The organism is Streptomyces sp. NPDC050759 (assembly GCF_044456945.1).
Classification (GTDB): Bacteria; Actinomycetota; Actinomycetes; order Streptomycetales; family Streptomycetaceae; genus Streptomyces.
Genome location: NZ_JBITGI010000006.1, coordinates 1 through 226,826, shown reverse-complemented (window position 1 = coordinate 226,826; position 226,826 = coordinate 1). Strand labels below are relative to the sequence as shown.

At 70.8% G+C, this 226,826-nt stretch carries 210 protein-coding genes, 1 rRNA gene, 3 pseudogenes and 2 riboswitches (1 of these 216 running past the window's edge); of the genes and pseudogenes, 97 read left to right on the top strand and 117 right to left on the bottom strand.

What is annotated here, in order from left to right; all coding sequences use genetic code 11:
* On the bottom strand, positions 1–688 hold the 5' portion of the coding sequence (locus tag ACIBJB_RS20425; protein WP_398932398.1) for a hypothetical protein. Its footprint begins 296 nt before the window's first position; only the first 688 of its 984 coding nucleotides appear in the window; it begins with the start codon at positions 686–688; its stop codon lies off the left edge, out of view.
* 253 nt (positions 689–941) lie between these two features.
* Between ACIBJB_RS20425 and ACIBJB_RS20420 the strand changes: the two genes are divergently transcribed.
* A complete protein-coding gene (locus tag ACIBJB_RS20420) occupies positions 942–1,349 on the top strand; it encodes a RidA family protein (protein WP_398932396.1) in 408 nt (135 codons plus the stop codon).
* A 29-nt stretch (positions 1,350–1,378) separates the two neighbouring features.
* On the opposite strand, the gene ACIBJB_RS20415 is transcribed toward ACIBJB_RS20420, so the two are convergent.
* From ACIBJB_RS20415 to ACIBJB_RS20395, 5 genes are all read right to left on the bottom strand, one after another.
* A complete protein-coding gene (locus ACIBJB_RS20415) occupies positions 1,379–3,112 on the bottom strand; it encodes an amylo-alpha-1,6-glucosidase (protein WP_398932395.1) in 1,734 nt (577 codons plus the stop codon).
* Positions 3,113–3,170: 58 nt separating this feature from the next.
* Positions 3,171–3,980, bottom strand: a complete 810-nt coding sequence (locus ACIBJB_RS20410) for a carbohydrate ABC transporter permease (protein ID WP_398932393.1) — start codon at positions 3,978–3,980, stop codon at positions 3,171–3,173.
* Positions 3,977–4,930: a carbohydrate ABC transporter permease gene (locus ACIBJB_RS20405; RefSeq protein WP_398932391.1), complete on the bottom strand. Its 954-nt coding sequence runs from the start codon at positions 4,928–4,930 to the stop codon at positions 3,977–3,979. Before ACIBJB_RS20405 ends, ACIBJB_RS20410 begins: the two co-directional genes overlap by 4 nt.
* A 20-nt stretch (positions 4,931–4,950) precedes the next feature.
* Positions 4,951–6,198 (bottom strand): extracellular solute-binding protein, encoded by a 1,248-nt coding sequence (locus ACIBJB_RS20400; protein WP_398932389.1) that lies wholly within the window; start codon positions 6,196–6,198, stop codon positions 4,951–4,953.
* A 132-nt stretch (positions 6,199–6,330) separates the two neighbouring features.
* Entirely contained in the window at positions 6,331–7,341 is a 1,011-nt protein-coding gene (locus tag ACIBJB_RS20395) for a LacI family DNA-binding transcriptional regulator (RefSeq protein ID WP_398932387.1), read from the bottom strand.
* 392 nt (positions 7,342–7,733) lie between these two features.
* Between ACIBJB_RS20395 and ACIBJB_RS20390 the strand changes: the two genes are divergently transcribed.
* Complete coding sequence (locus ACIBJB_RS20390) at positions 7,734–11,330, top strand: LamG-like jellyroll fold domain-containing protein (RefSeq protein ID WP_398932690.1); 3,597 nt, start codon at positions 7,734–7,736, stop codon at positions 11,328–11,330.
* A 143-nt stretch (positions 11,331–11,473) separates the two neighbouring features.
* Here the strand turns inward: ACIBJB_RS20390 and ACIBJB_RS20385 are convergent, their stop codons facing one another.
* The 3 genes from ACIBJB_RS20385 to ACIBJB_RS20375 all read right to left on the bottom strand — a co-directional run bounded on the left by ACIBJB_RS20385 (position 11,474) and on the right by ACIBJB_RS20375 (position 16,657).
* On the bottom strand, positions 11,474–12,571 hold the full coding sequence (locus ACIBJB_RS20385; protein WP_398932385.1) for a LacI family DNA-binding transcriptional regulator: 1,098 nt from the start codon (positions 12,569–12,571) through the stop codon (positions 11,474–11,476).
* A gap of 76 nt (positions 12,572–12,647) precedes the next feature.
* Positions 12,648–14,252: a purple acid phosphatase family protein gene (locus ACIBJB_RS20380; protein WP_398932383.1), complete on the bottom strand. Its 1,605-nt coding sequence runs from the start codon at positions 14,250–14,252 to the stop codon at positions 12,648–12,650.
* Between the two features lie 269 nt (positions 14,253–14,521).
* On the bottom strand, positions 14,522–16,657 hold the full coding sequence (locus ACIBJB_RS20375; protein ID WP_398932381.1) for an alpha-galactosidase: 2,136 nt from the start codon (positions 16,655–16,657) through the stop codon (positions 14,522–14,524).
* Between the two features lie 119 nt (positions 16,658–16,776).
* On the opposite strand from ACIBJB_RS20375, the gene ACIBJB_RS20370 reads away from it, so the two are divergent.
* The gene (locus tag ACIBJB_RS20370; protein ID WP_398932379.1) at positions 16,777–17,568 is read left to right on the top strand and encodes an IclR family transcriptional regulator; all 792 of its coding nucleotides are present in this window, start codon (positions 16,777–16,779) and stop codon (positions 17,566–17,568) included.
* Positions 17,569–17,590: 22 nt separating this feature from the next.
* On the opposite strand, the gene ACIBJB_RS20365 is transcribed toward ACIBJB_RS20370, so the two are convergent.
* Positions 17,591–20,029 (bottom strand): FAD-dependent oxidoreductase, encoded by a 2,439-nt coding sequence (locus tag ACIBJB_RS20365; RefSeq protein ID WP_398932377.1) that lies wholly within the window; start codon positions 20,027–20,029, stop codon positions 17,591–17,593.
* Between the two features lie 221 nt (positions 20,030–20,250).
* Between ACIBJB_RS20365 and ACIBJB_RS20360 the strand changes: the two genes are divergently transcribed.
* Positions 20,251–20,961 carry a reverse transcriptase domain-containing protein gene (locus ACIBJB_RS20360; RefSeq protein WP_398932375.1) on the top strand — a complete coding sequence of 237 codons (711 nt, stop codon included), beginning with the start codon at positions 20,251–20,253 and terminating at the stop codon, positions 20,959–20,961.
* The gene (locus ACIBJB_RS20355; protein WP_398932373.1) at positions 20,849–21,673 is read left to right on the top strand and encodes a group II intron maturase-specific domain-containing protein; all 825 of its coding nucleotides are present in this window, start codon (positions 20,849–20,851) and stop codon (positions 21,671–21,673) included. Before ACIBJB_RS20360 ends, ACIBJB_RS20355 begins: the two co-directional genes overlap by 113 nt.
* A 51-nt stretch (positions 21,674–21,724) precedes the next feature.
* Here ACIBJB_RS20355 and ACIBJB_RS20350 read toward each other — a convergent pair whose 3' ends face one another.
* The 9 genes from ACIBJB_RS20350 to ACIBJB_RS20310 all read right to left on the bottom strand — a co-directional run bounded on the left by ACIBJB_RS20350 (position 21,725) and on the right by ACIBJB_RS20310 (position 33,039).
* Positions 21,725–22,210 (bottom strand): hypothetical protein, encoded by a 486-nt coding sequence (locus ACIBJB_RS20350; RefSeq protein WP_398932371.1) that lies wholly within the window; start codon positions 22,208–22,210, stop codon positions 21,725–21,727.
* Between the two features lie 267 nt (positions 22,211–22,477).
* Positions 22,478–23,440 (bottom strand): ABC transporter substrate-binding protein, encoded by a 963-nt coding sequence (locus ACIBJB_RS20345; RefSeq protein WP_398932369.1) that lies wholly within the window; start codon positions 23,438–23,440, stop codon positions 22,478–22,480.
* A gap of 13 nt (positions 23,441–23,453) precedes the next feature.
* On the bottom strand, positions 23,454–25,454 hold the full coding sequence (locus ACIBJB_RS20340) for an ABC transporter permease (RefSeq protein WP_398932367.1): 2,001 nt from the start codon (positions 25,452–25,454) through the stop codon (positions 23,454–23,456).
* A complete protein-coding gene (locus tag ACIBJB_RS20335; RefSeq protein WP_398932365.1) occupies positions 25,454–26,542 on the bottom strand; it encodes a glycine betaine/L-proline ABC transporter ATP-binding protein in 1,089 nt (362 codons plus the stop codon). The genes ACIBJB_RS20340 and ACIBJB_RS20335 overlap by 1 nt, the downstream gene beginning before the upstream one ends.
* Before the next feature lie 20 nt (positions 26,543–26,562).
* Complete coding sequence (locus tag ACIBJB_RS20330; RefSeq protein WP_398932363.1) at positions 26,563–28,032, bottom strand: aldehyde dehydrogenase family protein; 1,470 nt, start codon at positions 28,030–28,032, stop codon at positions 26,563–26,565.
* Between the two features lie 185 nt (positions 28,033–28,217).
* Entirely contained in the window at positions 28,218–29,888 is a 1,671-nt protein-coding gene (gene betA / locus ACIBJB_RS20325) for a choline dehydrogenase (RefSeq protein WP_398932362.1), read from the bottom strand.
* Between the two features lie 444 nt (positions 29,889–30,332).
* Positions 30,333–30,764: a tetratricopeptide repeat protein gene (locus ACIBJB_RS20320; protein ID WP_398932360.1), complete on the bottom strand. Its 432-nt coding sequence runs from the start codon at positions 30,762–30,764 to the stop codon at positions 30,333–30,335.
* A gap of 118 nt (positions 30,765–30,882) precedes the next feature.
* Positions 30,883–31,989, bottom strand: coding sequence for an LLM class flavin-dependent oxidoreductase (locus ACIBJB_RS20315; RefSeq protein ID WP_398932358.1), 1,107 nt, complete (start codon positions 31,987–31,989; stop codon positions 30,883–30,885).
* 123 nt (positions 31,990–32,112) lie between these two features.
* Positions 32,113–33,039: a pirin family protein gene (locus ACIBJB_RS20310; protein ID WP_398932356.1), complete on the bottom strand. Its 927-nt coding sequence runs from the start codon at positions 33,037–33,039 to the stop codon at positions 32,113–32,115.
* 121 nt (positions 33,040–33,160) lie between these two features.
* Here ACIBJB_RS20310 and ACIBJB_RS20305 point away from each other — a divergent pair, with 121 nt between their 5' ends.
* A complete protein-coding gene (locus ACIBJB_RS20305; RefSeq protein ID WP_398932354.1) occupies positions 33,161–33,670 on the top strand; it encodes a carboxymuconolactone decarboxylase family protein in 510 nt (169 codons plus the stop codon).
* Between the two features lie 51 nt (positions 33,671–33,721).
* On the opposite strand, the gene ACIBJB_RS20300 is transcribed toward ACIBJB_RS20305, so the two are convergent.
* The 3 genes from ACIBJB_RS20300 to ACIBJB_RS20290 form a co-directional block, all read right to left on the bottom strand.
* A complete protein-coding gene (locus ACIBJB_RS20300; RefSeq protein ID WP_398932352.1) occupies positions 33,722–35,161 on the bottom strand; it encodes an NAD-dependent succinate-semialdehyde dehydrogenase in 1,440 nt (479 codons plus the stop codon).
* On the bottom strand, positions 35,158–35,490 hold the full coding sequence (locus ACIBJB_RS20295) for a hypothetical protein (RefSeq protein WP_398932350.1): 333 nt from the start codon (positions 35,488–35,490) through the stop codon (positions 35,158–35,160). The genes ACIBJB_RS20300 and ACIBJB_RS20295 overlap by 4 nt, the downstream gene beginning before the upstream one ends.
* Positions 35,491–35,601: 111 nt before the next feature.
* On the bottom strand, positions 35,602–36,870 hold the full coding sequence (locus ACIBJB_RS20290) for an aspartate aminotransferase family protein (protein WP_398932348.1): 1,269 nt from the start codon (positions 36,868–36,870) through the stop codon (positions 35,602–35,604).
* 224 nt (positions 36,871–37,094) lie between these two features.
* Here ACIBJB_RS20290 and ACIBJB_RS20285 point away from each other — a divergent pair, with 224 nt between their 5' ends.
* Both ACIBJB_RS20285 and ACIBJB_RS20280 read left to right on the top strand, forming a co-directional pair.
* Positions 37,095–38,753: a PucR family transcriptional regulator gene (locus tag ACIBJB_RS20285; RefSeq protein ID WP_398932346.1), complete on the top strand. Its 1,659-nt coding sequence runs from the start codon at positions 37,095–37,097 to the stop codon at positions 38,751–38,753.
* A 160-nt stretch (positions 38,754–38,913) separates the two neighbouring features.
* Positions 38,914–39,660 (top strand): IclR family transcriptional regulator, encoded by a 747-nt coding sequence (locus ACIBJB_RS20280; RefSeq protein ID WP_266393963.1) that lies wholly within the window; start codon positions 38,914–38,916, stop codon positions 39,658–39,660.
* Here ACIBJB_RS20280 and ACIBJB_RS20275 read toward each other — a convergent pair.
* From ACIBJB_RS20275 to ACIBJB_RS20255, 5 genes are all read right to left on the bottom strand, one after another.
* Positions 39,648–40,793: an aromatic ring-hydroxylating dioxygenase subunit alpha gene (locus ACIBJB_RS20275; RefSeq protein WP_398932344.1), complete on the bottom strand. Its 1,146-nt coding sequence runs from the start codon at positions 40,791–40,793 to the stop codon at positions 39,648–39,650. The two genes, ACIBJB_RS20280 and ACIBJB_RS20275, sit on opposite strands and share 13 nt — an antisense overlap.
* 87 nt (positions 40,794–40,880) lie before the next feature.
* Positions 40,881–42,041: an NAD(P)/FAD-dependent oxidoreductase gene (locus ACIBJB_RS20270; protein WP_398932342.1), complete on the bottom strand. Its 1,161-nt coding sequence runs from the start codon at positions 42,039–42,041 to the stop codon at positions 40,881–40,883.
* Positions 42,038–42,400 carry a bifunctional 3-phenylpropionate/cinnamic acid dioxygenase ferredoxin subunit gene (locus ACIBJB_RS20265; protein ID WP_059207582.1) on the bottom strand — a complete coding sequence of 121 codons (363 nt, stop codon included), beginning with the start codon at positions 42,398–42,400 and terminating at the stop codon, positions 42,038–42,040. Before ACIBJB_RS20265 ends, ACIBJB_RS20270 begins: the two co-directional genes overlap by 4 nt.
* A gap of 163 nt (positions 42,401–42,563) precedes the next feature.
* Positions 42,564–43,649: an S-(hydroxymethyl)mycothiol dehydrogenase gene (locus ACIBJB_RS20260; protein WP_398932340.1), complete on the bottom strand. Its 1,086-nt coding sequence runs from the start codon at positions 43,647–43,649 to the stop codon at positions 42,564–42,566.
* Positions 43,650–43,846: 197 nt separating this feature from the next.
* Positions 43,847–44,707, bottom strand: coding sequence for an SDR family oxidoreductase (locus tag ACIBJB_RS20255; protein WP_398932338.1), 861 nt, complete (start codon positions 44,705–44,707; stop codon positions 43,847–43,849).
* 88 nt (positions 44,708–44,795) lie between these two features.
* On the opposite strand from ACIBJB_RS20255, the gene ACIBJB_RS20250 reads away from it, so the two are divergent.
* On the top strand, positions 44,796–45,524 hold the full coding sequence (locus ACIBJB_RS20250) for a TetR/AcrR family transcriptional regulator (protein ID WP_398932336.1): 729 nt from the start codon (positions 44,796–44,798) through the stop codon (positions 45,522–45,524).
* Between the two features lie 65 nt (positions 45,525–45,589).
* Here ACIBJB_RS20250 and ACIBJB_RS20245 read toward each other — a convergent pair whose 3' ends face one another.
* The 5 genes from ACIBJB_RS20245 to ACIBJB_RS20225 form a co-directional block, all read right to left on the bottom strand.
* The gene (locus ACIBJB_RS20245) at positions 45,590–47,968 is read right to left on the bottom strand and encodes an ATP-binding cassette domain-containing protein (protein ID WP_398932334.1); all 2,379 of its coding nucleotides are present in this window, start codon (positions 47,966–47,968) and stop codon (positions 45,590–45,592) included.
* 54 nt (positions 47,969–48,022) lie between these two features.
* Positions 48,023–48,370, bottom strand: a complete 348-nt coding sequence (locus tag ACIBJB_RS20240; protein ID WP_398932332.1) for a VOC family protein — start codon at positions 48,368–48,370, stop codon at positions 48,023–48,025.
* A 54-nt stretch (positions 48,371–48,424) separates the two neighbouring features.
* Entirely contained in the window at positions 48,425–49,015 is a 591-nt protein-coding gene (locus ACIBJB_RS20235; protein ID WP_062047052.1) for a TetR/AcrR family transcriptional regulator, read from the bottom strand.
* A 23-nt stretch (positions 49,016–49,038) separates the two neighbouring features.
* Positions 49,039–51,090: a discoidin domain-containing protein gene (locus ACIBJB_RS20230; RefSeq protein ID WP_398932330.1), complete on the bottom strand. Its 2,052-nt coding sequence runs from the start codon at positions 51,088–51,090 to the stop codon at positions 49,039–49,041.
* A gap of 157 nt (positions 51,091–51,247) precedes the next feature.
* Positions 51,248–52,897 (bottom strand): cellulase family glycosylhydrolase, encoded by a 1,650-nt coding sequence (locus ACIBJB_RS20225; RefSeq protein WP_398932328.1) that lies wholly within the window; start codon positions 52,895–52,897, stop codon positions 51,248–51,250.
* A 178-nt stretch (positions 52,898–53,075) separates the two neighbouring features.
* Between ACIBJB_RS20225 and ACIBJB_RS20220 the strand changes: the two genes are divergently transcribed.
* The 3 genes from ACIBJB_RS20220 (at position 53,076) to ACIBJB_RS20210 (ending at position 55,995) form a co-directional block, all read left to right on the top strand.
* On the top strand, positions 53,076–54,242 hold the full coding sequence (locus ACIBJB_RS20220) for a bifunctional class I SAM-dependent methyltransferase/NUDIX hydrolase (protein WP_398932326.1): 1,167 nt from the start codon (positions 53,076–53,078) through the stop codon (positions 54,240–54,242).
* Between the two features lie 54 nt (positions 54,243–54,296).
* The gene (locus ACIBJB_RS20215) at positions 54,297–54,680 is read left to right on the top strand and encodes a DUF779 domain-containing protein (protein ID WP_398932324.1); all 384 of its coding nucleotides are present in this window, start codon (positions 54,297–54,299) and stop codon (positions 54,678–54,680) included.
* 76 nt (positions 54,681–54,756) lie between these two features.
* Entirely contained in the window at positions 54,757–55,995 is a 1,239-nt protein-coding gene (locus ACIBJB_RS20210; protein WP_398932322.1) for a phosphodiester glycosidase family protein, read from the top strand.
* A gap of 167 nt (positions 55,996–56,162) precedes the next feature.
* Here the strand turns inward: ACIBJB_RS20210 and ACIBJB_RS20205 are convergent, their stop codons facing one another.
* The 7 genes from ACIBJB_RS20205 to ACIBJB_RS20175 form a co-directional block, all read right to left on the bottom strand.
* Positions 56,163–57,038 (bottom strand): phosphatidylinositol-specific phospholipase C/glycerophosphodiester phosphodiesterase family protein, encoded by an 876-nt coding sequence (locus ACIBJB_RS20205; RefSeq protein ID WP_398932320.1) that lies wholly within the window; start codon positions 57,036–57,038, stop codon positions 56,163–56,165.
* Between the two features lie 181 nt (positions 57,039–57,219).
* Positions 57,220–58,293, bottom strand: coding sequence for an acyl-CoA dehydrogenase family protein (locus ACIBJB_RS20200; RefSeq protein WP_398932317.1), 1,074 nt, complete (start codon positions 58,291–58,293; stop codon positions 57,220–57,222).
* Positions 58,290–59,471: an acyl-CoA dehydrogenase family protein gene (locus ACIBJB_RS20195; RefSeq protein WP_398932314.1), complete on the bottom strand. Its 1,182-nt coding sequence runs from the start codon at positions 59,469–59,471 to the stop codon at positions 58,290–58,292. The genes ACIBJB_RS20200 and ACIBJB_RS20195 overlap by 4 nt, the downstream gene beginning before the upstream one ends.
* Positions 59,468–60,436, bottom strand: a complete 969-nt coding sequence (locus ACIBJB_RS20190) for an NADPH:quinone oxidoreductase family protein (protein WP_398932312.1) — start codon at positions 60,434–60,436, stop codon at positions 59,468–59,470. Before ACIBJB_RS20190 ends, ACIBJB_RS20195 begins: the two co-directional genes overlap by 4 nt.
* A 152-nt stretch (positions 60,437–60,588) precedes the next feature.
* Positions 60,589–61,425 carry a prephenate dehydratase gene (locus ACIBJB_RS20185; RefSeq protein ID WP_398932310.1) on the bottom strand — a complete coding sequence of 279 codons (837 nt, stop codon included), beginning with the start codon at positions 61,423–61,425 and terminating at the stop codon, positions 60,589–60,591.
* A 62-nt stretch (positions 61,426–61,487) separates the two neighbouring features.
* Positions 61,488–63,155, bottom strand: coding sequence for a dolichyl-phosphate-mannose--protein mannosyltransferase (locus tag ACIBJB_RS20180; RefSeq protein ID WP_398932308.1), 1,668 nt, complete (start codon positions 63,153–63,155; stop codon positions 61,488–61,490).
* Between the two features lie 83 nt (positions 63,156–63,238).
* The gene (locus tag ACIBJB_RS20175) at positions 63,239–63,811 is read right to left on the bottom strand and encodes a helix-turn-helix domain-containing protein (protein ID WP_398932306.1); all 573 of its coding nucleotides are present in this window, start codon (positions 63,809–63,811) and stop codon (positions 63,239–63,241) included.
* Between the two features lie 64 nt (positions 63,812–63,875).
* Between ACIBJB_RS20175 and ACIBJB_RS20170 the strand changes: the two genes are divergently transcribed.
* The 5 genes from ACIBJB_RS20170 to ACIBJB_RS20150 all read left to right on the top strand — a co-directional run bounded on the left by ACIBJB_RS20170 (position 63,876) and on the right by ACIBJB_RS20150 (position 68,578).
* A complete protein-coding gene (locus tag ACIBJB_RS20170) occupies positions 63,876–64,811 on the top strand; it encodes an NAD(P)/FAD-dependent oxidoreductase (RefSeq protein ID WP_398932303.1) in 936 nt (311 codons plus the stop codon).
* Between the two features lie 51 nt (positions 64,812–64,862).
* Positions 64,863–66,401 carry an ATP-dependent DNA ligase gene (locus ACIBJB_RS20165; RefSeq protein ID WP_398932301.1) on the top strand — a complete coding sequence of 513 codons (1,539 nt, stop codon included), beginning with the start codon at positions 64,863–64,865 and terminating at the stop codon, positions 66,399–66,401.
* Positions 66,398–66,859, top strand: a complete 462-nt coding sequence (locus ACIBJB_RS20160; protein WP_398932299.1) for an NUDIX domain-containing protein — start codon at positions 66,398–66,400, stop codon at positions 66,857–66,859. Before ACIBJB_RS20165 ends, ACIBJB_RS20160 begins: the two co-directional genes overlap by 4 nt.
* A 71-nt stretch (positions 66,860–66,930) precedes the next feature.
* Positions 66,931–68,316 (top strand): NADP-dependent succinic semialdehyde dehydrogenase, encoded by a 1,386-nt coding sequence (locus ACIBJB_RS20155; RefSeq protein WP_398932297.1) that lies wholly within the window; start codon positions 66,931–66,933, stop codon positions 68,314–68,316.
* Between the two features lie 25 nt (positions 68,317–68,341).
* Positions 68,342–68,578: a DUF6213 family protein gene (locus ACIBJB_RS20150; RefSeq protein ID WP_007380390.1), complete on the top strand. Its 237-nt coding sequence runs from the start codon at positions 68,342–68,344 to the stop codon at positions 68,576–68,578.
* A gap of 62 nt (positions 68,579–68,640) precedes the next feature.
* Here the strand turns inward: ACIBJB_RS20150 and ACIBJB_RS20145 are convergent, their stop codons facing one another.
* Positions 68,641–69,867, bottom strand: a complete 1,227-nt coding sequence (locus ACIBJB_RS20145) for an acyl-CoA dehydrogenase family protein (RefSeq protein WP_398932295.1) — start codon at positions 69,865–69,867, stop codon at positions 68,641–68,643.
* A gap of 172 nt (positions 69,868–70,039) precedes the next feature.
* Here ACIBJB_RS20145 and ACIBJB_RS20140 point away from each other — a divergent pair, with 172 nt between their 5' ends.
* Positions 70,040–70,684, top strand: coding sequence for a TetR family transcriptional regulator (locus tag ACIBJB_RS20140; RefSeq protein ID WP_398932293.1), 645 nt, complete (start codon positions 70,040–70,042; stop codon positions 70,682–70,684).
* A 55-nt stretch (positions 70,685–70,739) separates the two neighbouring features.
* Here ACIBJB_RS20140 and def read toward each other — a convergent pair whose 3' ends face one another.
* Positions 70,740–71,294: a peptide deformylase gene (gene def / locus ACIBJB_RS20135; RefSeq protein ID WP_398932291.1), complete on the bottom strand. Its 555-nt coding sequence runs from the start codon at positions 71,292–71,294 to the stop codon at positions 70,740–70,742.
* Between the two features lie 112 nt (positions 71,295–71,406).
* Here def and ACIBJB_RS20130 point away from each other — a divergent pair, with 112 nt between their 5' ends.
* The 7 genes from ACIBJB_RS20130 to ACIBJB_RS20100 all read left to right on the top strand — a co-directional run bounded on the left by ACIBJB_RS20130 (position 71,407) and on the right by ACIBJB_RS20100 (position 79,270).
* Complete coding sequence (locus ACIBJB_RS20130) at positions 71,407–72,645, top strand: MurT ligase domain-containing protein (RefSeq protein WP_398932290.1); 1,239 nt, start codon at positions 71,407–71,409, stop codon at positions 72,643–72,645.
* Between the two features lie 16 nt (positions 72,646–72,661).
* Positions 72,662–73,390 (top strand): type 1 glutamine amidotransferase, encoded by a 729-nt coding sequence (locus tag ACIBJB_RS20125; protein WP_398932288.1) that lies wholly within the window; start codon positions 72,662–72,664, stop codon positions 73,388–73,390.
* Positions 73,391–73,587: 197 nt separating this feature from the next.
* Positions 73,588–74,613, top strand: a complete 1,026-nt coding sequence (locus ACIBJB_RS20120) for a 6-phosphofructokinase (RefSeq protein WP_398932287.1) — start codon at positions 73,588–73,590, stop codon at positions 74,611–74,613.
* 105 nt (positions 74,614–74,718) lie between these two features.
* Positions 74,719–75,669, top strand: coding sequence for a cytochrome c oxidase assembly protein (locus ACIBJB_RS20115; RefSeq protein ID WP_398932284.1), 951 nt, complete (start codon positions 74,719–74,721; stop codon positions 75,667–75,669).
* Between the two features lie 71 nt (positions 75,670–75,740).
* Positions 75,741–77,186 carry a DUF6777 domain-containing protein gene (locus ACIBJB_RS20110; RefSeq protein ID WP_398932282.1) on the top strand — a complete coding sequence of 482 codons (1,446 nt, stop codon included), beginning with the start codon at positions 75,741–75,743 and terminating at the stop codon, positions 77,184–77,186.
* Between the two features lie 46 nt (positions 77,187–77,232).
* On the top strand, positions 77,233–79,080 hold the full coding sequence (locus ACIBJB_RS20105) for a protein kinase (protein WP_398932280.1): 1,848 nt from the start codon (positions 77,233–77,235) through the stop codon (positions 79,078–79,080).
* A 13-nt stretch (positions 79,081–79,093) separates the two neighbouring features.
* Positions 79,094–79,270 (top strand): hypothetical protein, encoded by a 177-nt coding sequence (locus ACIBJB_RS20100; RefSeq protein ID WP_031053721.1) that lies wholly within the window; start codon positions 79,094–79,096, stop codon positions 79,268–79,270.
* A 2-nt stretch (positions 79,271–79,272) separates the two neighbouring features.
* On the opposite strand, the gene ACIBJB_RS20095 is transcribed toward ACIBJB_RS20100, so the two are convergent.
* The 4 genes from ACIBJB_RS20095 to ACIBJB_RS20080 are packed head-to-tail and all read right to left on the bottom strand — an operon-like array spanning position 79,273 to position 83,312.
* Positions 79,273–80,478: a sensor histidine kinase gene (locus ACIBJB_RS20095; RefSeq protein WP_398932278.1), complete on the bottom strand. Its 1,206-nt coding sequence runs from the start codon at positions 80,476–80,478 to the stop codon at positions 79,273–79,275.
* Positions 80,479–80,491: 13 nt separating this feature from the next.
* Positions 80,492–82,204 (bottom strand): cation acetate symporter, encoded by a 1,713-nt coding sequence (locus ACIBJB_RS20090; protein ID WP_398932276.1) that lies wholly within the window; start codon positions 82,202–82,204, stop codon positions 80,492–80,494.
* Positions 82,201–82,560 (bottom strand): hypothetical protein, encoded by a 360-nt coding sequence (locus ACIBJB_RS20085; RefSeq protein ID WP_031051946.1) that lies wholly within the window; start codon positions 82,558–82,560, stop codon positions 82,201–82,203. The genes ACIBJB_RS20090 and ACIBJB_RS20085 overlap by 4 nt, the downstream gene beginning before the upstream one ends.
* A 2-nt stretch (positions 82,561–82,562) precedes the next feature.
* Positions 82,563–83,312, bottom strand: a complete 750-nt coding sequence (locus ACIBJB_RS20080) for a LytTR family DNA-binding domain-containing protein (protein WP_306984864.1) — start codon at positions 83,310–83,312, stop codon at positions 82,563–82,565.
* Positions 83,313–83,390: 78 nt separating this feature from the next.
* Between ACIBJB_RS20080 and ACIBJB_RS20075 the strand changes: the two genes are divergently transcribed.
* The 7 genes from ACIBJB_RS20075 to ACIBJB_RS20045 all read left to right on the top strand — a co-directional run bounded on the left by ACIBJB_RS20075 (position 83,391) and on the right by ACIBJB_RS20045 (position 91,969).
* A complete protein-coding gene (locus ACIBJB_RS20075) occupies positions 83,391–83,879 on the top strand; it encodes an Lrp/AsnC family transcriptional regulator (protein WP_398932273.1) in 489 nt (162 codons plus the stop codon).
* Positions 83,880–84,030: 151 nt separating this feature from the next.
* On the top strand, positions 84,031–84,855 hold the full coding sequence (gene ddaH, locus ACIBJB_RS20070) for a dimethylargininase (RefSeq protein ID WP_398932271.1): 825 nt from the start codon (positions 84,031–84,033) through the stop codon (positions 84,853–84,855).
* Positions 84,852–86,072: an ornithine--oxo-acid transaminase gene (gene rocD, locus ACIBJB_RS20065; protein ID WP_398932269.1), complete on the top strand. Its 1,221-nt coding sequence runs from the start codon at positions 84,852–84,854 to the stop codon at positions 86,070–86,072. Before ddaH ends, rocD begins: the two co-directional genes overlap by 4 nt.
* Positions 86,073–86,171: 99 nt before the next feature.
* Positions 86,172–88,604 (top strand): SpoIIE family protein phosphatase, encoded by a 2,433-nt coding sequence (locus ACIBJB_RS20060; RefSeq protein WP_398932267.1) that lies wholly within the window; start codon positions 86,172–86,174, stop codon positions 88,602–88,604.
* A gap of 58 nt (positions 88,605–88,662) precedes the next feature.
* Complete coding sequence (locus ACIBJB_RS20055) at positions 88,663–89,907, top strand: PP2C family protein-serine/threonine phosphatase (protein ID WP_398932265.1); 1,245 nt, start codon at positions 88,663–88,665, stop codon at positions 89,905–89,907.
* Between the two features lie 236 nt (positions 89,908–90,143).
* Positions 90,144–90,869 carry a lysophospholipid acyltransferase family protein gene (locus ACIBJB_RS20050; protein WP_398932263.1) on the top strand — a complete coding sequence of 242 codons (726 nt, stop codon included), beginning with the start codon at positions 90,144–90,146 and terminating at the stop codon, positions 90,867–90,869.
* A gap of 74 nt (positions 90,870–90,943) precedes the next feature.
* Entirely contained in the window at positions 90,944–91,969 is a 1,026-nt protein-coding gene (locus ACIBJB_RS20045; RefSeq protein ID WP_398932689.1) for an NAD-dependent epimerase/dehydratase family protein, read from the top strand.
* Between the two features lie 101 nt (positions 91,970–92,070).
* Here ACIBJB_RS20045 and ACIBJB_RS20040 read toward each other — a convergent pair whose 3' ends face one another.
* The 8 genes from ACIBJB_RS20040 to ACIBJB_RS20005 all read right to left on the bottom strand — a co-directional run bounded on the left by ACIBJB_RS20040 (position 92,071) and on the right by ACIBJB_RS20005 (position 99,242).
* Positions 92,071–93,684, bottom strand: a complete 1,614-nt coding sequence (locus ACIBJB_RS20040) for an alpha/beta hydrolase (protein ID WP_398932261.1) — start codon at positions 93,682–93,684, stop codon at positions 92,071–92,073.
* A 128-nt stretch (positions 93,685–93,812) separates the two neighbouring features.
* Positions 93,813–94,580: an urease accessory protein UreD gene (locus tag ACIBJB_RS20035; RefSeq protein WP_398932688.1), complete on the bottom strand. Its 768-nt coding sequence runs from the start codon at positions 94,578–94,580 to the stop codon at positions 93,813–93,815.
* On the bottom strand, positions 94,577–95,254 hold the full coding sequence (ureG, locus tag ACIBJB_RS20030; RefSeq protein ID WP_398932259.1) for an urease accessory protein UreG: 678 nt from the start codon (positions 95,252–95,254) through the stop codon (positions 94,577–94,579). The genes ACIBJB_RS20035 and ureG overlap by 4 nt, the downstream gene beginning before the upstream one ends.
* A 118-nt stretch (positions 95,255–95,372) precedes the next feature.
* Positions 95,373–96,047, bottom strand: coding sequence for an urease accessory protein UreF (locus ACIBJB_RS20025; protein WP_398932257.1), 675 nt, complete (start codon positions 96,045–96,047; stop codon positions 95,373–95,375).
* On the bottom strand, positions 96,047–97,768 hold the full coding sequence (locus ACIBJB_RS20020) for an urease subunit alpha (RefSeq protein ID WP_398932256.1): 1,722 nt from the start codon (positions 97,766–97,768) through the stop codon (positions 96,047–96,049). The genes ACIBJB_RS20025 and ACIBJB_RS20020 overlap by 1 nt, the downstream gene beginning before the upstream one ends.
* Positions 97,761–98,072 (bottom strand): urease subunit beta, encoded by a 312-nt coding sequence (locus ACIBJB_RS20015; protein ID WP_069762336.1) that lies wholly within the window; start codon positions 98,070–98,072, stop codon positions 97,761–97,763. The genes ACIBJB_RS20020 and ACIBJB_RS20015 overlap by 8 nt, the downstream gene beginning before the upstream one ends.
* 9 nt (positions 98,073–98,081) lie before the next feature.
* Entirely contained in the window at positions 98,082–98,384 is a 303-nt protein-coding gene (locus ACIBJB_RS20010) for an urease subunit gamma (RefSeq protein WP_037782101.1), read from the bottom strand.
* A gap of 207 nt (positions 98,385–98,591) precedes the next feature.
* Positions 98,592–99,242: a TetR/AcrR family transcriptional regulator gene (locus tag ACIBJB_RS20005; protein ID WP_398932253.1), complete on the bottom strand. Its 651-nt coding sequence runs from the start codon at positions 99,240–99,242 to the stop codon at positions 98,592–98,594.
* Between the two features lie 125 nt (positions 99,243–99,367).
* On the opposite strand from ACIBJB_RS20005, the gene ACIBJB_RS20000 reads away from it, so the two are divergent.
* A complete protein-coding gene (locus tag ACIBJB_RS20000; protein WP_398932251.1) occupies positions 99,368–100,354 on the top strand; it encodes an ABC transporter permease in 987 nt (328 codons plus the stop codon).
* Between the two features lie 53 nt (positions 100,355–100,407).
* On the opposite strand, the gene ACIBJB_RS19995 is transcribed toward ACIBJB_RS20000, so the two are convergent.
* Complete coding sequence (locus ACIBJB_RS19995; protein ID WP_398932249.1) at positions 100,408–100,686, bottom strand: type II toxin-antitoxin system Phd/YefM family antitoxin; 279 nt, start codon at positions 100,684–100,686, stop codon at positions 100,408–100,410.
* 70 nt (positions 100,687–100,756) lie between these two features.
* Between ACIBJB_RS19995 and ACIBJB_RS19990 the strand changes: the two genes are divergently transcribed.
* The 4 genes from ACIBJB_RS19990 (at position 100,757) to ACIBJB_RS19975 (ending at position 103,428) form a co-directional block, all read left to right on the top strand.
* Positions 100,757–101,392, top strand: a complete 636-nt coding sequence (locus ACIBJB_RS19990) for an ATP-dependent Clp protease proteolytic subunit (protein ID WP_398932247.1) — start codon at positions 100,757–100,759, stop codon at positions 101,390–101,392.
* Positions 101,393–101,399: 7 nt separating this feature from the next.
* Positions 101,400–101,705: a hypothetical protein gene (locus ACIBJB_RS19985; protein WP_398932245.1), complete on the top strand. Its 306-nt coding sequence runs from the start codon at positions 101,400–101,402 to the stop codon at positions 101,703–101,705.
* 337 nt (positions 101,706–102,042) lie between these two features.
* A riboswitch (cyclic di-AMP (ydaO/yuaA leader) is annotated at positions 102,043–102,254 on the top strand.
* A 3-nt stretch (positions 102,255–102,257) separates the two neighbouring features.
* Positions 102,258–102,731, top strand: a complete 474-nt coding sequence (locus ACIBJB_RS19980; RefSeq protein ID WP_020122382.1) for a C40 family peptidase — start codon at positions 102,258–102,260, stop codon at positions 102,729–102,731.
* Between the two features lie 94 nt (positions 102,732–102,825).
* Positions 102,826–103,428, top strand: coding sequence for a DUF6328 family protein (locus tag ACIBJB_RS19975; RefSeq protein ID WP_398932243.1), 603 nt, complete (start codon positions 102,826–102,828; stop codon positions 103,426–103,428).
* Here ACIBJB_RS19975 and ACIBJB_RS19970 read toward each other — a convergent pair.
* Entirely contained in the window at positions 103,364–103,984 is a 621-nt protein-coding gene (locus ACIBJB_RS19970) for a LysE family translocator (protein WP_398932241.1), read from the bottom strand. The two genes, ACIBJB_RS19975 and ACIBJB_RS19970, sit on opposite strands and share 65 nt — an antisense overlap.
* Positions 103,985–104,070: 86 nt before the next feature.
* Between ACIBJB_RS19970 and ACIBJB_RS19965 the strand changes: the two genes are divergently transcribed.
* A complete protein-coding gene (locus ACIBJB_RS19965; RefSeq protein WP_398932239.1) occupies positions 104,071–104,985 on the top strand; it encodes a LysR family transcriptional regulator in 915 nt (304 codons plus the stop codon).
* Positions 104,986–104,991: 6 nt separating this feature from the next.
* On the opposite strand, the gene ACIBJB_RS19960 is transcribed toward ACIBJB_RS19965, so the two are convergent.
* Positions 104,992–105,450, bottom strand: coding sequence for an ATP-binding protein (locus ACIBJB_RS19960; RefSeq protein ID WP_398932237.1), 459 nt, complete (start codon positions 105,448–105,450; stop codon positions 104,992–104,994).
* 213 nt (positions 105,451–105,663) lie between these two features.
* Here ACIBJB_RS19960 and ACIBJB_RS19955 point away from each other — a divergent pair, with 213 nt between their 5' ends.
* Together ACIBJB_RS19955 and ACIBJB_RS19950 are read left to right on the top strand one after the other, a co-directional pair.
* Positions 105,664–106,524, top strand: coding sequence for a helix-turn-helix domain-containing protein (locus tag ACIBJB_RS19955; protein ID WP_398932235.1), 861 nt, complete (start codon positions 105,664–105,666; stop codon positions 106,522–106,524).
* Positions 106,525–106,533: 9 nt separating this feature from the next.
* A complete protein-coding gene (locus tag ACIBJB_RS19950) occupies positions 106,534–106,755 on the top strand; it encodes a DUF397 domain-containing protein (RefSeq protein ID WP_398932233.1) in 222 nt (73 codons plus the stop codon).
* A 38-nt stretch (positions 106,756–106,793) separates the two neighbouring features.
* Here the strand turns inward: ACIBJB_RS19950 and ACIBJB_RS19945 are convergent, their stop codons facing one another.
* Positions 106,794–107,921, bottom strand: a complete 1,128-nt coding sequence (locus tag ACIBJB_RS19945; protein ID WP_398932687.1) for an 8-amino-7-oxononanoate synthase — start codon at positions 107,919–107,921, stop codon at positions 106,794–106,796.
* Between the two features lie 149 nt (positions 107,922–108,070).
* Between ACIBJB_RS19945 and bioB the strand changes: the two genes are divergently transcribed.
* The 4 genes from bioB (at position 108,071) to ACIBJB_RS19925 (ending at position 112,080) form a co-directional block, all read left to right on the top strand.
* Positions 108,071–109,270 (top strand): biotin synthase BioB, encoded by a 1,200-nt coding sequence (bioB, locus tag ACIBJB_RS19940; RefSeq protein WP_398932231.1) that lies wholly within the window; start codon positions 108,071–108,073, stop codon positions 109,268–109,270.
* Positions 109,263–110,549, top strand: a complete 1,287-nt coding sequence (locus ACIBJB_RS19935; protein WP_398932229.1) for an adenosylmethionine--8-amino-7-oxononanoate transaminase — start codon at positions 109,263–109,265, stop codon at positions 110,547–110,549. The genes bioB and ACIBJB_RS19935 overlap by 8 nt, the downstream gene beginning before the upstream one ends.
* A 1-nt stretch (position 110,550) precedes the next feature.
* Positions 110,551–111,267, top strand: a complete 717-nt coding sequence (gene bioD, locus ACIBJB_RS19930) for a dethiobiotin synthase (RefSeq protein ID WP_398932227.1) — start codon at positions 110,551–110,553, stop codon at positions 111,265–111,267.
* A 123-nt stretch (positions 111,268–111,390) separates the two neighbouring features.
* Positions 111,391–112,080, top strand: coding sequence for a class I SAM-dependent methyltransferase (locus ACIBJB_RS19925; protein ID WP_398932225.1), 690 nt, complete (start codon positions 111,391–111,393; stop codon positions 112,078–112,080).
* Here ACIBJB_RS19925 and ACIBJB_RS19920 read toward each other — a convergent pair whose 3' ends face one another.
* The gene (locus ACIBJB_RS19920) at positions 112,081–112,455 is read right to left on the bottom strand and encodes a hypothetical protein (protein ID WP_057610595.1); all 375 of its coding nucleotides are present in this window, start codon (positions 112,453–112,455) and stop codon (positions 112,081–112,083) included.
* Positions 112,452–112,676, bottom strand: coding sequence for a hypothetical protein (locus tag ACIBJB_RS19915; protein WP_007380443.1), 225 nt, complete (start codon positions 112,674–112,676; stop codon positions 112,452–112,454). The genes ACIBJB_RS19920 and ACIBJB_RS19915 overlap by 4 nt, the downstream gene beginning before the upstream one ends.
* A gap of 209 nt (positions 112,677–112,885) precedes the next feature.
* Here ACIBJB_RS19915 and ACIBJB_RS19910 point away from each other — a divergent pair, with 209 nt between their 5' ends.
* The 10 genes from ACIBJB_RS19910 (at position 112,886) to mug (ending at position 123,493) form a co-directional block, all read left to right on the top strand.
* Positions 112,886–113,698, top strand: a complete 813-nt coding sequence (locus ACIBJB_RS19910) for an ABC transporter ATP-binding protein (protein WP_398932223.1) — start codon at positions 112,886–112,888, stop codon at positions 113,696–113,698.
* A gap of 4 nt (positions 113,699–113,702) precedes the next feature.
* A complete protein-coding gene (locus ACIBJB_RS19905; protein ID WP_398932220.1) occupies positions 113,703–116,270 on the top strand; it encodes an ABC transporter permease in 2,568 nt (855 codons plus the stop codon).
* Positions 116,271–116,319: 49 nt separating this feature from the next.
* The gene (locus ACIBJB_RS19900) at positions 116,320–117,210 is read left to right on the top strand and encodes an LLM class F420-dependent oxidoreductase (protein WP_398932218.1); all 891 of its coding nucleotides are present in this window, start codon (positions 116,320–116,322) and stop codon (positions 117,208–117,210) included.
* Between the two features lie 57 nt (positions 117,211–117,267).
* On the top strand, positions 117,268–117,693 hold the full coding sequence (locus tag ACIBJB_RS19895) for a GNAT family N-acetyltransferase (protein ID WP_391060896.1): 426 nt from the start codon (positions 117,268–117,270) through the stop codon (positions 117,691–117,693).
* 49 nt (positions 117,694–117,742) lie between these two features.
* Positions 117,743–119,068: a hemolysin family protein gene (locus ACIBJB_RS19890; RefSeq protein WP_398932215.1), complete on the top strand. Its 1,326-nt coding sequence runs from the start codon at positions 117,743–117,745 to the stop codon at positions 119,066–119,068.
* 145 nt (positions 119,069–119,213) lie between these two features.
* Positions 119,214–120,227: a hemolysin family protein gene (locus ACIBJB_RS19885; RefSeq protein WP_398932213.1), complete on the top strand. Its 1,014-nt coding sequence runs from the start codon at positions 119,214–119,216 to the stop codon at positions 120,225–120,227.
* A 96-nt stretch (positions 120,228–120,323) separates the two neighbouring features.
* The gene (locus ACIBJB_RS19880; protein WP_398932211.1) at positions 120,324–121,097 is read left to right on the top strand and encodes an SGNH/GDSL hydrolase family protein; all 774 of its coding nucleotides are present in this window, start codon (positions 120,324–120,326) and stop codon (positions 121,095–121,097) included.
* A gap of 7 nt (positions 121,098–121,104) precedes the next feature.
* Entirely contained in the window at positions 121,105–121,446 is a 342-nt protein-coding gene (locus tag ACIBJB_RS19875; protein WP_398932209.1) for a DUF4326 domain-containing protein, read from the top strand.
* A gap of 59 nt (positions 121,447–121,505) precedes the next feature.
* Positions 121,506–122,948, top strand: a complete 1,443-nt coding sequence (gene purB, locus ACIBJB_RS19870; protein WP_398932207.1) for an adenylosuccinate lyase — start codon at positions 121,506–121,508, stop codon at positions 122,946–122,948.
* Entirely contained in the window at positions 122,945–123,493 is a 549-nt protein-coding gene (gene mug, locus ACIBJB_RS19865) for a G/U mismatch-specific DNA glycosylase (protein ID WP_398932686.1), read from the top strand. Before purB ends, mug begins: the two co-directional genes overlap by 4 nt.
* Before the next feature lie 104 nt (positions 123,494–123,597).
* On the opposite strand, the gene ACIBJB_RS19860 is transcribed toward mug, so the two are convergent.
* Together ACIBJB_RS19860 and ACIBJB_RS19855 are read right to left on the bottom strand one after the other, a co-directional pair.
* Positions 123,598–124,347 carry an ABC transporter permease gene (locus tag ACIBJB_RS19860; protein WP_398932205.1) on the bottom strand — a complete coding sequence of 250 codons (750 nt, stop codon included), beginning with the start codon at positions 124,345–124,347 and terminating at the stop codon, positions 123,598–123,600.
* A 1-nt stretch (position 124,348) separates the two neighbouring features.
* Positions 124,349–125,269: an ATP-binding cassette domain-containing protein gene (locus tag ACIBJB_RS19855; protein WP_398932203.1), complete on the bottom strand. Its 921-nt coding sequence runs from the start codon at positions 125,267–125,269 to the stop codon at positions 124,349–124,351.
* 108 nt (positions 125,270–125,377) lie between these two features.
* Here ACIBJB_RS19855 and ACIBJB_RS19850 point away from each other — a divergent pair, with 108 nt between their 5' ends.
* The 3 genes from ACIBJB_RS19850 to ACIBJB_RS19840 all read left to right on the top strand — a co-directional run bounded on the left by ACIBJB_RS19850 (position 125,378) and on the right by ACIBJB_RS19840 (position 128,467).
* The gene (locus tag ACIBJB_RS19850; RefSeq protein WP_398932201.1) at positions 125,378–126,547 is read left to right on the top strand and encodes a sensor histidine kinase; all 1,170 of its coding nucleotides are present in this window, start codon (positions 125,378–125,380) and stop codon (positions 126,545–126,547) included.
* A gap of 14 nt (positions 126,548–126,561) precedes the next feature.
* Entirely contained in the window at positions 126,562–127,224 is a 663-nt protein-coding gene (locus tag ACIBJB_RS19845) for a response regulator (RefSeq protein ID WP_398932199.1), read from the top strand.
* A gap of 85 nt (positions 127,225–127,309) precedes the next feature.
* Complete coding sequence (locus ACIBJB_RS19840; RefSeq protein WP_398932197.1) at positions 127,310–128,467, top strand: ROK family transcriptional regulator; 1,158 nt, start codon at positions 127,310–127,312, stop codon at positions 128,465–128,467.
* Between the two features lie 49 nt (positions 128,468–128,516).
* On the opposite strand, the gene ACIBJB_RS19835 is transcribed toward ACIBJB_RS19840, so the two are convergent.
* Both ACIBJB_RS19835 and ACIBJB_RS19830 read right to left on the bottom strand, forming a co-directional pair.
* Complete coding sequence (locus ACIBJB_RS19835) at positions 128,517–129,281, bottom strand: GntR family transcriptional regulator (RefSeq protein ID WP_398932195.1); 765 nt, start codon at positions 129,279–129,281, stop codon at positions 128,517–128,519.
* Between the two features lie 167 nt (positions 129,282–129,448).
* On the bottom strand, positions 129,449–130,333 hold the full coding sequence (locus ACIBJB_RS19830; RefSeq protein WP_398932193.1) for an RNA polymerase sigma-70 factor: 885 nt from the start codon (positions 130,331–130,333) through the stop codon (positions 129,449–129,451).
* Between the two features lie 166 nt (positions 130,334–130,499).
* On the opposite strand from ACIBJB_RS19830, the gene ACIBJB_RS19825 reads away from it, so the two are divergent.
* Positions 130,500–131,360, top strand: coding sequence for an alpha/beta fold hydrolase (locus ACIBJB_RS19825; RefSeq protein WP_398932191.1), 861 nt, complete (start codon positions 130,500–130,502; stop codon positions 131,358–131,360).
* Positions 131,361–131,423: 63 nt separating this feature from the next.
* Here the strand turns inward: ACIBJB_RS19825 and ACIBJB_RS19820 are convergent.
* Positions 131,424–132,209: pseudogene (locus ACIBJB_RS19820) on the bottom strand (DMT family transporter); the annotation flags it as partial.
* 47 nt (positions 132,210–132,256) lie between these two features.
* On the opposite strand from ACIBJB_RS19820, the gene ACIBJB_RS19815 reads away from it, so the two are divergent.
* From ACIBJB_RS19815 to ACIBJB_RS19805, 3 genes are all read left to right on the top strand, one after another.
* Positions 132,257–133,714, top strand: a complete 1,458-nt coding sequence (locus ACIBJB_RS19815) for a PLP-dependent aminotransferase family protein (RefSeq protein ID WP_398932189.1) — start codon at positions 132,257–132,259, stop codon at positions 133,712–133,714.
* Positions 133,715–133,846: 132 nt separating this feature from the next.
* The gene (locus ACIBJB_RS19810) at positions 133,847–135,433 is read left to right on the top strand and encodes an alkaline phosphatase D family protein (protein WP_398932187.1); all 1,587 of its coding nucleotides are present in this window, start codon (positions 133,847–133,849) and stop codon (positions 135,431–135,433) included.
* Between the two features lie 171 nt (positions 135,434–135,604).
* Positions 135,605–136,987 carry a GNAT family N-acetyltransferase gene (locus ACIBJB_RS19805; protein ID WP_398932685.1) on the top strand — a complete coding sequence of 461 codons (1,383 nt, stop codon included), beginning with the start codon at positions 135,605–135,607 and terminating at the stop codon, positions 136,985–136,987.
* Here the strand turns inward: ACIBJB_RS19805 and ACIBJB_RS19800 are convergent.
* Complete coding sequence (locus ACIBJB_RS19800; RefSeq protein ID WP_398932185.1) at positions 136,965–138,209, bottom strand: trans-sulfuration enzyme family protein; 1,245 nt, start codon at positions 138,207–138,209, stop codon at positions 136,965–136,967. The genes ACIBJB_RS19805 and ACIBJB_RS19800 overlap by 23 nt on opposite strands.
* A 60-nt stretch (positions 138,210–138,269) precedes the next feature.
* Between ACIBJB_RS19800 and ACIBJB_RS19795 the strand changes: the two genes are divergently transcribed.
* Positions 138,270–138,764 carry an Lrp/AsnC family transcriptional regulator gene (locus ACIBJB_RS19795; RefSeq protein WP_398932183.1) on the top strand — a complete coding sequence of 165 codons (495 nt, stop codon included), beginning with the start codon at positions 138,270–138,272 and terminating at the stop codon, positions 138,762–138,764.
* Positions 138,765–138,797: 33 nt separating this feature from the next.
* Positions 138,798–140,489 (top strand): DUF885 domain-containing protein, encoded by a 1,692-nt coding sequence (locus ACIBJB_RS19790; RefSeq protein WP_398932181.1) that lies wholly within the window; start codon positions 138,798–138,800, stop codon positions 140,487–140,489.
* A gap of 93 nt (positions 140,490–140,582) precedes the next feature.
* Here ACIBJB_RS19790 and ACIBJB_RS19785 read toward each other — a convergent pair whose 3' ends face one another.
* Both ACIBJB_RS19785 and ACIBJB_RS19780 read right to left on the bottom strand, forming a co-directional pair.
* Positions 140,583–141,098, bottom strand: coding sequence for an immunity 21 family protein (locus tag ACIBJB_RS19785; protein ID WP_398932179.1), 516 nt, complete (start codon positions 141,096–141,098; stop codon positions 140,583–140,585).
* A 71-nt stretch (positions 141,099–141,169) separates the two neighbouring features.
* Complete coding sequence (locus ACIBJB_RS19780) at positions 141,170–141,655, bottom strand: rhodanese-like domain-containing protein (RefSeq protein ID WP_398932177.1); 486 nt, start codon at positions 141,653–141,655, stop codon at positions 141,170–141,172.
* A gap of 94 nt (positions 141,656–141,749) precedes the next feature.
* Between ACIBJB_RS19780 and ACIBJB_RS19775 the strand changes: the two genes are divergently transcribed.
* Positions 141,750–142,196: an Lrp/AsnC family transcriptional regulator gene (locus ACIBJB_RS19775; RefSeq protein ID WP_398932175.1), complete on the top strand. Its 447-nt coding sequence runs from the start codon at positions 141,750–141,752 to the stop codon at positions 142,194–142,196.
* 2 nt (positions 142,197–142,198) lie between these two features.
* Here ACIBJB_RS19775 and ACIBJB_RS19770 read toward each other — a convergent pair whose 3' ends face one another.
* Together ACIBJB_RS19770 and ACIBJB_RS19765 are read right to left on the bottom strand one after the other, a co-directional pair.
* Positions 142,199–145,192, bottom strand: a complete 2,994-nt coding sequence (locus ACIBJB_RS19770) for an AAA family ATPase (RefSeq protein WP_398932173.1) — start codon at positions 145,190–145,192, stop codon at positions 142,199–142,201.
* Positions 145,189–146,352 (bottom strand): exonuclease SbcCD subunit D, encoded by a 1,164-nt coding sequence (locus ACIBJB_RS19765; RefSeq protein ID WP_398932171.1) that lies wholly within the window; start codon positions 146,350–146,352, stop codon positions 145,189–145,191. The genes ACIBJB_RS19770 and ACIBJB_RS19765 overlap by 4 nt, the downstream gene beginning before the upstream one ends.
* A gap of 208 nt (positions 146,353–146,560) precedes the next feature.
* Here ACIBJB_RS19765 and ACIBJB_RS19760 point away from each other — a divergent pair.
* Together ACIBJB_RS19760 and ACIBJB_RS19755 are read left to right on the top strand one after the other, a co-directional pair.
* Positions 146,561–147,019: pseudogene (locus ACIBJB_RS19760) on the top strand (DDE-type integrase/transposase/recombinase); the annotation flags it as partial.
* Positions 147,020–147,171: 152 nt separating this feature from the next.
* Positions 147,172–147,837 (top strand): DUF4389 domain-containing protein, encoded by a 666-nt coding sequence (locus ACIBJB_RS19755; protein WP_398932169.1) that lies wholly within the window; start codon positions 147,172–147,174, stop codon positions 147,835–147,837.
* 176 nt (positions 147,838–148,013) lie between these two features.
* On the opposite strand, the gene ACIBJB_RS19750 is transcribed toward ACIBJB_RS19755, so the two are convergent.
* From ACIBJB_RS19750 to ACIBJB_RS19735, 4 genes are all read right to left on the bottom strand, one after another.
* Positions 148,014–149,039, bottom strand: coding sequence for a 6-phosphofructokinase (locus ACIBJB_RS19750; protein WP_398932167.1), 1,026 nt, complete (start codon positions 149,037–149,039; stop codon positions 148,014–148,016).
* A 328-nt stretch (positions 149,040–149,367) separates the two neighbouring features.
* Complete coding sequence (locus ACIBJB_RS19745; protein ID WP_398932165.1) at positions 149,368–149,994, bottom strand: YigZ family protein; 627 nt, start codon at positions 149,992–149,994, stop codon at positions 149,368–149,370.
* A gap of 44 nt (positions 149,995–150,038) precedes the next feature.
* A complete protein-coding gene (locus ACIBJB_RS19740) occupies positions 150,039–150,581 on the bottom strand; it encodes a SixA phosphatase family protein (protein WP_398932163.1) in 543 nt (180 codons plus the stop codon).
* Positions 150,578–151,294 carry a hypothetical protein gene (locus tag ACIBJB_RS19735; protein WP_398932161.1) on the bottom strand — a complete coding sequence of 239 codons (717 nt, stop codon included), beginning with the start codon at positions 151,292–151,294 and terminating at the stop codon, positions 150,578–150,580. The genes ACIBJB_RS19740 and ACIBJB_RS19735 overlap by 4 nt, the downstream gene beginning before the upstream one ends.
* 196 nt (positions 151,295–151,490) lie before the next feature.
* Here ACIBJB_RS19735 and ACIBJB_RS19730 point away from each other — a divergent pair, with 196 nt between their 5' ends.
* From ACIBJB_RS19730 to ACIBJB_RS19720, 3 genes are all read left to right on the top strand, one after another.
* Entirely contained in the window at positions 151,491–151,898 is a 408-nt protein-coding gene (locus tag ACIBJB_RS19730; protein WP_398932159.1) for a CoA-binding protein, read from the top strand.
* A 295-nt stretch (positions 151,899–152,193) separates the two neighbouring features.
* On the top strand, positions 152,194–152,316 hold the full coding sequence (locus tag ACIBJB_RS19725) for a hypothetical protein (RefSeq protein WP_398932157.1): 123 nt from the start codon (positions 152,194–152,196) through the stop codon (positions 152,314–152,316).
* An 86-nt stretch (positions 152,317–152,402) separates the two neighbouring features.
* Entirely contained in the window at positions 152,403–153,620 is a 1,218-nt protein-coding gene (locus ACIBJB_RS19720; protein ID WP_398932155.1) for a 4-hydroxybenzoate 3-monooxygenase, read from the top strand.
* Between the two features lie 37 nt (positions 153,621–153,657).
* Here ACIBJB_RS19720 and ACIBJB_RS19715 read toward each other — a convergent pair whose 3' ends face one another.
* Complete coding sequence (locus ACIBJB_RS19715) at positions 153,658–154,017, bottom strand: metalloregulator ArsR/SmtB family transcription factor (protein ID WP_057610561.1); 360 nt, start codon at positions 154,015–154,017, stop codon at positions 153,658–153,660.
* 64 nt (positions 154,018–154,081) lie between these two features.
* On the opposite strand from ACIBJB_RS19715, the gene ACIBJB_RS19710 reads away from it, so the two are divergent.
* Positions 154,082–155,152, top strand: coding sequence for a cation diffusion facilitator family transporter (locus tag ACIBJB_RS19710; protein WP_398932152.1), 1,071 nt, complete (start codon positions 154,082–154,084; stop codon positions 155,150–155,152).
* Between the two features lie 552 nt (positions 155,153–155,704).
* Here the strand turns inward: ACIBJB_RS19710 and ACIBJB_RS19705 are convergent.
* Complete coding sequence (locus tag ACIBJB_RS19705) at positions 155,705–156,262, bottom strand: YbaK/EbsC family protein (RefSeq protein WP_398932150.1); 558 nt, start codon at positions 156,260–156,262, stop codon at positions 155,705–155,707.
* Positions 156,263–156,282: 20 nt separating this feature from the next.
* Positions 156,283–156,855, bottom strand: coding sequence for a helix-turn-helix domain-containing protein (locus ACIBJB_RS19700; protein WP_057610558.1), 573 nt, complete (start codon positions 156,853–156,855; stop codon positions 156,283–156,285).
* Positions 156,856–156,948: 93 nt separating this feature from the next.
* Here ACIBJB_RS19700 and ACIBJB_RS19695 point away from each other — a divergent pair, with 93 nt between their 5' ends.
* The gene (locus tag ACIBJB_RS19695; RefSeq protein WP_398932147.1) at positions 156,949–157,806 is read left to right on the top strand and encodes an EamA family transporter; all 858 of its coding nucleotides are present in this window, start codon (positions 156,949–156,951) and stop codon (positions 157,804–157,806) included.
* 759 nt (positions 157,807–158,565) lie between these two features.
* Here ACIBJB_RS19695 and ACIBJB_RS19690 read toward each other — a convergent pair.
* The gene (locus tag ACIBJB_RS19690; protein ID WP_398932145.1) at positions 158,566–159,354 is read right to left on the bottom strand and encodes an acyltransferase; all 789 of its coding nucleotides are present in this window, start codon (positions 159,352–159,354) and stop codon (positions 158,566–158,568) included.
* A gap of 105 nt (positions 159,355–159,459) precedes the next feature.
* On the opposite strand from ACIBJB_RS19690, the gene ACIBJB_RS19685 reads away from it, so the two are divergent.
* A complete protein-coding gene (locus ACIBJB_RS19685) occupies positions 159,460–159,993 on the top strand; it encodes a gamma carbonic anhydrase family protein (RefSeq protein ID WP_398932143.1) in 534 nt (177 codons plus the stop codon).
* Between the two features lie 3 nt (positions 159,994–159,996).
* On the opposite strand, the gene ACIBJB_RS19680 is transcribed toward ACIBJB_RS19685, so the two are convergent.
* A complete protein-coding gene (locus ACIBJB_RS19680; protein ID WP_398932684.1) occupies positions 159,997–160,650 on the bottom strand; it encodes a DedA family protein in 654 nt (217 codons plus the stop codon).
* Between the two features lie 110 nt (positions 160,651–160,760).
* Positions 160,761–162,551 carry an RICIN domain-containing protein gene (locus ACIBJB_RS19675; protein ID WP_398932140.1) on the bottom strand — a complete coding sequence of 597 codons (1,791 nt, stop codon included), beginning with the start codon at positions 162,549–162,551 and terminating at the stop codon, positions 160,761–160,763.
* A gap of 354 nt (positions 162,552–162,905) precedes the next feature.
* Here ACIBJB_RS19675 and ACIBJB_RS19670 point away from each other — a divergent pair.
* Positions 162,906–163,833, top strand: a pseudogene (locus ACIBJB_RS19670) (UTP--glucose-1-phosphate uridylyltransferase).
* Between the two features lie 65 nt (positions 163,834–163,898).
* Here the strand turns inward: ACIBJB_RS19670 and ACIBJB_RS19665 are convergent.
* Positions 163,899–164,336 (bottom strand): DUF4442 domain-containing protein, encoded by a 438-nt coding sequence (locus ACIBJB_RS19665; protein WP_307082325.1) that lies wholly within the window; start codon positions 164,334–164,336, stop codon positions 163,899–163,901.
* Between the two features lie 154 nt (positions 164,337–164,490).
* On the opposite strand from ACIBJB_RS19665, the gene ACIBJB_RS19660 reads away from it, so the two are divergent.
* Positions 164,491–165,780, top strand: a complete 1,290-nt coding sequence (locus tag ACIBJB_RS19660; RefSeq protein ID WP_398932138.1) for an MFS transporter — start codon at positions 164,491–164,493, stop codon at positions 165,778–165,780.
* Here the strand turns inward: ACIBJB_RS19660 and ACIBJB_RS19655 are convergent.
* Both ACIBJB_RS19655 and tuf read right to left on the bottom strand, forming a co-directional pair.
* On the bottom strand, positions 165,742–166,587 hold the full coding sequence (locus tag ACIBJB_RS19655; protein ID WP_398932136.1) for a spermidine synthase: 846 nt from the start codon (positions 166,585–166,587) through the stop codon (positions 165,742–165,744). The two genes, ACIBJB_RS19660 and ACIBJB_RS19655, sit on opposite strands and share 39 nt — an antisense overlap.
* 122 nt (positions 166,588–166,709) lie before the next feature.
* A complete protein-coding gene (gene tuf, locus ACIBJB_RS19650) occupies positions 166,710–167,879 on the bottom strand; it encodes an elongation factor Tu (RefSeq protein WP_398932134.1) in 1,170 nt (389 codons plus the stop codon).
* Between the two features lie 316 nt (positions 167,880–168,195).
* Here tuf and ACIBJB_RS19645 point away from each other — a divergent pair, with 316 nt between their 5' ends.
* On the top strand, positions 168,196–168,963 hold the full coding sequence (locus ACIBJB_RS19645; protein WP_398932132.1) for a TVP38/TMEM64 family protein: 768 nt from the start codon (positions 168,196–168,198) through the stop codon (positions 168,961–168,963).
* Between the two features lie 10 nt (positions 168,964–168,973).
* Here the strand turns inward: ACIBJB_RS19645 and ACIBJB_RS19640 are convergent, their stop codons facing one another.
* The gene (locus tag ACIBJB_RS19640; RefSeq protein WP_398932130.1) at positions 168,974–170,143 is read right to left on the bottom strand and encodes a thiolase family protein; all 1,170 of its coding nucleotides are present in this window, start codon (positions 170,141–170,143) and stop codon (positions 168,974–168,976) included.
* A 92-nt stretch (positions 170,144–170,235) separates the two neighbouring features.
* On the opposite strand from ACIBJB_RS19640, the gene ACIBJB_RS19635 reads away from it, so the two are divergent.
* The 6 genes from ACIBJB_RS19635 (at position 170,236) to lnt (ending at position 175,518) form a co-directional block, all read left to right on the top strand.
* Positions 170,236–170,706, top strand: a complete 471-nt coding sequence (locus ACIBJB_RS19635; RefSeq protein WP_398932128.1) for a winged helix-turn-helix transcriptional regulator — start codon at positions 170,236–170,238, stop codon at positions 170,704–170,706.
* Between the two features lie 153 nt (positions 170,707–170,859).
* Entirely contained in the window at positions 170,860–171,735 is an 876-nt protein-coding gene (locus ACIBJB_RS19630; protein ID WP_398932126.1) for an undecaprenyl-diphosphate phosphatase, read from the top strand.
* Between the two features lie 95 nt (positions 171,736–171,830).
* The gene (locus ACIBJB_RS19625) at positions 171,831–172,010 is read left to right on the top strand and encodes a hypothetical protein (RefSeq protein WP_398932124.1); all 180 of its coding nucleotides are present in this window, start codon (positions 171,831–171,833) and stop codon (positions 172,008–172,010) included.
* A gap of 97 nt (positions 172,011–172,107) precedes the next feature.
* Positions 172,108–173,280 carry an FAD-dependent monooxygenase gene (locus ACIBJB_RS19620; RefSeq protein WP_398932122.1) on the top strand — a complete coding sequence of 391 codons (1,173 nt, stop codon included), beginning with the start codon at positions 172,108–172,110 and terminating at the stop codon, positions 173,278–173,280.
* A 122-nt stretch (positions 173,281–173,402) separates the two neighbouring features.
* Positions 173,403–173,888 (top strand): nuclear transport factor 2 family protein, encoded by a 486-nt coding sequence (locus tag ACIBJB_RS19615; protein ID WP_391060788.1) that lies wholly within the window; start codon positions 173,403–173,405, stop codon positions 173,886–173,888.
* Positions 173,889–173,952: 64 nt separating this feature from the next.
* A complete protein-coding gene (gene lnt / locus ACIBJB_RS19610) occupies positions 173,953–175,518 on the top strand; it encodes an apolipoprotein N-acyltransferase (protein ID WP_398932120.1) in 1,566 nt (521 codons plus the stop codon).
* On the opposite strand, the gene ACIBJB_RS19605 is transcribed toward lnt, so the two are convergent.
* On the bottom strand, positions 175,442–176,347 hold the full coding sequence (locus ACIBJB_RS19605) for a Gfo/Idh/MocA family protein (RefSeq protein ID WP_398932118.1): 906 nt from the start codon (positions 176,345–176,347) through the stop codon (positions 175,442–175,444). The two genes, lnt and ACIBJB_RS19605, sit on opposite strands and share 77 nt — an antisense overlap.
* 121 nt (positions 176,348–176,468) lie before the next feature.
* Here ACIBJB_RS19605 and ACIBJB_RS19600 point away from each other — a divergent pair, with 121 nt between their 5' ends.
* Together ACIBJB_RS19600 and ACIBJB_RS19595 are read left to right on the top strand one after the other, a co-directional pair.
* On the top strand, positions 176,469–176,981 hold the full coding sequence (locus tag ACIBJB_RS19600; RefSeq protein WP_398932116.1) for a DinB family protein: 513 nt from the start codon (positions 176,469–176,471) through the stop codon (positions 176,979–176,981).
* Between the two features lie 151 nt (positions 176,982–177,132).
* Entirely contained in the window at positions 177,133–177,636 is a 504-nt protein-coding gene (locus ACIBJB_RS19595) for a hypothetical protein (protein ID WP_398932114.1), read from the top strand.
* Positions 177,637–177,648: 12 nt separating this feature from the next.
* Here the strand turns inward: ACIBJB_RS19595 and ACIBJB_RS19590 are convergent, their stop codons facing one another.
* From ACIBJB_RS19590 to ACIBJB_RS19560, 7 genes are all read right to left on the bottom strand, one after another.
* Positions 177,649–178,170, bottom strand: a complete 522-nt coding sequence (locus ACIBJB_RS19590) for a hypothetical protein (protein ID WP_398932112.1) — start codon at positions 178,168–178,170, stop codon at positions 177,649–177,651.
* A 120-nt stretch (positions 178,171–178,290) separates the two neighbouring features.
* Positions 178,291–178,974, bottom strand: a complete 684-nt coding sequence (ung, locus tag ACIBJB_RS19585; RefSeq protein ID WP_398932110.1) for a uracil-DNA glycosylase — start codon at positions 178,972–178,974, stop codon at positions 178,291–178,293.
* Positions 178,975–179,064: 90 nt separating this feature from the next.
* On the bottom strand, positions 179,065–180,645 hold the full coding sequence (locus tag ACIBJB_RS19580; protein WP_398932108.1) for an ABC transporter substrate-binding protein: 1,581 nt from the start codon (positions 180,643–180,645) through the stop codon (positions 179,065–179,067).
* 191 nt (positions 180,646–180,836) lie between these two features.
* On the bottom strand, positions 180,837–181,604 hold the full coding sequence (locus tag ACIBJB_RS19575; protein ID WP_398932106.1) for an SDR family oxidoreductase: 768 nt from the start codon (positions 181,602–181,604) through the stop codon (positions 180,837–180,839).
* A gap of 12 nt (positions 181,605–181,616) precedes the next feature.
* Positions 181,617–182,378 (bottom strand): 3-oxoacyl-ACP reductase FabG, encoded by a 762-nt coding sequence (gene fabG / locus ACIBJB_RS19570; RefSeq protein ID WP_365123041.1) that lies wholly within the window; start codon positions 182,376–182,378, stop codon positions 181,617–181,619.
* A gap of 154 nt (positions 182,379–182,532) precedes the next feature.
* A complete protein-coding gene (locus tag ACIBJB_RS19565) occupies positions 182,533–182,949 on the bottom strand; it encodes a DUF3037 domain-containing protein (RefSeq protein ID WP_062046840.1) in 417 nt (138 codons plus the stop codon).
* Positions 182,946–183,701: a HipA family kinase gene (locus ACIBJB_RS19560; protein WP_398932103.1), complete on the bottom strand. Its 756-nt coding sequence runs from the start codon at positions 183,699–183,701 to the stop codon at positions 182,946–182,948. Before ACIBJB_RS19560 ends, ACIBJB_RS19565 begins: the two co-directional genes overlap by 4 nt.
* Positions 183,702–183,856: 155 nt before the next feature.
* Between ACIBJB_RS19560 and ACIBJB_RS19555 the strand changes: the two genes are divergently transcribed.
* Positions 183,857–184,342 (top strand): Rieske (2Fe-2S) protein, encoded by a 486-nt coding sequence (locus ACIBJB_RS19555; RefSeq protein ID WP_398932101.1) that lies wholly within the window; start codon positions 183,857–183,859, stop codon positions 184,340–184,342.
* Here ACIBJB_RS19555 and ACIBJB_RS19550 read toward each other — a convergent pair.
* A complete protein-coding gene (locus ACIBJB_RS19550) occupies positions 184,329–184,985 on the bottom strand; it encodes a cysteine hydrolase (RefSeq protein ID WP_398932099.1) in 657 nt (218 codons plus the stop codon). The two genes, ACIBJB_RS19555 and ACIBJB_RS19550, sit on opposite strands and share 14 nt — an antisense overlap.
* 138 nt (positions 184,986–185,123) lie before the next feature.
* Here ACIBJB_RS19550 and ACIBJB_RS19545 point away from each other — a divergent pair, with 138 nt between their 5' ends.
* The gene (locus tag ACIBJB_RS19545) at positions 185,124–185,591 is read left to right on the top strand and encodes a pyridoxamine 5'-phosphate oxidase family protein (protein WP_398932097.1); all 468 of its coding nucleotides are present in this window, start codon (positions 185,124–185,126) and stop codon (positions 185,589–185,591) included.
* 3 nt (positions 185,592–185,594) lie between these two features.
* Here the strand turns inward: ACIBJB_RS19545 and ACIBJB_RS19540 are convergent, their stop codons facing one another.
* Positions 185,595–186,503, bottom strand: a complete 909-nt coding sequence (locus ACIBJB_RS19540) for a LysR family transcriptional regulator (RefSeq protein WP_398932095.1) — start codon at positions 186,501–186,503, stop codon at positions 185,595–185,597.
* A gap of 74 nt (positions 186,504–186,577) precedes the next feature.
* Between ACIBJB_RS19540 and ACIBJB_RS19535 the strand changes: the two genes are divergently transcribed.
* Entirely contained in the window at positions 186,578–187,501 is a 924-nt protein-coding gene (locus tag ACIBJB_RS19535; RefSeq protein WP_398932093.1) for a DMT family transporter, read from the top strand.
* A 239-nt stretch (positions 187,502–187,740) separates the two neighbouring features.
* Here ACIBJB_RS19535 and ACIBJB_RS19530 read toward each other — a convergent pair whose 3' ends face one another.
* Entirely contained in the window at positions 187,741–189,072 is a 1,332-nt protein-coding gene (locus tag ACIBJB_RS19530; protein WP_398932091.1) for an aminotransferase class I/II-fold pyridoxal phosphate-dependent enzyme, read from the bottom strand.
* Positions 189,073–189,107: 35 nt separating this feature from the next.
* Between ACIBJB_RS19530 and ACIBJB_RS19525 the strand changes: the two genes are divergently transcribed.
* Positions 189,108–189,791 (top strand): pyridoxamine 5'-phosphate oxidase family protein, encoded by a 684-nt coding sequence (locus ACIBJB_RS19525; protein WP_398932089.1) that lies wholly within the window; start codon positions 189,108–189,110, stop codon positions 189,789–189,791.
* Positions 189,791–190,423, top strand: a complete 633-nt coding sequence (locus ACIBJB_RS19520; RefSeq protein ID WP_398932087.1) for an FMN-binding negative transcriptional regulator — start codon at positions 189,791–189,793, stop codon at positions 190,421–190,423. The genes ACIBJB_RS19525 and ACIBJB_RS19520 overlap by 1 nt, the downstream gene beginning before the upstream one ends.
* A gap of 39 nt (positions 190,424–190,462) precedes the next feature.
* On the opposite strand, the gene ACIBJB_RS19515 is transcribed toward ACIBJB_RS19520, so the two are convergent.
* From ACIBJB_RS19515 to ACIBJB_RS19505, 3 genes are all read right to left on the bottom strand, one after another.
* A complete protein-coding gene (locus tag ACIBJB_RS19515; RefSeq protein ID WP_398932085.1) occupies positions 190,463–191,374 on the bottom strand; it encodes a DMT family transporter in 912 nt (303 codons plus the stop codon).
* A 192-nt stretch (positions 191,375–191,566) separates the two neighbouring features.
* On the bottom strand, positions 191,567–192,562 hold the full coding sequence (locus ACIBJB_RS19510) for an EamA family transporter (RefSeq protein ID WP_398932083.1): 996 nt from the start codon (positions 192,560–192,562) through the stop codon (positions 191,567–191,569).
* A 52-nt stretch (positions 192,563–192,614) separates the two neighbouring features.
* Positions 192,615–193,181, bottom strand: coding sequence for a Clp protease N-terminal domain-containing protein (locus tag ACIBJB_RS19505; protein ID WP_398932683.1), 567 nt, complete (start codon positions 193,179–193,181; stop codon positions 192,615–192,617).
* Positions 193,182–193,378: 197 nt separating this feature from the next.
* Here ACIBJB_RS19505 and ACIBJB_RS19500 point away from each other — a divergent pair, with 197 nt between their 5' ends.
* Both ACIBJB_RS19500 and ACIBJB_RS19495 read left to right on the top strand, forming a co-directional pair.
* A complete protein-coding gene (locus ACIBJB_RS19500) occupies positions 193,379–193,567 on the top strand; it encodes a hypothetical protein (RefSeq protein ID WP_398932081.1) in 189 nt (62 codons plus the stop codon).
* A gap of 100 nt (positions 193,568–193,667) precedes the next feature.
* Positions 193,668–194,096, top strand: a complete 429-nt coding sequence (locus tag ACIBJB_RS19495; protein ID WP_398932079.1) for an SRPBCC family protein — start codon at positions 193,668–193,670, stop codon at positions 194,094–194,096.
* A 106-nt stretch (positions 194,097–194,202) separates the two neighbouring features.
* Here the strand turns inward: ACIBJB_RS19495 and ACIBJB_RS19490 are convergent, their stop codons facing one another.
* Both ACIBJB_RS19490 and ACIBJB_RS19485 read right to left on the bottom strand, forming a co-directional pair.
* Positions 194,203–194,826, bottom strand: coding sequence for a PadR family transcriptional regulator (locus tag ACIBJB_RS19490; RefSeq protein WP_079077124.1), 624 nt, complete (start codon positions 194,824–194,826; stop codon positions 194,203–194,205).
* 197 nt (positions 194,827–195,023) lie between these two features.
* The gene (locus ACIBJB_RS19485) at positions 195,024–195,914 is read right to left on the bottom strand and encodes an alpha/beta hydrolase (RefSeq protein ID WP_398932076.1); all 891 of its coding nucleotides are present in this window, start codon (positions 195,912–195,914) and stop codon (positions 195,024–195,026) included.
* A gap of 362 nt (positions 195,915–196,276) precedes the next feature.
* On the opposite strand from ACIBJB_RS19485, the gene ACIBJB_RS19480 reads away from it, so the two are divergent.
* On the top strand, positions 196,277–197,089 hold the full coding sequence (locus ACIBJB_RS19480; RefSeq protein WP_398932074.1) for a PhzF family phenazine biosynthesis protein: 813 nt from the start codon (positions 196,277–196,279) through the stop codon (positions 197,087–197,089).
* On the opposite strand, the gene ACIBJB_RS19475 is transcribed toward ACIBJB_RS19480, so the two are convergent.
* Entirely contained in the window at positions 197,090–197,890 is an 801-nt protein-coding gene (locus tag ACIBJB_RS19475; protein WP_398932072.1) for a CPBP family intramembrane glutamic endopeptidase, read from the bottom strand. It lies immediately after the preceding gene.
* Positions 197,891–198,077: 187 nt separating this feature from the next.
* Between ACIBJB_RS19475 and ACIBJB_RS19470 the strand changes: the two genes are divergently transcribed.
* The gene (locus ACIBJB_RS19470) at positions 198,078–199,859 is read left to right on the top strand and encodes a substrate-binding and VWA domain-containing protein (protein WP_398932070.1); all 1,782 of its coding nucleotides are present in this window, start codon (positions 198,078–198,080) and stop codon (positions 199,857–199,859) included.
* Positions 199,860–199,880: 21 nt separating this feature from the next.
* Here the strand turns inward: ACIBJB_RS19470 and ACIBJB_RS19465 are convergent, their stop codons facing one another.
* Positions 199,881–201,398, bottom strand: coding sequence for a glutamate-cysteine ligase family protein (locus ACIBJB_RS19465; RefSeq protein ID WP_398932068.1), 1,518 nt, complete (start codon positions 201,396–201,398; stop codon positions 199,881–199,883).
* 531 nt (positions 201,399–201,929) lie between these two features.
* Between ACIBJB_RS19465 and ACIBJB_RS19460 the strand changes: the two genes are divergently transcribed.
* The 3 genes from ACIBJB_RS19460 to ACIBJB_RS19450 all read left to right on the top strand — a co-directional run bounded on the left by ACIBJB_RS19460 (position 201,930) and on the right by ACIBJB_RS19450 (position 204,295).
* Positions 201,930–202,496: a hypothetical protein gene (locus ACIBJB_RS19460; protein ID WP_398932066.1), complete on the top strand. Its 567-nt coding sequence runs from the start codon at positions 201,930–201,932 to the stop codon at positions 202,494–202,496.
* Between the two features lie 389 nt (positions 202,497–202,885).
* On the top strand, positions 202,886–203,080 hold the full coding sequence (locus ACIBJB_RS19455; RefSeq protein WP_328643482.1) for a DUF5999 family protein: 195 nt from the start codon (positions 202,886–202,888) through the stop codon (positions 203,078–203,080).
* A gap of 177 nt (positions 203,081–203,257) precedes the next feature.
* A complete protein-coding gene (locus ACIBJB_RS19450; RefSeq protein WP_398932063.1) occupies positions 203,258–204,295 on the top strand; it encodes a LacI family DNA-binding transcriptional regulator in 1,038 nt (345 codons plus the stop codon).
* Positions 204,296–204,944: 649 nt separating this feature from the next.
* Here the strand turns inward: ACIBJB_RS19450 and ACIBJB_RS19445 are convergent.
* The 4 genes from ACIBJB_RS19445 to ACIBJB_RS19430 form a co-directional block, all read right to left on the bottom strand.
* The gene (locus ACIBJB_RS19445) at positions 204,945–205,979 is read right to left on the bottom strand and encodes an endo-1,4-beta-xylanase (RefSeq protein WP_398932061.1); all 1,035 of its coding nucleotides are present in this window, start codon (positions 205,977–205,979) and stop codon (positions 204,945–204,947) included.
* Between the two features lie 55 nt (positions 205,980–206,034).
* Positions 206,035–206,799: a carbohydrate ABC transporter permease gene (locus ACIBJB_RS19440; protein WP_398932682.1), complete on the bottom strand. Its 765-nt coding sequence runs from the start codon at positions 206,797–206,799 to the stop codon at positions 206,035–206,037.
* 65 nt (positions 206,800–206,864) lie between these two features.
* Positions 206,865–207,863 carry a carbohydrate ABC transporter permease gene (locus ACIBJB_RS19435; RefSeq protein ID WP_398932059.1) on the bottom strand — a complete coding sequence of 333 codons (999 nt, stop codon included), beginning with the start codon at positions 207,861–207,863 and terminating at the stop codon, positions 206,865–206,867.
* Between the two features lie 6 nt (positions 207,864–207,869).
* Positions 207,870–209,165, bottom strand: a complete 1,296-nt coding sequence (locus ACIBJB_RS19430) for an extracellular solute-binding protein (protein WP_398932057.1) — start codon at positions 209,163–209,165, stop codon at positions 207,870–207,872.
* Between the two features lie 1,391 nt (positions 209,166–210,556).
* Between ACIBJB_RS19430 and ACIBJB_RS19425 the strand changes: the two genes are divergently transcribed.
* The gene (locus ACIBJB_RS19425; protein WP_398932055.1) at positions 210,557–212,509 is read left to right on the top strand and encodes an amino acid transporter; all 1,953 of its coding nucleotides are present in this window, start codon (positions 210,557–210,559) and stop codon (positions 212,507–212,509) included.
* A 265-nt stretch (positions 212,510–212,774) separates the two neighbouring features.
* Here ACIBJB_RS19425 and gcvP read toward each other — a convergent pair whose 3' ends face one another.
* A complete protein-coding gene (gene gcvP / locus ACIBJB_RS19420) occupies positions 212,775–215,660 on the bottom strand; it encodes an aminomethyl-transferring glycine dehydrogenase (protein WP_398932053.1) in 2,886 nt (961 codons plus the stop codon).
* A 176-nt stretch (positions 215,661–215,836) separates the two neighbouring features.
* Positions 215,837–215,932, bottom strand: a riboswitch (glycine riboswitch).
* 123 nt (positions 215,933–216,055) lie between these two features.
* On the opposite strand from gcvP, the gene ACIBJB_RS19415 reads away from it, so the two are divergent.
* A complete protein-coding gene (locus tag ACIBJB_RS19415; protein WP_398932051.1) occupies positions 216,056–216,433 on the top strand; it encodes a PRC-barrel domain-containing protein in 378 nt (125 codons plus the stop codon).
* On the opposite strand, the gene ACIBJB_RS19410 is transcribed toward ACIBJB_RS19415, so the two are convergent.
* From ACIBJB_RS19410 to rrf, 11 genes are all read right to left on the bottom strand, one after another.
* Positions 216,349–217,809, bottom strand: a complete 1,461-nt coding sequence (locus ACIBJB_RS19410; RefSeq protein ID WP_398932049.1) for a DNA polymerase IV — start codon at positions 217,807–217,809, stop codon at positions 216,349–216,351. The genes ACIBJB_RS19415 and ACIBJB_RS19410 overlap by 85 nt on opposite strands.
* Before the next feature lie 58 nt (positions 217,810–217,867).
* Entirely contained in the window at positions 217,868–218,551 is a 684-nt protein-coding gene (locus ACIBJB_RS19405) for a MerR family transcriptional regulator (RefSeq protein ID WP_398932047.1), read from the bottom strand.
* A 263-nt stretch (positions 218,552–218,814) separates the two neighbouring features.
* Positions 218,815–219,288, bottom strand: coding sequence for a bifunctional nuclease family protein (locus tag ACIBJB_RS19400; RefSeq protein ID WP_004002801.1), 474 nt, complete (start codon positions 219,286–219,288; stop codon positions 218,815–218,817).
* A 77-nt stretch (positions 219,289–219,365) separates the two neighbouring features.
* Positions 219,366–220,103, bottom strand: a complete 738-nt coding sequence (locus ACIBJB_RS19395) for a MerR family transcriptional regulator (protein ID WP_398932045.1) — start codon at positions 220,101–220,103, stop codon at positions 219,366–219,368.
* An 18-nt stretch (positions 220,104–220,121) separates the two neighbouring features.
* Positions 220,122–221,027: an FHA domain-containing protein gene (locus ACIBJB_RS19390; protein ID WP_398932043.1), complete on the bottom strand. Its 906-nt coding sequence runs from the start codon at positions 221,025–221,027 to the stop codon at positions 220,122–220,124.
* Between the two features lie 61 nt (positions 221,028–221,088).
* Positions 221,089–221,919, bottom strand: a complete 831-nt coding sequence (locus ACIBJB_RS19385; protein ID WP_398932041.1) for a DUF881 domain-containing protein — start codon at positions 221,917–221,919, stop codon at positions 221,089–221,091.
* A gap of 5 nt (positions 221,920–221,924) precedes the next feature.
* The gene (locus ACIBJB_RS19380; RefSeq protein WP_003988855.1) at positions 221,925–222,257 is read right to left on the bottom strand and encodes a small basic family protein; all 333 of its coding nucleotides are present in this window, start codon (positions 222,255–222,257) and stop codon (positions 221,925–221,927) included.
* Entirely contained in the window at positions 222,254–223,159 is a 906-nt protein-coding gene (locus ACIBJB_RS19375; RefSeq protein WP_398932039.1) for a DUF881 domain-containing protein, read from the bottom strand. Before ACIBJB_RS19375 ends, ACIBJB_RS19380 begins: the two co-directional genes overlap by 4 nt.
* 96 nt (positions 223,160–223,255) lie before the next feature.
* The gene (locus tag ACIBJB_RS19370; protein ID WP_398932681.1) at positions 223,256–225,751 is read right to left on the bottom strand and encodes a sugar phosphate nucleotidyltransferase; all 2,496 of its coding nucleotides are present in this window, start codon (positions 225,749–225,751) and stop codon (positions 223,256–223,258) included.
* Between the two features lie 115 nt (positions 225,752–225,866).
* Positions 225,867–226,475: a CDP-alcohol phosphatidyltransferase family protein gene (locus tag ACIBJB_RS19365; protein WP_266567473.1), complete on the bottom strand. Its 609-nt coding sequence runs from the start codon at positions 226,473–226,475 to the stop codon at positions 225,867–225,869.
* Between the two features lie 109 nt (positions 226,476–226,584).
* Positions 226,585–226,701 (bottom strand): 5S ribosomal RNA (gene rrf / locus ACIBJB_RS19360).
* Positions 226,702–226,826 lie beyond the last annotated feature (125 nt).

Here is a 226,826-nt window from a genome sequence, read left to right as displayed (position 1 = left end):
TCACACAGCCGAGGCGGTGCCCGTCGGGCGCGCCGGCGAAGGCCTCGCGGGCGAACGTCAGGGCCTGGCCGGGCTCGCCACCCCACCGGGGCTGCAACTGGGACACCCACTCGATGTGGGTCTCCAGGTCCAGCGGGTCGCGGCGCAGGGCGGCGTCGCACCGGGTCTCGTTCACGGCCGGGCCCAGGGACATGCCACGGCCGGAGGTGAGCAGACGGCGCCACGGGGTGACCCAGTCCGGCCGCAGCTCGGCGGCCTCGAGCAGTTGTTCCTCGGCGATCTCGAGTCGCTCGTGGAAGATCCGCCACTGCTCCTGCGTGACGTTCACGGCACGTGCGGAGGTGCGGGCCTCCCAGCCCCAACTGATGTGGCGCGCCCCGGATATCAGCAGGGCCGTGGCCCGGTGCTCCTTGTCCTCCTCGACGGCCCGCCCGATCCAGTCCTGCAGGCCGTCCAACTCGGCGAGCTCGCTCAGCACCGCGTGGTCACGGCCGAGATCGAAGGGAGCCAGGGCCGCCTTGACCGCCTCCCAGTCACCGGCGTCGGCCGCCTCCACCAGCGCGAGCACCCGCGTGTCGCCCAGGGCGCGCAGCCGGTACGTCCCGTTCTTCTGTCCGCGCGGGACGGGCAGGGCGTACGGATTCGCCCCCGGTCTCTCCGCATCCTTTCCGAACAGCTTGCCGAACATGCCGCGCCCTCCCCTGGTCCCGCGTGATCGTCCGGTGCAGCATAAGCGGCCCCACTGACAGCGCTTCCACCGGGTTTTCACCGGCACTTCACCGGTTCGGGTTCCGTCCGGGGCCGCTGAGCTGCTGGGTCACCATCGGGTTACCAGGTCACGGAAAAGTGCGTTCTTCCATGTCAGCGGCTGCTCTCTTACGGTTTCCCAGTAACCACAAGAGACTACGGGCCTGCAGCGCCCGACGATGGAGGCACAGAAGATGGCCATCACCTTGCTGAATCCCGGCGGACTGCCGGAGATCGACGTCTACCGGCAGGTGTCGATCGCGTCCGGTACGAAGCTGGTCTTCGTCGCCGGGCAGGTCTCCTGGGACGCCCAGGGCCGCACGGTCGGTGAGGGCGACCTCGCCGCGCAGGTCGAGCAGTCCTACCTCAACGTCGGCACGGCTCTGGCCGAAGCCGGCGGTTCCTTCGACGACGTGGCGAAGCTGACCTTCTACGTCGTCGACTGGACCCCCGACAAGATGCCCCCGCTCCTGGAAGGGATCTCCCGGGCAGCCGCGAAGCTGGGGGTCACCCCGACCCCGCCGGCCACGCTGATAGGCGTCGCGGCACTGGACGTCCCCGACCACCTGGTCGAGATCGAGGCCACCGCGGTCCTCGACTGAGCGAGTCCCTCATCCCTGCCCGACCGGTCTCACCGGCCTTCCCGTTGTGCGTGTGCCTCGGCGAGGAGGAGGTAGGCGGCCGCCGTCCACGTGTAGGCGCGGTCGCGCAGGCCCGTGCCGGTCAGTGCGTCGAAGTTCTCCGCGAAGCCGTGCTCCTCGCACAGAACACGGAAGCGGGCGCTGATCTCGTCCGCCAGCCGGTGGTGGCCGCCGCGCCGCAGGCCGTCCTCGACGAGGACCGTGGCGGGGGCCCAGATCGGGCCGCGCCAGTAGCCGTCGGCGAGGTAGTGCGGCGAGGCCGGCAGCTCGGTGGCCAGGCCGTACGGGGTCAGATGGGCCTCGATACGGCCGGCCAGCACCTCGCCGATCTCGGGCGGGAGGTGCTCGCCCAGCACCACGGGCATCAGGTCGAGCAGACTGGAGGTGCCCCAGGTGTCGCCGGTGTCGACGCCCCGGGCGACGAACCGGTCGCCCGTCCAGAGCTGGTCGAGCATCGCCTGCTGCGTCTCCTCGGCGGCCCGCGTCCACCGCCGGGCGTCGTCCGGTCTCTCCAAATGCTTTGCCAGATCGGCGAGTTCATGCAGTTGGAGGGTGAGGAAGGCGGCGAGGTCCGCGGTGACGACCACGCGTTCGGGGTCGAAGGTGGTGGCGTTGTCCCAGCCGCTGTCGTTGCCGTGCTGGTAGTGCGGCAGGGCGGCGCCGGGGGCACGGCGGGCGGTGAGCCAGAACTCCGTCCAGCGTTCCAGCCTGTCGTATGTCCCGGTCAGTTCCTCCCGCTCCAACGGCGTGGGCAGCCGGCGCCGCAGATGGCCGAACGCCCAGCCGTGGATGGGCGGTTTGACGAAGTTGTGGAGCACCTCGGAGTGGGTGACCGAGTCGGGCAGCGCCCCGGTCTCGTCCTGGTGGTCGAAGGGCAGCTGGAACTGGTCCCGGGCCAGTTCGGGGCAACCGGGGGCCAGGGCAAGGGCGTTGAAGCAGTGGTCCCAGCTCCACACCTTGTCCATCCAGTGCTTGGACATCAGGACGCCGGGCCGGGTGAGCAGACCGGCCGGGCGTACGGTCGCCGACCAGAGGACGTAGGCGGCGAGTTCGGCGGCCGGGGTGGCGGCCGAGCGCCAGGGTGCCACGGTGTCGACGAAGTCCGCGAAGGAGTTCCGCGCGGCCTCGACGACCTTGCCGAAGGCCGCCGTCGGCGCGTAGGGAGGGCGGGCGGTGTCGAGTTCCTCGACCGCGATCTCCCAGCCGCCGTCCGCGTCGGCGACGGTGACACCGCGGTCGGCGCTGCCCAGGGCCTGGCTGCCGAGCACGGCGGCCACCGTGCCGGAGAGCACCGAGACACGGTACCGCCGGCCGGTCTCGTACGACGTGAACACGTAGGCGTCGGCGGCCGGTTCGCGGTAGAAGTACGTGCCGCTGAACGGGGTCAGGGTCCGGGCCGCCGCCGAGATCCGCAGCGGCACGCCCGCACCGCGCAGTCGTACGGTGTCCGGCGACTCGTAGGCGAGATCGATGCGCCCGGCCGTACCGGTCCAGCTGAGCAGGCCCGGTGTCGCCTCGACACGCGTCTCGGCCCGCTCGCCGGTCACGGGGTCGAGCGGCACGAGGCTCAGGACGGCGTGCATGCCGTTCTGGTGGGAGACGAGGTGGAGGTCCTCGGCGTACGTCTTCTCCGCCACCACGGGGGAGATGCCGAACCAGGATCCGTAGGTGCTGAACGGGATGTCGTGGACGGAGAAGGCCGGGCCGGAGCGGTCGGCGGTCATGAAAAGGCACTCGTTTCTCGAGCAGGGATCGTCAGGGGGAGGGGCCGCGCCGTGGAGGTCAGTCCTTGACGGCTCCGGCGGTCACGCCTGCGGCGACGTAGCGCTGGGCGAGGACGAGGATGACCGCGGCGGGCAGGGAGGCCACGACGGCGGTGGCCATGATGGCGTTCCACTGCTGGTTGTTGTTGCCGATGTAGTGGTAGATGCCCAGGGTGATCGGCTCGTGGGCGCCGCCGTTGACCAGGGTGCTGGCGAAGACGAAGTCGGACCAGGACCACAGGAAGGCGAACAGGGACACCGTGACGACGGCGTTGCGGCTCATCGGCAGGACGACCGACCAGAAGGTGCGCAGGGGGCCCGCGCCGTCCGTCTTCGCGGCCTGGAGGAGTTCGCCGGGGATGCCGGACATGAACGCGGTGAAGATGAGGACGGCGAACGGGACGGCCAGGGTGGAGTCGGCGACGATGAGCCCGGGGACGGTCTGGAGCAGGCCGAGTTGGAGGTAGATGGCGTAGAAGCCCATCGCCATGATGATGCCGGGGATCATCTGGGCGGCCAGCAGGACGAAGCTCATGATTCCGCCGCCGCGTGGGCGCAGCTTGGCCAGCGCGTAGCCGGCGGGGGCGGCGAGTGCCACGGTCAGGGCGACGGTGCCCAGGCCGATTACGAGGCTGGTGCCGAGGTAGGGCAACTGCTGGTCGACGACGGCCCGGTAACCCTCCAGGGTGACGTGGGAGGGGAACAGGTCCGGTGGGCTCTTGCGCATGTCCTGGTCGCGGGTGAGGGACACGTTGAGCATCCAGTACACCGGGAAGAGCATGATCGCGGTCAGCAGTAGGCCGACGGCGGTCTTCAGACGGGTTCTCATGACAGCGCCTGCTTTCGCTGGACCCGGACGTAGACCAGGCCGAAGACCAGGGCGGCGACGACGAGGAGGTTGCCGACGGCGGCGCCGGGGCCGAAGGCGGGCAGCAGGTTGCCGAAGCCGAGTTGGTAGGACCAGGTGGCGAAGGTGGTGGACGAGTCGGCCGGACCGCCCTTGGTCATGATCCAGATGATGTCGAAGACCTTGAGTGTGTAGACCAGGCCCAGCAGCAGGGTGATGGCGGAGACCGGGCGCAGCAGCGGGAAGGTGATGCTCCAGAAGCGCCGCCAGGGGCCCGCGCCGTCGAGGGCGGCCGCCTCGTACAGGCTGCCGGGGATGGACTGCAGGCCGCTGTAGAGGACGACCAGGTTGAAGGGGACGCCGATCCAGATGTTCGCGATGATCACCGAGGTCAGCGACCAGGACGGCGAGGTCAGCCAGTTCACCGGGCCGATCCCGATGCCGTGCAGCACGGCGTTGACGATGCCGGAGTCGCTGTTGAGCATCCACGACCAGGTCGAGGCCGACACGATCAGCGGCAGCAGCCACGGCACCAGGAACAGGGCCCGCAGGGTGGCGGAGAGCCGGAAGTGCTGGTTGAAGAAGACGGCCAGCGCCAGGCCGATGCTGTACTGGAAGACCAGGCACACGCCGGTGAACACCACGGTGTGCAGCAGGGCCGGGGCGAAGGTCGGGTCGTCGAAGACCGTCCGGTAGTTCGCCAGGCCGGTGAAGGGCGCGTCGCCCCGCACGAACGAGCGCACGGTGTAGTGGCGCAGGCTCAGGTCGAGGTTGCGGTACAGCGGATAGGCGTAGAACAGGACGAGGTACAGGGTCACCGGGGCGAGGAAGGCCCAGGCGGCCCACTGCGGGGAGGCAGGGCGGCGCCGCGCCTCGGGGGCCGCGCCCTTGGAGTCGGTCCGCGGGCGCGGCACTTGTGTCGTCTGGCTCATCAACTGGCCCCGGGGTGCGCTCACTTGACGGCGGACTGGGCGTCGGTCAGCGCGTCCTTCGGGGACTTCGAGCCGCTGAGCGCGGACTGGACGGCCTTCCACATCTGCTCGGAGATCTTCGGGTACTTGGTGCCCAGGTCGTCGCTGGTGCGTCCCTTGGCCGCCTTGACCGCGTCGACCCAGGGCTTCAGCTCCGCGTTCGCGGCCACCTGCTTGTCCTGGACCTCGCTGGTGGGGGCCACGTAGGACAGGGTGGTGTCGGTGTCGTACAGGTTCTGGGTGCTGGTCAGGCAGGTCGCCAGCTTCTGGGCGGTGGCGTAGCGGCCGGTGTCGTCCTGGACCGGGAGGGTGACGAACTCGCCGCCGGTCGGTGCGGCGGCGCCGCCGCCGGAGGCGCCGGGTATCGGCAGCACGCCGTACTCGAAGCCGGCCTTCTTGGCGTTGGCGAGCTGCCAGGTGCCGTTCTCGGCGAAGGCGTAGTCGCCGGTGGCGAACTCCTGCCAGCTGGTCGTCTGGGTGTTGTTGAGGACCGAGTTGGGGGCGTAGCCGCCCTTGACCCAGTCCTTCCACAGGGAGAGCGCCGACTCGCCCTGAGCGGAGTCGAGTTGGGTCAGCTTCGCGCCCGCCCCCCAGAACCACGGCAGGAACTGGAAGCTGCCCTCCTCGGTGCCGATCGCGGAGAACGTGATGCCCTTCTTGCCGGCCTTCTTCACCTTCTCCAGTGCCGCCGTGAGGGACGCCCAGTCCTTCACCGAGGCGATGTCCACGCCGGCTTCCTTCAGGACCTTCTTGTTGTAGTAGAGCGCGAGGGTGTTGGCGCCGATCGGGGTGCCGTAGGTCTTGCCGCCCGACTGGCCGGCCGCGAGGAGGTTGGGGTCCACCTTGGAGGTGTCCAGCTTGTTCTCGTCGGTCGTGGTGAGGACGCCCGCCTCGGCCAGGGTCGAGACGACCGGGTTGTCGACGATGAGGATGTCCGGGGAGTTGCCCTGCTGGGCCGCCAGCAGGGCCTTGTTCGTCAGGTCACTGGTGTCGAAGCCGGTCCGCTTGACCTTCACGCCCGCCTCGGTGCCGCACTTGTCGAGCAGGTTCGTCCAGGCCGAGCCCTTGGCGAACTGCGGGTAGGGGTCCCAGACGGTGTACGTGCCGCTGTCGGCGCCCTTGGTGCCGCTGCTGCCGGAGCCGGAGCCGCAGGCCGTGACCGTGACGGCCATGGCGACGACCGTCACGGCTGCGGCGGTCAGACGGCGCTGTCTGGAGAAGCTGTTCATGGTGGGTTCCTTCGGTTCGGGGCATGCGGGTGCCGCGGCGGTGGGTCGCGCGGAGCAGCGGGCACGGCGAACAGCGCCGTCAGGCGGTCCGGACGTGAGGGTGTGACGGTGGAGCGTGGTTGCGGAGTGGGATCAGGTCCCTGCGGGCCCGGTGCTGCTCCGCAGCGAGATCGGTGGGATGAGCAGATGCTGCCGGGGCGGCGCGTCGGAGTGGTCCAGCCGCTCCACCAGCAGGTCGACGGCGAGCCGGCCCATCTCGGCCGCCGGTACGTCCGCCGCGGTGAGCTGCGGGGTCACCGTCTCCGCCCAGCGGTTGGCGACGATCCCGGTGATCGAGAAGTCGCGCGGCACATGGCGGCCCGCGTGGGCGAGCCCCCGGTAGAGGCCGCCCAGCGCGGCCTCGTTCAGGGTGACCAGGGCGGTGGTGGCCGGGTCGTCGTGCAGGATCCGTTCCACACAGGCCTGGCCCGCGGCGGCGTCGTCCCCGCAGCAGTACGTCCGCACCGTCAGCCCGCGTTCGGCCGCGGCCTTGGTGAAGCCGTCCAGTCCGCGGTGGGCGGACTCGTACCCGGTCCTCAGGAGTTGTTCGGGCCGGTTGACGAAGGCGACCCGGCGGTGGCCGAGGTCCGCGAGGTGATGGACGCAGGCCGCCGCCAGCGCGGTGTGGTCCAGGCCGACGTACCAGCCGTCCTCCGGGTGGGCGGTGCGTCCGATGGCGACGGAGGGGAAGCCGAGCGCGGCCAGGTGATCGGCCCGGTCGTCCTCCAGCCTGATCTCCATCAGGATCGCGCCGTCGACCCTGCGCTCCCCCAGCAGTCGCTGGAAGGAACGGTCGCTGTCCATGCCGCTGGGCGACAGCAGTACGTCGTAGTCGTAGGCCGCGGCGGCCTCCACCACGCTGCCGATGAAGTCGAGCTGCATCCCCGTGTAGTGGTTCCCGGCCGGCGGAAAGACCAGGCCGATGGTGCTGGTCCGCCCGTTGGCCAGGGCGCGGGCGCTGGCGCTGGGCTGGTAGCCCAGTTCGTCGACGACCTGCTGGATCTTCCGTCGCGTGTCCTCGGACACCGGGCGCTTGCCGCTCAGTGCGTAGGACACGGTGCTGCGCGAGACACCGGCCCGCCGGGCGATCTCACCGATGTTCACGGCGACTCCTTGGGACGGGCGACCGGCTTGTCGAACCGGTTCGCGTGGAAGTGAACGTAGGAACTGCCCCGACGCCTGTCAATACCCTGAACGTATTCGCTGACGGGGTGGGAGAGACGGCGAGTTCCCCGTGTCGAAGGGATTGCTGGCCCGATGTCCCGGTGCTAGCTTCGCCGAACCGGTTCGACACAGTCGCCCAGGGCGACTCCCTCGTACCTGCCGTCACAGAGCCGCCGCACCCGCATCCCCCTACACGCGCCCTCCCCCCACCTTGCCTGGACCGAACCGATTCGACGGCGACTGGGACGGGCCGACGGAAACCGTTACTCGACGATGAGGACGAATCCATGTCATCCGCTGACAGATCCACGCGCCGCCGCGCGCCGGCCGCCATGGCGCTGGCCCTCGGCGCGGGCCTGCTGGCCGCGCCCGCCGTCTCCGCGCACGCGGCCGAGGCGCCCGGGCCCGCCGCCCGCTACACCTTCGACCAGGACGACCTCGCCTCCGGAAAGATCACCGACAGTTCCGGCAACGGCCTGACGGCGAGCCTGGTGAACGGCTCGACGGCCCAGTCCGTGGCGGGCACGGACGGCGGCAAGGCGCTCGCCCTGCCGGGCGGGGCCCCCACCTCCGACGGCGCCTACGTCCGTCTGCCCCGCGAAGTGGTCGGTGACGCAAGCGACCTGACGGTCTCCGCCCGGGTGAAGTGGAGCGGGGACACGTCGTCCTGGCAGCGGATCTTCGATCTCGGGACCGACACCACCAGGTACCTCTTCAGCACGCCGTACAACGGCAACGGGCTGTTCCAGACCTCCGTGACCACCGGTGGAGGCGGCGCGGAGACCCAGGTCCGCGGCTATGCGGCACTGCCCGCGGACGCGTGGCGGACGGTCACCGTCACCCTCGACACCACCGCCGGCCGGCTCACCACCTACCTCGACGGGGTGGCGGTGTCCTCCGCCGCGACCGCCATCAAGGCCAAGGACCTGCTGAGCGGCTCGGCGACCGCCGCCGGCTACATAGGCAAGTCCCTCTATCCGGACCCGCTGCTCAAGGGTGCCGTCGACGACTTCGCCGTGTGGCACTCGGCGCTCAGTGCCGAACAGGTGGCCGGCCTGGTCGGTGCCGTGCCGACCCTCCAGGAACTCTCGAAGACGTCCTTCGACGTCCGTACGACCGACGGGACCGCGCCGACCCTCCCGGCGGCCGTGCGCGCCACCTTCTCCGACGGTTACGACCGCGACACGCCTGTCACCTGGGACGCCGTACCGCCCGAGAAGTACGCCCAGCCCGGGACCTTCACAGTGGCGGGAACGGCGGCGGGACGCGCGGTGCGGGCGAACGTCACCGTGGTCCGCGAGGGGCAGCTCACCGTCGACCTCGGTTCGGACACCGGCGCGTTCCACGGCGGCGCCTCCGGCACCCTCTACGGGGTGTACGGACCGGACGTCCCCACCAACAACCTCATCGAGGGCATGGGCCTGCGCACGGTCTCCACCAAGGCGCAGGACGGTCCGCAGCACCCCGGCGCCGACGCGCTGGACGTGGTCAAGCCGCTCGCCGACTCCACCGACGGCGATGTCTACATCTATATGACCGACATCCACCGCGGCTTCCCGTACGAGTGGCCTGGCGACACTCCCGCGGAGAAGCTCAAGCTCTATGAGGAGAAGATCGCCAAGCAGGTCGACCAGGTGCTCAAGCTGCCGAAGCAGTACCAGGACAACATCGTCTTCGTGCCGTTCAACGAGCCCGAGGGCAACATGTTCGGCACCGGCCAGTGGAGCTACAACAAGGTCAGCTGGCTGAGCGACCCCGACGACTACTTCGCCGCCTGGGACTCCGCGTACAAGCTCATCAAGACCAGGATGCCGGACGCCCGTATCGCCGGCCCCAACACCAGCATCCTGTACGACCAGGTGAAGGGCTTCCTCACCCATGCCCTGGCCGCGGACACCCTCCCGGACGTCATCACCTGGCACGAGCTGAGCCACCCGGAGGCGGTGCGCGCGAGCGTCGCCAAGTACCGGGTGTGGGAGAAGGAGCTGTTCAAGGGCACCGACCGCGAGGGCACCCAACTCCCCATCAACATCAACGAGTACGCATTCAACTACCACACCTCCGTTCCCGGCCAGATGATCCAGTGGGTCTCCGCGATCGAGGAGTCCAAGGTGGACGCCGACATCGCGTACTGGAACATCGACGGCAACCTCTCCGACTCCGCGGTGCAGTCCAACCGCGGCAACGGCCAGTGGTGGCTGCTGAATTCGTATGCCTCGATGAGCGGGCACACGGTGGCGGTGACGCCCCCGTTCCCCGGCGAGAACTACACCATGCAGGGCGTGGCCACGCTGGACCAGAAGAAGAAGCAGGCCCGGCTGCTCTTCGGCGGCTCCACGGGCAAGGGTCACATCACCTTCTCGAACGTCCCGAAGAAGCTCTTCGGTGACCGTGTGCACGCCTGGGTGCGGGAGGTCGAGTGGAGCGGGCAGGTCGGCGACTCCTCCGGCCCGAAGCTGCTCACGGAGACGAACCTGAAGGTCGCGGACGACGGCACGGTCACCGTCGACTTCGGTGACGGCGCGCTGCCGAAGCTGAAGGAGTCCTCGGCGTACGAGATCGTCCTCAGCCCGGCCGGGAAGGCGGCGAAGACCCAGTCGCCGCCGGTGCGTTGGCAGGGTTCGTACGAGGCGGAGGACGCGGCCCACACCGGGTCCGGCTACTCGAAGAACGGCCCGGAGGGCTCCACCTCCGACGTGTCGAAGTTCTACACCTCCGGCGGCTACGACGTGGGCGGCCTGCGCACCGGCTCGGACGTCACGCTCGACTTCACGGTGGACGTGCCCGAGGACGGCACCTACGACCTGAGCGTCTTCGCCAACTCCCTCAACACCTTCGACAAGGTGAAGGAGCAAGGCCCCACCAACGTCTTCCTTCGGGTGGACGGCAAGGCGGACAGCGAGCAGGAGATGTACCTGCCGCTCGGCTACAAGTGGGTGGTGTGGGACCACACCGACACCAAGGTGAAGCTCACCAAGGGCAAGCACACCCTGACGCTCGCGGCGAAGAGCCTGGACGGCAAGCGGGCGACGAAGGGTGACGCCATCGTCGACCGCCTCACCCTCGCCCTGCCGAACGCTTCGGCCGGCACGCAGGTGCACGAAGGGGAGCTGGCCTGGCTGGGCGGTGGAGCACAGCCCGTCTACAACCTGCCGGGCTCGGGCTCGGGCGCGGCCCGGCTCGCCAAGGGCCAGACCGCCACGTTCTGGGTGTACTCCCCCGCCGACCGTGAGGCCACCCTCGAGGTCGACACCCTCGCCGGCACCGGCGCACGGCTCTCCGTCAACGGACACGACGTCCTGCGCCTGGCCAAGGGCCGGAGCAGCGTCGCGGTCTCCCTCTCCGGCGGCGTCAACAAGGTGACGGTGACGGGCGGTTCGTCGGCCACCCTCGTCGACCGTCTGACGGTCACCCCGACCGAGGGGGCGCTGAAGGCCCGTACGTACGAGGCCCAGGACGCGGTACTCGCGGGCTCGGCCACCCTCACCCCGCTGCCCCTGGCCACCGACGGCACGGCGATCACCGGCATCGGCGGCGACCCGGGCAACAGCAACACCGCGACGTTCACCGTCACCGCGGACCGGGCCGGTCTGTACGCGCTGCGCGTCCGCTACTCCAACCCGGAGCAGTCCGAGGCCACCCACTACAACCCGGACCCGCTGGCCCGGCACGCCGACATCACCGTCAACGGCGGCGGGACGCGGCGCGTCGGCTTCCCGCACAGCTTCCACCAGGACAACTTCTGGGAGCTGACCGTCCCCGTCACCCTGAAGAAGGGACAGAACACGATCGCCTTCCGCTCCGAGGAGCTGCCGAACTTCGACGGCACGACCTACGCCTCGGAGACCTTCCCCGGGGTACTGCTCCGATCCCGGTACGCGCCGCTGATCGACCGGATCACCGTGGCGCCGTACGCGCGGGAGAGGTGATCACCACCGGCGGCGCCCTCGGACGCCGCCGGTGCCGGCCCTCCTGACAGGGTTCGACCCACTGGCCGCGGCGGCCTTCCCCATCCGGATGGCCGCCGCGGCCGCCCCGCGTGTCCAGCAGGGAGGGAGACCCCTCCGGTCGCTCAGTCGGTGGCGGTCGGAGACGCGTGGGCCGCGCCGCGCGAGCCGGGGGACGGCCGCCGCCGGCGCGTCGGCGGGGGCGCCGTCGAGGCGCGTACGACGAGCTCGATCGGTGGGTCGGTCGCCGGGGCCGGCTCGGCGTCCGGTTTCTCGATGGCCTGTACCAGGAGCCGCAGACCTTCCCGGGCCACGGCGTCGAACGGCTGGCGCACGGTGGTCAGCGGTGGGGTGACATAGGCGGAGACGGGGATGTCGTCGAAGCCGACGACACTCACGTCCTCCGGCACCCGCAGGCCCGCCTCCAGCAGTGCGCGGATCAGGCCGACGGCCATGTCGTCGTTGGCGGCGAACACCGCGGTGACATCACCGGCGGCGGCGAGTTCGCGGCCCGCCGTGTAGCCGGACGAGGCCGACCAGTCGCCCTCGATGACGGGCGGCTGTGCCCTGTCACGTGCCGCGAGCGCCTCCCGCCAGCCCTGGAGACGGTCCCGGGCGGCGAACCACCTATGCGGACCGGCCAGGTGATGGACCGTCACATGCCCGAGGTCCAGCAGGTGTTCGGTGGCCGCCCGCGCCAGTGACTCGGCACCGACACCCGCCGCCACCGCACGCGGGCCCCCGAACGTCGCGGGCGCGCCGAGGACCAGGACCGGGACACCGGCCCTGAGCGGCACCGAACCCTCGTCGATCGGTTCGGACACGACGATGCCGTCCACGCCCTGCTCGAGGAGCGACTCCACGGCCCCGGCGACGCCCGCCGGATCACCCTCCTGCGTGTTGACCACCCGGAGCGCGTATCCGGCGTCCCGGGCGGCCCGCTCGATGCCGATGAGCAGGGAGGCGGGCCCGTAAAGAGCGGTTCCGAGCGCGACCACCCCGATCGAACGGGTACGTCCCGAGGCCAGGGCCCGGGCCGCGCTGTTCAGCCGGTAGCCGAGTTCCTCCGCGGCTCGCAGCACCCGCTCCCGCACATCGGCGGACACGTACCGCTCACCGTTGAAGACCCGCGAGACCGTCTTCTGGGAAACACCGGCCAGCCTGGCCACATCCACGGCACGCGGCGCGCCAGTGCTCTGGCCCTGTCCTCCCACTGGCGTCATTGCGTCTCCCGATGTCCGTCACCTCGAATCCTAGCCAGAGCCACTGGTCGAGGCCTGACCCCTCCGGGAGAGATCGTTACCCGGCGTGGCCGTCCGAGCGGCGGCGGTGCAGCGTGAACGTCTCGAAGACCGACAGGTCGCCGCCGGGCTTGTTCACGTTGTAGTAGGTCACGTGCATGCGGGTGGTGTCACCGGCGTGCCGGCCGGGGTCGACCGTGAAGGCGGCGAAGCCATAGGGGTGCTCGATGTCCCGGACCCCTGTCCAGACCGCCTGCTCCTTGGTGTAGGTGGAGGTGCGCTTCCCGTTGGCACCGGCGGTCGCCGACACAGCGGTGATCACCTTGGCGGTGCCGTCCTTGAAGAAGTTCTGGTTGGTGGTGCCCGAGACACCTCCGCCGCCGAGGATCATGTGCACGGTGCCCAGGCCGGTGTCGATGGAGTCGGTGGCCCCGGAGACCGGGTTCGGGGTCAGCGTCTCGCTGCCGGTGACGACTCCGCGGACGGCCAGCGAGCGCTCGTAGTTGTGCTCGTGGCCGCACAGGACCAGGTCCACTCCGTACCGGTCGAACAGCGGGCCGTACTTCTGGCGCAGGCCGAGGTCGGCGCCGTTGGCGTCCGAGGAGCTGATCATGACCTGGTGCATGGCGACGACCACCCAGTCGATGTCCCGGGAGGACCGCGCCGCCATCAGTTCCCTTTCGAGGAAGGCGAGTTGGCGCCCGCCGGAGTAGCCACTGACGTAGATGTCACCGCCGTCCTGGAGGCAGTTGTCGTCGTTCTGTAGCACGATCACGCGGACCGAGCCGGCGGTGAACGCGTACCAGAGACCGGCGAGTTCGGCGTCCGTCTCGGTGGACGGGAGGGCGAAGTAGGTCTGGTAGGCGCCGAGTCCGAGCGGGCCGTTGGCCTTCTCGATCTCGTGGTTGCCGGCCGCGGGCATCCAGGGGCGGAAGCGCGCGGAACGGGTGTTGTTGGTGAAGAAGTTGTTCCAGGTGCGCACCCGGTCGACGTCGAGGTTGGCGTAGCACAGGTCGCCGTTGAGGAGGTGGAAGAGCGGGGCGACCTGCTCGATGCCGGTGACGATGTCCTTGGTCGCGGGGGTGGAGTTCGCGTCCAGCGCGGGCGTGCCGTTGGCCGCCCAGGTCACCTGGGGCGCGGACTGGTCGCCGAAGCTGGTGAAGGTGAACGGCCGCCGTCCGCGCGGAGCCGTCCGGAACGTACCGCTGTCGGGAGTGGCCCCCTCGTGGGTGGCGAGGTAGATGTACTCGGTGCCGGGGCGGAGCCCTTCCAGCGCGGCGTGGTGGACGTGGACGGTGCGGCTGGACGTGCCGTCGACATAGGTGACGGTCCGGGCCTCCGCGCTGGAGCCGAAGCCGTGCTCCAGGGTGCCGTAGCGCACCACCGGTCTGGTCACCGGCCGGTCGGTGAGCCACGAGACCGTCATCTGGGTGCGCGGGTCCGCGCCGAAGGTCAGGTGCAGCCCCTGGACCGGGGGCGCGCCGGAGGAGTCGGCGGTGAGATGAAGGGCGGGGGCGGCCTGTGCCGTTCCCGCGCCGAGCAGCGGGGTGACGGCGGCGCCCGCTCCCGCCGTACCGAACATGCCCAGCGCGTGCCGCCGGCTGACCCCCTCGGAAGCCTTCGCCGACCCGTCCGATGTACCTGGACCTGACTGTGCGGTCATGGTGCCCTCCCTGGCTGACGTCGACCGCACCCTGGCGCGCCACAGCGGCACTTGAGTGAACGCCGCGTTGCCAGATGGTCGTCGAGCCGGGAGTGACGGCCCACGAGGGCAAATCTTGCCTCCGCCTTTGCCGGGGGCCGCCCGGCCGTTGACGCTCGCAAGAGGACCTAGGTCGCGGCCCACCTGGCCGGGCCCGAAAGAGGAGCGGCAGCCCATGACCGGGTCCGGGAGGGGCGGATCCGGCGGAGCGGCCCCGCCCCGTCCCGCGTTCAGGCGGTCGGGGCCAGCCGGAGGAGTACGGCCGTGTCGGTGCGCGGCAGGCCGACGGTGAGCTTTCCCTCGGCCGCGTCCCACTCCACCGTCGCGTCGGCCGTCGTGGGCTGGAGCACCTCTGGCCGCGCCTCGACGCCACGCAGGTGGGCCAGCGTGAGCGTACGGCTCTCCGGGACGTCGGCCCGCTCCCGCCGCCACACCGCGAGGAGCGTCGCCTCGCGCCCCCGCAGTCCATGGGCGATCCAGGCGTCCTCCCAGTCGGGCAGGCCCAGCGGCCAGAAGGGACGGGCACCGGCGATCTCCGGCCGGATGTCCTTGTACACCCGGATCGCGGAGCGGACGAGCTCGAACTGCTCGTCGTCCATGCGGTCGAGGAAGCCGGAGAGGTGGATCCGGCCCAGCAGTGCGCCGGTGAGGGTGAACGCGATCCGGTCGGGGGTGTGGTCGGGCTGCGGGTAGGCCCACACCGCGGCCTGTTCGGGGGCCACGGCGGTGGCGGCGGACGCGGCGATGGGCGGGTAGCGCAGCAGGTCCTGCTGGTCGCTGGTGGACTGGAGCTGGGTGACGGCGAGTTGGGCGTAGTCCATGCGCAGACCGCCGGAGCCGCAGTTCTCCAGGACCAGGCCGGGATGCCGGTCCAGGAGGGCGGACATCCAGCCGAGGTGGGCGCGGTGGTGGCCCAGCAGACCGACGCCGGGACTCTCCGGGCCGTTCTCCGTGCCGGGTCCGATGTTGATGTTGTAGTCGAGCTTGAGGTACCCGACTCCCCACTCCCCGACCAGCCGGTCCACCACCGCGTCGAGGTGGGCCCGGGCGGCGGGGTGGCGCAGGTCCAGGTGGTGCCGTCCGTGTTCCGTCACGCGCAGGCCGCCGCGCCGGAAGAACGCCTCGGGCGGCAGGGTGTCGGCCAACGGGCTGCGCACGCCCACGACTTCGGGCTCCAGCCACAGCCCCGGGACCATGCCGTGTCCCCGGATCGCGTCCAGCACCTCCTGGATGCCGCCGGGGAAACGGCCCCGGGCGGGCTGCCACGCGCCGACGGCGTCCCACCAGCCCTGGGCGTCGTCGTCGTACCACCCGGCGTCGATGACGAACACCTCGGCGCCCGCCTTCCCCGCCGCCTCGACGAGCGGCAGCAGCTTGTCGGTGGTCGGGTCGCCCATGAGGGTGTTCATGTAGTCGTTGTAGATCACCGGCAGGGCGCGGTGGTCGGGGTGGTCGCGGCGGATCAGCCTGCGGTAGTCGGTGAGGTCACCGAATGCGGCGTCGAGGCCGCCCGTCTCGCCGCAGACGAGGACGGCGGGAACGGTGTGGAAGTCCTCGCCGGGCGCGAGGGTGTGCCGCCACTGGTGGTGGGCGTCGTCGGGGCCGAACAGGGCCACGTAGGCGGCGCCTTCGCGTTCGCCGGTCTCGAAGCGCCACCCCGCGCTGGACTCGATCTGCCACAGCCAGGTGCGGCCTGAGAGGTCGGTGAGCGCCCCCATCGGCAGGTGCCGGCCGGTGGACCAACTCCCTTGCGAGGAGCGCTCGAAGCAGCCCCGCCCCTCGTGACCGTGCGCGGACCGGCTCAACGGGACGACCTGGTCACGGAAGGGGGCCTGGCGCCAACGGCACTCGGCGAGCCAGTCGTTGTCCGCCCAGTGCAGGGTCAGTCCGTCGAGGCCGCCGCCCACGTCGGTGATGCCGCCGACGGTCAGGCTGCTCACGCTCTCGAGCCGGAGGGGTGTGCTGCCCTCGTTGACCAGACGCACCCGCGAGCGCAGGAAACCGGCACCCGGAGCCGTCTCCAGGACCACCTCGGCGACCAGGCCGGTCTCGGGGTCCGCGAGCCGGATCGTCGTACGCTCCCTGCCCCCCTCCCGGACCGTCTCGTGGTCACGGTAGGCCAGGCGGTCGCCGATCACGGTCTCGATGAAGCGCTCCCCCGACCACAGGCGTCCGTGTCCGGTGGCGGTGACCTCGACGAGAGGCACCAGAGTGGCCCAGTCCTGGCCGGGCGCCCCCAGCCGGACCGAGCCCGTGGCGTCCAGGAGGGCGTGCAGCCCGAGCTCCGGGTGCGACCAGAGGCGGGATCTCCCGAGTGCTCCGACGGCTGAGGTCAACGCAGTTTCCCCTTCCGGCTCGCCCGCCATGTGACCGCTCGCGATCCTCGCACGTATGTGACCGGTCACACAAGCCTGCGCAGCGAGCGCCGGGCCTGCCGGAGGCGACCGGGCCGACGACTGTTGACCTGCTCGCATAGAGTTCCGCCATGAGCAGCAACGGCACCGAGTCCGGGGGCACGTCCAGCGGCGGTGTGCAGTCCGTCGACCGGGCTGTCACCGTGCTGGAGATCCTCGCCCAGCGCGGCGAGGCAGGCGTCAGTGAAGTGGCCGAGGCGATCGACGTCCACAAGTCCACCGCGTTCCGTCTGCTGGGCGCGCTGGAGGCGCACGGGATGGTGGAGCAGGAGGGCGAGCGCGGGAAGTACCGCCTCGGCTTCGGCATCGTGCGGCTGGCCGGCGCGGTCACCGGGCGCATCGACGTCACCAAGCACGGCCGCGGGATCTGCGAGCGCCTCGCCGACAGACTCGGCGAGACGATGAACATCGCGGTCCTGGAGTCCCACCATGTGATCAACCTCGACCAGGTGCGCGGCCGGTCCGCCATCACCGCGCAGAACTGGGTCGGCCGGCTGACGCCGATGCACTGCACGTCGAGCGGCAAGGTCCTGCTCGCCCATCTCACGGAGCAGCGCCGGGACGAGCTCGTCGCCACGGCCGGTCTTGAACGGCTGACGGCCCGCACACTGACCTCCCGGCAGACGCTGGAGGCGGAGCTGGTCCGGGTCCGCGAGCAGGGCTACGCCCTGACGGTCGAGGAGTACGAGGAGGGCCTCAACGCCATGGCGGCGCCGGTGCGTTCCGGCGAGGGCAAGGTCGTCGCCGCCCTCACCGCCTCGGGTCCCGCCTTCCGTCTCACCGAGGAGCGGATGCACGAGCTGGCACCGGTGCTGGTGGAGGGCGCGGACGAACTCAGCCGGCGGCTCGGTTACTTGGGCTGACCGGGCTTCCGCCGGGGCACGCTCACCCCCGGAGACGGGACATCGTCGGGTCGAACAGCGGCTCCTCGGCCACCACCGCCTCCACGCGCTGGTCGAAGTACCCGATGTGCAGCGCACGGCCGGCCACCGCGAGCTCCGCGGGCAGCCAGGCGTACGCGATGCCCTTGCCGATCGTGTATCCGAAGGCCGCGCTGGTGACGTAGCCGACTGCGCGCTGTCCGTCGTAGACCGGCTCCTTGCCCATGACGACGGCCCGCGGGTCCTCGATCGTCAGGCAGGTCAGCTTCCGCCGTACGTCGGCCCGGCGGCGCTCCAGTGCCGCCTTGCCGACGAAGTCCTCCTTGTCGGCCTTGACGGCGAAGCCGACCCCGGCCTCGTACGGGTCGTGCTCGTAGGTCATGTCGGTGCCGAAGGAGCGGTAGCCCTTCTCCAGACGGAGGCTGTTGAAGGCGCCCCGCCCGGCCGCGATGCCACCCAGCGGGCGGGCCGCCCGCCACAGCGTGTCCCACAGTTTCAGGCCCTGGTCGGCGGTGGTGTACAGCTCCCAGCCGAGCTCGCCGACGTACGAGAGGCGCATGGCCGTCACCGGGACGGACCCGATGTAGGCGCGCTTGGCGCGGAAGTACTTCAGGCCCGCGGCCGAGAAGTCCTCGTCCGTGAGCGGCTGGAGAACGTCCCGGGCGAGCGGCCCCCACAGGCCGATGCAGCAGGTGCCGGGGGTGATGTCGCGGACCTGGACGGTGCCGTCGGCGGGGAGGTGGCGGGTGAACCAGTCGAGGTCGAGGTTGCCGTTGGCGCCGACCTGGAAGAGGTCGGGGGCCAGCCGTGCGACGGTGATGTCGCTGCGGATGCCTCCGTCGTGGTCGAGGAGCAAGGTGTACGTCACCGAGCCGACGGACTTGGCGACCTTGCCGGTGCACAGCCGCTCCAGGAAGTCGGCCGCTCCCCGTCCGCTCACCTCCAGGCGCTTGAGGGCCGTCATGTCGTACATCGCGACGGTCTCGCGGGTGGCCTGGGCCTCGGCACCGACGATCGGCGACCAGTACCGCGCGGCCCAGTCGTTGGGGGTGACGATCGAACGGCCTTCCACCAGGCCCGCGTTGGCCTCATACCAGTGCGGCCGCTCCCAGCCGTTCGCCTCCAGGAAGAAGGCGCCCAGCTCCTGCTGTCGGGCGTGGAATGAGCTCGTGCGGATCGGGCGCGGGGCACCGGACGGCTCCAGCGGATGCAGGATGTCGTAGACCTCTGCGAAGTTCTGGCAGTCGCGGGCCAGTACGTACTCCGGGGAGAGCTGGTGCGGCTCGAAGCGGTTGACGTCGCACTCGTGCAGGTCGAAGGACGAGCAGTGGCCGTCGACCAGCCACTCGGCCATCGCCCGGCCGACGCCCGCGGAGTGGGTGACCCAGACGGCCTCGGCGACCCAGAAGCCCTTGACGTCCGGGGACTCGCCGAGGAGGGGCAGGCCGTCGGTGGTGAAGGAGAACAGGCCGTTGATGGCCTCCTCGATCTTGGCCTCGCGGGTGGCGGGGAGCAGTGACTGCGTCTCGGTCCAGGCGTCCGCGAAGTCGTCCTCGGTGAACTTCAGGACCGACGGCATCCCGTCCGCCTCGTCGACGGAGAGGATCTCGTCGGCGGTGATGGGCATGGGGCGGTGGCCGTAGTAGCCGATGCCGAGGGTGTCGTGGCGGTCGCGGTAGTAGAGGTCGGCGTCCTGGTGGCGCAGGATCGGGCGCACCGCCTCCTCGGTCTGGCCGGCGAGCGCCGGGACCGGGCCGGTCCAGGCGAGCTGGTGGGCGAGCGGGGTGAGCGGGAGGTTCATGCCGGCCATGCGGGCGATCCGCGGGCCCCAGATGCCGGCGCAGCACACGACGATGTCGGCCTGCAGGTCGCCCTGGTCGGTGCGGACGCCCGTCACCGCGCCGTCGGCCCGGAGCACGTCGAGGACCTCGTGGCGGGCCAGGAACGTCACTCCGCGCTCGGTGGCGCGGCGGATCTGCGCCTCGACGGCGAGGACGGCCTTGGCGAGGCCGTCGGTCGGGATGTGGAGGCCGGCGAGAACGCGGTCCCGGTTGACCAGGGGGTGCAGGGCGACGCACTCGTCGGCGGTCACGATCCGCGACTCCACGCCCCAGGAGGTGAGCCAGCCGTGTCGGCGGTGGAGTTCGGTGACGCGTTCGGGCGTGGTCGCCACCTCGAGGCCGCCGACCTGGAGGAAGCAGGGCTGTCCGTCGACGTCGAGCGAGCAGAACTTCTCGACGGTGTAGCGGGCCAGCTCGGTCATCGTCTTCGAGGAGTTGGCCTGGAAGACGAGGCCCGGGGCGTGCGAGGACGATCCGCCAGTGACCGGGAGCGGGCCCTGGTCGACCACGGTCACCTCGGTCCAGCCGCGTGCGGAGATCTCGTCGGCGAGTGCCGCGCCGACGACGCCCGCTCCGATGATGACCACTCGGGGTCCCGCCATCGCCGCACCTCCGGTTAAGTTGCTTTGTGCGCAACACGATTCAGGCTGCGCAACTCAATGTGCCCGCCTCGGGGAGGGGTGTCAAGAGCTCAGCACGCAGGGACGTTTAGCTCGATACCGGGATCGACGGTCAGGTCGTCCTGACCGCCTCGGGCAAAGCGGAATTGGCCCTTCGGGTTCAGCACCGGATCAGCCCGGACAGAGGCGGGCCCGTCAAGCGGGTGTATATCCCCAAGCCAGGCGGCAGGAGACGCCCGCTCGGCATTCCCGTGATCCTGGACCGGGTCGAGCAAGCCCGCGTCTCCCAGGCACTGGAACCGCAGTGGGAAGCGCGGTTCGAGCCGAAGTCGTACGGCTTCCGGCCCGGCCGCAGCTGTCAGGACGCCATCGCGGCGATCTACTGGACGGCCAAGGGCAGCAAGGCCCGCCGCCGGTGGGTACTGGACGCGGATCTGGCAGCGGCGTTCGACCGAATCGACCACGACCACCTGCTTCAGCAGCTCGGCACATTCCCCGCGCGGGAACGGATCGGGCAGTGGCTGCGAGCAGGTGTGGTCGAGGAAGGCCGGTTCACGCCAACCGAGGAGGGAGCTCCTCAAGGCGGCGTGATCAGCCCTGTGCTCCTGAACATCGCCCTGCATGGGATGGAGACGGCTGCGGGAGTCCAGTACCGGCAGACCGGACGCCGTGCCGGTGACACCATGCCGGGCTCCTCGCTGCTGGTGAGATACGCCGACGATCTCGTCGCCCTGTGCCATTCACGGGAACAGGCCGAACAGGTCAAGGCCCGTCTTGCCGAGTGGCTGAGGCCAAGGGGACTTGGTCTTCAACGAGGACAAGACGCGCGTCGTCCACCTCGAAGAAGGCTGCGACTTTCTCGGCTTCACCATCCGCCGCTATCACGGCAAGCTGCTGATCAAGCCCAACCGTGAGGCCGTCAGACGGATCCGGAACAGGCTGCGCGCCGAGGTGCGGTCCCTGCACGGGGCCAACGCTGCCGCGGTGCTGCAACGACTCAACCCGATCATCCGGGGCTGGTCGGCCTACTACCGGAGCATGGTCGCCAGCGAGGTCTTCACCGCGCTGGACGACTACATGTGGAAGCTCACCTACAAGTGGGCGACCCGCGCGCACCCGAACAAGCCCCGGCACTGGGTCACCACCCGGTACTACGGCACGTTCAACAAGTCCCGGCAGGACCAGTGGGTGTTCGGTGACCGCGACAGCGGCGCCTACCTGCTGAAATACGCCTGGACGAAGATCGTCCGACACCAGATGGTCCACGGCTCGGCGTTCCCGGACGACCCTGCCCTGGCGACCTACTGGGCCGAACGGCGCCGCACCAGCCCACCACCGCCGATCAACCGTGCCACCCTGCGCCTGCTCCAGGCGCAGAACGGGCAGTTTCTGATCTGCCGGGGACCGCTGCTGCACGCCGACTCCGCCGTCCAGCCCCACCGAGTGGGAACAAGGGCTGCGAGGCACCCGACAGGCGGTCACCACCAGGAAGATCACCTATCGCGGGATCGAAACGTCGGACGGGGTGCAACTCCGTCTCATCCACTCGTCCTGCACTGCACGCCTGTGAGCCTCTCGGGCTTGCTTGAGCCGAGCTGCGGGGAAAGCCCGCACCGCCGGTTCTGAGGGGGGACCGCCGCAGCAATGCGGCGGTCCTACCCGACTGGCCGGGTACAACTAGCCGACGCAGTGTTCGCCCTTCCAGGGCCAGTTGAAGCTTCCAGGCTTGACCAGGGCGACGTTCCAGTAGGGAAGAGCCGCGCAGGAGTCGATCCACAGCTGGGTCGCCGGGAATCTCCCGGCGGTCTTGCTGTTGAACAGAAGTGGCCCACCGGAGTACTTATAAATCTTGACGTTGTGGTCGGACGCGAGCGTGATGTAGGCCCTGGGCTGAGCCGACGTCACGTGATTCGGTCCGAACTCATCCTTTAGAACACCTTTGTAGTAGATGAGCGCGTTGGCATACTTGCCCATGCAAAGCTTTGCGACAGCCCCGCGCTGTCCAGCAGTGGACACGATGCACTTCCCGACGGTCAGCTTCTGGCCGACGTTCAAGTGGTACTGCCCAGCTGCAGCGTCAGCCTGAGTGGCTGGCGTGAAGATGGATGCCCCAAGCAGAATCCCGGCAATCAGAACGCTCCGCATATATTTGCGAATCCCCACGTCTCCCCGTTTCCGAATGAATTTGGGTTTGGTCGTAACCGTGTGCCATTCCGGACGAGATCTTACCGGGGAGATGCCTTCACCGCGGGCCTGGAAATCATTTTTGCCGCAGCTTGACCATTTTGCCGGCGGCCACGCTCCAGGCGAGGGTTTCATGTTGGAATTCGGGAGGAATCGCGGGCGAAATAGGTTGTTCTCCGGCAGTTCACGCAACGCACCCACGGAGCCTTGGCCGGAGAACAACCACATTAGCGGCGGACGCCGGCGCTATTTGAGCCAGGCGTCGACCTTTTCCTTGTTGGCCTCGACCCACTTCTTGGCCGCCGCCTCGTCCGTCATCTTGTCCTGCGCGATGTACTTGGCGACCTCGTTCTGGTCGTCGTTCGTCCAGTTGAAGTTCTTCACCAGGTTGTAGGCGGGGCTGCCGGACTTGGCGAACTTCGCGCTGACGATCTTGTTGAGGTTGTACACGGGATAGTCGCAGGCGACCTTCGCCGCGTCGGCGTCACAGCCGTCCTTGTACGCGGGCAGGCTGACCTTCTTCAGCGGGACCTCGGACAGGAACCACTGCGGCTCGTAGAAGTAGCCGATCACCCACTGCTTGTTCTTCTCGGCAGTGCGGAAGGCCTGGATCAGCGCCGTCTCACTGCCCGCGTACACCACCTTGAAGTCCAGCTTCAGGTTCGTCACCAGCGCCTCGTCGTGGGTGACGTACGACGGGTCGCCGTCGAGGAGCTGGCCCTTGCCGCCCGACTCGGACGTCTTGAACTTCGACGCGTACTTGTTGAGGTTCTTGTAGTCGAGGATGTCGGGGTGCGCCTTGGCCAGCCACGGCGGCACGTACCAGCCGATGAGGCCTTTGTTGCCGGTCGGGCCGGCGTCCACGGCGGTCTTCTGCTGGTCGATGTACTTCTTCACCAGGTCGGCGTGGCCCCAGTTCTCCAGGACCGCGTCGACCTCGCCGGAGCCGAAGCCCTGCCAGGCGATCTCTTCCTTAAGGTTCTTCTTGTTGACCGTACAGCCGAGGTTGTGCTGGGCGACGTACGCGACGACCGCCGCGTCCGCCTCGTAGCCCACCCACGGGTTGACGGCCAGATTGAAGGTGCCGCACTTGCCCGAGCTTCCCGAGCCCGCGGAGGAGCTGTCTCCGACCTTCGCCCCGCCGCACGCGGTGAGGGTGAGGCCGAGGACGGCCAGGCCGGCCGCGCCGGCTCGCCAGTGTCTTGCCATGGTGTCGTGCTCCTTAAGCGGTGGCGCGGCGCGCCGCGGCCTGAGTGATCCGGTCGAACATGACTCCGAGAAGGACGATGGCCAGACCCGCGGCAAGCCCCTTCCCGTACAGCTCCCCCCGTGAGAATCCGGCCACGACGTCGTAGCCGAGGGCGCCCGCACCTACCAGGCCGCCCACAACAACCATCGACAGCACGTAGATCAGGCCCTGGTTGGTCGCAAGCGTCAGGGCACTGCGTGACATCGGCAGTTGAACCTTGGTGATGATCTGCCAGGTGTTGCACCCGGCGGAGGTCGCCGCCTCCACGGTGGTCTCGGGCACCGCCCGGATCCCGTCCGCGATGATCTTCATGGCGACCGGGGCCCCGTAGACGATCGCGGCGACGATGGCCGTGAAGCGGGTGGGGCCGAACAGCGCGAGGAACGGCACGAGGTAGACGAAGGGCGGCATGACCTGGGCGGCGTCCAGGGTGGGCCGGATCAGCCGGTCCACCATCATGCTCCGCCCCATCCACACCCCGAAGACGATGCCGAGCACCATCACCAGGACCGTTGCGACGAGCGTCGAGGCCAGGGTGGTCATGGCGTCCGCCCACAGACCGGTGCCGACCAGCAGGCCCACGCACACGGCTGTGGTGACCCCGGACTTCCAGCCGCCGAGCACCACGCCCAGCGCCACCAGCACCGCGCCGACAAGCCACCACGGGGAGTCGGTGACCAGCGTCTGGAACGGGTTGAGCAGGCCGTTGGTGATGACGTCACGGATGGCGTTGGTGACGCCCGAGAGGCTGTCCTGCGCCCAGTTGGTCGCGCTGTCCGCCGCGCTCGCGATGTGGCTGCCGACCGTGCCGTCACCGGGGAAGTCGGCCGCCCACAGGTAGGTGTGCGACAGATAGATCAGGACCGCCGTGACGGCCGCACCGGCGCCCAGCAGCGGCCGCCGCCGCTTCAGGAGGCGGTTCTTGGAGCGCCGCGCGTTCTCCTCGCGGGCGGCGGCCGCGGTGGTCACCCGGTCCAGGACGATCGCCATGACCACGATGGCGAGGCCCGCGTTGAAGGCCGTGCCGACGTCGAGCGACTGCAGCGCCTGCAGGACGATCACGCCGAGGCCCGGCGCGTTGATCAGGGCCGCGATGGTCACCATGGCCAGGGCGGCCATGATGGTCTGGTTGACGCCCATCACCACGGTCCGCTTGGACATCGGCAACAGGACCTTCAGCAGCGACTGGCGGCGGGTGGCGCCGAGGGAGTCGGCAGCCTCGACCGTGGTCTTGGAGACATTGCGGATGGCGTGCGCGGTGATGCGGATCGTCGGCGGGGCCGCGTAGATCACGGTGGCGATGGTGGCGGACGCACCGCCGATGAGGAAGAACAGGGTCAGCGGTGCCAGGTAGACGAAGGTCGGCATCGTCTGCATGAAGTCCAGGAAGGGCGTGACGATCCGGTTGAACCGGTCCGACAGCCCGGCCCACACCCCGAGCGGGATCGCGAACAGCAGCGCCACGAACACCGCGGAGAGGGTGAGGGAGAGGGTGTCCATGCTCTCCTGCCACAGCCCCTGCAGCCCGAAGAAGGTGAACCCGGCCACGGCCAGCAGCGCGACCCGCCAGTTGCCCACGGCCCAGGAGACGTAGCCGGCGATGCCGACGACGCCGAGCCAGCCGATCTCCGGGACCGGACGGGCTCCGGACGGCTGCGAGATCAGGTGCTGGATGAAGGTCACCAGGTTGTCGATGACCAGCCGGATCTCGTTGAAGAAGTACAGGAAGAGCGGGTTGGAGTTGCGGTTGGCGCCGATGGAGTCGTTGAAGTCGTTGATCCAGCGGTGCAGATCGGTCAGGTCGGCCGCCGCCAGCGACAGCGTCTGCTTTCCGCGCAGTACGGCGAACAGGACCAGCCAGACGACCACGATCGCGCCGACCACCATGGGCCGGCTGATCCTGCGCGCCGCTTTGACGGGCGCGACCGGCTCTGCGGCCTCCGTTTTCTCGGGTTTCTCGATGGCGACGGTCATCACGCGCCGCCTTCCTGCCCGGCGACCACCGCGAGGATCTCCTCGTCACCGACGATGCCGAGCAGCTTGCCGTTCTCGACGACCTTGATGGGCTTGTCGGCCGCGAGCACCGCCCGGGTGGCCTCCTTCACCACGACGTCCGGACCCAGTTCGGGGCCGTCCAGCGGGTCGCCGTCCTCCGGCGGGCGCATGATCCAGCGCAGGGTCAGCACGTCGCCGCGCGGCACGTCCTTGACGAACTCGCGGACGTAGTCGTCGGCGGGGGCGCCGACCAGTTCGTCGCCGGTGCCGCACTGGACCATCTGGCCGTCGCGCATGATGAGGATGCGGTCGCCCAGCTTGAGCGCCTCGGACAGGTCGTGGGTGATGAACACCATGGTCTTGCCGACCTCGTGGTGCAGGCGGATGACCTCGTTCTGCATGTCCCGGCGGATCAGTGGGTCGAGCGCCGAGAAGGGTTCGTCGAAGAAGAGGACGTCGGGATCGCCCGCCAACGCCCGTGCCAGGCCTACGCGTTGCTGCATTCCGCCGGAGAGCTGGTCGGGGTAGGAGTTCTCGTAGCCGGCGAGGCCGACCAGGTCGACGACCTCCTGGGCCCGCCTGGTGCGTTCGGCGCGGGAGGCGCCGCGGATCTCCAGGCCGAAGCCGACGTTGTCCAGGACACGGCGGTGGGGCAGCAGCCCGAAGTGCTGGAAGACCATGGAGAACTTGCGGCGCCGCAGGTCGCGCAGGCGCCCGGCGTCGGCCTGGCGGATATCCTCGCCCTCGAAGACGATCTCGCCGGCGGTCGGTTCGATCAGCCGGGTCAGACAGCGCACCAGGGTGGACTTGCCGGAGCCGGACAGTCCCATGACGACGAAGACCTCGCCGGGCGCGACATCGAAGTGCACGTCCCGCACGGCGGCGGTGCAGCCGGTGCGGCCCATGAGTTCGCGGCGGGTGAGCCCGCGCAGCTCCTCGGAGTCCGGTACCTGGTCCGCCTTCGGCCCGAACACCTTCCACAGCCCGCGTACGGATATGACGGGCGTGGGAGCCGCGTCCTCGGGGGTGCCGCGGCGCGGCGGCACCTCGGTCTGGGTTGGGGTCATGGTCGACCTCTTCTCGGCGTTCAGCCGCGGAACCAGTGCTGCGGCCGGGGTTGGATGTTCTGCCAGATGTGCTTGGGCTCGCGGTACTCGTCGAGGCCGGTCGGTCCCAGTTCCCGGCCCACACCGGAGTGCCCGAAGCCACCCCACTCGGCCTGTGGCACATAGGGGTGGTAGTCGTTGATCCACACGGTGCCGTGCCGCAGCCGGCGTGCGACCCGCTGGGCCTTCCCGGCGTCCTGCGTCCAGACGGCACCGGCGAGTCCGTACTCCGTGTCATTGGCGATGCGTACGGCGTCGTCCTCGTCGGAGAAGCGCTCGACGGTCAGCACCGGCCCGAAGGACTCCTCGTGCACCACCCGCATGTCCTGCCGGCACTCGTCGAGCACGGTCGGCGGGTAGTAGTGGCCGTTCGCGAGGGCGGGATCGGTGGGCCGTTCGCCGCCGCAGCGCAGTACGGCGCCCTCGGCGACACCCGTGGCGACGTACGCCTCGACCTTCTCCAGGTGCTGCGCCGAGATCAGCGCCCCGGTCTCGGCCTCGGGATCGAAGGGCCCGCCGAGGCGGATCTGCCGGGCCCGGCGAACCACCTCGTCGACGAACCGGTCGTGCAGCGAGTCCTCGACGATCAGCCGGGCACCGGCCGAGCAGACCTGCCCCGAATGCAGGAAGACGGCCGTGAGCGCGAAGTCCACGGCCGTCTCGAGGTCGGCGTCGGCGAAGACGACGTTGGGATTCTTGCCGCCGAGTTCCAGCGCGACCTTCTTCACGCTCGCGGCGGCCGTCGCCATGATCCGTTTACCGGTCTCCACGCCCCCGGTGAAGGAGACCATGTCGACCCGGGGATCCTCGGAGAGCGGCGCGCCCACCTCGGGCCCGGTACCGAGGACGAGGTTGGCCGCACCGGCGGGCAGTCCGGCCTCCTCCAGCGCCTTCATCAGCAGGATCGCGGTGGAAGGGGTCAGCTCACTGGGTTTGAGGACGATCGTGTTTCCGGCCAGAAGAGCCGGAGCGACTTTCCAACTCACTTGCAGAAGGGGGTAGTTCCACGGTGTGATCAGACCGCACACACCGATCGGCTCGTAGACCACGCGGCTGACGGCGTCGTCCCGTCCGGTGTCGATCACGCGGCCGGCGTCGGTGCCGCCGAGCCCGCCGTAGTAGCGAAGACAGGAGACGACGTCGGCGATGTCGTACTCGCTCTCCACCAGCCGCTTGCCGGTGTCCAGCGATTCGGCGCGGGCGAACTCCTTGGCGTCGCGCTCGAGCAGGTCTGCGGTGCGCAGCAGCAGGGCGCCCCGCTCACGCTCGGGGGTGCGCGGCCAGGGCCCTTCGTCGAAGGCCCGGCGGGCGGCGGCGATCGCCGCCTCGGTGTCCGGGCGGGTCCCTTCGGACACGGTCGCGGAAAGCGTGCCGTCGGCGGGACATCGGATCTCCCGATGGCCTCCGGCCACCGGCTCCCGCCACTTCCCGTCCACATACAGGTCTGCCACCTGGGGAGCCCTTCGAGCGATTCTCGTTGCGCATCGCGCACCGCATTGCTTGTGGTGGAACACTCTGGAGAATGCATGAACCCACGTCAAGGGGTTGGGGGATGACGGTTTGGGCACGCGGGCGGCTTGCGCGCAGCCGGACCCCGGCCGGTTTCCGGTACAAGCGGCCCCACGAAAAATCCGTGTTACCCCGCCTGCGTGCGGGCGTCCCGGTGGCGGTAGTACGCGGCCTCGGAGGGCGCGAGCGGCTCCTTGCCGAGGATGAGGTCGGCCGCCTTCTCCGCGATCATCATCACCGGTGCATAGATGTTTCCGTTGGTGACATAGGGCATCACCGACGCGTCGACGACACGCAGCCCCTCGACGCCGTGCACACGCAGGCTGGCGGGGTCCACGACGGCCATCTCGTCGGTGCCCATCTTGCAGGTGCAAGAGGGGTGCAGGGCCGTCTCGCCGTCCTTGGCGACCCAGGCGAGGATCTCCTCGTCGCTCTCGACGGACGGTCCGGGCGAGATCTCCCCGCCGTTGTAGGGGGCGAGGGCGGGCTGGTTGAGCAGCCTGCGCGCGACCCGGATCGCCTCGACCCACTCGCGGCGGTCCTGCTCGGTGGACAGGTAGTTGAAGCGCAGCGCCGGGTGCTCCTGCGGGTCCCTGCTCTTGATCTTCACGGACCCGAGGGCGTCGGAGTACATGGGTCCCACGTGCACCTGGTAACCGTGTCCGCCGGCGGGCACGGAGCCGTCGTAGCGGACCGCGATGGGCAGGAAGTGGAACATCAGGTTGGGGTAGTCCACGTCGTCGTTGCTGCGGGCGAAGCCGCCGGCCTCGAAGTGGTTGGTCGCTGCGGGGCCCTTGCGGAAGAGCCACTGCAGGCCGATGAAGGGGGCACGCCACTTCGCGAGGTACGGCTGCATGGAGACGGGCTGCTTGCAGGCGTACTGGATGTACACCTCCAGGTGGTCCTGCATGTTCTCGCCGACGCCCGGCAGGTCGTGGACGACGTCGATGCCGAGCGCGCGCAGTTCCCCGGCGTTGCCCACGCCGGACAGCTGGAGCAGCTGCGGGGAGTTGATCGCGCCACCGCAGAGGATGACCTCCTTGGCACGCACCTGCTGCGGCGCGCCCTTGCCGCGCCGGTACTCGACCCCGACCGCCCGCTTGCCCTCGAACAGGACGCGGGTGACGAGGGCGCGGGTCGTGACCGTGAGGTTGGGGCGTTTGCGGACGGGCTTCAGATAGGCCTTCGAGGCCGACAGGCGGCGTCCGCGGTGGACGTTGCGGTCGAACTTGGCGAAGCCCTCCTGCCGGTAGCCGTTGACGTCGTCCGTGGGGGCGTATCCGGCCTCCTCGGTGGCCTTCTGGAAGGCGGTGAAGAGCGGGTTGGTGGCGGGGCCGCGTTCCAGGACGAGGGGGCCGTCGTGGCCGCGGAACTCGTCGTCGGGGTCGGCCGCGAGACAGTTCTCCATGCGCTTGAAGTACGGCAGACAGTGCGCGTAGTCCCAGGTCTCCATGCCGGGATCGGCGGCCCAACGCTCGTAGTCCAGGGGGTTTCCGCGCTGGAAGATCATGCCGTTGATGCTGCTCGAGCCGCCCAGCACCTTGCCGCGGGCGTGGTAGACGCGCCGGCCGCCCATGTGCGGCTCGGGTTCGGACTCGTACTTCCAGTCGTAGAAGCGGCTGCCGATCGGGTAGGTCAGCGCTGCGGGCATGTGGATGAAGACGTCCCACGGGTAGTCGGGCCGGCCGGCCTCCAGGACCAGCACCCGGTTGCCCGGGTCGGCGGAGAGCCGGTTGGCCAGTGCGCTGCCGGCCGATCCACCGCCGACGATGACGAAGTCGTACTGCTGAGGAGCCATGATGCCTCGTCTCGCTCGCGCCGTAGATATGCGCGGCATGGTAGTACGGGTAGCGTCATACGCACCAGGTTGCGCGCCACGCAACCTCCACGACACATGGCGGAGGGCGGCCGGGCCGACGGCCGCTTGTCGAACTGGCTGCCGGCCTCGGCACCGACGTGGCAGGTGTCGTGGACCCGGTCGGTGAGCGGGTGACTGGTCGAACGGGCGCGGGCCGTCGCCCCGGACGGGATTGACGCGGTGGTCGACATGTCCGGCCGGGGCGAGATCCCGGACTCGATCGAGCGCGCGGAAGGTCCGGACCGGGTCCTGACCATCGCGGCGTTCGATGCCGCGGGCACCGGCATCAAGATCCGTCGCGGTCACGAAGACCACAACGGGCGCGACGGCGGCGGGCATCGGTTCAACCGATGCCCGCCGCCGTGTGCGTCCCGCCCACGCCGCTCACTCGTCGTCCGGGAACTCGCCCGCGAACGCGCCCGCCATCCGCAGCCAGGGCTCCGCCTCGTCCTGGCGCCCCTGACGTTGCAGGGTGCGTCCCAGCATCAGGTGGGCGTAGTGCTCCACCGGATCGCGCTCGACGATCACACGCAACTGGTCCTCGGCGCGCTTCAGTTGTGCGGAGTGGTAGTAGGCGCGGGCCAGCAGCAGCCGGGGACCGGTCTGTTCCGGTGCCTCCTCGACGACGACGGCGAGGAGCTTCGCGGCACCGCTGTAGTCCCGCGCCTCGAACAGCAGCCCAGCACGCTCCCAGCGCTCGAGGGTGGTCTCCTCGTGCGGCACTCCGACGCCGTTGTCGAAGAGATGCAGCGCGCTGGCCCAGCGGTCGGGCGCCACCCCGTCGGTGGCCGGGTACGCGTTGACGTTTTCGGTCATGATTCCTCCCTCTCCTCTCCCGGCCGCGTCCTCACGCGGACGGGAGTGCGGCGGTGTGTGGTGCGAACGGCACGTCGGTCTCGACGAATTCGCCCACCCCCGGCGCCCGTCCGCGGTCTCAGACCGCTTGCTCGGCGGTCCGCGCGCTCTCGGCGTCGCGGGCGGCGAGCAGGGAGGCGTGGGTGGGGGCGTCGGGCACTCCGGCCGGCCGCACCGCCGCGAACTCCTTGCGCAGCACCGGGACGACCTCCTCGCCGAGCAGGTCGATCTGCTCCAGTGCCGTCGTCAGCGGGATGCCGCCGCCGTCCACCACGAACAGCTGGCGCTGGTAGTCACCGGCGTACTCGCGGAAGGAGAGCGTCTTCTCGATGACCTGCTCGGGCGTACCGACGGTCAGCGGGGTCTGCTCCATGTACTCCTCCATCGAGACGCCGCCGCCCATCACCGGCGAGTGGTCGAAGAACGGGCGGAACTCCCGTACGGCGTCCTGGGAGTTGTGCCGCATGTAGACGTGCCCGCCGAGACCGACGATCGCCTGCTCGGGCGTGCCGTGGCCGTAGTGGGCGTACCGCTGCCGGTAGAGGTCGATCAGCTTCCCGGTGTGCTCCTTCGGCCAGAAGATGTTGTTGTGGAAGAAGCCGTCGCCGTAGTACGCGGCCTGCTCGGCTATCTCCGGGGAGCGGATGGAGCCGTGCCAGACGAACGGCGGTACGCCGTCCAGCGGGCGTGGCGTGGAGGTGAAGCCCTGCAACGGCGTGCGGAACTTCCCCTCCCAGTCGACGACGTCCTCGCGCCACAGCCGGCGCAGCAACGCGTAGTTCTCGACCGCGAGGCCGATGCCGTCGCGGATGTCTTTGCCGAACCACGGATAGACCGGGCCGGTGTTGCCGCGGCCCATCATCAGGTCGACGCGCCCGTCGGCCAGGTGCTGGAGCATCGCGTAGTCCTCGGCGATCTTCACCGGGTCGTTGGTGGTGATCAGCGTGGTGGACGTGGAGAGGATGATCCGCTCGGTGCGCGCGGCGATGTGGGCGAGCAGGGTCGTCGGCGACGAGGGCACGAACGGCCGGTTGTGGTGCTCACCGGTCGCGAACACGTCGAGTCCGACTTCCTCGGCCTTCCGCGCGATCGCGGTCATCGCCTTGATCCGCTCGTGCTCGGTGGGCGTACGACCCGTGTGCGGGTCGGTGGCCACGTCACCGACGGTGAAGATGCCGAACTGCATCGTCCTCACCCTTCCTGGTGGTTGATGCATCAACTGTATGCCTGCAACACACCCCCGCACCCGGCTATTCCGCGCCCTCGGCACCGCCGGCTCAGGATGACCGGTGCCACCGGGTCGGCCAGGTCAGCGGCGCGGGGGGTTGCCGCGCGGCGTGATGACGGCGTTGGGCAGGGCCGGGGCGGGCAGGCGGCTTCCGGGGTGGCCCTCGACCTCGCCGAACCGGTCGGAGCCCGCCTGCCAGTCCTCCCGCGCCTTGACGATGTCCTCGTGGCTGCGGCCGATGAAGTTCCACCACATGACGATCTCCTCCTCGAAGGGAGGACCCCCGAGCAGGATCGTGCGCGCGGGACCGTCCGAGTCGTTCACCACCGTCACGGTGTCGGTACCCCAGGGGATGTAACCGAGTTCGGCCGGGCGCAGCGCGGTGTCGAGCAGGCGGACGTCCCCGCTGTCGACGAGGAGGCCGTGCTCGAAGGCGGTGTCCACGGCGAGCACGACCGAGGCGCCCGGGTCGAGGATGATCTCGGCACCGAGCAGGGGGGTGAAGGTCCGCACCGGGGAGGTGCTGCCGGCGAGCGAGCCCAGGAAGACTTTGATCTCGGCGCCGTCGATCCGCACCGGCTCGGGCACATGGTGCTGGAAGTCGCGAGCGGTGTCACGGTGCTCCTCGGGCAGCGCCACCCACAGCTGAACGCCGTGGATGACGGTGGTGCCCGGTGTGGAGACCTCCGAGTGGGCGATGCCGTACCCGCCGGTCATGAGGTTCATCTCGCCGGGCCGGACGAACGCGTGGGTCCCCAGGGTGTCGCGGTGCTCGATCTCCCCGCTGAACAGCCAGCTCACGGTCTGCAGGCCGGTGTGCGGATGCGGGGGCACGTCCATGCCCGTCCCGGTGGCGTCGACGGGACCGTAGTGATCGGCGAAGCACCAGGCCCCGATCAGGGTTCGCGCCCGCTGCGGCAGCGTCCGGCGCACGAGCAGCGCACGCGGCCCGCCCAGCGGCACCTCCCGCGCCGACAGCACATCGACTCGGCTTTCCGCGTTGCTCACCGGGACCACCTCTCACCCATTCTTGTTGCTACATCAACTACCATGCCACGAAGATCAGGCCGATGACTACAGTGCGCGAACCTCTGACGTGCGGTCGCGGGCGGCCACAAGGAGGAACGCAGTGAGCGAGCAGGTCCGTGCATCCGCACCGCGCAGGATCTTCATCGACAAGCAGAGCCCCAAGGCCTTCCACGCCCTGGTGCAGACCTCCGAGGCGGTGAGCGCGGCGGCCGCCGCGGCAGGGCTTGAACGCACCACCGTGGAGCTGATCAACATCCGCGTGTCCCAGCTGAACCGCTGCGCCTACTGCCTCGATCTGCATACCGGGAAGGCCCTGCGCGCCGGCGAGTCACCGCAGCGGCTGGGGGTTCTGGCGGCTTGGCAGGACACCGAGGTGTTCACCCCTGTGGAGCGTGCGGCGCTCGGGCTCGCCGAGGCGACGACCGACCCGACGAACGCCGACGCTCAGGCCTCCGCCTACGAGGCCGCCCGCGCGATCCTCAGCGAGGACCAGATCTCCGCCGCGATCTGGGTGGCGATCACCATCGGCGCGTTCAACCGCGTGTCGGTCATGAGCAAGCATCCGGTGCAGGCGCCTCGCCCGGCCCGGGTCACACCACAGCTTGATTGACGGGTCATCCATGATTTCCCAGCGCGCCCGACCAGGACGGGGCTCACGCCGTCAACGCACCGGCACCGCGAGGTACTGGTACTCCAGGAACTCGTCGATCCCGACCCGGCCGCCCTCGCGGCCCAGCCCGGACTGCTTGACGCCGCCGAAGGGCGCGGCCGGGTTGGAGACGAGGCCGGTGTTGAGGCCGACCATGCCGACCTCCAGGCGTTCGCTGACGCGCAGGGCGCGGTCGAGGCCCTCGGTGAAGAGATAGCCGACCAGACCCCAGGGGGTGTCGTTGGCTCGCCGGATCACCTCGTCCTCGTCGGCGAAGGTGAGGATCGCGGCGACGGGACCGAAGATCTCCGTGTCCATGAGGCGGCTCTCGGGGGACACGTCCGTGAGCACGGTCGGCGGGTAGAAGCAGCCCGGACCCTCCGGCGTACGGCCACCGACGAGGACTCGGGCCCCGCGCTCCACCGCGTCGGCGACCAGGGCCTCCACCTTGCCCCGCCCTGTCCTGTCGATCAGCGGTCCGACGTCGACGCCGTCCCGGTTGCCGGGGCCCACGACGAGCGCGCCCATGCGCTCGGCCAGGCGCCGCCCGAACTCCTCCGCCACCGAGTGGTGGACGAAGAACCGGTTGGCGGCGGTGCACGCCTCGCCCATGTTGCGCATCTTGGCGAGCAGCGCGCCGTCGACGGCCTTGTCCAGGTCGGCGTCCTCGAAGACGATGAACGGCGCGTTGCCGCCCAGCTCCATCGAGGTCCGTACGACCGCCTCCGCGCTCTGGGCCAGCAGCAGCCGCCCGACTGCGGTGGAGCCGGTGAAGGAGAGTTTGCGCATCCGCCCGCCGCGCAGGAGCGGTTCGCACACCTCCCCCGCACGGGAGGTGGTGACGACGTTCAGCACGCCGTCCGGCAGCCCGGCCTCCTTCAGGATCGCGGCGAGGGCCAGGCTGGAGAGCGGCGTCTGCGGGGCCGGCTTGAGCACCATCGTGCAACCGGCGGCGATCGCCGGGCCGATCTTGCGGGTGCCCATGGCCAGGGGGAAGTTCCACGGGGTGATCAGCAGACAGGGGCCGACCGGCCGGCGCGAGAGCAGCATGCGGTTGCGGCCGTCCGGCAGGATGCCGGCACCGCCGTCGATACGGACGGCCTCCTCCGAGAACCAGCGGAAGAACTCCGCCGCGTACGCCACCTCTCCCCTGGCCTCGGCCAGCGGCTTGCCCATCTCGGCCGTCATCAGGTGGGCCAGCTCGTCGGTGCGCTCGAGGATGATCTCGTAGGCGCGCCGCAGGATCTCACTGCGGGCCCGAGGTGCCGTACGGGCCCACTCCTGCTGTGCCTGGACGGCCGCCTCCTCCGCGAGCCGGGCGTCCTTGGGGCCGGCGTCGGCGACATGGGCGATGGTCTCGCCGGTCGCGGGGTCGTCGACGGGCATGGTGACGCCGTCCTCGGCGTCCACCCAGGAACCGCCGATGAACAACTGCGTGGGCGTGTCGGTCATGAGGTCTCTCCTCGTCGAGCGGCTGGATCGGCGGCGGGGTCGAGCAGTTCGGCCAGGTGCAGAGCGTGGATTCCCAGGTCACCGGCGAGATGGTCGATTTGGGTGGCGCAGCTGAAGCCGTCGGCCACGACGACGGCCCACCGGACCTCGCCGAGGGCGTCAAGGCGAGGCTTCAGCGCCAGGTCGGCGACGGCCGTCGAGGTGTCGTAGTGCTGCTCCTCGAAGCCGAGGTTCCCGGCGAGGCCGCAGCGGTCCTCGCCTCGTCGACCTTCCCCGCGCCCAGCCTGCGCAGCAGGTCGGCCGGGCGGCTGCACTGGAAGGTCGCGCAACGCGTGGCAGTGGGTCTGCATGACGTACTGGCCTGGGGCCCGGGCCGGTCTCCACCCGCAGTCCGGGAGCCGTCCCGGCCAGCCGAGCGGTCAGCCGCACCACGCTGTCGTTCATCGTGCCGACGCTCCCGAGGTGCCGGCCTCCACGGCGGTCGCCCACGCCTGAAGTCCGTCGTCCACCGCCGCCTCGTCGATCACGAGCGCCGGGATCATCCGCACGACCTGGTTCCAGGCACCGCACAACAACAGCAGCAGGCCCTCGTCGACCGCGGCGCGCTGCACGCGGGCGGCGGTCTCGGGGTCCGGGCTGCCGTCCTCGGTGACGAATTCGCTGGCCAGCATCAGCCCGAGGCCGCGTACGTCCCCGATGGCCGGGGTCCGGTCGGCGACCGCCTCCAAGCCCTGCCGCAGCCGCGCTCCCATCGCCTCGGCGTTCTCGACGAGCTTCTCGTCCCGTACGACGTCGAGGGTCGCGCAGGCCGCCGCGCACGCCACCGCGTTGGCGCCGTAGGTGCCGCCCTGCGAGCCCGGCCATGCCTTGGTCATCAGCTCCTCGGAGGCGGCGATGCCGGACAGCGGGAAGCCGCTGGCCAGGCCCTTTGCGGTGACCAGGATGTCGGGGGTGACGCCGAAGTGGTCGTGTCCCCAGAAGCGGCCGGTGCGGCCGACGCCGGTCTGCACCTCGTCCAGTATGAGCAGGAACCCGTGGCGGTCCGCGCGCTCCCGCAGGCCCTCAAGGAAAGCGCGGGTCGCGGGGACGTAGCCGCCCTCGCCGAGCACCGGCTCGACGATGATCGCCGCCGTGTCGGCGGGCGACGAGATCGTCTGCAGCGTGTAGTCCAACTCCTGGAGCGCGAACCGGGTCGCCGCCTCCTCGTCCCAGCCGTAGCGGTAGGCCGACGGGAAGGGCGTGACGACCACCCCGCTCATCAGCGGGGAGAAACCGGACCGGAAGCGGGTGCCGGAGGTCGTCATGGCGGCGGCGGCGACGGTCCGGCCGTGGAAACCGCCGTGGCAGACCAGGATGTTCGGGCGGCCGGTGGCCTGCCGGGCCAGCCGCAGCGCCGCCTCCACGGCCTCGCTGCCGGAGTTGGTGAAGAAGAGACTGTCCAATCCGGTCGGCAGCACCTCGCCGAGCTTGTCGACCAGTTGCCGCAGCGGCCGGTGCATGACCGTCGTGTACTGACCGTGGATCAGCGTGCCCACCTGCTCCTGCGCCGCCGCCACGACCTTCGGGTGGCAGTGTCCGGTGCTGGTGACGCCGATCCCGGCGGTGAAGTCGAGGTAGCGGCGGCCGTCCTCGCCGTAGAGGTGGACGCCCTCGCCCCGGGCCGCCACGACGGGCGTGGCCTGGCGAAGGTGCGGCGACAGTGCGGTCATGGTCGTCTCCCGGCGTGGGTCGTCGGACGGGTGCGGTCCTCCGAGCATCCCGGGGTGTCCGAGCGGCGACAACGCCTGATCTGTCCAGTGGGGACGCGGAGTTCGGACGATGTGTCAGGCGGCGCGGGCAGCGGCCCGCCAGCAGGGGTTCGGTGCCCCGCACGGGACGGCTCCTGCGCAGTCAGCCTGGCTTGTCACGGTGTCCGGGCGGGCAGGGAGGCACTATGGGCGAGAACGGTGTCACCTTCCGGCAGCCGGACCCGGACGACCGGGGCTCCGCCAGGGCCGGCCGGCCGCTCACCGTGGCGGACGTTCTGGCCCTGCCCGTCCTGGCCATGGGGCAGCCGCAGGTCGTGACCGGTGTGACCCGGCTCGACCGACCGGTGCGCTGGGTCCACATCACCGAGCTGACCGACCCGGCGTCCTTCCTCAAGGGCGGCGAACTGGTCCTGACCACCGGTATGCCCCTGCCCGAGGATCCGACCGGAGTACGCCGGTACGTGGACGAACTCGCCGGCGTCGGAGCCGCGGCCCTGGTCATCGAGCTCGTACGCCGCTACCACCGCCCGCCCGACGCGCTCGTCCAGGCCTGCCGGGCCCGCGACCTGCCTCTCGTCACGCTCGCCAAGGACGTCAACTTCCTGGAGGTCACCCAGGTCGTCCACACGCTGCTCCTCGGTCACCAGACGGGCGCGATGCGCCGGACCCAGCGGATCCACGAGGCGTTCACCGGCCTGACGCTGCGCGGCGCGGGACCCGAGGACGTGGTGCGGGCGGCGGCGGAGATGAGCGGCCGCACGGTCGTGCTCGAGAACCTGGTGCACCAGGCGCTGATCTGCGACGCCTCCGGCAGCACGGTCGAACAGGCGCTCACCGAATGGGAACAGCGCTCCAGAGCCGTCCCGTCCCGCGACCGCACAGAAGTGTGCGGTCCTGAGGGCTGGCTCGTGGCCCCCGTGGAGTACCAGGGCGAACGCTGGGGCCGCGTGACCATGCTTCCGGACACCTCTGGCGGGCCGGCAGGCTTCGCCCCCGAGGACGTCACCGTACTGGAGCGGACGGCGATGGCCCTGACCATCGCCCATCTCATCCATGCCACGACCTGGGAACGCGCCGCGCACCGGAACGTCCTGCGCGACCTCGCCGAACAGCGCCACCACTCCCCCGAGGACGCCCGCGCCCGCGTCGCCGCGCTGGGGCTGCCCACCGAGGGCGGATTCGTCGCGGTGCTGGTGGACCTGCGGAGGAGAGACGACAGCCCCGAGCCGGAGTCCCTCCTGGACCGGGAACTGCGGACCGCGGGCGTGCCCGCACTCGTCGGCGCGCTGGCCCCCGGGCGGCTCGGCGCGCTGCTGGCCCTGCGTCACTCACCGTCCTGGCGGCCCACCGTCGAGCGGCTCAGCCGGGCCGCACTCGGCCTGAACCCCGACGCGGTCGTGAGCATCGGTGCCGAGGTCGCGGACCTCTACGACGCCCCCCGCTCCTTCCGCGAGGCCGAACGGGTGGCCGAGTCCGCCCTGCCCGGGCTTGCCCTGCCCGACGGCAGGTCCTTCCACGAGCTGTCCGACATCGGCCTGCGCCGACTGCTGTACGCGCTCCGCGAGGACATCCGCGTCCAGGACTACGCCGAGCGGCAGCTCGGCCGTCTCGTCGACCACGACACGCGGCACGGCACGGACCTGCTGACGACCCTGCGCCACTACCTCGACGCGGCCGGCAACAAGACCACCGCCGCCCGCCTCGGCAACCTCTCCCGGGAAACCGTCTACCAGCGCCTTCGTGCCATCGAGCGCATCCTCCACCGCGACCTCGAATCCGGCGAACAGCGCACCGAACTGCACGTGGCGCTGGCGGCACTTGATGTTCTGCGTGCCCCTCGCTGAAGGCCCGGATCAACCAACACAACACCTGCACACCCGCTACCAGGCAAAAGACACTGGTCAGGGTCCCGAGGGTAAACAGGTCGTTCCGTACTCCCCGTATAGTTGCGTTGTGAGCAACTACAACCCGGATAACGAAACGACAGGGTCGTCGAGCGGCGGGGTGCAGTCCGTCGACCGGGCCATTCACGTGATGGAGATCCTCGCCCAGCGCGGCGAGGCCGGCGTCAGCGAGGTGGCCGCCGAGATCGACGTTCACAAGTCCACGGCGTTCCGGCTCCTCGGTGCCCTGGAAGCGCGCGGCCTGGTGGAACAGGCGGGTGAGCGCGGCAAGTACCGTCTGGGTTTCGGCATCGTGCGCCTGGCCGGCGCGGTCACCGGACGCATCGATATCACCCAGCAGAGCCGCCCGGTCTGCGAGGACCTGGCGGAGGAGATCGGCGAGACCGTGAACCTCGCCGTGATGCAGGAGCGTTACGCGGTCAACCTCTACCAGGTGCGCGGCCCGGGTGCCGTCACCGCGCAGAACTGGGTCGGCCAGCTGACCCCGTTGCACGCCACGTCGAGCGGCAAGATCCTGCTGGCCCACCTGCCCGCCGAGGAGCGCGCGGCGCTGCTGACCGAGACCGGCCTGAAGAAGGTCACCCCGCGCACCATCACCGCGAAGACGAAGCTCGAGAAGAACCTCGCCGAGGCCCGGGAGCGCGGTTACGCCTGGGCCCTGGAGGAGTTGGAGCTCGGCCTGCACGCCATGGCCGCGCCGGTCCGCGACCGGGACGGCGAGGTCATCGCGGCGCTCAGTGCCTCAGGGCCCGCGTACCGGCTCTCCGAGGAGCGGCTCCACGAGCTCGCCCCGGTGCTGGTCAAGGGCGCCGAGGAGATCAGCCACCGCATGGGTTACCTGGGCTGAGCCCCGTTACCCGGGCTGACCCCCAGCCGGGCCTGGACCCAGTCGTGGAACTCGCCGATGTGGTGCTCGCTGGGCACCAGGACGCCGCCCTTGGCGTACAGCCGTGAGCTCATCCCGGGCTGCGTGCGCTCGCACGCGTCGAAGTCCTGCCGGTTGACCCGGTCGAAGAGCTCCACCGACCGGCTGACGTCCTTGCCGCTCTCCACGACATGCGGGAGATACAGCCAGTCGCACTCGACGATCGTGCGGTCGGCGGCGACCGGGTACATCCGGTGGAAGATCACATGGTCGGGCACGAGGTTGATGAACACCTGCGGCCGGACGGTGATCGCGTAGTAGCGGCGGTCCTGGTCCTCGGAGACTCCGGGAATCCGGTCCAGCCCCTCCGAGCCGTCGACGGTGAAGCCTCTGACGTCCTCGCCGAACTCCGCGCCGTGGCCCACGTAGTACTGGGCCGCGTAGCCGTCGGCGAACTCCGGTAGCACCTCGGTGAGTTCGGGGTGGATCGTCGCGCAGTGGTAGCACTCCATGAAGTTCTCGACGATGAGTTTCCAGTTCGCCTTGACGTCATAGACGATCCGCCGGCCGACCTCCAGTCCCCCGATGTCGTAGTGCTCGATCGACTCGGCGTCGCCCAGGCGCGCGATCACGTCCTGGACGACCTCGTCGAAGGGCGGCGGGTCCTCCGCGAGGCACACCCACACATAGCCCAGCCATTCGCGCACCGCCACGCTCGCCAGGCCGTACTCGGTACGGCCCACGTCCGGCATCTTCGTCAGGTTCGGCGCGGCGACGAGCTTGCCCGTCAGGTCGTACGTCCAGGCGTGGTACGGGCATTGGAAGGCTCGCTTGACCTCGCCGGACTCCTCGGTGCACAGCTTGGCGCCGCGGTGCCGGCAGACGTTGAAGTAGGCGCGGATCGAGTTGTCCCGGGCCCGCGTGACGAGGATGCTCTCGCGGCCCACCTCGACCGTCCTGAAGGCACCGGGTTTGGGCAGGTCGAGGGCGCGGACGGCGCAGAACCACATCGCTTCGAAGATGCGCTCCTGCTCCTGGGCGAAGATCCCGGGATCCGTGTAGGAGGCGCCGGGGAGGGTGGCGATCAGACTGTCCGGCAGGCTGGTCGAGGTCACAGTGCACTCCTCGGGGAACGTCGTGGACCGGTGATGCACGCCGGGCCGAGCGGACGGCGTTCTGTACGGGTGACAGCGGCGGTGCTGTCAGGCCGCGGCGGCGAGCTGCTTGCGCCAGCGCATGAAGAGCCGCGGCTGGTTCATCCCGAGCACGGCGACCGGATGCCCGGAACGCCGGTAGACGGCCAGGACGTTGCGGTCGTCCCGGGCGCCTTCCTCGATCGTCACGCTGTCGGCACCGGCGGCGTGACCGGCGAACTGGATCTTCACGCCGTACTGGTCCGACCAGAAGTACGGCGGCCTCGGCGCGCTCGGTTCCACCGCACCGCCCGCCAGCAGTGCGGTCACGGCGGCGTCGGGCCGCTCCCGGGCGCCGGTCCAGTGCTCGACCCGGCGGTGCAGGCCCGCGCGCGGGTCGTACCAGGAGGCGCAGTCACCGACCGCGACCACACCGGCCAGGCTGGTGCGGCCGTCGGCGCCGCACCTGACGCCGTCGTCGAGCTCGATGCCGGAGCCCGCGAGCCAGTCGACGCACGGGCGGGCACCGACCCCCACCACCACGATGTCGGCGGGGACGCTGCGGCCGTCCTCCAGCAGGACGGCGTCGACGTGGCTCTCGCCGCCCAGTCCCTTGACGCCCACCCCGCACAACAGCCGTACGCCGTGGTCCGCGTGGAGGGCGGAGACGATGGTGCCCATGGTCTCGCCGAGCGGTCCGGCCAGCGGGGTCGGGGCCGCTTCCACCACGGTCACGTCGAGCCCGAGGGCGTACGCGGTGGAGGCGACCTCGGCGCCGATGAAGCCACCGCCGATGACCACCAGCCGCCCCCCGAGGGCCAGTTCGTCGCGCAGGGCGCGGGCGTCGTCCAGGGTGCGCAGGGTGTGCACCCCGGCCAGGCCGTCGGTGCCGGGCAGGGTCCGGGCGGCGGCGCCGGTCGCTATGACGACGCCGTCCGCCCGTACCTCGCTGCCGTCGGCGAGCCGTACGGCGCGCTGCGGGGCGTCGAGACCGACGGCGCGGACACCGAGCAGCCACTCCACTCGCAGGTCCTCGTCGTCGGGCTCCAGGGAGAGATCGGCCTCGGCGAGGGAGCCGGCCAGGAACTCCTTGGACAACGGGGGCCTGTCGTACGGGCGGTGGTGTTCGTCGCCGATGACGACGAGCCGCCCGTCGTAGCCCTGTTTGCGCAGCGAGCGCGCCGCCGACAGACCGGCGAGCGAGGCGCCGACCACGGCGACCGTCCTCACGCGGGTCCGCCGGCGAGCCGGGCCGCGACGCAGGGCGGCAGGTTGGGCGCGTCCAGGGACAGCTGGACGTAGATCATGCCGTCCTCGACGTGGACCTCGTGGGTGCGGACCGGGCGCTTGGCCGGCGGGGCGTCGACGGCGCCGGTCCGCAGGTCGAACTTCGAGGCGTGCAGCGGGCATTCGACCTCGCAGCCCTCCAGCCAGCCGTCGGCGAGCGAGGCGTCCTGATGGGTGCAGGTGTCGTCGATGGCGAAGACCTCGCCGTCGTCGGTGTGGAACACCGAGACCGGCGGATCGATGTCGAGCCGGTAGGCCTCGCCTCGGGGAAGGTCCACGAGACGGCACGCGGGAATCATCATGACACCTCGGTGCGTATAGCGAAACGGATTGCGTTGAACGCAACGTCAGTTTGAGGGCGCCCACAAACCCTTGTCAAGGCGTCCAGAGGGCGCACATGCACTTTGCTCAACGTTGCCTTGTGCGCAACATGGTGCGCGATAGGAAACGTATGACGCCTGCCCCTCACAGCACCACCACGGACCGCAGCACCTCACCGCGGTGCATCTTCTCGAACGCCTTCTCCACGTCCCCGAGGTCGACGGTCTCGGAGACGAAGGCGTCCAGGTCGAAGCGTCCGCCCAGGTAGAGGTCGATGAGGGCGGGGAAGTCGCGGGAGGGCAGACAGTCGCCGTACCAGCTGGACCTCAGCGCGCCGCCCCGCCCGAAGACGTCGAGCAGCGGCAGCTCGAGTTTCATCTCCGGGGTCGGCACACCGACCAGGACGACGGTGCCGGCGAGGTCGCGGGCGTAGAAGGCCTGCTCGTACGTCTCGGGGCGGCCGACCGCCTCCACGACCACGTCGGCGCCGAAGCCGCCGGTCAGTTCGCGCACCGCCGCCACGACGTCCGCCGTGGAGCCGTCGACGGTGTGGGTGGCGCCCATCCGCGTGGCCCGCTCCAGCTTGCGCGGGTCGACGTCGACGGCGATGACCTTGGTCGCGCCGGCGAGCCGCGCCCCCACGACCGCGGCCATGCCGACCCCGCCGCAGCCGATGACGGCGACGGAGTCCCCGCGGCCGACGGCGCCGGTGTTCACGGCCGCGCCGAAGCCCGCCATGACACCGCAGCCGAGGAGTCCCGCGGCGGCCGCCGGGGCCGCCGGGTCCACCTTGGTGCACTGCCCCGCGGCGACCAGGGTCTTCTCCGCGAACGCGCCGATGCCGAGGGCGGGCGTGAGCGGAGTGCCGTCGAGCAGCGTCATCCGCTGGGTCGCGTTGTGGGTCGCGAAGCAGTACCACGGCCTGCCCTTCGCGCAGGCCCGGCAGGTACCGCAGACCGCGCGCCAGTTGAGGATGACGAAGTCACCCGGCTCGACGCCGGTGACGCCCTCGCCGACGGCTTCGACGCGGCCGGCCGCCTCGTGCCCGAGAAGGAAGGGGAAGTCGTCGCCGATCCCGCCCTCCCGGTAGTGGAGATCGGTGTGGCAGACGCCGCACGCCTCGACCTTCACCAGCGCCTCGCCCGGCCCCGGATCGGGCACCACGATCGTCTCGACGGAGACCGGGTCGCCCTTCACCCGGGCGACGACAGCACGAACCTCATGAGCCATGGGTCACTCCTCCGACAGACCTGCTGGGGGTTGCCTCATCCGATACACGCATCACCATGCGCAACTGAGCATCGGGGAGGGCGAGCCATGGGTCAAGAGGTCGGCTGCGGCCGGATCGCCACGGCGCGCAGCGGTCAAGAAGGCATGCGGTCCCGTACATCCATGCGGACCCACGCCTTTCTCGCGTCGCACCGGGTCTAGTCGGCCCAGGCACCCTCCAGCAGGGCCCCGAATGTGGCGGGCTCGCGTCCGATCAGCTCGGCGAGCGTCGAGTCGATGGCAGCGAACTCGCCATGACGCGCCGCCGCGAAGATGCTCAGCATCAGGTCGGCGATCGGGGCCGGGGCGCCGTGCGCCAGGGCCTGCTCGCGGAAGGCTCCGTCGGGGACGACGGTGCGGGTGAAGGGCCGTCCGGTGGCCTGGGACGCGATCTCGGCGACGGTGTCGAAGTCGAGTGCCGCCGTGCCGGTGAGCGGCGGGGTGGGCCCTTCGAAGCGACCCTCCTCGGCGAGGATCGCGGCGGTGGCGTCGGCGAGGTCGTCATGTCCGGTCCAGGCGACGGGGCCGTCGGCGGGGAGGGCGATGTCGCCGGTGTGGCGGGCGGACTCCAGGAACTGCAAGGCGCTGGCCGCGTAGAAGCCGTTGCGCAGCGCGGTCCAGGGCAGGCCGGTGGCGCGCAGCAGATCCTCGGTCCGGGCGTGGTCGCGGCAGGACTGGAAGCGGGAGTCGTGGGCGGCACCCATCTGGCTGGTGTAGAGGATGCGGCCGACACCGGCCTTCACGGCGGCGTCGATGGCGGTGCGATGGCCGGTGACGCACTCCTCGCCGACGCGGTCGAGGGAAACGAGGAGCAACTGCTCGGCCCCCTCGAAGGCATGCACGAGCGAGGCGGGATCGTCGAAGCTGCCCGGCCGGACCCGGACGCCGCGGTCGGCGAAGTCCTGGGCCTTGCGGGGATCGCGGACGCTGACGCCGACGCGGTCGGCGGGAACACGCTCCAGAAGGCGTTCGACGGTACGACGGCCGAGCTTTCCCGTGGCTCCGGTCACGATGATCATGATGTCTCCCGACGCTGTTTCCAGTGGAATCACTTTCACGCTAACACTGGAATATCGACGGAAACAAATCCTCGATATCATCGGTCTCATGGCTATCCGCGACACCACCGACAGCCCCCGTCGCCGCATCGTCGAGGCGGCCGTCGAGCTACTGGAGAGCGGCGGTGCGGACGCGGTGAGCACGCGCGCGGTCGCCGCCGCGGCCGGCATGCAGCCGCCGGCGATCTACCGCCTCTTCGGCGACAAGGAAGGGCTCCTCGAGGCCGTCGCGGAGCACGGCTACGCGCAGTTCCTGGAGGGCAAGCGCGCGCTGCTCGATCCCGAACCGCAGGACGCGGTGGAGGACCTGCGCCGCGGCTGGGACATGGTGGTGGAGTTCGGGATCTCCCGCCCCGAACTGTTCGCGGTGATGGTCGGGGCCACCGGCCGGGGGGCGGACATGGCACATCGCGCGGGCTTGGAGATCCTCTACGGCCGGGTGCGCCGGTTGGCGGCCGGGGGGTGGTTGCGGGTCGACGAGGAGCTGGCCGCCCAGATCATCCAGGCCACCGGCCGCGGCGCGGTCACCACCTGGCACTCCACCCCGGCGGAACGCCGCAATCCAGCGCTGCTGACCGTCCTCCGCGAGGCCATGGTCGCCGCCGTCACCCGCGCCGAACCGACGGTGCCCCCGGCGGAGTCCGGCCCGGCCGCGGCGGCCCGCGCGCTGCGCGCCGCTCTCCCCGACGACGCCGATGTCCTGAGCGACGCCGAGCAACACCTGCTCCGCGAGTGGCTCACCCGCCTGGCAGCGGACGGTGGCGCTCCGCAGGCCTGATCGCATGCCAGGGCCCTCGTGCAGGTCAGACCTCGTCGACCACCCCGGCTCCGCCGTGACCCCCGTCATTCCCCCACGTACGCCGCCAGATGCTCCGCCGTGATCGTCGACCCGGTGGCGATCAGCTCCCCCGGTGTCCCCTCGAACACGATCCGCCCGCCGTCGTGGCCCGCGCCCGGGCCGAGGTCGATGATCCAGTCGGCGTGGGCCATGACCGCCTGGTGGTGCTCGACGACGATGACGGACTTGCCGGAGTCGACGAGCCGGTCGAGGAGGCCGAGCAACTGCTCGACGTCGGCGAGGTGAAGGCCGGTCGTCGGCTCGTCGAGGATGTACACCCCGCCCTTGTCCCCCATGTGGGTCGCCAGCTTCAGCCGCTGCCGCTCACCGCCGGACAGCGTGGTGAGCGGCTGGCCGAGGGTGAGATAGCCGAGCCCGACGTCGGAGAGGCGCTCAAGGATCTTGTGCGCGGCCGGCGTGCGCGCCTCACCGGCCCCGAAGAACTCCTCGGCCTCCGTCACCGGCATCGCGAGCACCTCGCTGATGTCCCGCCCGCCGAGGTGGTACTCGAGGACCGACGCCTGGAACCGCTTCCCCTCGCACTCCTCGCAGGTGGTGGCGACCCCGGCCATCATCGCGAGGTCGGTGTAGACGACCCCGGCCCCGTTGCAGGTGGGGCACGCCCCCTCGGAGTTGGCGCTGAACAGCGCCGGCTTCACGCCGTTGGCCTTCGCGAACGCCTTGCGGACCGGTTCGAGCAGTCCGGTGTACGTCGCCGGGTTGCTGCGTCTGGACCCGCGGATGGCGCCCTGGTCGACGGACACAACCCCTTCCGTGACCGGGATCGACCCGTGCACCAGCGAGCTTTTGCCGGACCCGGCGACCCCGGTGATCACGGTCAGTACCCCGAGCGGGATGTCGACGTCGACATCCTGGAGGTTGTGCGTGCTCGCACCGCGGATCTCCAGCGCGCCGGTCGCCTTGCGGACCGTGTCCTTGAGACCGGCCCGGTCGTCGAAGTGCCGCCCGGTGACGGTGTCGCTGGTCCGCAGCCCCTCGACGGTGCCCTCGAAGCAGACCGAACCGCCCGCCGTACCGGCCCCCGGGCCGAGGTCGACGACATGGTCGGCGATCGCGATCGTCTCCGGCTTGTGCTCCACGACCAGCACCGTGTTGCCCTTGTCCCGCAGGCGCAGCAGCAGGTTGTTCATGCGCTGGATGTCATGGGGGTGCAGCCCGATGGTCGGCTCGTCGAAGACGTAGGTGACATCGGTGAGCGAGGACCCGAGATGCCGGATCATCTTGGTGCGCTGCGCCTCGCCGCCGGACAGCGTGCCCGAGGACCGGTCGAGGGAGAGATAGCCGAGCCCGATCTCCACGAACGAGTCGAGGGTCTCCCCCAGCGCCGTCAGCAGCGGCCCGACCGACGGCTCGTCCAGGGCCCGCACCCACTCGGCGAGGTCGCTGATCTGCATCGCGCAGGCGTCCGCGATGCTGATCCCCTTGATCTTCGAGGACCGGGCGCCCTCGCTCAGCCGGGTGCCCTCGCACTCGGGACAGACCATGAAGGTGATCGCACGGTCCACGAACTCGCGGATGTGCGGCTGCATCGACTCGCGGTCCTTGGCGAGCATCGACTTCTGGATCCGCGGGACGAGACCCTCGTAGGTCATGTTGATGCCCGCGATCTTCATCCGGGTCGGCTCGCGGTACAGGAAGTCCTGGAGCTCCCGCTTGGTGAACCTCCGGATCGGCTTGTCCGCGTCGAAGAAGCCGGACTCGCTGTAGAGGCGGTAGTTCCAGCCGCCGGCCTTGTAGCCCGGGATGGTCATCGCGCCCTCGGCGAGCGACTTGGAGTCGTCGTAGAGCTGGGTGAGGTCGATGTCGTTGACCGTGCCCCGGCCCTCGCAGCGCGGGCACATGCCGCCGACGATGCTGAAGCTGCGGCGCTCCTTCACGGTCTGTCCGCCGCGCTCCATGGTCACCGCGCCCGCCCCGCTGATCGAGGCGACGTTGAAGGAGAACGCCTTGGGCGAGCCGATGTGCGGGGTCCCGAGTCTGCTGAACAGGATCCGCAGCATCGCGTTGGTGTCGGTGACGGTGCCCACGGTGGAGCGCGGGTCGCCGCCGAGGCGCTGCTGGTCGACGGTGATGGCGGTGGTCAGGCCGTCGAGGACGTCCACGTCGGGCCGCGCCAGGGTGGGCATGAAGCCCTGCACGAAGGCGCTGTACGTCTCGTTGATCATCCGCTGCGACTCGGCGGCGATGGTGTCGAACACCAGCGAGCTCTTGCCGGAGCCGGAGACTCCGGTGAAGACCGTGAGCCGGCGCTTCGGGATCTCGATGCTGACGTCCTTGAGGTTGTTCTCGCGTGCCCCGTGCACGCGGATCAGGTCATGGCTGTCGGCAGCGTGCTGCGCGCCCGTCCTCGTGGCCTTGCTCATGGTGACGTGTCCTCCCGTTTCGGCAGCTTCGAACACTACGACGACGCGCACGCCTCAGCGCAGCTCCTGGACGCGGATCATGTTGCCCGCGGGATCGAGGAAGGCACAGTCCCGCATGCCGTACGGCTGCTCGATCGGCTCCTGGATCACCTCCGCACGGGCCTGGAGCCGCTCGAAGACGGAATCGAGGTCGGGGGTGGCGAGCAGGAGCTCGGGGTCGTCGCCCGCCGGGTGCAGCACCACCGAGGTCTCGGCCTGCCCCGCCGGTCCGACCGTGATCCGGCGCATCCCGTCGCGGCCCACGTCACCGCGGACCTCGAAGCCCAGCACGTCCCGGTAGAAGGCCAGGGACGCCTCCGGGTCGTCGTGCGGGAGGAAGCTCGCCCGAATCGTGATGTCCATGGCCGTCACGCTAACCACGGCCCGCGGCCCGCGCTTCTCGGATCCTGACCGGTCTCAGCGCACCAGACCCGCGATGTGCGCCGTGACCGTGTCGAGGATGTCCGCCCAGGCGGCCGCGTCACCGAGGACGAGGTAGTTCAGGGTGAGCCCGTCGGTCATGGCCGCGAGATAGCGGGCCAGCACGGAGACGGGCACCCGCAGCTCCAGATCCATGCCCTTGCGCAGCTGCTCGATGAGCTCGGCGTAGGCCTCGCCGTACAGCTCGTACTGGCGCCTGGCGAGATGCTCGAATCCCGGCTCGCGCAGGGCGTACTGGGTGAGTTCATAGGTGAGCATGTGCGCCTCGGGGTGGGCGCGGACATGGTCCCAGTACGCCCGGAACCCGGCGGCGACGGTCTCCTCCAGCGTGTCCCGAGGGCGCAGCGCCTCCTTGACCACGGTGACGGAGTGGTCGGTGAGGGTCGTGATCACCGCCTCGATCAGGGCCTGCTTGGAGTCGAAGCAGTAGTGGAAGACGCTGAGGGACACGCCGGCCTCGGCGGCGATGGACCGGGTCGTCGTCTTCGCGACGCCGTCCCGGGCCATCGCCCTGATCGCCGCTTCCGTCAGCTGTCTGCGCCGCTCCGCCGACGGCATGCGTGCCATGCGTATCCCCCGCTGTCGAAGAGTCAGCCGCTGTGGACGCCGACCTCGTTGAGCGAGTATCCCCAGTCGGTGCCGCGGTCGAGGCCATGGACGCGCACGTAACGGGCCGGAGTTCCGGTGAACTTGGCGGTGTCCAGGCCGCCGTCCCCGGAGGTGGTCGACCAGACGGTCTGCCAGTTCGCCCCGTCGGTGGACAGCTCGATCCGGTACGACGTCCCGTACGCCCGCTCCCAGTCGAGCGTGACCTTGGAGACCCGGTTCGTGGAGCCCAGGTCGACCTGCCACCACTGGTCGTCGCTCCAGTCGCTCGCCCAGCGGCTGGAGTCGTCGCCGTCCACGGCCCGCCCCGGCTGATAGCTGGTGAACGGGTTGGACTCGGACGAACTGGCCGTGGCCGTCCTCCCGTTGGCGAGGTCGACGGACGCCTGGTGCTGCTCGGCGGCGCCCCAGGTGTCGAGGTAGGACTCGGCGCCCCGGAAGAGGTCGTCCACCACACCCTGGCCGCCGACGAGCCGGATGTCCTCGATCCAGTCCGGGATCATGCCGACATGGGCGGCCCCGTCGGTGTTGAGGTCGAAGGTGCGCTGCCCGGACGTCTGCTTGTCGATGACCGAGCCGCCGTCGACGCTCTTGAAGGGGTACGTCACCTTGTTCGCGGCGTTGGCTCCGCGCGGTGCGGGGTGGTCGCCGATGCCGTTGAAGTCGGTGCCGAATCCGTAGCCCACGCCGTACTTGTCGCGCAGCGCGTCGGTGCGCTTGGCCTCCGCGGCGAACCCTTCGGAGCCGTGCATGTACTGGGCGACGAAGCCGCCGAGCGAGTAGACCCGCTCGGTCCAGTTGAGGTCCATCCAGCTGTGCGAGGAGAGCACGCCGGGGTAGTTCGCTGCCTCGAAGATGTCGAGGACCTGGCCGGTGGCCTTGACGCTCATGTGGTCGATCTCGAGCATCATCTTGCGTTTCATCATGCCGCGCACGGCGTACTCACCGAGATCGGTGAGCCCTCGGACGTTGCACTGCGCGGCCTTGTCGTACTCCGGGACCTCGGTGCCGGCCGGCAGGTCGTCCTCCGCCTCGGAGGCCGCCGTACCGATGGGGTTGTCGTGCTGCGGTCCCTTGCAGGTCTCGGTCTTCCAGAAGGTGCCGGTGGACAGGAACTGCCCGACGTTGATGGCGGTTCCGAGGCCGCCCTCGTCGAAGCGGACACCGCACAGGGCGTTGTCGAACTTGTGGCACAGGAACATGGAGCGCACGCCGAGGCCGTACAGCTCGTCGAGGCCCTTGTCGATGTCCGCCTTGCTGCACTGCCCGATGTCGAGGATCTGCTTGCAGCCGAACGGCTCGGAGGTCTCCACACCGAGCACGACCGCCAACTTGCCCTGCTGGATGACCTGTCGGGCCTGCGCGCTGTCGGTGACGATCCGGAACCAGCCCTTGCCGGTGCCGCCGTACATCGTGTCGATGAAGGCCTGGAGGTCGTACGTCATTTTGGCCTGCAGGCGGATCGAGGTCATCTCGTCACAACTGCGGTCCTTGAACGGGTAGATGGAGCAGATCATCCCGTTGGTGACGAGGTCGTTGACCAGCACCCGCTGACCACCGCGCCAGGCCCGCTCCACCCAGGCGTAGTAGTTCGCCTGATGGGTCATCGAGTCGTACGCCGGCCAGTCCTTGAAGGTCGGCCAGCCGGTCGGGTCGTGCTTGCCGTCGCCGCCGTGGGTGATGTAGTCGAAGAGCGCGAGGGAGCCGTCGGGGTAGTGCTCGGGGCAGTCCTTGAGCGCGTCGGCGACTCCGGCCTCGGAGAACACCTTGCCGCAGATCAGCCGGCCGCCGAAGGCCTCGTTGGAGAAGAGGTGGTTGTGGGCGTCGATGAACCCCTTGACCTCGCCGGCGGAGTTGGTGCCGGTGAAGGGCGCTCCGGTGACGTTGACCTGGGCGTCGGGGGTGGGCCTGGCCGTCGGGGTCCACCAGTCGGTGGCCGCCGAACTCGGCGTGGGGCCCAGGATCGTGGCCAGCACCAGGAAGAGCAGGGCGGTGATGGTGATGTTCTTGCGTCGGCGGCAGGTGCGTCCGGCCATGGCCCACGTCCCTCGGTCGGCGGGAGGCGCCGTCGACCGAGGGCGTTTTGACTGCCCTTGGGATTGTCATGACCGGCGCAAGATATGCGTCGAGGATCGCGACTGAGCACGTTCCGAGTCAAGAGTCCGGGACAGTTGACCTGATACCTGGGGTCCATCAACCGTTCACGCAGGCCGCCCCGTTGAGAGTGAAAGCGGCCGGCGCGGTGTTCGTGGCGCCCTTGCCGCCGATGAAGCCGACGGTCACCGAACCCCCGGCGGGGATGGTGTTGGTGTAGGAGGCCGGAGTGACGGTCACCGAGCCACCGCTCTGCGCGGCCGTGCCGCCCCACATGTTGGAGACGGTCTGCCCGTCGGCGAACGTGAAGGCGAGCTTCCAGCCGCTGACGGCGGACGTGCCGGTGTTGCGGATGACGATCTCACCCTGGAAACCGCCCTGCCACTCGCCGACCACGCGGTAGCCGACGGAGCAGCTTCCGGCGGGCGTGGTGGCGGTGGTGACGCTCACCGTCGCCGAACGGGCCGACCGGTTCCCGGCCGCGTCACGGGCGTACACGGCGAAGGAGTACGCCGTGTTGGCCGTCAGGCCGGTCACGGTCACCGAGTTCGCCGTCGCGGCCGCGACCTTCGTCTCGGTGCCACCGCTGACCCGCACGACGTCGTACCCGGCGACGCCAACGTTGTCAGTGGACGCCGTCCAGGTCAGGTGGGCGGAGCTCGCCGTCACCGCCGAGGCGGTCGGGGTGCCGGGAGCGGTAGGAGCCTGGGTGTCACCGGAACCGCCGCCGAAGACGGTGGCTTCCTTGGCGGTCTGCGCGATGCCGTTGGCGCCGTTGAAGATGCGCTGGCCCCATGAAGTCATCTGTGCCGGATCGAAGTTGAGCACGAGGTCGAGGATCGGGTCGGTGTTGCCGCTCCAGGACCAGGCCAGGTAACCGATGTCGAGCTGCTCGGCGGTGGCCATCATGGTGTCCTCGTCCGGATCGCCCCACTGGTCGGCGGGACCGCCGAACTCACCGATCACGATGGGCAGTTTGGCGCTCACGAAGGCGTTCAGATAGTCGGTGACCTCCGCCGCGGTGTCGAAGACGCTGTACATATGGATCGAGAAGATCAGGTTGCCGGTGGTGTCGGCGGCGTACACGGACTGGGCGTTGGCGCGCATGACGCCCTGCCAGTCCTGGCCCCAGTTGGGGGCGTCCACCATGATCGTGTGCTCGAAGCCGGCGTTCCTGAGCTTCTGGATCGCGGCGATGGTCGGGGCGGTCCAGCCGGCCGGGTCGGTGTTGCCCCAGGGCTCGTTGCCGATGTTGATGACGATGTAGTTCTCCTGGCCGGCGAGCACGTTCTTCAGGCCGATCCAGTAGTCGGCGGCCTGGTCGAGGGTGCCGGCCGCGCTGTCCTCGCCGTATCCGGTGGTGTCGTGCACCTCGAGGACGCAGATGAGCCGGTTGGCCTTGCACTGGGCGATGACGTTGGCCACGTCCGAGGCGGTGTTGGCGGTCCAGCGGTGGCCGTCGGCGAGGACCACCCGGACGGTGTTGGCGCCCTGCGCCTTGATGTCGGCCAGCGACCCCAGTTGGTTCGGGTACCAGGTGTGGGCGTGGTTGACGCCACGCATGACGAAGTCGTTGCCGTTGCCTTCGACCAGGCGGCCGTCGCTGATGTGCAGACCGGTGGCCTTGGTGCCGGGCTCCTCGGCGGCCTGGGCGGCGGTCGGGCAGAGGGCACCGAGCACCACCAGGACGACGAGGGCGGCCAGTTTGGCCAGTAACGCGCTCAGGGGGCTCTTTCTTGTTCTTCTCACTGCGGCTCCAGGGATGGGTGAGACAGTCGGAAAGAAGCATGGGAGCGCTCCCATAGAAGCCACTCTGCCAAGTACACGTCAAGACAAGGGACGGAAATGGGCGGTGCCCGTCGGCAACTCGGCGGGCCCAGTACTCGCATAGGGTGCCGAACCTCGACCACCGCATCCGGGAGGCACGTTGACCACGCGACCCGTCGGCCCCGACGCCGTCAACGCCGAGGCCTGGCACACCTACGGCGACCACCATCTGCGGAGCGGCACGGTCCTGCCGGAGCTGGAGCGGTTCGACTGGGGACTCCAGGGCACCGGGCCGGGCGCGGAGATCCTCGGCGAGCTCGCCGGACGCCGCGTGCTGGACCTCGGATGCGGCCCGGCCCGGCACGCGGCGCATCTCGTGGGGGCGTACGGCGCCTCGGTGGACGCGGTCGACTCCTCCCCCACGCAGTACGAGCGCGCCCGCGCCCGCTACGGCTCCCTGCCCGGCCTGCGCCTGATCAGGGCCGACGCCGTCGAGCACCTCGGCACGGCGGAGCCGTACGACGTCGTCTACTCCGTCAACGCGGTGCCGTACCTCGATCCCCGCCGGCTGCTGCCCACCCTGGCGGCAGCACTCCGGCCCGGCGGGACGCTGTGCTTCACGGTGCTGCACACCAACTCCCCGGGCGAGGGCCCCTCGTCGGTCGTCGAGTCCCGGCCCGAGATCCTGCGGCTGGCCGGCGGCGGGGAGGTGACCGTGCGGATGTGGGTGCTGACCCCGGAACTCTGGACGGACCTGCTCGGCGAGCACGGCCTGCGGGTCGAGGGGATCGACGTCCTCGACGCGCCGGAGGAGGGCAACCACGCCTCGTACCGGATCTTCCGGGTGACCCGGCCGGTCCGGGTCTCCTCCCGCGAGCGCAGCGACCGCGGTCCGGTGCCGCACGCGGCGATCGGCGTCGGCGCCATCCTGTACGGGCCCCGCGGACTGCTTCTCGGCCGGCACCGGCGCGGGACCTGGGAGTTGCCGGGCGGCACGGTGGAGCCCGGGGAGTCGCTGGTGGAGACGGTCGTGCGAGAACTCCGCGAGGAGACCGGCATCGAGGCCCGCCCGGCCGATGTCCGGCTTGTCGGCGCGCTCCTCGACGACGTCGCCGGCGTGGTGCGGATGACCGTGGCCACCCGGGTCACCGCCTGGCGGGGCGAGCCTTCGGACCAGCCGGACGAACGCGTCGGGGACTGGCGCTGGTTCCCCCTGGACCGGCTACCGGAGAACCTCTTCGCGTGCAGCGCCCAGGGCCTGACCGCCTGGCGCCCGGACCTGCCGATCGACCACACTCCGGCCCACTTCACGCCGTACGCCGGTTAGGGCCCGGGGCTCTGCAACCCCCTCGCAACCTTCGCTCTGCTGCACTCGACGACCATGGACGAGGATTCCGCACGTGCCGTGTACGACGAGGTGCCGCGTGTCGAGGTCACGCCCGCGGCAGCCGAGCTGCTGCGCCGGTTGCGCGAGGCGCACGGGCCGCTGATGTTCCATCAGTCGGGCGGCTGCTGCGACGGCAGTGCGCCGATGTGCTTCCCGGAGGGCGAGTTCCGCACCGGCGGCTCGGACGTGCTGCTCGCCGAGCTGGACGTGCCGGGGGTCGAGGAGCCGGTGACGTTCTGGATGTCGAGGAGCCAGTACGCGGTGTGGCGCCACACCCGGCTGATCGTGGATGTCGTCGAGGGCCGGGGCAGTGGTTTCTCGCTGGAGGCACCCGAGGGGGTGCGTTTCCTGATCCGTTCGCGTGTGGTCGGCGCATAGCCGTCCCCTGTGTCATCGCTGTCTGATGCACTCTTCCTGAGTCCTGGGAAAAGGTGACGAGACATCAGGGAGAGCTGTGACGCATCGTCAAAGACGTTTCGGCGCAGGAAGATCGGTACTGACGTTTCTCGCGGCACTCGGCACGCTGGCCGGTGCGGCCCTGGTGGGGGCGGCACCGGCCGGCGCCGCGCCGGGGTGGACACGGCTCGCGACCGGCGTGCGGTACGAGGAGTTCGACATCGACGCGACCGCGGGGGTGACGCATGCCCATGTGATCGACGTGGACCTGAGCGATCCGCGGGTGCGGATGGAGCTGTTGTATCCGGGGGCGGTGGCCGCGCGGGCCACGGTGTCCCGGCTGGCCACCGCGCAGGGGGCGCTCGCGGGGCTGAACGGCGACTTCTTCAACATCACGGAGTCCCAGCACCCGGGCGTGGAGGCCACCGGAGCGAGTGTGGGCCCGGCGATCGCGCAGGGCCGCGCGCTCAAGGCGGCGGTGCCGAAAGGCCAGCGCTTCGGGCCCGCGCTGCCGTCCGGCACGAGCACCAAGGACGTGTTCGGCGTGGGCACCGACGGTCGGGCCCGCCTCGACGACCTGGCGCTCGACGGGTCGGTGTCCACGCCCGAGGGAAAGCTGACGCTCCGGGGGCTGAACCAGTACGCGCTGCCCGTGGGCTCGGTCGGGGCGTTCACCTCGGACTGGGGCAGCGCCTCCCGGGTGCGGTCGACCTGCGGGACGGACACCGACCGGGCCGCCCCGTGCAGCACGGACACCTACGAGGTGACGGTCCGCGCCGGGAAGGTCGTGGCCATGGCCGACGCCCCGGGCAGCGGACCGATCGCCGCAGGCACCACGGTGCTCGTGGGCCGGGAGGCGGGCGCACAGCACCTGCGGAAGCTGTCCGTCGGCGCGGCGGTGACGGTGCGGCACCGACTGGTCGCGGCCTCGGCGAAGCTCCCGTACCGCTTCGCGCTCGGCGGCTACCCGGTGCTCGACGACGGCCGCCCGCTGCCCGGCCTCGACGACACGACGTCGGCCGTGCGCACGGCCGTGGGTGTCGCGGACGGCGGACGGCGGCTGTATCTCCTCGCGCTGGACGGGGCGCCCGACTATCGCAGGGGGCTGACGATCGCCGAAGTGGCGGACACCATGCGGACGTTGGGTTCCGTCGACGCCTTCAGCCTGGACGGCGGGGGTTCCACGACCATGGCCGCCCGGATGCCGGGCACGAGTACTGTGGCCGCCCTCAACCACCCCTCCGGCGGCGCCGAGCGGCCCGTGCCGAACGGCATCGGGGTCTTCTCCACGGGCTGAGATCAGGGGCGCAGACTGCTGACGATGTCGGCCGTCGCCGTGAGGCCGCTGAAATCGCCACGGGCGGCCTCCTCCGCCACGCCGCCAGATCCGGCGTTCGGCCGCAAGTGTGGCGTGGCGGAGGGTTCGTCCGGGCGGCTGAAGGGTCCTCCGGACGAGTGGTGTCCTTACGTCTCCCGAGGCGCCTGTCGGTGGGCGTCCAGGAAGGCCTCCAGGCCCGCCAGGTCGTCGGTGTTGAGGTAGTCGACGCCGGCGGCGAGCAGCTCGGCCCACAGCGCGTCCCGGGCGGGGCCCGCGAGGTCCGGGGTGGCCCAGAACCGTACCTGCTGCCCGCGCGCGTGGGCCTGCTGGACGATGGTCCGCAGCTTCTGCCGCTCGGCGTCGGGGAAGGCGCCCTCGCCGAGCCAGGTGAAGTTGAGCGTCCAGTTGTCGCTGATCAGCGGGATGAGGGAGGCGGGCGCCGCGGTGCCGAGGTCGGTGAGCCGACCGTCGTAGAAGGCCCGGCGGACGGTCTGGGCCTCCATCGGGACACGGGCGGCGCGGTCGCCGGAGATCACGGCGGTCACCGGGCCGGGGACGACCTTGCCGTGCACGTACGTCGTGAACAGGTGCTTGTAGCGCCGCAGATGACGGTCGAGTTCGAGGTAGGTCGAGGACCCTTCGGTCTTGATGTCGACGAGCAGTTGCAGGGGACGGCGGTAACCCCGGTACACCGACCCGTGGTTGGCCTTGACGATCCTGGCCAGCGGGTCGAGGTACAGGGACTCCAGGGTGCGGGTCGGGTCGAGGTCGTCCACGGTGTGGCCGATGAGGAGCTGGTCGCCGACGAGGAAGATGTCGGCCTCGACGCTGCCGAAACGGTGGTCGAGGGCGTCGAGGAGGGGGCGCGGATGCTCGTAGTCGTTGTGGGCGTGTGCCCGCCACAACGGACGGGGGCCGTGCCTCTGACTGTCGGCCCAGGCGCTGCCGACCGGCGGGGCGAGTGTCGCCGCGACCGCGGCGCCGAGGGTGGTGAGGGCTCTGCGACGAGTGATGAGGGCCATGTTCTGCCTCCCTGTGGGGCGGGTCGAAACCACAGGGAGTATGGGGCACTTCGGCCCTCAATGAACCTGTACATGCCAGGAGTTGGCCGGACTGCCGCCGCCCGTTCACTCCCTCCGCGCGGGCGCACGTAAAAGCCCGCCCCAGGTGGGGCGGGCTTCACCGAGGTTCAGCGGGTGACGCTCAAGGTGCCTGGAGGTCGACGAGTTCGGCCAACCGGGCGCGATGCGCGCCCGCCGTGCCGTAGGCGATCGAGTCGGCCTTGGCCCGCTTCAGATACAGGTGCACCGGGTGCTCCCAGGTCATGCCGATCCCCGCGTGTAGTTGGAGCGCCTCCTCGGCGGCGTGCACCGCGGCGGATGCCGCGTAGGACTGCGCGACGGCGACCGCCACGTCGGCGTCCTCGCCCGTCGCGAGCGCGTCGGCCGCATTGCGGGCGGCGGCACGGAGGTTGACGACCTCCAGCCACAGCTGGGCGAGCCGGTGCTTGAGCGCCTGGAACCCGCCGACCGGCCGGTTGAACTGCTTGCGCTCCTTGAGGTAGCGCACGGTCTCGGTCAACGTCCAGTCGGCAAGCCCGAGTTGCTCGGAGGCGAGCAGTCCGGCGCCGGCCCGGAGCGCGCGGTGCACGGCGACTTCGGCGTCGCCCAGCAGGCGGCCCCGCGCCCCGTCGAGGGCGACGGTCGCGAGCGGACGGGTCAGGTCGAAGGAGACCTGCGCAGTGACGGTCGCGGAGGCGGCGTCCACCGCGTACAGCCCGCCGTCGTCCGCGGGCACGAGCAGCACGTCGGCCGCCTGAGCGTCCGCGATCGCCGTCAACTGCCCGTGCAGGGCCCCGCCTTCATGGCGTACGACCTTGTAGGCGCCGCCCGGAGCGACGTTCAGGGCGACGGCGAGGGCGCCGCTCTTCCGCCCGGACGCCAGCTCGGCGAGGAGGTCGTCGGCGTCGCAGGCGAGCAGGGCCTCGGTGGCGACGACCGCACTGGTGAGATAGGGCACGGGCGCGACCGCGCGACCCAACTCCTCCAGGACCACGGCGACTTCGCGGTGCGAGGCGCCCTGACCGCCCTTGTCCTCGGGCACCAGGAGCCCCGCGAGGCCCATGCCGTCGGCGAGGGCCTTCCAGGCCGCGAGGTCGTGCGGGGTGTCCGACTCGGTGCGGGCGATCACACCCGGCGCGTCGCAGTGGTCGGCGAGCAGGTCCCGTACGGCGGCCCGCAGCGCCTCTTCCTCCTCCGAGTACAGCAGGTCAGTCATCGGGAGAGGTCCTTCCACGCGACGTCCTTGTCGGTGCGCGGCTCGGCCGGGAGGCCCAGGACGCGCTCGGCGACGATGTTCAGCAGGACCTCGCTGGTCCCGCCCTCGATGCTGTTGCCCTTGGAACGCAGGTAGCGGTAGCCGGCGTCGCGGCCGGTGAAGTCCACCAGCTCCGGGCGCCGCAGGGTCCAGTCGTCGTACAACAGGCCCTCCTCGCCGCGCAGTTCGACCTCCAGGCCGCTGATCTCCTGGTTGAGGCGGGCGAAGGCGAGCTTCATCCCGGCGCCCTCGGGCCCCGGCTGTCCGGCGACGAGCTGCTGGCGCAGGCGCTCCGCGGTGAGGCGGGCGACCTCGGAGTCGACCCAGAGCTTCAGCAGACGCTGGTGCAGGTCCTGGGTGCGCAGTTCGGGGCGCTCGCGCCAGGTCTTCGAGACCGGGCCGATCATGCCGCCCTCGCGGGGCAGCCGCATGCCGCCGATCGCGACGCGCTCGTTGTTCAGCGTGGTCTGCGCGACCCTCCAGCCGTCGCCGACCTCGCCGAGCCGGCAGCTGTCGGGGATACGGACGTCGGTGAGGAAGACCTCGTTGAACTCGGCCTCGCCGGTGATCTGGCGCAGCGGTCGCACCTCGACGCCCGGGTCGGTCATGTCGCAGAGGAAGTAGGTGATGCCCGCGTGCTTGGGCACGTCCGGGTCGGTGCGGGCGATGAGGATGGCCCAGCGGGAGTTGTGGGCGCCGGACGTCCACACCTTCTGCCCGTTGACCACCCAGTCGTCGCCCTCACGGACGGCCCGGGTACCGAGCGCGGCGAGGTCGGATCCGGCGCCGGGCTCGCTGAACAGCTGGCACCAGATCTCCTCCCCCACCCACAGGGGCCGCAGGAAGCGCTGCTTCTGCTCCTCGGTGCCGTACCTGAGGATCGTCGGCGCGGCCATGCCGAGGCCGATGCCGTTGCGCCGCGGGTCGTTGTCGGGAGCGCCCGCGGCCTCCAGCTCGGCGTCCACGACGGCCTGGAGGGAGCGGGGCGCGTTCAGGCCGCCGAGCCCCTCGGGGTAGTGCACCCAGGCGAGCCCGGCGTCGAAGCGGGCCTTCAGGAAGTCCAGGCGGTCGGTCCCGGCCGGCGGGTGTGCGGCCAGCAACTCGGCGGTGCGGCGCTTGAGTTCGGCTGCGTCGGTCATGCCTGTGCTCCCGTGGGTACGACGGCGATCCGGCCGGTGGTCACCCCGTCACCGAGGCGCTGCACGGCGTCCGCAGCCCCGGCCAGCGGCACCCGCTCGCTGATCAGCGGCTTGATCGCACCCCGGGCGGCCAGTTCGGTGAGCTGCTCGTGGCAGTGCTGGACCAGCTTGGGGTTCTTGGTGTTGTACAGGCCCCAGTGCAGGCCCAGGATCGCGTAGTTCTTCACCAGGGCGTGGTTGAGACCGGGGCTCGGGATGCTTCCGCTGGCGAAGCCGACGACCACGATCCGCCCCTCGAAGGCGACGACCTTGGTCGACTGCGTGTAGGCCTCGCCGCCCACGGGGTCGTAGATCACATCCGCGCCCCGGCCCCCGGTGGCCTCCTTCACGGCGGCGACGACATCCTCGCTCCGCCGGTCCACCACCACGTCACAGCCCAGCTCCCGGGCGACGGCCGCCTTCTCGGCACCGCCGACGACACCGATGACGGTGGCCCCGGCCGCCTTCCCGAGCTGCACGGCCGCGCTGCCGACCCCTCCCGCGGCAGCGTGGACGAGCAGCGTCTCACCGGCCTCCAGGTGAGCCCGCCGGTGCAGCCCGAACCAGCCCGTCTGGTAGCCGATGTGCAGGGCGGCGGCCTCGGCGTCGTCCAGCGAGTCCGGCGCGGACAGCAGAGCGGCGGCGTCGGCGACGGCGTACTCGGCGAAACCGCCGTACGGCAGCGCGGGGTTGGCGATCACGCGGCGTCCGTCCTCGGTCTCGCCGCAGATCTCCACGCCCGGCGTGAAGGGCAGCGGAGGCCGGACCTGGTAGTGGCCGCGGCACATCAGCACGTCCGGGAAGTTGATGTTCGCGGCGCGCACCTTCAGCAGGACCTGGCCCTCGCCGGGCACGGGCTGCGCCACGTCCGCGAGGCGCATCACCTCGCTCGGCTCACCGTTCTCGTGCACTTGCCAAGCCTGCATGGGGGGCCTCCACGGGACTGCGTCGTCGTGCCGGGGGTCTGACCGGGGTCCTCCGCATACTAAGCGGTCGCTTGCCGATCAGGGAACAGCCCATGGGGAGAAAGTGTCGGCACCCACATTGCAAAAGTGCGTCCTACCGCAGGAGACGCCGTTCAGTGCTCAAGCCGGTGCGGATGGGACGGGTACACGCCCAGGATGCGTACCTCGGTGGAGAAGAACCCCAGTTCGTGCAGGGCGAGGGAGACGTGCTGCTCGTCGGGGTGGCCCTCGATCTCGGCGTAGAAGCGACTGGCGTTCACCCCCGCGCCGATCTGATAGCTCTCGATCTTCGTGAGGTTCACCCCGCTGGTGGCGAACCCGCCGAGCGCCTTGAAGAGCGCGCTGGGGATGTTGCGCACGGAGAAGAACAGGCTCGTCATCGTCGGTTCCCCGGTGTGCGGGGCCACGACGGACTCCCGGGACAGGACGACGAACCGGGTGGTGTTGTCCGGGTCGTCCTCGACCCCGGAACGCAGCACGTCCAGGCCGTACAGCCCGGCCGCCGCGGGCGGGGCGAGCGCCGCGTGCCGCGGATCCGCCAGCTCGGCCACCTCGCGCGCCGCTCCGGCCGTGTCGTCGGTGACGAGGGTGCGCCAGCCGCCGTCCCGCAACACCTTGCGGCACTGCCCGAGCGCATGCACATGGCTGCGCACGCACTCCACCTGATCCGGTGTCGCCCCGGGCACGCCCATCAGGTCGAAGCGGATGGCGAGGAAGTGCTCGGCGATGATGAACAGCCCCGACTCGGGCAGCAGATGGTGGACGTCCGCCACCCGGCCGGCCGCGGAGTTGTCCACCGGGATCACGGCGAGGTCGGCGGTGCCGAGCGTCACCGCGTCCAGAGCCTGCTCGAAACTCGTGCAGGGCTGCTCGGCGCACCCGGGGTACAGGGTGTGCGCGGCGGTCGCCGAGTTGGATCCGGGTTCACCTTGGTAAGCGACGGTCGTCACGGGGTTGGTTCTCTTGTCGTCGGGCGGCAGAAGCTCCGTAACGTATCAGGGAGGCTCCGCCCTCAGATCCAGGTGTCCAGCCACATCCTGGAGTGCCAGTCGGCGTACGGGATCGTCTCCCCGGTGTAGAGCGGGAAGAAGTAGACGAAGTTCCAGGCGATGAGCAGGACGAGGGCGCCCGCGGCCACCGCGCCCCGTGTCCGCCGTCCGCGGTCCGCCCCCGGTGGCCCCAGGATCGCGCCCACCGTCATCGCCACGGCCAGGCAGAGGTAGGGCACGAAGACGACCGCGTAGAAGGAGAAGACCGTACGGTCCTGGTACAGGAACCAGGGCAGGTAACCGGCGGCCACCGCGCACAGGACGGCGCCGGCCCGCCAGTCGCGGCGCAGTGCCCAGCGGAAGAGCAGGTAGAGCAGGGCACCGCACGCCGACCACCACAGGAGCGGGGTGCCGAGGGCGAGAACGGTCCGGGAGCAGTCGACCGCCGTGGCGCAGCCGTCCTGTCCGGGTTTCGGCGACTGGTAGTCGAACAGCACGGGGCGGCCCTGGATCAGCCAACTCCAGGGGCTGGACTGGTACTTGTGCGGGGTGTGCAGCCCCACGTTGAAGTCGTACACCAGGTACTCGTAGTGCCACAGGCTGCGCAGCGGGGCGGGGATCCATGACCAGGTGCCGCCGCGGCCGTCGGCCCAGTGGCGTCCGTAGCCGTCGTCGGACAGGAACCAGCCGGTCCAGGTCGCCAGATAGGTCGTCAACGCGACCGGGACCAGGGACAGGAGGGACCAGCCGAGATCCCTGTTCAGCACCGCCAGGTAGGGTCGGGGGGAACCGGCCACGCGGCGCGAGCCGACGTCCCACAGCACCGTCAGGAGCACGAAGAAGACCAGCACGTACAGGCCGTTCCACTTGGTGGAGGCCGCCAGCCCCAGGAAGACCCCGGCGGCGAGCCGCCAGGGACGCGGCCCGGTGCCGGTGTGGTCGGCGGTGTGCTCGTCCGGGCGCGCGCGGCCGTCCTCGCCGACCGGCAGCGCGGCCGCGAGCCGGCCCCGTGCGTGGTCCCGGTCGACCAGGAGGCAGCCGAACGCCGCCAGGACGAAGAACATGACGACGAGGTCCAGCAGGGCGGTACGGCTCATCACCACATGCAGACCGTCCACCGCAAGGAGCGCGCCGGCAAGGCAGCCCAGCAGGGTCGAACGGAACAGACGGCGTCCGATGCGGCACAGCATGAGCACCGACAGGGTGCCCAGGGCCGCCGTCATGAAGCGCCAGCCGAACGGGCTGAGACCGAACATCCACTCGCCGAGGGCGATCACCCACTTGCCCGTCGGCGGGTGCGCGACGAACGCCCCCGTGTCGGAGAGCGAGACGACCTGGGGGTGGGCGAGGATCTGCGGGTCGGCGATCTTCCGGTCCGGCCAGCTGCCCTCGTAGCCGAGGCGCAGCAGGGACCAGGCGTCCTTGGCGTAGTAGGTCTCGTCGAAGACCACGGCCCGCGGCCGGCCGAGGTGCCAGAAACGGATCCCCCCGGCCAGGACGGCGACGAGCACCGGTCCCAGCCAGTCCCACACCGACGACTTCGGAAAACGCGGAACGAGACGCTCGCGGAGGTCGGTTCCCGGCCGGGCCGCGTACCCGAACCGTCGAAGGCGCGCTGCCCAGTCCCGGGGCGCTGTCGTCGAAGGGGTGTCCACGACGGGGTCACAGGTCGTCACGTCGCTGCTCGTCACCGGGCGACCTGCCGTGCCGTCACGTGTGCCCGGGGCGGTATCTCGTCCATCCGGTGAACCTACCTGCCGGCAGGCGGAGTTCCTCACGTCTTCCGGGGACGGGCCCGTACGTGCATCCGCTCGCCCTGCGGCCCGAAGAGACTGAGGAACTCCGCGGGACCCTCCCCCGTCGACCCGAACCAGTGCGGCACCCGGGTGTCGAACTCGGCCGCCTCCCCCGCCGTCATCACCACGTCGTGGTCGCCCAGCACCACCCTCAGCCGCCCCGCCAGGACGTACAGCCACTCGTAGCCCTCGTGGGTGCGCAGCTCCGGCTCCTCCTCGCGGCGCGGCACCAGCACCTTGAAGGCCTGGAGGCCGCCGGGCTGCCGGGTGAGCGGCCAGAAGGTACGTCCGTGCCGTTCGAGCGGTGCGGACCGCACCCGGGGATCGCCGACCGGCGGGGCGCCGACGAGTTCGTCGAGCGGCACCTGGTGGGCCTGGGCGATCGGCAGCAGCAGCTCCAGGCTGGGCTTGCGCAGGCCGGACTCCAGCCGGGAGAGCGTGCTCACGGAGATGCCGGTCGTCTCCGAGAGGGCCGCGAGGGTCACCTCCCGGTCCTTGCGCAGCCGCCTGAGCCTGGGTCCCACTTCGGCGAGAACGTCGTCGGTAGTCATACCCGTATTGCAGAATCGGCAAAGTTGTTTGTCAATCCCGCGCCCGCGGAGCGACCGTGGCGGCATGACCGAGACATACGGCGAGACATACGAAGTGATCGTGATCGGCGGCGGCGCGGCAGGCCTGTCCGCCGCCCTGGTCCTGGGCCGGGCCCGGCGTCACACCCTGGTCGTCGACGCGGGCGAACCGCGCAATGCGCCCGCGGCCCACATGCAGGGCTTCCTCACCCGGGACGGCATGCCGCCCGCCGAGTTCCTGGCCATCGGCCGCGAGGAGATCAAGGGCTACGGCGTCGAGCTGGTCCAGGACCGGGTGGTCGAGGTCGCCCCGGGCTTCGCCGTGACCCTGGCGAGCGGGCGGGTGCCCAGGGCCCGTCGCCTCGTCGTCGCGACCGGCCTCGAGGACGAGCTCCCGGCCGTACCCGGCGTCGCCGAGCGCTTCGGCAAGGACGTCCTGCACTGCCCCTACTGCCACGGCTGGGAGGTCCGCGACCAGGCCTTCGGCGTGCTCGCCACGACCCCGCTGAGCGTGCACCAGGCGCTGATGGTCTCCCAGTGGTCGAAGAATGTGACCTTGTTCCTTCACCAGGTCACTGAGGAGGCGCTGACGGACGACGATCTGCGCCGGCTGGCCGCGGCCGGTGTCGGCGTGGTGCCCGGGGAGGTCGCCGAGCTGGTCGTGACGGACGACCGGCTCACCGGCGTACGACTGCAGGACGGCACGACGCACGCGCGCGAGGTCGTCTTCACCGCGCCCCGGGCCGTCCCGCGCACCGGCCTGCTGGAGCGGCTCGGCGCCGAGCTCCAGGAGACGCCCTTCGGCAGCTACCCCGTGGTCGACGGGAACTGGCAGACGACCGTGCCCGGTATGTACGCCGTGGGCAATGCGGCCGGCTTCGGGGAGCAGGTGATCAACGCGGCGAGCGCGGGTTACCGGGCGGCGGCCACGATCAACGGGGAGCTGCTGATGAGCGACCTCGACGCGGCCGTAAAGGCATAGCCGGGGTGCGGTCGGGGTGTGGGCCCGCCGCCTCCGGTGCAGGATGGCTGCATGCTGCTTGCCCGGCTGGCCCACGTGTCCCAGGAGGTCGCCGCCACCTCGGCGCGGTCCCGGAAGATCGCACTCCTCGCCGAACTGTTCCGGGACGCCGAGGCGGACGACGTCCCGATCGTCATCCCCTACCTGGCCGGACGGCTCCCGCAGGGCCGGCTCGGCGTCGGCTGGAAGGTGCTCAGCCGCCCGGTCGCCCCGGCCGCCGAGCCGACCCTGACCGTGCGCGAGGTGGACGCCCTGTTCAGTGAGCTGGGCAAGGTCGCGGGTGCGGGCTCGCAGGCCGAACGGGTCCGGCTGGTGGGTGAGTTGCTGGGTGCGGCCACCGAGGACGAGCAGCGGTTCCTGTTCGGGCTGATCAGCGGGGAGGTACGGCAGGGCGCGCTGGACGCGGTCGCCACGGAGGGGCTCGCCCAGGCGACGGAAACACCTCCCGCCGACGTACGCCGTGCCGTGATGCTCGCGGGCTCCCTCCAGACGGTGGCCGAGGCCCTGCTCACCGACGGCCCGTCCGCGCTGGACCGTTTCCGCCTCACCGTCGGCCGCCCGGTCCTGCCGATGCTGGCGCACAGCGCTTCCTCGGTGGCCGAGGCGGTCGACAAGCTCGGCACCTGCGCGGTCGAGGAGAAGCTGGACGGCATCCGCGTCCAGATCCACCGGGACGGGGATGCCGTACGGCTGTACACGCGCACCCTCGACGACATCACCGACCGGCTGCCCGAGCTGACGGCCGCCGCACGGGAGTTGAGGGGCGAGCGGTTCATCCTGGACGGCGAGGTGATCGCCTTCGACGAGGACGGGCGGCCCCGTTCCTTCCAGGAGACCGCGGGCCGGGTCGGCTCCCGCGTGGACGTGACGACGGCCGCCGAGGCGGTTCCCGTCTCCCCCGTCTTCTTCGACGCGCTGTCCGTCGACGACCGCGACCTCCTCGACCTGCCCTTCGCCGAACGGCACGCGGAGCTGGCCCGGTTGGTGCCCGAGCCGATGCGGGTCCGGCGCACACTGGTGTCCGGGCCGGACGAGATCCCGGCGGCCGAGGAGTTCCTCGCCGAGACCCTGAAGCGCGGCCACGAGGGCGTCGTGGTGAAGTCCCTGGACGCCCCCTACAGCGCGGGCCGGCGCGGCGCCTCCTGGCTGAAGGTCAAGCCCGTCCACACCCTCGACCTGGTGGTGCTGGCCGCCGAGTGGGGCCACGGCCGCCGCACCGGCAAGCTCTCCAACCTTCACCTCGGCGCCCGCACGGCCGACGGCGGCTTCGCCATGCTCGGCAAGACCTTCAAGGGCATGACCGACGCGATGCTCACCTGGCAGACCGAACGGCTCCAGGAGCTGGCCGTCGACAGCAACGGCTACGTGGTGACCGTACGGCCCGAACTCGTCGTCGAGATCGCCTACGACGGCCTCCAGAAGTCGACCCGCTACCCGGCCGGAGTCACCCTCCGCTTCGCGCGCGTGGTCCGCTACCGCGAGGACAAGCGGCCGGAGGACGCCGACACGGTGGAGACGCTGCTGGCCGCGCATCCCGAGGTGAGGCCGTGAGGACGAGCGCGGGCCTGCTGTTGTTCCGGCACACCGGCGACGGCCTGGAGGTATTGCTGGGCCATATGGGTGGCCCGTTCTTCACCCGGCGGGACGCCGGAGCGTGGACGGTTCCGAAGGGCGAGTACGAGCCGGACTCGGAGTCGGCCTGGGCCGCTGCCCGCCGCGAGTTCCAGGAGGAGCTCGGGCTGCCGCCGCCCGACGGGGAGGCCGTACCGCTGGGTGAGGTCCGGCAGACGAACGGCAAGGTCGTCACGGCGTGGGCGATCGAGGCGGACCTCGATCCGGCGGCCGTGGTCCCGGGCCTGTTCAGCATGGAGTGGCCACCGAAGTCCGGGCAGACGCGGGAGTTCCCCGAGCTGGATCGGGTGGAGTGGTTCGGCCTGGACCGGGCCCGGGCCGTGATCGTCAAGGCGCAGGCCGCGTTTCTCGACCGGCTGGCTGAGCACTCGGGCTGACGTCCACGCGTTGCGGTCGCCCCCGCCGCGCGGGAAGGTCGAAGCACAGCCAGGACTTCAGGAGGTCGGTCATGCCCATCGCGACGGTGAACCCGGCGAACGGCGAGACGCTCAAGACGTACGAGGCCATGGGCGAGGAGGAGATCGAACGCAGGCTCCAGCTCGCCGAGGCGACGTTCCGCACCTACCGAACGACCTCCTTCGCGGAGCGCGCCCGTCTCCTGAACCGGGCCGCCGAGCTCCTCGACGAGGCCCAGCAGGACATCGCCCGCGTCATGACCACCGAGATGGGCAAGCCGGTCAAGCAGGCCCGCGCGGAGGCCGCCAAGTGCGCCAAGGCCATGCGCTGGTACGCCGAGCGCGCGGAGTCGCTGCTGGCCGACGAGGAGCCCGCCGAGTACGACGTCAAGGACTCCGGCGCCTCCCGGGCCCTGGTCCGCTACCGGCCGCTGGGGCCGGTGCTCGCGGTGATGCCGTGGAACTTCCCGCTGTGGCAGGTGGTCCGCTTCGCCGCTCCCGCCCTGATGGCGGGCAACGTCGGCCTGCTCAAGCACGCCTCGAACGTGCCGCAGACCGCGCTGTTCCTGGAGGACCTCTTCCATCAGGCGGGCTACCCGGAGGGCTGCTTCCAGACCCTGCTCGTCGGGTCCGGCGCGATCGACGACATCCTGCGCGACGAACGCGTCAAGGCGGCCACGCTCACGGGGAGTGAGCCCGCCGGGCGGGCCGTGGCGTCCACCGCCGGGAACATGGTGAAGAAGACGGTGCTGGAGCTCGGCGGCAGCGACCCGTACATCGTGATGCCGTCCGCGGACATCGACCGGGCCGCCCAGATCGCGGTGACCGCGCGGGTGCAGAACAACGGGCAGTCCTGCATCGCCGCCAAGCGGTTCATCGTGCACACGGACGTCTACGACCGGTTCGCCGAGCGGTTCGTCGAGGGCATGAAGGCCCTCAGGGTCGGCGACCCGCTGGAGGAGGACACCGAGGTCGGGCCGCTCTCCAGCGAGCAGGGCCGGGCCGACCTGGAGGAACTCGTCGACGACGCCAGGCGCAGCGGGGCGAGCGTGCTGTGCGGCGGGCAGCGGCCGGACGGGCCGGGCTGGTACTACCCGCCGACCGTCATCGCCGACGTGAGCCGCGAGATGCGCATCCACCGCGAGGAGACCTTCGGGCCGGTGGCCACGCTGTACCGGGCGGACGGCCTCGACGAGGCGGTGCTGATCGCCAACGACTCGCCGTTCGGGCTGAGTTCCAACGTGTGGACGCGGGACGAGGCCGAGGTCGACCGGTTCGTACGGGATCTGGAGGCCGGCGGGGTGTACGTCAACGGGATGACCGCCTCGCATCCGGCGTTCCCCTTCGGCGGGGTCAAGCGGTCCGGCTACGGGCGTGAGCTGTCCGGGCACGGAATCAGGGAGTTCTGCAACATCACCACGGTTTGGCACGGAGCGTGACGCTTGCGCGGCTAACATCCCGGGTGTGAACCGCGAAGTGACTCTGCCTCTGATCGTCGATGACCGCGGGACCCTGCAGGTGGCTGCCGCCGATGTGAGCAAGTTGCTCCGCAGTCTCGGCGGGCGGTGGTTGCACCTGGTCGAGGCCGGCGCCGACGGGCTGGACGAGGACACGGTCGCCGCCCTGACCATCGAGCTCGCGAAGCTGGCCGACCGGATCGACGTGGCCTGTATCGCGCACAGCAGCGGTGGGGCGCCGTAGAAGGTGCCGTCTCGGCTTCGGCCCGCACTACGGCCGGGGCGTCCCGCCCCGGCCCAGCGCCGTCAGCGGATGGACATGCCGGACAGGGTCCGGGCGATGACCAGTCGCTGGATCTCGCTCGTGCCCTCGAAGATCGTGTAGATCGCGGCGTCCCGGTGCATGCGCTCCACGGGGTACTCCCGGGTGTAGCCGTTGCCGCCCAGGATCTGGACCGCCTGCGCGGTGACCTTCTTCGCCGTCTCACTCGCGAAGAGCTTCGACATCGAACCCTCGGCGGCGGTGAACTGCTTGCCGTTGATCGCCATCCAGGAGGCACGCCAGACCAGGAGTCGGGCCGCGTCGATGGAGGTGCGCATGTCCGCGAGCTGGAAGGCCACGCCCTGGTTGTCGATGATCGGGCGCCCGAACTGCTCACGCGTCTTGGCGTAGTCGAGGGCGACCTCGTACGCGGCCCGGGCGGTGCCCACGGCCATGGCGCCCACGGCGGGCCGCGACGCCTCGAACGTGGCCATCGCCGCGTTCTTCACGCGCTCACCGCCGCTCTTCGCCCGCTCCCGGGCCCGGGCGAGGCGCTGGTCCAGCTTCTCCTTGCCGCCGAGGAGACAGGAGCCGGGCACCCGGGCGTTGTCCAGCACGACCTCGGCCGTGTGCGAGGCACGGATGCCGTGCTTCTTGAACTTCTGCCCCTGGGACAGGCCCGGCGTGTTCGGCGGCACGATGAAGGACGCGTGACCCTTGGAGCCGAGCTCGGGGTCGACGACCGCGACGACCACATGGACGTTGGCGATACCGCCGTTGGTCGCCCAGGTCTTGGTGCCGTTGAGCACCCACTCGTCCTTGGCCTCGTCGTACACGGCACGGGTGCGCATGGAGGCCACGTCGGAGCCGGCGTCCGGCTCGGACGAGCAGAACGCGGCGACCTTGACATCGTTCGCGTCGCCGTACATCTGGGGGATCCAGGTACCGATCTGCTCCTCGGTACCGTTGGCGAGAACGCCGACAGCGGCGAGACCGGTGCCTACGATCGACAGGGCGATGCCCGCGTCGCCCCAGAACAGCTCCTCCATCGCCATCGGGATACCGAGCCCGGTGGGATCGAAGTACTGCTGGGCGTAGAAGTCGAGGGAGTAGATGCCTACCTTCGCGGCCTCCTGGATGACCGGCCAGGGAGTCTCCTCACGCTCGTCCCATTCGGCGGCCGCGGGGCGGATGACGTCGGCGGCGAAGCCGTGCAGCCAGTCCCGGACCTCCTTCTGTTCGTCGTTGAGCTCCATGGTGAACTCGGCCATGTCCCCTCCAGCGGCGACGCACGTGCGTGTTACTTGCGGTAACCCGAGTCTGTTACCCACGGGTAGGAAAAGTCAACTCCCGATGACCAGTCAGCAGCCTGTTCGATGTCAATCGCCTGCCGGGTGTTAGTTTGCGCAGGCGTTACCGATTCAGTACGGGTGGGGAGAGCTCATGGACACCACACAGCGGACCGATCAGCAGCGGTCCGCCGACCGCCGTCGGCGTGAACTGCTGGAGGCCGCGGACAGAGTGGTGCTGCGCGACGGGCCGCAGGCCTCTATGAACGCGATCGCCGCAGAGGCCGGCATCACCAAGCCGATCCTGTATCGGCACTTCGGTGACAAGGGGGGACTCTACGCCGCCCTCGCCAAGCGGCACACGGATGCACTGCTGGACTCGCTCCGGGCCGCGCTGGACGCTCCGGCGGAACGGCGTGAGCGGGTCGAGGCGACCTTGGACACGTACCTGGCGGCGATCGAGGCCCGGCCTCAGGTGTACCGGTTCCTGATGCACCCCGCCGACGGGGGCCAGGTCGGGGACCAGGGGTTCGATGTCGGCAAGCATTCCGCGCCCCTGCTGCGGAGGATGGGTGAAGAGTTGGGGCAGGTCATCGAGGAGCGGCTGGATCTCGGGCCCGGGAGTCCGTTGCTGGCGCGGGTGTGGGGGCACGGGATCGTCGGGATGATGTATGCGGCGGGTGACTGGTGGCTCGGGGAACGGCCTTGTCCGCGGGCGGAGTTGGTGCGGAGTCTGGCGGATCTGTTGTGGGGGCGGCTCGCTGCGGCGGGGGACAAGGTGGGGGGGCCGGGGTTCTGAGGGTCGGCTTTCGACTGCCGGCCGGTGGGGGCTGGTCGCGCAGTTCCCCGCGCCCCTAGGTGGAGTCGGTCTCCCTGCGCCAAGATGCCCGCCCTGCTTGGCGTAGCAGCCTGCCGCGGCGCCAGCCCTTCACGCGGTCCGCGTAGACCTTGCCCTCCATGTGGTCCATCTCGTGCTGTAGGCATCTCGCGAAGAAGCCCGTGCCGTCGATCGTCACGGGCTCCCCCGTCATCGTGAACCCCTCCACCACCGCGTGGTCGTGACGTTCCGTCCCTGCCTCCAGGCCAGGCAGGGACAGGCAGCCCTCGGGGCCTCTCAGCACCACACCGTCCGTCTCGACCAGGCGTGGGTTCACCACATGTCCGAGGTGGCGGATCTCGTCGTCGTCCGGGCAGTCGTAGACGAAGACGCGCAACGGCACGCCGATCTGGTTGGCGGCGAGGCCCACGCCCTCGGCCGCGTACATCGTCGCGAACAAGTCCTCCACCAGGGTCGCCAGTTCGGGGCCGAAGTCGGTGACGTCCTCGCAGGGTGTGTGCAACACCGGGGTGCCGAGCAGGGTGACCGTGCGGACGCGCCCCCGCGTGCCCGGAATCGAGCCGTTTCGCATGGCCGCAAGGGTACGGCGATTCGGGAGTGCCTACGGATCTCGATAGGCTGAGGTCCACACCACGTGGCCGGAGGCTGAGGCGCGGCGCGTACGCAAGGAGGATCGAGATCTGATGACAGGCAACTCGGACCCGCTCTCGCCGCGGGCCAAGCTGGCCGTGACGGCGGGCAAGGCCGTCGCGGCGGCATCCCGAGCCGCGGGTCGCGGCAGCGGTTCGGTCATCGGCGGCAAGGTGGCCCTCAAACTCGACCCCGACCTCCTCGCCCGGCTCGCCCAGCACCTGGACGTCGTCCTCGTCTCGGCGACCAACGGAAAGACCACCACCACCCGGCTGATCGCGGAGGCACTGGGCGCCGCCGGGCCCGTCGTCTCCAACGCCCTCGGCGCCAACATGCCCGCCGGCATCACCTCCGCCCTCGCGGGCGGCTCGGACGCCCGCTACGGCGTCATCGAGGTCGACGAGAAGTACCTCGCCGGCGTGGCCCGCGACACCGACCCCAAGTGCATCGCCCTGCTGAACCTCTCTCGCGACCAGCTCGACCGCGCCGCCGAGACCCGCATGCTCGCGGAGAATTGGCGCGAGGGGCTCGCGGGTTCAAAGGCCGTCGTCGTCGCCAACGCCGACGACCCGCTCGTCGTGTGGGCCGCCTCCTCCTCCCCCAACGTCATCTGGGTCGCCGCCGGACAGATGTGGAAGGACGACGCCTGGTCGTGCCCGTCCTGCGGTGGTGTGATGCAGCGGCCGGGCGACGACTGGTTCTGCGGCGAGTGCGGGTTCCGGCGGCCGACGCCCAGTTGGGCACTCTCCGGTGATCATGTGCTCGACCCGCACGGGTCCGCCTGGCCGATCCACCTCCAGCTGCCCGGCCGTGCCAACAAGGCCAACGCGGCTTCCTCCGCCGCCGTCGCCGCCGTCTTCGGCGTGCCGCCGCAGGTCGCCCTGGAACGCATGTACCAGGTGCAGGCCGTGGCCGGCCGCTACGACGTGGTCCAGTTCCTGCAGCGCGACCTGCGGCTGCTGCTCGCGAAGAACCCGGCCGGCTGGCTCGAGACGTTCAGCCTGATCGACCCGCCGCCCACCCCGGTGATCCTCTCCGTCAACGCCCGCGGCGCCGACGGCACCGACACCTCCTGGCTGTGGGACGTCGACTACACCCGGCTCACCGGCCACCCGATCTGCGTGATCGGCGACCGGAAGCTGGACCTCGCGGTGCGACTCGAGGTCGCGAACCAGAACTTCCAGGTCTGCGACAACCTCGACCAGGCCGTGCAGATGAGCCCGCACGGCCGTATCGAGGTCATCGCGAACTACACCGCCTTCCAGGACCTGCGCCGCCGCGTCGGCAACTGAGACACAGGGGACTTTTGTGAGCGACAACAGCCTGCGGATCGTCTGGATCTACCCCGACCTGCTCAGCACCTACGGCGACCAGGGCAACGCCCTCGTCATCGAGCGCCGGGCCCGTCAGCGGGGCCTCGACGTGGCCCGCCTGGACGTGCGCAGCGACCAGCCGATCCCGACCTCCGGCGACATCTACCTGATCGGCGGCGGCGAGGACCGGCCCCAGCGGCTCGCGGCCGAGCGGCTGCGCCGGGACGGCGGTCTGCACCGGGCCGTCGGCAACGGCGCGATCGTCTTCTCGGTGTGCGCCGGCTACCAGATCCTCGGCCACGAGTTCATCAACGACCTCGGCCAGCGCGAGCCCGGCCTCGGCCTGCTCGACGTGATCTCCGTGCGCGGTGAGGGCGAGCGCTGCGTCGGTGACGTGCTCGCCGACATCGACCCGCGCCTCGGCCTGCCCCCGCTGACCGGCTTCGAGAACCACCAGGGCGTCACGCACCTCGGCCCCACCGCCCGTCCGTTCGCCAACGTCAAGCTGGGCAAGGGCAATGGCACCGGGGACGGTACGGAGGGGGCGTACAACGACACGGTCTTCGGTACGTACATGCACGGCCCCGTGCTCGCGCGCAACCCGCTCATCGCCGACCTGCTGCTGAAGCTCGCGCTCGACGTGAACGCACTGCCGCCGACCGACGACCGCTGGTACGAGGCCCTGCGCAACGAGCGCATCACGGCCGCTCAGCAGCCCGCCTGAGCAGGAAGTTCACCTGGGTTCCAGACGTCCGTCACCGGCCCGTCTGACGCATGGACCGCACAGGTGAGCGGACTCGTCCAGCAGGCGGACGCGTGCTACGGCCCCGCCCCCCTGTGCCGCTAGGGTGGCGGGGTTCGAGCCGGACGACGTGGTCCGGACCCGACCCACGTTGATTCGGTGAGAGGGTTTTTCCGGCTATGCGCATTGGTGTCCTCACGTCCGGCGGCGACTGCCCCGGCCTGAACGCCGTCATCCGGTCCGTCGTGCACCGTGCCGTCGCCGACCACGGCGACGAGGTCATCGGTTTCCGGGACGGCTGGAAGGGCCTCCTGGAGTGCGACTACCTCAAGCTCGATCTCGACGCGGTGGGCGGCATCCTGGCCCGCGGCGGCACGATCCTCGGCTCCTCCCGGGTCCAGCCCTCGCATCTGCGGGACGGCGTGGAGCGGGCCAGGGGGCATGTCGAGGAGCTCGGGCTCGACGCGATCATCCCCATCGGCGGTGAGGGCACGCTCAAGGCCGCACGGCTGATGTCCGACGCCGGTCTGCCCATCGTGGGTGTGCCCAAGACCATCGACAACGACATCGCGGTCACGGATGTCACCTTCGGGTTCGACACCGCGGTAGGGGTCGCCACGGAGGCTCTCGACCGGCTCAAGACCACCGCCGAGTCCCACCAGCGGGTGCTCGTCGTCGAGGTCATGGGGCGGCACACCGGGTGGATAGCGCTGCACTCGGGGATGGCGGCCGGTGCGCACGCCATCGTCGTGCCGGAGCGGCCCTTCGACATCGAGGAGCTGGCTCGCCGGGTCGGGGAGCGGTTCGAGGCCGGGAAGCGGTTCGCGATCGTCGTCGTCGCGGAGGGGGCCAAGCCGGCGCCCGGCTCCATGGCCTTCGACGAGGGCGCCAAGGACATCTACGGGCACGAGCGCTTCGCCGGGATCGCCCGTCAGCTGTCGATCGAGCTGGAGGAGCGGCTGGGGAAGGAAGCCCGGCCGGTCATCCTGGGGCATGTGCAGCGGGGTGGTACGCCGACCGCGTACGACCGCGTCCTCGCCACCCGGTTCGGATGGCATGCGGTGGAGGCCGTGCACCGTGGGGAGTTCGGTCACATGACGGCTCTGCAGGGGACGGACATCGTGATGGTGCCGCTCGCGGAGGCCGTCGAGACGCTGAAGACGGTGCCGGAGGACCGGTACGCCGAGGCGGAGTGCGTGCTGTAGGTCGTACGGCGGTTGTGTGCCCCCGGTCCAGGACGTGACCGGGGGCAGTCTTAGTCTGGGGGGCGGACAGACGCGCACAACCCCCACGAATCAGGAGCCGCCGCGATGGACCACAGCGGGCACGGCATGACCCACGACCTGGCGCCGTTCACGCTGGGACGAGGGCTTCAGTGGTCGGCCGACCCCTTCTTCCTCGTCGCCTGCCTCCTTGCGCTCGGTCTGTACACGTGGGGAGTCGTGCGGCTGCGGCGGCGGGGCGACGCGTGGTCCCCGGGGCGGACCGTTTCCTTCGTGGTCGGCGTGCTCACCATCGCGCTGATGATGTGCACCAGGCTGAACGACTACGGCATGGTCATGTTCAGCGTGCACATGGTGCAGCACATGGTGATCAGCATGCTGTCGCCGATCCTCATCCTGCTCGGCGCCCCGGTGACCCTGGCTCTGCGGGCGCTGCCGGTTGCGGGCAAGGGGCGCAAGGGACCCCGTGAGCTGCTGCTGGCACTGCTGCACAGCCGGTACATGCGGATCATCACGCACCCGGCGTTCACGATTCCGCTGTTCATCGCGAGCCTGTACGGGCTGTACTTCACGCCGATCTTCGACTTCCTGATGGGGTCGAAGACCGGACACGTCGCGATGATGGTGCACTTCCTCGCCGTCGGTGTCGTCTTCTTCTGGCCGATCATCGGCGTGGACCCCGGGCCGCAGCGACCGGGCTATCTGATGCGGATGCTGGAGCTGTTCGCCGGGATGCCGTTCCACGCCTTCTTCGGCATCGCGCTGATGATGGCGTCCGAGCCCATGGTGGAGACGTTCAAGAACCCGCCCGCCTCCCTCGGCATCGACGCGCTCTCCGACCAGAACTACGCCGGCGGTATCGCCTGGGCGTTCAGCGAGATTCCCTCCGTACTGGTCCTGATCGCACTGCTGTTCCAGTGGTACGGCTCCGAACAGCGGCAGGCCAAGCGCACGGACCGGGCCGCCGACCGCGACGGCGACAAGGATCTCGAGGCGTACAACGCGTATTTGGCCTCATTGAACGCACGCGGGCGTTGAAAGGCTTCGTCTTTCCGAAGCATTCAGTAGCATGAAGCGCGTTGGGGGAACCGCCGCCGGGGGGAGCGGTCATGACACTTCGCGCATTTATGCACAGGATCGCCGTCCTGGCGATTTTCTCACTGCTGCTGAGCGGTTGTGAGAAGGGAAATCCACTGACGGTGGTCAAGGCGGTCGCCGCCGGTGTGCCCTCGCTCGCCCCGTTCTTCGAGGAGAACAGCGGGCTGGGCAGGGACGCCACCACCGTGCGGTCGCAGCGCGTCCAGGGAAGTCTCCAGCAAGGGGACACGCCCGGTCTGTACGGCGGCAGCAAGCAGCCGACCATCTGTGACGTCGCCAAACTCGAACGATTCCTCACCGATCCCAGGAATCACGAAAAGGCACAGGCGTGGGCGGACGTGCTGAACATCGGCACGGACGGGATACCGGAATATCTGGATCGACTCACACCGGTTCTGCTGCGTCACGACACTCTCGTCAAGAACCACGACTACAAGAAGGAAAAGGCCGTCCCGTACAACTCCTTGCTCCAGGCGGGAATCTCGATTCTCGTCGATGAACAAGGGCTTCCGGCTGTGAAGTGCTCGTGTGGAAATCCACTGCGGCCCTTCGAGGGTGACACCGGCCGGATTTCCGTCCAGTTCGAGGACGGCAACAAGAAGTGGGCGGGATACCGGCGGGAGTCGGTGGTGGCCGTGAAGCCCGCTCCGCGGAAACTGGCACGGATCGCCCTCGTCGACGTCCAGGAACCCGCGCGCGGTATCAACCGGCCGGTCGGCAGCACCGGCGAGAGGGACAGCACCTTCAACACGAAGAAGCGGCGCACGGTGCCGGATCTGGCCGGGACGACCTTCGCCCGGGCCAGTCGGGAGCTGATCGACGCCGGTCTTGCGGCCGGGTACGCCGGGCAGGGGGTGCCGTCCGACGGCGCGAAGGTCACGGCGACCGACCCGCCCGCGGGGGCGGAGCTGCCGTTCGGGCAGTACGTGATGCTGACCGTGGCCGGAGGCGGCTCGAGCACCTCCGGCGGGGAGAGCGGGCCCACGACCACTCCCCCGCCGCCCTCCTCGGGGGCGAAGACACCGCCCAAGAGCACCCCGCCGAAATCGGGACCCTCCGGACCCCCGGGATCGTCCGGCGGACGGCCCGGCACGTCCTCCTCACCGCCTCCGTCCTCGTCGAGCGGCAGGCCCGGGGCGTCCTCGGCACCGCCCGCGTCGAGTACGGCTCCCGGCTCGCCGTCGCCCGGGAAGTCGAGCAGTCCGCCGAGCCCGCCGCCCTCGACCGGTTCACCGCCGACCGGCGCCCCGGTCACCAGCAGCGCGCCGCCGTCACCGCCACCGGCGACGACCAGCGCGCCCGCCACCAGGGAGCCGCCCAGCAGCGCCCCCGTGACCACCAGGCCGGCCACCTCGCCACCGGCCACGAGCGAACCCGCGACCAGCGAGCCCGCGACGACTGAGCCCGCCACCACTGAGCCCGACACCGACGGGCCGAGCACCGCGGTCGCCGCGTAGCGCCCCCGAGGAACCCGAGGAACCCGCAGAACCGGAGAGTCACCGGATGTCTTCAGGATCACCGATGTCGGGAGTGGGCCGGGTCATCGCCGGCCGCTATCTGCTGCTCAACCCGCTCGGCAGCGGCGGCATGGGCCATGTGTGGCTCGCCCACGACCAGAGACTCGACTGTGAGGTCGCGCTCAAGGAGATCGTGTTCCGTGACCCGGTGGAGGCGGACCACGAGCGGGAGGCCCGGGTGGCACGGGCCCGCGCGGAGGCCCGGCACGCGGCGGGGCTGCGCGGCCATCCGCACGTGGTGACCGTGCACGACGTGCTGGAGCACGAGGGGCTGCCGTGGATCGTCATGGAGTACGTGGCGCACGCGGTGGACCTGCGTGACCTGGTCGACTCCCGCGGACCGCTCGCCCCGGCGGAGTGCGCCCGGATCGGCCTCGCCGTGCTGGACGCGCTGACCGCCGGGCATCAGCGGGGCGTGATGCACCGGGACGTGAAGCCGGCGAACATCCTGCTGGCGCCGGACCGCTCGGGATCGCCGTACGGACGCGTCCTGCTCACCGACTACGGCATCTCCGTGCAGCCGGACGCCGGGGAGACCCGGTACACGCTGGCGTCGGTGCTGGTGGGCACGTCGGGCTATCTGGCGCCCGAGCGGGCCACGGGCGGCGCGCCCACCCCGGCCGCCGACCTGTTCTCACTGGGCTGCACGCTGTACCACGCCGTGGAGGGTGTGGGTGCCTTCGAGCGGGAGTCGCATCTCGCCGAGGTGACCGCGGTGGTCATGGAGGAGCCGCGGCCCGCCGTGCGCGCCGGTGCGCTGGGTCCCGTACTGCGGGCGCTACTCGCCAAGGACCCCGGGCAGCGGTGGTCGGCGGCGGAGGCGGAGGCCGCGCTGTCGCGGATCGTGACGCCGCAGGCCGAGCCGTACGTCCGCACGCAGACCGACCTCGGATCCCAGCCGCCCTGGGCCGCGGTGCAGGCACCGCCGCCCGGGCCGCCGCCGAACGGACAGCGGCCGCACGCCCAAGGACTCCCGCCGTCGCAGGGCGGCCGTCGGCGGCGGGAGCGCTCGCACGCCCTGCGGGCCATCCTCGCCTGCGGTCTCGGGCTGCTGCTGGCCCTGGGCGGTGTCTGGTACGCCATGGCCGACCGGTCCTCGGACGGCGCAGGCGGACAGCAGGGCTCCCGGCAGCCGTACGGCGAGACGGTCGGGCTCACGAAACCACTGCGGGACGGCGACTGCGTGATCGCCGACTGGCCGGGCTCGGAGCGTTTCCGGGGTACACCCCGGCTGCGCCTTGACCCCACCTGCGGGACGGCCCTGGACGGCCAGGTCATGGCGTTCGTGACGACCTCCTCGGCCGACGAGGCGCGGCGGACGGGGGCGGCGCGGTGCGAGGAGGGGACGCGGGAGATCCGGGACCGGCTCGCGGACGTCCGCAGCCAGGCCGTCGTGCCGACCGACGGGGGCTTCGAGGCGGCGGGACGGCGCACCGCGTGTCTGGTCCTGGGCGGGAACGGGCCGGTGTACGGGCCGATCGGTACCCATCGCAGGCTGGGCTCGGGGTTCGCGGACACGGCGACCATGCAGCGGCGGGACTGTCTGGACGTGCGCACCAACCGGGACGCCCGGCTGGTCTCCTGCGCGGGCCCCCACGACGAGCAGGTGCTCGGATTCACCCGTCTGGACCCCGACGTCACGTTGTCCGAGGCGCGCACCGAGTCGGACACGGCGTGCGCGCGTGACGTGCCGCCGGGTGACTACGGGTTCGATCCGTCCGTCTACACCGCGGCCTCCTGGACCAGTGCGGGGCCCTGGAAGAACGGCACACATTTCGTCGTGTGCACCGTCCGCAGGCAGAACGGGGGCACCATGGAGGGGGACGAATCCTGAGGAGGGTGTTGCGATGCCCGGTACCGGTTCCACGGATGGCTCGACCCGGACGATGGGGGTGCTCACCGTCGGCGGTCTCGTCGCGGTGACCGCCTACACGGTGGCGCTCGGCAGCAACGGCTGGCTGTGGTTCGGCTGGGTGGTGCTGGGCCTGATCACCCTGGGGATGGTGGCCACCCGCAGCACCTGACGTCAGCCGTCCGTGAGACGGCCCGCCGAGTGCACGCCCGGCTGGTACTTGGGCAGCCGGGCGGTGATCTTCATGCCCGCGCCGACGGCGGTCTCGATGACGAGGCCGTAGGAGTCGCCGTACACCTGGCGGAGCCGGTCGTCGACGTTGGACAGCCCGATGCCGCCCGAGGGGCTGACCTCGCCCGCGAGGATACGGCGGAGCAGGACCGGGTCCATTCCGGCGCCGTCGTCCTCGATGACGACCAGGGCCTCGGCGCCGGCGTCCTGGGCGGTGATCTGGAGGTGGCACTTCTCCGCCTTGCCCTCCAGGCCGTGCTTGATGGCGTTCTCGACCAGCGGCTGCAGGCACAGGAAGGGCAGGGCGACCGGCAGTACCTCCGGGGCGATCTGCAGGGTGACGGAGAGGCGGTCGCCGAAGCGTGCCCGCACCAGCGCCAAGTAGTGGTCGATGGCGTGGAGTTCCTCGGCGAGGGTGGTGAAGTCGCCGTGCCTGCGGAACGAGTAGCGGGTGAAGTCGGCGAATTCGAGGAGCAGTTCGCGGGCGCGCTCGGGGTCGGTGCGCACGAAGCTGGCGATCACGGCGAGCGAGTTGAAGATGAAGTGCGGGGAGATCTGGGCCCGAAGTGCCTTGATCTCGGCCTCGATCAGGCGGGTCCGGGACTGGTCCAGGTCGGCCAACTCCAGTTGGACGCTCACCCAGCGGGCGACCTCCCCGGCCGCGCGGACCAGGACGGCCGACTCGCGCGGCGCGCAGGCGACCAGGGCGCCGTGGACGCGGTCGTCGACGGTGAGCGGGGCGACGACCGCCCAGCGGACCGGGCAGTCGGGAGCGTCGCAGGTGAGCGGGAAGGCCTCGCCGCGGCCGGTCTCCAGCGGGCCCGCGAGGCGTTCCATGATCGCGGTGCGGTGGTGGCCGCCCACGCCGTCCCAGACCAGGACCTGTTTCTGGTCGGTGAGGCACAGCGCGTCCGTGCCGAGCAGGGAGCGCAGTCTGCGGGCCGACTTGCGGGCGGTCTCCTCCGTGAGCCCCGCCCGCAGCGGGGGCGCAGCGAGGGAGGCGGTGTGCAGGGTCTCGAAGGTGGCGTGTTCGACGGGGGTGCCGAGGCCGCCCAGGGTCTGCGGTCGGGCCGTACGCCGGCCGAGCCAGAACCCGGCCGCCAGCAGCGGGAGGATCGCCACACACAGTCCGGCCAGGAATCCGCTCATGCCCTCACCTGCCTCATGCCTTTACCTCCGCCCGCAGTTCCTCCGGCAGGTGGAAGCGGGCCAGGATCGCCGCCGTGCCCGCCGGTACCCGGCCCGCGGTGGCCAGGGACACCAGCACCATGGTGAGGAAGCCGAGCGGCACCGACCAGAGCGCGGGCCAGGCGAGCAGGGAGTGCAGCGGGCCGCCGGCCGGGAAGCCGGCCATGGTCGCGGCCACGGCGAGGAACGCGGAGCCGCCCCCGACCAGCATGCCCGCGGCGGCGCCCGGCGGGGTCAGCCGCCGCCACCAGATGCCGAGCACGAGCAGCGGGCAGAAGGAGGACGCGGAGACGGCGAAGGCGAGCCCGACCGCGTCGGCGACCGGCAGCCCGCCGACCAGCACGCTCGCGGCCAGCGGAACGCACATCGCGAGGACCGTGCCGAGCCGGAAGTGCCGTACGCCGCGCGAGGGCAGGACGTCCTGGGTGAGCACGCCCGCCACGGCCATGGTGAGTCCCGAGGCCGTGGACAGGAACGCGGCGAAGGCCCCGCCCGCCACCAGCGCGCCCAGCAGGTCGCCGCCGAGGCCGCCGATCATCCGCTCCGGGAGCAGCAGGACGGCGGCGTCGGCGTCTCCGGTGAGGGTGAGTTCGGGGGCGTACAGGCGGCCGAGGGCGCCGTAGACCGGGGGCAGGAGGTAGAAGCAGCCGATCAGGCCGAGGACGGCGACCGTGGTGCGGCGGGCGGCGACGCCGTGCGGGCTGGTGTAGAAGCGCACGACGACGTGCGGCAGGCCCATGGTGCCGAGGAAGGTGGCGAGGATCAGTCCGTACGTGGCGTACAGGGGCCGTTCCTCGCGGCCCGCGGCGAGGGAGGTCGACATGCCGTCGCTGGTGCCGCGGTCGGCGGCGGGGACGGTGGTGCCCTGGGCGAAGGTCAGCTCGGTGCCACGGTCGATGTGGTGGGTGCCTGCGGGGAGTCGAAGCTCCTGGTCCTCGCGGCGGCGGCCGTCGACCGTGCCGGTGACCGTGACGGTCAGGGGGCTCTCCAGCTTGAGGTCGAGGGTGGAGTCGACGCGGACCAGGCGCTGTTCGCGGAAGGTCGCCGGTTCCTCGAAGGCGTGGCTGGGGGCGCCGTCGCCCTGCCAGGCGAGGATGAGGAAGAGGGCGGGGACGAGCAGGGCGGTGAGCTTGAGCCAGTACTGGAAGGCCTGCACGAAGGTGATGCTGCGCATGCCGCCCGCGGCGACGGTGGCGACCACGACGGCCGCGACGATCACTCCGCCGAACCACTGGGGCGCCCCGGTCAGGACGGTCAGCGTCAGTCCGGCGCCCTGGAGTTGGGGCAGCAGGTAGAGCCAGCCGACGCCGACCACGAAGGCGCCCGCGAGCCGTCGCACGGCCTGCGAGGCGAGCCGTGCCTCCGCGAAGTCGGGCAGGGTGTAGGCGCCGGAGCGGCGCAGGGGGGCGGCGACGAACAGGAGCAGGACGAGATAGCCGGCCGTGTAGCCGACGGGGTACCAGAGCATGTCGGGGCCCTGGACCAGGACCAGGCCCGCGATGCCCAGGAAGGACGCGGCGGAGAGGTACTCGCCGCTGATGGCGGCCGCGTTGAGGCGGGGGCCGACGGTGCGGGAGGCGACGTAGAAGTCGGACGTGGTGCGGGAGATGCGCAGGCCGAACGCGCCGACGAGCACGGTGGCCACCACGACGAGCGCGACGGCGGGGACCGAATAACTGGAGTTCATCGGTCCTCGACTAGCCGCACGAAGTCCCGTTCGTTGCGCTCCGCACGGCGTACGTACCAGCGGGCCAGCAGGACCATCGGGACGTAGAGGCCGAAGCCGAGGACGCCCCATTCGAGGCGGTGGGCGTCCGGCATGGCCGCGAAGAGCAGCGGGAGCGGCCCGATGAGCAGTCCGAGGAAGGCGAACACCGCGAGGGCGGCGCGCAGTTGGGTGCGCATCAGGGAGCGGACGTAGGTGTGGCCGAGGGTGGTCTGTTCGTCGATCTCGGTGCGCGGCCGGTAGTAGCCGGAGGCGGGGCGGCCGCGGCGGGGCGGCCCGGTGACGACGACCCGGCGCTCCACGGGGTCCTGGGGCATGACTACGGCCTCCTCATCAGCAGGTCCCGCAGCTCACGCGCGTGGCGGCGGCTGACCTGGAGTTCCTCGCCGCCCACGACGACGCTCACCGTGCCCGCGTCCAGGCGGAGTTCGCCGACGTGGCGCAGGGCGACCAGGTGGCGGCGGTGGATGCGGACGAAGCCCCGGGAGCGCCAGCGTTCCTCCAGGGTGGACAGCGGGATCCGGACGAGATGGCTGCCCTTGTCGGTGTGGAGGCGGGCGTAGTCGCCCTGGGCCTCGACGTGGGTGATGTCGTCGACGGCGACGAAGCGGGTCACCCCGCCGAGTTCGACGGGTATGTGGTCGGGGTCGGGTTCGTGCACGGGGATCCGGGGCGCGCTGCCGAGGCGTTCGGCGGCGCGGCGGACGGCCTCCGCGAGGCGTTCCTTGCGGACCGGTTTGAGGACGTAGTCGACGGCCTTGAGGTCGAAGGCCTGGACGGCGAAGTCCTCGTGGGCGGTGACGAACACGACGAGCGGCGGGGTGGCGAACCCGGTCAGCAGCCGGGCGAGGTCGAGGCCGTCGAGGCCGGGCATGTTGATGTCGAGGAAGACGACGTCGATCGCCTCGGGCCCACCGGGTCCCGACTCCAGAGCGCGGTTGATGCGGCGCAGTGCCTCGGTGGCGTCACCGGCGCCCTCCACACTGCCGATCCGGGGGTCGGCGCTCAGGAGATAGAGCAGTTCCTCCAGCGAGGGGCGTTCGTCGTCGACAGCCAGGGCGCGCAGCATGAACCCGGAGTGTAGGAGTAATTCGTACGACTGGACACGTGCGGAGGTGTGGACGCCCGCGCTGGATACAGTGCCGACATGAGCAGCAGGACCGTCGCCTTCGACGAGCTGGACCGGAAGATCATCACCGCGCTGATGGCGAACGCGCGGACGTCCTTCGCGGAGATCGGTTCGGCGATCGGGCTGTCGTCCACGGCGGTGAAGCGGCGCGTGGACCGGCTGCGGGAGACCGGGGTCATCACCGGGTTCACGGCCACGGTGGAGCCGTCGGCGCTGGGCTGGCGTACGGAGGCGTACGTCGAGGTGTACTGCGAGGGCGCGGCCCCGCCGCGGCGGCTCGCGGAGGTGGTCCGCAACCATCCGGAGATCACCGCGGCGATGACGGTGACCGGCGGCGCGGACGCCCTGCTGCACGTGCGGGCGCGGGACGTGGAGCACTTCGAGGAGGTGCTGGAACGCATCCGCGTGGAGCCGTTCATCCGGAAGACGATCAGCGTGATGGTGCTGTCCCATCTGATCCCGGAAAGCCCCGAGGCGGGGGCGACCCAGCCGGCGCCGGAGGCGTAGCCGCTAAACGCACCAACCATGCGTTTCACCGGACGAACACGCAGCATTCCTGCACAGACACGCAATTCTTGTTGCTTGTCGAGCCTGCCGCCCGTTTTCTACCGTGGTGTCAACCCTCAGTCGACACCGCAGGAAGCGGAGGAACCCCTCTGTGCCCGACTCCCGTGTGCCGCGCCGACGGCGTTTCCTCGTCTGCGAACCCAGACACTTCGCCGTGCAGTACGCGATCAACCCCTGGATGCATCCCGACACCCATGTCGACGTGGACCTGGCGCAGGAGCAGTGGCGGACGCTGATCCGCGCCTATGAGGCGCACGGTCACGGCGTCGACGCCGTGGAGCCGGTCCCCGGTCTCCCGGACATGGTCTTCGCCGCGAACTCGGCGGTCGTCGTCGGCGGCCGCGTTTTCGGCTCCCTCTTCCACGCGCCGCAGCGGCGCCCCGAGTCCACGTACTACGACCTGTGGTTCAAGAAGGCGGGCTACGACGTCCGGCGCCCCCGGGCGGTCTGCGAGGGCGAGGGCGACCTCGTCTGGACGGGCCGGTACGTGCTGGCCGGAACCGGGTTCCGCACGACCCGGGAGGCGCACCGCGAGGCGCAGGAGTTCTTCGGCCACCCGGTGATCAGCCTGACGCTGGTGGACCCGCACTTCTACCACCTGGACACCGCGCTGTTCGTCCTCGACGACTCCGAGGGCGGCAACAACATCGTGTACTACCCGGAGGCCTTTTCGCCGGGCAGTCGCGCGGTACTCGCACGGCTGTACCCGGACGCGGTGCTCGCGACCCGCGACGACGCGATGGCGTTCGGTCTGAACTCCGTGTCCGACGGCCGGCACGTCTTCATCGCCCCGCAGGCCGAGGCCCTCGCCGTACGCCTCGACGACCACGGCTATGTCCCCGTCCCCGTCGACCTCTCCGAGCTCCACAAGGCCGGCGGCGGCATCAAGTGCTGCACCCAGGAGATCCGCTCATGACCGCACCCGTAAGCACGCGTTCCTCCGCCGATCTCATCCGCGCCGAGGAGCCGGTCCTCGCGCACAACTACCACCCGCTGCCCGTGGTCGTCGCCCGTGCCGAGGGCACCTGGGTCGAGGACGTGGAGGGCCGCCGCTACCTCGACATGCTGGCCGGCTACTCCGCCCTCAACTTCGGCCACCGCCACCCGGCGCTGATCGAGGCCGCGCACCGGCAGCTGGACCGGCTGACGCTGACGTCCAGGGCCTTCCACAACGACCGGCTCGCCGAGTTCGCGGAGCGCCTGGCCGAGCTGACCGGCCTGGACATGGTGCTGCCGATGAACACCGGCGCGGAGGCGGTGGAGAGCGGCATCAAGGTGGCCCGCAAGTGGGCGTACGAGGTCAAGGGCGTCCCGGCCGACCGGGCCACGATCGTGGTGGCGGCGGAGAACTTCCACGGCCGTACGACGACGATCGTGTCGTTCTCCACGGACGAGACGGCCAGGGCGGGCTTCGGCCCCTTCACGCCGGGCTTCCGGATCGTGCCGTACAACGATCTCGCGGCGCTGGAGGCGGCGGTCGACGAGACGACGGCCGCGGTGCTCCTCGAACCCATCCAGGGCGAGGCGGGCGTGGTCATCCCGGACGACGGCTACCTGACCGGCGTCCGAGAGCTCACCCGGCGCAAGGGCTGCCTGTTCATCGCCGACGAGATCCAGTCCGGCCTCGGCCGCACGGGCCGCACCCTCGCCGTGGAGCACGAGGGAGTCGTCCCGGACGTCCTGCTCCTGGGCAAGGCACTGGGCGGCGGCATCGTCCCGGTCTCCGCGGTGGTCGCCCGCCGTGACGTGCTCGGCGTACTGCGCCCGGGCGAACACGGCTCGACGTTCGGCGGCAACCCGCTGGCGGCGGCGGTGGGCACGGCGGTGGTCGAGCTCCTGGAAACGGGCGAGTTCCAGCGCCGGGCGGCCGACCTGGGGGCGGTCCTCCGGGACGGCCTGGCGGACCTGGTCGGCAAGGGGGTCGTCGGCTTTCGCGCACGGGGTCTGTGGGCGGGCGTCGACATCGACCCGGTGATCGGCACGGGCAGGGAGGTCAGCAAGCTGCTGATGGACGAGGGAATCCTGGTCAAGGACACCCACGGTTCAACCATCCGCCTGGCTCCCCCACTGACGATCACGGCGGAGGAACTGCGATCGGCACTGGGAGTACTGGAAAAGGTACTCAGGCGCTGACCAATCGATCCGCCCCTCCCGGTAGGCACACTCCCGACGTACCGGGTGAAGATGATGCGAAGAGGTGATAGACCACTCTCAGCGACAGAGAGGTCCGCCGTGGGCGCTCAGGAGGAGCACGACACCGCGCGGCACCGGTTCGACGTGGCCGATGCCGCGCCCCTGCTGCTCGACGCCCACGGCACGGTGACCGGCTGGACCAAGGACGCCGAGCGCCTGCTGGACTACTCCGCCGCCGAAGCCGTAGGACAGAGCGTGGCGGCCCTTCTCGCCCCGGAGGACGCCCGCCGGCTGCCCGAGATCACCGCGCGCTGCCGGAGCGACGGCAGCTGGGCGGGGCTGCTGACCGCGCTGCACAGACACGGCCGGCCGGTCCCGGTCATGGTCCGGATCACGGTGGCCGACGACTCCGACAACGCGGAACGCTGGCTGGTGCTGCTGTCCGAGATGGCGGAGGCCCCCGGCTGGGACATGAGCCGCCGGGTACTGGAGCAGATGGTCACCCGCTCGCCCATCGGCATCGCGATCGTGGACACGGACCTGCGCTGTGTGTGGTCCAACCCGGCCCTGGAACAGTTCGGCAGTGCCCCGGCCCAGCAACGGCTGGGGCTGCGGTTCGCGGAGATCCAGCCGGGCCTGGACTCCGAGGCCATAGAGGCGCAGATGCGGCGCGTGCTGGAGACCGGTGAACCGATCGTGGAGTACGAGCACGTCGGCCGGGTCCGCTCCGCCCCGCACCGCGAGACCGCGCACACGATGTCGTTCACCCGGATCGACGACGACCGCGGTCACCCGATCGGCGTCTACTACACGGTCGTCGACATCACCGACCGGCACCGGGCCCGGCAGCGCCTCGCTCTGCTCGACCGGGCCGGCGCGTACATCGGCCGCAGCCTGGACATCCGGCGCACCGCGCAGGAACTGGCCGACGTGGCCGTACCCGCGCTGGCCGACTTCGTCGCCGTGGACCTGCTGGAGTCGGTGCTGCGGGGAGCGGAACCCACCACACATGTGCCGCTGCTGCGGTCCGGGCAGCAGTCGGTGAACGAGGGTGCTCCGGAAGCCGTCGTCGAGGTCGGTGACGTGGCCGCCTACCGCCCGGGGTCGCCCCCGCTGCGCTGTCTCGACTCGGGTGAGCCCTGGCGGGAGGAGCGCCTGGACCCGCTGGCCGCGGAGTGGGCGACCGACATCCCCGGCGGGCGGAAGGCCACCTTTCTGGAGCTGGGCCTGCACAGCGTGCTGGTGGTGCCGATCCGCGCCCGGGGCGTCACCCTGGGCGTCACCACCTTCTTCCGCCGGCGCCGCCAGGAACCCTTCGACGCGGAGGACCTGAACCTCGCCGAGGATCTCGTCTCGCGGGCGGCCGTCTGCGTGGACAACGCCCGGCGCTACACCCGTGAGCGCGAGGCCGCGCTGGTCCTGCAGCGCAGTCTGCTCCCCCACCGGCTGCCCGAGCAGGACGCCGTGGAGGTGACCGCCTGCTACCGGCCCGCCGACGAGCTGACGGGCCTGGGCGGCGACTGGTACGACCTCATCCAGCTCTCCGGCGCGCGGGTCGCCCTCGTGGTCGGCGAGGTACCCGGGCACGGCATCGGTGCCGCCGCCTCGATGGGCCGGCTGCGGACCGCCGTACGGACGCTGGCGGCGCTGGACCTGCCGCCCGAGGAGGTGCTGGGTCACCTCGACGACCTGGTCGCCCGGACGGCACGCGAGGAGGGTGTGGGGCCGGAGACGGAGGACACCGACAGCGCCCAGGGCTCCGGATGTGTGTACGTCGTCTACGACCCGGTCGACGGGCAGTGCACCATGGCCGCCGCCGGCCATCCCGCACCCGCCGTGATCCTTCCCGACGGCACGGTCGCCTTCGTGGACCTTCCGCAGGGGCCGTCGCTCGGCGTCGGCGGTCCCCCCTTCGAGTCGGTCGAGATGGCTCTGGCGGCGGGCAGCACGCTCGCACTGCACACCGACGGGTTGCTCGCCCACGGTGAGGAGTGGGCCGTGGACGCGGGCCGGGACCGGCTGCGCCAGGCCCTGGAGAGGCCCGCGCCCACGCTCGACCTGCGCTGCCGGGCCGTGGTCGACGCCCTGGCCCCCGACCGGCCGCACGACGACGTGGCCCTGCTCATGGCCCGCACCCGGCTGCTGGGGCCCGACCAGGTCGCGGACTGGGACGTGCCCGTCGACCCGGCCCTGGTCGCCGAGGCCCGCAAGACGGCGTCCCGGCAGTTGACGGAGTGGGGCCTGGAGGAGTTCGCCTTCACGACGGAACTGGTCGTCAGCGAACTGGTCACAAACGCCATCCGGCACGCGGTCGGCCCGATCCGGCTCCGGCTGATCCGGGAGCGGTCCCTGGTCTGCGAGGTGTTCGACAGCGGTGACACCGCGCCCCATCTGCGCCACCCGCGCACCACGGACGAGGGCGGCCGGGGGCTGCTGCTGGTCTCCCAGTTCGCCCGGCGCTGGGGCACCCGGTTCGCGCCCGAAGGGAAGATCATCTGGGCCGAGCAGTCCCTCGAGGAACCGCCGGACTGACCTCCGACCCTTACATACCGTGGGAAAATGGTGCGAACCAGGCGGCGAGGCGGCAGCCATGAGCGACAGACCCAGTGACACCGACTCCATCGACTACTCAGCCGTGTTCCAGGCGCTGCCCGGCATGGTCGCGCTGCTCACGCCCGACCTGGTGTACGCGGACGTCAACGAGGAGTTCCTGCGCATGGCCGGGCGCCGGCGCGAGGAGATCGTGGGCCGCTATCTCTTCGACGTCTTCCCGGACAACCCGAACGACCCCGCGGCGACCGGTATGCGCAACCTGGCCGCCTCCCTGCGCCGGGTGCTGGAGACCGGGGAGCGCGACTCCATGGCCCTTCAGCGGTACGACGTCGAGGCACCCGGTCGGCCGGGGGAATGGGAGGAGCGGTACTGGAGCCCCTGCAACGCCCCTCTCCTGGGCGCGGACGGCAAGGTCGAGCTGCTCGTGCACCGGGTGGAGGAGGTCACCGAGCTGATCCGGGCCCGCGGCGGCCCCGGCGCCGACCGGGACCGGGTCCTGGAGGCCGAGCTGTACACCCGGGCCCGTGAACTCCAGGAGGTCAACGAACGGCTGCGGCGGGCCCACGCCCGTGACCGCGAGGTCGCGTTGACGCTCCAGGAGGCCATGCTGCCCGCCGGACTGCAGTCGTTGCACCACCGGGCCGCCGTGCGCTACCGGCCTGCGGTCGGCACGCTGAACGTGTGCGGGGACTGGTACGACCTCGTCGACCTGGTGGGTGGCCACCGTGTCGGTGTATCGGTCGGTGACGTGGTGGGCCACGGGCTCACGGCCGCCGGGGTGATGGGCCAGCTGCGCAGCGCGCTGAGCGCCGCCTCCCGGGTGGCCGGGGGTCCGGCCGAGGCCCTGGACGTGCTGGGCCGGTACGCCCACGTCGTGGACGGCGCCGAGTCGGCGACCGCGGTCACCACCTTCATCGACCTCGACCACGGCACCCTCACCTACAGCAGCGCCGGGCATCCACCGCCGATGCTGGTACACCCCGACGGCCGGGTGGAGTGCCTGGACAAGGCGACCGACCCGCCGCTCGACGCCCACCCCGACCCGATGCCCCGGGTGCAGGCCTCGACCACCTTCACCAGCGGCGCCACCCTCGCCCTGTACACCGACGGCCTGGTGGAGCGGCGCCGCGAGGACATCGACACCGGGCTCGCCCGGCTCGCCGACTCCCTCGCCCGGCACCGCGAGGACGACCCCGAGACCCTCGCCGACGCGGTCCTGCTGGAGCTGCTCCCGCCCGGCGGCGCCACGGACGACACGGCGCTGGTCATCGTCCGGCTGTGAACGCGACAGGATCCCGCCCGGGAATCAAGAGCGGCCCGTTGGCCGACCACCCCCGCGGTTCACGCCACAGCGCCCGGTCGGGTTGCCGCACCCCGCCCGCCGGCACCAAGCTGGTCCGGCGTTCGGCCCTGTTCCGGCCGTCGTGCCCTGCGCCTACACTGACAGCCCCGCCTCACGCCGGTTGACCAGCCAGAACGCGGAGTTGAGCCGTCCGCCCGACCGAGGAGCGCCCCCTCTTGTTCTACTACCTGCTCAAATACGTGCTGTTGGGGCCGTTGCTGAGACTGGTCTTCCGGCCTCGAATAGAGGGTCTCGAGCACATCCCGGAGTCGGGTGCGGCCATCGTCGCCGGCAACCACCTGTCCTTCTCCGACCACTTCCTGATGCCCGCGGTGCTCAAGCGGCGCATCACCTTCCTGGCGAAGGCCGAGTACTTCACCGGCCCCGGCGTCAAGGGCCGGCTGACCGCCTTCTTCTTCCGCAGCGCCGGTCAGATCCCGGTCGACCGCTCCGGTAAGGAAGCGGGCCAGGCCGCCATCCGCGAGGGTCTCGGCGTCCTGCGCAAGGACGAACTGCTCGGCATCTACCCGGAGGGCACCCGCTCCCACGACGGCCGCCTCTACAAGGGCAAGGTCGGCGTCGCGGTGATGGCGCTCAAGGCCCAGGTACCGGTGATCCCGTGCGCGATGATCGGCACCTTCGAGGCACAGCCGCCCGGCAAGCTCATCCCCAACATCCACCCGGTGGTGATCCGCTTCGGCAAGCCCCTCGACTTCTCCCGCTACGCCGGGATGGAGAACGAGAAGGCGATCCTGCGGGCCATCACCGACGAGATCATGTACGCCATCCTGAAGCTGTCCGACCAGGAGTACGTCGACCAGTACGCGGCCGTGGTCAAGGCGGAGGAGACCGCCGCGCGCAAGGAGAAGGAGCGCAAGTTCCCCCGGATTCCGCTGAGCTGAGGTCTGCCGTCGGCAGAACCCCCTGGAGGAAGGGGAGTTGACCGCCGTACGGTCGTCGCATGACACGACGTGCTGTGGTGATCGGAGCGACCGGACAGATCGGGCGGGCGGCCGTGGGCGCACTGGCCCGGGACGGCTGGGAGGTGACGGCCGTCTCCCGGGGCGGCGGACGGGACGAGAGCTGGCCCGCGCAGGTGCGTACCGCGCGGGCCGACCGGGCGGACGACTCGGCCCTGGCCGCCGCTGTGGGCGACGGCTGCGAGGTCCTGGTGGACATGGTCGCCTACGGACCCGCGCACGCAGAGCAGTTGCTGTCGCTGGCCGACCGGGTGGGCTCGGCGGTGGTGATCTCCAGCGTGTCGGTGTACGAGGACGACAAGGGCCGTAGCTTCGACACCCAGGGCGAGCCGGAGGGCTTCCCCGAGTACCCCGTGGGGGCGACGGAGGACCAACGGACGATCGCGCCCGGCGAGGCCTCGTACAGCACCCGCAAGGCCGGCCTGGAGCGTGAACTCCTCGCCGCGGGCGACCGGTTGCCCACGACACTCCTGCGCGCGGGAGCGATCCACGGACCGCACTGCCAAACCCCGCGTGAGCTGTACTTCGTCAAGCGCAACCTGGACGGCCGGCCTCGGCGTCTCCTGCCGTACGGCGGTACGAGCCGGTTCCACCCGGCGAACGTCCACAACATCGCCGAACTCGTCCGGCTGGCCGCCGCGAAGCCCGGCAGCAGGGCCCTGAACGCCGTGGACCCGGACGCCCCGACGGTGGCGGAGATCGCCGCCGCGATCGACTCGGTGATGGGCGTCGAGACGGAGAGCGTGCTGATCGACGGCCCGCCGCCCTCGCCGACCGTGGGGGACACGCCGTGGTCGGTGCCGGTGCCGGTCGTCTTCGACATGTCCGCCGCCGAAAGGGAGTTGGGGTACCGCCCGGTGGTGGCGCGGTACGCGGACCGGCTGCCGGAGACCGTGGCCTGGATCGAGCGGCAACTGTCCGGACGGGACTGGCGGGAGGCGTATCCGAGGATGTTCCAGAACTACGGCGACCTCTTCGACTACGCGGCGGAGGACGCGTATCTCGACTCGCTCGGCGCATGAGAATCGGCACATGAGACTCCGCGCATGAGAATCGGCACATGAGGCTCCGCGCATGAGAAAAGGCGGCCGGTGGCTCCGGCCGCCTTGCCCCGTGGTACGTCCTACGGCTTGGGCGTGGCGTGCGGGGTGCACGTCACGTCGGCCTTGTCCAGCTTGCCGGTGAGCAGGTAGGCGTCCACCCGCGGGTTGATGCACGGGTTGACCAGACCGGTCACGCCGTGGGAGCCGGCGTCCTTCTCGGTGATCAGGCGGGAGCCCTTGAAGCGCTTGTGCAGTTCGACGCCGCCCTCGTACGGGGTGGCCGCGTCACGCTCGGACTGCACGATGAGCACGCCGGGCAGGCCCTTGCCGGTGCGCACCTCGACCGGCGTCTGCTGCTTGACCGGCCAGGTGGCGCACGGCAGGTTCAGCCAGGCGTTGGCCCAGGTCATGAACGGGTACTTCTTGTGGAGCGCCGTGTTGTCGCGGTCCCACTTCTTCCAGCTCGTGGGCCACTTGGCGTCGGTGCACTCGACGGCCGTGTAGACGGCGTTGCCGTTCTCCGAGGAGATGTTGCCCGCGGTGTCCGACAGGTCGGGGGCGGCCGCGTCGACGAGCGCCTGGGTGTCACCGGCGACGTACTTGCTGAACACCGTCGCGACCGGCACCCACGAGGAGTCGTAGTACGGGGCGCTCTGGAAGAAGCCGATCAGTTCGGCCGGGCCGACGACCCCGCCGATGGGGTTCTTCTTGGCGGTGGCGCGCAGTTCGAGCCATTTCGCCTGGACCGCGGCACGGGTGGTGCCGAGGTGGAAGGCGGCGTCGTTGGCGGCGACCCAGTCCTCCCAGTCCTTCCAGCGGCCCTCGAAGGCGATGTCCTGGTCGAGGTTGGCCTCGTACCAGATCTTCTCCCGGGACGGGTTGACGACGCTGTCGACGACCATGCGGCGCACGTGGCTCGGGTACATGGTGCCGTAGACGGCGCCGATGTAGGTGCCGTAGGAGACGCCCAGGTAGTTGAGCTTCTTCTCGCCGAGTGCGGCGCGGATGACGTCCAGGTCGCGCACGGTGTTGGGCGTGGTCATCTGCTGGAGCATCGCCGTGCCGGTGCGCTCGGCGCAGCCGTCGGCGTACTCACGGGCCAGCTTGCGCTGGGCGCGCTTGTCGGCCTCGGAGTCCGGCACCGGGTCCATCTTGGGCGCCTTCACGAACTCCTGCGGGTCGATGCAGGAGATGGGCGCGGAGTGGCCGACACCGCGCGGGTCGAAGCCCACGAAGTCGTACGCCTTGGCCGCGTTGGCCCAGATCGGGTTCTTGGTCGTGACGCGGAGCGGGAAGCGCATGCCCGAGGCACCGGGTCCGCCCGGGTTGTAGACGAGGGCGCCCTGACGCTCCGCCTGGGTGCCGGTGTTGCCGATGTGGTCGACGGCGAGCTTGATCTGCTTGCCGTTCGGCTTGGTGTAGTCCAGCGGCACGCTGACCCAGCCGCACTGGACCGGCTTCGCGATCCCCCAGTCGGCGGGGCAGTCGGCCCAGTCGATACCGGCCTTCGCGGCACGGGCGGCGGCGATCGCGGCACCGACGGACGCACGGTCCGGTCCGTGCCGGCCGGCTGCGGCCTGCGTGTTGGCGCCGGACGCGGGTGCCGCCACGGCACCGGATATGAGTGTGGCCGTGATGAGTACTCCGGCCGAACCGAGTGCGGTCGTCCGCCACTTCGGTCTCGTCTCCCTCAAGAGGGACCCCTCCCCGTACGTCGTTTCGATTCGTACGGGGATCCTCCTGGCTATGGAGACTCTGTGAACAGGGGGTGCGTCTCTTCTTTGCCAATCCGATAAACGGAAGGGGTCGTTCGCTGGGCGGACTAGATGCTAAAACTCGCCAGCGCCTCGTCCAGCACCCGGCGCAACAGCAGGGCGTCCGGGGCCACGGCAGTGACGAGCGCGGCGGGCCCCGCCAACGGTACGACGGCGGCGCCCTCGCCGAGCACCTGTGCCGTCACCGGCTCGTCGGCGAACTCCGGCCGCACGACGAGAAGTTGACCAACGGCTCGATGTCCCGCGAGCACGGCAGGCCCGTCCCAGCCGCCCGGCGCCCCGGGCCCGCAGGCCAGCTCCTGGTCGAGCACGGTGCGTCCCCCGACGCGCAGCACGAGCCGGCTGCTCAGCCGCCCGGGCTCCTCCCCCGCCCGCCCGAGGACCTGCTCCTCGCGCAGCACGAGCCGGCTCGTCGCCCCGAGGTCGATCCGCGTGGTGACATACAGATCGCTGCCGGCGGCGGAGATCAACTGCTCGGGCAGCCAGTGAAGTTCGCCGCCGTCGGCGACGGTGAGCCTGACGTCGTAGCGCGCCTCGCCCTTGGCCTGCCCCGGCAGGGCGATGGTGGCCGCGGCCGATCCGAGGCGCAGTCGAGCGCCTTCCCGGATGTCGGCCTCCACGGTGAAGTGGTCGCCGCCGAGGGGCCCGCTCATCGCGCCGACGAGCATGACCCGCGTCTCGGTACCGCTCCCCCGGGTCCGCCGCAGCGCCAGCGGACCGTCGCTCTCCAGTACGGGCAGGGCCGTTCCGCCGCGTCCGTCGTCTCGTGCGACGATCCGCGCGGTGGCTCGTACCCCGGTCACGGCCGCGGTCATGCCGTCCACGCGGCGAGCTGCGCCCGCACCCACGCGGCAACGTCCTTGACGCCGGCCTCGCCGCGCAGGGACTGGAAGACGACGGGCAGTTCGGCCCGCTGGGCCTTGGCGTCGGCGGCCATCCGCGCGAGGTCGGAGCCGACGTACGGGGCCAGGTCGGTCTTGTTGACGATGAGGAGGTCGGCGGTGGTGACGCCGGGGCCGCCCTTCCTCGGGATGTCGTCTCCGCCCGCCACGTCGATGACGAAGATCTGCGCGTCGACGAGCCCCTTGGAGAAGGTGGCGGTGAGGTTGTCGCCGCCGCTCTCCACGAGGATGAGGTCCAGGGGGCCGACCTCGTCCTCCAGGTCCTCGACGGCTTCGAGGTTGGCGGAGATGTCGTCCCGGATCGCGGTGTGCGGACAGGCGCCGGTCTCCACCGCGGTGATCCGCTCGGGGGGCAGTACGGCTTCCCTGAGCAGGAACTCGGCGTCCTCACGGGTGTAGATGTCGTTGGTGACGACGGCGAGGGACAACTCGTCGCGCAGGGCCCGGCAGAGGGCGGCGACGGTGGCGGTCTTGCCGGAGCCGACGGGGCCGCCGAGGCCGATACGCAGGGCTCGGTGGGAGCCGTCAGGGCGGTGAGCGTCGGCGCTCACTGCGGCGGGGCCGTCGTGGTGGTGGTCCAAGTGCATGTACGGCTCCTGGGGTTCGTTGTCGGGTGCGGGTTCGTGGGGGCTTGTCGCGCCCCGCGGCGGAGCCGCATATCGATGCAGCCCCGCGCCCCCAAGAAAGGTGGGTGACCTGAGGCCTCTACGATGCGAACAGGCGTACTGGCCATGCCGCGTGCGCCTCTGCTCCGATTTCCAGCAGCGGCGCCGACGCCGACGGCAACGCGTCGACCCCCTCGTCAACAGCCCTCCGCGCTGCCTCCAGCGCCTGGTCCGCGATGCGGTCCGACTCCGGTGCCAGGCGTGCCAGTGCGCCCGTCGCGTCGAAGGGGTCCAGGCTCAGCAGCCTCACCGTCGCCGACGCCGGACCGCTCACGCTCTCGTACGCCGCGCAGTACGCCGCGTCCACGGCCTCCAGGCCCGCCGCCCGGGCCGCCAGCCCGAGGACCACCGGTTGGTGTGCTCCCTTGGGGAACTCCTTTGCCAGGGCGTCGAGTTCGGCCGACGGCCAGGTCGCCCGGGCCGCGCGCATCAGCTGACGGCCCAGCTTGCGTGCCGCCGTCCGCAGTGCGGGGGACGGGGTGCGGGCGTCCGCGGCCTCGTCCAACAGCCGCGGGTCGACGCCGAGCACGGCCGCCGCGGCGAGCGCCGCCGACACCAGCCCTACTGTGTGCAGTCGGCCCCGGCAGAAGGACTCCAGGCTCTCCGCCCCGGTGATCCGCCCCGCCTTGACGGCCGCCTCGGCCCCGCCGGAGTGTGCGTGTCCTCCGGCGGGGAACCGGCCGTCGGCCAGGACCAGAAGTGCGGCCCTGGACATCAGAAGAGGAAGTAACGCTGGGCCATGGGCAGTTCGGCCGCCGGCGTGGCCTCCACCAGCTCCCCGTCGATGTGTACGGCGAAGCTGTCGGGGTCGACCCGTACGTCGGGCCGCGCGTCGTTCTCCCGCATGTCGGCCTTGGTGACCGCGCGCGTGGACTCGATCGCCACGAACCGCTTCCCGAGCTGGAGCCGCTCAGGCAACCCGTCTTCTATGGCGAGGGGCGCCACGAAGTTGAAGGAGTTGGACGCGGGAGCCCGCCCGATCGCCCCGAACATCGGCCGGGGAAGGATCGGCTGCGGGGTCGGAATCGACGCGTTCGCGTCGCCCATCTGCGCGTAGGCGATCTGCCCGCCCTTGATCACCAGATGCGGCTTGACGCCGAAGAACGCGGGCTCCCACAGCACCAGGTCGGCCAGCTTGCCCGTCTCCACCGAGCCCACCTCGTGAGCGAGCCCCTGAGCGACGGCGGGGTTGATCGTGTACTTGGCGACATAGCGCCGTACGCGATGGTTGTCGGCGCGCCCGTCCCCCGGCAGCGCACCCCGGCGCCGCTTCATGACATGCGCGGTCTGCCAGGTCCGCATGATGACCTCGCCCACGCGCCCCATGGCCTGGGCGTCGGAGGAGATGATCGAGATGGCGCCCAGGTCGTGCAGGATGTCCTCGGCGCCGATGGTCGTGGGCCGGATCCGGGACTCGGCGAAGGCGAGGTCCTCGGGCACCGCCGCGTTGAGGTGGTGGCACACCATCAGCATGTCGAGGTGTTCCTCGGCGGTGTTGACGGTGAAGGGGCGAGTGGGGTTCGTCGAGCTGGGCAGCACGTGCGGCTGGGAGACCACGGTCATGATGTCCGGAGCGTGCCCGCCGCCCGCGCCCTCGGTGTGGTAGGCGTGGATGCCCCGGCCGGCGATCGCGGCGAGGGTGTCGCCCACGAAACCGGCCTCGTTGAGGGTGTCCGTGTGGATGGCGACCTGGATGCCGGTCCGGTCGGCGACGGTCAGCGAGGCGTCGATGACGGCGGGGGTCGAGCCCCAGTCCTCGTGCAGTTTCAGGCCGAGGGCGCCCCCGCGGATCTGCGACAGCATCGCCTCGTGCGAGACGGTGTTGCCCTTGCCGAGGAAGCCGATGTTGAGCGGGTACTGCTCCATCGCCTCCAGCATCCGGGCGAGGTGCCAGGGGCCGGGGGTGACGGTGGTGGCCTTGGAGCCCTCGGCGGGACCGGTGCCGCCGCCGACCAGGGTGGTCACCCCGGACGCCAGCGCCTCGTCGGCGATCTGCGGGCAGATGAAGTGGACGTGGGCGTCGATGGCGCCGGCGGTCAGGATCCGTCCGTTGCCCGCGATGATCTCGGTCTCCGGGCCGATCACCAGGTCCGGGTGGACCCCGTCCATGGTGTCGGGGTTGCCCGCCTTGCCGATGCCGGTGATCCGGCCGTCGCGGATGCCGACGTCGGCCTTCACCACACCCCAGTGGTCGACGACGACCGCGCCCGTGATGACGGTGTCCGGGGTGCCCTCCGCGCGAGTGGCACGCGACTGGCCCATCGACTCGCGGATGACCTTGCCGCCACCGAAGACGGCCTCGTCACCGGCGAGCCCGGGACCGCCGGAACGGTCCTCCTCCACCTCGATCAGCAGATCGGTGTCGGCGAGGCGGATGCGGTCCCCGGTGGTCGGGCCGAACAGGTCGGCGTAGGCGGCACGAGAGATCTCAGGCATCGAGGGCACCTCCGGTCTCCCCGCGCAGCCCCGGCACCACGCGGGCGCCGGTGAGCGGGACGAGTTCCACCTCGGCCGGGATGCCGGGCTCGAAGCGCACGGCGGTGCCGGCGGCGACGTTCAGCCGCTTGCCGCGCGCGGCGCCGCGGTCGAACTCCAGGCCCGGGTTGGCCTCGGCGAAGTGGTAGTGGGAACCGACCTGGACGGGACGGTCGGCGGCGTTGAGGACGGTCAGCCGGGTGACCTCGCGGCCCTCGTTGTAGGCGATCGGCCCGTCGGCGAAGAGGATCTCTCCGGGAATCATCGGGGCCTCTCAGACGATCGGGTCGTGGACGGTGACGAGCTTGGTGCCGTCCGGGAAGGTCGCCTCGACCTGGACGTCATGGATCATCTCGGGGATGCCCTCCATGACGTCGTCCCGGGTGAGCAGCTTGCGCCCGGAGGCCATGAGCTCGGCGACGGTACGGCCGTCACGTGCGCCTTCGAGGATGTGCGACGTGATGAGGGCGACCGCCTCGGGGTGGTTGAGCCTGAGCCCGCGGGCCCGGCGCTTCTCGGCCACGTCGGCCGCCACATGGATGAGCAGCCTCTCTTGCTCGTGCGGGGTCAGTTGCACGTCCCACCTCACAGTCCTCGCTCCGGACCGTGCGGGGTCCGGCTGCCGCCTGAACGCTCCGCTCGGAGTGCGGGACGTCGTCCGAAGGCCCGTCGTGGCTGGTCGCGCAGTTCCCCGCGCCCCTTCGGGGCGCTGCCGAACCGCAGCGAACCTCGCCGGACCCGCTCAGCCCCCAGGGCAAAGTCCCTGGTGGCGTGGATCGGCAGGCTAGTGGGATCCGGTTTCAGGCACGTTAACCAAGCTGTGATCCCGCATGCTCATCAACGCCCGTAGACCGTCCCGCAGCGCCTCGGCGGGCGTCGGCCCGAACAGGGCCTGCTGCGCGAGGAAACCCATCGCGGCCGCCATCATCGTGCGCGCCACGTCCTCCGGGGGTACGTCCGCCCGCATGATCCCGGCCTCCTGGTACGCGCCGACGATCCGCGTCCAGGTCTCGCGCACGGCGCCGTAGCCCTCGCGCAGGACGGCCGCGAGCTCCTCGTTGCGGAGTGTCTCGGTCCACACCTGGACGACCAGCCGCGGGAACGCCGGCCGCCCGTCCACGGTCACGGACTCCTTGGTGGCCAGGACACGGCCGAGCACGGACGACACCAGGAGGTCCGGAGGCGGCGGCGGGCTGCTGCGGGCCGCCTCCTCGAAACCCTCGCGGACCTGTCCGAGCACCTCCCCGACGATCGCGCCGATGAGCTCCTCCTTGCCGGTGAAGTAGCGGTACACGGCCCCGGCCGAGAGGTCGGCCTCCTTCAGGACGTCCTGCATGGACGTGGCGTGGAAGCCGTTGCGGGCGAAGCAGACCGCGGCGCCGTCGAGGATCTGCCGACGCCGGGCGTCGAGGTGTGCCTGGGATACGCGAGCCATGGCCCAAAACTAAAACGAACATTCCTTCTTGACAAGGCGCGGCGACGGCGGGACGGTATGAACCGAAGCCAAAACGAACGATCCTTCTTTTTAACGGAGCCGACCAGACTCCGGAGAGGACCCTCATGTCCACCCGTCGCACGATCGCGGTCGTCGTCCTCGTGCCGCTGTTCGCCGCCCTGGCACTGTGGGCCTTCGCCTGGCCCGCCGCCCGCACCGCCCCCCGCGACCTGCCGCTCGGCGTGGCCGGGCCGGCCACCGCGACCGCACAGATGGAGAACCAACTGCGGCACCACGAGGGCGCCTTCGAGATCCATCGCTACGCCGACGAGGCGGCCGCGCGGGCGGCGATCGAGGACCGGACCGTATACGGCGCGGTCGTCATGACCGCGCGGGGCCCGGAGCTGCTCACGGCGTCGGCCGCGAGCCCGGTGGTGGCCCAGCTCCTCCAGCAGGCCGTGGGCCGGCAGGCCGCCGCGAGCGGCACCGAGGTGAGGACGGTGGACGTCGTCCCCGCCCCGGCGTCCGACCCGAGGGGGGCGGCCCTGAGCAGCTCCGTGCTGCCGCTGGCCCTCGCCGGGATCATCGCGGGCGCCGTGGTGACATTGCTCGGGCTGCGCGGATTCCGCGCGGTGACCGCGCTGGTCGTCAGCGCGGCACTGGTGGGCGTCCTCGCGGCCGCACTGGCCCACAGCTGGCTCGGCGTCCTGACCGGGAGCTGGTGGGCGGAGGCCGGGACGTTCGCGCTGTCGAGTCTGGCGGTGAGCGCGGCCGTGGCGGGGCTCGCCGCCCTCGTCGGGCCTGCGGGGATCGGCGTGGTCGCGCTTCTGGTGATGTTCCTCGGCAACCCGTTCTCGGGTGCCGCCTCGGCCCCGCAGCTACTGCCCGACCCCGTCGGCAGGATCGGCCAGTGGCTGCCGCCGGGCGCGAGCGCGACCCTGCTGCGCTCGGTGTCGTTCTTCGACGGGGCGACGGCGACCGGGCCCGTCCTGACCCTCACCTGGTGGGCCGCGCTGGGCCTGGGTGCCGTGATCCTCGGGAACGCCCTGAAGGCGCGGGCGAAGGGCACCAGGCCTGCCGCCACCGAGCGTGAACTCACCTCCGTCGGCTGACCGAACCCGCTCTTCCGCACCCCCGGCCCCGGCGGCCGGGGGCGCCCGCGTCGCTACGAGGCGCCGGTTCCCCGGTGATGCGCCGCGATACCGAACCGCTGCTGTTCGCGGGGAGCGGACGCCACCTCCCGCACGGTCGAGACCGCGCTGACCACCTGCTCGTCGACGGGTTTCTGGAGGTCCTCCAGCTGTTCGAGGTCGGCCGCGGAGACCAGGGCGACCAGCGGCTTTCCATGCCGTGTGACGACGACGCGCTCACCGCCGTACACCACCCGGTTGATCAGGTCGGCGAGCTCAGCCCTGGCTTGCGTCACCGGAATCTCGTAGGCCATAGGTCCATCATAACGTCACGTACGTCCTGTACATTTTTTACAGACAGCTTGCCGCGAGGAGGGGTACGCCATGGCCCGACCCACCGCCCGTTACGTCCTGCCCGAGTTCCACGAGCGCACGAGCTCCGGCCACAAGACGATGGATCCGTACTCGAAGCTGCTCGAGGAGCGGATCGTCTTTCTCGGGACCCAGATCGACGACATCTCGGCGAACGATCTGATGGCGCAGTTCATGTACCTCGAGTACCAGGACCCGGACCGGGACATCTCGCTGTACATCAACTCCCCCGGCGGCTCGTTCAGCGCCATGTCGGCGATCTACGACACGATGCAGTACGTCAGCTGTGACGTGGAGACGACGTGCCTCGGGCAGGCCGGCTCCTCCGCGGCCGTGCTGCTGGCCGCCGGCACCCCGGGCAAGCGCTCCGTGCTGCCGGGCGCCCGGGTGGTGATCCATCAGCCCGCGCTGAGCGAGCCGGTCCAGGGGCAGGCCAGCGATCTGGCCATCCAGGCCGACGAGCTGATCCGGGTGCGGGCCCGCTTGGAGGAGATGCTCGTCCGGCACACCGGGCGCAGCCCCGAGCAGGTGGGCGTGGACATCGAGCGGGACAAGATCCTGGACGCGCAGGGCGCCCTGGACTACGGCCTCGTGGACGCGATCGTCCCGAGCCGCAAGTCCTCGCGCACCGCGCCGGACGCGAGGTGAGCCGTAGATGGTGCCGGACCTTCCCCCGTTGCCCGCGCTCACGCGCGCCGAGGGCGAGCTGATCGACCGTTATCTCGACGTGGTCGACCTGCTGGGCCGGATCAACCCGGCCCGGCGCGAGGACACCTATGGCGGACTGCGCGCCGCGCAGGCGCTGGTGAGCAGGGCGGCCGAGCTGCGCGACGCGCTCGCGGTGATGCACGGCCGGGGCGAGCGCGAACTGCACGCCGCGACGCTGGCACGAGCGCTTCGGGTGCTGGACGGCGAGCGGCGCACGTCCCGGGTCACCGTGCCGCCCGAACCCGGCAATTGACGCACCGACAGTGTTTCCGGGCGTCCTGCGGTCTGACGGGGCGTCCGGAGGGCCTTTGAAACGGACCAAACGACGTACCACCATTTGCAGGAGGCGCGGCTCCTTTTTCACGCCCCCTCAAGTTGCGCAACGCGCGTAGTGCGGGCGCGGAATGAGGAGTTTCTGTGCTGGTCCGGGGGCCATCGAGGCCCTCGACACCCCTTGGTTCGAAGGGGTGTCCACCCGAACGGGTGAGTGGTGAGTAACAACACAAACCCCCGGTTCCGTTGGGTTTTTGGGACATCCGTGCGCCAAGATCCCTGTCTGACGACAAGCCCCCGCCGCAGCGGCGGGGCGGTCCGGGCGGACGCCGAGTCCTGCCGCCGCCCGGATGACCGGTCGACAGAAGTGGATCGGCAGGAGTGGAGGACCCAGGCACGACGGGTCGCCGGAACGGTCACGCCATGACCGGGCCGAGCAGCCCTTGGGGTGAAGCCGCGTCAGCGGCCGGGCAACTTCGCCAGCCCGAATCCGACAGGTCATCCTTCACAGGCGGCTGACGAAGGGTTGCGCATGACTGCGCTCAATCGTGTCCCGTCGCTGATGGTCCGGGCCGGTACGGCCTCGGCCTTCGCCATCGCCGCCGTGGGCGGCTCCGTCGTGGTCCCGGGCGTCGCAGCCGACGCCGCCGCCGCGACGCCGGCGACGAAGGCACTCAAGGTCGCGGCTTCCAAGAAGGGCTCGCCGTACAAGTACGGCGCCACGGGGCCCCGCCGCTTCGACTGCTCAGGGCTCACGCTGTACTCGTTCAAGAAGGCGGGCAAGAAGCTCCCTCGTACGGCGGCCCAGCAGTACAACAAGACCCGCCACATCGGCTCAGGCAGCCGCAAGGCCGGTGACCTGGTGTTCTTCCACTCGGGTTCGAACGTCTACCACGTCGGCATCTACGCCGGGAAGGGAAAGATCTGGCACGCCCCGAAGACCGGGGACGTGGTGAGGCTGCAGAAGATCTGGACGAAGAGCGTCTGGTACGGCCGGGTCAAGTGACGCCCCCGAGGGGGTGGCGGCGACCTGACCTCCCGCCGCCCCCTCGGGTCTCCCCGCACGCGTGACACGGGCTCAGGTGGTTACCCGTGGCGTCATGGCCGACCACCGCCCGTGCACCGCCCGCAACGAGACCCCGCTGGAGCGCGCCGACCGCAACTTCGGTGAGCTGCTCCAGGAACTGCGCGTCACCCAGACCGGGGTGCAGATCCTCTTCGCCTTCCTGCTGACCCTGGCCTTCACGCAGCGCTTCCCGTCCCTCGACGCCTTCCAGCGCGCCACGTACGTCACCACACTGCTCCTCGCGGTACTCGCGGCGGCCCTGTTCACCGCGCCCGCCGCCCTGCACCGCTCGCTCTTCCAGCGCGGTGCCAAGCCCCGCATCGTGCAGGTCTCCTCCCGGCTCGCCACGGTCGGCATGGGGGTCCTGGTGCTCGCGTTCACCGGGTCGGTGCTGCTCGTGGTGGACGTGACCACGGGCCGGGCCGGCGGAGTGGCCGCGGGCGCGGCGACCCTGCTGGTGTGCCTGGGCCTGTGGGGGCTGCTCCCCCGGCTGGTCCGGCGGGCGGGCCTCACCGAGGAACGCAGGACGGCACAGCCGTCCCCGGCGCCTCCGTCCGCGCAGCGCGAGGTGGTCAGGCCGCGAGCAGCGGCTCGGCCAGGAGCATCACCCCGAGAACCGTCAACGCGCCTCCGGTGACCCCGGCGACGGCCCGGGCGGCCCGCGGCCGGCGCAGCCACCGCCCCAGCCGGTCCACGAGCACGGCCACCGCCGGGAACCACACCACCGCGAGAACGACCACGATCAGCGCGAGCAGCAGCGTCCGGGGCAGCGCCGAGCTCCCCTGGGGCACGAACTGCGGCAGCAGGCTGAGGAAGGTGATGGGGGCCTTGGGATTGAGTGCGTTGGTCACGAAGCCCTGCCGCAGGGGGCGTACCGCCGCGCCGGCCTCGACGACGGTCTCCGTGCGGGTCCGCCGCAGCTCCCGCAGGGTCCGTACACCCAGGTACAACACGTAACCCCCGCCCAGCAGTTGGAGCGCCCGGAACAGTGCGGGCACGGCCGTGAGCACCGCGGCGACCCCGGCCACGGCGAGCGCCGTGTGGACCAGCAGCCCGCCCACGACACCGAGCGCACAGGCGACCCCGGCCCGGCGGGAGACCAGGGCGTTGCGTACGACGACGGTGAAGTCGGCGCCCGGCATGGCGACCATGCCGGCGGCGACCCCGGTGAAGGCGACGATCTGTCCGTTCATGCGGACCAGCCTGCCGCGAGAGAGCCTTCAGCAGGTATGTCGAATAACCTGGGTATCCCTTAAGCACTCCTTTAGGCAGGCCTGCCATGTACGACCCGGTCCGGCTCGCCGCCCTGGTCGCCGTCGCGGAGGCGGGCTCGATCACCCGGGCCGCCGAGCGCCTCGGCTACACCACGCCCGCCCTCTCCCAGCAGCTGGCCAAGCTGGAGCGGGAGGCGGGTACCGCCCTTCTCGTACGGCACCACCGCGGCGCGCGGCTCACCGGTGCGGGCGAGTTGCTGGTGGCGCGGGCCCGGCGGGTGCTGGACGAGCTGGACCGGGCCCGGCACGAACTCGCCCGGCTGACCGGCCTGTCGGGTGGCACGCTCAGGCTGGGCACCTTCCAGACGGCGGGCATTCAGCTGTTGCCGCCCGTGCTGAGCACGTTCCGCAGGGCCTACCCCGACGTGGAGCTGTCGGTCGCCTTCCACGAACCCGCGGACGGGATCACCGCGGTGGCGGCCGGCGAGATCGACCTGGCGCTGACGCACGCCTACGAGCCGGGCGAGCCCCCGTCCCTCCCGGCCACCCTGAGCGCGGAGCCGCTGCTGAGCGAGGAGCTGGTCCTCGTGACGGCGCCCGGGCATGCCCTCGCGGGCGGCTCGACGCGGCTGCCGCTGGCGGAACTCGCCGGTGAGCCGCTGATCAGCATGGCGCCGGATCATCCGGCCCGGCGGGAGGTGGAAGCGGTGCTGGCCAGGACCGGGGTCACGCCGTCCGTGCTGGTCGCGACCCCGGGATACGCCCTGGTGTGCGCGCTGGCCAGCGCGGGGCTCGGAGTCGGGGTGGTGCCGGAGATGGTGGCGCGGACGGCGGCCACTCCGGTGGGCACGCGGCTGCTGGAGGCCGACGCGTTGCGCCGTACGATCTCGGTCGTCCACCGGACCGGCGAGGCGGCACCCGCGGCGGACGCCTTCCGGGCGCTGCTGCGGGGGGCGTTCGGCCGCGCACGGCCGGTATGACCTCTGTTACGGCTCCTGCTGCCCCGCCGCCGTGACCGGCTGCGCCGGTACCGTCCACGGGAGCTCGATGGAGACGGTCTTGCCGCCTTCCCGGGTGGGCCTGACTCTCAGCTTGCCGCCGCACTCGGCGGCGAGCCAGCGGATGATCACCATGCCCCGTCCGTTGTCCTGCTGGACCGCGGCCGGGAGGCGCTTGGGGAAGCGGGGGTGGCTGTCGGTCACCCCGATGCGCAGGTGTTCGTCACGGTCCAGCTCGATGTCCACCGTGAAGGTGGGTGACTGCCCGAAGGTGTGCTGTACGGCGTTGGTGGTGAGTTCGGAGACGATGAGCCGGACGGTCTCGGCGGTGTCCGTGGTGGACGGCAGCCCCCACTCCGCCAGTGTGCTCAGGACATAGGTGCGGGCCGCGGAGACCGAAGCGGGTTCGCTCGGCAGGGTGACGGATGCTTCCAGGTGGTCTGCCATGGCGACGTCGTCCCTTTCCCACGGGACCGAAGCCCGACACGGTGCGGATGGTTCGAGTACGGTCCCGGACTGGTGGTTCTTCGTCAGAGTGCCATCAGCGAGGCCCTGACGAGTGCCGATCCACCAAGATATGCATATATCTGTCGCTCAAAACGGTGAACTCTGCGACGCGAGACCGTATTTGGGCGGCTCGTAAGGAGTAAGGAGTAGCCCATGCAGCACGGTCCCGCGGTGCGCCGCCGGAAACTGGGCGCCGAACTGCGCGCGCTGCGCACGAGTGCGGGCCTCACCAGCGGTGAGGCGGCCCGGCTCGTGGGCTGGCACCAGTCGAAGGTGAGCCGCATCGAGACCGGTGCCAGCGGGGTGAAACCGGCCGATGTGCGGTTACTCCTCGACGCCTACCGCGTGGGGGACGCCAATTTGCGGGAGCTGCTGCTGGTATTGGCGGGCTCCGACGAGAGCGGAGGGCGGCACCACTGGTGGCACGCGTACCGGGGTGTCCTGCCGCCGACCTACCGGGACTTCATCAGTCTGGAGTCCCAGGCGAGCGCGATGCGCACGCTGGAGACCTCGGTCGTACCCGGGCTGCTCCAGACGCCCGAGTACGCCCGCGCGGTGACCCGGGCCGCGGTGGACGGCCTCGACGACGAACGTCTCGACGCGCTGGTCGAGGTCCGGCTGGCCCGGCAGGACATCCTCCGCGCGCAGCCGCCACTGGAGTTGAGCGCCGTGCTCGACGAGGCGGTACTGCGGCGGGAGGTCGGCGGCCCCGAGGTGATGGCCCGGCAGCTGAAGAGGCTCCTGGAGGCGGCGCGGCTGCCTCAAGTGCGGCTGCAGGTACTGCCGTTCACTGCCGGGGCGCATGTGGGCGTCACCGGCCCTTTCGTAATCTTCTCATTTTCGCGCACTTCTGATCTGGACGTGGTTGTTCTCGACCACTTGACGAGTAGCCTCTATCTCGAGCGGAAAGAAGACCTCCAGGCCTACACCGAGGCCTTCAACACCCTTCAATCCCACGCCCTTTCGCCCGAGGCGTCGTTGGATTACCTCGCCGGGATGGGTGACGGCGCGTAAGGAGGCACCATGTCTGCACTGCCTCGGAACGTCATCTCCAGTACCGAACTGCCCGAGGTGCGCTGGCTGCGCAGCAGCTACAGCACCGGAGCGAACAACTGCGTCGAGACGGCGAGGCCGTCGGCCGGGCCTTGTGCCGGGCTGCTCGCCGTACGCGACTCCAAGAATCCGGACGGACCCGCGCTGCTCTTCTCCCCCGAGAGCTGGGCGGGCTTCACGGCCGCGGTCTGACCGTCAGCCCACCAGGAGCACGGCCGTGTCACGCCGACTCATGGTCGTGTTTCGCCGATCACACGCACAGCGCGTTCGATCTGCTCCTCGGAGAGGTCCGCGCGGGCGGTCAGCCTGAGCCGTGAGATGCCGTCGGGCACCGAAGGGGGCCGGAAACAGCCCACGAAGAGCCCGGCGGCACGGCAGTCCGCCGCCCACTGCACAGCCTCCTCAGGGGAGGGCGCGCGCACCGAGACCACCGCGGCGTCCGGACGTACCGCTTCCAGACCCGCGGCGGTCAGGCGTGCGTGCAGTCCGGTCGCCACCTCGCGCGCGCGTGCGGCCCGCTCGGGCTCACGGCCGAGCAGCCGCAGGGCCGCGAGGGCGGCTCCCGCCGACGCGGGGGCCAGGCCGGTGTCGAAGATGAACGTCCGCGCCGCGTTGACCAGGTGCTCGACGACCCGTGCGGGACCGAGGACGGCACCGCCCTGGCTGCCGAGCGACTTGGACAGCGTGACCGTGACGACCACGTCGTCGGCGCCCGCGAGTCCCGCCGCCTGCGGGGCACCGCGGCCGCCGGCGCCGAGCACACCCAGGCCGTGGGCGTCGTCGACGACCAGGCCCGCGCCGTGCTCCCGGCATGCCTCGACGACGCCGGCCAGGGGTGCCGCGTCGCCGTCGACCGAGAAGACCGTGTCGGACACGGCGACGGCGGGCCCGTCGTGCGTGCCGAGCGCCTTGCGCACCGCGTCCGGGTCGGCGTGCGCGACGACCTGGGTCGTACCACGGGCCAGCCGGCAGCCGTCGATGAGTGAGGCGTGGTTGCCCGCGTCGGAGACGATCAGTGAGCCGTGCGGCGCGAGCGCGGTGACGGCGGCCAGGTTCGCCGCGTATCCGGAGGAGAAGACGAGCGCCGCCTCGAAGCCGCAGAAGTCGGCCAGCTCGCGTTCCAGTTCGCCGTGCAGCTCGGTGGTGCCGGTGACGAGCCGGGACCCGGTCGCGCCGCCGCCCCAGGTCCGCGCGGCCGCCGCGGCCCCTTCGACGACCTCGGGATGGCGGGCCAGGCCCAGGTAGTCGTTGCTCGCGAGATCGAGCAGCGGCGAGTCCGCCGGACGCGGCCGCAGGGTCCGTACGAGCCCGGCCCGCCGGCGCGCCGCCGCCTGTTCGTCGATCCAGCCGAACGCCATGGGGTCCTCCGGGGCCTTTGTAGACAACGGACAGACCCTAGCGGCAGCAAACGCTACCCACGGTGTGGCAATACCCACACGTCACAGCGGGTGTGTTGTGCGATCCCTACCTTGGCCCGGGGCGGGTCCGTACGACAGGATCGGCTCTCATGGACCTGCTGAACACGCTGGTGGACAAGGGGCTTCGGCGCGAGCTGCCGACCCGCGAGGAGGCGCTGGCCGTGCTGGCCACGTCCGACGACGAGCTGCTCGATGTGGTGGCCGCGGCCGGGAAGGTGCGCCGGCACTGGTTCGGACGGCGGGTGAAACTGAACTATCTCGTCAACCTGAAGTCCGGACTGTGCCCCGAGGACTGCTCCTACTGCTCCCAGCGGCTCGGCTCCTCGACCGGCATCCTGAAGTACACCTGGCTCAAGCCGGAGCAGGCCTCCCAGGCCGCGGCGGCCGGCCTCGCTGGCGGTGCCAAGCGGGTCTGCCTGGTGGCCTCCGGGCGCGGCCCGACCGACCGTGACGTGGACCGGGTCGCGGGCACCATCAAGGCCATCAAGGACCAGAACGAGGGCGTCGAGGTGTGCGCCTGCCTGGGTCTGCTCTCCGACGGCCAGGCCGAGCGGCTGCGCGAGGCAGGCGCGGACGCCTACAACCACAACCTCAACACGTCCGAGTCGACCTATGGCGACATCACGACCACGCACACCTACGCCGACCGCGTCGACACCGTGACCAAGGCGCACGCGGCCGGTCTGTCCGCCTGCTCGGGCCTGATCGCCGGCATGGGCGAGAGCGACGAGGACCTGGTCGACGTCGTCTACTCGCTGCGCGAGCTGGACCCCGACTCGGTTCCGGTCAACTTCCTGATCCCGGTCGAGGGCACCCCGCTGGCCAAGGAGTGGAACCTCACCCCGCAGCGCTGCCTGCGCATCCTGGCGATGGTCCGGTTCGTCTGCCCGGACGTCGAGGTCCGTATCGCGGGCGGCCGCGAGGTCCATCTGCGCACCATGCAGCCCCTCGCCCTCAACCTCGCCAACTCGATCTTCCTGGGCGACTACCTCACCACCGAGGGCCAGGCCGGCCAGGCCGACCTGGAGATGATCGCGGACGCCGGGTTCGAGGTGGAGGGCGCCGGTGAGGTGACGCTGCCGGAGCACCGGGTCACGTCCGGGGGTGGGTGCGGGTCGCACGAGAGCGCCGGGTGCGGGTCGCACGAGAGCGCCGGGTGCGGGTCGCACGAGGGCGGCGGGGTCTGCGGTACGGCCGCCCCGGCCACGCCGACGGTGAGCGAGCCCCGTACGGACCTGGTCGCCGTACGCCGCCGAGGCGCCGGGACGGATCTCGCGCCCAATGCCTGATCTGCCCCGCCTGCCGGTGACGGAGCTGCTGGCGCTCGACCGGCGGCACGTGTGGCATCCGTACGGTCCGATGCCCGGCCGGGTCGACCCGCTCGTCGTGGAGTCGGCGAGCGGGGTGCGGTTGCGGCTCGCCGAGGGGCCGGAGCTGGTCGACGGGATGTCGTCCTGGTGGTCGGCGATCCACGGCTACAACCACCCGGTGCTGAACGAGGCCGCGCGCGAGCAGCTCGGGCGGATGAGCCATGTGATGTTCGGCGGGCTCACCCACGAGCCCGCCGTCCGGCTCGCGAAGCTCCTTGTCGACATGTCTCCCGACGGGCTCGAGCATGTCTTCCTCGCCGACTCGGGGTCGGTGTCGGTCGAGGTCGCGGTGAAGATGTGCCTGCAGTACTGGCGCTCGCTGGGCCGTCCGGGCAAGCAGCGCCTGCTGACCTGGCGCGGCGGCTACCACGGTGACACCTGGCAGCCCATGTCGGTGTGCGACCCCGAGGGCGGGATGCACGAGCTGTGGTCCGGGGTGCTGCCCCGCCAGGTGTTCGTGGACGCGCCTCCGGCCGCGTACGAGGAGTCGTACGCCGACGAGCTGCGCGCGGCGATCGAGCGGCACGCGGACGAACTGGCCGCGGTGATCGTGGAGCCGGTGGTGCAGGGTGCGGGCGGGATGCGGTTCCCCTCCCCCGCCTATCTGCGGGTGCTGCGCGAGGCGTGCGACGCGCACGACGTGCTCCTGGTGTTCGACGAGATCGCGACCGGCTTCGGCCGCACGGGCGCCCTGTTCGCCGCGGAGCACGCCGCGGTCACGCCGGACGTGATGTGCGTGGGCAAGGCGCTGACCGGCGGTTATATGACGATGGCGGCGACCCTGTGCACGCCTCGCGTGGCCGACGGCATCTCGCGGGGCGAGGTCCCGGTCCTCGCCCACGGCCCCACCTTCATGGGCAACCCGCTCGCCGCGTCGGTGGCCTGCGCCTCGATCGGGCTGCTGCTCGGGCAGGACTGGCTGGCGGAGGTCAAGCGGATCGAGGCGGGGCTGCGGGAAGGGCTGGCGCCGGCGCGTGAGCTGCCGGGCGTGCGGGACGTACGGGTCCTGGGCGCCATCGGGGTCGTCCAGCTGGACCACGAGGTCGACATGAAGGCCGCGACGGAGGCCGCCGTACGCGAGGGCGTGTGGCTGCGGCCGTTCCGCGATCTCGTGTACACGATGCCGCCGTACGTCACGGGCGACGAGGACGTTTCACGGATCGCGCGTGCAGTGGTTGCCGCCGCTCGGGAGGGATGACATGCCGGTACTGGTGATCACGGGGACGGGCACGGAGGTCGGCAAGACCGTCGCCACGGCCGCTGTCGCCGCCGCGGCGCTCACCGCCGGACGGACGGTCGCCGTCCTGAAGGCCGCGCAGACCGGCGTACGGCCGGACGAGCCCGGGGACGCCGACGAGGTGGCGCGGCTCGCGGGTGCCGTGACCAAGGCCGAAGTCGCCCGCTACCCCGAGCCGTTGGCCCCGGCCACGGCCGCTCGGCGGGCCGGTCTGAAGCCGGTGCGCCCTCATGAGGTCGCCGAGGCCGCCGCCAAGCTGGCCACCGAGCACGACCTGGTGCTCGTGGAGGGGGCCGGCGGACTGCTCGTCCGCTTCGACGACGAGGGCGGGACACTGGCCCACGCGGCGGAGCTGCTGCGGGCGCCGGTCCTGGTCGTGGCGTCGGCGGGCCTGGGCACGCTGAACACCACGGAACTGACGGCCCGTGAACTTCGCCGTCGGCAGCTGGACCTGGCGGGCGTGGTGATCGGCAGCTGGCCCGACTCCCCGGATCTCGCCTCCCGTTGCAACCTCGCGGACCTGCCGGACGTGTCCGGGGCTCCGCTGCTCGGCGCCCTGCCGGCCGGCGCCGGCCGGCTGGCCCCGGCCGACTTCCGTGCCGCCGCGCCGGGTTGGCTGGCACCGCGACTGGACGGGACGTGGGACGCGGAGGCGTTCGGGGCGCGTGAGGCTCCCTGAACCGTCCCCGCTGAGCCACGAGCACGTGCGCGACTTCGTGCGGTGAGCGTCCGCAGGGGTGCGCCGGGGTCCCGCGGGGGACAATGGCGGTGAGGTCGGTCCTGTCCGGTGAGGGAGGCTGCCATGGCGCCGCGGTCCGCCGGTTCCGGCAAGGTGTCCCGGGACCCCGTCCACCATCCGCTGTTCGCCCGGTACTACGCCCGGGTCAGTGTCACCGCCGAGAGCAGGTGGGGCATGGCCCGGGTGCGGGAACGGCTGCTCACCGGGCTGTCCGGGCGGGTGATCGAGATCGGGGCGGGCAACGGCCTGAACTTCTCGCACTATCCCGGCACGGTCTCCGAGGTCGTGGCGATCGAACCGGAGCGAAGGCTGCGGCAGTTGGCGGTGGAGGCCGCTCTGCGCTGCGAGGTGCCGGTCGACGTGGTGCCCGGCGCGGCGGAGGCGCTGCCCGTCAAGAGCGAGGCCTTCGACGCCGTGGTGATCTCTCTGGTGCTGTGCAGTGTGCGCGATGTGACGCGCGCGCTCGGCGAGGTGCGCCGGGTGCTGCGGCCCGGCGGGACCGTGCGGTTCTTCGAGCACGGCAGGGGCGGCGGACCGGCGATGCGCTTCACCCAGCGGGCGCTGGACCGCACGGTGTGGCCGGTGCTGAACGGCGGCTGCCATCTGGCCCGCGACCCGGTCGCCGCGCTGCGGGACGCCGGGTTCGAACTCGGCCCCTACCGACGGGTGGTGATGCCGGAGAAGGGGCCCACGCTGCCTACGTCCTTCTGCGTGCTGGGCACCGCCTGGCGGCCACAGCCGGCGGAGCGCTGATCACAGGGTCCACCTCTGCAGCTCGCGTGCGATGTCGTGCAACGAGGCGTCGCCCTTCTTGGCCACCTTGGCGAGGTCACGGACGAGCTCGGGCGAGGTGACGACCCTGAGTCCGCTCGCGACGAGATAGGCGTACCCGACCGCGCACGCGAAGAGCGCGTTGGTGCGCTCCAACGCCGGGACGTGGATGAGGAGTTGCAGCAGCGCGGCGGCGCGCAGGTGCGGGCTGTCGTAGACGGGGATGTCGAATATCTCGGCCTGGTGCCGTGCCACGGCGGCGACCAGGGCGCCCCAGTCGATGACCTGGGGATCGCCCGGGGTCTTCTGCTCGGCGAGCATCAGAAGCCAGGCGAGATCGATGTGCAGATCGCTCAACGAGTCTCGTGATCCTTGCCGAACTCCTCCGCGAAGACGGATTCGTACTGCTTCATGAAGTCGGCCGCGGCCTCCACGAAGGCCTGGCCCGCTTCACCGGTGTCCTTCATGACCAGCTCCTCGATGTAGCGGTTGACGCTCACGCCACGGGCGAGGGCACGTTCACGGGCGGCGCGGGCGGTGCCCTCGTCCACCCGCACGTTCAACTGGGTCTTCGCCATGGTTCGAAGCTAGCGCCGAAACGCTAGCACCCGCAAGAGGGTCCACCCCCGGGTGGAATGTGTCCCTTACATCGGTATCGGGGGCCCGACCTGGGGTGGAGACCGTCTCGACCGCACGGGGGATACCGGGTGTGGGGTGGATCACATTACGCTCGGCCGGATGGGGACCACCCGGTCCGCGAGCGCCGTCCACGAGCGAGGAGAGAGCCTTGTCCACAGCTGCTGCCGAGCACGCTCCCGGTGCCGTTCCGGCCGACGGGATCGCGGCCCGCGCCCGCGGTCTGACCAAGGCGTACGGCTCGGGCGAGACGGCCGTGCTCGCCCTGGACTCGGTGGACGTGGACATCGCGCGCGGCCGCTTCACCGCGGTCATGGGGCCCTCGGGGTCAGGGAAGTCCACGTTGATGCACTGCCTGGCGGGGCTCGACACCGTGTCGGCCGGTCAGGTGTGGCTCGGCGACACCGAGATCACGGGGCTGAAGGAGCGCGAGCTGACCAGGCTGCGCCGGGACCGGATCGGATTCATGTTCCAGTCGTTCAACCTGATCCCGACGCTGAACGCGGCGGAGAACATCACCCTGCCCATGGACATCGCGGGCAAGAAGCCCGACGAGAAGTGGCTGGACCAGGTCATCGACACCTTGGGGCTGCGGGACCGGCTGGGGCACCGGCCGTCGCAGCTCTCGGGCGGTCAGCAGCAGCGCGTCGCGTGTGCCCGTGCGCTCGCCTCCCGGCCCGAGCTGATCTTCGCGGACGAGCCGACCGGCAACCTCGACTCACGGGCGGGCCTGGAGGTGCTCGGCTTCCTGCGCGAGGCCGTCGACCAGCTCGGGCAGACGGTCGTCATGGTCACCCACGACCCGGGCGCCGCGGCCCACTCGGACGTGGTGCTGTTCCTGGGGGACGGACGGCTCGTGGACCGCATGGAGCGGCCCACCGCGGAGGCCGTACTGGAACGCATGAAGCGTTTCGACGTGATCCGGAGTCAGTCCCAGGGGGCCCCCGAGGCTGGGGAGGCCTGACGCCGTGCTGAAGGCCACGCTCCGCAGTTTCCTCGCGCACAAAGGACGGCTGGTGCTCTCCGCGCTGGCCGTGGTGCTGTCCGTGGCGTTCGTCTCGGGCAGCCTGATCTTCTCCGACACGCTGAGCCACACCTTCGACCGGCTCTTCGCCTCGACCGCGCCGGACCTCACGATCAGCCCCAAGGAGGACCTGAGCGAGGCCATCCCGTCCGGGACGACGGCCACCCTGCCGGCCGCGCTCGCGGACCGCGTGTCCCGGGTCGAGGGAGTCGCCGCCGCGCGCTTCGACGCCGAGGACGACGGGATCACCGTCGCCGACTCCGAGAACAAGTCCGTGGGCCCGACCACCGGCGCCCCCACCATCGGCACCGACTGGAACCCGACCTCGCGCAGCCCCGTGAAGCTCACCTCGGGCCACGCCCCGCACGGCCCGTCCGAGGCGCTGCTCGACTCGGAGACCGCCGACCGCAAGGACCTGCACATCGGCGACCCGCTCACCGTGATCGCGGCGCCGGGCTCCTTCAAGGTCCGGATCGTCGGCATCGTCACGTTCACCACCACCAACCCGGGCGCCACGCTGCTGTTCCTGGATCCACCGACCGCGCAGACCAAGCTGCTCGGTTCCACGAAGGCCGCCACCAGCATCTCCATCGACGCGGCCGAGGGCGTCGGCAACGACCAGCTCAAGCAGCGTGTGGCCGCCGCGCTCGGGACGGGCACCTACGAGTACCGGACCGCCGACGAGCAGGCGAAGTCGGACGTCGACCAACTGGGCGGCTTCCTCGACGTCATCAAGTACGTCATGCTGGGATTCGCCGGGATCGCCGTCCTGGTCGGCATCTTCCTGATCGTCAACACCTTCTCGATGCTGATCGCCCAGCGCACCCGTGAACTGGGGCTCCTGCGCGCACTGGGTGCCGACCGGCGCCAGGTCCGCCGCTCGGTGCTCACCGAGGCCACCCTGCTCGGCCTGGTCGGCTCCACGGTCGGGCTCGGCACGGGCATCGGGCTGGCCGTCGGGCTCATCTCGCTGATGAACGCCTTCGGCATGAACATCCGGACGAGCGAGATGGTCATCGGCTGGGGAACACCCGTGGCGGCGTACGTCGTCGGGGTGGGCGTCACCTTCGTCGCGGCGTATCTCCCGGCCCGGCGCGCGGCCGGCGTCTCCCCCATGGCGGCCCTCGCGGACGCCGAGATCGCCGGGATCGGGAAGCCACTGCGGATGCGGGCGATCGTGGGCGGGATCGTCGGCGCGGCGGGCGCGGCCGCGCTGGTGGGCTGTGTCACCTCGTCGAAGACGGCGTCCGCGGCCTCCCTGCTGGGCCTCGGTGTCGTCCTGACGCTTCTCGCCACCGTCGTCGCGGGCCCGCTGCTGGTGCGGCCCGTGATCCGGGTCCTGGGCGGCGCCTTCCCCGCCCTCTTCGGCTCGGTCGGGCGGATGAGCCAGCGCAACGCCCTGCGCAATCCCCGCCGTACCGGCGCCACCGCGGCCGCCCTGATGGTGGGCCTCGCCCTGGTCGGCGGGATGTCCGTGGCCAGCGCCTCGATGTCCAAGTCATTCGACGACCAGATCGACAAGACGCTGGGCGCCGACTTCGTCGTGCAGAACGGCAACTTCCTGCCGTTCCCGCAGGAGGTCACGGAGGCGGTGCGCAGGACCGACGGCGCCGGGCTCGTCGTACGGTCGAGGTTCGCGCCCATTGCCGTACGGCTGCCGGACGGCAAGCGCGTCGAGACCACCGCCGCGGGGTACGACCCGCAGCTCGACGAGGTCGCCCACATCACCTACGCGCAGGGCGACACCGCGGCCGCCCTCGCGTCCGGGCACCTGGCCATGGACCTGGACTTCGCGCGCGACCACGACGTGAAGGTCGGCAGCAGGGTCCCGGTCGAGTTCCAGGGCGGGCGCCGGACCGAACTGACCGTGGGCGCCCTCACCGACCAGGACTCCGCGGACGGGTTCGGGACGCAGGGCGGCATCTACTTCGGCCTGTCCACCCTGGAGCGGTTCGCGCCGGGCGGCCAGGACTCCGCGCTGTATGTGAACGCCGCCTCCGGCGCCGGCGCCGACCGGCTGCGCGCGGCCCTGGAGAAGACACTCGACCCGTATCCGCAGGTCCAGGTGCGCGACCTCGCCGACTACAAGGACCTGGTCCACGACCAGATCGCCGTTCTGCTCTACCTCGTGTACGCGCTGCTCGGGCTCGCGATCGTCATCGCCGTGCTCGGTGTGGTCAACACCCTCGCCCTGTCGGTCGTGGAGCGCACCCGGGAGATCGGGCTGCTGCGCGCCATCGGGCTCGCCCGGCGTCAGCTGCGCCGGATGATCCGGCTGGAGTCGGTGGTGATCGCCGTGTTCGGCGCGGTCCTCGGGCTCGCGCTCGGGCTGGTGTGGGGTGTGTGCACCCAGCAGGTGCTGGCGCTGCAGGGCCTGAACGCGCTGGCGATCCCCTGGGGCACGATCGTCGCGGTCGTCGTCGGCTCGGCGGTGGTGGGCATCGTGGCGGCACTGCTGCCGGCCTTGCGTGCCTCGCGCATGAACGTACTGGCGGCGATCGCGCACGAATGATGGAATCGCGGGGCAGACAACTCAAGTCGCTCACCGCTGAGGAGAGTTCATGCCCCGCCCGTTTCGCTTCGCCGTCAACCTGACCGCCGCCGCCACCGACGAGGACTGGCGCGCCAAGTGCCGACAGGCCGAGGAACTCGGCTACGACGTGATCCTGGTCCCCGACCACCTCGGCAAGATCGCCCCCTTCCCCGCGCTGGTCGCGGCGGCACAGGTCACCGAACGACCGCGCCTCGGCACGTTCGTCCTCAACGCGGGCTTCTGGAACCCGACGCTGCTCGCCCGCGAGGTCGCCACGGTGGACGCCCTCACCGGCGGCCGCCTCGAACTCGGCCTGGGCACCGGCTATGTGCAGTCCGAGCACGACCAGGCGGGACTGCCCTTCGGTTCGGCGGGCGAGCGGGTGGACCATCTCCGGCGCACGGTCGAGGAGTTGGAGCGGCTGTTGTCCTCACAGGACCATGTGCCGCAGCCGGTGCAGCGGCCCCGGGTGCCCCTGCTGATCGGCGGCATAGGAAACCGGATGCTGAAACTGTCCGCCGAGCACGCCGACATCGCGGCCTTCACCGGGGCGACCCTGGTGCCGGGGAACACGACCGGAAAGCTGACCCCGACCACCGCCGAGCAACTCGACGAGCGCGTCGGGCGCTATCGGCAGCTGGCCGAGGGACGCAAGGAACCGGCCGAACTGAACCTGCTCATCCAGATGGTGGTGGTCACCGACGACCGCGAGGCGGTGGCCACGCCGTTCCTGCACCGGGTGCCGGACCTGACCCTGCAGCAGGCGCTGGATCTGCCCATCATGCTGATCGGCACGGTCGAGGAGATCGTCGCTCAGGTGCTGGCCCAGCGCGAGCGGTACGGCTTCACCTATCTGACGGTGCTGGAGGCCTCCATGGAGGCCTTCGCACCGGTGATGGCGCGGCTGCGCGGCCGGTAGCCGTCCGGATCCTGGAATTTCCCGTCCCGGGCGGGGCCGACGTGGTGGGATCGCCGCATGACTGACCTGCGGATACGGGCCGCGACGCCCGACGACCTCGACACCGTGCTGGCGTTCTGGAAGCAGGCCGCCGAGGGGACGAGCATCAGCGACGACCGGGACGGCGTGGAGCGGCTGGTCACCCGGGACCCCGAGGCGCTGATCCTCGCCGAGCTCGACGGCGAACTGGTCGGCACGGTGATCGCGGGCTTCGACGGCTGGCGGTGTCATCTGTACCGGCTCGCGGTGCACCCGGAGCGCCGGCGGCGGGGCATCGGATCGGCGCTGCTCACGGCCGCGGAGGAGCGGTTCGTACGGCTCGGCGGGCGCCGCGGGGACGCGATGGTGCTGGTGCGCAACGAAACCGCACAGCACGCGTGGCGCGCGGCGGGGTATGCGCCCGAGGAAAAGTGGCGGCGCTGGGTGAAACCCTTCGCCGGATAGGACGGGCGATCCTGGGGACCCTGTCCGATCATGGGACGGAGGTGACCCGATGACCGAAGTGCTCCTCCTGCTGGTGGCGATCCTGCTCTCGCTGGCCTGCGGTGCCTTCGTGGCGGCGGAGTTCTCGCTGACCACGGTGGACCGCGGACAGCTGGAGCGGGCGGTGGAGCGCGGCGAGCGGGGCGCGTCCGGCGCCCTGAAGGCCGTACGGCATCTGACGTTCCAGCTGTCCGGGGCGCAGCTCGGGATCACCGTCACCAACCTGGTCGTCGGCATGCTCGCCGAACCGTCGATCGCGGCGCTGATCGCGGGGCCCCTGGAGTCGCTCGGGGTCTCGCCGTCCACCTCCCGCTCGCTGGCGCTGGTGCTGGGCACCGCGCTGTCGACGGTGTTCCTGATGGTGGTCGGCGAGCTGGTGCCCAAGAACTGGGCGATCTCCTCGCCGCTGGCCATGGCCAAGCGGGTGGGCACCGCGCAGAGCTGGTTCAGCGCGGCTTTCCGCCCCTTCATCTCCCACCTCAACAACATGGCCAACCGGGTGGTGCGCCGCTTCGGTCTTGAGCCCGCCGAGGAGCTGGCCTCGGCGCGTGGGCCGCAGGAGCTGGCCGCGCTGGCCCGGCACTCGGCTCTGGCGGGCGCGCTGGAGGCGGACACCGCCGAGCTGTTCGTGCGGACGCTCAATCTCGCCGACCTGACCGCGGAGAACGTGATGACCCCGCGGGTGCAGGTGATCGCCCTGGACGTCCAGGCGACCTGCGAGGACGTGGCGAACGCGACGCGCGCGACCGGGCTGTCCCGGTTCCCCGTCTACCGCGGCGGCCTCGACTCGGTCGTCGGCATCGCGCACATCAAGGACGTCCTGGCGGTACCGGCCGAACGTCGGCCCCGCGCCTCGGTCGCCGAGCTGCTGCGCGAGCCGCTGCTGGTGCCCGAGTCGCTCACCGTGGACCGGCTCCTGGACCGGCTGTCCGGCAAGCGCACGATGGCGGTCGTCATCGACGAGTACGGCGGCACGGCGGGCGTGGCCACGCTGGAGGACATCGTCGAGGAGGTCGTCGGCGAGGTACGCGACGAGCACGATCCCCACGAGACGTCCGACCTGGCCCCCGCAGGCACCGACGAGGAGGGCAGGGAGCTCTTCCGGGCCGACGGTTCGGCCCGCATGGACCAGCTCGCGCGCGTGGGCCTGCGGGCACCCGAGGGGCCGTACGAGACGCTGGCCGGCCTTCTGGCGACGGAGCTCGGCCGGATCCCGGCCGTCGGCGACTCGGTGGAGGTCGCCGGCTGGCGGCTCGACGTGGTGGACGCGCAGGGGCGCCGCGCGGCGCGGGTACTGCTGCACGCGCCCCTGCCGGGGGAGGTGACCGGGTCGTGACCGCGGTCCAGTCACCGGAGGAGGGGGCGCGCGCGGTGGCGGCCGCCGGGCCGCCGGAGGGGGCACGAGCCATGACCGCCTCCCAGCCGCCCCGAAGGACGCGAGCCACGACCGCCGTCCAGCCATCCGAGCGGAGGGCCGAGGGATGACCGTCGTGCAGTTGTTGATCGGTCTGGCGACTCTCGTCGTCAATGCCTTCTTCGTGGGTGCCGAGTTCGCGCTGATCTCGGTGCGGCGCAGCCAGATCGAGCCCTACGCCGAGCAGGGCGACCGGCGTGCGAAGAGCGTGTTGTGGGGGCTGGAGCACGTCTCCGCGCTGATGGCGGCCGCGCAGCTCGGGATCACGTTGTGCACGCTGGTCCTGGGTGTGGTCGCGGAGCCCGCGATCGCGCATCTGCTGGAGCCGGTGTTCCACGCGGTGGGTGTGCCCAAGGGCGCGGGGCACGCGGTGTCCTTCGTGATCGCGCTGACCGTGGCGACCTATCTGCACATGCTGCTCGGCGAGATGGTCCCGAAGAACATCGCCCTCGCGGAGCCGGTGCGCAGCGCGCTGCTGCTCGGGCCGCCGCTGGTCACGCTGGCGCGCGGGCTGCGTCCGGTGATCTTCGCGATCAACGCCTTCGCGAACGCCCTGCTGAAACTGCTCCGCGTGGAGACCAAGGACGAGGTCACGGCGACCTTCTCGGACGCCGAACTGGCCCGGATCGTACGGGACTCCGGAGAGGCGGGCCTGATCGACGAGCGGGCGCGGGAGCGGCTGCACGACGCGCTGGAACTGGGGCGACGCCCCGTGCGGGACGTGGTGCTGCCCCTGGAAGCGGTGGTCTACGCGCACGTGGGCGTCACGCCGGCGCAACTGGAGGCGCTGTCGAACGAGTCCGGGTTCTCACGGTTCCCGGTGGTGGACGAGGGGCGGCGGATCGTCGGCTACCTCCACGTCAAGGACGCGCTGGACGCCTCGCCGCGGGATCTGCCGTTCCCGGTGCGGGACATGCGGCCGATCGCGCGGATCCGGGAGAGCACACCGCTGGACGACGTACTGACGGCGATGCGGCGCAGCCGTACCCATCTGGCGGCGGTGCTCGGCGAGGACGGGCGGCTGGCGGGGCTGGTGACGATGGAGGACGTGCTGCGGGAACTGTTCGGACGGCAGGTGTGAGGGGCGGTCCGGGCGGGCGGCGGTCCTGAGTGGCCGTTCGGAGCACCCGGGGCGACCGACCGCCGGGTATGTGCAGCGGTTACCATTTCTTCCGCCATGCAGACTAATCCCCCTTACTCCAGCCTGGTCGCGGTCGGCGACTCCTTCACCGAGGGCATGTCGGACCTGCTGCCGGACGGCTCCTACCGGGGCTGGGCCGACCTTCTCGCCGGCCGGATGGCCGCCGTGACACCCGGCTTCCGGTACGCCAACCTCGCGGTGCGCGGCAAGCTGATCCAGCAGATCGTCGACGAGCAGGTCGACGTGGCGGCGGCGATGCAGGCGGACGTGATCACGCTGGTGGGCGGGCTCAATGACACCCTGCGGCCCAAGTGCGACATGGTCCGGGTCCGCGACCTGCTGACGGAGGCCGTGGAGCGGCTGGCCCCGTCCTGCAAGCAACTGGTGCTGATGCGCAGCCCCGGCCGCCAGGGCCCGGTCCTTCAGCGGTTCCGGCCGCGCATGGAGGAGCTGTTCACGGTCGTCGACGAGCTCGCCGCACGCCACGGCGCGGTGGTCGTCGACCTGTACGGCGCCCCCTCGCTCGCCGACCCGCGCCTGTGGGACGTGGACCGGCTGCATCTGACGGCCGAGGGCCACCGCCGCGTCGCCGAGGCCGTGTGGCAGACCCTCGGCTACGACCCCGAGGACACGGAGTGGCGTACGCCGATCCCGGCGACGGTCCCCCCGAGGTGGCTCGCCCGACGCATCGCCGACGCGCGCTTCGCCCGGCAGCACCTGCTGCCGTGGATCGGACGGCGCCTGACGGGCCGCTCCTCGGGCGACGGCCTGCCGCCGAAGCGGCCCGACCTGCTGCCGTACGAACACTGAGGTCGTCGTGCACACGCGCGTGGTCAACGTCAGGGGCCGTCTCCACGAGTACGGCCCCCGCCTCGAACACGCGCCCGCCGACCTGGTCTACGTCGGCCGACGCTGGACCATGGGCGGCTGGGACCTGCCGAAGCACCCGCTGTACAACCCCTTCGCCTACGACACCCCCGCGCGTCGTCGGGACGGCACGCGGGCCGAGGTCATGGCGAAGTACCGGGCGTATCTGCTGCGGCGACCGGATCTGCTCGCACTGGTGCCCGGCCTTCACGGCAGGGCCCTGGCCTGCTGGTGTGCGCCCGCACTGTGTCACGCCGACGTGCTGGCGGAACTCGCGGAAGACCTCTCGTAGGTTCCGACGAACGGGGCCCGGGCGCTGGCCTGCACGAATCGCCAGTAGAATCCGTACACGTGACTTCCGCTCCCGCCAAGCCCCGCATCCCGAACGTCCTCGCCGGACGCTACGCCTCCGCCGAGCTCGCCACGCTCTGGTCGCCCGAGCAGAAGGTCAAGCTCGAGCGTCAGCTCTGGCTCGCCGTGCTGCGGGCCCAGAAGGACCTCGGGATCGAGGTGCCCGAGGAGGCCCTCGCCGACTACGAGCGGGTCCTGGACACCGTCGACCTGGCCTCCATCGCCGAGCGCGAGAAGGTCACGCGGCACGACGTGAAGGCGCGGATCGAGGAGTTCAACGACCTCGCCGGGCACGAGCAGGTCCACAAGGGCATGACGTCCCGGGACCTCACGGAGAACGTCGAGCAGCTCCAGATCCGGCTCTCCCTGGAACTGATCCGCGACCGCAGCGTGGCCGTCCTGGCGCGCCTGGGCAAGCTGGCCGGCGAATACGGCGAGCTGGTCATGGCCGGCCGCTCCCACAACGTGGCCGCGCAGGCCACCACTCTCGGCAAGCGTTTCGCGACCGCGGCGGACGAGCTGCTCGTGGCCTACGGCCGGGTCGAGGAGCTGCTGGCCCGCTATCCGCTGCGCGGCATCAAGGGCCCGGTCGGCACCGCGCAGGACATGCTGGACCTGCTGGGCGGGGACGCGTCGAAGCTGGCGGAGCTGGAGCAGCGGATCGCCGGTCACCTGGGCTTCTCGCAGGCGTTCACCTCGGTCGGCCAGGTCTACCCGCGCTCCCTGGACTACGAGGTCGTCACCGCGCTGGTGCAGGTGGCCGCGGCCCCCTCCTCGCTCGCGAAGACGATCCGGCTGATGGCCGGGCACGAGCTGGTGACCGAGGGGTTCAAGCCGGGACAGGTCGGCTCCTCCGCGATGCCGCACAAGATGAACACGCGGTCCTGCGAGCGCGTCAACGGCCTGATGGTCATCCTGCGCGGCTACGCCTCGATGACCGGCGAGCTGGCGGGCGACCAGTGGAACGAGGGCGACGTGTCCTGCTCAGTGGTGCGCCGGGTCGCGCTGCCGGACGCGTTCTTCGCTCTCGACGGTCTCCTGGAGACCTTCCTGACGGTCCTCGACGAGTTCGGCGCCTTCCCGGCCGTCGTCGCGCGCGAGCTGGACCGCTACCTGCCGTTCCTCGCCACCACCAAGGTGCTGATGGGCGCGGTGCGCGCGGGTGTCGGCCGTGAGGTCGCGCACGAGGCGATCAAGGAGCACGCCGTCGCCTCCGCCCTCGCGATGCGCGAGCAGGGTGCCGAGCGCAACGAACTCCTCGACAAGCTGGCCGCGGACGAGCGCATCCCGCTCGACCGGGCCGGGCTGGACGCGCTGATGGCCGACAAGCTGTCCTTCACGGGCGCCGCGGCCGACCAGGTCGCCGCGATCGTGGGCCGGATCGAGGAGATCGCGAAGCAGCACCCGGAGGCGGCGGGCTACACCCCCGGAGCGATCCTCTGACCCGCTTCACCCCCGAGGAGTTGGAGGCCGCCCGCGAACGTCTCGTACCGGACGTGGTCGCGGACGGTCTCCGTGTGCTGTTCTGCGGCATCAACCCCGGTCTGATGACGGCCGCGACGGGCCATCACTTCGCCCGGCCCGGCAACCGGTTCTGGCCGGTGCTCCATCTGTCCGGCTTCACTCCGAGGCTCCTGAAGCCGTCGGAGCAGCGGGAGTTGCTGTCGTACGGGCTCGGCATCACCAATGTCGTGGCCAGAGCGTCCGCGCGGGCGGACGAGCTGAGCGCCGAGGAGTACCGCGAGGGCGGGCGGCTGCTGGCGGAGAAGGTGGCGAGGCTCAGGCCCCGCTGGCTGGCCGTGGTGGGGGTCACCGCCTACCGTGCGGCCTTCGACGACAAGAAGGCGCAGGTCGGACCGCAAGAGCGGACGATCGGGGAGACGCGGGTGTGGGTTTTGCCGAATCCGAGCGGCCTCAACGCGCACTGGACGGCGGCGACGATGGCGGAGGAGTTCGCCCGGCTCCGGGTGGCGGCGGGGAATGGCTAGGTGTGCTGTCCGGGCAGGTTGGTGACGCGGCTGCCGTGGAGTAAGCGCCACGGCCACGGACCCACCGTAGGGTCAAGCATCCCGGCCACGTGCCCGCCCCAGGGTCAGGCGTCCCGGCGGCGCAGGCTCCACGCGCCCGCCGTGACGGCTGCCGCTGTCCACAGTGCGGTGACGCCGAGTCCGCCCCACGGGCCCGCAGTCCGGTCGGGGGTCTCGTACAGGACGGCCTGTCCGGCCCTGTCGGGCAGGAAGTCGGCGACACCGCCCCCGGCCGCGTCTCCGATGACGAACGAGACGATGAGGATGAACGGGATGATCAGGGAGAGTGCGCCCACCCCACTGCGCAGCAGGGCCGCGACTCCCGCCGCGAACAAGGCCATCAGCGTGAGGTAGACCGCACAGCCGACGACACCGCGGGTCTGCTCTCCCGTGGAGAGACCGCTCGCCGCGTCCCCGAGCCCGGCCCGCGCCACGACGAGCGCCGCGAACGCGGTGACCAGCCCGACGGCCAGCGTCGGCGCGCCGATCGCGAGCAGCTTCGCCGCGAACCACCGCCCCCGCCGCGGCACCGCGGCCAGCGACAGCCGGAGCCCACCCCCGTGGAACTCCGACGACACCGCCATGGCTCCGAAGGAGATGGCCGCGATCTGGCCCGGCGCGATCCCGGACAGGGCCATGAACAGCGGATCGAATGCGGGGTCCGAGGTGTCCGAGACCCCGGCGATCGCGGAGAACGCGGTGGTCGCCGCGAACAGGGCGAGCAGTGCGCCGAGGAGCGAGCGCAGCGTACGGATCTTCAGCCACTCGGAGCGGAGGACCGGGGCGAAGGAGCGAGGGGTGGGTGCGGACGACATGTCAGGCCTCCTGCGGCTGTGCGGTGAACTCTGTCTCGGTCGCGGTCAGATCCAGGTAGGCCTGCTCCAAAGTGGCTTCCTGCGTGGCCAGTTCGAGGATCGGCACGCGCGCGGCGGAGACGATGCCGCCGATCTCGTCCACGCGCGCGTGCTCCACGGTCCAGTGCCCGTCCTCGTGCTCCACGGCGTCGTGACCGTGCCGGGCGAGCGCGCTCTTGAGGGCGGTGGGGTCCGTCGTGCGGATGCGGACGCCGGGCCGCACGCGTGCGTGGATGAACTCCCGCATCGGTGTGTCGGCGAGCAGCCGCCCCCGGCCCAGGACGACGAGGTGGTCGGCGAAGGACGCGGTCTCGTGCATGAGGTGGCTGGAGACCAGCACCGTGCGGCCCTCTCCGGCCAGCCGGCGCAGCAACTCGCGGATCCAGATGATGCCTTCGGGGTCGAGGCCGTTCGAGGGCTCGTCGAGCATGACCACGCCGGGGTCGCCGAGCAGGGCGGCCGCGATGCCGAGCCGCTGCCGCATGCCCAGGGAGTACGTCTTCACCCGGCGCCTTGCGACCGAGGCCAGCCCCGTCTGCTCCAGCACCTCCTCGACCCGGCGGTCGGGGATGCGGTTGCTCGCCGCCAGCGTGCGCAGGTGGTCGCGGCCGGAGCGGGAGCCGTGCGCGGCCTGGGCGTCGAGCAGGGCGCCCACCTGGCGCAGGGGTTCGTCGAGTGTGACGTAGGCGCGGCCGCCGATCGTGGCCGTCCCGGAGGTCGGGCGGTCGAGGCCGAGGACGAGCCGCATGGTGGTGGACTTTCCGGCGCCGTTGGGCCCGAGGAAGCCGGTGACACGGCCCGGGAGGACACGGAAAGTGACGTCGTCCACGGCTCGTCGGGTGCCGAACTCCTTGGTGAGGGCTTGGACTTCGATGCTGGTCATGGCAGCAGCCTGACCGGTGCCGCGGGGGCGGGGCCTCCCCCGCGCGTGGAGATCGTCTCCCCCGTGCGGGGGAGGCTCGTTGTCGGTGGCGGCTGGCACGATGACCACATGGTCCGCCTGCTGCGCCCGTTCGGTCGGGCGGTGACGTACACACGATGGCTGCATCTGTTCATCGCCGTCGTGTGGCCGGCCATGTGGATGTTCGTCGAGGAAGCGTGGTGGATCTGGCCGGCGGCGGCCCTGACGCTCGCGCCCGCGGGGCTGGTGCCCGCGATGCGCACCGTTGAGGGGCTGCAGGCGAGGCTGCTGCTGACAGGGCACCGGCACAACAGCGAGAGCATCGACATCGTCGTCGCGCCGTCGGCGTCCTGGAGCGACCGGGGACGGCTCGTCGTGTGGCTGGAGACGCGGCTGCTGATCGGCAACGCGACGGCGATGCTCACCATGCAACTGCTCATCAGCTCGGTGGACCTGGTGGCGTCGGCCTTCGGCCATGACGTCGACGAGGGCGTGCTGATCCTCCTCGACGGTCACCGGTGGTGGCACGTCCTGCTCGCGCCCCTGTCGCTGGCCGCGCTGGCGGCGACCGTGGTCGGCTCGGGCCGTCTGATCACCGCGCTCGCCCTCCGGCTGCTCGGCCCCTCCCCCGCCGAGCGCCTGGCCGCCATGGAGGAGCGCACCGAGCAGCTCCTGGAGCGCACCCGTATCGCGCGTGAGCTGCACGACTCCATCGGGCACGCCCTGACCGTCGCCGTCGTCCAGGCGGGCGCCGCGCGGGCGGCCGGCGATCCGGCCTTCACGGACCGTGCCCTGGACGCCATCGAGGAGACCGGCCGGGCCGCGCTGGAGGACCTGGAGCGCGTCCTCGGCGTCCTGCGCGAGTCCGGCCGGCCGGTGAGCGGCCGCCCGACGCTGACGGACGCCGACCGGCTCCTGGAGTCCGCGCGCGCGTCCGGCGCCAAGGTGGACGCCGAGTTGACCGGGCCGGTGGACACCGTGCCCGGGCCGGTCTCCCGGGAGGGCTACCGGATCCTCCAGGAGTCGCTGACCAATGTGCTGCGGCACGCCGGGGCCGTCCCGGTCCGGATCCGTATCGAGGTCACGGACGAGGCCCTCGCCCTGGAGGTCCGCAATCCGCTGACGGCCGACATACCCGGCCCCGGGCGCGGCAGCGGGCTGCGCGGGATACGCGAACGGGCTGCCCTGCTCGGCGGCAGCGCGCACACCGGACCCGACCGGGGTGACTGGCAGGTGCATGCCGAGCTGCCGCTGCGCTGATCTACGCTGACGGGATGCCGGTCACCGTTCTCCTCGTCGACGACGAACCCCTCGTACGCACCGGTCTGCGGGCGGTGCTCGAGGCGCAGCCCGACATCGAGGTCGTCGGCGAGGCGGCCGACGGGGCGGCGGTGATCCCCCTCGTGCGGCAGCTGCGGCCCGACGTGGTCGCCATGGACGTACGGATGCCTCTGCTGGACGGCATCGAGGCCACGCGCGCGGTGCTGCGGACGGTCGCGGAGCCGCCGAAGATCCTCGTGGTGACGACGTTCGAGAACGACGAGTACGTGTACGAGGCACTGCGGGCCGGTGCCGACGGGTTTCTGCTGAAGCGGGCCCGGCCGGCCGAGATCGTGCACGCGGTACGGCTGGTCGCCGCGGGTGAGTCACTGCTGTTCCCCGCCTCGGTACGACAGCTGGCCGCCCAGTACGGCGAGGAGGGCGGCAACCGCGCCGCCCGGGCCGCGATGGAGCGGGCCCAGCTGACCGAGCGGGAGGCCGAGGTGCTGCGGCTGATGGCGCGCGGTCTGTCCAACGCGGAGATCGCCGGGCGGTTGATCGTCGGCACGGAGACCGTGAAGTCGCACGTCAGCGCCGTCCTGGCGAAGCTGGGGGCGCGGGACCGGACGCAGGCGGTGATCGCGGCGTACGAATCGGGGTTCGTGGCGCCGGGGTGACAGGTGAACCGGCCGGCGGGGCGCCAGGTCGGCGGAGCGACCTGTACCATCCGCCCCACACGCGCACGAGCTGGGAGGACGGACGTTGGGGCGACTGACCGGCGGGGATCCCTCGCTCCTGCGAAGAATCAATTCCGCGGTGGTGCTGCACGCGCTGCGCGCCACGGACTGCGCGACGCTGACCGAGATCACCCGCGTGACGGGCCTTTCCCGGCCGACGGTCGAGGGGGTCGTCGAGGGGCTCATCGAGAGCGGCCTGGTGGTCGAGAAGGCGGCGGACGAGAGCGTCGCCCGGCGGCAGGGACGGCCCGCGCGGCGGTTCCGGTTCCGGGCCGAGGCCGGGCACCTGCTGGGGCTGGACATCGGACCCCACCGGGTCGCCGCGCTCCTGTCAGACCTCGACGGCAGGGTGCTCGGCGCCGTGGCCAAGGACGTCGACGAGACGGCGTCCGCCGACGAACGTCTGGAGCGGCTGCGCACCGCGGTCGCCGAACTGCTGCGCCGCGCCGGGGTCGCGCGCGACTCCCTGTGGGCCGTGGGGGTCGCCTCTCCGGGCATCGTGGAGGCGGACGGGACCATACGGCTGTGCGCGGCGCTGCCCGAGTGGACGGGACTGCGTCTCGGCGAGCGGCTGAGCCGTTCCTTCAAGTGCCCGGTACTGGTGGAGAACGACGCCAACGCGGCCGCGGTCGCCGAACACTGGAAGGGCTCCGCCACCGAGTCCGACGACGTGGTGTTCGTACTCGCCGGGCTGAGCCCGGGGGCGGGTTCGCTCATCGGCGGGCGGTTGCACCGGGGGTACGGCGGGGCCGCCGGGGAGATCGGCGCCTTGCATCTGCTGGGCCGCGAGGTCACCCCCGAGACGCTGCTGTCCACCACAAACGAGCCCTTGCACCCGCTCGACGAGCAGGCGGTCGCCGCGGTCTTCGCACAGGCCCGTGAGGGCGACCAGCGGGCCCGGGCGGCCGTGGACCGGTTCATCCACCGGCTCGTCCACGACGTGGCGGCGCTCGTCCTGGCCCTCGACCCGGAACTCGTCGTGGTCGGCGGCTGGGCGGCCGGCCTGGACGGCGTACTGGAGCCGCTGCGGCGCGAGTTGGCCCGCTACTGTCTGCGGCCGCCGAAGGTCACCCTCTCGCTCCTGGGCGAGGCGGCCGTGGCGACGGGCGCGCTGCGACTGGCTCTCGACCATGTGGAGGAGCAGCTGTTCGCGGTGGAGGGCACGGTCACGGCGCGGCGGTGACGCGGTGGCGCCCCGGACCTCGAAAGAGATCCGGGGCGCCGCCGTACTCCTAGGAGGCCCGGCGTTCCGGGCCCTCGTGGATCTCCACCGCGCCGGAGTCCCCGAAGGTCAGCCGGCAGGTGTCCGCACGGTAGGTGGCCACCGAGACGGCCGCGGTGCGGCCCCCCGCCAGGTAGCGGGTGGTGACGACGAGGACCGGGGCCCCGGGCAGGCGGTCCAGCTCCTTCGCGTCGTCCGCGCGGGCCGAGCCGAGCTCGACGGCGTTCTCCCGGCTCTCCAGCTCCAGGCGCTGCAGTTCGCGCAGCACGGCACGCGCGCGTGCCGCCCCGGACGGTGCGTCTATGGCGGAGAGCTCCGGCACCGACGCCTCGGGAATGTACAGCAGCTCGGCGGCGACGGGCTGGCCGTGGGTCATACGGGAGCGGCGCACGGTGTGCACCGGCTGCTCGCGGTCGGTGCCGAGGGCGTCCGCGACGGCTGCGGGCGGCACCGCGGCGGCGCAGTCGACGGTCTGCCAGTCGTCGCCGGCCGCACCGGGCCAGGCGTGCTGCTCGGTGCCGACGGCCACGCCCACGCGCGGCGGCGCGACGGTCGTACCGACACCGCGGCGGCGCTGCAGCCTGCCTTCCAGCTCCAGCTGCTCCAGAGCCTGGCGGAGCGTGGCGCGGGCGACGCCGAAACGGGCGGCGAGATCGCGCTCGTTCGGCAGGATCTCGCCCACGGAGAATTCGGAGTCCAGTGCCTCACTGAGCACCGTCTTGAGATGCCAGTACTTCGGTTCCGGCACCGTTTCGAGCTGCGTGGTGGTCCCCACCCTGTCCTCCGCAATCGCCGTGGTCCGGCGGCGTTTTAGCGCCCTTGTTTATTAAAGGTTGTTGCACTTCTCTGCGACCATAGGGCGGCCCCCACCCTTGGTCAAGACCAATCCTCGATCCCCTGGGGGGCGCGCGGGCGCGATGCCACACAGCGTTAATGAGGCATTCAGGCAGCGGGCAGGGCGCGCAGCTTGTCGGGGTTGCGGATGACGTAGACGGACTGGATGCGGCCGTCCAGGATGTCCAGCTGGAAGACGGAGTCGGGCTTTCCGCCCGACAGGACGAGCACCGCCGGTCCGCCGTTGAGCTCCAGGAAGCGCCACGTGATGTCCGGGACGCCCTTTTCGGCGACGCCGACGAGGAAACGGCCCACATGGTCGGCCGACTCCAGGACCCGCAGCGGCGCCTTGGCCTTGCCGCCGCTGTCCCCGACGAGCCGGACGTCCGGGGCGAGCAGCGACATCAGCCCCTCCAGGTCGCCTCCGCCCGCGGCGGCGAGGAAACGCTCCGTCAGATCGCGGCGCAGGGCGGGGTCGACCTCGTAGCGCGGCCGTCGTTCCTCGACGTGCCTGCGGGCCCGCCCCGCGAGCTGCCGTACGGCGGGTTCGCCGCGGTCGAGCATGGCGGCGATGTCGGCGTACGGGTAGCCGAAGGCCTCCCTGAGGACGAACACCGCCCGCTCCAGCGGTGACAGCGACTCCATGACGACCAGGACCGCGAGGGAGACCGAGTCGGCGAGGACGGCCTGCTCGGCGGTGTCGGGCACGGTGTCCCCGAAGTCGGTCACGTACGGCTCGGGCAGCCAGGGGCCGACGTACGTCTCGCCGCGCGCCTTGACCTGGCGCAGCCGGTCGATCGCCAGGCGGGTGGTGACGCGGACCAGGTAGGCACGCGGTTCACGCACCTCGCTCCGGTCGGCCGCCGACCAGCGCAGCCAGGCTTCCTGCACCACGTCCTCGGCGTCGGCGACGCGCCCCAGCATGCGGTAGGCGACGCCCATGAGGACGGGACGGTGTTCTTCGAAGACATCGGTCTCGGTGTCGGTGGCCACGGGTTCATCCCAACCCAGACGCCGGTTCGTGTCCAGGCGATTTGGGCGGGCGGCGGGGCCCGGTGGATCCGAGGGTCTACCCGCCAGTAGCAATTGCTGACAAGCTGTCTACAGCGCGTCCGCCGTGCGCCTGCCTCAGCCCGTGAGCCGCCGTCAAGGAGCCCTCATGTCCACCACCGTCTCCTTCAAAGTCCCCTCTGCCAGGGGGCCGCAGCCCGTGACCGTCTCCTACGCGCGCGTGGGCCGCGGTGAGCCACTGCTCCTGCTGCACGGCATAGGTCACCACCGGCAGGCCTGGGACCCGGTGGTGGACATCCTGGCGACCGAGCGCGACGTGATCGCCGTGGACCTGCCGGGGTTCGGCGCGTCGCCGGGGCTGCCCGAGGGGCTGTCGTACGACCTGGCCACCACGACGTCCGTGTTCGGGGCGTTCTGCGAGGCCCTGGAGCTGGACCGCCCGCACGTGGCGGGCAACTCCCTCGGCGGTCTGCTGGCCCTGGAACTCGGCCGCGAGCGGCTCGTACGGTCCGTCACCGCGCTGTCTCCCGCCGGGTTCTGGTCGGGGGCCGAACGGCGCTACGCGTTCGGGGTACTGCTCGCGATGCGGCACATCTCGCGGCGGCTGCCGCTGCCGCTGGTCGAGCGGCTGTCGCGCAGCGCGGCCGGCCGCACGGTGCTCACGAGCACCATCTATGCGCGCCCGGGCCTGCGTTCACCCGAGGCCGTGGTCGCGGAGACCCTGGCCCTGGCGCAGGCCACGGGGTTCGACTCGACCCTGCGGGCCGGTACCGCCGTCCAGTTCAGCGACGACGTCGCGGGGCTGCCGGTCACGGTGGCCTGGGGCACCAGGGACATGCTGCTCGTGCGCCGGCAGGGGGTGCGGGCCAAGCAGATCATCCCCCGGGCCCGGCTCGTGCGGCTGCCCGGCTGCGGCCACTGCCCGATGAACGACGACCCCGCTCTGGTCGCGCGCGTCATCCTCGACGGCAGCCGCCGAGTCCTTCCGCCGTCGGCTCAACGCCCCTGATCCGAGGGCGACTCCGGTGCCGACCAGGGCACTGCCCACGGCCTGGGCGGCGCCGTAGGAACCCGTTCCGACAACGGGCGCGGTACAGGCGGCCGCGACCGGGATGAGCCCGGAGAACAGCGTGGCGCGCTCCGCGCCGATCCGCTGCATGCCCATGTACCAGCACACGAACCCGACGACGGTGACGACCGCCGCCTGCCACAGCAGCGCGGCGGCCTCGGCGGTGTCGGGGCGGCGCAGCCACGCGGTGCCGTCCAGGAACAGCCCGACCAGCGCGGCCTCGACGGCGGCGACCGCGCAGACGACGGCGGACAACAGCCGTGGCCCCAGGGGCCGCAGCACGGGTACGGCGAGCACCGCGAAACCGACCTCACCGGCCAGCGCGCACACCGAGAAGGCGATACCGGTGCCGTCCGTACGGCCCCAGCCCTGCACGGCGAAGGCGCCCAGGGCGACGAGCAACGCGCCCCGCAGGACGCGGGGTCGGGGTCGGCGTCCGTCGAGGAGCGGCATGAGAACGGCCACCAGCACGGGGGCACAGCCCACGAAGACGCCGGGGACGGCCGGTTCCGCGGTGCGTTCGGCGGCGATCACCGCGAGGTTGAAGCCGACCATGCCCACGGCGGCGAGGAGCGCGAGACGGGTCCACTGACGGGGCCGGAGTGCCCGCAGCCGTGACGCTGCGCCCCTCGCGGCCGGCGGAACGAGCAACAGCGCGGCGAGGCCGTAGCGCAGGAACTGGCCGCCCGCGTACGGGTAGTCGCCGAGCAGGCTGTTGGCGGTGAAGGACGCTCCGACGAGGACGCAGGCGAACGCGGCGAGCAGGGAACCGCGCGTGGTGGTGTTCATGGCAGAGACGCTAGGAACGGTGGCGGTCCGGTTTAAGGTCCATTCCCATGACGTCATCGGGGACCAATCCGCAGGAGCGGCCTGCCGTACCGGAATCCGCCGGGTCGCCCGCCTGGGAGCTGCTCCTGCCCGCCGTCTCCGCGCCGGCACGCACGCGTGGCCGTTCCCTGCAGGCGGCGCTGCGGGAGGCGGTGCGGTCCGGACGGCTCGTGCCGGGGACACGGCTGCCGTCGAGCCGGGATCTGGCGGCCGACCTCGGTGTGTCGCGTGGGCTGGTCACCGAGGCGTACGAGCAGCTGACGGCGGAGGGCTATCTGCGCAGCGGCCGGGGTGCGGGCACCTGGGTCGGCGGTGCCGTACGGGCCGCCCATCCACGCGCGCGTGACCTGGCCCCGCGCACTGCGGGCAGTCGCGCCGACTTCGTGGCCGGGACGCCCGACCTGTCGTTGTTCCCCCGCGCCGCCTGGGCCACGGCGCACCGCGGTGTGCTGGCGGAACTGCCGCACCAGGACCTCGGCTATCCCGACCCGCGCGGGCTGCCCCGGCTGCGCGCCGCCCTGGCCGAGCTGCTGGCCCGCCGCCGGGGCGTGGTCGCGGATCCGGAGCGGATCGTGGTCGTCTCCGGCGTGGCGCAGGCGACGACACTGCTCGGATTCGCGCTCCACGCGCGCGGGTTGCCTACGGTCGGTGTGGAGGATCCCGGGAGCCCGCAGCACGACGCCCTGTACGCGGCGGCGGGCGTCGCCACCGTTCCCGTACCGCTGGACGAGGACGGAATCTCCCTCGGTCCGCTGCGCGACTCGGGGGTGCGTGCCGTGGTCACGACGCCCTCCCACCAGTTCCCGACCGGCATCGCCTACTCCGCGCGGCGCCGCGCGGAACTGCTCGACTGGGCGCGTTCCGTCGACGGCTTCGTCCTGGAGGACGACTACGACGGCGACTTCCGCTACGACCGGGCCCCCGTCGGCGCGCTCCAGGGGCTCGACCCGGATCGGGTGGCCTACGCGGGATCGGTCAGCAAGTCCCTCGCTCCCGGACTGCGGCTCGGCTGGCTGCTGGTGCCGGAAGCGCTGGCCGACGAGGTCATCGAGCGGAAGCGGACCATGGACCTCGGTCATCCCACGATCGACCAGGCGCTGTTCGCCCGGTTCGTGGAGCGCGGCGACTACGACCGCCAACTGCGCCGCTGCCAGCGCGCCTACCGGGAGCGGCGCGACGCACTGGTCTCCGCGCTGGACGAACACCTGCCCGGCACCGAGGTGTCCGGGATCGCCGCCGGGCTGCACGTCATCGCCACGCTGCCGCAGCGGTACGGCCCCCAGGAGAGGTTCCTCGCGCGCCTGGCGGCGGCCGGTGTGACCGTCCGCCCGCTGACGGACTACGCACACGCGCGTGCCGAGCCCGACGAGCAGCGGGGTGTGCGGCTGGTCCTCGGCTACGCGCACCTGCCCGAGACGCGGATCCGGGACGGCGTACGCCTGATGGCCGAGGCCGCCCGCGGCTGACCCGCACCATTTCGCACACGGGTTCCCTTGTTCCCGCGGCCAGTTGTTCACCTGCGGTTTGCGTGTGCGCTGCGGTGCCCCAGTAGTTCTGGCATCGCACACCGGCCGGATCCCGTCCTTGGAGGCGCATCCATGTCACACCGTCCGTTCCCCGGCCGCCGCAGCGTGCTGCGCGGCTCCCTGGCCGCCTCGGCCGCCCTCACCCTGCCCGCGGTGTCCGGAGCCGCACCCGCCTTCGCCCTCTCCGGGCGCCCGGGGGCGGGCTGGGGGGTGCAGACGGGAGACGTGACCTCCGACTCCGGCCTGGTGTGGGTGCGTTCCGACCGTCCGGCCCGGATGATCGTGGAGACGTCGGCGACCGAGTCGTTCCGCAACCCCCGCAGATGGCACGGCCCGCTGCTCGGCGCGGACACCGACTTCACCGGTACGACCCGGCTGCGCGGCCTGCCGTCGGGCGAGCAGATCCACTACCGCGTGCTGCTGGCCGACCCGGACGACCCGCGCCGCACCGGCGAGCCCGTCGCCGGCACCTTCCGCACGGTGTCCCCCAAGCGCCGTGACGGGGTGCGGTTCCTGTGGTCCGGTGACCTCGCCGGACAGGGCTGGGGCATCAACCCGGACTTCGGCGGCTACACGATCTACCGGGCGATGGCCGAGCTCGACCCGGACTTCTTCCTGTGCAGCGGCGACAACATCTACGCCGACGGCCCGATCTCGGCGACCGCCGCCCTGCCCGACGGCAGCACCTGGCGGAACATCACCACCGAGGAGAAGTCCAAGGTCGCCGAGACCCTGGCCGAGTTCCGCGGCAACTTCCGCTACAACCTGCTCGACCACAACCTCCGGGCCTTCAACGCCCAGGTGCCGTCCGTCATCCAGTGGGACGACCACGAGGTGCGCAACAACTGGTACCCGGGCCAGACGATCCTCGACTCCGACGCCCGCTACACCGAGAAGAGCGTCGACGTCCTCGCGGGCCGGGCCCGGCGCGCGTTCAGCGAGTACTTCCCGGTCTCCACGCTGCGGCCGGGTGCGCGGGACGGCCGGGTGTACCGGGTGCTGCGCCAGGGACCGCTGCTCGACGTGTTCGTACTGGACATGCGGACGTACCGCAACGCCAACTCGCCCGACGACCAGACCGTGGACCCGCAGGGCATCCTCGGCCGGGAGCAGCTGGAGTGGCTCAAGCGGGAGCTGTCGCGCTCGCGGGCGGTGTGGAAGGTGATCGCCTCCGACATGCCGCTCGGCCTGGTCGTGCCCGACACCACGGAGGGCAGGGCGAACATCGAGGCGGTGGCGCAGGGCGACCCGGGCGCCCCGCTCGGACGCGAGCTGCAGATCGCCGAGCTGCTGCGGTACATCAAGCACCGGCGGATCACCGGCACGGTGTGGCTGACCGCCGACGTCCACCACACCTCGGCCCAGCACTACCAGCCGTCGCGGGCCGCGTTCACCGACTTCGAGCCGTTCTGGGAGTTCGTCTCGGGTCCGCTGAACGCGGGTGCCTTCCCGGCCAGCGCGCTCGACGGCACGTTCGGCCCCGAGCGGGTGTTCGTGAAGGCGCCGACCGCCGCGAACGTCTCCCCCGCGGGCGGTTACCAGTTCTTCGGCGAGGTCGACATCGACGGCCACAGCGGTGAGCTGACGGTGCGTCTGCGCGAGCAGGACGGCTCGGTGCTGTTCACGCAGGTGCTCCAGCCGGGCCGGGTGGGCCAGTGACCTCCCGCTGCCGTCACTCATGACTGAACAATTGAAAAGGGTACAAAAAGCGCAGAACCACACTTTACCGATCAGTCACAGTGCGTTCGTGATCACGCAACACCGTTCCTCCACAGTGGCTGCATGACTCGAGACATGTCTGATGTGACCCGTGCGAAACAGGGTCGCCCCGTGCACCACTGGCGGCGCGACCTGATCGAACTCGCAGCCCTGTTCACGGCGGTCGCGGTGGCCGACACCGTGGCGAACCTGATCGGACATGGCCCCGACGGTACCGCGCTGCTGGTGATCTCGGCGGTGACCCTGGCCGCCACGGCCGGATTCCACACATGGTGGGCACGCCGCCACGGTCACGCGCCCCCGACGGGTGATACCGGCACCCGGCCGCTGCCCCACGGGGCGCAGGCCGGGCCGTCCGACCAGCCGTCGCGCACCGCGGACCCCGTGGCCGCGGAGAGCACGCTGTGGCGGATGCGCACCACGGTGAAGGACGAACCGGGCTCGCTGGCCGCCCTCTGCACGGCCCTCGCCGCGCACCGGGTCGACATCCTCAGCCTGCAGACCCACCCCCTGGCCGAGGGCACGGTCGACGAGTTCCTGCTCCGTGCCCCCGGTGCGCTGGAGGGCTCCGAGATCACCCGGGCCGTCGCGCTGGCCGGCGGCGCCGACACCTGGATCGAGCGGGCCGACACGCACGATCTGGTGGACGCCCCGACCCGGGTGCTGGGCCTCGCCACCCGGACCGCGCTGGACGCGGCGGAACTGCCGCTGGCCTTGCGGCAGTTGCTGGGCCGGTGCACGATCCGCTCCTTGCCGGCCGTACCGGCGGGAGGCGGTCGCGGCTCGGAGAGTGTGCCGGTGGAAGGAGCTCTGGAGGACACCGTGATGCGGTTGCGGGCGCCGGAAGGCGGAGTGATCACCGTGGAACGACCGTATCTGCCGTTCACGCCGACGGAGTTCGCCCGGGCCCGGGCCCTGGTCGAGCTGGACGCCCGGCTGGGTCCGCGGGTGCCGCGCAGCCAGGACGCACTGACACTGCCGGAAGGCCACGACATCACCGTGCGCCGGGCCGACACCGGGGACCTGGACGCCGCGGTGGCGATGCACGAGCGGTGCTCGCCACGGACGTTGACCATGCGCTACCACGGGCCCGTCGGTGACGCCGACCGCTACCTCAACCACCTGCTCAGTCCACGGTTCGGCCGCACCCTCGCCGTACAGACCGCGTCGGGGCGGATCGTGGGGCTCGGGCATCTGCTGTGGGACGGCGACGAGACCGAGGTGGCGCTGCTCGTCGAGGACGCGTGGCAGCGGCGGGGGATCGGCGCGGAGTTGCTGGAGCGGCTGGTGGCGCTGGCCGTCGAGGCCGGCTGCGAGAGTGTGTACGCCGTGACCCAGTCCTCCAACACGGGGATGGTCGCCGCGATGCGGGGGCTGGGGCTCCCCCTCGACTATCAGATCGAGGAGGGGACCCTGGTGATCACCGCACGGCTGGCTCCGCAGGGAGAGCCGGAGGGTGCGGTGGGCGTTGTCAGGGGCGCCGAAGCACCGTAGGGGTACTGGTCTCGTCGGCGGGTGCGGGTGAGCTGTGGCTGGTCGCGCCGTTCCCCGCGCTCCTTTCGGGACGCTCCAGCGCTGTGTCCAGATCGGTCCACAGGTCCTCCACGTCCTCCAGGCCCACCGACAGACGCAGCAATCGGTCACTCACCCCGGCACCCCTGCGGTCCTCCGCGTCCACGATGCGGTGGCTGATCGACGCCGGGTGCTGGATGAGGGTGTCCACGCTGCCCAGGCTCACCGCCGGGGTGATCAGGCGAACCCGCTCGATCACCCCGTGCGGGTCGCCGTCGACCTCGAAGGCGATCATCGCGCCGCCGATGCGCGGGTAGTGGACGCGGGTGACGCGAGGGTCTGCTGCCAGGCGGCGGGCGAGTTCGGCGGCGTTCGCGGACGCCGCGCGCACCCGTACGGGCAGCGTCGCGAGGCCTCGCAGCAGCAGGTAGCCGGCGAGGGGGTGCAGGACACCGCCCGTGGCGAAGCGGACCTGCCGCAGGTGCCCGGCGAACTCCTCGTCGCAGGCCACCACGCCCGCCATCACGTCCCCGTGGCCGCCGAGGTACTTGGTGGCGCTGTGCAGCACCAGGCGGGCCCCGTGCTCCGCGGGGCGCTGGAGCACCGGCGTGGCGAAGGTGTTGTCCGCGAGGAGGGGCACCGAGCCGCAGGAGTGGGCCAGGGCCCGCAGGTCGATCTCGGCGAGGGTGGGGTTGGCCGGGGACTCGACCAGGACCAGGCCGGTGTCCGGGCGCAGGGCGTCGGCGACCCCCGCCGGGTCGGTCCAGGTGACCTCCGTGCCGAGGAGTCCCGCGGTCAGCAGGTGGTCGCTGCAGCCGTACAGGGGGCGTACGGCGACGACGTGGCGCAGGCCCAGGGAGCCCCGTACGAGAAGGACGGCCGTGAGCGCGGCCATGCCGCTGGCGAAGGCGACCGCGGACTCGGTCCTCTCCAGCCGGGCCAGGGCGGTCTCGAAGCGGGCGACGGTGGGGTTGCCGAGGCGTCCGTACACGGGCGGGCCGTCCGGGTCGGCGCCGGTCGCCGCGAAGGCGTCGATGCGGGCGGCCTCGCCGCGGCTGTCGTAGGACGGGTAGGTCGTCGACAGGTCGATGGGCGGGGCGTGCAGCCCCTGCCGGGCGAGGTCGTCGCGGCCGGCGTGGACGGCCTCGGTGGCCAGTGCTCTGAGCGGCGTACGAGAGGCGGTGGCGGTGCGCGCTGAGTCCATGCCCGCAAGAGTGAACACCGACCGGCATTCGCGGGCCGAACCCCGTGCTACGTTCGACCGATGGCCGAATCCGTCGTACTGGACCCGGTGGACCTGCATCTGCTGCGGCTGTTGCAGAACGACGCCCGGACCACCTACCGCGACCTCGCCGCGCAGGTCGGTGTCGCGCCGTCGACCTGTCTGGACCGGGTGACCCGGCTGCGCCGCTCGGGCGTGATCCTCGGTCATCAGCTGCGGCTGGATCCGGCCAAGCTGGGCCGGGGCCTCGAAGCGCTGCTGTCGGTGCAGGTCAGGCCGCATCGGCGGGAGCTGGTGGGGCCGTTCGTGGAGCGCATCCGGGCGCTGCCGGAGTCGCGGACCGTCTTCCATCTGACCGGCCCCGACGACTATCTCGTGCATGTGGCCGTGGCGGACATGACGGATCTGCAAAGGCTGGTGCTGGACGGGTTCACGTCCCGGCGTGAGGTGGCCCGGGTGGAGACCCGGTTGATCTTCCAGCAGTGGGAGTGCGGGCCGCTCCTGCCGCCTGCCACGCCGACAGCGGAATCGGGGTGACTCCCGCGAGGTCCCCGTATGAGGATGGACCGCATGTCTGAGACTCAGAGCCCGCTGCCCCGTCAGGTCGCCGACGCCTACGTCGACGAGCTCATCGCCCTCGATCCGATCACCGGTACCTACCTGGGTGTGAAAGCGAGTTCCAGCAAGCTTCCCGATACCTCGCCGGCGGGCCAGGAGGCGCTCGCGGAGCTCCAGCGGGCCACGCTCGCGAAGCTCGACGAGGCCGAGCGGCAGCCCGGCGCGGACAGCGACATCGAGCGCCGGTGCGGCCGGCTGCTGCGGGAGCGCCTGACGGCCGAACTCGCCGTGCACGAGGCCGACGAGGGTCTGCGCGCGGTCGGCAACATGGCCACTCCCGCCCACTCGATCCGCGAGGTCTTCACCGTCACCCCGACCGAGACGGCGGAGGACTGGGCGGCGATCGCCGAGCGGCTGCGGTCGGTACCGACCGCGTACGCGGGCTACCGCGAGTCCCTCGCCCTCGGTCTGGAGCGCAAGCTGTACGCGGCGCCGCGTCCGACCGCCACCTTCGTCGAGCAGCTCACCGAGTGGGCGGACACCGACGGCAACGGCCGTGGCTGGTTCGAGGACTTCGTCTCGGCGGGCCCCGAGGCGCTGCGCACGGAGCTGGACGAGGCCGCCCGCGCCGCGACCGCCTCCGTGGTGGAGCTGCGCGACTGGATGCGGGACGTGTACGCGCCGGCCATCGAGGGCGCCCCGAACACGGTGGGCCGGGAGCGGTACGCCCGCTGGGCACGCTACTTCAACGGCACGGACCTCGACCTGGACGAGGCGTACGCGTACGGCTGGTCCGAGTACCACCGGCTGCTCGCCGAGATGAAGCAGGAGGCCGAGAAGATCCTTCCCGGCGCCGGGACGCCCTGGGTGGCGCTCGCCCACCTCGACGAGCACGGCAAGCACATCGAGGGAGTCGACGAGGTCCGCGACTGGCTCCAGGGCCTGATGGACCAGGCGATCGACTCGCTCGACGGCACCCACTTCGAACTCGCCGAGCGGGTACGGAAGGTGGAGTCCTGCATCGCGCCGCCCGGTGGTGCGGCGGCGCCGTACTACACGCCTCCGTCGGAGGACTTCTCGCGTCCCGGCCGCACCTGGCTGCCGACCATGGGCCAGACCCGTTTCCCGGTCTACGACCTCGTCTCCACCTGGTACCACGAGGGCGTCCCCGGCCATCACCTCCAGCTCGCCCAGTGGGCCCATGTCGCGGAGAACCTCTCCCGCTACCAGGCCGCGGTGGGCGGGGTCAGCGCCAACGCCGAGGGCTGGGCGCTGTACGCGGAACGGCTGATGGACGAACTGGGCTTCCTCACGGACCCGGAGCAGCGGCTCGGCTACCTCGACGCGCAGATGATGCGGGCCGCCCGCGTCATCGTCGACATCGGCATGCATCTGGAGCTGGAGATCCCGGCGGACTCCCCCTTCCACCCGGGCGAGCGCTGGACCCCCGAGCTGGCGCAGGAGTTCTTCGGCGCGCACAGCAGCCGTCCGGCGGACTTCGTGGAGAGCGAACTGACCCGCTACCTCACGATCCCCGGCCAGGCGATCGGCTACAAGCTGGGCGAGCGGGCCTGGCTGCTGGGCAGGGAGAAGGCCCGCGCACGGCACGGCGACGCCTTCGACCTGAAGGCCTGGCACATGGCGGCGCTGTCGCAGGGCTCTCTGGGCCTGGACGACCTGGTGGACGAGCTGGCGCGGCTCTGACGCCCCGGATCAGGTGACCGGCTCGGACCCATGGTCCCGGTCGGTCACCGGTCGCAGCCGTTCACACGCCGGCGTCGCGCACGTGAAGGGCGCTCAGTCCGGGAGCCGGCGCAGCTGGACGAGACCCAGCCAGGTCTCCGGGCCGGGCCGTACGTTGGCGGCGCGTACCGCGTACCTGCCGGGAGCGAGCGAGACCTTCAAGTGGTCGGTGTTCACGGAGTCGTTGCCGGGCCAGGCCGCGTCGAAGAGGACGACCGGGCCGGGTACCGACCACTTCACCTCGTCCTCCCAGGCGGCCGTGGCGAGGGCGGCGGGGACTTCGGCGAGGAGTTCGTCCTCGGAGTCGGCGGCACACCACCGTACGAAAGTGCCGTGGTCGGGGAGGTAGGAGGTCGAGGCGGGCTCGTCCCCGAGGACCAGGGCGGCGGTGTCGCCGACCGGCAACAGGCCCACGCAGCCGTCCACTTCACAGGCCCGGTCGTAGTCGGAGACCGTCTCGTCGCCGTCGGCTCCCGCCCAGAACGGCAGCACCGTCTCCGGCACCGCTATGAGCGGTCCGCCGCCCGACTCCACCCACTCCACCGCGCCCGGCTCCGCGTATCGCACCATGCGCCAGAACCTACACGCACAGGAATCTCGAAGTTGCACCCGCACAGGAAACCCACCGGAATCGCCAGGACTCAGCAGCCGCAGTTCTCCGAGCCGGCCGGGGCGGTCAATGGGTCGGCGGTGCGCCGCTCACGGCCCTCCCAGGTCTCGAACTCGAAGCCCTCGCGGACCCAGTACTCGAAGCCGCCGAGCATCTCCTTGACCTGGTAGCCGAGTTCGGCGAGGGCGAGCGCGGCGCGGGTGGCGCCGTTGCAGCCCGGGCCCCAGCAGTACGTCACGACGGGCACGGACCTGTCGAGGAGTTGTCCGGCCTGCCCGGGGACGAGGGCGGTGGGCAGGTGGACCGCGCCCGGGACATGGCCCTGGTCCCAGGCGGCGGTGGAGCGGGAGTCGAGGACGACGAAGCCGGGGTCGCCGTCGGCGGCGAGCGCGGCGGCGACGTCGGACACGTCGGCGTGGAAGGCGAGACCGGCGCGGAAGTGGGCGGCGGCCTCGGCCGGGGCGGCGGGGGCCACGCGCAGCACCGGGTTCAGGGTGAGCGGGTCGGTTGTCGTCATGGCCAGAAATCTACGGTTGGCGATCGACTACCTGAAGGGGAACTCCACGGCGTGAACCTTGCTCGACCGGGGATTCCCCTGGTATTCCCCGGGCATGACCGCGTATTCCCCGGACGCCACCGACTGGCACATCCTCGACGTCCTCCAGCGGGACGGCCGGGCCAGTTTCACGGAGCTCGCCCGTGCCGTCTCGATGTCCGCGAGCGCGGTCACCGAGCGGGTGCGGCGGCTGGAGGAGGCGGGGGTCATCCAGGGGTACGCCGCGGTCGTCGACCCGGAGCGGCTGGGCCTGCCGATCCTGGCGTTCGTCCGCCTGCGGTACCCGAACGGCAACTACAAGCCCTTTCACGACCTGGTCGCCGTGACGCCCGAGATCCTGGAGGCGCACCACGTGACCGGCGACGACTGCTTCGTCATCAAGGTGGCCGCCCGCTCGATGCGTCACCTGGAGGAGGTGTCGGGCAGGATCGGCACGCTGGGCTCCGTGACCACGAGTGTCGTCTACTCCTCCCCGCTCCCCCGGCGGCCCCTGGGGCGCTGACCTCAGACTCCGCCCCGCTGTTTCAGCACCGACCCCGAGCGCCCCTTCACGACCTCCAGCTGGGCGTGGATCCGCCGGCGCAGGTCGGCCACATGGCTCACGATGCCCACGCTGCGGTCGCGTTCCCGCAGTGAGTCCAGGACGTCGAGGACCTCGTCCAGAGTCTGGTCGTCCAGGCTGCCGAAGCCCTCGTCGATGAACAGGGTGTCGAGCCGGACCCCGCCGGCCTCGTCGGTGACGACGTCCGCGAGGCCGAGGGCCAGGGCGAGGGAGGCGAAGAAGGTCTCCCCGCCCGACAGGGTCGCCGTGTCCCGCTCGCGTCCGGTCCAGGCGTCGACGACATGAAGCCCGAGTCCGCTGCGGCCGCGTCCGGTGCGGTCGTCGGAGTGGACGAGGGTGTAGCGACCGGAGGACATGCGTTGCAGGCGCGCGGTCGCTGCTGCCGCCACCTGCTCCAGGCGGGCCGCGAGCACATAGGCCTCCAGCCGCATCTTGCGTTCGTTGTCGGCGGCGGTGCCCGCGGCGAGCGCGGACAGCCGGGCCACCCGGTCGTACTCCTCGCGCAGCGGCGCCAACCGCGTGAGGCCGGTGACCGAGCGGGCGGAGAGCCGGTCGAGTTCTGCGCAGCGCCGGGCGGCCGCGTCGAGCGCGGAGGCGGCCTCGCGGACCCGGCGGCCCGCGTCGGCGGCGGCCCGCTCCGCCCGCGCCACGTCGGCGGGCGGCTGCTGGGCGGCGTCGGCGGTGTCGGTCTCGGCGAGTACGGCTCGTACGGCGGACTCCTCGGTCTGCCAGGCGTCCAGCCGGTGCTGGAGGTCGCGGTGGGCCGTCTCGTCGAGGAGGGCGGCGGCCGCGGCCTGCGGGGTGTCGAAGCCGGCCCGGAAGGCGGCATCGGCGAGCCGGGCGTCGGCGTCCTTGAGCCGCTGGGCGGTGTCCTCGGCGACACGCGCGGTGTCGGCGGCGTCGGTGAGGAGCGCGGCCTGCCGCTCCAGCTGGGCGGCGCGGGCGGCCACGCTGTCGGCGGCACCGCGCGCTTCGGTCAACTCCCCTTCCAGGGCGGCGCGTTCCCGGTCCAGGGCGTCCCGGCGGGCGCCACGGGACGCGGTGCGCACGGCGGCGTCCTGCTGGACCGACAGCCGCTGTTCGCGCTCCCGCTCGGCCTGCCGCAGCTGCTCCGTCGCCGTGTGCAGTGCCGAGGCGGCGGAGCGCGCCTGGGCGTACTCGCGCTCCAACTCGTCCGCCTGGACGGCGAGTTCCTCGGTGGAGGTGTCGCCGGCCTCACCCTGGGCGGCGGCCAGGGCCCGCTGGACGAAGGCGAGGCGCCGCTCGGCCTCGGCGCGCTGTTCGTCGGCGTGCTGCGAGGTGGCGAGGGCGCGCTCCTCGGTCTCCCGGTCGACGTGTCCGGCGTCCTTGCGAGCGGGCGCGGGGTGCTCGGTGGCGCCGCAGACCGCGCAGGGCTCGCCGGCGGTGAGCTGTGCGGCCAGCTCGGCGGCGATGCCGTTCAGCCGCTGCTCCTTGACGTCCAGCCAGTCGGCGCGGGCCTTCAGCGCGCGGTCCGTCGCGTCGATGACCTGCTGCTGAGCGTCGTCGGTGTCCCGGGCGAACTGGTCGCGCTGGCGTGCGGCGGCGAGCCGCTTGCGGGCGGGCTCCCGCTGCACGGCCAGCTGTTCGGCGCGGGTGGCCGCCTCCTGGGCCGACTCGACGGCGTGCTGAAGGGCGGTGCGGGTCTCCTCCCACCCGGCCAGCCATGCCTCGGCCTCCTGGAGTACCTCCTCGTCGGAGCGCTCCTGGCGGTCCAGATCGGCGCGCTCCGCGACGAGTTCGGCCAGACGCTGTTCGGCGCGCCGGGCCGAGTCCAGGCCGCCCAGCTCCTCGGCCGCCCGGCGTGCGGCGGCGGCGAGTCCGGCGGCGCCCGCCCCCGCGAAGGTGTCCGGCAGCAGTCCACGCGCGCGTGCCTCGGCCACGGCCGCCGTGCGGTGCTCCGCCTCCGCCGCCTCCCGCAGCTCCAGTGCGGGCGCCACCGCCTCCGCCTTGCGGGACCGCTCCATCCTGGCCTGCGCCTGGTGGTAGCCGTCGGCGCGCTCCTCGAGCAGCGCGGCCCGCTCGCGCGCCTGGGCGAACCGGCGTTGCAGCCGGTCGACTTCGCGTACGTCGGCCAGGGCGCGCTCGGCGGCGGCCTGGGCGGACTCCGCGGCCCCGAGCCCGCAATGGGCGATCGTCAGCTGCTCACGGGCGGTGCTGCGGGCCACGGCGGCCGCGGTCAGGACGGCCTCGGCGAGACCCGGCTCACCGGGCGCCAGCTCGGGCAGCTCCATCGCGTCACCGGCCGCCTGCTGCATGCGGTGCGCGTCGGCCAGCAGCGCGGCATCCCCCTCACGCACCTGCGCCTCGGCGGCACGGCGCCGCTCGGCCAGCCGCTTCTCGACCTCGGCGAACCGATGGGTGTCGAAGAGCCGCCCCAGAAGCTTGCCGCGCGCTTCGGCGTCGGCCCGCAGGAAGCGCGCGAAGTCGCCCTGGGGCAGCAGCACGACCTGGCAGAACTGTTCGCGGCTCATGCCGAGCAGCTGGGTGATCTCCTCACCGATCTCCTGGTGGGACCGGCTCAGGTCCTTCCAGACCCCCGCGGCCCCGTCGTACTCGCGCAGCCAGCTCTGCGCCTTGTCGAGCGTCGTACCGGTACCGCGCTTCTTCGGGCGCTCCCACGGCGGTTGCCGGGTGATCTCCAACCGGCGCCCGGCGACGGTGAGTTCGAGGCGGACCTCCGTGCGGGTACCCGAAGCGGCGTGATCGCTGCGCAGCGTCATGCCCTGTCCGCTCTGCCGGGCCCCGGGCACGGCGCCGTACAGCGCGTAGCACACGGCGTCGAGGACCGACGTCTTGCCCGCTCCCGTCGGGCCGTGCAGCAGGAACAGTCCCGCCGCCGACAGCTCGTCGAAGTCGACCGTCTGGGAGCCGCCGAACGGCCCGAAGGCCGTGATGTCCAGCCGGTGCAGCCTCACCGCGCCACCTCCCGCACGGTCTCGTCCGCGCGCACGGCGTCGAACGCGTCCCGCAGCACGCCCTGTTCACGCTCGTCGGGCCCGGCGCCGCGCACATGGGCCACGAAGTCCTCGGCGATCTCCTGGTCGCTGCGCCCGGCCAGCCGCCGGGCGTACGACACATCGGGGTCGTCCGGGGTCCGCTCGGGGTCGAACACGAGGCTGAGCGTGTGCGGGAAGCGCTCACAGAGCCGGGCCATGGGTTCCGCCGGGCGGACCGGGTCGGTGAGGGTCGCCTCGACCCAGGCCTCCTCCTGAGGCACCAGCCGCGGGTCGGCGAGGAGCTCCTCCAGCGTCCCCCGGATCCGGGCCAGCGCCCGCGGCACCGGGCAGTCGACCCGCTCGGCGGTGACCGCGCCCACCGCGTCCAGGTCGACCAGCCACATGCTCTTGCGGTGGTCGGTCTCCGAGAAGGAGTACGGCAGCGGGGAGCCGGAGTAACGCACCCGCTCGGTGATGGTCTGGCTGCCGTGCAGATGCCCGAGGGCCGCGTAGTCGACCCCGTCGAAGACCCCGGCGGGCACGGCGGCCACCCCGCCCACGGTGATGTCCCGCTCGCTGTCGCTGGCCTCGCCGCCGGTGACGAAGGCATGGGCGAGGACGACGGACCGCGTCCCCCGCGCGCGCGTCGCGAGGTCGGCGCGGACGCGGTCCATGGCGGCGGCGAGCACGGTCTCGTGGCCCGCCTTCTCCACGCCGAACTGGTCCTTCACCAGGGCGGGTTCGAGATACGGCAGCCCGTAGAAGGCCACGTCCCCGTGGACATCGGAGAGGACCACGGGAGTCCCGCACGCCGCCGGGTCGGTCCGCAGATGGATGCCGGCGCGTCCGATCAGCCCCGCGCCGACACCCAGGCGGCGGGCGGAGTCGTGATTCCCGGAGATCATCACCGTCGGCACGCCGAGGTCGGCGAGCCGGTGCAGGGCGGCGTCGAACAGCTCGACCGCGGCGAGCGGCGGCACCGCACGGTCGTACACGTCTCCCGACACGACCACCGCGTCCACCCCGTGCTCCCGCACGGTCCTGACGAGGTGACCGATGAACTCGGCCTGGGCCCCGAGCATGTTGACCCGGTGGAACGCCCGGCCGAGATGCCAGTCGGAAGTGTGCAGCAATTTCATGAAATCGCCCCGCCCTGCACGTTTACCCCTACTGCGCCTCAGAAACCAGCACGAACCAGCACAGGCTCGCCATCAACGCTCGCCACGCTAACGCATGTCGCCCCCTGATCCGCCCCTCACCTCAGATCACCCTGGTAAGTGAAAGTCCTTTCCCGATGCCGCCGATCCTTCTTGCATCGCTGAAAGACGCCGGCCGCAGCCGCACGCCGTGCTCGTCTGCGCTCTCAGAACCTGGCGAATCGCGTATCGAGGCAGTCCTGGCACATCTCCGCTTCGTCCAAAGCGAAGACAGCGGTCCTGCCACATTCAGAGCAGTCGTGCAGGGGAGTGTCACCGCCATCCGTCACCACCGAGTAGTAGCTGGTGCCGGCGAACTCCCGCGCGGCATCGGAGCCGCTGCCCTACCGACGTCCACGGATCTCCCTCTGGAGAACGGGAGTTCCTCTGTCTCGCGACAAGGCCGGACTGCTTCAGCCGTAAGGTCGTCGGCTGGTCCATCGCCGACCACATGCGCACCGGCCTGGTCGCCGACGCACTGCGGATGGCGGCCTCGACCCGTGGCTGCCTGGACGGCGCCGTGTTCCACTCCGACCACGGGGCCCAGTACGGGTCCCATGCCTTCGCCGGCCTCTGCAACCAGCTCGGGGTCACCCGGTCGAAGAGCGCGGACCTTACCTGCGGCCACCCCCTTCGGGCCGAGCGACCAGCTGATAGGCCCCCGGAACGGACCCGTCTGCCCTCGCGAGCCAGGGCGGAAGCAGCCAGGCTGGTTATGAGGCCGCCCGGCGACGCATACGCCGGGGGAGGGAGCTGATCACCATGACGACTCCAGTTGCATTCCACAACCGACCGGTCCAGGTGAACGCGCGTATCGACTCGCCACTGTCCCGATGGCTGTGGCTCGTGAAGTGGCTCCTCGCCATTCCGCACTACGTGGTGCTGTTCTTCCTCTGGATCGCTTTCACCGTGGTGACCGTGATCGCGTTCTTCGCCATCCTGTTCACCGAGCGCTATCCCCGTGCCCTGTTCGACTTCAACCTAGGAGTGCTGCGCTGGAGTTGGCGGGTCTCGTACTACTCGTACGACGCCCTGGGCACCGACCGGTATCCGCCGTTCAGCCTGCGTGAGGAACCGGACTACCCGGCACGGCTGGACATCGCCTACCCGGAACGGCTCTCCCGCGGCCTGGTGCTGGTGAAGTGGTGGCTCCTGGCAATCCCGCACTACATGGTCATCGGCTTCTTCCTCGGCGGCGCCCACCTCGGCTGGTGGTCCGGTGGCCTGATCGCCCTGCTGACGGTCATCGCGGCCGTGATCCTGGCCTTCACCGAGAAGTATCCAAAGGATCTGTTCGACCTGATCATCGGCCTCAACCGGTGGGTTCTGCGCGTCACCGCCTACGCCACCCTCATGACGGACAAGTACCCACCGTTCCGCCTGGACCAAGGTGGCTCGGAGACGACCGCTCCGGATGAGTGGACGTGATCACCGCGCTGGCACCACCTGGTCCACCCCACGGACGGACGCCTCGGCGAAGGCGACGACGCCACAGCAGCCGATTCCCGTAGCTGCGCACGCGGAAGGGGCCCGTCTGCGCCACCTCTCACTCCGCCGGACCGACAGCGTCCTTCAGCTCACCAGGGAGGCGGAGCATCTGGGGGTCAGCCGAAGAACACGTCGAACTCGGCGTAGAGCGACGGATCGACCTTCTTGGTCGTCTCGGTGGCATCGGCGAGCGGAATCCGCTCGATCTGCGTGCCGTGCAGGGCCACCATCTTGCCGAAGTCACCGTCCTTGACCGCGTCGACGGCATGCAGCCCGAAGCGCGTGGCCAGCCACCGGTCGAAGGCGCTCGGAGTCCCGCCGCGCTGGACGTGCCCCAGGACCGTGGTGCGAGCATCCGTGCCCGTGCGTTCCGAGATCTCCCGGGCCAGCCACTCGCCGATGCCGGACAGCCGCACATGGCCGAACTCGTCCAACGCCTGGTCCTTGAGCATCATCTGTCCCTCATGGGGGACAGCCCCCTCCGCCACCACGACGATCGGCGCATAGTTGATCTCAAACCGGCTCTGCACCCACGCACAGACCTGATCGATATCGAAGGGCTGCTCCGGGATGAGGATCGCGTTGGCGCCGCCCGCGATGCCGGCATGCAGCGCGATCCACCCGGAGTGCCGTCCCATCACCTCGACCACCAGGGTGCGCATGTGCGACTCGGCGGTCGTGTGGAGGCGGTCGATGGCCTCGGTCGCGATGCCGACGGCGGTGTCGAAGCCGAAGGTGTAGTCGGTGCCGGACACGTCGTTGTCGATGGTCTTCGGTACGCCGACCAGATTGATCCCCTGACGGCTCAGCTCGGTGGCGACACCGAGCGTGTCCTCGCCCCCGATCACGATGAGCGCGTCCACGTTGTGCGCTGCAAGGGTGTCCTGCATACGCCGCAGGCCGTCCTCGTGCTTGAACGGGTTGGTGCGGGAGGAGCCGAGAATGGTGCCGCCGCGGGGAAGGATTCCGCGCACGCTGGGGATGTCGAGCGGCATCACCTTGTCCTGGAGCGCGCCGAGCCAGCCGTCTCGCACACCGACGAAGTCAATGGCGTACTCCTGGATGCCCTTGCGGACGACGCTGCGGATCACAGCGTTGAGGCCGGGACAGTCACCGCCGCCGGTCAGCACTCCAACCCTCATGACTTCCTCCCAGCAGCTGGTACCCGACCCGGTGGCAGCCTTCCCGGCGATCGAAACAGCTTCCGGCACATCGATCACCTCCCTCCAGCCTCCCTCCATTCGGCCCGCAGTGACCACTCGGCCTACGCACGATCCAGACGGCTCGCTCGTCGCCTCGGAAAAGGCGAACTCAGCGGCGCTCTCGAGGCTCGATGGTGAGCCGTCCATCCCACGACAACCGGGTCCGCATCCAAGACCAACCACTACCGCTCCGACGGCGACAGCCCCGACTGGGTTGGCCGCATCACCACGGGTGAGTACGACCGGCCCTTATGCCCGAAAAGTGCAACTAGGCGTCCCCGTACGCCTCTCCCCCGAGCTCGAACCCCGCCGTCCCCGCGGTCACGTCCGCCAGCCATCCCCGGAACGCCTCCACGTCGGCTTCCGGCAAGCCGATCTCGATCGTGACCGCCTCGCCGTACCGCACGTCCCGCACCTCGCGTCCGGTCGAGCGCAGGTCGTTCTGCACCTTGCCGGCGCGCTGGTGGTCGACGGTTACCGTGGCGAGGCGGAACCGGCGGCGGGTGAGGGTGCCCACCGCGTCCAGGGCCTCGCCGACCGCGCCGCCGTACGCCCTGATGAGTCCGCCCGCGCCGAGCTTGACGCCGCCGTAGTAGCGGGTGACGACGGCGACGACGTACCGCATGTCGCGGCGCAGCAGCATCTGGAGCATGGGGACGCCCGCGGTGCCGCCGGGTTCGCCGTCGTCGCTCGCCTTCTGGATCGCGGCATCGGCGCCGATGACGTACGCGAAGCAGTTGTGGGTGGCGTCGGCGTGCTCCTTGCGGACGGACGCGATGAAGTCCTGGGCCTCCTTCTCGGTGGCCGCCGGGGCGAGGGCGCACAGGAAGCGGGAGCGGTTGACCTCGGTCTCGTGCACACCCGCATGGGCCACTGTGCGGTACTCGTCCTGCATCCGGTCAGCCTAATCCGTCGGTGAGGGCGTCCCGACGGGCCGGCTCATCGCAGCTTGCCCCGCGGCACCATCACGGACGTGAGCAGCGCCGTCCCCGGCTCCAGGGCCCGCCAGGACGTGCCGTGCCAGGCCAGCACCGCGATCGCCGAGGTCGGGAACTTCACCCGCACCTCGTCCAGCGCGTCGTCGAGGCCGTCCCCGGCCAGCGTGAGGACGAGTTCCTCCAGACCGGGGTTGTGTCCGACGAGGAGCAGCGTCACGACCTGGGGAGGTGTCTCGTGCACGGCCGCCAGCAGTTCCGGTACGTCGGCCCCGTACAGCTGCGGGTCGAGGCGTACCGGCGGTGGGGTGCTCCACTGGGCGGACGCCAGTTCCCAGGTCTGCCGGGCGCGTACGGCGGTGGAGCACAGGGCGAGGTCGGGAAGCAGGTCGGAGGCAGCGAGCGCACGGCCCGCCTCGGGCGCGTCCCGGCGGCCGCGGGGTCCCAGCGGGCGGTCGTGGTCGGCGACGCCCTCGGGCCAGGCGGACTTGGCATGCCTCAGCACGACCAGACGGCGCAGCGGGCCCGCTCCGGTGTGCGCGGTCATGCCGGGGATCCCAGGTCGCGGGTGAGTTCGAGTCCGAGCAGCCGGTCCGCGTGGGCGTACGTCTCGAAGCGGGCGCCCTCCGGCAGGTCCGACTCCTCGACCCACCGCAGCACCCTCAACACCTCGGGTACGTCCAGGTCGTCCTCCCAGGCGGTACGGAGCCGTCCGCGGACCTCGTCGGGGACGGGCCGTGACGGATGCCGTGCCCAGGCGGCGACCGCCCGGCGCCAGCGCACGAGGGTGTCGTGGGCCTCGCCCAGGGTTGCCTCGTCGAGCCGTGCGGGCGTGCTCCGGGGCGGCACCAGCAGGGCGAGGCGGACCACGGCGGGGTCGGCGCCCTGCGGAAGGTCCGGCGTCTCGACGGGCGCGACGGCGACCCGTACGCCGTCCGGGGCCGCACCGCCCTCTCCCACCACGTGGACGACCTGGGACTCGCCCCACCCGGGGCCGACGTCCCGGCGGTCCTCGAAGGGCCGGATGCCCAGGGCGGCGGCGCCCGCGTGCAGCTCCGCCTGTTCGCGGTCGCCGGTGAGCAGCGCCCACACGGGCGTGCCGCCGATTTCCAGGGCCCTGACGAGGAGATCGGCGACGAGCAGGACTCGGAGGGCGGAGAGGTCGTAGCCCCGTACATGGGCCTCGACTCGGGTCAGGCCCCTGCGGGCGGGGACGGCGTCCACGGGCCGGCCGGTTCGGGCGTCGGTGATGCGCAGCACGGGGCGAGCGTAGGCGGACGGAGGGCTCCGCGCAGGTGACTGACCGGTATTCCGGACATCGGTACGGGATTCAACCAACCGCGCCCGCCCGGGAGGGCCTCGTAGACGCCCTCCCGTCCCCGCCGGCCGGAATCAACCGCGCCCGCCGGCTGTTTGTGAGCACAGCAGTCCCCGCATCCAGAGCAAGGAGCCGAGCGTGTACGGCGACTCAGCAACTGTCCGCAGGATCCTCACCGAGCTCGGCGACACCTGGGCGATCGTGGGCCTGTCGTCGACCCAGCGGCGCGCTGCCTACGGGGTCGCCGAGGTGCTCCAGCGCCACGGCAAGCGGATCGTGCCGGTCCACCCCAAGGCGGAGACGGTGCACGGCGAGCAGGGGTACGCCTCCCTCGCGGAGATCCCCTTCGACGTGGACGTGGTCGATGTGTTCGTCAACAGCGACCTCGCGGGAGCGGTCGCCGACGAGGCCGTGGCCAAGGGCGCGAAGGCCGTCTGGTTCCAGTTGGACGTCGTCGACGAGACGGCCTACGACCGCACCCGCGCCGCCGGCCTCGACATGGTCATGGACCGGTGCCCGGCGATCGAGATCCCCCGCCTGCGCTGATGTCCTTCCCGAATTCCTGAACCACTCGCAGGGAGACGGCGCCGAAAAGGCGGTCGTCACGGCAGGCCCCGCAGCGATCATCTCGTGGATCATCGGCGCGGTCGCCATCGTCCTGCCGGCCCTGGTGCACGCCGAACTCGGCGGCGGGCAACCTCAGGCTCGGTCCCATCGGCGCCGTCATCTACGTCCTGCTGCAGCTGGTGTTCATCGTCGCCCTCCCGCACTCCGCCTTCGCCCACGGCTGGGCGAAGCTGAACTTCGAGGGAATCAGCGGACCCTGGGCCTGTGGTGGGACATGCAGGTCGTCACCGCCTTCTCGCTGGTGATCTACTACTGGGCCAGGGCGACCGCCTCCCGACCCGAGGACATCGAGCGGAGCATCGACGAGGTCGTCGTCACCGAGGCCCCCGCGCACTGAGGAAACAGTCCGGACGGGGCGCCTCCGCGTGTGGAGGCGCCCCGGCACCACTCCCGCCCTCCCCAGGGCACCGACATAATGTGCGGGTGACCTCCGCCTCCCCCTCCAACTCCGGTGCCCCACAGCGCTTTCCGGTCGTCGTCGTCGGCGCCGGACCCGCCGGACTCACCATCGGCAACATCCTCCGGGCCGAGGGTGTGGACTGCCTCGTGCTGGAGGTGGAGACCCGCGAGTTCATCGAGCAGCGGCCGCGCGCGGGCGTCATCGAGGAGTGGGCCGTACGCGGTCTGGAGCGGCGCGGCCTCGCCGACACCCTGCTGGAGCGCGCCCAGTTGCACACCGAGTGCGAGTTCCGCTTCGCCGGCGAGCGCTTCCGCTTCGCCTACGGCGAGCTGACGGGACAGCACCACTTCGTGTATCCGCAGCCGCTGCTGGTGACGGACCTGGTGCGCGAGTACGCCGACGTACGGGGCGGCGAGATCCGCTTCGGCGTGCGGGACATCCAGCTGCACGACCTGGAGACACCCCGGCCGTCCGTGTCGTACACCGATGCCGGCACGGGTGAACGACAGCTGGTCAATTGCGAGTTCGTGGCGGGCTGCGACGGGGCCCGCGGGGCGACCCGCACCGTCCTGCCCGAGACCACGAACATCGCCCGGCACGACTACGGCATCGGCTGGCTGGCGCTGCTCGCCGAAGCGCCGCCGTCCTCCGACTGCGTCCTGTTCGGCATCCACCCGAGCGGCTTCGCCGGGCACATGGCCCGCAGCCCCGAGGTCACCCGCTACTACTTGGAGTGCCCGCCCGGCGACGACCCCGAGAACTGGTCCCACGACCGCGTCTGGGCCGAACTCCAGCAGCGCCTTGCCGCGGACGGCACCCCGCCGCTCACCGAAGGCCGGCTGATCGAGAAGCGCGTGCTCGACATGCACAACTACGTGGTCGAGCCCATGACGTTCGGCAGGCTCTTCCTCGCCGGGGACTCCGCCCACCTCACCGCACCCATAGCCGCGAAGGGCATGAACCTCGCCCTGCACGACGCGTTCCTGCTCGGCGACGCGCTCGTCGCCTACCTCGGCAAGGGCGACGGCAGCGGCCTGGACGGTTACTCGGAGGCCTGTCTGCGGCGCGTGTGGGACTACCAGGAGTTCTCGCAGTGGCTCTCCGAGGTCTACCACGGCACCTCGTCGGGCGACGAGTACCGCGCGGGCACCACCTTCGCCCGCCTCCGCCGCCTGTTCACCTCACCTGCCGCCGCCGCGGCCTTCGCGGAGCAGTATCTCGGTACGGCGGCCACGTACTGACTCTCAGCCGTGCTGACCTCTCAGCCGTACTGACCTCTCAGTCGTGCACCGGCCGGTCGCTGAGCCGGTGGTCGGCCACGTTCAGGGCCTCGTCGACGAGACGGCGCAGGTGCCCGTCACGCAGTGCGTAGATCACCCGGCGCCCCTCCTTGCGCGTGTTCACCAGCCCGGCCAGCCTGAGCCGCGCCAGGTGCTGGCTGACGGCGGGCCGGGCCGCCCCGCACGCCTCCGTGAGGGTCGTGACGTCGGCCTCTCCCCCGGTCAGGGCGTGGAGGAGGGTGAGGCGAGTGCGGTCGCCGAGGAGAGCGAGGATCTCGGCGGCCAGGGCGAACTGTTCCTCGCCGGGGGTGCGCGGGTGCGCATCGTGTGCAGTTGATAGGTGCATGCGTGCGCTCATACGCACATAATGGCTCCGTGGGCGCGGTACGTCCACCACCGCGCGCACCGGAAGGGGTAACCACGTGAGCAACCACGAGCACGGTCACGGTCACGGCCAGGACCACGGCCACGGCCACGGCCATCCGCATGGGCACGAGCACGGACGCCACGGCTTCCGCCATCGCCTGGCGCACGTCCTCACCCCCCACTCCCATGAGACCGCCGACAAACTCGACTCCGCCCTGGAGTCCTCCGCCCGTGGCATGCGCGCCCTGTGGGTCTCGCTGGCGGTGCTGGGTGTCACGGCTCTGATGCAGGCGGTCGTCGTGGCCGTGTCCGGGTCCGTCGCGCTGCTCGGCGACACGGTGCACAACGCGGCGGACGCGCTGACCGCCGTACCGCTGGGCATCGCCTTCGTGCTGGGCCGGCGTGCGGCCACCCGCCGTTTCACGTACGGCTACGGCCGGGCCGAGGATCTCGCGGGCATCGTGATCGTGCTGACGATCGCCGCGAGCGCGGCCTTCGCGGGGTGGGCGGCCATCGACCGGCTGCTCGATCCGCGTCCCGTGGCACACGTCCCGGCGGTCGCGGCGGCCGCGCTGGTGGGCTTCGCGGGCAACGAGTGGGTCGCCCGCTACCGCATCCGGGTGGGCCGGGACATCGGATCGGCCGCACTGGTGGCGGACGGACTGCACGCCCGCACCGACGGGTTCACCTCACTGGCCGTGCTCATCGGGGCCGGCGGCTCGGCCCTGGGCTGGCAACTCGCCGATCCGATCGTCGGCTTGGCGATCACGGCCGCGATCACAGTGGTGCTGCGGGACGCGGCACGCGAGGTGTTCCGGCGCGTGCTGGACGCCGTCGACCCGGAGCTCGTGGACCGGGCCGAGGGGGCGCTGCGGGAGGTCGAAGGGGTGCATGGGGTGGGCGAGTTGAGGCTGCGCTGGATCGGGCACCGGCTGCGGGCGGAGGTGGCGGTCGTGGTGGACGGGGAGATGACGGTGCGCCAGTCGCACGCGGTCGCCGTCCAGGCCGAGCACGCCCTGTTGCACGCGGTCCCGCGCCTCACGGCAGCCCTGGTCCACGCCGACCCGGCCCCGGTCCCGGGCGAAGCGGACCCCCATCACGCGCTGGCCCACCACGCACCGGCCTGAGAGCAGGGGCCCCGGCCCAAGGCCAGCACCCACCGGCCCAAGGCGAGGCCCCACCGGCTCGAGGCCAGACCCGTCCGAGACCGGGACCCTCCAGCGCGAGATCGGGCCCGGCCCGGGACCAGAACCCCTCGGGCCCCAGCCCAGGATCCTCCGACCCGAGGCCAGCACCCACCGACCCGAGGCCAGACCCGTCCGAGACCAGGACCCTCCAGCGCGAGATCGGGCCCGGTCCGGGTCAGAACCCCCCGGCCCCGAGCCCAGGATCCTCCGGCCTGGCCAGGACCTCTCCGGTCCGAGACAAGAGCTCACCGGCGTGGCCGCCGCCGAGCGCTCCGTCGCGGCGCGCACCTCGCGCAGGCGCCCGATGCCAAGGCTCCCCGGTCCCAAGGTCACAACCCTCCCGCCCGAGATCGGGACCCCTCCGGCCCGGGACGAGGCTCCCGGCCCGAGGCCAGAACCGCTCGGGCCGGGGCCTGCGCCCCCTCCAGCCCGACATCAGATCCGCCCAAGGCCAGGACCCACCGGCCCGAGGCCACGACGCTACGGCACCGGTCAGGCGATGCCGAGTCCCTCCAGCACCACCGCGCCCGACAGTTCCGCGAACGCCTTCCCCGGTACCAGCAGCTTCCCCCGTCGCCGCCCGCTGCCGACCAGGACGTACGGCAGGTCGACCACGGCCGAGTCGACCAACAGCGGCCAGTCGCCGGGGAGTCCGATCGGGGTGATGCCGCCGTACTCCATGCCGGTCTCCCCCGTAGCCGTGTCCATCGAGGCGAACGAGGCCTTGCGGGCGCCGAGTTGGCGGCGGACGACTCCGTTGACGTCGACCCGGGTGGTGGAGAGCACCACGCACGCGGCGAGGGTGCTCTCGCCACCGCGCTTGCCCGCGACAACCACGCAGTTGGCCGACTGCTCGAGGAGCTCCCGGCCGTAGTGCTCGACGAAGACCGCGGTGTCGGCCCACTGCGGGTCGGTGTCGACGTACACGATCTGCTCGGCGGGGACGCTGCCGCTCCAGTGGCGTACGGCGTCGGCGACCGGGCGGGTCAGCTCGTCGAGGACGGCGGGGGCGGGGGTGGCGTGGTCGAAGTGTCCGATGGGTGCGTCCATGGCGGCACGTTAACAGCCGCTCACGGCACGGCCGGCACCGAGACGGCCAGCATCCACTGCGCGGGAACGTCGCCCTGATTGGCGTACACATGCTCGGCGTTGGCCTCGAAGGTGACGCTCGCCCCTGCGGGGACCCGGTGCTCGACGCCGTCGACGGTCAGGGTCATCTCGCCCTCCGTGACGTGCAGGATCTCGACCGTCCCGGCGGGGTGCGGATCCGACCGGCTGGACTCGCCCGGCATCATCCGCCACTCCCACATCTCCAGCGGGCCGGGTGCCTCCGCGCCCGCGAGCAGCCTGCTCCAGCTGCCCGCGTCCGTGCTCCACAGCCGCACCACCTGCTCCGGCGGGACGATCCGCACCTTCGGCCCCTGCTCGTAGTCGAGCAGCGTGGTGATGCTGATGCCGAGCGCGTCGCCGATCTTCACGACCGTGCCGAGGCTGGGGTTGGTGCGGGCCTGCTCGATCTGGATCAGCATGCCGCGGCTGACCCCGGCTCGGGCGGCGAGCGCGTCCAGGGTGAAGCCGCGCTCGGTCCGCCAGCGCTTGACGTTGCGCGCCAAGGACTGGGTCAGCAGGTCGAGGTCCGACACGTCACGTCCAATATTCTGTATGACACAGTGCAACTGAATGAACTACGGTGGGGTGTACCCGATCGTTCACCGAACTGTACTGCGAGGCGACCCGTGACAGCATTCTTCGCCCTGGCCACCAGCCTGTTGTGGGGCCTGGCCGACTTCGGCGGCGGGGTGCTGACCCGACGGCTCCCGGCGCTCACGGTGGTGGTGGTCTCGCAGGCGATCGCCGCGGCCGTGCTCGGCGCGGTCGTGGTGGCGACGGGCGGCTGGAGCGAGGCGGGGCCCCGGCTGTGGTTCGCGTTCGCCGCGGGTCTGGCCGGGCCGGTCGCCCTGATCTGCTTCTACAAGGCGCTCGCGCTGGGCCCGATGGGTGTCGTCTCCCCGCTGGGCACGCTGAGCGTGGCTGTCCCGGTCAGCGTGGGCCTCTTCCTCGGCGAGCGTCCCGGGCTCACGCAGGCCGCGGGCATCGCGGTGGCCGTCACGGGAGTGATCCTGGCGGGCGGCCCCCAGTTGCGCGGGGCGCCGGTGCAACGCCGGGCGATCGTCCTCACGCTGATCGCGGCCCTCGGCTTCGGCACGGTGTTCGCCCTCATCGCGGAGGCGTCCACGACCGTCACCGGCCTGTTCCTGGCCCTGTTCGTGCAGCGTCTGGTCAACGTGGCGGTGGGCGGGGCGGCCTTGTACGTCTCGGTGAAACGGGGCACGCCCGCGCTCCCGACGACCGGCTTCCCCTGGTCCTCCCTCCCCGCGCTCGCCTTCATCGGCCTCGCGGACGTGGCGGCGAACGGCACGTACTCGGTGGCCGCCCAGCACGGCCCGGTCACGGTGGCCGCCGTGCTCGCCTCGCTCTACCCGGTCGTCACGGCCCTGGCCGCCCGCGGCTTCCTCAGCGAACGCCTCCGCGCCCTCCAGGCAACGGGCGCGGGCCTGGCCCTACTCGGCACCCTGCTCCTCGCGACGGGCTAACGCCGGTCCGGGGACCCGGCGGTCACACCCCACCGCGCACGGCTCCCCAACACCCCCCGCGGCCCCAACAACGGGCAAGGCCTACCCCTGACCGGCACCCATCTCCACGCCACGGCCTGACCCCCGCCCGGCAACCCGGCGGCCACATCCCCCACCGCACACGGCTCCCCAACACCCCCCGCGCCCCAACAACGGGCAAGGCCTACCCCTGACCGGCACCCTGCTCCACGCCACGGCCTGACCCCCGCCCAGCCACCCGGCCGCCACATCCCCCACCACGCACGGCTCCCCAACACCCCCCGCGGCCCCAACAACGCATAACGGCCTGCCCCTGACCGGCACCCCGCCCCTCGCAATCGACCTGACCCCCGCCCGGCAACCCGGCCGCCACATCCCCCACCGCACACGACTCCCCAACACCCCCCGCGGCCCCAACAACGCGTAACGGCCTGCCCCTGACCGGCACCCCGCCCCTCGCCACGGCCTGACCGACGCCGGTTCGGCCCCAACGAGCTCCCGCCGCCAAATCGGCCAGGCGACTCCCACCGGCGAACCCGGCACGCCCTCAGCCCAACCCGCCCGCTGAGCCCCCGCGACTCACCGCTCCACACCACGCACGGACCGAGCGCCCACGCCCCAGCCCGCCCAACAGCCTCCCCCGACCCTCGACCCCTGCCCCAGGGGCCCGCCGCCCCCACCACAAGCAACCCGGCACACCCTCAGCCCAACTGACTCAACACGCCCCCGCCGTCCCGTCCCTCAGTCCAGTCCGGCAAGTCGCCCCGCCGTATCCTCGTCCAGCTCGGCGAGTTTCGCCGCGGTCTCCTCGTCCAGCCCGGCCAGCGCGTTGAGCTGTTCCGCCGTCGCTCCCTCGGGTATCGGTACCGGCGCCGGTGTCCTGAGCGGCGGCTGCCAGCCGTCCTCGGCGGTCCAGCGCCGTACGACCCGGGCCGGCGCCCCCGCCACCACCGCGTGGTCCGGCACCACACCCCGCACCACGGCCCCGGCGGCCACGACGACGTTCCGCCCGATCCGCGCGCCGGGCAGGATCACCGCCCCGGTCCCGATCCAGCACCCCGGCCCGATCTCCACCGGCTCCATCCGCGGCCACTGCTTGCCGATGGGCTCGTGGGGATCGTCGTAGGAGTGATTTGTCGACGTTACGTAGACATATGGCCCGAAGTAGCAGTCGCTGCCGATGGTGACCGTGGTGTCGGCGATGACATGGCTGCCGCGCCCCAGCACGACCCCGTCCCCGATGCGCAGGATCGGCTCCGGACCGAGGTCCAGGTCGGGCATCAGACCGGCCGTGAGGGTGACCTGTTCGCCGACGATGCAGTGGGAACCGACATGGATCCACGGCTCACCGAACACCGTGCCGAGCGGAAAGGCCAGCCGGGTGTGCGCACCCAGCGCGCCGAAGCGGAAGCGTCCCGGGCGGTCGGCGGTCACGGAGCCCGTGCGCTGCACCCAGGCCCAGCCCGCGTGGACGGCACGCTGGACGAGACGGCCCCGCCAGGATGAGAACGTGTTCTTACTCTTCGGCACGAGCACACCGTACTGAGCGCCCGGCGAACAGATGAGAGGGAAGGCTTGTGATCTTCGCCCCACCGGGTGGCGTACGGTTCGGGATATCACGAACCAGGAGGCGAAATGGCGCACAAGGCGTTGATCAAGGGCATCGGCGGAAAGGAACCGAAGATCGACGGGGAGGCCTTCGTGGCGCCCACCGCGTCGGTGATCGGGGACGTGACGCTGCAGGCGGGGGCGAGCCTCTGGTACGGCGCGGTGGCCCGCGGCGATGTAGAACGCATCTCAGTCGGCGCCCAGAGCAACATCCAAGACAACTGCACCCTGCATGCCGATCCCGGATTCCCGGTGACGATCGGCGAGCGGGTGTCGGTGGGGCACAACGCCGTCGTCCACGGCGCGACGGTCGAGGACGACTGCCTGATCGGCATGGGCGCGACGGTGCTGAACGGCGCGGTGATCGGGGCGGGTTCTCTCGTGGCGGCCCAGGCACTGGTACCGCAGGGCATGCGGGTACCGCCCGGTTCACTGGTGGCGGGCGTGCCCGCGAAGGTGCGGCGGGAGCTGACCGAGGAGGAGCGTCAGGGAGTCACCCTGAACGGAACGCTCTACGCGGACCTGTCCAAGGCTCACAGCGAGGTGCACGAGAAGCCGTGAGGCTCAGTCGGCGGCCGCCGGGACGGTCTCCGGTTCGGCCGCCTGCATCTGAGCCGTCGCCTTCGCCGCCCTGCGCTTGAGCACGAGCATCGAGGTGAGCCCGATCAGCACGGCGAGCACGAGTCCGAGCCACGAGAACCGCTTCAGCCACGACTCGGCGACGATCCCCACGTAGTAGATGACCGCGGTCGTCCCGCCCGCCCAGATGATCCCGCCCAGCACGTTGGCGATCAGGAACTTCCAGTACGGCATCCGCAGCACACCGGCGAGCGGTCCGGCGAAGATCCTCAGCAGCGCGACGAAACGGCCGAAGAACACCGCCCACATGCCCCACTTCTCGAAGGACCGCTCCGCCGTGGCGACATGGCCCTCACTGAAGTGTCTCGGGAACTTGTTGCCCAGCCACGTGAGCAACGGCCGTCCGCCCTTGCGCCCGATCGCATAGCCGACGGAGTCACCGACGACCGCCCCAAGGCTGGCGCACGCACCGAGTACCACGGGATTGATCCCCGCGTGCTGCGAGGACAGCAGCGCGGCGGAGACCAGGATGATCTCGCCGGGCAGCGGAATGCCCAGGCTCTCCAGGCCGATGACCAGGCCCACCAGGGCGTAGACGGCGGCCGGGGGCACGGTGTCGAGCCATTCCTGGACGTGCAACGCCGGTTCCTCCTGAGTCGCGTTCCCGGCGTGCGCCAAGTACCGGCGCACGCCGTGGCAGCCTACCGGTTCACGAGAACCGACGTCCGGAGCAACAGCTCACCTTCGGTCTACGGCAGTGCGGTCCCGAGCGTCGACGCGAGGGGCGCCGTCGCCGAGGTCGCGGTGTCCACGACCGCACCCACCGCCGCCACGGCCCCCTCGACCGGAGCGGCCGGAGTGGCCGGAGTGGCCGGAGTGGCCGGCTCGGTGTCGCTGTCGTCGACCTGGGCGGCCCGTGTCCCGTACTGCGGCGGCGGGGTTCCGTGCTGGTCCGAGGGCTGACCGGGGCTCTGTTCGCGGTCGCTGTCGGGGTGGTCGTCGGAACCCGAGGGCGGGGTGGGGGCGAGGTGCGGTGCGACCGGATCCTCGTCCGGCCCCCCGGAGGGCCGGCCCGTCGCGTCCTCGGGCGACTGCGTGCCCTGTTGTGCCGGCGCGCCCTCGTCGGCGAACTCCAGCAGCCACCTCTGTCCCTGCGAGCCGTTCCGCTCGGTGACAACGACGGTCTCCCCCTTGCCGGGCGCGACCAGCAGCCCCTTCCCGCGCCGCAACAGCAGTTCGCCGCGCACGGTGAGGTCGTAGCGGACCTCACCCGCGTGGGTCAGGCAGTCGGCGATCACGACCGACCGCTTCTCGGTGTCCGCGTCGAGGCAGAGCGTGGGATCGGCCGCGCTGCGCAGCAGTCCGTCCTCCTGGTACGACCACTGCTGGGATCCGGCGGAGGAGCACTCCGCCAGCACGGCCTTCGGGCCGGCCGCGTTCCGGGCGTGGTGGGCGTCCTGGCTGTCGAGGCACAGGCCGGCGTCGGCGTTGCGGAGTCTGCCGTGGCCGACCTCCACGGGGTTGCCCATCGAAGCCGTGGACGGGGACCCGGCGTCCCGGGAGACCGTCGACGGACTCGGCCGTACGGTGTTCCCGCTCACCGCGCCCCAGGTGGCGCCGGGCGTGGGAACACCGCCGTCGTCCGACCAGCTCTTGGCCACGAGCACCGTGGCGAGCAGGACCAGGGAGGTCAGACCGGCGCCGACGAGAACGGCACGGGCGCTTTTGCGCGGCTGGGCGAGAAGGCCTGCCGGAACGGGGCGGTGGCGGCCGCCGGGCTTCGCACGGGCCGCGCCGGGCGGGGCCGGGGACGCCCGCTCGGCGGACCGCGCGGGCCGCGAGTCGAGATAGCGGTGGGCGCCCCAGCCGAGCACCGTCTCGGCGAGCAGCACCTCCAGACCGCCCTCAAAGTGGCTGAGCTGTTCGGCGGCGTGACGGCAATACCGGCAATCCGTCAGATGTTTACGGACATCGGGCAGAAGGCCCCCGCCCCGGCGAATCGGGACATCCAGCAGGCGATTGTAGAAACGGCATTCACTGGCGGGCGCGAGTTCCCGGTGAGCACGGACACAGCCGGTGCGGAATTGTTCGCGTGCCTGCTCGAGGGCGGCTGCCGCACGGGCCTCATCCACACCGAGCAGACCGGCCGGTACGGATATGGGTTCGGCCTCGACCTCACTGTGCCACAGCAGGCATTGAGAGGCGCCGGGAAGAGCCCTGAATGCGCGCTCGGCGAGCTGTCTTCTTTCCGGGGTGACGGACCTCGCCGCGCGTAGACCACGGCCGCCGATCGTCTTGCGAAGTTCCGGCAGCACGGCGGAGATTTCGTCGTCCGCGGCCCACTCCTTGACGAACTCCCTCACCGCAACAAGAAGTTGGGGGCGCAGCGCGCCGCCACCCGCCCGGCCGAGCACTCGGTGAAATGCCGCCGCGGCCGCCATCGATGCCGAACCCGACCAGGAGGCAAGGCAGATGACCGAGTATGCGTAGGTCGCCTGCCAGTGCCGTGCCATCAACAGGGCGATGGCATGGCCGTCCACGCTGTTTTCTTCCAGCCGGGCCAGAAGATTGCGGTCGGACTCCGCCGGACTCGATCCGGGGCGTGGGGGGTAAGGGGGTCGTGGGGGGTTGGCGGATTGCACGGGACCAATTCCTTCCAAGCCGCAGGACGGCATGGGATATGCGCGTCCTCGGAAAGCAGGCGCCTGATTGGTGCATACCTATGCCGCATCAGATGCGACCCGGCTCATCCCGGGGGGCGCTCACCTTCGCACAATTGATGTACAGCAAACAAGAAGGTGGAGTGACGCATGTTCAAAAAGAGGCGAGTTCAGAAATGTTACCGCCGGTATCCGCACCCGTATTCGAGTTAAGCGGGGTGCAGCACTCAAGTTGTGTGCGCGGCCGGATGCTTGGCACACGAAATCTCCCCGGCTGCCGCACGGCTCGGCACCCGGTTCCTGCCGGCGACCAAGGCGACGCCGAAGGAGATGCTCCCGGCCGTCGACAAGCCGGCCATCCAGTACGTCGTCGAGGAGGCCGCAGCGGCCGGGCTCGACGACGTCCTGATGGTCACCGGCCGCCACAAGCGGGCCATCGAGGACCACTTCGACAACGCCTTCGAGCTGGAGCAGGCCCTCGCGGCCAGGGGCGACGCGGTACGCCTCGACGCCGTGCGCGATCCCGCGCGTCAGGCCGGCATTCCACCACATCCGCCAGGGCGAGCCGCTCCCCCTCGGCCACGCGGTGCTCTGCGCCCGCCGCCACGTCGGCGACCAGCCCTTCGCCGCCCTCCTCGGCGACGACCTGATCGACCCGCGCGAGACCCTGCTCAGCACGATGCTCGACGTCCGCGACCGGTACGCCGGAAGCGTGGTCGCCCTCATCGAGGTACCGCGCGACCAGATCCACCTCTACGGCTGCGCGGCCGTGACACCCACGGGGGAGAAGGGCCTGGTCCGCGTGACCGGCCTGGTCGAGAAGCCCTCCTCCGAGAACGCGCCGAGCGCCTACGCGGTCATCGGCCGCTACGTCCTCGACCCCCAGGTCTTCGACGTCCTGGACCGCACCCCGCCGGGTCGCGGTGGCGAGATCCAGCTCACCGACGCCCTCCAGCACCTCGCGACCGGCGGCACGGTCCACGGCGTCGTCTTCGACGGCCTCCGCTACGACACCGGCGACAAGGCCGACTACCTCCGCACGGTGGTACGCCTGGCCTGCGAGCGCGACGACCTGGGCCCCGAGTTCATCGACTGGCTCAAGGAGTTCGTGGCGGAGTGGGAAAGTGGCGAGGGGATGGGGCAAAGGCGGTCGGCGGCCTGACAACCGGACCGCTCACCCCAGGCCCGCCGGTCCCGGGGCGCCCCCACGCCCCGCCGGTCCCGCACTCAGCCGTTCGGCCGCAGTGTCCACACCACCGTCATCTCGCCCGTGACCGCCCCGTCCGCGCGGCGGATCTCGATCGTGACCGGGAACTCGGGGCGCTCCCCGGCGTCGAGTTGGGCGACGACCTCGGCGGCCGGGCGGCCCAGGGTGGCCGTGGCGGTCACCGGGCCCATGGCGAGCTTGCGGTAGGCGATCTCCGCGTTGACGGCGAGCGGTACCGCGCGCGAGAGCTGGTCACCGAACGCGGCCAGGACGACCGCCCCGCTGGCCGACTCGGCGAGCGTGAACATCGCCCCGGCGTGCGGTCCGCCCACGTGGTTGTGGAACTCGCCCTGGTCGGGCAGGGCGACCACGACCTTCTCCGGGCCGGTCTCCAGGAACTCGAGGTTCAGGGTCCGCACCATGGGCACGGTGGCGGCGAGCATCTCGCCGACGGACATCTGGTCTGCGCTCATGCCCGGATGTTACCCACGAGTAGAACGCGCTGACCAGGCCCGGCACCAGTGACCGGCGTCTCCTTCCGGGCGGCACCGCATCCGGATTCGTCCTGGAAAGGGTTTGGCAAGGCAGCCCCCCGGCGGCGATAGTCGCCCGGTGACCCCCTCCGCCGACACCTCCCGCCGCGCCCGCAGACCCGCCTGGGCGAGCCGCAACTACGGCCTGCTGACCACCGCCGCGTTCGTGACCAACCTCGGCAGCAACGGCGCCCTGATCGCCGCCGCGTTCGCCGTACTGGACGCGGGTGGCGACAGCGGCGACGTGGGCCTGGTGGCCGCCGCGCGCACCCTCCCGCTGGTGGTGTTCCTGCTGATCGGCGGCGCGGTGGCGGACCGCCTGCCCCGGCACCGGGTGATGGTCGCGGCCAACACCCTCAACTGCCTCTCCCAGGGCGCGTTCGCCGTCCTCGTCCTGACCGGCGAGCCCCGGCTCTGGCAGATGATGCTGCTGACCGCGCTCGGCGGCACGGGCCACGCGTTCTTCAGCCCGGCGGCCGAGGGCATGCTGCTGTCGTCAGTCAGCGGCGAACAGGCCGGCCGTGCTTTCGCGGTGTTCCGGATGGCGATGCAGGGCGCGGCGCTGGGCGGTGCCGCGCTCGGCGGTGCGATGGTCGCCGCGGTCGGCCCCGGCTGGGTGCTCGCGGCGGACGCGGTGGCCTTCGCGGTCGCCGGTTCGCTCCGCTCCTTCCTCGACGTCAGTCACATCCCGCCGCGCGAACCGGGCGCCGGCATACTCGCCGACCTCCGCGACGGCTGGCGGGAGGTCGCGGGGCGACCGTGGCTGTGGGGCATCGTCGTCCAGTTCTCCGTGGCCAACGCGGTGCTCGGCGCCGCCGACGCGGTCTACGGCCCGCTGGTCGCCCAGGACGACCTGGGCGGGGCGGCCCCCTGGGGTGTGGCCCTCGGCTTCTTCGGCGCGGGCACGGTCGTCGGCGCCCTCCTCATGATCCGCTGGAAGCCGCACCGGCTGCTCTTCGTGGGCATCCTCTGCGTGTTCCCGATGACGCTGCCGTCCGCCGCGCTGGCCGTGCCGGTGTCGGTACCGCTCCTGTGCACGGCGATGTTCGTGGCCGGCGCGACCGTCGAGGTGTTCGGCGTCTCCTGGATGACCGCCCTGCACCAGGAGATACCGGAGGACAAGCTCTCCCGGGTCTCGGCCTACGACTGGTTCGGCTCGGTCGCTCTCATGCCGCTCGCGGCGGCACTGGCGGGCCCGGCGGAGTCGGCGTTCGGACGCACCGCGGCCCTGTGGGGCTGCGCGGGCCTGATCGCGGCGGTCACGGCGGCCGTCCTGTGCGTACCGGACGTCCGTAACCTGCGCCGGAACACCAAGCAGGTCACGCACGACTCAGCCGATGCCGAACGCCCCGTCGGGGGGCTCGGGTGACGGCACCGCCTCCTCGTCCCGCACCGGCCGCGCCGCCCCGATGAACTTGCGCAGCCCTGCACCGTGTTCGACCCGCGCGGGAAAGGCGTCGGCCGCGGTACGCCGGGCCAGGGCCGGCGTGTCGAGGGGCAGCTGCGCGGCGACGAGCACCGCGTTCCCGAACCGCCGCCCCCGCAGTACCGCGGGCTCGGCGATCAGCACCTGCTCCTCGAACACCTCGGCGAAATTGGCGAGTTGGGACCGCAGAAACGCGAAGGGCGCGGCGTCGGCGAGATTCGCGAGATAGACCCCGCCGCTCCTGAGCACTCGCGCCGCCTCACGGGCGTACTCCAAGGACGTCAGATGGGCGGGGACCCGCGACCCTCCGAAGACATCGGCGACCAGCACATCGGCAGAGCCCGCCGGGGCGCTTTCCAGCCATCCCCGCGCATCGGCCGCGTGCAACGTGATCCCGGCCCCGTCCGGAAGCGGCAGATGCTCGACGACCAGCTCCAGCAAGGCTCCGTCTGCCTCGACGACATCCTGCCGGGAGCCGGGCCGTGTGGCCGCCAGATACCGCGGCATCGTCAGAGCACCCCCACCGAGATGTACGACGTCCAGCGGCCGCCCCGCCTCCCCGATGCCGTCCAGCACATGCCCGAGCCGCTGCGCGTACTCGAACTCCAGATGCGACGGCTCGTCGAGATCCACGTACGACTGCGGAGCCCCGTCGACAGTCAGCAACCAGGCCCGCTCCCGATCCACGTCAGGCATCAACTTGGCGAACCCGTGATCGACGGCACGGGCGACGGGCAGGGACTCGGTCATCTGCTCATTGTGCCTGGCCGAGAGCGCCCCGTTAGGGGCGCGGGGCTGTATCGATCTGCGGCTCCGCCGCGCGGGCGCGACCAGCCACAACAGCCCCGCAGCCCCACGAACCGCAACCACCCTCACACAAGGGCAGTGACGGTCCCCGCCCCGACGGTCCGACCACCCTCACGGATGGCGAATCCGAGCCCTGGCTCGAGCGGCACATCCCGCCCCAGCTCCACGGTCATGACGACCTTCTCCCCCGGCCGGGCGACGGCGACCTCACCGAGATCGACATCTCCCACGACATCCGCCGTACGGATGTAGAACTGCGGCCGATACCCCGAAGAGACGGGCGTCGTACGCCCACCCTCCCGCGCCGACAGCACATACACCTGCGCGGTGAAGCGACGGCTCGGCACCACACTGCCGGGCGCGGCCACGACATGCCCCCGCCGGACCGCGTCCCGGGGAACGCCCCGCAGCAGCAGCGCGACGTTGTCCCCGGCCTGCGCCTCGTCCATCGGCTTGCCGAAGGTCTCCACCCCGGTCACCACCGTCTCCACGGCGGCCCCGAGCACGTCGACCCGGTCCCCCACCCGCACGGTGCCCCGCTCGACCGCGCCGGTCACCACGGTCCCCCGGCCGGTGATGGTCAGCACGTTCTCGACGGGCATCAGGAACGGCGCGTCCAGATACCGCTCGGGGATGGGCACGTAGGTGTCCACCGCGTCGAGCAGCGCCTCGATCGACGCCGTCCAGCGCGGGTCCCCCTCCAGGGCCTTGAGCCCCGAGACCCGTACGACGGGCACGGCGTCGCCGCCGTAGCCGTGCGCGGTGAGCAGCTCACGGACCTCCAGCTCGACGAGCTCGACCAGTTCCTCGTCGGCCGCGTCCGCCTTGTTGAGGGCGACCACCACGTGGTCGACGCCCACCTGCCGCGCGAGCAGCACGTGTTCGGCGGTCTGCGGCATGATCCCGTCGAGCGCGGAGACGACGAGGATCGCCCCGTCGAGCTGCGCGGCCCCGGTGACCATGTTCTTGACGTAGTCGGCGTGGCCCGGCATGTCCACGTGCGCGTAGTGCCGGGTGTCGGTCTCGTACTCGACATGCGCGATGTTGATGGTGATCCCGCGCGCGGCCTCCTCCGGGGCCCGGTCGATGCGGTCGAACGGCACGAAGGTGCCGCTCCCGCGCTCGGACAGGACCCTGGTGATGGCGGCGGTCAGGGTGGTCTTGCCGTGGTCGACGTGGCCCATCGTGCCGATGTTCAGGTGCGGCTTGGTGCGCACGTAAGCGGTCTTGGACATGGCTGTACCTCGAAGCCTCTTCGTGTTCGTGGAAGAACGGGACCCCAAGGACTCGCCGACCCTCCCCCTGCGGGGTCCGCCGGACTGTCCGGGAAGGGTCAGCTTCGGGCGCCGTCTGCGGCGGCCAGGAACACGGGAACGGCAGCCTTCGGCGCATCCGCGACTGCGGATGCTGCGAGAGCGAAGACGTACCGGAACATGACGCAGATCATGTCCCACGCGTCGTCCCACGTCGAACGGTTTTTGTCGCCGCCCGTCCGCGCAACCGACGGCATCCATACGGCGATCACACATCCATGTCGGTTACCGTCACTGGATGCTCGATGCCACCACCCGCTCTGGGGGCACCGCCACGGCCACTCCCCCGGCCATCGTCACGGAGCTCGCACTCCCCGTCCCCGCTCCGGTGGGTCTCACCTCCCGTTGCACGAGAGTGCTGCTGTCGCCGTGGTCCCGGTTGTCCCTGCTCGTCGCGCTGCTCGCGGGCGCCGCGTCCACGGTCCTGCTCTTCGAGCCGCAGAGACTGCTCTCGGACGGCTGGCCGCCCCAGCTCGGCGGGGTCGCGGCCGCGGTCGTGTTCGGGGTGGCGTACGGCCTGTGCACGGTGGCGTTCGTGCCACGCCCGCTGCTCAATCTCGCCGCCGGAGCGCTCTTCGGGTCCCAGCTCGGACTCGCCTCGGCGCTGGGCGGGACGGTACTCGGGGCCGGCATCGCGTTCGGTCTGGGCCGGGTGCTCGGGCAGGACGCGCTACGGCCGTTGCTGCGGGGCCGGTGGCTGAAGGCGGCGGACGGGCAGCTCAGCCGGCACGGCTTCCGCTCGATGCTGGTCGCGCGGCTGTTTCCCGGCGTGCCCTTCTGGGCGGCCAACTACTGCGCCTCCGTGTCCCGTATGGGATATGTGCCGTTCCTCGTCGCGACGGCGCTCGGGTCGATTCCGAACACCGCCGCGTACGTGGTGGCCGGGGCGCGGGCTTCCGCACCGACCTCACCGGCGTTCCTGATCGCCATGGCCGCGATCGCCCTGCCGGGGCTGGCGGGGGCGGTGGTGGCGTGGCGCAAGCGGCACCATCTGCGGCGCCCCTGAAGCGCGCCGATCACACCCTTTCGAGGACCATCGCATTGGCCAGTCCGCCCGCCTCACACATCGTCTGCAGGGCGTAACGGGCCCCGCGTTCACGCATCGCGTGGACCAGGGTCGTCGTCAGACGGGTGCCGCTCGCGCCCAGGGGGTGGCCGATCGCTATCGCCCCGCCGTGGACGTTGACCTTGTCCAGGTCCGCGCCCGTCTCCTGCTGCCAGGCCAGGACCACGCTGGAGAACGCCTCGTTGACCTCGAAGAGGTCGATGTCGTCGAGGGAGAGGTGGGCCCGGCGCAGGACCCGCTCCGTGGCGGGGATGACTCCGGTGAGCATGAGGATCGGGTCGGAGCCGGTGACGGCGAAGCTGTGCAGCCGGGCCAGCGGGCGCAGACCCAGCCGTTCGGCGGTCTCGCTCGACGTGATGAGGACGGCCGAGGCGCCGTCGTTGATCGGGCTGGCGTTGCCCGCCGTGACGTTCCACTCGATCTGCGGGAAGCGTTCGGCGAAGTTCGGGTCGTAGTAGGCGGGCTTGAGGCCGGCGAGGATCTCGGGGGTGCTGCCCGGGCGGACGCACTCGTCGCGGGAGATCCCGTCCAGGGGGGCCACCTCGGCGTCGAAGAGGCCCTTCTCCCAGGCCGCCGCGGCCTTGTGGTGCGAGGCGACGGCGAACGCGTCCATCTGTTGGCGGTCGATCGACCACTTGGCGGCGATGAGTTCGGCGCTGATGCCCTGTGGGACCAGGCCGTCCTTGTAGCGCTCGGCGATGCCGGGGCCGAAGGGGTCCTTGCCCTCGGGCACGTTCGACCACATCGGCACGCGGCTCATCGACTCGACCCCGCAGGCGACGACGAGGTCGTACGCGCCCGCGATCACGCCCTGCGCGGCGAAGTGCACGGCCTGCTGCGAGGAGCCGCACTGGCGGTCCACGGTGGTCGCCGGGACCGTCTCCGGGAAGCCGGCCGACAGGGCCGCGTAGCGGGTGGTGTTCATGGCCTGCTCGCCGACCTGGTCGACGGTGCCGCCGATGACGTCATCGATGAGCGCCGGGTCGACGCCGGAGCGCTCGACGAGGGTGCGCAGGGTGTGGGCGAGGAGTTCTACGGGGTGCACGTGCGCGAGGGCGCCGCCTGGCTTGCCCTTGCCTATGGGAGTGCGTACGGCTTCGACGATCACTGCGTCACGCATGCTGCGGCCTCCACGGCTACCAGTGAGTAGGAAATCCAAACTCACCATAGCTCTGCGAGTTGGAAAAACAAACCCTCCCCTAGACTGGGTGCATGGCCGCCACCAAGGACCCGCGCCCCTGCTCGATCGCCGACGCCCTGACGCTGGTCGGCGAGAAGTACTCCCTGCTGGTGCTGCGAGAGGTCTGCATGGGCAACGGCCGCTTCGACCAGCTCGTCCGCAACATCGGGGCCCCGCGCGACATCCTGGCCGCCCGGCTGCGCCGGCTCGTGGACGCCGGGATCCTGACCAAGCGGGTCTACAGCGAGCGGCCGCAGCGCTTCGAGTACCGGCCCACCCAGGCGGGGCTCGAACTGGAGCCGGTGCTGCTGACGCTCATGGCGTGGGGCGACCGGCACCTGCGCGAGGACGGCGACCGGCCCATGGTCCTGGAGCACAGCTGCGGCCATGAACTGGAGCCCGTCGTCGTCTGCTCCGCCTGCGGCGGCACGGTGCTGCACGAGGACCTGACGTCCCATCCGCAGGCCCCCGGCTGGACGGTGACGGGCCCGGCGGCCGCGTAGGCGCCCGCCGCCCGCCGGCCCCGGCGGTCCCGCCCCCTGTGGCGAGGCCGTCACCGGGGGGCGTTACGCTGCCCTCGGACCCCGATCACCGCGCCCGGTGATGCGGCACGCCCGACTGCCCTCACTCGACCAGCACTTGGACGCCGTAACTTCATGTCTTGGTTTGAATCACTCGTCCTCGGACTCGTCCAGGGGCTGACCGAGTTCCTTCCCGTCTCCTCCAGTGCGCATCTGCGCCTGACCGCGGCTTTCTCGGGCTGGAAGGACCCGGGGGCGGCCTTCACCGCGATCACCCAGATCGGCACCGAGGCCGCCGTACTGATCTACTTCCGCAAGGACATCGGGCGGATCATCTCGACGTGGAGCCGTTCCCTTCTCAAGAAGGAACTGCGCAGCGACCACGACGCCCAGATGGGCTGGCTGGTGATCGTCGGCTCCATCCCGATCGGCCTGCTGGGGCTCCTGTTCAAGGACCAGATCGAGGGGCCGTTCCGCGATCTGCGCATCACCGCCACGATGTTGATCGTCGTCGGCATCGTCATCGGCGTCGCGGACCGGCTTGCGGCGCGCGACGAGAACGGCGGGCGCCACCGTGCGCCCAAGCAGCGCAAGGGACTTGAGGACCTCGGCGTCAAGGACGGCCTGATCTTCGGCCTCTGCCAGTCCATGGCCCTCGTCCCCGGCGTCTCCCGCTCGGGCGCGACGATCAGTGGCGGCCTGTTCATGGGGTACAAGCGCGAGTCCGCCGCGCGCTACTCCTTCCTTCTCGCTGTCCCCGCCGTACTGGCCTCCGGCCTCTTCGAGTTGAAGGACGCGATGGAGAGCGACCACGTCTCCTGGGGCCCCACGATCTTCGCCACGGTGATCGCCTTCGTCGTCGGCTACGCGGTCATCGCCTGGTTCATGAAGTTCATCTCCACCAAGAGCTTCATGCCCTTCGTCTGGTACCGCATCGCCCTCGGCGTCGTCATCATCGCGCTGGTCACGATGGGCGCCCTGAGCCCCCACGCGGCGGAGTCGGCGGGCTGACCCGCGCACCCGCCCCGGCACCCGTGACCCATCGCATACGTTCTGTGTAGCCGTCCGGTAGCGCACTGTCAGTGCTTGCGCCTAGGCTTGTGCGCATGTCCCCCGATTCCCTGACCCCTGGTTCCGTACGCTCCGCCGCCGAGGTGAACGAGCAGATCCGGGCGCTCTGGATGCGCGCCGGCGGCACCCTGTCCTCTCAGGAGCGCGCGGAGTACGAACTGCTGGTGGTCGAGTGGGCGGCCGCGATCCGCGCCGACATCATCGAGGCGGCCTGAGCCGCACGGAGGCCGAAACTCCCTGTACGGCCGCGCGGTTGCCTCCGGTAGCCTTCCCGGGCCCACCGTCGAGACTCCCTCGAAGTGAGGTCATGCCATGAGAGCGATCGTCGTGGGCGCGGGCATCGGAGGACTGACCGCGACACTGAGCCTGCGCCGGGCCGGCCATGAGGTGACGCTCGTCGAGCAGTCGCGGCAGCTCACCGAGATCGGCGCCGGCATCCAGCTCGCCCCCAACGCCACGCGCGTACTACGCCGACTGGACCTGCTCGACGCCGTCGCGGAACAGTCCACGCGCCCGGCCCACGTGAGCTTCCGCACCTGGTCCGACGGCCGAGAGATCTGCCGCTATGTCATCGGCCGTGCGGCCGAGGAGGAGTTCGGGGCGCCGTACCTCCAGGTCCACCGGGCCGATCTCCAACAGGCCCTGGCCGCCGCCGTACCGCCCGAGTCGCTGCGCGTGGCCACCGCCGTCGTGGGGATCGACCAGGACGACACCGGGGCCCATGTGACCACGGCGAGCGGTGAACGTCTGGACGCCGACGTCGTCGTGGCCGCCGACGGCATCCGCTCGGCCGCCCGCCAGTGGCTCTTCGGCGCGGACGAGGCGGTGTTCTCGCACACCGTCGCCTACCGGGCCCTCCTCCCCGCCGCCGAGGTCGCCGACCTGGACCTCCCGGAGTACGCGGGCTGGCTCGGCCCGGGCCGCCACGTCGTCCACTACTGGCTGCGCCGCGGCGAACTGCTCAACGTCGTCGCGGTGTTCGTGACGGACCAGGCGGCCCAGGAGTCGTGGACCGCGCGGGCGGAACCCGGCGAGCAGTTGCGCACGTTCTCCGGCTGGGACCCCCGGTTGCTGACCGTCCTCGACCGCGCGGGCCAGGTCCTGCGCTACGGCATCTACACGCGCGCCCCGCTCACCCGCTGGCACGTCGGCCGAGTGACCCTGCTCGGTGACAGCGCGCACGCGATGGTGCCCTTCCAGGCACAGGGCGCGGCCCAGGCCATCATGGACGCGGCCGTGCTCGGCGACTGCCTCACCGGCACGGCACCGGACGAGGTGCCCGAAGCGCTCGACCGGTACGTCCGCAGGCGGGCACCGGCCGCCACGGCCGTACAGACCAGTTCGGCCCGCGCGGGCCACGACTACCACCTGCCGGACGGCCCCGAGGCCGAGGCGCGCAACGCCCGCCTGGTCGCCCTCGCGGCCGAGAACAGGTTCGGCCCGCACTCGGCCGCCTGGCCGGTGGACGTCCTGGCCGACGGCTGACCTCCCACCCGTCGACCCGCTCCGTCCCCCGACCACACCGCCCACCGATCACCCCCGTCCCGCCCTCCGAATGTCACCGCACGCCCCTTGGCGCGGCCCGTCCCATGCCCAACACTGAGCCGATGACGCAGCGTGTGGAGCTCGCGACCGTGATGGACCGGCTGACCGTGGACGCACTCGTCACCGACTACGCCGTGGCCGTGGACGACGGCGACTGGGAGGCGTACCGAGGACTGTTCACCCCCGACGGGCGGGCCGACTACCGCTCGGCGGGCGGCGTGGAGGGGGACGCGCGCAAGGTCGCCGCATGGCTCGCGGAGAGCCTGCGGCTGTTCTCGATGCGCCAGCATCTGATCGTCAACCGCCGCGTCCGGTTCGGCACCCTGGACCAGGACACCGGCGACACGGCCCGGGTCCAGGCCGACTACATCAACCCGATGCGCCTCGCCGACGACGGCACCGCCTCCACCGCCCCCGACTTCGTCTGCGGCGGCCGCTACGCCTTCGCCCTGCTGCGCACGGACGACGGCTGGCGGCTGCGCGAGGTCGTCGTACAGGAGAAGTGGCGGCGACTGCCGGACCCCCGGCCCGCACCTGTGATCAACTGAGCCGACACCCTCGGGTGGTCCACCACACGCACACTGGAGTCACCCACGGGGTAGGAGGCGCCGTATGAACACGTTCGGCCACTGGCTCGCCTCCCCGTGGCGGCGCTCGATCGTCGCCACGGTGGCAGGCGCTCTCCCCGTCCTCGCGTTCCCGGCACCGTCCCTGTGGTGGTTCGCCTACGTCGCCCTCGTCCCCTGGATCGCGCTGATCCGCTCCGCTCCCACGGCGAAACGGGCGGCGTACGACGGCTGGGCCGGCGGTTTCGGGTTCATGGTGGGGATGCACCACTGGCTGCTGCCGAGCCTGAGCGTGTTCATCTTCGTCATCGGCGCCCTGCTCGGCGCGCTGTGGGCGCCGTGGGGTGCGCTGGTGCGGCACTTCCTGGCCGGGACGCCCTCGCGCGGCCGGATCGCCGCCGCCCTGGCCGTACTGCCGTCGGGCTGGCTCGGTATCGAACTCGTCCGCTCCTGGCAGGGGCTCGGCGGTCCGTGGGGCGTACTCGGCTCCAGCCAGTGGGAGGTGGAACCGGCGCTGCGGCTGGCCTCGGTGGGCGGGGTGTGGCTGCTCAGCTTCCTGATCGTGGCCGTCAATGTGGCGGTCGCCCTGTTGGTGACGGTGCGTGAGTCCCGGGTCCCCGCGGTGGCGGCTCTGGTCGCCACGGCCGCCGTGACCTCGGCGGCCTGGATGTGGTCACCGCGCCCCGACACCGGGGGGACGACCCGGATCGCGGTCGTCCAGCCCGGTGTCATCGACGGCGCCGACCGGCGCTTCGCGCGCGAGGAGCAGCTGACCCGTGACCTCGCCGGGCAGGACGTCGACCTGATCGTGTGGGGCGAGAGCAGTGTCGGCTTCGACCTCGGGGACCGGCCCGACCTGGCGAAACGGATCGCGGCGCTCTCCGAGGAGACCGGCGCCGACATCCTCGTCAACGTGGACGCCCGCCGCTCCGACAAGCCCGGCATCTACAAGAGTTCGGTGCTCGTGGGGCCCGGCGGACTCACCGGCGACCGCTACGACAAGATGCGGCTCGTCCCCTTCGGCGAGTACATTCCGGCCCGCTCGCTGCTCGGCTGGGCCACCTCGGTCGGCAAGGCGGCGGGCGAGAACCGCAGGCACGGCTCCCAGCAGGTCGTGATGGACGTCGGTCACGGGCTGAAGGTCGGTCCGATGGTGTGCTTCGAGTCGGCGTTCCCCGACATGAGCCGCCATCTCGCCGAGGACGGCGCCCAGGTGCTGATCGCCCAGTCGGCGACCTCGTCCTTCCAGCAGAGCTGGGCCCCCGAGCAGCACGCCTCGCTCGCCGCCCTGCGCGCCGCCGAGACGGGCCGCCCCATGGTGCACTCGACCCTGACCGGCGTCTCCGCCGTCTACGACGCGAGCGGACAGCGCGTCGGCCGGTGGATCGGCACCGACTCCAGCACCTCGCGCGTGTACGACGTACCGCTGGCGACCGGGACGACGCCGTACGTCCGCTTCGGCGACTGGCCGGTGCACGCGGCCCTGCTGATCCTCCTGGCGTGGTGCGCCACCGACGGCCTGCGCGTGCTCCGGCTCAGGCGGACCGCTCCAGAACCGCTCGTACCACCCGCTCGCACAGCTCATGGGTCGCCAGCGCGTCCCGGGCGCTGAGCACCTTTCCCGCGCGCACGGCGTCGAGGAAGGCGAGCACCGCCTGCTCGATGCCGCGCTGCCGGGCCACCGGCACCCAGTCGCCGCGCCGCCGCACGGTCGGCTGACCCTTGTGGTCGATCACCTCGGCGAGATTGACCACCTGCCGCTTGGTGTCCTGCCCGGACACCTCCAGGATCTCCTCGGCCGAGCCGCTGAGCCGGTTCATCACCCCGAGCGCGGTGAAGCCGTCCCCGGCGAGCTGGAGCACGACGTGGTGCAGCAGCCCGTCCTCCACGCGCGCGCGTACCGTCACGTCGTCGACCTGCCCCGGCACCAGGAACCGCAGGGTGTCGACGACGTGGATGAAGTCGTCGAGGATCATCGCGCGCGGCTCCTCCGGGAGCCCGATCCGGTTCTTCTGCATGAGGATCAGTTCGCGCGGATGGTCGGCGCACTGCGCGTATCCGGGAGCGAACCGGCGGTTGAACCCGACGGCCAGACTCGTGTTCCGCTGTTCGGCGAGCGCCACCAGCCGTTCGGAGTCGGCGAGTTCGTAGGCGAGCGGCTTGTCGACATACGTCGGTACGCCCGCCTCCAGCAGCCGCGCGACGATGTCGGGGTGCACGCTCGTCGGCGCGTGCACGAACGCGGCGTCGAGGTCCTGGGCGAGCAGCGAGTCGAGGTCCCGGTGCCGTTGCCGCTCGGGAAGGTGGAGACCGTCGGCGACCCGGGTCAGCGTCGCCGGCGTCCGCGTCTGCACGTGCAGTTCGACGCCGGGCCGGCCGCCGAGCACCGGCAGATACGCCTTCTGCGCGATGTCACCGAGTCCGATGCAGCCGACCTTCACGTGGGACTCCTCAGTTTGTCCGGCCAGGGCCTTGCCGGAAGCATACGGCGGCCCCGGCGGGCCCCGGCCGACGACCGGGAATTCGCTGGTGGTGAGGGGTGAGGTGGGTCAGGATGCGAGCATGACGACTCAGCGCCCCGAACCCGCGACCACCGCCGACGAACGCAGCATGCTGGAGGGCTGGCTGGACTACCACCGCCAGACACTGGCGTGGAAGTGCGAAGGTCTGACCGACGCCCAGCTCAGGACCGCCTCGGTGGAGCCGTCCACGCTCTCCCTGATGGGCCTGGTCCGGCACATGGCGGAGGTGGAGCGCAGCTGGTTCCGCCGGGTCCTGACCGACGAGGACGCGGGCCCGATCTACTACAGCGAGGCCGACCCGGACGGCGAGTTCCGTCTCACGGAGGCCGACACCTGGCAGGAGGCGTACGGCACCTGGCAGGCCGAGATCGAGAAGAGCCGGGAGAACGCGGCCCGCTTCGGCCTGGACGACATCACCGTGGGCAAGCACCGCCGGACCGGAGAGCGGTTCAACCTGCGCTGGCTCTACACCCACATGATCGAGGAGTACGCCCGCCACAACGGCCATGCCGACCTGATCCGCGAGCGCATCGACGGCGTCACCGGCGACTGACGTCAGCACCGGGCGGCCTGAGCACACCGTACGAGGACGGAGATCACCCGTGCGGGGCAACCTCCACTCGTCCGCTGTCGCCGAGGCCGCCCGAACCAGCAGAGTGGCGCGGGTGCATCGAACCACGACTACCGCAACGCTCCTGGTCACCGTGGCTGTCTCGGCCCTCACCGGCTGTGTGACGGTCCAGCGTCCACCTCTGTCCGGGCCACCGCCGACGACGGCGCCGTCACGGCCGCCGGCACCGGGTGACGCCCGCCCGGACGGTCAGGCGCAGCCGCAGATCGTGCAGGCCCCGGCCCAGGAGGCGCTGTCCATGATCGACCCGTCCCCGTCCTCGAAACCGGAGGGAGCCGCGCCGCGCGACAGTGCCCCGGGGACCGCGGCGGCCTCCGCCCAGCCGCAGCCCCGACAGCCGGCACAGGCGCGTCCGGGGCATCGACAGCATCCCGCGCACCCGGCACATCCCGAGCCTCGGCACCCGGACGCCCGGCACTACCGGCCGCCCCGGGTCGAGATCCCGGACGTGGCCAGGTCGGTCCCCAAGTCGGTGCCCAAGGGCCCGAAGGACGTCTGCGCGCTCGGCAGGAAGTACGGCGGCTGGCAGCAGGGCAGCCCCGAGTCGGTCATCTGCGACCAGGCATACGGGCGTTGAGCCACCACGGTCTCAGGGCCGCTGTCTCGGCGGCCCCCACCCTCCGTCAGCGGCGGATCCGCCCTCTCCGAGCCGTAGTTCCAGTCTGCTGATCGCCGCCCGCACACCGTCGCTGTAGCTGTCCTCCCCCAGGGCGTCCGCCGCCCTGCGGGCGCGGCGCAGATGGGTGCGGGCGGCGTCCGTGCGGGCGAGCCGCACATAGTCTGCGGCCAGATTGAGGTGCAGCGAGGGATACAGGGCGCGCACGGCGAGCGCGCCCTCGTGGCGGCTCAGCCGGTCCTCGGTGAGTTCCTCCGCGGCCGTCAACGCCCTGAGGTCCCAGGCGAGTTCGTCGCAGGGGTCGTCCTGGGCGTCGGCCATGTAGTGCGCCAGGGTGCAACGGTGCAACGGGTCGCCGTCCTCGCCGATCTCCGCCCACAGGGCCAGGAAGCGGTGCCGGGCCTCCTCGCGGTCCCCCGCGTGACACAGCATGACGACCTGCCCAATCCGGGTCATCACGGTATCCGGCGCCGCCTGCTCCTGTCGCTCCGTCAAAGCGTCCTCCGGCCCTGTCGGCTGTCGTCCCCTGTCCCTGCCGACGCTAGCCGCCGCCACTGACATTCGAGGTCAGGCGGGACCGGGCCGGGGCCGCGCGGCACCGGCCCGGCGGACGGGTCAGCCGAGGTTCGGGATCGTCCAGTCGATGGACTCGTGGCCCTGCCGGGCGACCGCCTCGTCGATCTGCGTGAACGGGCGGGAGCCGAAGAACTTCTTCGCCGACAGCGGGGAGGGGTGCGCGCCCTTGACCACGACGTGCCGGTTCTCGTCGATCAGGGGGAGCTTCTTCTGCGCGTAGTTGCCCCACAGCACGAAGACCGCCGGGTCGGGCCGCTCGGCCACCGCGCGGATCACCGCGTCGGTGAACTTCTCCCAGCCCTTGCCCTTGTGCGAGTTGGCCTCGCCGGCGCGGACCGTGAGCACCGCGTTGAGCAGCAGGACGCCCTGCCGGGCCCACGGCATGAGGTAGCCGTTGTCCGGGATCTCCAGGCCCAGCTCCTCCTTCATCTCCTTGTAGATGTTCCGCAGGGAGGGCGGGGTCCTGACGCCCGGGCGGACCGAGAAGCACAGTCCGTGGCCCTGGCCCTCGCCGTGGTACGGGTCCTGACCGAGGATCAGGACCTTCACCTGGTCGTACGGCGTCGCGTCGAGGGCGGCGAAGACCTCCTCGCGCGGCGGGTAGACGGGACCCTTCGCCCGCTCGTCCTCGACGAACTCCGTCAGCTCCTTGAAGTACGGCTGCTGCAGTTCGTCGCCCAGAACCCCGCGCCAGGACTCGGGCAGCATGGCGGTGTCGGTCACGTCAACGTCCTCACGATGTGCGGTCACTTCAGGCCTCAGAACCTACAGGCGACCACTGACAGTCCGTGCCGTGAGGGCCGGGCCCGACCGCTACCAGCTGGTCTTCCAGTACAGCTCCCACATCGTCATCATGGTCGCCGGGTCGATGACCTTCTCGAGACCGGCGATCTCCTCGTTCGCGGCCACGTACTGCTTGCCCTGCCACAGCGGCACCAGCCGGGTGTCGTCCACGAAGACCTGCTGGGCTTCCTCGATCTGCGGCCCCACGGCCCCGCGGTCGCTCTCCGCGCGCGACTCGGGCAGCAGCTTGCCGGTGATCTCGGGGGCGTCGTACGGGGTGCCGAGCGCGTTCTGCTTGCCCACGAAGGGCGCGATGAAGTTGTCGGCGTCGTGGAAGTCGGGGAACCAGCCGCGCCCGAACACCGGGTACTCGCCCTTCTGGTAGCCCTCGACGTAGGACTTCCACGGGCGGCTCTTGAGGGTGATCCTGAAGAGTCCGGAGGCCTCCAGCTGGCGCTTCAGCTCCTGGAAGGCGGGCTTGGTCGTCGAGCCGTAGCGGTCGCTGGTGTACCAGAGGGTCAGCGGGACGCGCTCGGTGATCCCCGCGTCCGTGAGGAACCGTTTGGCCTTGGCCACGCTGGGGTCTCCGAAGTCGTCGAAGAAACCCGTGGTGTGGCCGGTGAGGCCGGCCGGGACCATCGAGTACAGCGGCTCGACGGTGTCCTTGTAGACGAAGTGCACGAGCGCGGGGCGGTCGACGATCTGGGCGACGGCCTTGCGGACCGCGGGCTTCGCGGACCACGGGTCGCTGGGGTTGAACACCAGGTAACTGATCTCGGTGGTGGGGTTCTCCACCAGCTGGAGCCCCTCCTTCTGCTGGTTGGTCTCGATGTCCACGGTGTCGGAGGCCCCGAGGCCGCGGTAGACGACCGAGATCTCCTTGTCCTTGAGGGCCTTGACCATCGCGTCCGACCGCTGGAAGTAGCGGATGGTGACGGCGTCGTTCTTGAGGTCCGCGATGCCCTTGTAGTGGTCGTTGCGGACGAGCTCCGCCTTCTCGCCCTCCTCGTAGGAGTCGAGGCTGTAGGGTCCCGAGCCGCTGATCTTCCCGTCCTTGCGGATCGCGTTGGCGGAGTACTCCTCGGGGTCCACGATCGACATGGCCGGCGTGGTGAGGACCAGGGGGAAGGTGGCGTCGGGCTGGCTGAGGTGGAAGACGACCTCGCGGTCGCCCTTCACCTGCACCCGGGAGAGCGTTCCCAGCAGGCCGGCGGGGCCGCCGTTCAGGTTGATCTTCTTGATCCGGTCGATGGAGAACTTGACCGCCTTGGCGTCCAGCGTGTGCCCGTTGGAGAACTTCAGCCCCTCGCGCAGGGTGCAGCTGTACACGGTGCTCGACGTGTCCGTGAACTCGCAGGTCTCGGCCGCGTCGGGTTCGGGGTCGGAGGCACCGGGGGAGTAGTTCAGGAGCGTCTGGTAGACGTTGCGGAACAGTTCCCAGGAGTTGTCCCAGGAGGCCGCCGGGTCCAGCGTGGCCGGGGCGCTGGTGGTCCCCACGACGATCGCCTTCCCGCCGTCGGAGGAGTCCGAGGAGAACACCCCGCATCCGGCCATCGTGGATATGGACACGAGGGCCGCGAGGGGCGGCAGGTATCGGTTCCGCTTGAACACGCGCTTGCTCCTCGAAATGCCGTGCCGAGAGTCGGCAAAACATACCGCAGCGCCACGCGCACTCAACCGGTTCGTTCACAGGGAGCTTGGTCACCTCAGCGTGATGACCCTGTAAATCCCCTGTGAGGCTTTTGTGCGTTCGACACGGGCGCCGTCGGTGTCAACGGGCGCCCGTGCCGAGACGACGAGGATCAGGCACCCACTCCGGCGTTGAGGAAGATGCCGCCGTCGACGACGAGCGTCTGGCCGGTGACCCAGTCGGACTGCGCCGAGGTGAGGAAGGCCGCGGCGCCGCCGATGTCGGAGGGCACGCCGAGCCGGGCCAGCGGATAGGACGCGGCGGCCTCCGCCTCCCGGCCCTCGTACAGGGCCGACGCGAACTTGGTCTTCACGACGGCGGGGGCGATCGCGTTGACCCGCACCCCCGGCGCGAACTCGTGCGCGAGCTGCTGGGTGAGGTTGATCAGCGCGGCCTTGCTGACGCCGTACGCGGCGATGAAGGGCGAGGGCGCGAGGCCCGCGACGGAGGCGATGTTGACGATCGCACCGCCGTTGTCCTTCTGCCAGGCATACCAGGTCTTCTGGGCGAAGCCGAGCGCGGAGATCACGTTGGTCTCGAAGACCTTGCGCGCCACGTTCAGGTCGAGGTCGGCGATCGGCCCGAACACCGGGTTGGTGCCGGCGTTGTTGACCAGGTGGTCGACGCGCCCGAAGGCCTCCATGGCGCGCTCGACGGCGGCGGCCTGGTGCGCCTCGTCGTGCGCCTTGCCCGCCACGTACACGGCGCGCTCGGCGCCGAGCTGCTCGACGGCCTCCTTGAGGGAGTCCTCGGTGCGGCCGGTGATGACCACCCGGTCACCGCGCGCGACGAACGCCTCGGCGATGCCGTAGCCGATGCCGCGGCTGGCGCCCGTGATGAGCGCGACCTTGCCCGAAAGCTCGGGGAGTTGCGAAGTCATGGTCCCGTTTCCCTAGTCGAGCGGTCCGCCGGCGACGTACAGCACCTGACCGGAGACGAATCCGGCCGCCTCGCCCGTGAAGAAGGCGATGGCGTTGGCGATGTCGTCGGGCTCACCCACGCGCGCGACCGGGATCTGGGTGGCGGCCGCGGCCTTGAACTCCTCGAAGCCCATGCCGACGCGCTCGGCGGTCGCGGCGGTCATGTCGGTGGCGATGAACCCGGGGGCGACGGCGTTGGCGGTGATGCCGAACTTGCCGAGCTCGATGGCGAGCGTCTTGGTGAAGCCCTGGAGTCCGGCCTTGGCGGCGGAGTAGTTGGCCTGGCCGCGGTTGCCGAGCGCCGAGGAGGACGACAGGTTGACGATCCGGCCGAAGCCCGCGTCCACCATGTGCTTCTGGATGGCCTTGGTGACCAGGAAGGAGCCCCTGAGGTGCACGTTCAGGACGGTGTCCCAGTCGGAGACGCTCATCTTGAACAGCAGGTTGTCGCGCAGCACGCCCGCGTTGTTCACGAGGATCGTCGGCGCGCCGAGCTCCTCGGCCACGCGCGCGATGGCGGCCTGCACCTGGGCCTCGTCGGAGACGTCCGCGCCGACCGCGATCGCCCGGCCGCCGGCCGCGGTGATCTTCTCCACGGTGTCCTTGCAGGCGGCCTCGTCGAGATCGATCACGGCGACCGCGCGCCCCTCGGCCGCCAGTCGTACGGCGGTGGCGGCGCCGATGCCGCGCGCGGCACCCGTGACCACGGCTACCCGCTGCTCTGTGGTGGACATTGCTGGTTCTCCTCGCCCTTGAGAAATCGACCTGGGGAAATCGACCTGAGAATGTACGGCCCATTCGGTGAGCGACCGCTTAGTACCTTCAGCAGACGTGACGCTAGAAGCCATGGCACGCGGTGTCAACGTCACACGAGCGGGGTGTGATCCATTACCTGACCAGCAGATCGAGCAGACGCTCCGGTTCGGCGGCCGGATCGGTGGTGAGCCCGGTGTGCACGGGGCCCGGCTGGACGACGGTGGAGCGGGGCGCGATCAGCCAGCGGAAGCGCCGTCCGGCGTCGTCGCGGGCGGCCTGCCCGGCCCCCTCACCACCGGCGCAGACCCCCTCGACGGCGTGCAGCGCGGCCCGGACACCGGCCACGTCCGCGTCCGGGTCGAGCGCCCGCAGCCGGGCCTCGTCGAGGTGGGTGCGCACGCCGACGTAGGCCTTGGCGCGGCAGTACACGAGCACCCCCGCGTTGATGCACTCGCCGCGCTCGACGCGGGGTACGACCCGCAGCAGGGCGTACTCGAAGACCTCGCGGTCGTCGGTGCGACCGCCCCTGATGATGTGGCGCTCGGTCACTTGATCCCCTCGATCCGCTCATGGACGACGGCCGCGCGCGCGAGCAGCGGTCGTGCGTAGGTCCGCCGGAGTTCGTCCGGCGACTCGAAGCCAGGCTCGCCGGCCAGCCAGGCGTCCGGGATCTCGGCGGTGACCTCGGCGAGGAGGTCCTCGGTGACCCGGGGGGCCAGTTCGGCGGCGGCCGCGGCGACATCCGGCGTGAAGGGCTTCAGGACGTGGTCCGAGGCGTCGTAGGCACGGGCGGCGGACTTCTCGGCGCCGGGCCAGTTGTGCTGCCAGATCATGGTCGCGCCGTGGTCGATGAGCCACACCTCGCCCCGCCACCACAGCAGGTTGGGGTTGCGCCAGGAGCGGTCGACGTTGTTGACCAGCGCGTCGAACCAGACGATCCGGCCGGCCTCCTCGGGGCCGACCTGGAAGGCGAGCGGGTCGAAGCCGAGCGCTCCGGAGAGGAAGTCCATGCCAAGATTGGTGCCGCCGCTGGACTTCAGCAGCTCCTGCACGCGCTCGTCGGGCTCACCGAGCCCCAGGTCCGGGTCGAGGTCGAGCGTCACGAGCCGCGGCACCCGGAAGCCGAGCCTGCGGGCGAGCTCCCCGGCCACGATCTCGGCGACCAGCGTCTTACGGCCCTGACCCGCGCCGGTGAACTTGATGACGTACGTCCCGCGGTCGTCGGCCTCGACGAGCCCCGGCAGCGAGCCGCCCTCGCGCAGGGGCGTGATGTAGCGGGTCGCGATGGCTTCCTTGAGCATCGCCCCAGGTTACTGGCCGACAGTGAAGCGACAGCTCCGCTTTACCCGCTGCTGATCGCGAACACGTTTAGATCTCGACATCGTCTGAACAACCCGAGTCGGGCGACCGTACCCATGGACAGCTCCACCACGTCCGCATTGGAAGGAATGTCAGCATGACCAGCGAACTGCCCCATCCCGTTCCGGCTCCTGCTCGTCGTACCGTCGTGGCGGCGGTGGGCGCGGCGGGACTCGCCGTCGCGCTGACCGCGTGCGGATCGGGCGACGATTCCTCCGACTCCTCCTCGAGCACCCAGGCGGGTGCGAACGCGAGCGGTGGAGGTTCGAGCTCGAGCTCCGGCAGCGGCTCCGGCGGCACCGTCCTGGCGAAGACCTCCGACATCCCCGAGGGCGGCGGAACGATCTTCAAGGACCAGGGCGTCGTGGTGACCCAGCCGACGGCGGGCACCTACAAGGCCTTCTCGTCCAAGTGCACGCACGCAGGCTGCGCGGTGGGCAGTGTGGCCAACGGCGTCATCCACTGTCCGTGCCACAACAGCGAGTTCTCGGTCGAGGACGGCAGCGTCAAGAAGGGTCCCGCGACCAAGGCCCTGCCCGCCGAGCAGATCACCGTGAGCGGGGACTCGATCACGCTGGCGTGACCCGTGTGCGCCGGGTGTGCCCGAAGCCGACCAGCACCTCGTCCGTGGTCGCGAGGGTGGCGACCAGGGCAAGCGTGTGACGGATCATCGCCGGGGTGTAGTCGGAGGGCACCCCGGCGATGGCGTCCGTCACCACCACGGCGGTGTACCCGCGGTTCACGGCGTCGAACACGGCGTTGGGGACGGCCACGTTGGCGGAGACTCCGGTCACCACCAGGGTGCGGCAGCCGAGGTTGCGCAGGAGCGCGTCGACCTCGGTGCCCTGGATCGGCGAGAGTCCGTGCAGCCGTCGTACGACGAAGTCCTCCTCGCTCACCTCGATCGGGGCCGCCACCCGCACCGCGGTGGTCCCGGACAGCTGCTGGACGGGCAGGCGTTCGGCGGCACGGAAGAGGCGGGCGTTGCGGTTGGCGCCGCGCCCGTCCGGACGGCGTTCGGCGATCGCGTGGATCACCTGGACCCTGTTCGCGTGCGCGGCGGCGACCAGTCGGGCGACGTTGGCGAGGGCACCCGAGGTCCGTGTCTCACGGGCGAGTTCGGGCAGCGCGCTCTCCGGCCCGACGACGCCCTGCTGGCACTCGACGGTGAGCAGGACAGTGCTCTCGGGAGCGAGGAGTTCGCTGAGTTGTTCGTACGACGGCACGGTTCCCCCTGGTCGCCGACGGCCCGGAGCCGGTGACAGTAGCCACCATTGCGTCGGGACGGAAGACGACCCATCCTTTTCTGACGTGATGTCAGAGGATCTCTCCTCTGACACGACGTGAGAGAAAGAGGGGGATGCATGACCGCCACTCAGCGCCGCGGCCGGAAGATCATGATGACGCCGGGCGAGCTCGACGAGTTCTTGACCAGCCAGCGCACCTGCCGGGTCGCCACCGTCTCCGCCGACGGCGCTCCGCATGTGAGCACGCTCTGGTTCGCCTGGGACGGCACCTCGCTGTGGCTGTACTCCGTCGTGCGCAGCAAGCGCTGGACCGATCTGCGCCGCGATCCACGGGTCGCGATCGTGGTCGACACGGGTGAGGAGTACGACGAGCTACAGGGCGTGGAGCTGTCCGGGACCGTGGACTTCGTGGGCGAGGCTCCGCGCACCGGAGAGCTGCGCGCGGAACTCGACGTCCCGGAGACGCTGTTCGCGCGCAAGAACTTCCACCTGGAGGAGATGCCGCACGACGGCCGGCACGCCTGGATACGGCTGACCCCCGAGAAGATCGTCTCCTGGGACTTCCGCAAGCTGGGCCCGGCGTAGGCCTCAGGCTCGAACGGCCTTCCCCGCCGCCGACTTCAGCGCCTCGACCGCCGCCCGGATCGACGGGCGGCGGTCGGCGTCCGCGCGCCACACGGCGTAGATGTGACGGCTGACCGACTGCCGTACGGGCACGGTCCGCACGCCCTCCGGGATCGGCCCGCGCCCGAGCCGGGGCGCCACGCACACCCCGAGACCGGCGCCGACCAGCGCGAGTTGGGTCGGATGCTCCTCCGCGCGGTGCGCGACACGCGGTTCGACGCCCTTGGAACGCAGGGTGTGCATCAGCCACTCGTCGCAGAACTCGCCCTCGCCCCAGGTGACCCAGTCGTCGTCGGCGAAGTCCTCCAGGTCGACCTCGCTCCGGTGCGCGTGGCGGTGGGTCGCGGGCATCGCCACGTCGGCCGTGTCGTCGACGATGGAGGCCTTCACCAGTCCGTCGGGCATGGGCAGCGGCTTGTTGTACCAGTCCAGGACGATCGCGAGGTCGTAGTCACCGCGGATCACGGCGAGGACCGCGGGTTCCGGCTCCATCTCGCGCGAGCTGATCCGCAAGCCCGGATGCGCCGAGCGCAGGGCCGCGATCGCGGCCGGGAACAGTCCGCGTACGGCGGTCGGGAACGCGGCGAGTCTCAACTCCCCCACCACCTGGCCGCGTTGGGCCTCCAGGTCGGACTGGGCGAGTTCCACCTGGGACAGGATGCGTGCCGCGTGGTCGGCGAGGAGCCGGCCGGCGTCGGTGAGCCGCACCCCCCGGCCGTTCTTGGCGAGGAGCTGCTGGCCGACCTCGCGCTCCAGCTTGGACATCTGCTGTGAGACCGCCGAGGTCGTGATGTGCAGGCCCTCGGCGGCGCCGCTCACCGAGCCGTGCCGGGCGAGGGCGTCGAGGGTGCGCAGGCGCTCCAGGTTCAACATGTAAGCAATACTACGAGATATCTCGCTCAAAAACTCGCTTGTGCTACGAGATCGTGTGCCGGATCGTGGTCGGCATGACCACCGCGACCGTCACCGAAGCCCCGACGCGGATCTCCCGCCGCCCCGCCCTCGACTGGCGCCTGCGCTTCGGTGCGCTCTCGCTGATCTGGGGGTTCAGCTTTCTCCTCATCAAGGTGGGCACCGGGGGGTACGCGCCCTTCCAGGTCACGCTCGGGCGGCTGGTGTTCGGGACGCTGGTGCTCGCGGCGGCGATGGCGGTGCGGCGGGAGCGGCTCCCTCGCGGGGTGCGGACGTGGGGTCATCTGGCGGTCGCGGGGTTCCTGCTCAACGCACTGCCGTTCTCGCTCTTCGCCTACGCGGAGTTGACGATCCCGTCCACGCTGGCGGGGATCTGCAACGCGACCTCGCCGCTGTGGGGGATGGTCCTGTCCGTCGTCGCGCTGTCCGAGGACCGGCCCACGCGCGTGCGGGTCGCCGGGCTCGGGCTCGGGTTTCTGGGGGTGCTGACGGTTCTCGGGGCCTGGCAGGGGTTCAGCGGGCTGGACGCCAGGGGGACGGCGATGGCCCTGCTGGCCTCGCTCAGCTATCCGATCGGGTGGATCTACGTGCGTCGGACCCTGGCCGGTGTGGGGTACTCCCATATGTCCCTGATGGGGGCGCAGTTGCTGTTGGCCACGGTTCAACTGGCGGTCGTCACTTCGCTGTTCTCCGGGATACCTACCCATGTCGACGTGCTGCCGCTGCTCGCGATCGCGGCGCTGGGTGCGCTGGGGACGGGGCTGGCCCTGCTGGTGCAGTACGGGCTGGTCGCCGAGGTGGGGCCGACCACCGCGCAGATGGTCACGTACTTCATTCCGGTCATCGCCACGGGGGCCGGAGTCGCCGTGCTCGGCGAGTCGTTGAGCTGGTCGACGCCAGTGGGTGCGGTGATCGTACTCGCGGGGGCGGCGCTGACTCAGGCGCCCCGCCGCGGCTGAGGGGGTGTGCGGATCGTGGCGGCCGCGGGCTCGTAGTGGCCGGTCGCGCTGTTCCCCGCGCCCCTGGGTAGGTCGACCGTCCCCCTCTGCACATGGTTCCGGGTGGTGCAGGGGCCTACAGCGTTCGCGATCGCGTCCGCCAGCAACAGCGTCACGGTCACCCCCTGCGGTGTGCCCATCCTCAAGCGACCGCCGGGGGCCACCGCCGGACCCGCATGCAGAAGGCAGCCCACCTTCCCCTAGACGACATTCCGGGTGGCCGAGGGACCCAAGGCCCTCGCGATCGCGTCCGCCAAGGGGGCGACCTCCGCTGCCGTCAAAGTCGCTACGGTCACGCGGATCCCCTGCGGTGCGCTCATCCTGAAGCGGGCACCCGGGGCCACGGCCCACCCCGCGTGCAGGAGGCGGGACACCGCACCCGTCTCGTCCGGGACCGGGATCCACACGTTGAGACCGCTGCGGCCGTGCGCCTCGACTCCGCGTTCCGCGAGTGCGCCGATCAGCCGGTCGCGGCGCTCGCGGTACGCCGCCGCCACCTCCGCCGTGTCCAGTACGCCGCCGGCCCACAGGTGCACCACCGCCCGCTGAGTGATGCGGCTGACCCAGCCGGGGCCCAGGCGGTGGCGGCCGTGGACGCGGTCGACCGTGACCTCGTCGCCGGTGAGGACGGCCAGGCGCAGATCGGGGCCGTAGGCCTTGGCCACCGAGCGGACGAAGGCCCAGTGAAGGGTGACTCCGGCCAGGGGGTGAAGGGGCAGGTCGACGATGCCGTGGCCGTGGTCGTCCTCGATGAGGAGGATGTCCGGGTGGTCCTCGAGGACGGCGCGCAGGGCACGCGCACGCGTGGCGGTCACCGAGGCGCCGGTCGGGTTCTGGGCCCGGTCGGTGATGATCAGGGCGCGGGCGCCCGACTCCAGGGCCTTGCGTACCTCGTCGGCGCGCGGGCCCTCGTCGTCCACGCCCACCGGGGCGACGCGCAGGCCCAGTGCCGGGACCAGGTCGAGGAGGCTGCCCCAGCCGGGGTCCTCCACGGCGACCGTGTCGCCCGGCTTGAGGTGGGCGGCCAGGACGCGCTCGACCACGTCCAGGGAGCCGGAGGCGACGGCGAGAGGGCCCTGCGGAACGCCGTCCGCGTCCAGTGCCTCTCGCGCGAGGCGGGCCAGTTCCGGGTCCACGGTCGCCTCTCCGTACAGGACCGGCTCCCGGTCGCCCTGTTCGGCGGCGGCGGCGAAGGCCGGCGCCAGCGGGGGCAGCAGCGCCGGGTCCGGGTTGCCGTTCGCCACGTTCCGCACGCCCTCCGGGACCTCCACCCGGATGTCGTCGCGTCCCGTGGTGGCCGGCTTCGACCGCACCCGACTGCCCCTTCGCCCGGCGGTCTCGATGACCCCGCGCTCGCGCAGGGTGCGGTAGGCGGCCGCGACCGTATTGGGATTCACCCCGAGCTCCACCGCCAACTCCCGCATGGGAGGCAGCAGTTGCCCCGGCGCCAGCTCTCCGGCACCCACCGCGCTCTCGACGCTCGCCGCAATCTCCGATGCGCGTCGGCCTTGGATCCGATATTCTCCTAGCACAAAGCAGATTATGCACTAGTGCAATGGAGACGGCAATGCAGGGGACCACCGCGACCACGCCGGAGCCGACCGCCTACGCGCCGACCGACCGCACCGTCCCGACACGCTCCCCCGACCGGGCCTCGTACGACAGGGAACTGGTGCACTCGATACTCGACGAGGGCTACGTCTGCCACCTCGGCTTCGTCCGGGACGGCGCCCCGGTGGTCCTGCCCACGCTGTACGGCCGGGTGGGCGAGCGGCTCTACGTCCACGGCTCGACGGGTTCGCGCCCGCTGCGGATGACCGGCCAGGCCGACCCGGGACTGCCGGTCTGCCTGACGGTCACGCACGTCGACGCGCTGATCCTGGCCCGCTCGGCCTTCCACCACTCGATGAACTACCGGTCCGTGGTGGTACACGGACTCGCGTACGACGTCACGGACCCCGAGGAGAAGCGCCTCGCCCTCGACGCGCTGGTCGACCATGTGGTGCCGGGGCGCGCCCTCGACTCCCGCCCCGCCAACAAGAAGGAACTCGCCGCCACCGCCGTCATCCGCCTCGACCTCGACGAGGTCTCCGCCAAGCTCCGCACCGGCGGGGTCAACGACGAGCCCGAGGACCTCGCCCTCCCCCACTGGGCCGGTGTGGTCCCGCTGCGCAAGGGCTACGGCACCCCGGTCGCCGACGCCGGCCTGGCCCCCGGCACCGAGGTCCCGGACTACCTGGCGGTGCTGTGATGCTGATCCATCCCTGGGACGCGGCCCGCGACGACGCCGAGTGGCAGCAGTGGCTGTCCGTCCACGACTTCGGGCAGCTCGCCGTCAACGGTCCTGCGGGCGAGCCCCCGTTCGTCCAGCCGCTGCATTTCTCCTACGACCCCTCGCGGGGCGAGGCCCTGACACACCTCGCGCGGCCCAACCCCTTGTGGGGCGCACTGGAGGCGAGCCCGGACGTCGTGCTGAGCGTGGTCGACGACTACGCGTACGTCCCGGGCCCGTGGCAGGCCGACCCGGACGTACCGTCCGAACACGGCACGCCCACGAGCTTCTACGCGGCGGTCCAACTGCGGTGCCGGGCCCACGTGGTGGACGACCCGGCCGAGAAGGCCGTGCTCCTGAACCACCAGGTTGGTCACTTCCAGCCGGAGGGCGGCACCGCGCGGGTGGCGGCGGACGAGGTGCCGTTCGGGCGGCAGCTGTCGGGGATTCGCGGACTGCGTCTCGAAGTGACCGGTGTGCGGGCGAAGTTCAAGTACGCCGGCAAGCGGACGGCTCAGGTGCAGGACCGGATCGCGGAGGAGCTGGCGGACCGGGGCGGTCCCGGGGACGCGGCGGCGCGCGAGCATCTGCTGCGGCGGCAGCGGGCCTGAGCGAGGGGGCCCTTCGGACAGAAGGGCCCCCTCGGTGCGTCACGCGGGCCCACGCGCCTCCGTCACCGCGAGCCCCGCGACCGCGCCCAGCATCAGCAAGGTGCCGACGACGGTGGTCGCAGTGAGGCGCTCGCCGAACAGCACGACGGCCAAGACCGCCGCGCTCACCGGTTCCAGCAGCATGATCACGGAGACGGTGGTGGAGCGGACGACCGCGGCGGCCGCGAAGTAGAGGGCGTAGGCGAGAGCCGTGGGGACGGTCGCCAAGTAGACCAACAGGACCAGGAGCAGGGCCGGTCGGGCCGTGTGCGGGACCAGGCCCTCGGCCTGCGCGAAGGGCAGCAGACAGAGACTGGTGACCGCGAACACCCCCACGGACGTTCCGGAGGACTCCGCCCGGGACGCGCGCGTGACCAGGGTCATCACACAGCAGCCGGCCGCCGAGAGCAGCCCGAGCAGCACACCCAGGGGACGTACGGAAGCCTCCGCGCCGCCCAGCGTCAGCACCAGGAGTCCGGCGAGGGCTCCGGTGACGGCGACGACTCCGCTGCTCCCGAGCCGCTCCCCCAGGGCCAGGCGTGCCCCGAGCGCGATGAGCACGGGACCGGCGCCGAGGGTGACGACGGTGGCCACGGCGAGCCCGGTGGACCGTACGGCGGCGAAGTAGGCGGTCTGGAACACCGCCAGACCGACGCCCGACGCGCCGAGCCGCAGGGCCCTGCGGCCGAGCGGTTCCGAGACGGCCGTACGCGCGCGTGGCCGTACGAGACGGACGGCGAGCAGCACCGCCAGCCCGGCCGTGCAGCGCCAGAAGGACAGGGCCACCGGGCCCAGGTCACTGGTCCGGTAGGCCAGCGAGGCGACCGCTCCCGCGGTGCCCCAGGTGGTACCGGCGACGATCAGATAGATGAGGCCTCGCCCGAGGGGCAGGCCTGAAGAAGCATGCGACACGTGTTCTCTCCGCAGTTGCGCCGAGGCGCGGAAGTTCGGAAGAGGACGCCCGCTCGGTGGCGGGGTCCGCGGACTTCGTCTGCGGGCAGCACCGTTCAGCCCGGCGGCATGGCCGGGCGTGGTCTCCGGAGGGCCCGCCTCAGGCGGCCGGCGGAGAGACGATGAGCGTGCGCGTATGCATGATCCGGGAGCCTAGGCGGCGTTCTCCCGGGCGGACAACCGACTTTCGGCGCCGCCTGCCGCGACCGGTTCCACGGAGCCCTTGGCCGGGGTCGAGGACTGCGCGATGAAAGCGCCGAGGAGGACGACCGCGCCACCCACGATCTGCGGTGCCGAGAGGTGTTCGCCGAGCAGCACCCAGGCGAGGACGGTCGCGACGACCGCTTCGAGACAGGCCACGACCCCGGCTATCGCCGGTGAGAGCCTGCGCACCGAGACCACCCCGGTGACGTAGGCGAGGACGGTGGCGATCAGCACGATCCAGCCGAGCAGCAGACCGGCCGCGACCGGGGTGCCGTTCATGTCGGCGCGCTGCGCGAGGACGGAGAAGTCCATGGTCCAGGGGCGGGCCACGACGGTCAGGACGGCGGTCCCGACGAGAAGGCCGTACGCGATCACACCGAGCGGGTCGGGGGCCTCACCGGAGTCGCTGCCCTGGTCGGAGAGGACGAAGTAGCCGACCTGGCAGCAGGCGGCGCCGAGCGCGAGGAGCAGTCCGAGGGCGTCGAAGCTCAGACCCGACCAGACCTCGACGACACACGCGAGCCCGCCGACGGCGAGGACCACGCCGAGCGCGGCCGCGCGGGTGACGGGCCGTCGCTGCACGAACCGCACCCAGCCGAGCACCAGGGCGGGGGCGAGGTACTCGACGAGCAGGGCGACACCGACGGGGATGCGGGAGATCGAGGCGAAGTAGAAGGCCTGCACGCCGGCCACGCCGAGCAGCCCGAAGCCGGCGAGCAGGGCGGGACGGCTGCGCAGCAGCGCGCGGTGGCGGACGGCGAGCGGCAGCATCACCAGGGCGGCGCCCGCCACCCGCAGCCACACCACGTGCAGCGGATCGAGGCCCGCCTCGATCAACGGCTTGGCCGCCACCCCGGATCCGCCGAAGGCGAGCGCGGACACCAGCGCGAGACCGAGTCCGACGCCCTTGCCCTCGCCGGCCCTGCTGCTCTCAGACGTATGCACCGGACCATGATGACAGGGGATGACATGAGCGTCACCCCCAATGACTCCTGTCTCAGCGGCTGGACCGTGGAGGGCCGCCCCACAGGCCTCCGGGCAGACGGTCGTCGATCCGCGCGAACACGGCACGGGCGTCGATTCCGGCCCGGGTCAGCACCTCGACGGCCCGGGACTCGGGGTCCACCAGGATCGCCGCGAGCAGATCGATCCCGCGGGCGGGTCCGTCGGCGCGGTGCTCGGCCCGGGCGCAGGCGTATTCCATCGCGCCCGCGGCGAGCGGTGAGAAGCCCTCGGCCGTCGTCACCGCGGGGACGGCGCCGGAGTCCTCGACGGTGCCCTGCCAGCGCAGTCCGTAGCCGATGCTGCGCTGCACGAGATAACCGAGGAGCCTCGGCAACTGGGGTTCCGCGTCGAAGACGGCGTAGGCCTCGGCGTCGGCGTCCAGCAGTGAGTGCAGCAGATGGGCCGTGTCGATCTGCCGGTCCCCGTCCCTCAGCGCGCGCCTGCGGGCACCGGACACCACCGCTGTCAGTTCCGCGCTGAGCCTGACATCGCCGTTCGGACTGACCGGTGGCGGGCCGCTCTGCTCGCGGGCCGACTGCCGGGGGATACGGGGGTGCACATCCCCCACCCCATCAGCCTCACCGCATCGGGTCATCCCCGAGGGGAAGCATCTTTGCGTCCCACGGAGAGCGGATCCCGGAGCCGGAATCTCCTCCTTACGGATGAGATCAAGCCTTTCGGCCCCGGTAGGCGCGCACCACGCTGCCGGGCGCCCCTTGCGCAACCGCGATACGACGTCCCTCGTCCCCCACAGACATGAAGAGCAGGAGCTGGCTGGTGGCACTGCCGGCCGTGGACGGCAAGCAGTACGTGTACCGGGTGTACGCCCCGGAGGACGCACTGCTCGCCGACCTGTTCTGGGAGGCGTGGCACTGCCACGACGAGAGCGCGTTACCGCGCGCGTGGGACCTGTTCGACGCGGCGGCGATACGGCAGGTGGGCTGAATCCGCCTCTACGCTTTTCTGACGGTTCATCAGTATTGAATGTTGCGCCCCCTGCGGCTACTTTCCGCGACACCACAGCCCGACACGAAGAGGTGGCCGCATGGCGGAAATCAGCGCGGAGGCACGCATCCCGGCACCCGCGGAGAAGGTCTGGGCCCAGCTCACCGACTGGTCCGCGTACGGGGAGTGGAACGCGACCCACACCAACTTCCCCAAGGGCGGCCCGACGGTTCTCGAGCCGGGCGGAACCTTCCAGGAGAACATGAAGCTGATGGGCTTCCCCGCCGAGGTCGAGTGGACCATCGACCAGGTGGAGCCGGCCCGGCTGTTCGCCATCCGGGGCAAGGGCCCGATGGCGGTGAACGTCGCCACGCGCTACACCCTGACCCCCGACGGTGACGCCACCACGGTCCGCATCGACGGCGAGTTCACGGGCGCCGCCGTCTCGCTGATGGCGGGCAAACTGAAGGACTCGGGGACCGCCGCACTGAACGAGTCGCTGCGGAAGCTGGCCGGACTGGTGGAGTGAGCGCTGCAGAAATGAGCGCCGCACATGCGCGCCGCGCACGGGAAGGCGCCCCGCGGATCGCTCCGCGGGGCGCCTTCTGATCGCCGTACGACTGCCCGGCCTCGGCTCAGTCCTCGTCGGCGAGGATGAGGTACAGCTTCTTGCGGGCCTCGTTGATGACGGCCAGCGCCTTCTCGCGCTGTTCCTTGCTGCCGGTCTTCCAGACCTGCCCGAAGGCCTCCATCAGGCCGAAGCCGGCCTGCCGGATCTCGCCGAGCGCCTCGAAGTCGATGCCACGGGAGGCTTCCTCCCACGGCGCGTCGGGGCCCTCGTCGGCCGCGGTACGGCCGGCCTCGGTGAGCGCGAACAGCTTCTTGCCGCCCTCGCTCTCACTGGCGATCAGCCCCTCGTCCTCCAGCAACTGGAGGGTGGGGTACACCGAGCCGGGGCTGGGCTTCCACGCCCCGCCGCTGCGCTCGGCGATCTCCTGGATCATCTCGTAACCGTGCATGGGCCGGTCCTTGAGCAGGGCCAGGATCGAGGCCCGCACGTCACCGCGCCGCGCCCTCCCCCTGGGTCCGCCCCGACCCCTCGGCCCCCAGGGCCCGGGGCCGAAGCCCGGCCCTCCGAAGCCGGGGCCACCGGGACCGCCCGGACCGAAGGGCCCGAAGGCACCTCGCAGGCTCTCGGGACCACCACGGCCCCGACGACCGGCTCCACCATGTCCACGCTCGAATCCGTGGGAACGCATCGCAATCACTCCATTCCATCGTTGATCTGTCGCGATGCGTCAACGATATATCGGAACCGATCGCATGGCAAGGCCCTTCGGGTAGGGCAGGACGGTGAACCGAGTACGCGATGACTGTTCCGCTGGTCGCGCGGTGTGTGTCACTTCCCGGGCCGGTGTCTGCACGACCCGGATCGGGAAGGCAAGGAACGCGAAGGTCAGCTCAAGGCGTCGCGCAACGCTGTGGCCATCAGGTCGATGGCCTCCTTGCCGGCCGGTACCGGGCCGGTGTGGGTGAAGTAGTGGTCGACGCCTTCGAAGACGCGGTGGGTGACCGGAACGCCTGCGGCCTCCAGAGCCTTGGCGTAGGCGTCCCCCTCGTCGCGCAGGCGGTCGTTCTCCGCGGTGATGACCAGGGCGGGAGGAAGACCCGCGAGGTCGTCGGCGAGGGCGGGCGAGGCGAGCGGGCGGGCGCGGTCGGCGGGATCGGGGACATAGGCGGCGGTGAAAATCCGCATGATCTGCGGAGTGAGCAGCGGCTTCTCGATGAGGGACCGCTTGGTGGCCGGATCGGGGACCTGGTCCAGCAGTGCCGAGTCGATGATCTGGAGCCGGGGAGAGAAGGTGCCGCGTTCCCTGGCCAGGTGGCAGACCGCGGCCGTCAGGTTGGCCCCGGCACTGTGTCCGCCCACGGCGAGCCGTGAACCGTCCCAGCCACCGACGGCGCCGTTCTCGGCGACCCACGCGGTGACGTCGTAGGCCTGGGTGACGGGTGTGGGGAACGGCCGCTGCGGCGCGACCGCGTAGTCGACGTTGATCACGACACAGCCGGCCGTGGCGGCTATGTAGCGGCAGATGTGATCGTCCTGCTCGGGCCGGGCGACCACGAACCCGCCGCCGTGGAAGTTGACGTACACGGGGGCGGGGGTGTCCGTGGTGACCGGCGGACGGTAGACGGTGCATGTCACCGGTCCGGCACCGGTCTCCACCCGAAGGCTCTCGGTACGCGCCGGGACGTCGGTGAAGCGCAGGTCCTTGTGTACGCGGGACATCACGCGTCCGAGCAGGAGCTGGATCCCTCTGGCCTGGATTCGGGAGCTGAACGCCATGACTGAACACCCATCGCTACAGAGTTAAACTAACAGGATTCCTGATAATGGATGCTCGCCACCGAGAGCGCAATGGGCAGACGGACACTCCCCCGGCGCGGCCTGCTCGACGCCGGCGCCGTCGCTCATCAGGACGACGTCCGGGGCGGACACGTCGAGCAGTAGTCGACGGTGATCAGCGTCACCGTCACCTCGTCGCGCCGCGTCAGGCGGGTGGCCGCCGCGACGCCCGCGCAGCCTCCGGCCGTCGGCTCCGCCGCCGATCACGAGGACGCCGCGCCCCGGATCCCGGCACGGAAAACGGTCCAGCGACCCCGGATTGGCCTTGTCCAGGCCGCAAGATCACCTCGTACCGTCGGACCATGCGTATCCGAATCGTCGACGCCTTCACCGACCGCCCCTTCACCGGCAACCCGGCCGGGGTCCTGCTCCTGGACGACGCCTTCCCGGACGACAACCGGCTCCAGAACATCGCCCTGGAGGTCAACCACGCCGAGACGGCCTTCGCCCACCGGCTCCCCGGGGACGGCGAGGCCGACTGGGCGCTGCGTTGGTTCACACCCGCCACCGAGGTGAACATGTGCGGCCACGCGACGCTCGCCACGGCCCACGTCCTGTACAGCACGGATGCCCACGAGGGCCCGGTGCGGTTCGCCACCCGCAGCGGTGTCCTCGTCGCCACCCCGGGCGGGGACGGCTCGATCACCCTGGACTTCCCGACGGCCCCGCTGACCCCGGTCGACCTTCCCGAGGGCGTCGCCGAGGCGCTGGGCGCCGAACCGCTCACCGCCTTCGACACCGGCCCGAACATCGGTGACCTGCTGCTCGAACTGGCCGACGAGAAATCCGTCCACGCCCTGCGCCCCGACCTCAAGGCCCTGACCGCCTATTCGGAGCGCGGCGTGATCGCCACAGCCCGCGCCGAGAACCCGGACCTGGGCTACGACTTCGTCTCCCGCTGCTTCTTCCCGAACGTCGGCATCGACGAGGACCCGGTCACCGGCAGCGCCCACACCGCACTGGCCCCCTACTGGTCGGAGCGTCTCGGCCGTACGGATCTCACCGGGCTGCAGGCCTCGCCGCGCTCCGGCCGGGTCCGCACCGGGCTGCGCGGCGGGCGCACGCTGCTGACCGGCAGCGCGGTCACGGTCATCGAGGGCGAGCTGCTCGCCTGATCACGCGGTCGGCAGCCAGCCCACCTTCCCCGCGAGGAGCGCGTAGCCCACGAACGCCCCGATGTCGAGCAGGGAATGCGCCACCACCAGGGGGCCCACGCGCCCCCACCGGCGGTACAGGTAGACGAACACCACGCCCATCACCATGTTGCCGATGAAGCCGCCGATGCCCTGGTAGAGGTGGTAGCTGCCCCGCAGTACGGAACTGGCCACCAGCGCGGTGCCCGGGGTCCAGCCCAGCTGGTGGAGCCGGCGCAGCAGATAGCCGACGACGATCACTTCTTCGAGGATCGCGTTCTGCATCGCCGAGAGGATCAGCACGGGGTACTTCCACCACACGTCGGGCAGCGCCTCGGGCACCACGGTGAGGTTGAAGCCCAGACCACGCGCGGCCAGGTAGAAGGCGATACCGGTGCTGCCGATCACGGCCGCGATCCCGGCCCCGCGGGCGAGGTCGATCCCGGGCCGGGTGCGGTCGAAGCCGAGGGTTCTCAGGCTCTGCCCCTCGCGCAGCAGGAGGTGCGCGACGAGCAGCACGGGCACCAGGGCCGACGCGATCCCGAAGAGCTGCCAGGCGAGATCCAGCCAGGGACGGCCCGGCGCGGCCGAGGCGTTGAGGGTCGCCGCCTGGTCCTTGAGACCCCCTGGTTTGGTGACCGATCCGACAAAACTGATCAGCGCGGACACACCACTCGCACCGAGCGAAAGCCCCAGAACGAGCAGCGTCTCGTCACGGAAGAATCTCCGCGAGAGCGCCCTCTGCGGAAAAGAATCGGCCACTGCCCCTTCCTCCGCCTGCACACCTGCCTCCAGTTGAGTAATCCAGCCTCATCCCCATCGCCACCCCGCTAGGGTCCTTCGAAAGAAATGACGAAGATCGTGCGCAAGGCCGTCGGGGGGACGGACGCCGTACGGGGGCGTGCCTCCCTCTTTCCTGCCGTATACGGCCGTGCCGGCACGGAGATCGACAGGGGAGGGCACCACCGCCATGGGACGTCACAGCTTGCCCGATCAGTATGGGGCGGGCGGCAGCGACCCCCGCCCACGTGCGCGCCGCCGTACCGTGGCCATCGCGACGGTCCTCGTCCTGACCATCGCCGGCGGGACGGCAGCCGCCGTGCAGGGCGGTCTGCTCTCCTTCGGCTCCTCCTGCCGGGACGAGGCGGTACGGCTCAGGCTCGCCGCCTCCCCCGACGTCGCCCCCGCCCTGCGCAGCGCCGCCGAGCGGGCCCGGGACGAGAACCTCACCTCCGACGGACGCTGTGTCGACATCACGGTGACCGCGCGCGAGTCGTACAAGGTCAGGGACACGCTCGCGGCCGGCAAGGACCCCGGCGTGCAGGTGTGGGTGCCGGACTCGGACGTGTGGGTGGAGCAGATCTCCGCGGACGGCGACGCGACGGAGGTGGCCCGGGTCGGCAACGTGGCCTCCAGCCCGGTCGGGATGGCGATGGTGCCGGCCGCCGCGAAGTCGCTGGGCTGGCCGAAGAAGACGTACGGCTGGCTCGAGCTGGCGGGCGCCACCCTGCAGGACGACTCCCTCAAGCTGGGCGCCGCCGACCCAGCGCGCAGCGCGACCGGGCTGCTCGCGCTCACCCGGCTCACGAGTGCGGCGAGCGAGGCCGCGGGCGGGGAAACGCGGGCCGCGGCCATGATGAAGGCCCTCTCGCAGCGCATCTCCGACAGCGACGGCCAGCTCGTGGAGACGCTGCCGCGGGACTCCTCGGGCACCGAGCAGGGCAATCCGAAGCGCAATCAGGCGCTGGTCCTGTCCGAGCAGGCGGCCTTCGCCCACAACTCCTCGGCGCAGTCCGGGGGCGGTCTGGACTTCTTCTATCCCAAGGACGGCTCACCGCGGCTGGACTACCCCTACGCGCTGGTCGACGAGACCCGACTGACCACCGACGAGAGCCGCGCGGCGATCCGCTTCATGACCTACCTGCGCAAGCCCGAGCAGGAACAGCTGCTGACGGACCGGGGGTTCCGCACCTCCGACGACCAGGTGTCGAAGACGCTGGTCGCGAAGGCCGGTGGCGAGGTGCCGCAGCCGTACACGGAACCCGCCGGCGAGCCCGCCTCGGCGGCGGCGCTCCAGGAGGCCCTCGGCACCTGGACGATCACCGTGCAGAGTGCGCGGATCACCACGGTCGTGGACGCTTCCTCCTCCATGTCGGAGACCGTGCCGGGCACCGGCCGCTCCCGGATGGACGTCACCAAGGCGTCCCTCCTCCAGGCCCTCGCGACCTTCACCCAGGAGGACGAGATCGGCCTGTGGGAGTTCTCCACCAAGCTCGACGGCGACAAGGACTACAAGGTCCTGGTACCGACGGACCGCCTGGGCGACAGCGCGGACGGGGCGGGCACCCAACGCGAGCGGCTGTCGGCGGCGTTCGGCGGCCTGGAGCCGGTGCCGGGCGGAGCGACGGGGTTGTACGACACCACGCTCGCCGCGTACAAGGCGGCGACCTCCTCCTACGCCGAGGGCAAGTTCAACGCGCTGGTCGTCCTGACCGACGGCGTCAACCAGGACCCCGGCAGCATCTCGCGCGGAGCGCTGGTCTCCGAACTGGAGAAACTCTCCAGCCCCGAGCGCCCGGTCCCCCTGATCGTGATCGCGGTGGGTCCCGACGCCGACCGCGCGGAGGCCGAACAGCTCGCCGAGGCCACCGGCGGCTCCGGCCAGCAGGTCAACGACCCCGCCCAGATCCACACGGTGATCCTGAAGGCGATCGTGGCCGCGGGTGCCCAGGGCGGCAGCGCCGGCGACTGACTCCGCGCGTCGCCCAGGCCCTCACCCCAGCGGAACCGGTTCCGGCAGCCCCACCGGCCAGGTGTGCACCGGCTCTCCCTGGTGCATCAGCTCGCCGTACCGCCGGGTCGTGGCCGCCAGCGCCGCGTCCCGCGACAGTCCCGCCTCCAGTGCCCGGTGGAACGTCGCCGCCTGCCAGGAGGCCCCGTTGGCCCGGCGCCGGCACCGCTCCTCGATCACCCCGAGGTAGAGGTCCCGGTCGGCGCGCTCGACGCCCCACCCGGCGAGGCCGGCGTCGGCGAGCGGCAGCAGTTCGTCGCGTACGAGGGTCACCGCGTCGACCTCGACCGTGCCGCCGTAGCGACCGCGCCGGGGCCACGTCATGCGCGCGTCGATGCCGTACCGGCAGGCCGCGTCGAAGTTGGCCGTGGCCGCCTCGAAGGGCAGCCTGGTCCACACCGGCCGTGGCTCCTCGGCGAGGGCGCGGACGAGGCCGTAGTAGAAGGCCGCGTTGGCGATGACGTCCGTGATGGTGGGACCGGCGGGCAGCACGCGGTTCTCGACGCGCAGGTGCGGGACGCCGTCGGCGATGTCGTAGACGGGCCGGTTCCAGCGGTACACGGTGCCGTTGTGCAGGACGAGTTCGGCGAGGGAGGGCACCCCGCCCTGGTCGAGGACCTCCAGCGGGTCCTCCTCGTCGCAGATCGGCAGCAGGGCCGGGAAGTAGCGCAGGTTCTCCTCGAAGAGGTCGTACGCCGAGGAGATCCACCGCTCCCCGAACCACGTGCGCGGCCGCACTCCCTGGGCCTGCAGCTCCGGCGGACGGGTGTCGGTGGACTGCTGGAAGAGCGGCGGACGGGACTCGCACCACAGCTCGCGCCCGAACAGGAAGGGCGAGTTGGCGCCGACGGCTATCTGCACGCCGGCCACCGCCTGCGCGGCGTTCCACACGTCGGCGAAGCGTCCCGGCGTGACCTGGAGGTGCAGTTGCACGGAGGTGCAGGCGGCCTCCGGGGCGATCGACTTCGAGGTGCAGGTGAGGCGTTCCACCCCGTCGATGTCGACGACGAAGTCCTCACCGCGGGCGGCCACGATCTGGTCGTTGAGCAGGGTGTAGCGGTCGACGTCGGACAGGTTGGAGGAGACCAGGTCGTCCCGGTCGAGGGTGGGCAGAATGCCGATCATCACGATTCCCGCGTCGACCTCGCCCGCTTTACGGTCGGCATACGCCAGCGAGGTGCGGAGTTCCTCGGCGAGCCGGTCGAATACCCTGCCACCCAGCCTGTGTGGGGCTATGTTGACTTCCAGGTTGAACATGGCGAGTTCTGTTTGGAAATCTCGGCTTGCGATGCGTTCGAGGACCTCTCCATTCAGCATTCTCGGCATACCGTCGGTGCCGACCAGATTCAATTCGATCTCCAGCCCCATCAGGTTCTGGGGACGATCGAACCGCTGCTCCGCCAGGAGCCGCTCCAGCCCCGTCAGGCACCTGCGGAGCTTGTCGCGGTAGCGCTGGCGATCGGACAGGTCGAACCCGCCTGCCACGACCTTCTCCCCCATCGGAGGGTCCCTCCTCGATGCGTCATGAGTCAGGTGGGATGATGCCCAGCCGGAACGATCGGTAACGTCCCGCGTCGGCCCCGAGCGCGCTACCCTGTCGGAAGTGACCGGTGGCACATTCACTCGGCATGGAGCACTCAGCAGTTTCGAGTGCCCAGAAGAACTCGTGAAAAACGCCGACGAGAATTGGCCGACCACTTCCCGAACATTTCCCGAGGTCACCGCCACGAAGAGGCACGGTATCGGGATCATTCTCGCGTATCGCCGACCGAATGGCCCCTTGCCCCGCGCGACAGAAGCGGCTAGACGAAACACTGTCTGAACACATGTCGTATAAACTTCGCGAACAAGGCAGAGGGTTGGCACCCGCGGTCCTGGATCCTGCCGTCAGGTGACGTGGCGCAGTCCTCACCCGCACCCGCACCCGCGTCACCGGACCCCGGCCCACGCCTCTCTGACCTTCGTGAGCTGACAGCGCCGTCCGCCCCCGCCCTCGCGCCACCGTGCCTGTCGAATGAGAGGCGACCCACCATGCCGCTGCATGTCCTCCCGGCTCCTGCCCCAGCACTTCGCTCCGTCCTCACCGCACTCGCCTCGCCCACCGCGGTCCGCGAGGCCCGAACCCCCTCCCTGCTCCGCGCCCAGGGACCCGTCACACCCGAGCTCCCGCTACCCGTACACGTCCTGGACGGCAGCGCCACCCGGCTGACCGGGTGGCGTTTCCTGATCCGCTGCGGCGATCGCTCGGTGGCCGCGGCCGAGACCATGCTGACCCCGGACGGCTGGGCCTTCTCGCATTTCTTCGAGGGCCCCTACATCGCGTCCACCGAGCGGGCACTGCGTCAGGCGGAGGTGATGCAGCAGCCGTATCAGCCCCGCCTGCTCTCGATCCCGGGCCTGTACATGCTCGCGCTGTGGCTGCACGGCGACTGCGCCGCGGACGCCGGCACCGGCCACCTCGCCGCCACCGACCTGCTCGTCCCCCTGGCACCGGCTCCACCCGGCATCGCCGCCCACCGCCCGCACCGGGCAGCCGAACTGCTCCCGGTACTGGCCCATCGGGTGACTCCGGTCCCGTTGCTGGGCTCGCCCGCCTGAATCCTCGCCCGCGCACCTCGCCCACCACCCTCGTACCCCGCCCCGAATTCCGGGTAGCGGGGTACGACTCCGTTTCCGGTGACATTAGGGTCGTACACAATCCCCAGGGATCTCACAGACGACCATTTGCTCGTACGAGCGCATAATTGCTCCGACGAGCCGGACGCGGGCTCGACACCAGGTGGACTAGCCCTATCCGGCCACTGCGAACCATCCGAAGGGACAGTGCAGTTGGGATGAACCGTCCGGCCGGGTGACGCGTCTCCAACCTGTGAAGAAGTGGTGATGCGAAATACCTGCGGATTGACGCCCGTAGGGCAACACTGGGTTCCGACTGAATTATCGCAACGGGGGACGTCATGACCACAACACAGCGAAAGATCCCACCAATGTGCCAGCACCAGCCACCGTGTCCCACCGCCGCCTCCGCCGACCGGGAATCCGCCCGCCTCGTGGCGCACCACCCGGAGCAGGGCTGGAGCCTGCTGTGCAACGGCGTTCTGCTCTTCGAGGACACCGGTGAGCTCCTGCCCGACGGCCGGGTCATCGCCCCGCACCGCCCGGTCGCGGTGGCAGCCGCCTGAAACGCCCGGGCGGCCGCCGTACCGCCCGGAGATCTGAGGGGCCGGCTCGCAGCGTCCGTCTGCGCACCGGCCCCGACGCATGTCCTACGGCGATCACTCCCTGTGACGCCTTGTGTATGACCCCACTTTTCCGGAAGACTCCTGGAAGTTTCGAGGTTCCGACGCGGAGGTGGGCAAGTGACAGCAGGGAAGGCCGGCGCCGAGCCCCGGGGCAGGGTCACCATCACGGAGATCGCCCGGCAGGCCGGAGTCTCGGTGCCGACGGTGTCCCGCGTGGTCAACGGCCGGTCGGACGTCTCCCCGCGCACCCGCGCCCGCGTCGAGGAACTGCTCCAGCAGTACGGCTACCGCAAGCGCCCCGCGGCACCCGGCACCCGCGCCGCCCTGCTCGATCTGGTCTTCAACGACCTCGACAGCCCCTGGGCCGTGGAGATCATCCGCGGTGTCGAGGAGGTCGCCCACGCGGAGGGCGTCGGCACCGTCGTCTCCGCGATCCACGGCCGCTCGGGCGACGCACGCGAGTGGATGCGCAATCTGCGCGCCCGCGCCTCCGACGGGGTCGTCCTCGTCACCTCGGCGCTGGACACGGTCCTCCACGACGAGCTGCGCGCCCTGGGCGTCCCTCTGGTGGTCGTCGACCCTGCCGGCTCCCCCGCACTGGACGCCCCCACCATCGGCGCCGCCAACTGGTCGGGAGGGCTCGCGGCCACAGAGCACCTGCTGTCGCTGGGCCACCGCAGGATCGGCCTGATCGCGGGGCCGCCCCGGCTGCTGTGCTCGCGGGCCCGCTACGACGGCTACCGCGCCGCTCTCGAGGGCGCCGGGCTCACCCCCGACGAGTCCCTGGTCGTACCCGGCGACTTCCACCCGGAGTCCGGCTTCGCCGGCTGCGAGAAGCTCCTCGAGCTGCCCGAGCCGCCGACCGCCGTCTTCGCGGCCAGCGACCAGATGGCCCTCGGCGCGGTCGAGGCGCTGAGGAGACGCGGGCTGAGGGTGCCGGAGGACATGAGCCTGGTGGGTTTCGACGACCTTCCGGAAGTCCGCTGGTCGGCGCCCCCACTGACCACCGTGCGCCAGCCGCTCGCCGACATGGGCAAGCTGGCGGTCCGCACGGTCCTCAAACTGGCCCGCGGCGAACGCCCGGACTCACCGCGCGTGGAGCTGGGCACGGAACTGGTGGTGCGGTCGAGCACCGCCCCACCGGCCATCCGCTGACGGACCATGGCCCGTCCCGTGGATCGGGCCGCCACCCCGCCAGCCCCGAGCGCGCCTGCCGGGCCCCGCACCACCGACCACCCACGGACGGGCCAAGCCCGTTCCGGTCGACCAGTCCCGCCATCCCCACAGACGCGAGCACGCCCGCCCGGCCCCGCACCACCAACAGCACTTCACCGCGCGCGGAGCTCGGCACAGAACTGGCAGTGCGGCCCAGCACGGCACCACCGACCACCCGCTGACGGGAGCAGGGCCCATCGGGCCGCCACCCCATCAGTCGCGAGCACGCCCGCCGGGCCCCGCACCACCGGTCGGACCCGCCGGGCCGGCCCTCGGGCGCACCAGCCGGGACCAACCGCGCCCTGCCGAAGCGACCCCGGCCTCGGGGAGAGGCCCCCGCAGATGTGGGCCGGGGTCGTCGGCCGGGCCCCCGTCGCCGGCGGCCGGCGTCCCGAGGGCCGGCCCACCGCCACCCGCGGCCATCCCGCCCCGGCCAAGCCGCCCAGCCGCCGAGAGCAACCCCATGGCGGCGCCCGAGCGCCCCGAGTCGGCCACCGGGGCGGCCGATCCGAGCCGCCCGGGGCGAGCTTCTCCGGTCAGGGCCCAGCGGACGCGCGCCGACGGAGGTTGCCGCAGTCCCCGCCGTCCCCTACTTCAGCGCGGTCCGGATCGCGTAGTACGCCGGCTTCGGCTGGAGCTGCTCGTCCCAGGGCAGCGCGGCCCCCTGGCCCTCGAAGAAGGCGGGTATCCAGCTGTACTTGTCGGTGTAGTCCCAGATGGTGATCCCGACACACCGGCGCACCGCGAGACAGGCATCGGTCAAGTCGGCGTACCACTGGGCCTGTTGGGCCAGCTTCTCCTCCGTCGCGGGCAGGATCATCCGGATGTCGACCTCGGTGAGCGCGGTGTCGAGGCCCAGCTCGGAGAAGCGGCGGAGGTTGTCCTCCAGCGTGGTCGGATAGCCGTACTGCAGCGCCAGATGGGTCTGGAGGCCGATGCCGTCGAGCGGGACGCCCTGCGCCTTCAGCTCCTTGGCCAGGGTGTAGTAGGCGTCGCTCTTCGCCCCGATCCCCTCGATGTTGTAGTCGTTGAGGTAGAGCTTGACCTTGGGGTCGGCCTGGCGGGCCCAGCGCAGGGCGTCGGCGATGTAACCGGGGCCGAGGGTCTTGTAGAAGACGGTCTCGCGGTAGGTGCCGTCCTCGTTGAAGGCCTCGTTGACGACGTCCCAGGCGAACACCTTGCCCCGGTAGTGCCGTACCTCGGTCTGGATGTGCTTCTTGAGTACGGGCCTCAGCTCGTCCGCGGTCCACTGGCGCGAGGTGATCCAGTCGGGCAGCTGGCTGTGCCAGACGAGGGTGTGGCCGCGCACCTTCTGGTGGTGCGCGCGGGCGAGGTTCACGATCTCGTCGCCCGCGGTCCAGTCGAAGACCCCCTGCTGCGGTTCGGTGGCGTACCACTTCATGCCGTTGCCCGGCGTGATCTGGTCGAACTCGCTGCCGAGGATCTTCTTGTACGGCCCGTCGACGAGTTCGGGGTTGTCGGTGGCGCTGCCGAAGTAGCGGCCGTGGCGCTCGGCGAGGTCGGCGAGGGTGGGCGTTTTGCCGTGGGCCTGGGCGGTGGGAGCGGTGGCCGCGACCACCACTGCGGCCAGGACTCCGGCGAGTCTGAGACGGTTCTTGCGCATGGTGCGACTCCTCACGTGCGGGTGGGTGTGAGCCGTACTGCCGAAGGCGCCGGGGTCATCCCTTCGTCGCGCCCGCGGTGAGGCCGCCGACGAGCTGGCGTTCGGCGACCGAGTAGAAGGCGAGGGCGGGAACCATCGCCAGGACGAGATAGGCGAAGACGCGGGCGTACTCCGCGGAGTACTGGCCCTGGAACTGCTGCACACCGATGGGGAGCGTCCACCACGTGTTGTCGGTGAACACCAGCAGCGGCAGCATGAAGTTGTTCCAGCTGGTGACGACGGCGAGCACCGAGACCGTGCCGAGCGCGGGCCGCGCCATCGGCAGCAGCACCCGCCAGAAGAAGGCAAAGGGGCTGCACCCGTCGAGGGTGGCCGCCTCCTCCAGCTCACCGGGGATCTCCCGGAAGAAGGCGCGCAGGATGATGATCGTCATCGGCAGCCCGAAGGCGGCCTGCGGCAGGATCACGCCCAGCGGGTTGTCGAGCAGGCCGAGCGAGCGCAGCAGCAGGAACAGCGGCAGCACCGCCACCGCGAAGGGGAACATCAGCCCCATCGTGAACAGCGTGAACAGCGCCTCCCGCCCCCGGAAGGCGAACCGCGCGAAGGAGAACGCGGCCAGCGCGGACGCGGCGACCACCAGCACCGTCGTACCGATCGCGATCAGCGTGCTGCTGCCGAGCAGCCGCCAGAAGTCGCCCCCGGCGAGGATGTCGGTGTAGTTGCCGGTCCGCCAGTGTTCCGGCAGCCCGAAGGGGTTGCTGGAGAGCTCGTCGGTGGACTTGAACCCGGACAGGACCGCGTACACGAGGGGTACGACCATCACCGCGCCGACGGCGACGAGGATCACGTGCAGGGGCAGGGTCCGTGCGGTGGTCTTGCGGGCGGTCACTTGCCGTCCCCCCTCATCGTCGTGGTGGCCCCTTCGAGGTCGCGGCGGAGCACGAACCGCTGGTAGGCGAGGGCGAAGACGAGGCAGATGCCGAACATGACCACGCTGATCGCGCTGGCGTAGCCGACCTGGTAGCGCTTGAAGCCGTACTGGAACATGGTCACGGCCATGGTCTCGGAGTGGTGGTCGGGGCCGCCCTGGGTGACCACCCACACGAGGTCGAAGAGCTGGATCGAGCCGATGACGGACAGGAAGATGCTGATCCGCAGGGTGGGCGCGAGGAGCGGAAGGGTGACGTTGCGGAACCGCTGCCAGGGGCTGGCGCCGTCGATGAGAGCCGCCTCGGTCAACTCCCGTGGGATGGACTGGAGTCCGGCCAGGTAGAGCATCATGTGGAAGCCGAAGTACTTCCACATCATGACCAGGAAGAGCGTCGCCATGACGTAGGAGGGATCGGCGAACCACAGCCCGCCCACGCCGTCCAGGCCGACCGCGCCGAAGATGTGGTCGGCGAGTCCGGAGTCCGGGGCGAAGACCATGCTGAACAGCACGCCGGTGATCGCCTCGGACAGGACGTAGGGCGCGAAGAACAGCATCCGGTAGACGGCTCTGCCGCGCAGCTTCTGGTTGAGGAGGACCGCCATGGCGAGCGCGAACGGCAGTTGGAACGCGAGGGAGAGCACGACCAGGACCAGGCAGCGCCACAGGTCGCCCAGGAAAACCGGGTTGTCGAAGAGATCCGTGAAGTTGTCCATGCCGACGTAGTCGGAGGGCATGCCGAAGCCGCCCCAGCGGAAGAACGCGGCGTACAGCGCGAACAGCATCGGCAGCAGGACCATGCCGATGAACAGCACCAGGGCGGGCAGTTGGAAACCGACCGCGGTCAGCCAGTGCAGGAGACGCCGTCGGCCCCGCCCCCGGGCCCTGACCGATTCCGGGGGCGGGAGTTCGGTGCCCGGACCGCTCCGCTTGTCTGCGAGGAACGTGGAGGTCATCGCGGGCTACTGCTCTTCCTTCGCGGTCTGCGTGATCGACTGGGCGACCTGTTCCGGGGACTTGGAGCCGGCGATCAGCGCGGCCACGCTGTCGTTGACCTCCTGGCCGACGGCGGGGGCGTACGCCTGGTCGAGGTAGAGCTGGAAGCCGGTGGCGGCCTTCAACTGGGCCTGTACGAGCTTGAGGTTGGGGTCGGTCATGGCCTTCTCCGCGTTCGGGAGCACGGGAAGGATGCTGGTCTTCTTGACCAGTTCCAGCTCGGTGGCCTCGGAGGCGAAGAACTTCAGGAAGTCGACCGCCGCCTGCGGGGCGCCCCGGCGCAGGGCGTGTCCGCCGCCTCCGCCGAACACCTCGGTGATGGCGCCCTTGCCGCCCTCGACCGCGGGGAACGGGAAGAAGCCCAGGTCCTTGCCGAGACCCTTGCCGGAGTCGGCCTGGACGGACGGGGCCCATTGGCCCATGAGTTCCATGGCCGCCTTGCCGTTGCCGACGGCGGCCGCCTGGCCGGTGGGGGTGGAGTAGGCGGCGTTGAGGAAGCCCTTCTGGAAGGGCTGGAGGGCGACGAGTTCCTTGAGGTGCCGGCCGGCCTCGACGAACCCGGCAGCGGTGAAGTCCTTGTCCTCACTGGCCTTTTGAAGGGCGTCGATGCCGGCGGTGCGCATCGCGAGGTAGGCCCAGTAGTACATGCCGGGCCACTTCTCCTTGCCCGCGAGGGCGATGGGCGTGATGTTCTTGGACTTCAGCTTGCTCACGGCCTCCAGGAACCCGCCCCAGGTGGTGGGCGGTTCGCTGACGCCGGCCTGCTTGAAGAGCTTCTTGTTGTACCAGAAGCCGATCATGCCCATGTCGAACGGGATGCCGTAGACCTTGTCGTCGAGGATGTACGGCTCCTTGGTGACCTTCAGCAGACCGTCGGCCCACGGCTTGGTCCGGTCGGTCAGGTCCTCGACGAGCCCCGCGTCGACCTGCTGCTTGAGAACGCCACCGCCCCAGGTGTGGAAGATGTCGGGGAGCTTCCCGGAGGCGGTCAGCGCCGTCATCTTCGACTTGTAGGCGTCGTTCTCCAGCTGGACGATCTTTATCTTGACCTTGGGGTTCGCGGCCTCGAACTTCTTGGCGAGCGCCGCCCAGACACTCTTCGCCGGCTCGGTGGTGGAGATGTTCCACCACTCCACCGTGGTCGTCCCGTCGGACGAACCTCCGTCCGAGTCGCCGCCGCAGCCGGTCAGTGTCGTCATGCCCAGACCGGCCGCGGCGGATGCCGCCAGAAAGCCACGGCGGGACAGTGCCGGGTCGCCCATGATGCGCTCCTTGGGTACGGGACGGAGCCGTCCTTGTCCGTCCTGCGGTCCGAAAGTTTCGGAGTTGATCCAGAAAGCTTCGCTGCTGCCGCACCCTAGAGACAGCTGCCAAACGGTGGCAACCCCTTGTGCACAGGGAATGTTGAGGAGTCGAACCAGTCGAAGGCCACGGCACCCTCGCTCGCGTCCCTGCCGATCGCCCGGCCGGTGAAGTCAGCCGGCCACTCGCGTGGGGCGACGGCGGCCGTCGCCTTCGACCGGAGGGACACCGTCGACGCCGCGGGCGAGCACGTAGGGGCCGTCGATGCACAGCCCTCGCGGGCCAGTTGGGAACAGCAGGTCGTCGACGAGACCTCGGCGTGCCCGTCGAGGAGGAACCGCCCAATCTGACCGTCGGTGCGGTCGGCGGAGAGGCAAGCGTGATCGCCCGGATCGGGCCGGTGCGGCAGTTCCTCGCACCCTTGGGCCGGGGCGGCAACACGGCAGTTCGGGATGCCTCTCAGCGCGACCGAGGAAGGGGGTCCAGGGCCAGGTGTCCAAGGCGGTCCGTGAGCGACCTTGGGTCGGCGAACCCGCTGCACGGGAGGATCCGGTACGGCACCGACTCGCGGGACTTGAAGTCGTCGCGGTCGGGAGGGAGTTGGAACGGCCGCCAGGGTCGGGTCGTACGCCCCCCTCGGCGGCCGGGGCGCCGTCGATGAAGGCGCTGTAGCCGCGCGCGGTGCGCCCTCGACGACCAGGCTCCCGGCAATCGAGGACGTTGCCGATCCGCCGCCCATGCAGTCCCCGCCCACTGGCAGACTCTTGGATCCGGGTGGAAGCCGACGATCACCGGATGACGTACGTCCGTGTCCGCGTTCGCTCCTCCGATTCCCCCGAAACATTCGATCTCATCAGCGAACCTTCCGGAACGAAACTCTACGAGGATGTTCAGGCACGAACAAGCCCACCCCGAACCCCCGCTCTGTGCCGAACTGCTCGCTGACCTGGTCGTCGGCCCCGGCATCCAGCGCGGCCCCCTCCCCTGTGGGAACCGCGTCGGGCCGACATGACCAGACGGCGGTGAAGGACCCAACTCCCGCTCGCGCAGAAAAGGTGACCCACGCACCGGCCACCCAGCCGGCACATCAGTCCGGCCCCCCTCCCCATGACGCTGCGTGTCCGCCCCTCGTCCACCCGCCCGTACAAGCCCCCGGGGCAGGCAGGAGCCTCACAGCTGCACCGTCGCCCGTCACAGACCTGTGCAGACCTTCGTCGACCGAGTCTTAACGGAAGCTTGACGCCCCGGCACCCTCCATCCGTGGGCCCATGCATCACTCTCCGCTTACGCTGGTCCCGCCGTCAGCCGGGCGGCCGGAACCCCGCTGAGCCGCACCGCAGGAGCACCCCCGATGGCCACCCTCGAACACCCTCCGTCCAGTCGCCTGCGCTCCTGGATGCTGGAGGGCCTGTCCGACATGGGCAGGGACGGCGGCCACACGGGCCCCCACGCCGAACCGGAACCCGCCCATCAGGGTCAGCGCTGGTGGCGGGTGATGTGCCTGACCGGCGTCGACTACTTCTCCACCCTCGGCTACCAGCCCGGCATCGCCGCCCTCGCGGCCGGCCTGCTCTCCCCCATCGCGACGATCGTCCTCGTGATCGTCACCCTCGCGGGCGCCCTGCCCGTGTACCGCAGGGTGGCAGAGGAGAGCCCCCGCGGCGAGGGCTCGATCTCCATGCTGGAGCGGCTGCTGTCGTTCTGGCAGGGCAAGCTCTTCGTCCTGACCCTGCTCGGCTTCGCCGCCACCGACTTCCTGATCACCATCACCCTGTCCGCGGCCGACGCCTCCACCCACCTGATCGAGAACCCGCACCTGACCAGCACCCTGCACGACCACAAGATGCTGATCACGCTCATCCTCGTCGCCCTGCTCGGCGCGGTGTTCCTCAAGGGCTTCCTGGAGGCGATCGGCGTCGCCGTCGCCCTGGTGGGCATCTACCTCGCCCTCAACGTCGTCGTGGTACTCGTCGGCCTGTGGCACGTCGTCACCGCCGGCCATGTCGTCACCGACTGGTCCAGCGCTCTGACGGCCGAGCACGGCAACATCTTCGTGATGATCGGCGTGGCCCTGATCGTCTTCCCCAAGCTCGCCCTCGGCCTCTCCGGCTTCGAGACCGGCGTCGCCGTCATGCCGCACGTCAAGGGCGACCCGGACGACACCGAGGAGAACCCCGAGGGCCGGATCCGCGACACCAAGAAGCTGCTCACCACCGCTGCCCTCGTCATGAGCTGCTTCCTGATCGCCACCAGCTTCATCACCACCCTCCTCATCCCCGAAAAGGACTTCGAGTCGGGCGGCCCGGCCAACGGCCGCGCCCTCGCCTACCTCGCCCACCACTACCTCGGTGGCGTCTTCGGCACGGCCTACGACGTCTCGACCATCGCCATCCTGTGGTTCGCGGGCGCCTCCGCGATGGCCGGCCTGCTCAACCTGATGCCGCGCTACCTGCCCCGCTACGGCATGGCCCCGCACTGGGCCCGCGCCGTGCGCCCGATGGTCATCGTCTTCACGCTGATCGCCTTCCTGGTCACCTGGATCTTCGACGCCGACGTCGACGCCCAGGGCGGCGCCTACGCCACCGGCGTGCTGGTGCTGATCAGCTCGGCGGCGATCGCGGTGACCATCGCGGCCCGTAAGGCCGGGCAGCGCAACTGGACCGTCGGCTTCGCCGTCATCTCCGCCGTGTTCCTCTACACGACCGTCGTCAACGTCATCGAACGCCCCGACGGCGTGAAGATCGGCGCCTGCTTCATCGCCGGCATCATCCTGGTATCTCTCCTCTCCCGCCTGGCCCGCGCCTTCGAACTCCGCGTGACCGACGTGACGCTCGACGACATGGCGGAACGTTTCATCCGGGACATGGCCAGCCGCAAGATGCGCTTCATCGCCAACGAGCCCGACCAGCGCGACAAGGCCGAGTACCGCGACAAGATCGAGCAGATCCGCGAGGACAACGACATCCCCGGCGAGGACTTCGTGTTCGTGGAGGTCACGGTCCTGGACCCCTCGGAGTTCGAGGCGAGCCTGACGGTCCGGGGCGAGGTCCTCCACAACCGCTATCGCGTGCTGACCCTGGAGTCCTCCTCCATCCCCAACGCCCTCGCCGCCCTCCTCCTCCACGTCCGCGACACCACCGGCTGCACCCCCCACATCTACTTCGAGTGGACCGAGGGCAACCCCTTCGCCAACTTCCTCCGCTTCTTCCTCTTCGGCCAGGGCGAGGTGGCCCCGGTCACCCGGGAGGTCCTCCGAGAAGCAGAACCGGACCGCCCGCGCCGCCCCCGAGTCCACACGGGCTGACCAGGTCAGCTCCCGAAACACACGCTCAGTACGCCCACCCAGGGGCGCGAGGAACCGCGCGACCAGCCCCCACCGGCCCCGGTGGAGACGGCGGTGACGGTGCCGGGGAGGTATGTCTTCGTCGTCCTGCCGATGGGGCGGGGCTGCAGGGTGGCTGCTGTCGAGGGAGGCCTGCTCACCTCCGCGATCACCGCGGACAGAGGTGTCGCCGGCCACGGCGCAAAGGAAAAGGGCCCCGCCGAAACGGGGCCCTCATCACCTCGGGTCAGTCCTCGTACGCGTCCAGCGGCGGGCACGAGCACACCAGGTTCCGGTCACCGAAGGCCTGGTCGATCCGCCGCACCGGCGGCCAGTACTTGTCCGCCACCGACACCCCGGCCGGGAACACGGCATCCTCCCGCGAGTACGCGTGCTCCCACTCGCCGCCCAGCGCACCGGCGGTGTGCGGAGCGTTCCGCAGCGGGTTGTCCTCGGCGGCCCACTCCCCGGAACCGACCTTCTCGATCTCCGCACGAATGGCGATCATCGCCTCGCAGAACCGGTCGAGTTCGGTCAGATCCTCGGACTCCGTCGGCTCGATCATCAGCGTCCCGGCCACCGGGAACGACATGGTCGGGGCGTGGAAGCCGTAGTCGATGAGCCGCTTGGCCACATCGTCGACGCTCACCCCGGTCGCCTTGGTCAGCGGCCGCAGATCGATGATGCACTCGTGCGCGACCAGTCCGCCGGGACCGGTGTAGAGCACGGGGTAGTGCGGCTCCAACCGCTTGGCAATGTAGTTGGCGGAGAGCACCGCCACCTGTGTGGCCCGCTTGAGCCCCTCACCGCCCATGAGCCGGACGTACGCCCACGAGATCGGCAGGATCCCCGCGGAACCCCAGGGCGCGGCCGAGACCGGCCCGACGCCCGTCTCCGGGCCGGCCGCGGGCTGCATCGGGTGGTTCGGCAGATACGGCGCCAGGTGCGCCCGTACGCCGACAGGACCCACACCCGGGCCACCGCCGCCGTGCGGGATGCAGAACGTCTTGTGCAGATTCAGGTGGGAGACGTCACCGCCGAAGTGCCCCGGCTTGGCCAGCCCCACCAGCGCGTTGAGGTTGGCCCCGTCGACGTACACCTGCCCGCCGGCCTCGTGCACCTGCGCGCAGATGTCGGCGACGTGCTCCTCGAACACACCGTGCGTCGAGGGATACGTGATCATGAGCACGGACAGCTCGTCCCGGTGCTGCTCGATCTTCGCCCGCAGGTCGTCGACGTCGATCTCGCCGTCCCCGGCGGTCTTCACGACGACGACCTTCATCCCGGCCATGACGGCGCTCGCCGCGTTGGTCCCGTGCGCGGACGAAGGGATGAGACACACGGTCCGCTGCTCGTCACCGTTCGCCCGGTGGTAGCCGCGTACGGCGAGCAGCCCGGCCAGCTCGCCCTGCGACCCGGCGTTCGGCTGCAGCGACACCTTGTCGTACCCGGTGACTTCGGCGAGCTGTTCCTCCAGCTCGCGGATCAGCGTCAGATAGCCCTGCGCCTGCTCGGCGGGCGCGAAGGGGTGCAGCTGCCCGAACTCGGGCCAGGTGACCGGCTCCATCTCCGTGGTCGCGTTGAGCTTCATGGTGCAGGAGCCCAGCGGGATCATGCCGCGGTCGAGCGCGTAGTCGCGGTCGGCGAGCCGACGCAGGTAGCGCAGCATCGCGGTCTCGGAGCGGTACTGGTGGAAGACGGGGTGGGTGAGGAAGTCGTCGTCGCGCAGCAGCGCGTCCGGCAGCGCCTCCTCGGTGGCAGCGTCCAGCGCCTCGATGTCGGCCTCGACGCCGAACGCGTTCCACACGGCGGCCACCTGGGCCCGCGCGGTCGTCTCGTCGCACGCGACGGACACATGGTCGGCGTCGACGAGGTGCAGGTTGACGCCGTTCCGCCGCGCGGCGGAGACGACCTCGGCGGCCCTCGCGGGCACGCGCGCGGTGAGCGTGTCGAAGTACGAGCCGTGCACGACCTCGATCCCACCGGCCGTCAGGCCCGCGGCAAGGATGGTCGCGTACCGGTGCGTCCGCCGCGCGATGCCCTTGAGTCCCTCGGGCCCGTGGTAGACGGCGTACATCCCGGCCATGACCGCGAGCAGCACCTGAGCGGTGCAGATGTTGCTGGTCGCCTTCTCCCGACGGATGTGCTGCTCACGGGTCTGCAGCGCGAGCCGGTAGGCCTTGTTCCCGTCGGCGTCCACGGACACACCGACGAGCCGCCCGGGCAGGCTCCTCGCGAACTTCTCGCGTACGGCCATGTAGCCGGCGTGTGGCCCGCCGAACCCCATCGGCACACCGAACCGCTGCGTGGTACCGACCGCGATGTCCGCCCCGAGCTCACCCGGCGCCTTCAGCAGGGTCAGCGCGAGCAGATCGGCGGCCACGGTCACGAGCGCGCCGAGCTCGTGAGCCTGGTCGATGAGCGGCTTGATGTCGCGTACGGCCCCGGAGGCGCCGGGGTACTGGACGAGCACCCCGTTGATCTCGCGTCCCGCGACCTCGGCCGGGATCCCGTCGCCGAGGTCGGCGACGACGACCTCCAGACCGGTCGGCTCGGCCCGGGTCTCGATCACGGCGATGGTCTGCGGCAGTGTGTCGGCGTCGACGAGGAAGAGCCCCTTCTTGTTCTTCCCCATGCGGCGGGACAGAGCCATGGCCTCGGCCGCCGCGGTCCCCTCGTCGAGCAGCGAGGCGCCGGAGGTCGGCAGCCCGGTGAGGTCGGCGACCATGGTCTGGAAGTTGAGCAGAGCCTCGAGGCGTCCCTGCGAGATCTCCGGCTGGTACGGCGTGTAGGCGGTGTACCAGGCCGGGTTCTCCATGACGTTGCGCAGGATGACGGGCGGCGTGAAGGTGCCGTAGTAACCGAGCCCGATCATGGAATCGAGCACCTGGTTCCGGTCGGCCAGCGACCGCAGCTCGGCCAGCACCTCGGCCTCGGTGCGCCCGCCCGGCAGCTCCAGGGCATCGGCGTTCTTGATCACATCCGGCACCGCGGCGGCGGTGAGCTCGTCGAGCGAGCCGTAGCCGACCTGCGCGAGCATCTTGGCCCGTGCCTCATGATCAGGACCGATGTGACGCTGCTCGAAGGGAATGCCCTGTTCGAGCTCGGAGAGCGGAATGCGATGGGCGGTCATTGCGGAGGCCTCCTGGTCTGACGCGACCTGCGAGGGGTACCCCGGCGCGGGTACCCCGACGGCCTCCCCCTCTGTCATCTCAACCTGAGAGCTTCACCGGGCCGCCCGAGGGCCGCCGGCTTGCACCGTCGGTGAGAGCGGAAGCTGTCGACACCCGCTCTGCTTTCCAGAGTGACCTCGTCCGCGCGGTACGTGAGCCTGAGAGATTCCGGGGAGGATTTGCTCCTTCGGCGCCTCCGATGGTGTCTGGAGGACTCTCCCGCGCGGGGTCAGCAGCCGCTGGCAAGCCTACCAGCGAGGCCACCGCACGAGTCTTCGAGTGGCCGCACACCCCGATGTGCTCTTTCGTAGTGCTTACGACCGCTTCGGATGAGTTGCGACCAAGTGGAGGGCCCGTGCAGACCGACATCGATCCGCGCAACCTGATCGGCCGCAAGGCGTTCGACCGCAACGGCACCAAGATCGGCACCGTCGACGAGGTCTACCTCGACGACGCGACCGGCGTGCCGGAGTGGGCTGCCATACGCACCGGCCTGTTCTCCCGGGACGCCTTCGTCCCCCTGGGGCCGAGCGAACTGGTCGACGGCACCCTGCACGTCCCCTTCGACCGCGCCCTCATCAAAGACGCCCCCGACTTCGGCGTAGGCCGCCACCTCTCCCCCGACCAGGAACTCCAGCTCTACCACCACTACGGTCTCGACGTGGCCGCACCGCCCGCGCTCCCGGACCGGGACTTCGGGAAGCTGGCGGGCACGGAGGACGCGGGGGCCTGAGCGCCCGGCACATCCTGTGTCACGGGTGGTGAGTGGGAATCCAACGCCTCCACCAGGGGCAACGGCTCAGCGGGCTCCAGCGCGGGATCCTCGACGAGAAAGGTCCGTACCCGTCCCGGCTCCGATGCCGGCGTCTCGAACCGCACGGTCACCCGCCCCAGCCCGCTCCCCTGGACCCACCCATGCCCGTACTCGGCATGGCGCACATCATGCCCGGCGACCCACCGCCGCTCGACAGCCGCCGTCACCTCGGGCACGGCCGCATCGTCGACCTCCTCCTCGGCCGTCGACTCCACCCGCTCCCCCGCGGCCTGGGCGAACAGATCCTCCTGCGTGAAGTCGGCGAGTCCGCTCACCCCCACCCCCAGCAACCGCACACCCCCCGTCGAGTCCACACCTTCCAGCAACCGCAGGGCAGCCTCCCGCACGACCGCCGGGTCATCGGTGGGCCCCCGCAAGGTCTCGGACCGCGTCAACGTCGAGAAGTCGTAGCGCCGCACCTTCAGCACGATGGTCCGTCCCGACAGCCCGGCCCCCCGCAGCCTCCGCACACACCGGTCCGCCAGCCGCTGCACCTCCAGGCTCACCCGCACCCGGTCATGGATGTCCACGTCGTACGTGTCCTCCACCGACACGGACTTGGTCTCCCGCTCCGCCACCACGGGCCGCTCGTCGTACGCCAGCGCCATCGCGTACAGCCCGTGCCCGTGGGCCTTCCCGAGCAGTCGTACGAGCTCGTCCTCGCCCGCTTCCACGATCTCGTCGACCGTATGGATCCCGGCCCGCCTCAGATGATCGCCGGTCGCCGGCCCCACTCCCGGCAGGATCCGCACCGACATCGGCCCGAGAAGCGCCCGCTCGGTCCCCGGTTCGATCACCACCAGCCCGTCCGGCTTGGCCTGCTCGGAGGCGATCTTCGCGAGCATCTTGGACGCGGCAAGGCCCACCGACCCCGTGAGCCCCGTGACGGCCCGTATGTCGGCCCGCAGCTTCGCCCCGGCCAACCGCGCCGACCCCTCGTCCCAAGCCGTTCCCCCGGCCTCCAGATCCACGAACGCCTCGTCCAGGCTCAGTGGCTCCACCAAGGGCGAGAGCTCCCGCAGCAGCCCCATCACCTGCTCGCTGATCGCCTTGTAGAACCCGAAGCGCGGCACCAGATACGCGGCGTTCGGCGCGAGCCGTCGCGCCTGGGCCATGGGCATCGCCGAGTGCACCCCGAACACCCGGGCCTCGTAGGACGCGGTGGCCACCACACCCCGCGGCCCCAGCCCGCCCACGACGACGGCCTTCCCACGCAGACTCGGCTTGGACGCCTGCTCCGCCGAGGCGTAGAAGGCATCCATGTCGAGATGCAGGATCGTGGGCGCTTTTCTCACATGTCCGATGCTGCCCTACGCCACTGACAATGCCCCGCCCGAGAGAGCGGGCCAGGCTTCAGACCGCCCGGTTGCGCCGCCGCGCCAGTTCGTCCGCGGGGTTGTGCCCGACGAGTGTCTCCCCGGTGTCGATGCGCTCCCCGTGCAGCTGTGACAGGGCGCTCTCGACGTCCCGCCACACGACACCCACGGCGATCCCGAAGATGCCCTGACCGCCCTGGAGCAGCGCGTGGACCTCGTCGGGCGAGGTGCACTCGTAGACCGTGGCACCGTCGCTCATGAGCGTCATCCGCTCCAGGTCCTGGAATCCCCGCTCACGCAGGTGCTGAACCGTGGTGCGGATGTTCTGCAGGGAGACCCCCGTGTCGAGGAACCGCTTGACGATCTTCAGGACGACGACATCCCGGAAGCTGTAGAGCCGCTGCGTCCCCGACCCGTGGGCGGGCCGCACGCTCGGCTCCACGAGGCCGGTGCGCGCCCAGTAGTCGAGTTGCCGGTAGGTGATGCCGGCCGCCGCGCACGCCGTAGGGCCGCGATAGCCGATCTGCTCGGACGCCATGGACGTCGCCCCTCCGCTGCTCGGCACGGGGGCCGGTCGCTGCGGTGCGTGATCGGCCACGCTGCCGTGATGGGGGTCCCCCCAACTCGAACGCAGTTGAGAGCTTGGGGGAGGGTACGGACCGCTCGCCCCGAGACTCCGTCCGGGGGCACCCCCAGCCGTACCGTCGCCGCTGCTTCTCACGCCGACCTCCGTCCTTGACCTGCCTTCTCGACGGTAGGCAGTCACCAGGGGTGCGTCAACGATCGCCACACTCGGCACGCCGAGTGATAATCACCCTAGGAGTGGTTTCCCGCACCCCACCGCGGGGAAAGGCTAGCCGAATGCGCTCCTGACGGGCCGCAGGACGCTCTCACGCGCCGGTGGCAAATGCCAGCATTTCTGTGACGACCGGACACGGCCGACCCGTCTCGGACCACTGATCCGCCGGATCGGCCGCGGCTGCCTCACTGACTGCTGGTGCCGAAGTCCTCGGGGGAGATCTGGTCGAGGAACTCGCGGAACTTCTCCACTTCGTCCTCCTGCTCGTCCGGAATCGCGATGCCGGCGTCGTCGAGCACTCCGTCGCTGCCGTAGATCGGCGTCCCGGTGCGCAGGGCCAGCGCTATGGCGTCGGACGGCCGCGCGCTCACCTCGACCCCGCTGGCGAACACCAGCTCCGCGTAGAAGACGCCTTCACGCAGGTCCGTGATGCGCACTTCGGTGAGCTCCTGGCCGACCGCCTCCAGCACGTCCTTGAACAGGTCGTGGGTCAGCGGTCGTGCGGGGGCCATGCCCTGCTGCGCGAAGGCGATCGCCGTCGCCTCCCCCGGCCCGATCCAGATGGGGAGGTAGCGGTCGCCTCCCACTTCACGCAGGAGCACGATCGGTTGGTTGGAGGGCATTTCGACCCGGACACCTACGACATCGAGCTCGTTCACACAGCAACCCTAGGCCGTGCCCGGGACGTTTGGGTAGTCGGGCAGGAAACGGGGGACGATCCGATGCCCGGTCACCCTCAGGGCAGGCGTACCCCGAGCGCGGTCTGCACGAGCGCCGCATGCAGCTTCACGGTGAGCCCCGCGAGTTCCTTGGCGCGCGCTTCCGCGTGTGCGCGGGTCTGCGGGTTGCGGTGGCGTTTCAACGGGGCCACGACCTGGTCCACCAGCCCGGCCTCACGATCGGCGGCGGCCTTCATCGCGCGCAGATGCCGCGGCTCGATCCCGAACCGGCCGAGCTCGACGACAAGCGCGGCCACGGTGACCGCCTCGGCGTCGTAGGCCCCGTCCGGAAAAGGGGTGATGAGCCCGTACGACTCCCACTCCGCCAGCTCCGACTCGCCGATCTCGGCGGCGGCGAGCAGCTCGGCCCTGCCGATCCGGGCCGCGGTGGGGCCTTCAGGGACCTCCAGGACCGTTTCTCCGTCCCGCTGGCGGCCGACCGTGGGCAGCGCGACGGCCTCGCCCCGCTCCATGGCATCCAGGTGCTCTCTGATCACCTTGAGCGGCAGATAGTGGTCCCGCTGCATTCTCAGGACATGCCCGAGGCGCTCGACGTCCCGGTCGCTGAACTTGCGATACCCGGAAGGAGTCCGCTGGGGCTCTATGAGGCCCTCGGACTCCAGAAAACGGATCTTGGAGATCGTGACTTCGGGGAACTCGTCGCGCAGCACGTTCAGCACCGTGCCGATGCTCATCAGCCCACTGTCCGTCGCGGCGGTGCCGTGTCCGGCACCGCCGCTCGGTGTTTGAAGCATGGACCTTCCCTGGGAGGGTCAGTAGCCCTGCTGGCTCGCGTAGAAGACCAGCCGGTACTTGCCGATCTGCACCTCGTCGCCGTTGTTCAGAGCGACCGAGTCGATCCGCTCACGGTTGACATACGTGCCGTTGAGACTGCCCACGTCGGACACCGTGAACGAGCCGTCCTGACCGCGGCGGAACTCCACATGCCGGCGCGAGACCGTGACGTCGTCGAGGAAGATGTCGCTCTGCGGGTGACGGCCGGCCGTGGTCAGCTCGCCGTCCAGCAGGAAGCGGCTGCCCGAATTGGGCCCACGACGCACGACCAGGAGCGCCGAGCCCAGCGGCAGCGCGTCGACGGCAGCCTGCGCCTCCGGGGAGAGCGCCGGCATCTGTGTCTGGCCGGTGACCTCGGAGTCGTACGCCTCGAGTCCCGAGATGGAGATGGTGGAGGTCGTCTCCGAGGGACGCTCGGGCACTGCCCCGGCCCGCAGCGGGGCGCCGCAGTTGGAGCAGAAGCGGCTGTTCTCCGCGTTGCGGTTACCGCACCTCGTACACACCAGGGCCGACATAGGGGAAAACCCTCCACCCGTACTTGAGGCTGACGGCTGCCCGAAACCTATGTCGCCGGACTGGGCCGGGTCAACAGACGGCACGCCCTGACCTCCGGAAATGTCGCCACCCTGGCCGGCCAGCTGGTCCCGGAACAACGGGCGCTGGCCCTCGGCGTCGGGCTGTGCGCGGTGACGAGCGGTCGCGCTGTCGCTACCTTCTCGCGCGCTCTTGCCGAACAACTTCGCAAACAACTTCACGGGCGATTCCCCTTGACCGAAACAGACCCGCCCGTGGGGCAGGACGAACCCTGATTGAACACACCGGTCGACCCGGACATCCTCACAACGTCCGTTTCCACCAGACAGTTTCCACCACGCACCACCCATTCGGTGCGGCGACCCCCCGCAACCTCATGCCCTGGCCGGACGTCCCCCATGCACCCCCGGTTCACCGGGTGGACGACCGAGCGTAGTCAGGCCGCTTCGCCGCTCGCAAGGCGTCCACGACGATCTTGTCCGACCGCTCGACGGTGACGGTGGCCTGCTCCTTCTCTAGAGTCTGCACCACGCCTCCAGGGATGTTGAGCGCCGGTTCGAGGTCCTGCGGATTGCCGATGACCTTGAAACGAAAAGGTGCGGTGATCTTGTTCCCGTCGACACTCACGCTCTTGCCCGAGTCCGACAGAAAGGTGCCCGCGACGACCCGGACGCCGTTCACCTGGATCGCCTCCGCACCGGCCGCGCGCAGCTCCTGGATCGCGTCGAGCAGCATGTCCGCCTCGACCGTCCCCTTGGTGTCGTCGATCGTCATCGTGATGCCCGGCCCCTGCGCGGCCACCGTGCCCGCGAGGATGCCGAGTTGCCGCTCCTTCTCCACTGTCTGCTTGCGGGCCTCTTCGGCCTGGTCGGAGCTGTTCTCCAGCTCGTCCCGCTGGTTCTCGAGGCCCTGCTTCTCGTCTTGAAGACGCTGCGTACGGTCGTCCAGTTCATCGAGGATGCGTACGAGATCCTCCTGCCGCGCCCCCCGCAGCGCGCTGTCGCTGTCACTGTTCGAGGCCACCTGGACGGCGAGGCCGAATCCGAGGCCGAACAACAGCACCGCGACGATGAGTTGGGCCCGGGTCACGCGCGGCGGCCACAGCCCGTTCACCAGCCGCTGACGGCCGGTCAGTCCCGGCTCCGACGCCGGGGCCCCCGCCTCCTCGGGAGGGGTGGCCGGAAGTTCATCGGGCAGTTCCTTGCGCAGCCTGTTGTCTGGCGTCTCTTCCTGCTCGCTCATCGGCCTCACGCCCGGAAGACGTGTCGACGGATCGCCGCGGCGTTCGAGAAGATCCGGATGCCGAGAACGACGACGACACCGGTCGAGAGCTGGGCGCCCACGCCCAACTTGTCGCCCAGGAACACGATCAACGCGGCCACGACCACGTTCGACAGGAACGACACGACGAAGACCTTGTCGTCGAAGATGCCGTCGAGCATGGCCCGCAGGCCCCCGAAGACGGCGTCGAGCGCCGCCACCACGGCGATCGGGAGATAAGGCTCGACGACCGCCGGAACCTCAGGCCGGACCAAGAGGCCGGCCACGACTCCCACGACGAGGCCCAGTACGGCGATCACGATGTGCCCTTCTCAGTTCTCGGCTCTGCTGTACGTACGATCACACTCGGTGCGGCCGGCAGCCGGAGGTCGTCCTCCACGGAGATCGCGGTCCGGATGCCGTAGTTCTCCTGCAGGGCGTGCAGATACAGCCCGTCGGCACTGTCCTGGAACCTGGTGCTCAGCCGCTGCCCGTCCCCCACCGCAAGCACCGTATACGGCGGAACCAGCGGCTTGTTGTCGACCAGTATCGCGTCACCCGCGGCCCTGATCGCCGACAGCGCGGTCAGCCGCTGTCCGTTGATGGAGACGGCCTCGGCGCCCGACTCCCACAGCCCGTTCACCACCCGCTGCATGTCGCGGTCGCGCACCCGCCCGGTGTCGGAGAACCCCGACGTCTCACGCGGGTTTCCGTCGCCGCCCGTGCTGGCTTCCTTGGCGTCGTTCACGACCAGTTTGACACCCGGGCCGTGCACCTCCACCGCGCCCGAAAGGATGCCCACGAGGTCGGCCTGGCCGCTGTCGCCACTCTGCTTGAGCGCCTCGCGCTGCCGCGTGCTCACGTCGTCGCGCAGCTGGTCGACGCTCTCCTCGAGCTTGTCCGCCGTCTCGGTCTCGCGGTCGATACGGTCGATGAGCTCTTCGCGCTCCTTGGCCACGACCGGTGCCGCCACGCGCGCCTGCGCCGCCCCCACGGTGACCACGAGAGCGGCGAGCACCAGGCCGACGGCCAGCCCCAGCCTCGCCCGCAGAGTCTTGGGCAGCCCGCCGTCACCGGCGGCCTTCTTGCGGACCGCAGCCTCGGCGTACCCGTCGTCGAGGCTGTGGTCCATGACGTTGGTGAGCAGCGACATGGAGGCGTCCGGGCGCGTGGGGCGCGTGGGGGTGCTCCGAATGGGGGGCTGCTGCGGCATGCCGCACATCGTCGCACGTCGCGGCCCCTACCTCCGAATGGCCCCATCGGCGTGCCGGACAGGCCCCCCTTGGGGACACCTGTCCGGCACGCGCGCGTGCGTGTCTCAGCGGCCGGCGCTGTCCACGACCGCCGACCACTCGTCCAGCAGGGCCTGCGCGGACGCGTCGTCGGGCCCCTCGGCCCACAGATGGGTGACCGCCTCCGCCGGGTCCGGCAGCACCATCACCCAGCGTCCGTCCGTCTCGACGACCCGGACACCGTCGGTCGTGTCGACAAAGCGATCGCCAGCCGCCTCCACGACCCTGCGCATCACCAGTCCCTTGACGGCCCACGGGGTCGCCAGATCCCGCTTGAGGACATGCGCCCGCGGGATCCGCGCGTCGATCTGGCTGAGCGTGAGCTGCGTCCGCGCCACCAGCCCGATCAGCCGTACGAAGGCCGCCGCACCGTCGAAGACACTGCTGAACTCCGGGATGATGAAGGCACCCTTGCCGTCACCACCGAAGATCGTCGAATCGTCGCGTCCGACCCGGGTGAGGTCGTCGGGCGAAGTGGTCGTCCACTCCACCTGCGTGCCGTGGTACGCCGCCACCTGCTCGGCGATCCGCGTGGTCGTCACGGGCAGCGCCACACGGCCGCTGCGCCGCTCAGCGGCGACGAGATCGAGCATGACGAGCAGCGCCCGGTCGTCCTCGATGATCCGCCCCTTCTCGTCCACGAGGGACAGCCGCTCACCCACGGGGTCGAACCGCACCCCGAACGCGGCCCGCGCGGACGCCACGATCTCACCCAGCCGCTTCAGACCCGACCGCCGAGCGTCCGCCGTCTCCGTCGGCCTGGACTCGTCGAGCCCTGGGTTGATGGTCAGCGAGTCCACGCCGAGCTTCCCGAGCAGACTGGGCAGCACCAGACCGGCACTGCCGTTCGACGCGTCGACGACGACCTTCAGCCCGGACTCGGAAATCCCGGTGATGTCGACGTTCCGCAACAGTGAACCGGTGTACGAATCGAAGACACTCGCCGGGAAGTGCAGGTCTCCGATCTCACCGGGGAACGCGCGCCGGTACTCCTGCCGAGCGAACACCCGGTCCAGCTTCCGCTGACTGCCCTGAGAAAGGTCCGCGCCCCGCCCGTCGAAGAACATGATGTCCACGGAGTCGGGCACCCCGGGCGTGGTCCGGATCATGATGCCGCCGGCGCTCCCGCGAGCGGTCTGCTGTCGCGCCACGGGCAGCGGTACGTTTTCCAGGTCGCGTACGTCGATGGCGCTGGCCTGCAGAGCGGAGATGACCGCTCGCTTCAGTGCCCGCGCGCCACGGGAGTGGTCACGGGCGGTGGTGACGGTCGACCCCTTCTTGAGGGTCGTCGCGTAGGCGCCGGCGAGCCGCACTGCGAGCTCCGGCGTGATCTCGACATTCAGGATGCCGGAGACACCCCGGGCACCGAAGAGATGCGCCTGGCCCCTGGACTCCCAGATGACCGAGGTGTTGACGAAGGCGCCGGCCTCGATGGTCTTGAACGGGTAGACCCGCACATTCCCCTGAATGATCGATTCCTCGCCGACGAGGCACTCGTCACCGATGACCGCGCCGTCCTCGATACGGGCCGCGCGCATGATGTCGGTGTTCTTCCCGACGACACAGCCACGAAGATTGCTCTGCTGCCCGACATACACGTTGTCGTGCACGACGGCCTTGTGCAGAAACGCGCCGCTCTTCACGACCACGTTCGAGCCCACGACGGTGTGCTCGCGGATCTCGGCGCCGGCCTCGACCTTCGCGTAGTCCCCGATGTACAGCGGACCACGGAGAACGGCATCGGGATGCACCTCGGCACCCTCAGCCACCCAGACGCCCGGGGAGAGCTCGAAGCCGTCGATCTCGACGTCGACCTTTCCTTCCAGGACGTCGGCCTGCGCCTTCACATAGCTCTCGTGCGTGCCGACGTCCTCCCAGTAGCCTTCCGCGATATAGCCGTAGATCGGCTTGCCTTCCTTCATCAGCTGCGGGAAGACATCGCCGGACCAGTCCACGGGTACATCGGGCTCGACGTAGTCGAAGACCTCGGGCTCCATGACATAGATGCCCGTGTTCACGGTGTCCGAGAAGACCTGCCCCCAGGTCGGCTTCTCCAGGAAGCGCTCGACCTTGCCTTCCTCGTCGACGATGGTGATGCCGAATTCGAGCGGATTGGGCACACGGGTCAGACAGACGGTGACCAGTGCACCCTTTTCCTTGTGGAAGTTGATGAGCTCGGTGAGGTCGAAGTCGGTCAGAGCATCACCGGAGATGACGAGGAAAGCGTCGTCCTTCAACGCGTCTTCGGCGTTCTTGACGCTTCCGGCGGTACCGAGTGGCTTCTCCTCATTGGCATAGGAGAGCTCCATTCCGAGCTCTTCACCGTCACCGAAGTAGTTCTTGACCAGTGAGGCCAGGAACTGGACGGTGACGACGGTCTCGTTGAGCCCATGCCTTTTGAGCAGCCGCAGCACGTGCTCCATGATCGGCCGGTTTACCACCGGCAGGAGCGGCTTGGGCATGCTCGAGGTCATGGGACGAAGGCGTGTGCCTTCGCCTCCGGCCATCACGACGGCCTTCATGTCGGAAGCGTCCTCCTTAAGAGACGACGGTCTAGCCGACTTCACCCGTCCAGATTGTCCCGCACTTTTCTGCCGGGGGCCATCGAGCCGCCACGGCCGTGCCAATGGGCGGGGTTCAGTCGGCCTTGGCGTCCGCACGGACCAAGCGGCGGACTTGTACCACGTAGAGCACTCCTGCCCACCAGTACAGCGTTGTACCCCATCCGGCGAACGCCCATCCGAAAATAGCAGCGAGTGACGAGATCCATCCAGTTCCGTCACTGAGCAGGAGCAGCGGGAAGGCGTACATCAGGTTGAAGGTGGCAGCCTTGCCAAGGAAGTTCACCTGCGGCGGGGGATAACCGTGGCGCCTGAGGATGCCCACCATCACCAGGAGAACCAGCTCTCGCAGGAGCAGTGCAGCCGTCAACCAGATGGGCAGAATCTCGCGCCAGGTGAGACCGACGAGAGTCGAGAGAATGTAGAGCCGGTCGGCCGCGGGGTCGAGCAGCCGGCCAAGACTGCTGATCTGGTTCCACCGTCGGGCGAGCTTGCCGTCCAGGTAGTCGCTGATCCCGCTCAGAGCGAGTACCAGCAACGCCCACGTGTCACTCTTGGGCCCTCCGAACTCGGGCCTGAGGATCAGCCACAGGAAGAGCGGCACCCCAACGAGCCTCGCCATGCTGAGGATGTTGGGGATGGTGAGGACCCGGTCCGTCTGGACGCGGGTCTCCTGGACCTCCACCCGGGGGCCTCCTGTGGGAAACGTGCCAACGATGCCCCCTGACCCTACCTCAACGCAAAAAAGCTCTGGCTCTTGGGCTGCGTGCCCAAGAGCCAGAGCTCTAAAAGGAGTTCGGCGGTGTCCTACTCTCCCACAGGGTCCCCCCTGCAGTACCATCGGCGCTGTAAGGCTTAGCTTCCGGGTTCGGAATGTAACCGGGCGTTTCCCTCACGCTATAACCACCGAAACACTATGAAACACAGACCGGGAACATGACACGGTCGTTGCCTCAGAACTAACACAGTGGACGCGAGCAAATATGGACAAGCCCTCGGCCTATTAGTACCGGTCACCTCCACCCATTACTGGGCT

Coding starts and splice junctions, on each gene's coding strand:
- ACIBJB_RS20420 (WP_398932396.1), top strand. CDS start 942: ATGGCCATCACCTTGCTGAATCCCGGCGGACTGCCGGAGATCGACGTC.
- ACIBJB_RS20415 (WP_398932395.1), bottom strand. CDS start 3,112: ATGACCGCCGACCGCTCCGGCCCGGCCTTCTCCGTCCACGACATCCCG.
- ACIBJB_RS20410 (WP_398932393.1), bottom strand. CDS start 3,980: ATGAGAACCCGTCTGAAGACCGCCGTCGGCCTACTGCTGACCGCGATC.
- ACIBJB_RS20405 (WP_398932391.1), bottom strand. CDS start 4,930: ATGAGCCAGACGACACAAGTGCCGCGCCCGCGGACCGACTCCAAGGGC.
- ACIBJB_RS20400 (WP_398932389.1), bottom strand. CDS start 6,198: ATGAACAGCTTCTCCAGACAGCGCCGTCTGACCGCCGCAGCCGTGACG.
- ACIBJB_RS20390 (WP_398932690.1), top strand. CDS start 7,734: ATGGCGCTGGCCCTCGGCGCGGGCCTGCTGGCCGCGCCCGCCGTCTCC.
- ACIBJB_RS20385 (WP_398932385.1), bottom strand. CDS start 12,571: ATGACGCCAGTGGGAGGACAGGGCCAGAGCACTGGCGCGCCGCGTGCC.
- ACIBJB_RS20380 (WP_398932383.1), bottom strand. CDS start 14,252: ATGACCGCACAGTCAGGTCCAGGTACATCGGACGGGTCGGCGAAGGCT.
- ACIBJB_RS20375 (WP_398932381.1), bottom strand. CDS start 16,657: ATGGCGGGCGAGCCGGAAGGGGAAACTGCGTTGACCTCAGCCGTCGGA.
- ACIBJB_RS20370 (WP_398932379.1), top strand. CDS start 16,777: ATGAGCAGCAACGGCACCGAGTCCGGGGGCACGTCCAGCGGCGGTGTG.
- ACIBJB_RS20365 (WP_398932377.1), bottom strand. CDS start 20,029: ATGGCGGGACCCCGAGTGGTCATCATCGGAGCGGGCGTCGTCGGCGCG.
- ACIBJB_RS20345 (WP_398932369.1), bottom strand. CDS start 23,440: ATGGCAAGACACTGGCGAGCCGGCGCGGCCGGCCTGGCCGTCCTCGGC.
- ACIBJB_RS20340 (WP_398932367.1), bottom strand. CDS start 25,454: ATGACCGTCGCCATCGAGAAACCCGAGAAAACGGAGGCCGCAGAGCCG.
- ACIBJB_RS20335 (WP_398932365.1), bottom strand. CDS start 26,542: ATGACCCCAACCCAGACCGAGGTGCCGCCGCGCCGCGGCACCCCCGAG.
- betA (WP_398932362.1), bottom strand. CDS start 29,888: ATGGCTCCTCAGCAGTACGACTTCGTCATCGTCGGCGGTGGATCGGCC.
- ACIBJB_RS20320 (WP_398932360.1), bottom strand. CDS start 30,764: ATGACCGAAAACGTCAACGCGTACCCGGCCACCGACGGGGTGGCGCCC.
- ACIBJB_RS20315 (WP_398932358.1), bottom strand. CDS start 31,989: ATGCAGTTCGGCATCTTCACCGTCGGTGACGTGGCCACCGACCCGCAC.
- ACIBJB_RS20300 (WP_398932352.1), bottom strand. CDS start 35,161: ATGACCGACACGCCCACGCAGTTGTTCATCGGCGGTTCCTGGGTGGAC.
- ACIBJB_RS20290 (WP_398932348.1), bottom strand. CDS start 36,870: ATGACCGCACTGTCGCCGCACCTTCGCCAGGCCACGCCCGTCGTGGCG.
- ACIBJB_RS20285 (WP_398932346.1), top strand. CDS start 37,095: ATGGGCGAGAACGGTGTCACCTTCCGGCAGCCGGACCCGGACGACCGG.
- ACIBJB_RS20265 (WP_059207582.1), bottom strand. CDS start 42,400: ATGATGATTCCCGCGTGCCGTCTCGTGGACCTTCCCCGAGGCGAGGCC.
- ACIBJB_RS20260 (WP_398932340.1), bottom strand. CDS start 43,649: ATGGCTCATGAGGTTCGTGCTGTCGTCGCCCGGGTGAAGGGCGACCCG.
- ACIBJB_RS20255 (WP_398932338.1), bottom strand. CDS start 44,707: ATGATCATCGTGACCGGAGCCACGGGAAAGCTCGGCCGTCGTACCGTC.
- ACIBJB_RS20250 (WP_398932336.1), top strand. CDS start 44,796: ATGGCTATCCGCGACACCACCGACAGCCCCCGTCGCCGCATCGTCGAG.
- ACIBJB_RS20245 (WP_398932334.1), bottom strand. CDS start 47,968: ATGAGCAAGGCCACGAGGACGGGCGCGCAGCACGCTGCCGACAGCCAT.
- ACIBJB_RS20240 (WP_398932332.1), bottom strand. CDS start 48,370: ATGGACATCACGATTCGGGCGAGCTTCCTCCCGCACGACGACCCGGAG.
- ACIBJB_RS20235 (WP_062047052.1), bottom strand. CDS start 49,015: ATGGCACGCATGCCGTCGGCGGAGCGGCGCAGACAGCTGACGGAAGCG.
- ACIBJB_RS20230 (WP_398932330.1), bottom strand. CDS start 51,090: ATGGCCGGACGCACCTGCCGCCGACGCAAGAACATCACCATCACCGCC.
- ACIBJB_RS20215 (WP_398932324.1), top strand. CDS start 54,297: ATGGACGAGGATTCCGCACGTGCCGTGTACGACGAGGTGCCGCGTGTC.
- ACIBJB_RS20205 (WP_398932320.1), bottom strand. CDS start 57,038: ATGGCCCTCATCACTCGTCGCAGAGCCCTCACCACCCTCGGCGCCGCG.
- ACIBJB_RS20200 (WP_398932317.1), bottom strand. CDS start 58,293: ATGACTGACCTGCTGTACTCGGAGGAGGAAGAGGCGCTGCGGGCCGCC.
- ACIBJB_RS20195 (WP_398932314.1), bottom strand. CDS start 59,471: ATGACCGACGCAGCCGAACTCAAGCGCCGCACCGCCGAGTTGCTGGCC.
- ACIBJB_RS20190 (WP_398932312.1), bottom strand. CDS start 60,436: ATGCAGGCTTGGCAAGTGCACGAGAACGGTGAGCCGAGCGAGGTGATG.
- ACIBJB_RS20175 (WP_398932306.1), bottom strand. CDS start 63,811: ATGACTACCGACGACGTTCTCGCCGAAGTGGGACCCAGGCTCAGGCGG.
- ACIBJB_RS20170 (WP_398932303.1), top strand. CDS start 63,876: ATGACCGAGACATACGGCGAGACATACGAAGTGATCGTGATCGGCGGC.
- ACIBJB_RS20165 (WP_398932301.1), top strand. CDS start 64,863: ATGCTGCTTGCCCGGCTGGCCCACGTGTCCCAGGAGGTCGCCGCCACC.
- ACIBJB_RS20155 (WP_398932297.1), top strand. CDS start 66,931: ATGCCCATCGCGACGGTGAACCCGGCGAACGGCGAGACGCTCAAGACG.
- ACIBJB_RS20145 (WP_398932295.1), bottom strand. CDS start 69,867: ATGGCCGAGTTCACCATGGAGCTCAACGACGAACAGAAGGAGGTCCGG.
- ACIBJB_RS20140 (WP_398932293.1), top strand. CDS start 70,040: ATGGACACCACACAGCGGACCGATCAGCAGCGGTCCGCCGACCGCCGT.
- def (WP_398932291.1), bottom strand. CDS start 71,294: ATGCGAAACGGCTCGATTCCGGGCACGCGGGGGCGCGTCCGCACGGTC.
- ACIBJB_RS20130 (WP_398932290.1), top strand. CDS start 71,407: ATGACAGGCAACTCGGACCCGCTCTCGCCGCGGGCCAAGCTGGCCGTG.
- ACIBJB_RS20120 (WP_398932287.1), top strand. CDS start 73,588: ATGCGCATTGGTGTCCTCACGTCCGGCGGCGACTGCCCCGGCCTGAAC.
- ACIBJB_RS20115 (WP_398932284.1), top strand. CDS start 74,719: ATGGACCACAGCGGGCACGGCATGACCCACGACCTGGCGCCGTTCACG.
- ACIBJB_RS20110 (WP_398932282.1), top strand. CDS start 75,741: ATGACACTTCGCGCATTTATGCACAGGATCGCCGTCCTGGCGATTTTC.
- ACIBJB_RS20105 (WP_398932280.1), top strand. CDS start 77,233: ATGTCTTCAGGATCACCGATGTCGGGAGTGGGCCGGGTCATCGCCGGC.
- ACIBJB_RS20100 (WP_031053721.1), top strand. CDS start 79,094: ATGCCCGGTACCGGTTCCACGGATGGCTCGACCCGGACGATGGGGGTG.
- ACIBJB_RS20095 (WP_398932278.1), bottom strand. CDS start 80,478: ATGAGCGGATTCCTGGCCGGACTGTGTGTGGCGATCCTCCCGCTGCTG.
- ACIBJB_RS20090 (WP_398932276.1), bottom strand. CDS start 82,204: ATGAACTCCAGTTATTCGGTCCCCGCCGTCGCGCTCGTCGTGGTGGCC.
- ACIBJB_RS20085 (WP_031051946.1), bottom strand. CDS start 82,560: ATGCCCCAGGACCCCGTGGAGCGCCGGGTCGTCGTCACCGGGCCGCCC.
- ACIBJB_RS20080 (WP_306984864.1), bottom strand. CDS start 83,312: ATGCTGCGCGCCCTGGCTGTCGACGACGAACGCCCCTCGCTGGAGGAA.
- ACIBJB_RS20075 (WP_398932273.1), top strand. CDS start 83,391: ATGAGCAGCAGGACCGTCGCCTTCGACGAGCTGGACCGGAAGATCATC.
- rocD (WP_398932269.1), top strand. CDS start 84,852: ATGACCGCACCCGTAAGCACGCGTTCCTCCGCCGATCTCATCCGCGCC.
- ACIBJB_RS20055 (WP_398932265.1), top strand. CDS start 88,663: ATGAGCGACAGACCCAGTGACACCGACTCCATCGACTACTCAGCCGTG.
- ACIBJB_RS20035 (WP_398932688.1), bottom strand. CDS start 94,580: ATGACCGCGGCCGTGACCGGGGTACGAGCCACCGCGCGGATCGTCGCA.
- ureG (WP_398932259.1), bottom strand. CDS start 95,254: ATGCACTTGGACCACCACCACGACGGCCCCGCCGCAGTGAGCGCCGAC.
- ACIBJB_RS20025 (WP_398932257.1), bottom strand. CDS start 96,047: ATGTCCAGGGCCGCACTTCTGGTCCTGGCCGACGGCCGGTTCCCCGCC.
- ACIBJB_RS20020 (WP_398932256.1), bottom strand. CDS start 97,768: ATGCCTGAGATCTCTCGTGCCGCCTACGCCGACCTGTTCGGCCCGACC.
- ACIBJB_RS20015 (WP_069762336.1), bottom strand. CDS start 98,072: ATGATTCCCGGAGAGATCCTCTTCGCCGACGGGCCGATCGCCTACAAC.
- ACIBJB_RS20005 (WP_398932253.1), bottom strand. CDS start 99,242: ATGGCTCGCGTATCCCAGGCACACCTCGACGCCCGGCGTCGGCAGATC.
- ACIBJB_RS20000 (WP_398932251.1), top strand. CDS start 99,368: ATGTCCACCCGTCGCACGATCGCGGTCGTCGTCCTCGTGCCGCTGTTC.
- ACIBJB_RS19995 (WP_398932249.1), bottom strand. CDS start 100,686: ATGGCCTACGAGATTCCGGTGACGCAAGCCAGGGCTGAGCTCGCCGAC.
- ACIBJB_RS19990 (WP_398932247.1), top strand. CDS start 100,757: ATGGCCCGACCCACCGCCCGTTACGTCCTGCCCGAGTTCCACGAGCGC.
- ACIBJB_RS19985 (WP_398932245.1), top strand. CDS start 101,400: ATGGTGCCGGACCTTCCCCCGTTGCCCGCGCTCACGCGCGCCGAGGGC.
- ACIBJB_RS19980 (WP_020122382.1), top strand. CDS start 102,258: ATGACTGCGCTCAATCGTGTCCCGTCGCTGATGGTCCGGGCCGGTACG.
- ACIBJB_RS19975 (WP_398932243.1), top strand. CDS start 102,826: ATGGCCGACCACCGCCCGTGCACCGCCCGCAACGAGACCCCGCTGGAG.
- ACIBJB_RS19970 (WP_398932241.1), bottom strand. CDS start 103,984: ATGAACGGACAGATCGTCGCCTTCACCGGGGTCGCCGCCGGCATGGTC.
- ACIBJB_RS19965 (WP_398932239.1), top strand. CDS start 104,071: ATGTACGACCCGGTCCGGCTCGCCGCCCTGGTCGCCGTCGCGGAGGCG.
- ACIBJB_RS19960 (WP_398932237.1), bottom strand. CDS start 105,450: ATGGCAGACCACCTGGAAGCATCCGTCACCCTGCCGAGCGAACCCGCT.
- ACIBJB_RS19955 (WP_398932235.1), top strand. CDS start 105,664: ATGCAGCACGGTCCCGCGGTGCGCCGCCGGAAACTGGGCGCCGAACTG.
- ACIBJB_RS19950 (WP_398932233.1), top strand. CDS start 106,534: ATGTCTGCACTGCCTCGGAACGTCATCTCCAGTACCGAACTGCCCGAG.
- ACIBJB_RS19945 (WP_398932687.1), bottom strand. CDS start 107,921: ATGGCGTTCGGCTGGATCGACGAACAGGCGGCGGCGCGCCGGCGGGCC.
- bioB (WP_398932231.1), top strand. CDS start 108,071: ATGGACCTGCTGAACACGCTGGTGGACAAGGGGCTTCGGCGCGAGCTG.
- ACIBJB_RS19935 (WP_398932229.1), top strand. CDS start 109,263: ATGCCTGATCTGCCCCGCCTGCCGGTGACGGAGCTGCTGGCGCTCGAC.
- bioD (WP_398932227.1), top strand. CDS start 110,551: ATGCCGGTACTGGTGATCACGGGGACGGGCACGGAGGTCGGCAAGACC.
- ACIBJB_RS19925 (WP_398932225.1), top strand. CDS start 111,391: ATGGCGCCGCGGTCCGCCGGTTCCGGCAAGGTGTCCCGGGACCCCGTC.
- ACIBJB_RS19915 (WP_007380443.1), bottom strand. CDS start 112,676: ATGGCGAAGACCCAGTTGAACGTGCGGGTGGACGAGGGCACCGCCCGC.
- ACIBJB_RS19900 (WP_398932218.1), top strand. CDS start 116,320: ATGCCCCGCCCGTTTCGCTTCGCCGTCAACCTGACCGCCGCCGCCACC.
- ACIBJB_RS19895 (WP_391060896.1), top strand. CDS start 117,268: ATGACTGACCTGCGGATACGGGCCGCGACGCCCGACGACCTCGACACC.
- ACIBJB_RS19890 (WP_398932215.1), top strand. CDS start 117,743: ATGACCGAAGTGCTCCTCCTGCTGGTGGCGATCCTGCTCTCGCTGGCC.
- ACIBJB_RS19885 (WP_398932213.1), top strand. CDS start 119,214: ATGACCGTCGTGCAGTTGTTGATCGGTCTGGCGACTCTCGTCGTCAAT.
- ACIBJB_RS19880 (WP_398932211.1), top strand. CDS start 120,324: ATGCAGACTAATCCCCCTTACTCCAGCCTGGTCGCGGTCGGCGACTCC.
- ACIBJB_RS19860 (WP_398932205.1), bottom strand. CDS start 124,347: ATGTCGTCCGCACCCACCCCTCGCTCCTTCGCCCCGGTCCTCCGCTCC.
- ACIBJB_RS19855 (WP_398932203.1), bottom strand. CDS start 125,269: ATGACCAGCATCGAAGTCCAAGCCCTCACCAAGGAGTTCGGCACCCGA.
- ACIBJB_RS19850 (WP_398932201.1), top strand. CDS start 125,378: ATGGTCCGCCTGCTGCGCCCGTTCGGTCGGGCGGTGACGTACACACGA.
- ACIBJB_RS19845 (WP_398932199.1), top strand. CDS start 126,562: ATGCCGGTCACCGTTCTCCTCGTCGACGACGAACCCCTCGTACGCACC.
- ACIBJB_RS19825 (WP_398932191.1), top strand. CDS start 130,500: ATGTCCACCACCGTCTCCTTCAAAGTCCCCTCTGCCAGGGGGCCGCAG.
- ACIBJB_RS19815 (WP_398932189.1), top strand. CDS start 132,257: ATGACGTCATCGGGGACCAATCCGCAGGAGCGGCCTGCCGTACCGGAA.
- ACIBJB_RS19810 (WP_398932187.1), top strand. CDS start 133,847: ATGTCACACCGTCCGTTCCCCGGCCGCCGCAGCGTGCTGCGCGGCTCC.
- ACIBJB_RS19800 (WP_398932185.1), bottom strand. CDS start 138,209: ATGGACTCAGCGCGCACCGCCACCGCCTCTCGTACGCCGCTCAGAGCA.
- ACIBJB_RS19795 (WP_398932183.1), top strand. CDS start 138,270: ATGGCCGAATCCGTCGTACTGGACCCGGTGGACCTGCATCTGCTGCGG.
- ACIBJB_RS19790 (WP_398932181.1), top strand. CDS start 138,798: ATGTCTGAGACTCAGAGCCCGCTGCCCCGTCAGGTCGCCGACGCCTAC.
- ACIBJB_RS19785 (WP_398932179.1), bottom strand. CDS start 141,098: ATGGTGCGATACGCGGAGCCGGGCGCGGTGGAGTGGGTGGAGTCGGGC.
- ACIBJB_RS19780 (WP_398932177.1), bottom strand. CDS start 141,655: ATGACGACAACCGACCCGCTCACCCTGAACCCGGTGCTGCGCGTGGCC.
- ACIBJB_RS19775 (WP_398932175.1), top strand. CDS start 141,750: ATGACCGCGTATTCCCCGGACGCCACCGACTGGCACATCCTCGACGTC.
- ACIBJB_RS19765 (WP_398932171.1), bottom strand. CDS start 146,352: ATGAAATTGCTGCACACTTCCGACTGGCATCTCGGCCGGGCGTTCCAC.
- ACIBJB_RS19755 (WP_398932169.1), top strand. CDS start 147,172: ATGACGACTCCAGTTGCATTCCACAACCGACCGGTCCAGGTGAACGCG.
- ACIBJB_RS19750 (WP_398932167.1), bottom strand. CDS start 149,039: ATGAGGGTTGGAGTGCTGACCGGCGGCGGTGACTGTCCCGGCCTCAAC.
- ACIBJB_RS19745 (WP_398932165.1), bottom strand. CDS start 149,994: ATGCAGGACGAGTACCGCACAGTGGCCCATGCGGGTGTGCACGAGACC.
- ACIBJB_RS19740 (WP_398932163.1), bottom strand. CDS start 150,581: ATGACCGCGCACACCGGAGCGGGCCCGCTGCGCCGTCTGGTCGTGCTG.
- ACIBJB_RS19725 (WP_398932157.1), top strand. CDS start 152,194: ATGCAGGTCGTCACCGCCTTCTCGCTGGTGATCTACTACTGGGCCAGG.
- ACIBJB_RS19715 (WP_057610561.1), bottom strand. CDS start 154,017: ATGAGCGCACGCATGCACCTATCAACTGCACACGATGCGCACCCGCGC.
- ACIBJB_RS19705 (WP_398932150.1), bottom strand. CDS start 156,262: ATGGACGCACCCATCGGACACTTCGACCACGCCACCCCCGCCCCCGCC.
- ACIBJB_RS19685 (WP_398932143.1), top strand. CDS start 159,460: ATGGCGCACAAGGCGTTGATCAAGGGCATCGGCGGAAAGGAACCGAAG.
- ACIBJB_RS19665 (WP_307082325.1), bottom strand. CDS start 164,336: ATGTCCGTCGGCGAGATGCTCGCCGCCACCGTGCCCATGGTGCGGACC.
- ACIBJB_RS19655 (WP_398932136.1), bottom strand. CDS start 166,587: ATGACCGAGTCCCTGCCCGTCGCCCGTGCCGTCGATCACGGGTTCGCC.
- tuf (WP_398932134.1), bottom strand. CDS start 167,879: ATGTCCAAGACCGCTTACGTGCGCACCAAGCCGCACCTGAACATCGGC.
- ACIBJB_RS19645 (WP_398932132.1), top strand. CDS start 168,196: ATGCTCGATGCCACCACCCGCTCTGGGGGCACCGCCACGGCCACTCCC.
- ACIBJB_RS19640 (WP_398932130.1), bottom strand. CDS start 170,143: ATGCGTGACGCAGTGATCGTCGAAGCCGTACGCACTCCCATAGGCAAG.
- ACIBJB_RS19635 (WP_398932128.1), top strand. CDS start 170,236: ATGGCCGCCACCAAGGACCCGCGCCCCTGCTCGATCGCCGACGCCCTG.
- ACIBJB_RS19630 (WP_398932126.1), top strand. CDS start 170,860: ATGTCTTGGTTTGAATCACTCGTCCTCGGACTCGTCCAGGGGCTGACC.
- ACIBJB_RS19625 (WP_398932124.1), top strand. CDS start 171,831: ATGTCCCCCGATTCCCTGACCCCTGGTTCCGTACGCTCCGCCGCCGAG.
- ACIBJB_RS19620 (WP_398932122.1), top strand. CDS start 172,108: ATGAGAGCGATCGTCGTGGGCGCGGGCATCGGAGGACTGACCGCGACA.
- ACIBJB_RS19615 (WP_391060788.1), top strand. CDS start 173,403: ATGACGCAGCGTGTGGAGCTCGCGACCGTGATGGACCGGCTGACCGTG.
- lnt (WP_398932120.1), top strand. CDS start 173,953: ATGAACACGTTCGGCCACTGGCTCGCCTCCCCGTGGCGGCGCTCGATC.
- ACIBJB_RS19600 (WP_398932116.1), top strand. CDS start 176,469: ATGACGACTCAGCGCCCCGAACCCGCGACCACCGCCGACGAACGCAGC.
- ACIBJB_RS19575 (WP_398932106.1), bottom strand. CDS start 181,604: ATGACTTCGCAACTCCCCGAGCTTTCGGGCAAGGTCGCGCTCATCACG.
- fabG (WP_365123041.1), bottom strand. CDS start 182,378: ATGTCCACCACAGAGCAGCGGGTAGCCGTGGTCACGGGTGCCGCGCGC.
- ACIBJB_RS19560 (WP_398932103.1), bottom strand. CDS start 183,701: ATGCTCAAGGAAGCCATCGCGACCCGCTACATCACGCCCCTGCGCGAG.
- ACIBJB_RS19555 (WP_398932101.1), top strand. CDS start 183,857: ATGACCAGCGAACTGCCCCATCCCGTTCCGGCTCCTGCTCGTCGTACC.
- ACIBJB_RS19545 (WP_398932097.1), top strand. CDS start 185,124: ATGACCGCCACTCAGCGCCGCGGCCGGAAGATCATGATGACGCCGGGC.
- ACIBJB_RS19540 (WP_398932095.1), bottom strand. CDS start 186,503: ATGTTGAACCTGGAGCGCCTGCGCACCCTCGACGCCCTCGCCCGGCAC.
- ACIBJB_RS19535 (WP_398932093.1), top strand. CDS start 186,578: ATGACCACCGCGACCGTCACCGAAGCCCCGACGCGGATCTCCCGCCGC.
- ACIBJB_RS19525 (WP_398932089.1), top strand. CDS start 189,108: ATGCAGGGGACCACCGCGACCACGCCGGAGCCGACCGCCTACGCGCCG.
- ACIBJB_RS19520 (WP_398932087.1), top strand. CDS start 189,791: ATGCTGATCCATCCCTGGGACGCGGCCCGCGACGACGCCGAGTGGCAG.
- ACIBJB_RS19500 (WP_398932081.1), top strand. CDS start 193,379: ATGAAGAGCAGGAGCTGGCTGGTGGCACTGCCGGCCGTGGACGGCAAG.
- ACIBJB_RS19495 (WP_398932079.1), top strand. CDS start 193,668: ATGGCGGAAATCAGCGCGGAGGCACGCATCCCGGCACCCGCGGAGAAG.
- ACIBJB_RS19490 (WP_079077124.1), bottom strand. CDS start 194,826: ATGCGTTCCCACGGATTCGAGCGTGGACATGGTGGAGCCGGTCGTCGG.
- ACIBJB_RS19485 (WP_398932076.1), bottom strand. CDS start 195,914: ATGGCGTTCAGCTCCCGAATCCAGGCCAGAGGGATCCAGCTCCTGCTC.
- ACIBJB_RS19480 (WP_398932074.1), top strand. CDS start 196,277: ATGCGTATCCGAATCGTCGACGCCTTCACCGACCGCCCCTTCACCGGC.
- ACIBJB_RS19470 (WP_398932070.1), top strand. CDS start 198,078: ATGGGACGTCACAGCTTGCCCGATCAGTATGGGGCGGGCGGCAGCGAC.
- ACIBJB_RS19465 (WP_398932068.1), bottom strand. CDS start 201,398: ATGGGGGAGAAGGTCGTGGCAGGCGGGTTCGACCTGTCCGATCGCCAG.
- ACIBJB_RS19460 (WP_398932066.1), top strand. CDS start 201,930: ATGCCGCTGCATGTCCTCCCGGCTCCTGCCCCAGCACTTCGCTCCGTC.
- ACIBJB_RS19455 (WP_328643482.1), top strand. CDS start 202,886: ATGTGCCAGCACCAGCCACCGTGTCCCACCGCCGCCTCCGCCGACCGG.
- ACIBJB_RS19445 (WP_398932061.1), bottom strand. CDS start 205,979: ATGCGCAAGAACCGTCTCAGACTCGCCGGAGTCCTGGCCGCAGTGGTG.
- ACIBJB_RS19440 (WP_398932682.1), bottom strand. CDS start 206,799: ATGGTCGTACCCCTCGTGTACGCGGTCCTGTCCGGGTTCAAGTCCACC.
- ACIBJB_RS19435 (WP_398932059.1), bottom strand. CDS start 207,863: ATGACCTCCACGTTCCTCGCAGACAAGCGGAGCGGTCCGGGCACCGAA.
- ACIBJB_RS19430 (WP_398932057.1), bottom strand. CDS start 209,165: ATGGGCGACCCGGCACTGTCCCGCCGTGGCTTTCTGGCGGCATCCGCC.
- ACIBJB_RS19425 (WP_398932055.1), top strand. CDS start 210,557: ATGGCCACCCTCGAACACCCTCCGTCCAGTCGCCTGCGCTCCTGGATG.
- gcvP (WP_398932053.1), bottom strand. CDS start 215,660: ATGACCGCCCATCGCATTCCGCTCTCCGAGCTCGAACAGGGCATTCCC.
- ACIBJB_RS19395 (WP_398932045.1), bottom strand. CDS start 220,103: ATGCTTCAAACACCGAGCGGCGGTGCCGGACACGGCACCGCCGCGACG.
- ACIBJB_RS19390 (WP_398932043.1), bottom strand. CDS start 221,027: ATGGGTGGTGCGTGGTGGAAACTGTCTGGTGGAAACGGACGTTGTGAG.
- ACIBJB_RS19385 (WP_398932041.1), bottom strand. CDS start 221,919: ATGAGCGAGCAGGAAGAGACGCCAGACAACAGGCTGCGCAAGGAACTG.
- ACIBJB_RS19375 (WP_398932039.1), bottom strand. CDS start 223,159: ATGTGCGGCATGCCGCAGCAGCCCCCCATTCGGAGCACCCCCACGCGC.
- ACIBJB_RS19370 (WP_398932681.1), bottom strand. CDS start 225,751: ATGAAGGCCGTCGTGATGGCCGGAGGCGAAGGCACACGCCTTCGTCCC.